This window comes from Pseudarthrobacter sp. As-47 (assembly GCF_058215595.1).
Window position 1 is genome coordinate 1,979,918 of sequence record NZ_CM177088.1, and the last position, 229,262, is coordinate 2,209,179.

Annotated in this window: 204 protein-coding genes, 4 pseudogenes and 1 riboswitch (2 of these 209 running past the window's edge); of the genes and pseudogenes, 120 read left to right on the forward strand and 88 right to left on the reverse strand. The window is 65.8% G+C overall.

The features are described from left to right. Positions 1-91, forward strand: partial view of an App1 family protein phosphatidate phosphatase gene (locus AC4BCK_RS09165; protein ID WP_306971425.1) — the 3' end only. 959 nt of this gene lie to the left of the window's left edge; the window shows 91 of its 1,050 coding nt (coding positions 960-1,050); the start codon falls outside the window, past its left edge; its stop codon occupies positions 89-91. Positions 92-324: 233 nt separating this feature from the next. After that, positions 325-501: a CsbD family protein gene (locus tag AC4BCK_RS09170; RefSeq protein ID WP_306971426.1), complete on the forward strand. Its 177-nt coding sequence runs from the start codon at positions 325-327 to the stop codon at positions 499-501. A 93-nt stretch (positions 502-594) separates the two neighbouring features. Here the strand turns inward: AC4BCK_RS09170 and AC4BCK_RS09175 are convergent, their stop codons facing one another. Together AC4BCK_RS09175 and AC4BCK_RS09180 are read right to left on the reverse strand one after the other, a co-directional pair. Further along, positions 595-1,635 carry a hemolysin family protein gene (locus tag AC4BCK_RS09175; protein ID WP_306971427.1) on the reverse strand — a complete coding sequence of 347 codons (1,041 nt, stop codon included), beginning with the start codon at positions 1,633-1,635 and terminating at the stop codon, positions 595-597. After that, positions 1,628-2,989, reverse strand: a complete 1,362-nt coding sequence (locus AC4BCK_RS09180; protein WP_306971428.1) for a hemolysin family protein — start codon at positions 2,987-2,989, stop codon at positions 1,628-1,630. The genes AC4BCK_RS09175 and AC4BCK_RS09180 overlap by 8 nt, the downstream gene beginning before the upstream one ends. A 268-nt stretch (positions 2,990-3,257) precedes the next feature. On the opposite strand from AC4BCK_RS09180, the gene AC4BCK_RS09185 reads away from it, so the two are divergent. The 3 genes from AC4BCK_RS09185 to AC4BCK_RS09195 all read left to right on the forward strand — a co-directional run bounded on the left by AC4BCK_RS09185 (position 3,258) and on the right by AC4BCK_RS09195 (position 6,298). Continuing rightward, positions 3,258-3,737, forward strand: coding sequence for a hypothetical protein (locus AC4BCK_RS09185; RefSeq protein WP_306971429.1), 480 nt, complete (start codon positions 3,258-3,260; stop codon positions 3,735-3,737). Positions 3,738-3,808: 71 nt separating this feature from the next. Continuing rightward, positions 3,809-4,216, forward strand: a complete 408-nt coding sequence (locus AC4BCK_RS09190) for a four-helix bundle copper-binding protein (RefSeq protein ID WP_490566842.1) — start codon at positions 3,809-3,811, stop codon at positions 4,214-4,216. 555 nt (positions 4,217-4,771) lie between these two features. Further along, the gene (locus AC4BCK_RS09195; RefSeq protein WP_306971432.1) at positions 4,772-6,298 is read left to right on the forward strand and encodes an LCP family protein; all 1,527 of its coding nucleotides are present in this window, start codon (positions 4,772-4,774) and stop codon (positions 6,296-6,298) included. Positions 6,299-6,692: 394 nt separating this feature from the next. Here AC4BCK_RS09195 and AC4BCK_RS09200 read toward each other — a convergent pair whose 3' ends face one another. Then, entirely contained in the window at positions 6,693-6,983 is a 291-nt protein-coding gene (locus AC4BCK_RS09200; RefSeq protein ID WP_306971433.1) for an antibiotic biosynthesis monooxygenase family protein, read from the reverse strand. A gap of 67 nt (positions 6,984-7,050) precedes the next feature. After that, complete coding sequence (locus AC4BCK_RS09205) at positions 7,051-7,494, reverse strand: peptidase (RefSeq protein ID WP_306971434.1); 444 nt, start codon at positions 7,492-7,494, stop codon at positions 7,051-7,053. 204 nt (positions 7,495-7,698) lie between these two features. Here AC4BCK_RS09205 and AC4BCK_RS09210 point away from each other — a divergent pair, with 204 nt between their 5' ends. The 3 genes from AC4BCK_RS09210 to AC4BCK_RS09220 are packed head-to-tail and all read left to right on the forward strand — an operon-like array spanning position 7,699 to position 9,319. Further along, complete coding sequence (locus AC4BCK_RS09210; RefSeq protein ID WP_306971435.1) at positions 7,699-8,982, forward strand: MFS transporter; 1,284 nt, start codon at positions 7,699-7,701, stop codon at positions 8,980-8,982. Then, complete coding sequence (locus AC4BCK_RS09215; protein ID WP_306971436.1) at positions 8,942-9,091, forward strand: hypothetical protein; 150 nt, start codon at positions 8,942-8,944, stop codon at positions 9,089-9,091. The genes AC4BCK_RS09210 and AC4BCK_RS09215 overlap by 41 nt, the downstream gene beginning before the upstream one ends. A gap of 60 nt (positions 9,092-9,151) precedes the next feature. Further along, positions 9,152-9,319 carry a hypothetical protein gene (locus AC4BCK_RS09220; RefSeq protein ID WP_490566843.1) on the forward strand — a complete coding sequence of 56 codons (168 nt, stop codon included), beginning with the start codon at positions 9,152-9,154 and terminating at the stop codon, positions 9,317-9,319. A 128-nt stretch (positions 9,320-9,447) separates the two neighbouring features. On the opposite strand, the gene AC4BCK_RS09225 is transcribed toward AC4BCK_RS09220, so the two are convergent. The 4 genes and pseudogenes from AC4BCK_RS09225 to AC4BCK_RS09240 all read right to left on the reverse strand — a co-directional run. Next, the gene (locus AC4BCK_RS09225; protein ID WP_306971437.1) at positions 9,448-9,936 is read right to left on the reverse strand and encodes a hypothetical protein; all 489 of its coding nucleotides are present in this window, start codon (positions 9,934-9,936) and stop codon (positions 9,448-9,450) included. Positions 9,937-10,006: 70 nt separating this feature from the next. Then, positions 10,007-10,876, reverse strand: coding sequence for a F510_1955 family glycosylhydrolase (locus tag AC4BCK_RS09230; RefSeq protein WP_490566844.1), 870 nt, complete (start codon positions 10,874-10,876; stop codon positions 10,007-10,009). Between the two features lie 99 nt (positions 10,877-10,975). Beyond that, positions 10,976-11,614 carry a DUF305 domain-containing protein gene (locus AC4BCK_RS09235; RefSeq protein ID WP_306971439.1) on the reverse strand — a complete coding sequence of 213 codons (639 nt, stop codon included), beginning with the start codon at positions 11,612-11,614 and terminating at the stop codon, positions 10,976-10,978. Between the two features lie 715 nt (positions 11,615-12,329). Then, positions 12,330-12,584: pseudogene (locus AC4BCK_RS09240) on the reverse strand (heavy metal translocating P-type ATPase); the annotation flags it as partial. A 683-nt stretch (positions 12,585-13,267) separates the two neighbouring features. Further along, positions 13,268-13,461, forward strand: a riboswitch (cyclic di-AMP (ydaO/yuaA leader). Between the two features lie 3 nt (positions 13,462-13,464). Here AC4BCK_RS09240 and AC4BCK_RS09245 point away from each other — a divergent pair. The 6 genes and pseudogenes from AC4BCK_RS09245 (at position 13,465) to AC4BCK_RS09270 (ending at position 17,224) form a co-directional block, all read left to right on the forward strand. Then, the gene (locus tag AC4BCK_RS09245) at positions 13,465-14,250 is read left to right on the forward strand and encodes an NlpC/P60 family protein (RefSeq protein WP_306971440.1); all 786 of its coding nucleotides are present in this window, start codon (positions 13,465-13,467) and stop codon (positions 14,248-14,250) included. A 340-nt stretch (positions 14,251-14,590) separates the two neighbouring features. Further along, positions 14,591-14,938, forward strand: a complete 348-nt coding sequence (locus AC4BCK_RS09250) for a hypothetical protein (protein ID WP_306971441.1) — start codon at positions 14,591-14,593, stop codon at positions 14,936-14,938. Between the two features lie 168 nt (positions 14,939-15,106). Further along, positions 15,107-15,385, forward strand: a complete 279-nt coding sequence (locus tag AC4BCK_RS09255; protein ID WP_306971442.1) for a hypothetical protein — start codon at positions 15,107-15,109, stop codon at positions 15,383-15,385. A 43-nt stretch (positions 15,386-15,428) separates the two neighbouring features. Further along, on the forward strand, positions 15,429-15,755 hold the full coding sequence (locus AC4BCK_RS09260; protein WP_306971443.1) for an ArsR/SmtB family transcription factor: 327 nt from the start codon (positions 15,429-15,431) through the stop codon (positions 15,753-15,755). Continuing rightward, positions 15,752-16,345, forward strand: a pseudogene (locus AC4BCK_RS09265) (cation efflux transmembrane domain-containing protein); the annotation flags it as partial. The gene AC4BCK_RS09260 and the pseudogene AC4BCK_RS09265, both read left to right, overlap by 4 nt. A 105-nt stretch (positions 16,346-16,450) precedes the next feature. Next, a complete protein-coding gene (locus AC4BCK_RS09270) occupies positions 16,451-17,224 on the forward strand; it encodes a mechanosensitive ion channel family protein (RefSeq protein WP_306971445.1) in 774 nt (257 codons plus the stop codon). 1,245 nt (positions 17,225-18,469) lie between these two features. Here the strand turns inward: AC4BCK_RS09270 and AC4BCK_RS09275 are convergent. From AC4BCK_RS09275 to AC4BCK_RS09325, 11 genes are all read right to left on the reverse strand, one after another. Further along, positions 18,470-19,615: a S1C family serine protease gene (locus AC4BCK_RS09275; protein ID WP_306971605.1), complete on the reverse strand. Its 1,146-nt coding sequence runs from the start codon at positions 19,613-19,615 to the stop codon at positions 18,470-18,472. Between the two features lie 462 nt (positions 19,616-20,077). Continuing rightward, complete coding sequence (locus AC4BCK_RS09280; RefSeq protein ID WP_306971604.1) at positions 20,078-20,356, reverse strand: hypothetical protein; 279 nt, start codon at positions 20,354-20,356, stop codon at positions 20,078-20,080. A gap of 25 nt (positions 20,357-20,381) precedes the next feature. Then, positions 20,382-20,969 (reverse strand): PepSY domain-containing protein, encoded by a 588-nt coding sequence (locus AC4BCK_RS09285; RefSeq protein WP_306971602.1) that lies wholly within the window; start codon positions 20,967-20,969, stop codon positions 20,382-20,384. Between the two features lie 367 nt (positions 20,970-21,336). Then, positions 21,337-21,945 (reverse strand): DedA family protein, encoded by a 609-nt coding sequence (locus tag AC4BCK_RS09290; protein ID WP_306971600.1) that lies wholly within the window; start codon positions 21,943-21,945, stop codon positions 21,337-21,339. A gap of 162 nt (positions 21,946-22,107) precedes the next feature. Continuing rightward, positions 22,108-22,311: an ATP synthase F0 subunit C gene (gene atpE / locus AC4BCK_RS09295; protein ID WP_306971598.1), complete on the reverse strand. Its 204-nt coding sequence runs from the start codon at positions 22,309-22,311 to the stop codon at positions 22,108-22,110. A gap of 196 nt (positions 22,312-22,507) precedes the next feature. After that, positions 22,508-23,077, reverse strand: a complete 570-nt coding sequence (locus tag AC4BCK_RS09300) for a hypothetical protein (protein WP_306971596.1) — start codon at positions 23,075-23,077, stop codon at positions 22,508-22,510. A gap of 2 nt (positions 23,078-23,079) precedes the next feature. Beyond that, complete coding sequence (locus AC4BCK_RS09305) at positions 23,080-24,051, reverse strand: ABC transporter permease (RefSeq protein ID WP_306971595.1); 972 nt, start codon at positions 24,049-24,051, stop codon at positions 23,080-23,082. After that, positions 24,044-24,946: an ABC transporter permease subunit gene (locus tag AC4BCK_RS09310; RefSeq protein ID WP_306971592.1), complete on the reverse strand. Its 903-nt coding sequence runs from the start codon at positions 24,944-24,946 to the stop codon at positions 24,044-24,046. Before AC4BCK_RS09310 ends, AC4BCK_RS09305 begins: the two co-directional genes overlap by 8 nt. Continuing rightward, complete coding sequence (locus AC4BCK_RS09315; RefSeq protein WP_306971590.1) at positions 24,943-25,671, reverse strand: ABC transporter ATP-binding protein; 729 nt, start codon at positions 25,669-25,671, stop codon at positions 24,943-24,945. The genes AC4BCK_RS09310 and AC4BCK_RS09315 overlap by 4 nt, the downstream gene beginning before the upstream one ends. A 66-nt stretch (positions 25,672-25,737) precedes the next feature. Then, on the reverse strand, positions 25,738-26,058 hold the full coding sequence (locus tag AC4BCK_RS09320) for a hypothetical protein (RefSeq protein ID WP_330189293.1): 321 nt from the start codon (positions 26,056-26,058) through the stop codon (positions 25,738-25,740). A gap of 91 nt (positions 26,059-26,149) precedes the next feature. Continuing rightward, positions 26,150-27,457 (reverse strand): alpha/beta hydrolase, encoded by a 1,308-nt coding sequence (locus AC4BCK_RS09325; protein WP_306971589.1) that lies wholly within the window; start codon positions 27,455-27,457, stop codon positions 26,150-26,152. 478 nt (positions 27,458-27,935) lie between these two features. Between AC4BCK_RS09325 and AC4BCK_RS09330 the strand changes: the two genes are divergently transcribed. Further along, a complete protein-coding gene (locus AC4BCK_RS09330) occupies positions 27,936-29,429 on the forward strand; it encodes a sensor histidine kinase (RefSeq protein WP_330189294.1) in 1,494 nt (497 codons plus the stop codon). An 88-nt stretch (positions 29,430-29,517) separates the two neighbouring features. Here AC4BCK_RS09330 and AC4BCK_RS09335 read toward each other — a convergent pair whose 3' ends face one another. Continuing rightward, complete coding sequence (locus AC4BCK_RS09335) at positions 29,518-30,228, reverse strand: response regulator transcription factor (protein ID WP_306971584.1); 711 nt, start codon at positions 30,226-30,228, stop codon at positions 29,518-29,520. Between the two features lie 157 nt (positions 30,229-30,385). On the opposite strand from AC4BCK_RS09335, the gene AC4BCK_RS09340 reads away from it, so the two are divergent. From AC4BCK_RS09340 to AC4BCK_RS09355, 4 genes are all read left to right on the forward strand, one after another. Then, positions 30,386-31,108: a phosphatase PAP2 family protein gene (locus AC4BCK_RS09340; RefSeq protein WP_306971582.1), complete on the forward strand. Its 723-nt coding sequence runs from the start codon at positions 30,386-30,388 to the stop codon at positions 31,106-31,108. Positions 31,109-31,174: 66 nt separating this feature from the next. Beyond that, positions 31,175-33,775: a bifunctional lysylphosphatidylglycerol flippase/synthetase MprF gene (locus AC4BCK_RS09345; RefSeq protein WP_306971580.1), complete on the forward strand. Its 2,601-nt coding sequence runs from the start codon at positions 31,175-31,177 to the stop codon at positions 33,773-33,775. 132 nt (positions 33,776-33,907) lie between these two features. After that, a complete protein-coding gene (locus AC4BCK_RS09350) occupies positions 33,908-34,627 on the forward strand; it encodes a DedA family protein (RefSeq protein ID WP_306971578.1) in 720 nt (239 codons plus the stop codon). A gap of 102 nt (positions 34,628-34,729) precedes the next feature. Further along, a complete protein-coding gene (locus AC4BCK_RS09355) occupies positions 34,730-35,557 on the forward strand; it encodes a phosphatase PAP2 family protein (RefSeq protein WP_306971576.1) in 828 nt (275 codons plus the stop codon). A 292-nt stretch (positions 35,558-35,849) separates the two neighbouring features. Here AC4BCK_RS09355 and AC4BCK_RS09360 read toward each other — a convergent pair whose 3' ends face one another. From AC4BCK_RS09360 to AC4BCK_RS09380, 5 genes are all read right to left on the reverse strand, one after another. Beyond that, on the reverse strand, positions 35,850-36,803 hold the full coding sequence (locus tag AC4BCK_RS09360; protein ID WP_330189295.1) for a metallophosphoesterase: 954 nt from the start codon (positions 36,801-36,803) through the stop codon (positions 35,850-35,852). 929 nt (positions 36,804-37,732) lie between these two features. Then, positions 37,733-38,521, reverse strand: a complete 789-nt coding sequence (gene istB, locus AC4BCK_RS09365) for an IS21-like element helper ATPase IstB (protein ID WP_237428195.1) — start codon at positions 38,519-38,521, stop codon at positions 37,733-37,735. Then, positions 38,518-40,047 (reverse strand): IS21 family transposase, encoded by a 1,530-nt coding sequence (istA, locus tag AC4BCK_RS09370; RefSeq protein ID WP_237428196.1) that lies wholly within the window; start codon positions 40,045-40,047, stop codon positions 38,518-38,520. Before istA ends, istB begins: the two co-directional genes overlap by 4 nt. A 617-nt stretch (positions 40,048-40,664) precedes the next feature. Beyond that, positions 40,665-40,946 (reverse strand): hypothetical protein, encoded by a 282-nt coding sequence (locus AC4BCK_RS09375; RefSeq protein ID WP_306971571.1) that lies wholly within the window; start codon positions 40,944-40,946, stop codon positions 40,665-40,667. 383 nt (positions 40,947-41,329) lie between these two features. Then, positions 41,330-41,923 (reverse strand): hypothetical protein, encoded by a 594-nt coding sequence (locus AC4BCK_RS09380; RefSeq protein ID WP_490566845.1) that lies wholly within the window; start codon positions 41,921-41,923, stop codon positions 41,330-41,332. A 24-nt stretch (positions 41,924-41,947) separates the two neighbouring features. On the opposite strand from AC4BCK_RS09380, the gene AC4BCK_RS09385 reads away from it, so the two are divergent. Further along, positions 41,948-42,271 carry a hypothetical protein gene (locus AC4BCK_RS09385; protein WP_306971567.1) on the forward strand — a complete coding sequence of 108 codons (324 nt, stop codon included), beginning with the start codon at positions 41,948-41,950 and terminating at the stop codon, positions 42,269-42,271. A 465-nt stretch (positions 42,272-42,736) separates the two neighbouring features. On the opposite strand, the gene AC4BCK_RS09390 is transcribed toward AC4BCK_RS09385, so the two are convergent. Continuing rightward, positions 42,737-42,874 (reverse strand): hypothetical protein, encoded by a 138-nt coding sequence (locus AC4BCK_RS09390; protein WP_306971565.1) that lies wholly within the window; start codon positions 42,872-42,874, stop codon positions 42,737-42,739. A gap of 1,067 nt (positions 42,875-43,941) precedes the next feature. Further along, entirely contained in the window at positions 43,942-44,976 is a 1,035-nt protein-coding gene (locus AC4BCK_RS09395; RefSeq protein ID WP_330188712.1) for a DUF4192 domain-containing protein, read from the reverse strand. A 688-nt stretch (positions 44,977-45,664) separates the two neighbouring features. On the opposite strand from AC4BCK_RS09395, the gene AC4BCK_RS09400 reads away from it, so the two are divergent. Further along, entirely contained in the window at positions 45,665-46,804 is a 1,140-nt protein-coding gene (locus AC4BCK_RS09400) for a 3'-5' exonuclease (RefSeq protein ID WP_330188713.1), read from the forward strand. Between the two features lie 301 nt (positions 46,805-47,105). Here the strand turns inward: AC4BCK_RS09400 and AC4BCK_RS09405 are convergent, their stop codons facing one another. From AC4BCK_RS09405 to AC4BCK_RS09425, 5 genes are all read right to left on the reverse strand, one after another. After that, complete coding sequence (locus AC4BCK_RS09405; RefSeq protein WP_174174760.1) at positions 47,106-47,453, reverse strand: hypothetical protein; 348 nt, start codon at positions 47,451-47,453, stop codon at positions 47,106-47,108. Positions 47,454-47,752: 299 nt separating this feature from the next. Further along, positions 47,753-48,379: a YoaK family protein gene (locus tag AC4BCK_RS09410; RefSeq protein WP_490566846.1), complete on the reverse strand. Its 627-nt coding sequence runs from the start codon at positions 48,377-48,379 to the stop codon at positions 47,753-47,755. Between the two features lie 220 nt (positions 48,380-48,599). After that, positions 48,600-49,172 carry a flavin reductase family protein gene (locus AC4BCK_RS09415; protein WP_330188715.1) on the reverse strand — a complete coding sequence of 191 codons (573 nt, stop codon included), beginning with the start codon at positions 49,170-49,172 and terminating at the stop codon, positions 48,600-48,602. Between the two features lie 2 nt (positions 49,173-49,174). Continuing rightward, positions 49,175-50,221: a methionine synthase gene (locus tag AC4BCK_RS09420; protein WP_174174755.1), complete on the reverse strand. Its 1,047-nt coding sequence runs from the start codon at positions 50,219-50,221 to the stop codon at positions 49,175-49,177. A 20-nt stretch (positions 50,222-50,241) separates the two neighbouring features. Continuing rightward, positions 50,242-51,234 carry a DUF1852 domain-containing protein gene (locus tag AC4BCK_RS09425; RefSeq protein WP_141000441.1) on the reverse strand — a complete coding sequence of 331 codons (993 nt, stop codon included), beginning with the start codon at positions 51,232-51,234 and terminating at the stop codon, positions 50,242-50,244. A gap of 120 nt (positions 51,235-51,354) precedes the next feature. On the opposite strand from AC4BCK_RS09425, the gene AC4BCK_RS09430 reads away from it, so the two are divergent. Next, entirely contained in the window at positions 51,355-52,296 is a 942-nt protein-coding gene (locus tag AC4BCK_RS09430; protein WP_174174751.1) for a LysR family transcriptional regulator, read from the forward strand. 720 nt (positions 52,297-53,016) lie between these two features. Here AC4BCK_RS09430 and AC4BCK_RS09435 read toward each other — a convergent pair. Beyond that, complete coding sequence (locus tag AC4BCK_RS09435) at positions 53,017-53,958, reverse strand: PLP-dependent cysteine synthase family protein (RefSeq protein WP_217432079.1); 942 nt, start codon at positions 53,956-53,958, stop codon at positions 53,017-53,019. A 611-nt stretch (positions 53,959-54,569) separates the two neighbouring features. On the opposite strand from AC4BCK_RS09435, the gene AC4BCK_RS09440 reads away from it, so the two are divergent. From AC4BCK_RS09440 to AC4BCK_RS09455, 4 genes are all read left to right on the forward strand, one after another. Further along, complete coding sequence (locus tag AC4BCK_RS09440; protein ID WP_330188717.1) at positions 54,570-54,776, forward strand: ribbon-helix-helix protein, CopG family; 207 nt, start codon at positions 54,570-54,572, stop codon at positions 54,774-54,776. Next, entirely contained in the window at positions 54,773-55,141 is a 369-nt protein-coding gene (locus AC4BCK_RS09445; protein WP_174174749.1) for a type II toxin-antitoxin system death-on-curing family toxin, read from the forward strand. The genes AC4BCK_RS09440 and AC4BCK_RS09445 overlap by 4 nt, the downstream gene beginning before the upstream one ends. Before the next feature lie 369 nt (positions 55,142-55,510). Beyond that, positions 55,511-55,651 carry a hypothetical protein gene (locus tag AC4BCK_RS09450; RefSeq protein WP_174174747.1) on the forward strand — a complete coding sequence of 47 codons (141 nt, stop codon included), beginning with the start codon at positions 55,511-55,513 and terminating at the stop codon, positions 55,649-55,651. A gap of 24 nt (positions 55,652-55,675) precedes the next feature. Continuing rightward, positions 55,676-55,882 carry a hypothetical protein gene (locus AC4BCK_RS09455; RefSeq protein ID WP_174174745.1) on the forward strand — a complete coding sequence of 69 codons (207 nt, stop codon included), beginning with the start codon at positions 55,676-55,678 and terminating at the stop codon, positions 55,880-55,882. Positions 55,883-56,002: 120 nt separating this feature from the next. Here AC4BCK_RS09455 and AC4BCK_RS09460 read toward each other — a convergent pair whose 3' ends face one another. Both AC4BCK_RS09460 and AC4BCK_RS09465 read right to left on the reverse strand, forming a co-directional pair. Further along, positions 56,003-56,455 carry a hypothetical protein gene (locus AC4BCK_RS09460; RefSeq protein WP_490566847.1) on the reverse strand — a complete coding sequence of 151 codons (453 nt, stop codon included), beginning with the start codon at positions 56,453-56,455 and terminating at the stop codon, positions 56,003-56,005. A gap of 338 nt (positions 56,456-56,793) precedes the next feature. Then, positions 56,794-57,438, reverse strand: a complete 645-nt coding sequence (locus AC4BCK_RS09465) for a hypothetical protein (protein ID WP_490566848.1) — start codon at positions 57,436-57,438, stop codon at positions 56,794-56,796. A gap of 307 nt (positions 57,439-57,745) precedes the next feature. On the opposite strand from AC4BCK_RS09465, the gene AC4BCK_RS09470 reads away from it, so the two are divergent. After that, the gene (locus AC4BCK_RS09470; RefSeq protein ID WP_490566849.1) at positions 57,746-57,988 is read left to right on the forward strand and encodes a hypothetical protein; all 243 of its coding nucleotides are present in this window, start codon (positions 57,746-57,748) and stop codon (positions 57,986-57,988) included. A 471-nt stretch (positions 57,989-58,459) separates the two neighbouring features. Here the strand turns inward: AC4BCK_RS09470 and AC4BCK_RS09475 are convergent, their stop codons facing one another. The 3 genes from AC4BCK_RS09475 to AC4BCK_RS09485 form a co-directional block, all read right to left on the reverse strand. Further along, a complete protein-coding gene (locus AC4BCK_RS09475) occupies positions 58,460-59,602 on the reverse strand; it encodes a serine hydrolase domain-containing protein (protein WP_490566850.1) in 1,143 nt (380 codons plus the stop codon). A 370-nt stretch (positions 59,603-59,972) separates the two neighbouring features. After that, the gene (locus AC4BCK_RS09480) at positions 59,973-60,143 is read right to left on the reverse strand and encodes a hypothetical protein (RefSeq protein WP_188729970.1); all 171 of its coding nucleotides are present in this window, start codon (positions 60,141-60,143) and stop codon (positions 59,973-59,975) included. A 537-nt stretch (positions 60,144-60,680) separates the two neighbouring features. Then, positions 60,681-61,130, reverse strand: a complete 450-nt coding sequence (locus tag AC4BCK_RS09485) for a peptidase inhibitor family I36 protein (RefSeq protein ID WP_377087880.1) — start codon at positions 61,128-61,130, stop codon at positions 60,681-60,683. A gap of 433 nt (positions 61,131-61,563) precedes the next feature. Between AC4BCK_RS09485 and AC4BCK_RS09490 the strand changes: the two genes are divergently transcribed. Genes AC4BCK_RS09490 through AC4BCK_RS09500 form a run of 3 tightly spaced genes read left to right on the forward strand, consistent with a single transcriptional unit; the run spans position 61,564 to position 73,036 of the window. Then, positions 61,564-68,280, forward strand: coding sequence for a DUF6603 domain-containing protein (locus AC4BCK_RS09490; RefSeq protein WP_490566851.1), 6,717 nt, complete (start codon positions 61,564-61,566; stop codon positions 68,278-68,280). Next, on the forward strand, positions 68,280-71,930 hold the full coding sequence (locus tag AC4BCK_RS09495) for a hypothetical protein (protein WP_490566852.1): 3,651 nt from the start codon (positions 68,280-68,282) through the stop codon (positions 71,928-71,930). The genes AC4BCK_RS09490 and AC4BCK_RS09495 overlap by 1 nt, the downstream gene beginning before the upstream one ends. Positions 71,931-71,983: 53 nt before the next feature. Next, entirely contained in the window at positions 71,984-73,036 is a 1,053-nt protein-coding gene (locus tag AC4BCK_RS09500) for a tartrate dehydrogenase (RefSeq protein WP_251420210.1), read from the forward strand. Here AC4BCK_RS09500 and AC4BCK_RS09505 read toward each other — a convergent pair. From AC4BCK_RS09505 to AC4BCK_RS09525, 5 genes are all read right to left on the reverse strand, one after another. Continuing rightward, positions 73,033-74,229, reverse strand: a complete 1,197-nt coding sequence (locus AC4BCK_RS09505; protein ID WP_490566853.1) for an MFS transporter — start codon at positions 74,227-74,229, stop codon at positions 73,033-73,035. The genes AC4BCK_RS09500 and AC4BCK_RS09505 overlap by 4 nt on opposite strands. A gap of 20 nt (positions 74,230-74,249) precedes the next feature. After that, positions 74,250-76,262 carry an aconitate hydratase gene (locus AC4BCK_RS09510; RefSeq protein ID WP_490566854.1) on the reverse strand — a complete coding sequence of 671 codons (2,013 nt, stop codon included), beginning with the start codon at positions 76,260-76,262 and terminating at the stop codon, positions 74,250-74,252. 74 nt (positions 76,263-76,336) lie between these two features. Continuing rightward, positions 76,337-77,419 (reverse strand): ABC transporter substrate-binding protein, encoded by a 1,083-nt coding sequence (locus tag AC4BCK_RS09515; RefSeq protein ID WP_174174714.1) that lies wholly within the window; start codon positions 77,417-77,419, stop codon positions 76,337-76,339. A gap of 33 nt (positions 77,420-77,452) precedes the next feature. After that, complete coding sequence (locus AC4BCK_RS09520) at positions 77,453-78,319, reverse strand: ABC transporter permease (RefSeq protein WP_217432077.1); 867 nt, start codon at positions 78,317-78,319, stop codon at positions 77,453-77,455. Further along, positions 78,316-79,155: an ABC transporter ATP-binding protein gene (locus AC4BCK_RS09525; protein WP_174174712.1), complete on the reverse strand. Its 840-nt coding sequence runs from the start codon at positions 79,153-79,155 to the stop codon at positions 78,316-78,318. The genes AC4BCK_RS09520 and AC4BCK_RS09525 overlap by 4 nt, the downstream gene beginning before the upstream one ends. Positions 79,156-79,296: 141 nt before the next feature. Between AC4BCK_RS09525 and AC4BCK_RS09530 the strand changes: the two genes are divergently transcribed. The 9 genes from AC4BCK_RS09530 to AC4BCK_RS09570 all read left to right on the forward strand — a co-directional run bounded on the left by AC4BCK_RS09530 (position 79,297) and on the right by AC4BCK_RS09570 (position 87,305). Beyond that, a complete protein-coding gene (locus AC4BCK_RS09530; RefSeq protein WP_490566855.1) occupies positions 79,297-80,088 on the forward strand; it encodes an IclR family transcriptional regulator in 792 nt (263 codons plus the stop codon). A gap of 124 nt (positions 80,089-80,212) precedes the next feature. Beyond that, the gene (locus AC4BCK_RS09535) at positions 80,213-81,532 is read left to right on the forward strand and encodes a CaiB/BaiF CoA transferase family protein (protein WP_490566856.1); all 1,320 of its coding nucleotides are present in this window, start codon (positions 80,213-80,215) and stop codon (positions 81,530-81,532) included. Further along, positions 81,532-82,449 carry a hydroxymethylglutaryl-CoA lyase gene (locus AC4BCK_RS09540; protein ID WP_363935689.1) on the forward strand — a complete coding sequence of 306 codons (918 nt, stop codon included), beginning with the start codon at positions 81,532-81,534 and terminating at the stop codon, positions 82,447-82,449. Before AC4BCK_RS09535 ends, AC4BCK_RS09540 begins: the two co-directional genes overlap by 1 nt. 22 nt (positions 82,450-82,471) lie before the next feature. After that, positions 82,472-83,107, forward strand: a complete 636-nt coding sequence (locus AC4BCK_RS09545; RefSeq protein WP_251420206.1) for a flavin reductase family protein — start codon at positions 82,472-82,474, stop codon at positions 83,105-83,107. A 9-nt stretch (positions 83,108-83,116) separates the two neighbouring features. After that, the gene (locus AC4BCK_RS09550) at positions 83,117-83,377 is read left to right on the forward strand and encodes a P-loop NTPase family protein (RefSeq protein WP_174174703.1); all 261 of its coding nucleotides are present in this window, start codon (positions 83,117-83,119) and stop codon (positions 83,375-83,377) included. Between the two features lie 8 nt (positions 83,378-83,385). Further along, entirely contained in the window at positions 83,386-83,835 is a 450-nt protein-coding gene (locus tag AC4BCK_RS09555; protein WP_490566857.1) for a hypothetical protein, read from the forward strand. Further along, positions 83,832-84,428, forward strand: a complete 597-nt coding sequence (locus tag AC4BCK_RS09560) for a hypothetical protein (RefSeq protein ID WP_490566858.1) — start codon at positions 83,832-83,834, stop codon at positions 84,426-84,428. Before AC4BCK_RS09555 ends, AC4BCK_RS09560 begins: the two co-directional genes overlap by 4 nt. Before the next feature lie 194 nt (positions 84,429-84,622). After that, the gene (locus AC4BCK_RS09565) at positions 84,623-85,351 is read left to right on the forward strand and encodes a PspA/IM30 family protein (protein ID WP_490566859.1); all 729 of its coding nucleotides are present in this window, start codon (positions 84,623-84,625) and stop codon (positions 85,349-85,351) included. A 1,360-nt stretch (positions 85,352-86,711) separates the two neighbouring features. Beyond that, positions 86,712-87,305: a lytic transglycosylase domain-containing protein gene (locus AC4BCK_RS09570; RefSeq protein ID WP_490566860.1), complete on the forward strand. Its 594-nt coding sequence runs from the start codon at positions 86,712-86,714 to the stop codon at positions 87,303-87,305. 200 nt (positions 87,306-87,505) lie between these two features. On the opposite strand, the gene AC4BCK_RS09575 is transcribed toward AC4BCK_RS09570, so the two are convergent. From AC4BCK_RS09575 to AC4BCK_RS09585, 3 genes and pseudogenes are all read right to left on the reverse strand, one after another. Beyond that, a complete protein-coding gene (locus tag AC4BCK_RS09575; protein ID WP_490566861.1) occupies positions 87,506-89,062 on the reverse strand; it encodes a glycoside hydrolase family 32 protein in 1,557 nt (518 codons plus the stop codon). Beyond that, positions 89,059-90,152: pseudogene (locus AC4BCK_RS09580) on the reverse strand (ATP-binding cassette domain-containing protein). The gene AC4BCK_RS09575 and the pseudogene AC4BCK_RS09580 overlap by 4 nt, the downstream one beginning before the upstream one ends. Then, positions 90,149-91,093, reverse strand: coding sequence for an ABC transporter ATP-binding protein (locus AC4BCK_RS09585; protein WP_363955936.1), 945 nt, complete (start codon positions 91,091-91,093; stop codon positions 90,149-90,151). Before AC4BCK_RS09585 ends, AC4BCK_RS09580 begins: the two are co-directional and overlap by 4 nt. A 54-nt stretch (positions 91,094-91,147) precedes the next feature. On the opposite strand from AC4BCK_RS09585, the gene AC4BCK_RS09590 reads away from it, so the two are divergent. From AC4BCK_RS09590 to AC4BCK_RS09605, 4 genes are all read left to right on the forward strand, one after another. Continuing rightward, entirely contained in the window at positions 91,148-91,495 is a 348-nt protein-coding gene (locus AC4BCK_RS09590; RefSeq protein ID WP_363955747.1) for a carbohydrate ABC transporter permease, read from the forward strand. Positions 91,496-91,548: 53 nt separating this feature from the next. Next, positions 91,549-92,517 carry a glycoside hydrolase family protein gene (locus AC4BCK_RS09595; protein WP_251420187.1) on the forward strand — a complete coding sequence of 323 codons (969 nt, stop codon included), beginning with the start codon at positions 91,549-91,551 and terminating at the stop codon, positions 92,515-92,517. 8 nt (positions 92,518-92,525) lie between these two features. Further along, a complete protein-coding gene (locus AC4BCK_RS09600) occupies positions 92,526-94,652 on the forward strand; it encodes an alpha-galactosidase (RefSeq protein WP_490566862.1) in 2,127 nt (708 codons plus the stop codon). 330 nt (positions 94,653-94,982) lie between these two features. Continuing rightward, the gene (locus tag AC4BCK_RS09605) at positions 94,983-95,660 is read left to right on the forward strand and encodes an HNH endonuclease family protein (protein WP_374724844.1); all 678 of its coding nucleotides are present in this window, start codon (positions 94,983-94,985) and stop codon (positions 95,658-95,660) included. 34 nt (positions 95,661-95,694) lie between these two features. Here AC4BCK_RS09605 and AC4BCK_RS09610 read toward each other — a convergent pair whose 3' ends face one another. Further along, positions 95,695-97,935 (reverse strand): DNA/RNA non-specific endonuclease, encoded by a 2,241-nt coding sequence (locus AC4BCK_RS09610; protein ID WP_490566863.1) that lies wholly within the window; start codon positions 97,933-97,935, stop codon positions 95,695-95,697. Between the two features lie 67 nt (positions 97,936-98,002). Continuing rightward, entirely contained in the window at positions 98,003-99,232 is a 1,230-nt protein-coding gene (locus AC4BCK_RS09615; RefSeq protein ID WP_490566864.1) for a S8 family peptidase, read from the reverse strand. A gap of 255 nt (positions 99,233-99,487) precedes the next feature. Between AC4BCK_RS09615 and AC4BCK_RS09620 the strand changes: the two genes are divergently transcribed. The 6 genes from AC4BCK_RS09620 (at position 99,488) to AC4BCK_RS09645 (ending at position 104,993) form a co-directional block, all read left to right on the forward strand. Then, positions 99,488-100,366 (forward strand): SMP-30/gluconolactonase/LRE family protein, encoded by an 879-nt coding sequence (locus tag AC4BCK_RS09620; RefSeq protein ID WP_490566865.1) that lies wholly within the window; start codon positions 99,488-99,490, stop codon positions 100,364-100,366. 17 nt (positions 100,367-100,383) lie between these two features. Further along, positions 100,384-101,415: an aldo/keto reductase gene (locus AC4BCK_RS09625; RefSeq protein WP_436055788.1), complete on the forward strand. Its 1,032-nt coding sequence runs from the start codon at positions 100,384-100,386 to the stop codon at positions 101,413-101,415. Between the two features lie 108 nt (positions 101,416-101,523). Continuing rightward, positions 101,524-102,168: a dihydrofolate reductase family protein gene (locus tag AC4BCK_RS09630; protein ID WP_366279717.1), complete on the forward strand. Its 645-nt coding sequence runs from the start codon at positions 101,524-101,526 to the stop codon at positions 102,166-102,168. Positions 102,169-102,245: 77 nt separating this feature from the next. Further along, complete coding sequence (locus tag AC4BCK_RS09635; protein WP_366279720.1) at positions 102,246-102,905, forward strand: cyclodeaminase/cyclohydrolase family protein; 660 nt, start codon at positions 102,246-102,248, stop codon at positions 102,903-102,905. A 56-nt stretch (positions 102,906-102,961) separates the two neighbouring features. Next, positions 102,962-104,086: an alpha/beta hydrolase gene (locus AC4BCK_RS09640; RefSeq protein WP_366279722.1), complete on the forward strand. Its 1,125-nt coding sequence runs from the start codon at positions 102,962-102,964 to the stop codon at positions 104,084-104,086. Next, positions 104,046-104,993, forward strand: coding sequence for an alpha/beta fold hydrolase (locus tag AC4BCK_RS09645; protein WP_364407976.1), 948 nt, complete (start codon positions 104,046-104,048; stop codon positions 104,991-104,993). The genes AC4BCK_RS09640 and AC4BCK_RS09645 overlap by 41 nt, the downstream gene beginning before the upstream one ends. Before the next feature lie 3 nt (positions 104,994-104,996). On the opposite strand, the gene AC4BCK_RS09650 is transcribed toward AC4BCK_RS09645, so the two are convergent. Next, positions 104,997-105,797 (reverse strand): glycosyltransferase family A protein, encoded by an 801-nt coding sequence (locus AC4BCK_RS09650; protein ID WP_366279725.1) that lies wholly within the window; start codon positions 105,795-105,797, stop codon positions 104,997-104,999. 108 nt (positions 105,798-105,905) lie between these two features. Between AC4BCK_RS09650 and AC4BCK_RS09655 the strand changes: the two genes are divergently transcribed. The 9 genes from AC4BCK_RS09655 (at position 105,906) to AC4BCK_RS09695 (ending at position 116,119) form a co-directional block, all read left to right on the forward strand. Continuing rightward, positions 105,906-107,294, forward strand: coding sequence for a sigma 54-interacting transcriptional regulator (locus tag AC4BCK_RS09655; protein ID WP_490566866.1), 1,389 nt, complete (start codon positions 105,906-105,908; stop codon positions 107,292-107,294). Between the two features lie 53 nt (positions 107,295-107,347). Next, the gene (locus AC4BCK_RS09660; protein WP_364318125.1) at positions 107,348-109,354 is read left to right on the forward strand and encodes a vWA domain-containing protein; all 2,007 of its coding nucleotides are present in this window, start codon (positions 107,348-107,350) and stop codon (positions 109,352-109,354) included. 130 nt (positions 109,355-109,484) lie between these two features. Beyond that, the gene (locus AC4BCK_RS09665) at positions 109,485-110,282 is read left to right on the forward strand and encodes an IS481 family transposase (RefSeq protein ID WP_490566904.1); all 798 of its coding nucleotides are present in this window, start codon (positions 109,485-109,487) and stop codon (positions 110,280-110,282) included. A gap of 77 nt (positions 110,283-110,359) precedes the next feature. Continuing rightward, on the forward strand, positions 110,360-111,298 hold the full coding sequence (locus AC4BCK_RS09670; protein WP_363955772.1) for a 5'-3' exonuclease: 939 nt from the start codon (positions 110,360-110,362) through the stop codon (positions 111,296-111,298). Positions 111,299-111,430: 132 nt separating this feature from the next. Beyond that, on the forward strand, positions 111,431-111,946 hold the full coding sequence (locus AC4BCK_RS09675) for a flavin reductase family protein (protein ID WP_363955775.1): 516 nt from the start codon (positions 111,431-111,433) through the stop codon (positions 111,944-111,946). A 139-nt stretch (positions 111,947-112,085) separates the two neighbouring features. Further along, positions 112,086-112,436: a hypothetical protein gene (locus AC4BCK_RS09680; RefSeq protein ID WP_174174643.1), complete on the forward strand. Its 351-nt coding sequence runs from the start codon at positions 112,086-112,088 to the stop codon at positions 112,434-112,436. Next, complete coding sequence (locus tag AC4BCK_RS09685; RefSeq protein WP_363935791.1) at positions 112,426-113,046, forward strand: hypothetical protein; 621 nt, start codon at positions 112,426-112,428, stop codon at positions 113,044-113,046. The genes AC4BCK_RS09680 and AC4BCK_RS09685 overlap by 11 nt, the downstream gene beginning before the upstream one ends. 108 nt (positions 113,047-113,154) lie before the next feature. Beyond that, entirely contained in the window at positions 113,155-115,812 is a 2,658-nt protein-coding gene (gene hrpB / locus AC4BCK_RS09690; protein WP_490566867.1) for an ATP-dependent helicase HrpB, read from the forward strand. Positions 115,813-115,966: 154 nt separating this feature from the next. Beyond that, a complete protein-coding gene (locus AC4BCK_RS09695) occupies positions 115,967-116,119 on the forward strand; it encodes a hypothetical protein (RefSeq protein ID WP_174174637.1) in 153 nt (50 codons plus the stop codon). Positions 116,120-116,162: 43 nt separating this feature from the next. On the opposite strand, the gene AC4BCK_RS09700 is transcribed toward AC4BCK_RS09695, so the two are convergent. Next, positions 116,163-116,840, reverse strand: coding sequence for an alpha/beta hydrolase family protein (locus AC4BCK_RS09700; RefSeq protein WP_490566868.1), 678 nt, complete (start codon positions 116,838-116,840; stop codon positions 116,163-116,165). 68 nt (positions 116,841-116,908) lie between these two features. Between AC4BCK_RS09700 and ligD the strand changes: the two genes are divergently transcribed. After that, complete coding sequence (gene ligD, locus AC4BCK_RS09705; protein ID WP_363935798.1) at positions 116,909-117,931, forward strand: non-homologous end-joining DNA ligase; 1,023 nt, start codon at positions 116,909-116,911, stop codon at positions 117,929-117,931. A gap of 60 nt (positions 117,932-117,991) precedes the next feature. On the opposite strand, the gene AC4BCK_RS09710 is transcribed toward ligD, so the two are convergent. Next, positions 117,992-118,612 carry an L-threonylcarbamoyladenylate synthase gene (locus AC4BCK_RS09710; protein ID WP_174174631.1) on the reverse strand — a complete coding sequence of 207 codons (621 nt, stop codon included), beginning with the start codon at positions 118,610-118,612 and terminating at the stop codon, positions 117,992-117,994. A 131-nt stretch (positions 118,613-118,743) separates the two neighbouring features. On the opposite strand from AC4BCK_RS09710, the gene AC4BCK_RS09715 reads away from it, so the two are divergent. The 6 genes from AC4BCK_RS09715 (at position 118,744) to AC4BCK_RS09740 (ending at position 122,789) form a co-directional block, all read left to right on the forward strand. Continuing rightward, the gene (locus tag AC4BCK_RS09715) at positions 118,744-119,184 is read left to right on the forward strand and encodes a VOC family protein (protein ID WP_251420171.1); all 441 of its coding nucleotides are present in this window, start codon (positions 118,744-118,746) and stop codon (positions 119,182-119,184) included. Positions 119,185-119,263: 79 nt separating this feature from the next. Then, positions 119,264-119,950: a hypothetical protein gene (locus AC4BCK_RS09720; RefSeq protein ID WP_174174627.1), complete on the forward strand. Its 687-nt coding sequence runs from the start codon at positions 119,264-119,266 to the stop codon at positions 119,948-119,950. A 19-nt stretch (positions 119,951-119,969) separates the two neighbouring features. Next, positions 119,970-120,476 carry an HAD domain-containing protein gene (locus tag AC4BCK_RS09725; RefSeq protein ID WP_363935804.1) on the forward strand — a complete coding sequence of 169 codons (507 nt, stop codon included), beginning with the start codon at positions 119,970-119,972 and terminating at the stop codon, positions 120,474-120,476. A gap of 153 nt (positions 120,477-120,629) precedes the next feature. Then, positions 120,630-121,877, forward strand: a complete 1,248-nt coding sequence (locus tag AC4BCK_RS09730) for an inorganic phosphate transporter (RefSeq protein ID WP_366278141.1) — start codon at positions 120,630-120,632, stop codon at positions 121,875-121,877. Continuing rightward, on the forward strand, positions 121,874-122,095 hold the full coding sequence (locus AC4BCK_RS09735; RefSeq protein ID WP_066275545.1) for a hypothetical protein: 222 nt from the start codon (positions 121,874-121,876) through the stop codon (positions 122,093-122,095). The genes AC4BCK_RS09730 and AC4BCK_RS09735 overlap by 4 nt, the downstream gene beginning before the upstream one ends. 133 nt (positions 122,096-122,228) lie before the next feature. Continuing rightward, complete coding sequence (locus tag AC4BCK_RS09740) at positions 122,229-122,789, forward strand: dihydrofolate reductase family protein (protein WP_174174622.1); 561 nt, start codon at positions 122,229-122,231, stop codon at positions 122,787-122,789. Positions 122,790-122,842: 53 nt separating this feature from the next. Here AC4BCK_RS09740 and AC4BCK_RS09745 read toward each other — a convergent pair whose 3' ends face one another. The 3 genes from AC4BCK_RS09745 to AC4BCK_RS09755 all read right to left on the reverse strand — a co-directional run bounded on the left by AC4BCK_RS09745 (position 122,843) and on the right by AC4BCK_RS09755 (position 125,619). Beyond that, positions 122,843-124,459, reverse strand: coding sequence for an HNH endonuclease signature motif containing protein (locus tag AC4BCK_RS09745; RefSeq protein ID WP_490566869.1), 1,617 nt, complete (start codon positions 124,457-124,459; stop codon positions 122,843-122,845). A 176-nt stretch (positions 124,460-124,635) separates the two neighbouring features. Further along, positions 124,636-125,061 (reverse strand): hypothetical protein, encoded by a 426-nt coding sequence (locus AC4BCK_RS09750; RefSeq protein WP_363935812.1) that lies wholly within the window; start codon positions 125,059-125,061, stop codon positions 124,636-124,638. Positions 125,062-125,109: 48 nt separating this feature from the next. Beyond that, positions 125,110-125,619 (reverse strand): hotdog fold thioesterase, encoded by a 510-nt coding sequence (locus AC4BCK_RS09755; protein ID WP_174174620.1) that lies wholly within the window; start codon positions 125,617-125,619, stop codon positions 125,110-125,112. Between the two features lie 235 nt (positions 125,620-125,854). Here AC4BCK_RS09755 and polA point away from each other — a divergent pair, with 235 nt between their 5' ends. After that, complete coding sequence (gene polA, locus AC4BCK_RS09760; protein ID WP_366278225.1) at positions 125,855-128,497, forward strand: DNA polymerase I; 2,643 nt, start codon at positions 125,855-125,857, stop codon at positions 128,495-128,497. A gap of 92 nt (positions 128,498-128,589) precedes the next feature. Here the strand turns inward: polA and AC4BCK_RS09765 are convergent. Next, positions 128,590-129,957, reverse strand: a pseudogene (locus AC4BCK_RS09765) (APC family permease). Positions 129,958-130,278: 321 nt separating this feature from the next. Here AC4BCK_RS09765 and AC4BCK_RS09770 point away from each other — a divergent pair. Together AC4BCK_RS09770 and rpsA are read left to right on the forward strand one after the other, a co-directional pair. Next, entirely contained in the window at positions 130,279-131,595 is a 1,317-nt protein-coding gene (locus AC4BCK_RS09770) for a GNAT family N-acetyltransferase (protein WP_174174616.1), read from the forward strand. Positions 131,596-131,828: 233 nt separating this feature from the next. Then, positions 131,829-133,307 carry a 30S ribosomal protein S1 gene (gene rpsA / locus AC4BCK_RS09775; RefSeq protein ID WP_013600871.1) on the forward strand — a complete coding sequence of 493 codons (1,479 nt, stop codon included), beginning with the start codon at positions 131,829-131,831 and terminating at the stop codon, positions 133,305-133,307. Positions 133,308-133,423: 116 nt separating this feature from the next. On the opposite strand, the gene AC4BCK_RS09780 is transcribed toward rpsA, so the two are convergent. Together AC4BCK_RS09780 and AC4BCK_RS09785 are read right to left on the reverse strand one after the other, a co-directional pair. Then, positions 133,424-133,942, reverse strand: a complete 519-nt coding sequence (locus tag AC4BCK_RS09780) for a GNAT family N-acetyltransferase (RefSeq protein ID WP_174174614.1) — start codon at positions 133,940-133,942, stop codon at positions 133,424-133,426. Further along, positions 133,926-134,615 (reverse strand): IMPACT family protein, encoded by a 690-nt coding sequence (locus tag AC4BCK_RS09785; RefSeq protein WP_310110490.1) that lies wholly within the window; start codon positions 134,613-134,615, stop codon positions 133,926-133,928. The genes AC4BCK_RS09780 and AC4BCK_RS09785 overlap by 17 nt, the downstream gene beginning before the upstream one ends. 296 nt (positions 134,616-134,911) lie before the next feature. On the opposite strand from AC4BCK_RS09785, the gene AC4BCK_RS09790 reads away from it, so the two are divergent. The 5 genes from AC4BCK_RS09790 to AC4BCK_RS09810 all read left to right on the forward strand — a co-directional run bounded on the left by AC4BCK_RS09790 (position 134,912) and on the right by AC4BCK_RS09810 (position 141,615). After that, positions 134,912-135,223: a hypothetical protein gene (locus tag AC4BCK_RS09790; RefSeq protein ID WP_251420163.1), complete on the forward strand. Its 312-nt coding sequence runs from the start codon at positions 134,912-134,914 to the stop codon at positions 135,221-135,223. Positions 135,224-135,493: 270 nt separating this feature from the next. Next, positions 135,494-136,708 (forward strand): dephospho-CoA kinase, encoded by a 1,215-nt coding sequence (gene coaE, locus AC4BCK_RS09795; protein ID WP_377087813.1) that lies wholly within the window; start codon positions 135,494-135,496, stop codon positions 136,706-136,708. Between the two features lie 80 nt (positions 136,709-136,788). Next, positions 136,789-138,885 carry an excinuclease ABC subunit UvrB gene (gene uvrB / locus AC4BCK_RS09800; protein ID WP_104187347.1) on the forward strand — a complete coding sequence of 699 codons (2,097 nt, stop codon included), beginning with the start codon at positions 136,789-136,791 and terminating at the stop codon, positions 138,883-138,885. A gap of 201 nt (positions 138,886-139,086) precedes the next feature. Beyond that, positions 139,087-140,115, forward strand: coding sequence for a TerC family protein (locus AC4BCK_RS09805; protein WP_174174606.1), 1,029 nt, complete (start codon positions 139,087-139,089; stop codon positions 140,113-140,115). Positions 140,116-140,220: 105 nt separating this feature from the next. Next, on the forward strand, positions 140,221-141,615 hold the full coding sequence (locus AC4BCK_RS09810; RefSeq protein WP_490566870.1) for an MFS transporter: 1,395 nt from the start codon (positions 140,221-140,223) through the stop codon (positions 141,613-141,615). On the opposite strand, the gene AC4BCK_RS09815 is transcribed toward AC4BCK_RS09810, so the two are convergent. Genes AC4BCK_RS09815 through AC4BCK_RS09825 form a run of 3 tightly spaced genes read right to left on the reverse strand, consistent with a single transcriptional unit; the run spans position 141,601 to position 146,036 of the window. After that, positions 141,601-142,956 carry an alpha/beta fold hydrolase gene (locus AC4BCK_RS09815; protein WP_490566871.1) on the reverse strand — a complete coding sequence of 452 codons (1,356 nt, stop codon included), beginning with the start codon at positions 142,954-142,956 and terminating at the stop codon, positions 141,601-141,603. The genes AC4BCK_RS09810 and AC4BCK_RS09815 overlap by 15 nt on opposite strands. After that, the gene (locus tag AC4BCK_RS09820) at positions 142,949-143,449 is read right to left on the reverse strand and encodes a GNAT family N-acetyltransferase (RefSeq protein ID WP_188729824.1); all 501 of its coding nucleotides are present in this window, start codon (positions 143,447-143,449) and stop codon (positions 142,949-142,951) included. Before AC4BCK_RS09820 ends, AC4BCK_RS09815 begins: the two co-directional genes overlap by 8 nt. A 43-nt stretch (positions 143,450-143,492) precedes the next feature. Further along, complete coding sequence (locus tag AC4BCK_RS09825; protein ID WP_364275062.1) at positions 143,493-146,036, reverse strand: DEAD/DEAH box helicase; 2,544 nt, start codon at positions 146,034-146,036, stop codon at positions 143,493-143,495. Positions 146,037-146,133: 97 nt separating this feature from the next. On the opposite strand from AC4BCK_RS09825, the gene AC4BCK_RS09830 reads away from it, so the two are divergent. From AC4BCK_RS09830 to AC4BCK_RS09910, 17 genes are all read left to right on the forward strand, one after another. Further along, the gene (locus tag AC4BCK_RS09830) at positions 146,134-146,913 is read left to right on the forward strand and encodes a trans-aconitate 2-methyltransferase (protein ID WP_400511771.1); all 780 of its coding nucleotides are present in this window, start codon (positions 146,134-146,136) and stop codon (positions 146,911-146,913) included. Positions 146,914-147,062: 149 nt separating this feature from the next. Continuing rightward, entirely contained in the window at positions 147,063-148,823 is a 1,761-nt protein-coding gene (locus tag AC4BCK_RS09835) for an ABC transporter ATP-binding protein (protein ID WP_251420155.1), read from the forward strand. Continuing rightward, positions 148,820-150,631 carry an ABC transporter ATP-binding protein gene (locus AC4BCK_RS09840; RefSeq protein ID WP_490566872.1) on the forward strand — a complete coding sequence of 604 codons (1,812 nt, stop codon included), beginning with the start codon at positions 148,820-148,822 and terminating at the stop codon, positions 150,629-150,631. Before AC4BCK_RS09835 ends, AC4BCK_RS09840 begins: the two co-directional genes overlap by 4 nt. Beyond that, entirely contained in the window at positions 150,628-151,008 is a 381-nt protein-coding gene (locus AC4BCK_RS09845; protein WP_174174594.1) for a GntR family transcriptional regulator, read from the forward strand. The genes AC4BCK_RS09840 and AC4BCK_RS09845 overlap by 4 nt, the downstream gene beginning before the upstream one ends. A gap of 47 nt (positions 151,009-151,055) precedes the next feature. Then, positions 151,056-153,980 (forward strand): excinuclease ABC subunit UvrA, encoded by a 2,925-nt coding sequence (uvrA, locus tag AC4BCK_RS09850; RefSeq protein ID WP_174174592.1) that lies wholly within the window; start codon positions 151,056-151,058, stop codon positions 153,978-153,980. A gap of 69 nt (positions 153,981-154,049) precedes the next feature. Then, entirely contained in the window at positions 154,050-154,766 is a 717-nt protein-coding gene (locus AC4BCK_RS09855) for an HAD family hydrolase (protein ID WP_366286333.1), read from the forward strand. Beyond that, positions 154,753-155,421 carry a lysophospholipid acyltransferase family protein gene (locus AC4BCK_RS09860; RefSeq protein ID WP_174174589.1) on the forward strand — a complete coding sequence of 223 codons (669 nt, stop codon included), beginning with the start codon at positions 154,753-154,755 and terminating at the stop codon, positions 155,419-155,421. The genes AC4BCK_RS09855 and AC4BCK_RS09860 overlap by 14 nt, the downstream gene beginning before the upstream one ends. 30 nt (positions 155,422-155,451) lie before the next feature. Beyond that, positions 155,452-157,479 carry an excinuclease ABC subunit UvrC gene (gene uvrC / locus AC4BCK_RS09865; protein ID WP_490566873.1) on the forward strand — a complete coding sequence of 676 codons (2,028 nt, stop codon included), beginning with the start codon at positions 155,452-155,454 and terminating at the stop codon, positions 157,477-157,479. A gap of 90 nt (positions 157,480-157,569) precedes the next feature. After that, positions 157,570-158,493: an RNase adapter RapZ gene (rapZ, locus tag AC4BCK_RS09870; RefSeq protein WP_104187314.1), complete on the forward strand. Its 924-nt coding sequence runs from the start codon at positions 157,570-157,572 to the stop codon at positions 158,491-158,493. Beyond that, on the forward strand, positions 158,493-159,509 hold the full coding sequence (locus AC4BCK_RS09875) for a gluconeogenesis factor YvcK family protein (protein ID WP_251420151.1): 1,017 nt from the start codon (positions 158,493-158,495) through the stop codon (positions 159,507-159,509). The genes rapZ and AC4BCK_RS09875 overlap by 1 nt, the downstream gene beginning before the upstream one ends. 9 nt (positions 159,510-159,518) lie before the next feature. Then, positions 159,519-160,499: a DNA-binding protein WhiA gene (gene whiA / locus AC4BCK_RS09880; protein ID WP_015937022.1), complete on the forward strand. Its 981-nt coding sequence runs from the start codon at positions 159,519-159,521 to the stop codon at positions 160,497-160,499. 99 nt (positions 160,500-160,598) lie between these two features. Continuing rightward, on the forward strand, positions 160,599-161,225 hold the full coding sequence (locus AC4BCK_RS09885) for a superoxide dismutase (RefSeq protein ID WP_066280635.1): 627 nt from the start codon (positions 160,599-160,601) through the stop codon (positions 161,223-161,225). A gap of 262 nt (positions 161,226-161,487) precedes the next feature. Further along, positions 161,488-162,498 carry a type I glyceraldehyde-3-phosphate dehydrogenase gene (gene gap / locus AC4BCK_RS09890; RefSeq protein ID WP_104187307.1) on the forward strand — a complete coding sequence of 337 codons (1,011 nt, stop codon included), beginning with the start codon at positions 161,488-161,490 and terminating at the stop codon, positions 162,496-162,498. 10 nt (positions 162,499-162,508) lie between these two features. Then, on the forward strand, positions 162,509-163,735 hold the full coding sequence (locus AC4BCK_RS09895; RefSeq protein ID WP_251420150.1) for a phosphoglycerate kinase: 1,227 nt from the start codon (positions 162,509-162,511) through the stop codon (positions 163,733-163,735). Positions 163,736-163,850: 115 nt separating this feature from the next. Continuing rightward, positions 163,851-164,666 carry a triose-phosphate isomerase gene (tpiA, locus tag AC4BCK_RS09900; protein ID WP_490566874.1) on the forward strand — a complete coding sequence of 272 codons (816 nt, stop codon included), beginning with the start codon at positions 163,851-163,853 and terminating at the stop codon, positions 164,664-164,666. Positions 164,667-164,716: 50 nt separating this feature from the next. Then, complete coding sequence (gene secG / locus AC4BCK_RS09905; RefSeq protein WP_066275628.1) at positions 164,717-164,974, forward strand: preprotein translocase subunit SecG; 258 nt, start codon at positions 164,717-164,719, stop codon at positions 164,972-164,974. Positions 164,975-165,091: 117 nt separating this feature from the next. Then, positions 165,092-165,484, forward strand: a complete 393-nt coding sequence (locus tag AC4BCK_RS09910; protein ID WP_251420148.1) for an RNA polymerase-binding protein RbpA — start codon at positions 165,092-165,094, stop codon at positions 165,482-165,484. On the opposite strand, the gene pgl is transcribed toward AC4BCK_RS09910, so the two are convergent. Genes pgl through tkt form a run of 6 tightly spaced genes read right to left on the reverse strand, consistent with a single transcriptional unit; the run spans position 165,437 to position 173,658 of the window. Then, positions 165,437-166,207 carry a 6-phosphogluconolactonase gene (pgl, locus tag AC4BCK_RS09915; protein WP_251420229.1) on the reverse strand — a complete coding sequence of 257 codons (771 nt, stop codon included), beginning with the start codon at positions 166,205-166,207 and terminating at the stop codon, positions 165,437-165,439. The genes AC4BCK_RS09910 and pgl overlap by 48 nt on opposite strands. A 37-nt stretch (positions 166,208-166,244) precedes the next feature. Continuing rightward, a complete protein-coding gene (locus tag AC4BCK_RS09920; protein WP_363935864.1) occupies positions 166,245-167,186 on the reverse strand; it encodes a glucose-6-phosphate dehydrogenase assembly protein OpcA in 942 nt (313 codons plus the stop codon). Beyond that, entirely contained in the window at positions 167,183-168,742 is a 1,560-nt protein-coding gene (gene zwf, locus AC4BCK_RS09925) for a glucose-6-phosphate dehydrogenase (protein WP_174174572.1), read from the reverse strand. Before zwf ends, AC4BCK_RS09920 begins: the two co-directional genes overlap by 4 nt. A 15-nt stretch (positions 168,743-168,757) precedes the next feature. Next, positions 168,758-170,392 (reverse strand): phosphoglucose isomerase-related protein, encoded by a 1,635-nt coding sequence (locus AC4BCK_RS09930; RefSeq protein WP_490566875.1) that lies wholly within the window; start codon positions 170,390-170,392, stop codon positions 168,758-168,760. 5 nt (positions 170,393-170,397) lie between these two features. Further along, positions 170,398-171,513 (reverse strand): transaldolase, encoded by a 1,116-nt coding sequence (gene tal / locus AC4BCK_RS09935; RefSeq protein WP_363935868.1) that lies wholly within the window; start codon positions 171,511-171,513, stop codon positions 170,398-170,400. A gap of 27 nt (positions 171,514-171,540) precedes the next feature. Next, complete coding sequence (gene tkt, locus AC4BCK_RS09940) at positions 171,541-173,658, reverse strand: transketolase (protein ID WP_174174793.1); 2,118 nt, start codon at positions 173,656-173,658, stop codon at positions 171,541-171,543. Positions 173,659-174,201: 543 nt separating this feature from the next. Here tkt and AC4BCK_RS09945 point away from each other — a divergent pair. Continuing rightward, entirely contained in the window at positions 174,202-175,161 is a 960-nt protein-coding gene (locus AC4BCK_RS09945; protein ID WP_174174566.1) for a heme o synthase, read from the forward strand. 195 nt (positions 175,162-175,356) lie between these two features. Continuing rightward, positions 175,357-177,690, forward strand: coding sequence for a SulP family inorganic anion transporter (locus tag AC4BCK_RS09950; protein WP_490566876.1), 2,334 nt, complete (start codon positions 175,357-175,359; stop codon positions 177,688-177,690). A gap of 72 nt (positions 177,691-177,762) precedes the next feature. Here AC4BCK_RS09950 and AC4BCK_RS09955 read toward each other — a convergent pair whose 3' ends face one another. The 3 genes from AC4BCK_RS09955 to AC4BCK_RS09965 are packed head-to-tail and all read right to left on the reverse strand — an operon-like array spanning position 177,763 to position 180,477. Beyond that, positions 177,763-178,707, reverse strand: coding sequence for a COX15/CtaA family protein (locus AC4BCK_RS09955; protein ID WP_174174562.1), 945 nt, complete (start codon positions 178,705-178,707; stop codon positions 177,763-177,765). A 7-nt stretch (positions 178,708-178,714) separates the two neighbouring features. Beyond that, on the reverse strand, positions 178,715-179,512 hold the full coding sequence (locus AC4BCK_RS09960; protein ID WP_174174560.1) for an ABC transporter permease: 798 nt from the start codon (positions 179,510-179,512) through the stop codon (positions 178,715-178,717). Next, entirely contained in the window at positions 179,509-180,477 is a 969-nt protein-coding gene (locus AC4BCK_RS09965) for an ABC transporter ATP-binding protein (RefSeq protein WP_174174558.1), read from the reverse strand. Before AC4BCK_RS09965 ends, AC4BCK_RS09960 begins: the two co-directional genes overlap by 4 nt. Before the next feature lie 195 nt (positions 180,478-180,672). Between AC4BCK_RS09965 and AC4BCK_RS09970 the strand changes: the two genes are divergently transcribed. The 6 genes from AC4BCK_RS09970 (at position 180,673) to AC4BCK_RS09995 (ending at position 185,862) form a co-directional block, all read left to right on the forward strand. Next, entirely contained in the window at positions 180,673-181,515 is an 843-nt protein-coding gene (locus AC4BCK_RS09970; protein WP_435876324.1) for a helix-turn-helix transcriptional regulator, read from the forward strand. Continuing rightward, positions 181,515-182,978 carry a Fe-S cluster assembly protein SufB gene (gene sufB, locus AC4BCK_RS09975; RefSeq protein WP_104187272.1) on the forward strand — a complete coding sequence of 488 codons (1,464 nt, stop codon included), beginning with the start codon at positions 181,515-181,517 and terminating at the stop codon, positions 182,976-182,978. Before AC4BCK_RS09970 ends, sufB begins: the two co-directional genes overlap by 1 nt. Positions 182,979-182,980: 2 nt before the next feature. After that, a complete protein-coding gene (gene sufD, locus AC4BCK_RS09980) occupies positions 182,981-184,267 on the forward strand; it encodes a Fe-S cluster assembly protein SufD (protein ID WP_251420144.1) in 1,287 nt (428 codons plus the stop codon). Between the two features lie 22 nt (positions 184,268-184,289). Continuing rightward, on the forward strand, positions 184,290-184,649 hold the full coding sequence (locus AC4BCK_RS09985) for a non-heme iron oxygenase ferredoxin subunit (protein ID WP_104187267.1): 360 nt from the start codon (positions 184,290-184,292) through the stop codon (positions 184,647-184,649). A gap of 77 nt (positions 184,650-184,726) precedes the next feature. After that, positions 184,727-185,515 carry a Fe-S cluster assembly ATPase SufC gene (sufC, locus tag AC4BCK_RS09990; protein ID WP_251420143.1) on the forward strand — a complete coding sequence of 263 codons (789 nt, stop codon included), beginning with the start codon at positions 184,727-184,729 and terminating at the stop codon, positions 185,513-185,515. Between the two features lie 14 nt (positions 185,516-185,529). After that, positions 185,530-185,862, forward strand: coding sequence for a metal-sulfur cluster assembly factor (locus tag AC4BCK_RS09995; RefSeq protein WP_066275677.1), 333 nt, complete (start codon positions 185,530-185,532; stop codon positions 185,860-185,862). 153 nt (positions 185,863-186,015) lie between these two features. On the opposite strand, the gene ypfJ is transcribed toward AC4BCK_RS09995, so the two are convergent. Next, positions 186,016-186,894, reverse strand: coding sequence for a KPN_02809 family neutral zinc metallopeptidase (ypfJ, locus tag AC4BCK_RS10000; RefSeq protein ID WP_174174553.1), 879 nt, complete (start codon positions 186,892-186,894; stop codon positions 186,016-186,018). A gap of 59 nt (positions 186,895-186,953) precedes the next feature. On the opposite strand from ypfJ, the gene AC4BCK_RS10005 reads away from it, so the two are divergent. Further along, entirely contained in the window at positions 186,954-188,360 is a 1,407-nt protein-coding gene (locus AC4BCK_RS10005) for a class I adenylate-forming enzyme family protein (RefSeq protein ID WP_363935886.1), read from the forward strand. Then, positions 188,350-189,525: a thiolase family protein gene (locus AC4BCK_RS10010; protein WP_363935888.1), complete on the forward strand. Its 1,176-nt coding sequence runs from the start codon at positions 188,350-188,352 to the stop codon at positions 189,523-189,525. The genes AC4BCK_RS10005 and AC4BCK_RS10010 overlap by 11 nt, the downstream gene beginning before the upstream one ends. A gap of 23 nt (positions 189,526-189,548) precedes the next feature. On the opposite strand, the gene AC4BCK_RS10015 is transcribed toward AC4BCK_RS10010, so the two are convergent. From AC4BCK_RS10015 to AC4BCK_RS10030, 4 genes are all read right to left on the reverse strand, one after another. Further along, positions 189,549-190,172 carry an energy-coupling factor transporter transmembrane component T family protein gene (locus AC4BCK_RS10015; RefSeq protein WP_174174549.1) on the reverse strand — a complete coding sequence of 208 codons (624 nt, stop codon included), beginning with the start codon at positions 190,170-190,172 and terminating at the stop codon, positions 189,549-189,551. Next, complete coding sequence (locus tag AC4BCK_RS10020; RefSeq protein ID WP_363935891.1) at positions 190,169-190,894, reverse strand: energy-coupling factor ABC transporter ATP-binding protein; 726 nt, start codon at positions 190,892-190,894, stop codon at positions 190,169-190,171. Before AC4BCK_RS10020 ends, AC4BCK_RS10015 begins: the two co-directional genes overlap by 4 nt. A gap of 10 nt (positions 190,895-190,904) precedes the next feature. Further along, complete coding sequence (locus tag AC4BCK_RS10025) at positions 190,905-191,549, reverse strand: biotin transporter BioY (protein ID WP_310110568.1); 645 nt, start codon at positions 191,547-191,549, stop codon at positions 190,905-190,907. A gap of 179 nt (positions 191,550-191,728) precedes the next feature. Beyond that, positions 191,729-193,516: a multicopper oxidase family protein gene (locus AC4BCK_RS10030; protein WP_490566877.1), complete on the reverse strand. Its 1,788-nt coding sequence runs from the start codon at positions 193,514-193,516 to the stop codon at positions 191,729-191,731. A 349-nt stretch (positions 193,517-193,865) separates the two neighbouring features. Here AC4BCK_RS10030 and AC4BCK_RS10035 point away from each other — a divergent pair, with 349 nt between their 5' ends. The 4 genes from AC4BCK_RS10035 to AC4BCK_RS10050 all read left to right on the forward strand — a co-directional run bounded on the left by AC4BCK_RS10035 (position 193,866) and on the right by AC4BCK_RS10050 (position 197,846). Next, the gene (locus AC4BCK_RS10035; protein ID WP_363935898.1) at positions 193,866-195,344 is read left to right on the forward strand and encodes an alkaline phosphatase; all 1,479 of its coding nucleotides are present in this window, start codon (positions 193,866-193,868) and stop codon (positions 195,342-195,344) included. Positions 195,345-195,428: 84 nt separating this feature from the next. Further along, complete coding sequence (locus tag AC4BCK_RS10040; RefSeq protein ID WP_363935901.1) at positions 195,429-195,971, forward strand: hypothetical protein; 543 nt, start codon at positions 195,429-195,431, stop codon at positions 195,969-195,971. Positions 195,972-196,106: 135 nt separating this feature from the next. Continuing rightward, positions 196,107-197,480 (forward strand): right-handed parallel beta-helix repeat-containing protein, encoded by a 1,374-nt coding sequence (locus tag AC4BCK_RS10045; RefSeq protein WP_400591933.1) that lies wholly within the window; start codon positions 196,107-196,109, stop codon positions 197,478-197,480. Between the two features lie 36 nt (positions 197,481-197,516). Beyond that, a complete protein-coding gene (locus AC4BCK_RS10050) occupies positions 197,517-197,846 on the forward strand; it encodes a hypothetical protein (protein WP_363955871.1) in 330 nt (109 codons plus the stop codon). A gap of 65 nt (positions 197,847-197,911) precedes the next feature. Here the strand turns inward: AC4BCK_RS10050 and AC4BCK_RS10055 are convergent, their stop codons facing one another. Beyond that, complete coding sequence (locus AC4BCK_RS10055) at positions 197,912-198,604, reverse strand: LmeA family phospholipid-binding protein (RefSeq protein WP_363955874.1); 693 nt, start codon at positions 198,602-198,604, stop codon at positions 197,912-197,914. Between the two features lie 251 nt (positions 198,605-198,855). Between AC4BCK_RS10055 and AC4BCK_RS10060 the strand changes: the two genes are divergently transcribed. Further along, positions 198,856-200,454 (forward strand): ABC-F family ATP-binding cassette domain-containing protein, encoded by a 1,599-nt coding sequence (locus tag AC4BCK_RS10060; protein ID WP_251420132.1) that lies wholly within the window; start codon positions 198,856-198,858, stop codon positions 200,452-200,454. Between the two features lie 154 nt (positions 200,455-200,608). Here AC4BCK_RS10060 and AC4BCK_RS10065 read toward each other — a convergent pair whose 3' ends face one another. Genes AC4BCK_RS10065 through AC4BCK_RS10080 form a run of 4 tightly spaced genes read right to left on the reverse strand, consistent with a single transcriptional unit; the run spans position 200,609 to position 202,665 of the window. Then, positions 200,609-201,085 carry a YbaK/EbsC family protein gene (locus AC4BCK_RS10065; protein WP_364318078.1) on the reverse strand — a complete coding sequence of 159 codons (477 nt, stop codon included), beginning with the start codon at positions 201,083-201,085 and terminating at the stop codon, positions 200,609-200,611. Between the two features lie 3 nt (positions 201,086-201,088). Then, positions 201,089-201,964, reverse strand: coding sequence for an SURF1 family cytochrome oxidase biogenesis protein (locus AC4BCK_RS10070; protein ID WP_364318076.1), 876 nt, complete (start codon positions 201,962-201,964; stop codon positions 201,089-201,091). After that, a complete protein-coding gene (locus tag AC4BCK_RS10075) occupies positions 201,965-202,234 on the reverse strand; it encodes a hypothetical protein (RefSeq protein ID WP_364318074.1) in 270 nt (89 codons plus the stop codon). After that, the gene (locus AC4BCK_RS10080) at positions 202,231-202,665 is read right to left on the reverse strand and encodes a DUF3099 domain-containing protein (RefSeq protein ID WP_400619786.1); all 435 of its coding nucleotides are present in this window, start codon (positions 202,663-202,665) and stop codon (positions 202,231-202,233) included. Before AC4BCK_RS10080 ends, AC4BCK_RS10075 begins: the two co-directional genes overlap by 4 nt. A 152-nt stretch (positions 202,666-202,817) precedes the next feature. Between AC4BCK_RS10080 and AC4BCK_RS10085 the strand changes: the two genes are divergently transcribed. Both AC4BCK_RS10085 and AC4BCK_RS10090 read left to right on the forward strand, forming a co-directional pair. Beyond that, positions 202,818-203,543, forward strand: a complete 726-nt coding sequence (locus tag AC4BCK_RS10085) for a beta-ketoacyl-ACP reductase (RefSeq protein WP_066275721.1) — start codon at positions 202,818-202,820, stop codon at positions 203,541-203,543. 127 nt (positions 203,544-203,670) lie between these two features. Then, positions 203,671-204,423, forward strand: coding sequence for an SDR family oxidoreductase (locus AC4BCK_RS10090; protein WP_251420129.1), 753 nt, complete (start codon positions 203,671-203,673; stop codon positions 204,421-204,423). Between the two features lie 98 nt (positions 204,424-204,521). On the opposite strand, the gene serB is transcribed toward AC4BCK_RS10090, so the two are convergent. Further along, entirely contained in the window at positions 204,522-205,415 is an 894-nt protein-coding gene (gene serB / locus AC4BCK_RS10095; RefSeq protein WP_364273308.1) for a phosphoserine phosphatase SerB, read from the reverse strand. A 102-nt stretch (positions 205,416-205,517) separates the two neighbouring features. On the opposite strand from serB, the gene map reads away from it, so the two are divergent. From map to lplAB, 6 genes are all read left to right on the forward strand, one after another. Beyond that, positions 205,518-206,288 carry a type I methionyl aminopeptidase gene (map, locus tag AC4BCK_RS10100; RefSeq protein WP_490566878.1) on the forward strand — a complete coding sequence of 257 codons (771 nt, stop codon included), beginning with the start codon at positions 205,518-205,520 and terminating at the stop codon, positions 206,286-206,288. Positions 206,289-206,379: 91 nt separating this feature from the next. Beyond that, complete coding sequence (locus AC4BCK_RS10105) at positions 206,380-207,165, forward strand: ABC transporter ATP-binding protein (protein WP_066275729.1); 786 nt, start codon at positions 206,380-206,382, stop codon at positions 207,163-207,165. An 18-nt stretch (positions 207,166-207,183) separates the two neighbouring features. Then, positions 207,184-207,969, forward strand: coding sequence for a sulfite exporter TauE/SafE family protein (locus AC4BCK_RS10110; RefSeq protein ID WP_174174520.1), 786 nt, complete (start codon positions 207,184-207,186; stop codon positions 207,967-207,969). Between the two features lie 7 nt (positions 207,970-207,976). Continuing rightward, positions 207,977-208,786, forward strand: a complete 810-nt coding sequence (locus tag AC4BCK_RS10115) for a TrmH family RNA methyltransferase (RefSeq protein ID WP_251420126.1) — start codon at positions 207,977-207,979, stop codon at positions 208,784-208,786. Positions 208,787-208,939: 153 nt separating this feature from the next. After that, positions 208,940-209,197 (forward strand): type B 50S ribosomal protein L31, encoded by a 258-nt coding sequence (locus tag AC4BCK_RS10120; protein ID WP_066275740.1) that lies wholly within the window; start codon positions 208,940-208,942, stop codon positions 209,195-209,197. A 112-nt stretch (positions 209,198-209,309) separates the two neighbouring features. Further along, a complete protein-coding gene (gene lplAB, locus AC4BCK_RS10125; protein ID WP_174174516.1) occupies positions 209,310-210,401 on the forward strand; it encodes a lipoate-protein ligase LplAB in 1,092 nt (363 codons plus the stop codon). 102 nt (positions 210,402-210,503) lie between these two features. On the opposite strand, the gene pepN is transcribed toward lplAB, so the two are convergent. Together pepN and AC4BCK_RS10135 are read right to left on the reverse strand one after the other, a co-directional pair. Next, positions 210,504-213,170: an aminopeptidase N gene (gene pepN, locus AC4BCK_RS10130; protein WP_490566879.1), complete on the reverse strand. Its 2,667-nt coding sequence runs from the start codon at positions 213,168-213,170 to the stop codon at positions 210,504-210,506. A 20-nt stretch (positions 213,171-213,190) separates the two neighbouring features. Further along, positions 213,191-214,246, reverse strand: coding sequence for a YeiH family protein (locus AC4BCK_RS10135; protein WP_374724843.1), 1,056 nt, complete (start codon positions 214,244-214,246; stop codon positions 213,191-213,193). A gap of 113 nt (positions 214,247-214,359) precedes the next feature. Here AC4BCK_RS10135 and AC4BCK_RS10140 point away from each other — a divergent pair, with 113 nt between their 5' ends. Genes AC4BCK_RS10140 through AC4BCK_RS10150 form a run of 3 tightly spaced genes read left to right on the forward strand, consistent with a single transcriptional unit; the run spans position 214,360 to position 217,751 of the window. Then, positions 214,360-215,916 carry a circularly permuted type 2 ATP-grasp protein gene (locus AC4BCK_RS10140; RefSeq protein ID WP_490566880.1) on the forward strand — a complete coding sequence of 519 codons (1,557 nt, stop codon included), beginning with the start codon at positions 214,360-214,362 and terminating at the stop codon, positions 215,914-215,916. A 60-nt stretch (positions 215,917-215,976) separates the two neighbouring features. Beyond that, on the forward strand, positions 215,977-216,903 hold the full coding sequence (locus AC4BCK_RS10145) for an alpha-E domain-containing protein (RefSeq protein ID WP_066275749.1): 927 nt from the start codon (positions 215,977-215,979) through the stop codon (positions 216,901-216,903). Further along, positions 216,900-217,751, forward strand: coding sequence for a transglutaminase family protein (locus AC4BCK_RS10150; protein WP_174174509.1), 852 nt, complete (start codon positions 216,900-216,902; stop codon positions 217,749-217,751). Before AC4BCK_RS10145 ends, AC4BCK_RS10150 begins: the two co-directional genes overlap by 4 nt. A gap of 161 nt (positions 217,752-217,912) precedes the next feature. Here the strand turns inward: AC4BCK_RS10150 and AC4BCK_RS10155 are convergent, their stop codons facing one another. Further along, entirely contained in the window at positions 217,913-218,305 is a 393-nt protein-coding gene (locus AC4BCK_RS10155) for a hypothetical protein (protein ID WP_251420124.1), read from the reverse strand. A gap of 368 nt (positions 218,306-218,673) precedes the next feature. On the opposite strand from AC4BCK_RS10155, the gene AC4BCK_RS10160 reads away from it, so the two are divergent. Then, the gene (locus tag AC4BCK_RS10160; protein WP_363935932.1) at positions 218,674-219,651 is read left to right on the forward strand and encodes a magnesium transporter; all 978 of its coding nucleotides are present in this window, start codon (positions 218,674-218,676) and stop codon (positions 219,649-219,651) included. A 111-nt stretch (positions 219,652-219,762) separates the two neighbouring features. Here the strand turns inward: AC4BCK_RS10160 and AC4BCK_RS10165 are convergent, their stop codons facing one another. The 3 genes from AC4BCK_RS10165 to glgC form a co-directional block, all read right to left on the reverse strand. Next, positions 219,763-220,230 (reverse strand): pyridoxamine 5'-phosphate oxidase family protein, encoded by a 468-nt coding sequence (locus AC4BCK_RS10165; RefSeq protein ID WP_104187199.1) that lies wholly within the window; start codon positions 220,228-220,230, stop codon positions 219,763-219,765. Between the two features lie 15 nt (positions 220,231-220,245). After that, on the reverse strand, positions 220,246-221,697 hold the full coding sequence (locus AC4BCK_RS10170; protein ID WP_174174502.1) for an SDR family NAD(P)-dependent oxidoreductase: 1,452 nt from the start codon (positions 221,695-221,697) through the stop codon (positions 220,246-220,248). Between the two features lie 70 nt (positions 221,698-221,767). Continuing rightward, positions 221,768-223,174 (reverse strand): glucose-1-phosphate adenylyltransferase, encoded by a 1,407-nt coding sequence (glgC, locus tag AC4BCK_RS10175; RefSeq protein WP_174174500.1) that lies wholly within the window; start codon positions 223,172-223,174, stop codon positions 221,768-221,770. A 102-nt stretch (positions 223,175-223,276) separates the two neighbouring features. On the opposite strand from glgC, the gene glgA reads away from it, so the two are divergent. After that, positions 223,277-224,482, forward strand: a complete 1,206-nt coding sequence (gene glgA / locus AC4BCK_RS10180; RefSeq protein ID WP_490566881.1) for a glycogen synthase — start codon at positions 223,277-223,279, stop codon at positions 224,480-224,482. A gap of 93 nt (positions 224,483-224,575) precedes the next feature. On the opposite strand, the gene AC4BCK_RS10185 is transcribed toward glgA, so the two are convergent. Both AC4BCK_RS10185 and AC4BCK_RS10190 read right to left on the reverse strand, forming a co-directional pair. Continuing rightward, complete coding sequence (locus AC4BCK_RS10185; protein ID WP_366278203.1) at positions 224,576-226,687, reverse strand: acyl-CoA dehydrogenase family protein; 2,112 nt, start codon at positions 226,685-226,687, stop codon at positions 224,576-224,578. Positions 226,688-226,782: 95 nt separating this feature from the next. Then, positions 226,783-227,532 (reverse strand): TetR family transcriptional regulator, encoded by a 750-nt coding sequence (locus tag AC4BCK_RS10190; RefSeq protein ID WP_490566905.1) that lies wholly within the window; start codon positions 227,530-227,532, stop codon positions 226,783-226,785. On the opposite strand from AC4BCK_RS10190, the gene AC4BCK_RS10195 reads away from it, so the two are divergent. Both AC4BCK_RS10195 and AC4BCK_RS10200 read left to right on the forward strand, forming a co-directional pair. Continuing rightward, a complete protein-coding gene (locus tag AC4BCK_RS10195) occupies positions 227,531-228,892 on the forward strand; it encodes an acetyl-CoA C-acetyltransferase (protein ID WP_490566882.1) in 1,362 nt (453 codons plus the stop codon). The two genes, AC4BCK_RS10190 and AC4BCK_RS10195, sit on opposite strands and share 2 nt — an antisense overlap. Positions 228,893-228,901: 9 nt before the next feature. Next, a protein-coding gene (locus AC4BCK_RS10200; protein ID WP_174174494.1) for a 3-oxoacyl-ACP reductase crosses the window boundary here: on the forward strand, positions 228,902-229,262 show its start. Its footprint extends 980 nt past the window's final position; 361 of the gene's 1,341 nt are visible here — the first part of the coding sequence; it begins with the start codon at positions 228,902-228,904; its stop codon lies beyond the right edge, outside the window.

The window sequence follows — 229,262 nt, forward strand, 5'->3', positions numbered from 1 at the left end:
CGGCATCCCGATTCTGCGCGGCGCCGATGGAGACGAGCTCCTGCCACTGCTGCGAGACGCGCTGAAAGGGCGCCCATTGCCCGGTACCTGATCGTCCCGACTGTGGCGAAACCAAGCCCGCCGCGTCCCCCTGTTGCGCCCATGACTAAGCGGCAGTTCCGGCTGTGCACGGGTGCGGCGGAACTGGCAGGAGACGGTACCGGTTCCGAGGATGGTGCCATGGAAGGTCAGCCATTCACCACGTCAGTCCATCGGGCGTGGTTAGGATGGAAGGGTTAGCCGCCGACAGCGCGCCGGCGGAAACCAACCGTAGGGAGAAACACCATGGGTTTGGATGACAAGATCAGCAACGCCGCCGACAAGCTCGGCGGCAAGGGCAAAGAGGCAACCGGCGAAGCAACCGGTGACGACAGCCTGAAGGCCGAGGGCCAGGGCGACCAGGCCAAGGGCGACCTGAAACAGGCCGGCGAAAAGGTCAAGGACGCCTTCAAAAAGGACTAACTCCCGGCAGGACAACAAATGAAGGGTGCGGCTCCCGCAGGAGCCGCACCCTTCATGCTTCTCATCGTCCGGTCAGGCGGCCCGATTCCGGGATCAGGTGCTCGTGGCGTCTTGGACTTCGCCGACGAGCTCTTCAATGATGTCCTCAAGGAACAGAACCCCGGTGGTGGTGCCCTCGGCGTCGAAGACCCGGGCGACATGGGTGCCGGTGCGGCGCATCGTGGCCAGCGCGTCCTCAAGCTCGCTGCCGCCGAACGCCGAGGCGAGGCGGCGGATCCGTTTCGCCGGCACCGGCTGACTGAACTTCTCCGGTTCCGTGAGGTCCATGACGTCCTTCAGGTGCAGGTAGCCTGACGGGACGCCGTCGTCGTCGGTGAGGATGTAGCGGGAGAACCCGTGCCCGGCCACGGCCTGCTGGATGTCCGCCGGCGTGGCGGACTCCGGCAGGAGCACCATCTCGGAGATCGGCACCTCAACGTCCGCCACGGTCTTGGCCGTGAATTCGAACGCCGCGCTCAGGGTTCCGGTGGTGTCGGTCAGCATGCCGTCGCGGGTGGACTGCTCCACGATGTTGGCCACCTCATCCAGCGTGTAGGCGCTGGTGGCCTCGTCCTTCGGCTCCACCTTGAACAGGCGCAGGATGGAGTTGGCAATGCCGTTCAGCGTCCAGATCACCGGCTTGACCACGCGGGAGACCATGACCAGCGGCGGGGCCAGGATCAGGGCTGCCCGCGTGGGAACGGAGAAGGAGATGTTCTTGGGGACCATCTCACCAAGCACCACGTGCAGGAAGGTAACTAGCAGCAGCGCCGTGATGAAGGCAATGATGCTGATTGCCTCGTAGGAGAGGGACGTCAGGCCCAGCGGGATTTCCAGCAGGTGGTGGATGGCGGGTTCGGAGACGTTCAGGATCACCAGGGAACAGACGGTGATGCCCAGCTGGCTGGTGGCCAGCATGAGTGTGGCGTGCTCCATGGCCCACAGCGTGGTCTTGGCGGCCTTGCTGCCGGCCTCTGCCTTGGGCTCAATCTGGGAGCGGCGTGCCGAAATGACGGCAAATTCTGCGCCGACGAAGAAGGCGTTGACCGCCAGGAGCACCACCAGCCAGATGATGCCGGGAAGGTATTCACTCATGGGTCAGCTCCTGCGTCAGGTCATCGATGATGCGGTCATGGACGGTCTTCGGCGGCTCGGCGGACGGATCCGGGGTGAACCGCAGCCGCTCCACATGGGTCCCGACCACACGTTCGACCCGGAGCGTTCCACCGTCGATTTCAACCTCGTCGCCCAGTTCCGGGATCCGGTCCAGCTGGTCCGTGACGAACCCCGCCACGGTGTCGTACTCCTCGCCGTCAGGGACGCTGATGCCGGTCCGGTCCAGGAGTTCGTCCGGGCGGAGGGAAGCGTCAAAGGTGATGGAGCGGCCGGTGCGGACCACCCCGACCCGGGCGCGGTCATGTTCATCCTCGAGCTCTCCGACGATCTCCTCAACGAGGTCCTCCAGGGTGACGATCCCGGCGGTTCCGCCGTGCTCGTCCGAGACGATGGCGACCTGCAGCCCCTGCTTGCGGAGCAGGACCAGGAGCGTGTCGACGCCCATGGACTCGGGTACCCGGAGCGGTTCGATCATCAAATCAGAAGCCGTCCCGCTCACCCGCTGGTCCATGGGCAATGCGAAGGCCTGTTTGACGTGCACGACGCCCAGGACCTCGTCCCGGTCCCGGCCAATGACCGGGAAACGGGAGTAACCGGTAGAGGTCGCCAGGGTGACGATTTCCTCGGCGGTGTCATCGGAGCCGACGGCGGTCATCCGCACGCGCGGGGTCATCACATCCGCTGCGCTGTGGTCCGAGAACCGGAGCGTGCGGTGCAGCAGGGCGGCGTGGTCAAGGTCCAGGACCCCTTCCAGGGCGGACCGGCGGACCAGGGAGCTGAGTTCCTCGGCGCTGCGGGCGCCGGAGAGCTCTTCTTTCGGCTCGATCCCGAAGGACCTGATGATCTTGTTGGCGGTGTTGTTGAACAGCAAGATGACGGGTTTGAACACGGCAGTGAACAGGGCCTGGAACGGAATGACGACCTTGGCCGTGGCCAGCGGGAGCGCCAGGGCAAAGTTCTTGGGCACCAATTCGCCGATCACCATCGAAAAAACCGTGGCGATGAAGATACCCACTACCGCGCCGACGCCGGGAACAACAGCTTCGGGGAGCCCGGCAGCAAGCATCGGGCCGCGCAGCAGCGAGCTGATCGCCGGTTCGAAGGTGTAGCCGGTCAGCAGGGTGGTCAGGGTGATGCCCAGCTGCGCACTCGAAAGGTGCGTTGACGTAATTTTCAGAGCCTTGATGGTCGGACCGAGGCGTTTCTCGCCGCGGGCCTGACGGGCTTCCAGATCGTTACGGTCCAGATTCACCAGCGCGAACTCGGAGGCCACGAACAAACCCGTGCCAACGGTGAGGATCAGGCCGACCCCGATCATGATCCATTCATACATTTGGGCGCCCCTTTCCCGCGTTGGCCGGTAAACCGGTCAAAAGGTCAAGGGGCAAGGGCATATGTGAGGGAGGGTCATCCATGATGCCAACCATTCTAACCGGGACGTCCTGTCCCAGGCACGAGGAGAAGCAGGGCAAGACTGCGGAACCGGGACCCAAGCCCGTGCTAACGGAAGAGGGGCCAGGGCCTAAAAGTAATACAGGTGTGATCGCCCGTATGGACATCTGAAGCTAGGCTGGTGGGATGGTTTCCACCAGGACGTGGGGATGGCCGCTCTGAGCTGGTCTTCACCAAAAGTGCTTCGCCGCCCGGTTCCGCTGCGAAGCGTTTTCGTGTGGCTCCTGCTGGCACTGCTTCTCGCAGGGGCAGCCTCCTACACCAAGGGCAGCCGGTATGCCCTCGTTCCCGCTCACGGACCGGTCCAGCCCGAGGGCGAACAAGCCGTCGAAACAAAACCACGGGCGGAAATCACGGCAAGCCCCCCAGACACGCCACCGCCGGCTTTGCAAGCAATCCGCGTCGTCCACGAGGTTGGCGAGTTCGTTGAGCCCAAGGAGCTGGAGAAGGACGGCAGTGAACGGCGCCGGGCCCCCCGCGGCGAACCGGTACCAGTGCGCACCGGGGTGGTGGACCCGCCGTCCTTGACCCAGCACCAGCCCGGCAACGGGATCCTTTCCAGCATTGATCCCTTAGAGCCGGAATTGCCGGCACTGACGGTGGTCGATCTGTCGATCAGCAGGACATAGGGCAGCAGGACATAGAGACGTTCGCTGTTTTGCCATCACAACCTGCTGTATAGACCCGGAAAGAGAACCCAATGACACACGTACAGTCCATGCTGGAGGCCCACCCCAAGGACGTGGGGGGCATCGACAAGGCCAAGCTCGTGGAGTGCATCCAGACGTGCTTTGAGTGCGCGCAAACCTGCGCCGCGTGCGCTGACGCCTGCCTGCATGAAGAGATGGTTACCGAGCTCACCAAATGTATCCGCACCAACCTTGACTGCGTCAACATCTGTGCGGCCACCGGAAAGATCCTCTCCCGCTACGGTGACTATAACGCCGGTATCACCCAAGCGGTGCTGGAAGCATGTGGCACCGCCTGCAGGGCCTGCGCCGACAAATGCAGCCAGCACGCGTCCATGCACCGCCACTGTGCAATCTGTGCCGAGGCCTGCAGGCGCTGCGAGCAGGCCTGCGCTGACCTCCTCGCCTCGCTGAGCTGAGACGGGGGCGATTCTGATGGGACATACACAGTTTTCCCGCGCGGCTCGTCGTGCACAGCTCAGGGTGCATCCCACGAGCACATCACAAGAGGCACCCACAGAGGATCCGCAATTGAGTCGGATGCTGGCGGCGCACATCCACTGCGGACAGGCAATGACACTGGTCAAGGCACATCCGGTGCTGACAGCCGAAGGGCAGGCAAATGAGGACGAGGATGACGGCCAACTCATGTACCGGTGCGCCTGCGGGTTCACTTTCGATCTACCACGCAGCTGACCCCGGCCTGGCTCCAACGGCCAGGTGCAAAGGGATGAGCACTCAGTCGAGCGGCCGATCGTTATATGCCCCCCATCCCCTCGTGTGACCTGTAGTGCACGCGGGAGATTGCAGCGAACGGGTCGTATGTAAAGGGCTGACGGCGCTCTCTGAAGTCAGCCCGTTGCCCCTTCACGGTCCGGTGGCACCCCAACCGCACTCGGCATCCCGCAGGGGGTACTCCTACGGGATGCGTATCATGGGGCAGTCCTCGTTCCCTGCGAAAAGGTAGTTTCCCTTTGCTCAGCCAGCATGATGCCTCAAACCCGGATCCGGGTCCGTCCGCGCCGGTTCGATATCCCGGCCAGGGGAAGCTTGTTTCCGCTTCAGCCCGGCGGTTCGGTTACCGCCGGGCACCGCGCTGGGTCAGGATCGGCGGCGCCGTCGCTGCGGCGGTATTGGTCGCTGTCCTGGTTTTCGGCGGGTACTGGGCGTCGCGGCTCCAATCCAACATCACCGCGTCCTCGCTCGGAGCCGGCGGGCACAGGTCCGAAGGACCGGTTAATGACCGTACGGACCGCCTGCAGATCCTCGTCCTCGGCACAGATACCAGGGATGGAGACAACAGCGGATTCGGCACCGCGGACCAGTCCTCCGGTTACGGGCAATCTGATGTCATGATGCTGCTGGACATCTCCGCAGACAATAAAAACGTCAACGTCGTCAGCTTTCCCCGTGACCTGCTGGTAGACGTTCCTGCCTGTACCGACGCCGAAACCGGCCAAAAGTATGAGGCGCGCCCGGGGGCAATGATCAACAGCGCCATGGCGCAGGCCGGCATCGGCTGCGCCATTGACACCGTGAACAACCTCACCGACCTGGAGATCGACCACTTCATGATGGCGGACTTCAACGCCGTCAGGGAACTCTCCAACGCCGTGGGCGGGGTCGAGGTGTGCGTCAGCGATGCTGTCTCCGACCCCGGCTCCGGGCTGCGCCTGCCCGAAGGGACGTCGACGGTCAAAGGAAAGCAGGCGCTTGCATTCCTGCGGACCCGCCACGCCTTTGCCGACGGCGGGGACCTGGGAAGAATTAAGGCCCAGCAAGCGTTCCTCGGCTCCCTGACCCGCAAACTCAAGACCGAAGGGACCCTGGGCAAGCCTCAGAGGATGCTCGGCATCGCCGACGCCGTAACAAAAAACCTGACCGTCGATGAAGAACTCGCCTCGGTCCCGGCGCTGCTGACCATCGTCGGCAGGCTCAAAACCATCGACCCGGGAAGGGTCAACTTCATCACCGCCCCGACCGTCCCTGCCGCTGATCCAAACCGGCTGGATTTCGACGAGCCCGCAGCCACGAACCTTTTTGCCGCCCTGCGCAAAAGCGCCGACCTGACCGAGCCCGCCCCGGACAAGGATCCCACCGCGGATGAGTCCACTGACACGCAACCGGAACCTGCCTACGACAAGGCTCTGCAACCCGTAACCGTAGCAAACGGCACCGCGGTCCCCGGCCGGGCAGAAGATGTTCAGAACATCCTCACCGGCGACGGATACACCAACATCAGCGGCTTCCAAGCCCAGGTGACGGAGCAGACCATGGTCTATCACGGCACCGGTTTCAACGACGTGGCGGCCGACATCGCCGCCATGTTCGGGCTTCCGGCAACACGGGTGCAGCCCGCCGGGGTCCCGGGCGTCCAAGTCCATGCCGGCACCGACTTCGCCTTCGGGACAAAGCCGGCCGTAGAGCCACCGTCACTGACAGACCACGTCAGCCAAACAGCTGAACAACAAACCTGTCAGGAGACTAACCCCTTTGGTTAACCAACCGGCCGGGAAGGTACTTCCCCACACGGTGCAGCAATCAGCCAACATTCAGTGCTGCATGGCTGCCGGGCCCCACGCCTAGGACGGGCCGGTGCTGGCGGTGGGCGAGATGAACACCCGAGCCAACCAACAATTCCTCGATCCGGGGCGCCGAGCCCCGTAGGCGGACGCCCACGACAATCGACCTCGAACCTGGTGGTTGTGCTGGACCAATCCAGGACAGCTTCGGGCGGCCGATGAATGCAATCCCGCACGAGCTTCGTGAGGCCGGTGTTCGAGGAGGATGCTAACGCGCTCCGGATTCCGAAAGGTGAGGGGTTTCCCGATCAAAAGGGGATGGAGGCCATTTCCAGGGAGGGGCCGCCGTCAGGGGGTAGAGAATGTGCGTAGGTCAGAATTCGACGACTTCAAATTCGAGGAGGTCCGCGCCCGTTGCCACCGGTGAGCTGCCGCCGCCGTCGTGTTCGCCGGCCTTGCCGTTCCGCCAGTTCTGGGTAGTCCTCTTCGGTTGACCACGTGCTGACAACACATAGCGGTCATAGCCCTTGACGGGGCGGTGCAGCTGGAAGCCTTCGAATCCGGGCTGTCCGTCCACGGCGTGCGCCCGGCCGGAGAATCGATGCTCGAGCTCGGGGCCCTTGCCTTCGGGGACGTGAATGGCGTTAATCTGCACACCAGACATGGTCTTCCTTGGATGTGGGTTGGATCAGCGCCGGGGGCGCTTCTTCTGCCGAATCAGCAGACTCTTACTAGAGGTCCGACAGGCCGGTTCCTGCGTCATCAAGGCACGGGGAACGCTTGCCGGCGGGGACCCCGGTGGAGCGGAGGCAGGTGCATTGCGGTCCTTTCACGGCCGGAAGTGATGCCCAGACAAAACGCTGCATCTTGTTATAGAGCCCGAAGTCCAGGACTGCTCCGTCCAGCCTGGGCGCGAGATCGGTGCTGACGCTGATATTCACCCCCGGGCCCAGAGGGGCGGGACCACTGTGCTCCGGCGCTGCAGGCCGCAATTCGCACCGTAGCGGCTTACGCGGCAGCGTCCTTGAGAAGTACAGGCCCTGCTTCCGGCATCCGCCGGGACCCAAGTAGCAGTGCAGCGTGCCGCCGAACACCCCGATCATTTCCAGGGCCGCATCGGTGAGAAAGAACCGTCCATGGCCGGGCACCTCAGCAACAGTGAGTCCCGATGGCACGCTCCCGGTACCTTCCGGCTGCCCAGGCACGTCGACTGGCGCAGCCACACCGGCAGCTTTTTTACCCCTAACAGCCATAGCCAAAGATGCGGAGGTCCAAAAGGGTGATCATCACAAGCCTTCCATCAGGTTCCGAAAGCGGTGATTCAACGATACCCTTATTGCGTGCATATACGTGCACGTATGCACTTGGAGGGCGTCGGGATGTTGTCGGTTCTGCGTGATGTGACGTACAGGCGGTTGTTTGCCGCGCAGGTGATCGCGCTGCTGGGCACGGGTTTGCTAACGGTCGCGCTGGGGTTGCTGGCCTTTGACCTGGCAGGCAAGGATGCCGGGGCGGTGATGGGCACGGCGTTGACGGTCAAGATGCTCGCCTATGTAGGGTTGGCGCCGGTGATCAACGCGCTGGTGGCACGTTTGCCGAAGAAACCGGTGCTGATCGGTGCGGACCTGATCCGGGCGGGCATGGCGTTGTGCCTGCCGTTCATCACCGAGGCGTGGCAGATCTATGTGGTGATCTTCCTGCTGCAGTCCGCCTCGGCAACCTTTACTCCGGCGTTCCAGTCCCTGATCCCTGCCGTGCTGAAGCAGGAGAGGGATTACACGCGGGCGCTGTCGCTGTCCCGGCTGGCCTATGACCTGGAAGCCCTGGCGTCCCCGGCCATCGCCGCTCTGCTGCTGGGGGTGCTCAGCTACAACAAGCTGTTCCTGGGCACGGTCGGCGGTTTCCTGTTCTCCGCGTTCATGGTCATCATCACCACGCTGCCAGCCACCGGGACACAGGCTGGAGAGCCGTCGTCGTTGTGGCACCGCACCACGCTCGGCGCCCGGATCTTCTGGCGGACCCCTCGGCTGCGGTCCCTGCTGGCCCTGAACCTGGTCGTCTCCGCCCCGACCGCGCTCGTGCTGGTCAACAGCGTCGTAGTGGTCCGCGACGTCCTGCACCGCCCGGCCACCGACCTGGCCCTGGCCCTGGCATGCTTCGGCATCGGCTCCATGCTGGTGGCCCTGGGCGCTTCCCGGCTGCTGGAACGCCTCGGGGACCGGGCGGTAATGCTCACCGGCGCCGCCCTCATCCCGGCGGCCCTGGCCGGAGCAACGGCCCTGCTGTTCCTGCCCGCCGGCGCTGCGACCTGGTGGTGGCTGCTGGGGTTGTGGTTCCTGCTCGGCGCCGGGAATTCGACCATCCTGACGCCGTCGTCGCGGCTGCTGCGGGAGGCTTCGACCGAGGAGACCCGGCCTTATGTATTCACGGCCCAGTTCTCTCTCTCACACGCCTGCTACATCATCAGCTACCCGCTGGCCGGGATCGCCGGGGCGGCAGTCGGGCTGGGTCCGGCCGCGCTGGCCTTGACACTTCTTGCGATGATAGGGGCTGCAGGAGCATTCCTGTCCTGGCCCCGGCGCACCGCCGGAGCCGGACCCGCTGAGAGTTTGGAGCAGGGTGATGAGCAGTCAGCCGGACCACGGCCTCAGACCCGCGCCTGAGAAGCCGTCGCTCGTCCATCGCGTCGCCCCGGGCCCGCAGCTGCTCGAAGCAGCCGCCGGAACCCTGCGGCTGCTCGCCGAACCCACCCGCCTGCACCTCTTGTGGTAGCTCGCCGACGGGCCCAAGACCGTCACCGAACTCACCGCCGCGTCCACGGCCCCACGGACCGTGGTCAGCCAGCACCTGGCCAAACTGCGGCTCAGCGGCCTGGTCGATACCCGCAAGGACGGCCGGCATGTCATCTACTCGCTGCACGACGGGCACCTCATCAGGCTGATCCGCGAAACCTTCAACCACGCCGACCACCGGCTTACCGGCGAACCAACCCACGACTAATCCAGATGTTCCGGACGCCGCATGATTTGTTTGTAGTGCCCGGGTCTGAATACTGTCCGCCTCCTTTCGGCCTCATCGTTGCCTTTATGCGCCAATGGCTGTGCTCATCCTGGCAGGTAACTGCCCTTCTAGTCCGGGAGCCGGCTTTGCCGGTGGACCTTTAGTGCCCGTTCTTTCGCCCTGTAAGAGGTGAGGGCTGCGCGGGGACGTCCGGCCGCTTTGAACAGGTCAGCGGCCCATTCAAACTCGGCGGCGGCAGCGAGGTATAGGCACTCATCAAAAAGTCGGCGCCCGATCTGATGGCGGACTTGGGCTTCCCTGAACTTCGTGCGTGCGGCGCGCAGTGCCCGTTCCTGCATCTGGGCGGCGTCCCGCCAGCGATACAGCCGTTGGTAGGCGTAAGCGAGAACGAGCAGGGCCCGGAACGGGTCCGTGGAGTCGGCCAGCAGTTGCTGGGCTTCGCTGACTGCTTCATCACCCCGTCCCAGAAGGGACAGAACCCAGACACGTTCCAGGTCCGTGCAGTCTTCCAGGCGGGCTTCCATTGCCTCCCGGTCCACGACCACGTCCCGCAGCGTGGCTGGATCCACGAACCAGACCTTCTCCTGCTGCTCCATCAGTCAGCTGCCTACCTTGCCATGATCAGCCCGCACGTAACGCACGTGAAGGCGATCAGCCCGGCAGTGTTCATCGGGCAGTAGGCGGGGTACGGAAGATATTGCCGCCGTCAGTGGAGACGACGAGCCCTTCAGTGGTGGCGGCCCAGATCGCTGGTTTGCCTTCAGTTTTTTTCACCGCGGTGATTGCCTGGACCTGTCCTTTGATCGAGCCCGTGCGGGTCCAGGTGCTTCCGGCGTCTGTTGAATAGTGGACGGCACCGTCGGGTTCGACGCCGAAGATTTCGGTGCCGCTGGCGAACGCAACGAACTGAACGATGGGGGCCTCTGTGTTCAGTGCCCAGGTTTTTCCGCCGTCGGTGGAGCGCTGGAGCCCGTCGCGGGTGGTGGCGAGAACAGTGTCGGTTTCGGGATTGCCAGCGAGAACGGCCGGTACAAAATCGGCGGTGGCCGGGGACCAGGTTTTCCCGTCGGGGCTGGTCTGAAGTGTCCCGTCGTAAGCAATGATCCCGGACTTGGCGGTGGCAAGGGCGTGGAAGTCCGATTCGCCTTGGCGGGACAGCTGCTCCCACGTTTTTCCGCCGTCCACGGAGCGGATCAGGCCCATGGGGTTGGGCATGTCCGAGCCGGGGCCAGGGTGCCCGGAAGCATAGAAGACACCTTGATCAGCGGCAGCGGTGAATCCCATCAGGTCGTTGGTCTCACCGATCTGGGTGGCGGAGGACTTGGGCTTGGTGACGTCGAAGAGGCCTTCATGGGTGGCCAGCAGGACCTGATCCGTTTGGCTGTTCACGCTCAGGCCGTGGACATGGGAGCTGGGAAGGCCGGCGCCCGCGGTGGACGGTGCGGTCGCAACCGGTGAGCCGGAGGAACAGGCGGACAGGGTCATTACAAGGACGGCGGCCGCGGAGAATCCAACGGCGAAACGTCCTCGGGTCATAAAACACAGGGGCACGGGGAACTCCAAAGTGGTCCGGGAAATGAGGGGGGAAGGCGCCGGCCCCACGGGGGCAGGGCCGGCGCCGTGCTGATGTGCTGGCTACAGGGCGGCCAGCAGGTCTTTCATTTCCTGGATTTCAGCTTCCTGTGAGCTGACGATGTCCTTGCTGAGCTGGACCGCGTCAGCGTTCTTGCCGTCAGTTGTTTCGGTCTTGGCCATCATGACGGCGCCCTCGTGGTGGGCGATCATCTGGGTCAGGAACAGCTTCGCGGCCTCGGTGCCCTGGGCGGCCTCAAGCTTTGCCATGTCGTCCTCGCCCATCATGCCCTCCATGCTGTGTGCCGAGGGCATGTCAGCGGGCATCTGCGTGGGCTGTCCCCAGCTTTGAAGCCAGCCGGTCATCTTCTCGATCTCCGGCCCCTGGGCTGCCTTGATCTTGGTGGCCAGGTCCCTCACGGCGGCGGGGATGCCTTCCTTCTTGAGCATGATGTCGCTCATGGCCACAGCCTGGGTGTGGTGCGGGATCATCATCTGCGCGAACATGGTGTCCGCATCGTTGAAGTCCACCGAAGCTGCGGCCGTGGTCGCCGGGGCTGACGTCGATGGCATCGCCGAGCTGCCGTGATTCATGCCGGGCATGCTGGTTGCCGGACTTCCGGCATCAGAGCCGGCGGAACATCCGGCGAGGGCGATTACTGCTGCGATAGCGGCAGCGGAAATGGCCAGGGTCTTTTTCATGAAAATCAGGGTCCTCAAAAGTATCAGCGGCGCATGGGCGCGCCTTTGGACTGCACGTGGAGGCGGCCCGGAAGGGCCTGTCTTGATGCATGCCGAAGTGGCTGGAGAGTATGCGCTGCGGGCAGGACACGGCGCCGTCAGTGCCGGTTTACGTCCGGCTGATACAGAGGTCACCGGGAGAGGGGCTGTCCGGTGAGTAGGAATAGTTGATGTTGGCTGCGGCCCCCACCCCGAACTCCGGCAAGGCGTAGGGCGCCGTTCCGGGGGCAGGGGCGGTCAGTGTGGTGTTTCCCGGGGCCAGCACGCAGACACTGACCCCGGCAGACATTTCAGGGCAGGAACCTGCAGGGGCGCAGGACGACGGCGACTCAGGTGCTGCCTGGGTAACGGCCGTCCCGTCCGGGGACGCCCCCGTTGCATGAACTTGCCCGGCCGGGTTTCCCTGCACGCCCATGGACGATCCGGCGGCTGCTGCCGGCATCGTGTGCGCGGCGCTCATGTGGTGCGCCCCAGTCATGATGTGCATGCCGAAAATACCGGCAATGATGGCCAGGGCCACCGTCAGGAAGCCTGCACGCAGGAGGAACGCGGGGAAAGGTCCACGCGATAATGCGGTCACAACAGTTCCTCCCTTCCGTGCAGGTTGTACAGGGTCTAAGCCTACCGGCAGGAGCTTTACTTGCCGGTCACAGCCTCTTGTCCAACGTATCTGGGAGGCTGCCAGCGGCACGGACACGACGTTGTAGCCGGTGGCCCAGATCAGGTTCTGCCACATCTTCCAGTAGCTGGCCCGGGAGAGATCCACCATCGACAGCACAGCCCGGGGATCGTTGCCGGCCAGCACTACTCCAGCGGATTCCATGGCGACGTCTGTGCCGGCGCCGATCGCGATGTCGGCCTCGGCCCGGGCAAGTGCCGGTGAGCCGTTCACTCCGTCACCGACCATGGCTACCTTCAGACCGCGGGCCTGGTGGTGGCCGTCGTGGCCGCCGCCGTGAGGCTGGGTGTGGTCTTCCATGGTTCCTCCTTGAGAGGAGACTCCGCCTCATCCCGGAAGGTTCGCTGCGCGGGAGGCTGGAGAAGTTAGTTGCCGATGAGTGTGTAGCCGGCGCAGGTGACAGCCTCAGGCACAGCGGAACTGTCGGCTTGCTGCCGACAATCAGTCGGGAACGGCCGCCCCGGAACGAGGTCAAAAGAGGCCGATTCCACACCCTCAAGGGCGGGGACACGGCCTTCCGGACGGTCTGCACGCAATGTTCGCAGGTCAGACCCTCCACTGCGAATTCGGCGTTACTGGCGCCGGCAGCCGTGGCTTATCCGGAAGAGGCTTGGGTTGGGCAGCAGCTGCAACAAGTAGCGGCTGAGACGGGGGGCGGTTCAGCGGTTTCAGTTCCACGCATGTCAGTTTCCATTCCTTGAAAATGAAAATGAAAATGAAGATGAAGGCGATGGGCGCTGGGGTTGAACGGCTGTGAAAGGCGGCGCGGTGGGACATACCACTTTACGGACAACACCTCGAATAAACCCCCTGGGGGTATATCGGCAAGTGCAAAGTAAGAACATGCCGCCCGGTCCGTTATGCAAATGTGACAAGTGGGGCTGCTGTGACGTAGGGTCTAAAGCCGTGCCGGTTTCTCCGAAGGCGGCATTCCCTCGCAGACTTGCCTAACTCTGCCGCTGCCCGGGATCCGTTCGCAAATTCGTCCGGCAGAGACGGGGAACCCATATTGGCCTGCTTCCGGCAGACCTTGGGGTGAAGCCGTGCCTGGTGCATTCGTGCATCACCACGGCCGGGTGTCTCCCATCCGAATCCGACAGCTAACCTCGCAGGCAGTGGGAGAGGCCCTTTCATGCCCATTCGCAAAGTTCACGGCCGCCGTCGCGCGGTCCCCGTCCACACGAACGCCTTCGCAGTCCTGACAAAGTCCGTCGCTGACAACGTCGGCGGTGTGGGCCGCCAGGCCGCCGTCATTGCAGCCGCTTCCGGCCTCGTGCTGACCAGCGGTATTGCCGCCCAGGCAGCAGACGCCCCAACCCAGCGTGAAGCGGAGCCGGCATCGGCAACAAACCTGGAAGTCGCCAGCCAGGTACAAACCCCGCTCAGCGCGGACGCTACAGTCCAGATCACCTTCGAGCGTCCTGTCGTGAAGACAACCGCAGCGCCTGTGGTGGAAGCACCCAAGCCCGTTGAGGCCCCCAAGGCCGCCGTTGCCGCGGCGCCTGTTGTTGCGAAGGCAGCTGCTGCTGCCCCGGCCAAGGCCCAGATCACCGTTACCCCTGCTGCTGCCGCTCCTGTTGCAGCACCGGCAGCCGGCGGGATCAACGCCACCATGGTCTCCTCCGCCTACGCCCAGATCGGCATGATCCAGGACTGCACACGACTGGTCGAGAACGCGCTCAATGCTGCAGGGATCCCCGTGGGCGACCTCGGCCCGATGCAGTTCATGAACTACGGCACCGTTGTCTCCGATCCGCAGCCCGGTGACATGGTCATGCAGCCCGGCCACGTAGGCATCTACGTCGGCAACGGCCAGGTCCTCAGCTCCGGCCTCAACGGAAAGAACGAAACAGCCGTCCACCCCCTGACCTGGATGACCTCCAAGGGTGCCGTCACCTTCGTCCGCCCAGGCAAATAAAAAACCGCTGAAGGCCGGTGATTCAATGCCTTGGGGGCAATGAATCACCGGCCTTCGGCGTATCCCGGCCGGGTCAAATCCGCAGCCCGGATGTTGGACCCATCCCCCAGAGCATGGAGGATTCACTAAGTGCTGTAACGTCGGATGCGCTGAGCGCCAGCTGTAGCAGCCCGGCCATCGCGCCGAGCCTTGCTTTTCCTCAGCGGCCGCTTTTTAAAAGGGATACATGAACGCCAACACTCCAAGCCAGAACTCTGCCGCTGTTCCTCAGCCTGGTGGTGACCCTGTTCGTCCACATGGTATGCCCCTCGGAGCGCGTCGACTCGTGCTCATCGGAGGCTTGTGCATTCCGATCGGCCTGGTAGCGGGGCCCTTCCTCTTCGGCATCCAGATCATCGCCGTGGCCGGCATTGTGGCAGTGAGTGTCGCTCTATCTCACGGGAACGGCAAGGCATGGTTCACGCGGTGGCCACGCCTGACAACTGCCGCCGGCGTGGCCTGGATTGCGGCCACGATTGCTTACTGGCTGACCATCATGGTCGCTGCGGACGCCGTGGTTCCGGTTTCGAAAGCATCTTCGGTGTTTTTTTCCGTCGGCATCGCCGCCTTCGCCATGATGGCGGCGGCTGTCCTGGCCAGTACCGTGGCCCGGGTCAAATCGGGCAGGCTTCAAGCCGCAAGCGCCTGACCACACCGCCTGCCGACGTCCAAGAAAAAGGCGTCAGATGCGTGGCGAACGAGCCGCATCGCCAACAGCAGCACCAATTTGCCGGTTAGCGGGATCCGCCACCAGGGCCATCGAATGACATTCAGTTACGCCGGACCACCCCTTATCGAGCGAGGAAGAATGAACCTGATGCCAACCGTCTGGACCAGCGAAGGATATGTTTCGCTGACCACGACACCTCCGCCGAGCCCTGAAACGAACGGACTGAGGCCAGGCCTTACCCAGAACATGGTGACGCCGGGATTGCTGGGGTTTGTCATGACCGCGTTTATGGTCATCGCCGTCGTGACCCTCATGGTCTCGATGACGCGCCGGATCCGCCGCCTCCGCTACAGCGAGCAGCTCCGTGAAGACACCACCACGCAGCCCGGCCAGGGGACGCACCGCCTGCGCATCGCTGATTCTTGAGTACAAGATTGCTTGAATACAGCGATAGCTGTACTTTGGATTCGTGCAAACGCTCATGCAGGCGCCGGTGCTGGCCCGCTTCGGTTACGCGGTCTCCGACCCGACACGCGCCCGGATCCTGTTGACCCTCTCCGATGCTCCGGCCTACCCCTCGGATCTTGCGGACTCCCTGGGTGTGTCCCGGCAGAGCATGTCCAACCACCTGACGTGTCTGCGCGGCTGCGGCCTGGTTGTAGCCGTCCCTGACGGCAGGCGAACCCGGTACGAACTTGCGGATGCCCGTCTGGGCCACGCCATCAAGGACCTGCTCGGTATTGTCCTGGCAGTGGATCCGTCGTGCTGCGCCGCGGACGGGGAGTGCTTCGCGTGACAGCCGTGCTGCAGATTCCGAACCAGCAGCGGCGGGCTGTCCTGTCGCGGAGGATCCGGTTGTTCGCGGCAGCGACCATCACCTACAACGTCATCGAGGCCGTGGTCGCGCTCTGGGCCGGTGGAGTCTCCGATTCCTCAGCTCTGATCGGGTTCGGGCTGGATTCGGTGATCGAGGTGACCTCCGCCCTGGCCCTGTCCTGGCAGTTCTCGGCCAAGGACCCCGAACGGCGTGAGCACCTGACCCTGCGGATCATCGCCATCTCCTTCTTCGCCCTCGCCGCGTTCGTGGCCGTGGACGCGGTCCGGTCCCTGACCGGCGGAGGCGAGGCCCGGCACTCGACGCCCGGCATCATCATCGCAGCCCTGAGCCTTGCGATCATGCCTGTCCTGTCCTGGGCGCAGCGCCGCGCGGGCCGGGAACTCGGGTCCCGCACCGCCGTCGCCGACTCGAAACAGACGCTGTTGTGCACCTACCTTTCAGCGGTTCTGCTGGTGGGCCTGGTCCTGAACAGCACCCTGGGCTGGTGGTGGGCCGACGCCGGCCACATGTTCACAGACTCTGCCGGCCTGCTGATCGCCCTGATCGCCGCGTCGTGGTCACAAATCATGGACGACATCCTCGCGCGGGGTGCGGATCTGGCAGTCCGCGCGGTAGCGGCCGTTCTCGTCGCGTCAGTGATTGCCGGGATCGGAATGCTCTTGCGGCCCTTCGTGCAGCGGCGCTTGCAGAAGCAAGAACGGCCCTCGCGGACCAGGGTGTTCACCGCCCTGTACAGCCTGTCCGTGGCCGTGTTCGTCGTGCTGGTACCCATCACTTTGGTGTTTCCATCAGTGCGGGTGGTGGACGTGCTCGCGAGTCTCGGTGTGGTCTCCGTCGCCGTGGGATTCGCCTTCAAAGACGTTCTGGAGAACCTGCTCGCGGGGTTCCTGCTGCTGCTGCGGGACCCGTTCAAGTCGGGGGACCAGATCAAAGTGGCCGGCTACGAGGGGACGGTGGAGGGCATCACCGTGCGCGAAACCCTGCTGCGTACCACTGACGGCGAACGCGTGCTCATTCCCAACGCGCACGTCTACACGGGCGCGTTGGTCGTGCAGACGCACTACCCGACCGTACGACTCACCTTCCGCCTTCTCGTCGATCCGCACGCCAACCCCGACCTGATTCGCACCACCGTCACACAGGCACTAACGCCGCTCAACGCCGAAGGTGCACCTCCCCCCGATGTCGTCCTGAGGGGCGCTAGGGAGGGAGCTCTCGAAATCGAGGGCCCGCCTGTGGTCCAGATCCGACCGCGCATCGCGAACCGCTGCCCTGGACCGCGCCCTCCCGGCGGCACTGCAAGCATTTCGAGACGCGGACATCGACCTGGACCAGCCGCGGACCGTCTTCGTTCACGAGACCCACGAGGACAACCCCGGCAGCGGCGATCGCGGCGACCCCATGTAAGGGCCGGGGAAGGCCTCTAGCAGCCGGAGAGGTTGATAACCCGTGAACATTGCCCTGCGGTGGGCCGGGCACTGCAACTACAGGCCGGGCTTGGAGGATGTTGGCTCAGCTGTGCTGGTCTCATCGCTGGTACCCGCATAGTCCGTCGCTGTGCAGGAACAGTGCCCTGTCCGTTGTCTTCCGGCTGAAGCCAGTGCAAGCCGCTGTGCATGGCAAGCACGTCAATGGGCCCTGAGAGCCATGGGCCGCGGTTGCCGCGGCTTCTATGCTGAACTTTTGCGCCTCCACCCCGGGGGTCTCATCGACGAAGTCATCAGCTAAGCGGCCGCGTTTGCCCAGGTTGCCGGCAGCACGCTGCGCCTGGCGGTCAGGGATGGACTGTCGAGCGGCTTACCGCGGACCTGAAAAAAGATATGCCGCCGGACCGTGATCGATGCCGTTGGCGGAGCGATCATGGCCCAGAACCGGTGCAGCCATAACGAGCGTTTAAACTGCCGGCCAAAGCCTCCGGGCACCAGAACCAAAAGCTCCACGTGGCGGACCTCATAGCCGGGCTTGGTGTCACCCCGACAATTCCCTGCGCCTCGCAGGACTAAGACACTGAATCGGCTCCGCGTATGCCGGACGAGTCAACCGATCACAAAGCGCGACACCCCATACGTCCCCGAAGGTTACCTGTCCTGAAGCCCAGGGGCACGGCGACAGCCAATGCCTCTCGGGGATACGCTTACTATGAGCGAGTGCGTGCGCCCCATCTTACTGTTGCCGCGCATGCCGGATTCGGCTGCTGACCGTTGATAGAGGCCTCGTTGTTGCCGGATCATACTGATTCTTATTCCGTCGTTTTCTTCCGGGGAAGGATGACACACGGGGAGCTTAAGTTGCGTGTGAGTCCAACATCTGCGGCTGGTCCGACGGTCTGTTCCGAATCCACGGATAGCCATCAGCGGTAGTCAGGAACACCGTATCGCAACGTCTTCCCTTCATAGATTTTCTCGCTCAACGTCTTCACCGCAGCGGTGGTGTGTTGCTCGCGGCACGATTTAGGAGTCGACGTTCACGCCAAGCCTCTTGACTAAACGTAGACTCCTGCAGCAATGGCCAAACAAGGCACACCTCCGTGCAAACATTCTCGAGGTTAAGGCCTCCGCCTCACGGGGCGCGGGAGGGGAACCCCGTGCCACTATCGGTGGGGTGTTGACTCCTTGCTGGCCTCACGGCCGGGTGGTGCGGCGGTGATTGCGTCCGATATCGTGCCCGAGAGATCAGGGCTGAGTCGTGGAGGATCCCAGGGTGACGGTGATTTGTTGTTGTTTGCCGCCGCGTGTCAGGGTGGCGTCAAGGGTGGCACCGGCGGGTTGTTCATGCACGGCGGCTGTCAGTTCGGAGGCGTCCTGAATGGCGCGGTTCCCGAGGGCTGTGATTACGTCGCCTTTCTGAATGCCGGCTTTGTCCGCTGCGGATCCTGCTGCTACGTCTGCGACGGCCGCGCCGATGGAGAAGTGGGATTTTTTGCCTGCCGCTTTCGGGGTGATTGTCACGCCTAGTTGGCCGTGGGTGGCGCTACCGTGCGTGGCGATTTCCTGTGCGATCCTTGTGGCATTGTTGATCGGGATGGCGAATCCGACGCCGATGTTTCCGGCGGAGGTGCCCGAGGATGAGTTTCCGCCGGCTGATGCGATGGCGACGTTCACCCCGATGATCTCGCCTTGGGTGTTCACCAGTGCACCTCCTGAATTGCCGGGGTTGATTGCTGCGTCGGTTTGGATCACGTTGAGGCTGACGTTGCCGTTGGTTGTCGGTGCGGAGCTTTGTGAGCTGTCCGGTGGGGCAAAGCTGAAACTGCCGCCGCTGTCGGGTTGCCCGGAATCGTTTGCGGGGTTGTTGGGGATGGCCGAGGATGCAACGCTGATGGTCCGGTTAAGAGTGGAGATGATGCCATCTGTCACTGTTCCGGTAAGCCCCAATGGTGCGCCGATGGCTATGGCGGTGTCACCGACGTTGACTTTGGAGGAGTCTCCCAGCGCTGCAGGGGCCAGGTTTGGGGCGTCGACCTTGATGACCGCGAGGTCAGAGAGCGGGTCCGCGCCCAGGACGGTGCCCGGGTAGACGTTGCCGTCGCTGGTGCGCACTTCGAGGGCCGGGTTGGGTGCCTTCCCGTCGAGGGTGACCACGTGCGTGTTGGTCAAGATGTGTCCCTGGGTATCCAGGATGATGCCCGATCCTGTCCCGCCGGTTGTACCTGAGGTGACGGCGATAGTGACTACGCTCGGTGTCGCTTTTTGGGCTGCGGCGGAGACTACATTCACGGAATCAGTGTTATTCACAACGGTCTGCGTCGTCCGGGCCGTCCCTGCTGCTGCCGGGGCGCTTTGGGCCTCGAGCAGCGAGTCGGTGCCGGTTGCTGCCACGCCACCGGCCAGGGCAGCCAGGACCAGCCCTGTGACGATTAGGCGGGTACTTGGACGCCGCTGGGTCCTGCTTTCGGGGGAGTGAGCTGCGGGGGCAGGAGGGAGGTAGCTTTTGGGTGCAGCGGCCGGCTGTGGCGGGCGGTGGGTGTAATCCGTTGTGTCGTCCCTAGAGACGGAACCTTTCCCTGGATACGTCCAGGGGTCATGGGCAGCAGGCGGCCCCGCGGGGAAAGGCCCGCCAGCATCCGCGGCGGGGTAGGAGGCCGGGGGTTGTGAGTCCGGGCGCTGCGGACCAGGCGAACTAAGGGGGTGTGTCATCGGGTTGCCTTTCTATACGTGTTGACTGGTTCGGTTCCCCCTTTGCCTTCAGTGCGGGAACTCCCACTGGGAGTTGTACGGTGCTTCGCTGGGAGGGTGCTGTGAATCGGTGGCAGTCGCGGTCCCGCTGTCCCCCTGGGCCTTTCAGTTTTCGGGCTGTTTGGTGCTGGGGCCCGAGGTGGCGGGCCTGTTCATCAGGTGTTCAAGGAGCGCCGCTTCGGGTTTGCCGGGGTGGTTGGAAATACAGTCAAGCAGCCGGTTCCGTGCGGGCAGGTGCTCCGGGCTGGTGTCGGCGAGTATCTCGTCTATCAGTTCCTGGGCCTGCTTCCGCAGCGATTCCGGGCCGTTGTCCTCCGTGGTGGGGGAGGGGCCTGGCCTGGTTTCGCCGTTTTGTCCCGCCCCCACCGTGTTCATGGAACGCATGTCCTTCTGGTAAGCCAGCCTTGGGCTACTTGGCCGCGCTGGAACCGGTATCGGGTGCGTTTGAGGCGTCAGGCGCTTCTGAGGCGTCGGCGGCCTCGTTCTGGTCGCCGTTCTGTCCATCATGGTCGGCGGTTTCGTTGTGGTCGCTGTTCTGTCCCTCAGCCTGGTCGGCGGCTTCCGTGGCCAGGACCGTGGCGTTGCCGGCATCGATCTTGACTTCACTTACGGCGCCCGCGCCGTCCTTGACTGTGACCTCATAGACCAGGAAGCCGTTCTCGTCTCCAAGGTCAGAGGAGAGGGCACTGGATCCGGGTATGGAGGCCACTGCTGCGGCTTCGGCTGCCTTGGCGTCGATGGTTGCCAAACCGGCCAGCTGTGCGGATTCCTGGGTGTCGGATTGTTCGCTCCCCGTTTCGGGGACGGTGATGGAACCATTGAGTTTTGGTTCCTGCTGTTCACCGCTCTCCGTCTCCGGCGCGGGCTGGCTGACGGGCGCGGTGGGCGTTGTGCTGGCATTGGCTGCGGAGAGTCCGGCGATGGTTCCGCCACCGACAAGCGCGAGACCGGCGAGAGCACCGATGAGGGTCTTGCGGTTCTTGAATGTGCTGTTCATGGTGTTGGCCTTTCGGTCGATTCCTGCACGCCGGCCTGGTCCTGGATGGATCCGATGTGTTCCGGCGCCTGTACCCACTCTCGCCCCAGTGCCCTAAGAGAACGCTGAGGAAACCTGAACGATCACTTAGCAACCCGGTAAGCCTCGAAAAGGGGCGGCTGAAGTCCTCGCCGGGTACCAGGCAGGACTGCCAGGCTCGTGCGGGGGCGTGGGAAATGAAACCCATACTCCGTCCCTTCTTGGGGGCCTCCAGCAGCGGGATTGCCTGGAATCGGGCGGGGACGTGCTCAGCCTCGGCTTCGGCAGGCACCGCGCTGCGCGGGAGCGGGTGCAGGCCGGCAGTCCCGACCGCGATGACATACCGCGTTTATTCGTGGTTCTTGTGGCGTTTGCGGAGCTGCCAGATAGCTGCTGCTGTGATGACCAGGGTGCCGAGGGCAAGGGCGAGGGTGGAGCCGATGCTTTGTGCGGCACTGAGGTAGGCGTGGCCGGCGAAGTAGCCGACCAGGACCGCACCGGTGCCCCAGATTGCGCCGCCGGCGATGTTGTAGGCCAGGAAACGACGGTAGGGCATGCGGGACAGGCCGGTCAGGGCGGGCATCACGGCCCGGAAGAACGCGGTGAACCTTCCGAGGAAGACAGCGGCCCCGCCCCGGCGCGCCAGAAGATCGCGGGCCTGGTCAATTTTGGTTTGCCGCTTGACCAATATGGGAAGTTTCAGGATTCGGGCACCGTAATGCCGTCCGACCTGGTACCCCACGGAATCACCAGTGATGGCCGCGAGCACAACGAGGGTGATGACCAGCCAGAGCTGCAGGTGCTGCTGGCTGGCCAGGACGCCACCGAGGATCGCGGCTGTTTCACCGGGCAGGATGAATCCGATGAACAGGGCGTCTTCGGCGAAGACGATGACTGAGATGATCAGGTACGCGGGAATTGGCCCGGCATTCTGGATCGCGTCTGTAAGCCAGGTCACCGCAGGGCCCGTTGCCCTTCGGTGCGTTGATTCAGTCCCTTTCGGGTGGGCCGGCCGGGCTGCCGGGGGAGGGCATGGATCCTTGCAGGCCAATCGGCGGCGACTCCGTTCACGATTCGTTCCTGGTGTTGTCCCGGGCCGTTTCCACAGCCACGGGCGGGCTTAGAGGACGAACGCGAAAACGAGGCCGAGGATGGCGAGGGCTTCGGTCAGTGCCAGGCCCAGGAACGCGATGGGCTGCAGCACCCGTTGGGCTTCCGGTTGGCGGGCTACACCGTTGATGTAGGCGGCGAATACCAGGCCTACGCCGATACCGCCGCCGATCGCGGACAGGCCGTAACCGACCAGATTCAGACTGCCTCTCATTCGGGTTCCCTTCGTTGTGAGCGGTATGTGATGCGGTGTTCCCTGGCTGGAGGGCAGCGTGCCCGGTCAGGGCCAGCGCCCGGAGCAGTGGGCGGTTCCTGCCTTGTGTATGGTCCCGGCTTGCGAGCCTTCCGGGGAAGGATGGGGTGGGTGCGCGCGGCGGCAAAAGATCTGTCTGGTTTGGTCCGGGGTCGGGTCAGTCCGCTTTCTCGCCGGCGCCTTGGGCCTTGGTGGCGGTGGCTTGGGCCGGGGCGTATCCGGGTACGGCGGCTTCGATGCTGATCCGTACCTCGTTGGTGGAGCTGCGGTAGAGGCTGTACTGGTTTTCCGGATAGTGGCCGGTGCCGGTGCCGTTGTCGAAATAGATGGTAGTGCTTTGGCCCGGGGCGAGGGTGGTTCCGTCCAGTTTTTGGTAGTAGGACTCGGTGGCGCCCGTGGCGGTGTCCTTCATGGTGTAAAAGACCTCCAGCCCGGTCAGGGGTGTGTCCGTGGTGTTGGTGAGCGTGAACTGCAACCGGTCACCGATGGCTGCTTTGGTTGACGGGTCGATATTGTCTTCTGCCATCGCCCCGGTGATGCTCAGCCCGGTCTTTGTGCCGGTGCCAGCGATGGGGTTAGAGGTGACCGGCAGGACCGTCGGAGCTGACGCAGCTGCCGAGGCGCCGGCACCAGGGCCGGTTAAAGCGCTGGTTGAGCTTTGCCAGATCAGGACTCCGATCAGCAGCGCCGCGAGGAACGCGCCCAGGGGGATGAGGACTTTTTTCATGATCAGGTGAGCTTTCTGAGTAGATTTGTCCGGGTCGCTGCGAGGAAGGACGCCGCGAGGGCTGCGGCGAACCCGGTCAGGAGCCAGAGGGTGTTGTTGAAGGTCCCGGCCCAGATGACGCTGAAGGGTTGCTGGTTGTACTGGTTTTTGATGCCCAGCCAGGCGAACAGCGGGCGTTCGTATTGTTTGGTCACAGAGGTTTGTTCGATGAGGTCCCGGGCTGTTTCGTAGCCGGCGAAGCCGGCCATCACGGAGTGTTCATGGGACTTGTCGATCTGGAGGCTGGCGAACAGGCCGCCGGGGACCTGGTTGTCCGGGTCCATGGTGTCTCCGATTTGGGGAATGACCAGCACCACCACGAGCCAAAGGACCAGGGCCAGGACCAGGCCTGTTCCCGGCGCTCGGGTGAAGGCGGCCAGGGCAAACGCGGCCAGCGACCACATGGTGAGGTAGATGGCGGTGTGGGCCGCGGCCACTGCCAGCTTCGCGAAGTCTTCTCCCTGCAGCGGCGCGTTGGCTACCAGGAGCAGGGTTGCTGTGATCACGGCGAACAAGGCTGCGGTCACGGCCGCCCAGAGGACTACGCTGGCCAGGATTTTCCCACCGGCGAAGCTGACCCGCCCCAGCGGACGGGTAAAGAGTAATTGAAGGGTGCCTCTGTTTTTTTCTTTTGCTATGAGCCCGTAGCCGAGGATGACGGCAAACAGGCTGCCGACGATTTCCAGATACTCCATGGCGGCGCGCAGCATTTGAAGGGCGGAGAGTTCCGGTGGTGGCCCGCTGACGGTCCCTCCGCTGCGTGTCAGTGCTGCAACGTAGTTGTTGTATTCGCCGATTTTGATGCGAAAGTCTGCTGCTGCCACCAGTACTGAGAGAGCGACGACGGCGGCGAGGAAGAGGACCAGCGTTGTCAGGGCACGGCTGCGGGTAAGGTCTTTGAGTTCCTTCCCGCAGATCCTCAGGAGCCTAGGCATGGATTGGGCTCCTCAGCCGGTGCCGGCTTGTGGCCAGCAGCACCACGCAGCCCCCTGTGAGGACTGCCAGAATCGTCAGGAGCGGTGCAGTTATCGTGCCGGTAGCGGCAGGGTCCTGGAGGAGGAGGAGGGCGGCGTGTTTGAATTGCTCGCCCAGCGACAGGGGTCCTGTGACGGTGCTGCTCAGGGCAAAGAAACCTTCCGGGGCAACAACGGGCGCCGGCACAGGGTTCAGGAGTGAGACCGGCAACGCGGCGGTTCCGGCCAGCGGCAGGATGAAGACTATGATGCTCCAGGCGACGATGGGCATCAGGAGTGCCGGGGTGGCTCCTGCGGCCCGGATGCCGCTGATCATGCCGAAGGTGACGAATGCCATCAGGAACAGCCAGGCGAGCCCGTACAGGCCCAGGAGTCTGAGGCTTTCACCGGGCGTTGGCACGGTTCCGGTCACTGCTCCAATGCCGGCAAAGCTGAGAAACGCCGTAAGAACCAAAAGTCCGGCCAGCATCAACGCTATCCCGGAAAGTTTCGCACCGAGGTAGCTCACCGGGCGGACATCGCGGGACAGGACGAGGTCGATGGTCTGGGCCCGGCGGTCACGGATCGTGGATTGGACGCCGGTGACGATGGCGAGCAGGGCACCGATCAGGATGATGTAGATGACATTGTTCCGCGCGTAGTAGAGAGGGGAGACACCGTCGAATGGGTTCGCCGCGGTCGTCAGTGCCTGGGCGGCTGCCTCCCGGTAGACGCCGCTGACGGTTTCTTTGGCTGAGGAACCAATGAAGGCCGCAGCCCCGGTCATGGCAACGAAGACGGAGAGGACCAGCTGAGGGAGCCGTTCCCGGCACGTTGCGGCTACTTCATGACGGACGGTGCTCCTCCAGACACTCACGGCACGGCACCGGCTTCGATGCGCAGGTAGATCTCTTCCAGAGATTCCTGATCGGGGAACGACTGCAGGGTCGCCGCGACCGAGTTCTGGTAGATCAGGCTGCCGGAGCTAAGTATCCCGATGCTCGTGCAGGTCCGGGTCACTTCCGCCAGAAGATGGGTGCTCATGAAAATCGTCATCCCGAACTCGCGGTTCAGACCGATGATGACCTCGCGCAGGTGTGCCACTCCCTGCGGATCCAGCCCGGATGTTGGCTCGTCCAGGAACAGGACAGCGGGCGCGTGCAGGATCGCCTGGGCGATCCCGGCCCGCTGGCGCATCCCCTTGGAAAACGTCTCCATCCGCTGCCGGCCGAAACCGGTGAAGTGCACCGCTTCCAGCGCCGCTTCAACCGCGGCCCGGGGCCGGTCCACTCCGGAGAGCCCGGCGAAGAACAGCAGGTTCTCCTCCAGCGTCAGATTGCCGTAGAACTGCACGTTTTCGGGCAGGTATCCGATGGAGCGGCGGACCCCCGCCGCGCCGCGTCCAAGGTCGTGACCTCCGATCCGTGCCGTGCCGGAGGAAGGGGGGAGCAAGGTCGTCAGGATGTTCACCGTCGTGGTCTTGCCCGCCCCGTTGTGTCCCAGGAGACCGAAAATCTCCCCCTCCGGGACCCGGAGGGTCAGGGCATCCAGCGTCACAGCGTTCCCGTACCTTTTGGTCAGCCTGTCCGTTTCAATTGCCATGTCCGTCATGGTGATGACGGTACGGGCGGGAGGCTTAGAGCACCCTGAGAATGACTGTGAACAATTTCAGGCGCTCCCGGAATCAAATCGGCCCAGGGTATGCGGTGCAGCCTCTGCGTGTTCGCGTTCGTCCTCGACCAGCCGCTCCTCACGGTGGAGGTCCTGCCCGGCCGCCTGCGGGCCGGCCGGCCCTGCGTGATGACCGGGGGGAGGGCCGTAGACAGGGGTGCCCGGTGGGCTCAGCAGCCCGGCGGGGGCGGTTACCGACACCGGCGCGTGGGACGCGGGGTGCTGCGGGTGTTCAGCCCCGGCGGCCGCTCCGGCGCCAAGCACCGAAACGATCGTCAGGGTCAGTGCGGCCGTGAGGCTTTTGCCGATGCTGTTCATGCACCCACCCTGCCCTGCCACTGCTGAGAAAGCCCTGTGGACCCCTCGCCCGGGACCAGTGGAAAGGCGAAAAGCGACAGGTGCTGGCCTGTCAGTGGACGAGGCCCAGCCGGTACGCGAGCCAGTCCAGCGCCGGGCCCAGAGCCTGCTGCGGGACACCCCAGGAATGGCCAAGCCCCGGCACGGGCACCGCGATGACGTCCATGCCGGCTTGTTTCGCGGCCCCGGACACCTGGGCCATGTAGGCGGAGAACGTTCCGTCCTGGGCCCCGGCCGCGAAGTAGACGGCACTGTTGGGGTACCGGGTATGCGCCATCACCTCCAGCGGAGTCAGGGCAGTGAAGGCCCCAGTATTACCTGCGAAGGCCCGGCGGACGGTCTCGGCGCGGTCTGCGCTCAGGGCCGGTTCAGCTTCGCCACTGAGGTCGATTGCAGAGGGGTAGATGTCCGGGTGGAGGGCAGCCATCTGGATGGCGCAGGTCCCGCCAAAGGAAAACCCGCCAAAAGCCCAGCGCCGGGGATTTAGGTCAACGCTCAGCGTGGACCGGACCCAGGCCGGCACGTCAACGGCGAGGTAGGTGTCGGCGTTGGCGATGGCCGAATTCATGCACATGGTATTCCCGGTACCGGAGCCGTTGGCGTCCGGAACGATCACGACGGGGGCCAGGCCCTGGTGGGCGGCGGCGAAGGCGTCCATGGTTTCCTTTAAACGGCCGGAACTGACCCAGTCTGAGGGGGACCCCGGCTGCCCGGCGACCAAAACAAGGACCGGCAGCAACGGCCGGTCCTGCGCCTGGTACGCCGGCGGCAGGTACACATATCCCGTGCCGGGACTGAACCCCGAAACCGGTCCCGGGATCTGAACAGAACTGATGGTCCCGCCCGTTGGCAGGTCAGCGGGCTTCACCCAGCGGGCGGACACGGGTCCCAAAACCGGTGAAGTACCGGCATCCGGGGCGCCGGTGCCGGGGGCAAGGGCTGTGATCCCGGCTGTGCTGGCCCCGGTCAGGTCATCAACGGTGCGGTATGTCCCGAAATAGGCGTTGGTCCCAAGAGTTGCGCTCAGCAATACCATGGCCATGGCCGCCGGGGCGAGGACTTTCCTCGGCCACCGGGAGCGGTGCAGATTCAGAAGCATCAGCAGGACGGCCAAAACCGCCACCGCGAGCCACAGAATCACGGGTCCGGGCAGATCATGGGCTGTGGTGCCCGAGACATTCGTCAGGAACCAGTTAATTCCCCAGGCCAGCAGCCCGGCGGCCGCGGCGGCGGCTGCCACCGCCGCCCACCAGCCCCGGCCCCTGCGAAGAAAAAGGAAAAGCCCGCCGGCGCCGGCGAGGACTCCTGCAGTGACAGGGACAACGCCGGTGAGCAAATCCAGACCGGTCAGGGCATCCATCTGGCGGCAGCTCCCTCCCGTGGTTGGTGATGAAACATAGGGCTGATAAGCGGCGTGTCATGTCATGGACGAACGCGCGGTCCGGGCAGTGCGTGCCGCGGCACGCCCTTGACAGTGCCGGGAAAACCGCGGCCCGCGGAAAGAAGACGTGGGGCTCCCGCGGGTCACGGTGCCCCGGCAGCTGCTTCGGGCAGTGCTTCAGGCCGGGGCTTCACCGTGTGGCTGTCATAGGCGCTCCCTTCATCCAACAGCAGGATCGGTGTCCTGGATACAATGGCTGCCAATTTTCATAATCCGCTTCGATCGCGGACGCAGCCCCATCCGGCTTGAGCCCGTCCGCTCCTGCCTTCCGGGGCCGGTGCCGTACCTCCACTGTGAGGGGGAGAACCTGAGAAGGGGCTGAGGGGCGATGAGGCACGGCTGAGAGGACCCGCACGGGGAGTTGTCTCAGGCCAGGGGGGTGACCCATCCTTGAATGATGGACCAGGACACCTCTTTACCGCACGGCCGCGCCGGCGGCGACCTCCGGCCCGGGCGCCTCAGGAGCAGGAAGCGGTGGGGTATCCGCAAGCGCGCCACGGCCACGGCAGTCGCGGTGGTCGCGGGGGCTTTGCTGGTTGGAGGGATTATCCTGCTGGTGCTGCTGCAGACCTCGCTGGTCGCAACGACGGAGGCAGCGGCACGACAGAAAGCCCAGGACGTGATCACGCTGATTGCGGACCAGGATGTTGCCGAGGCGGCTCAATACATCGAGTCCACGGCGCATACGGGCCAAATCGTGCAAATTCTGGGCCCGGCAGGTGCCGTGATCGCCGGATCAGTCCCGTCTGCTGCCAGGACCCCGCTCACTGACCTGCGTCCCGGTGCGGGGCAGACGTTGACCCAGGACGTATCCAGCCTGCAAAGCATTGGTGATGACGATGAATTCCTGATCATTGCCAGCGGCGTGGCGGCAGGGACCGGGGTGTACACCGTCGTCGTCGCTGTCACTGTGCAGGTCCAGGCCGACACTGTGACCACAGTGGGATGGTTCATGCTCGGTGCCACGCCCCTGCTGCTGGCCATCGTCGGGGTCTCCGTGTGGGTACTGGTGGGCCGGTCGCTGCGCCAGGTCGAACGGATCCGCGGGCAGGTCGCAGACATCAACGCCCAGCGGCTGGACGGGCGGGTGGACGTGCCACCCACCGCCGATGAAATCCATGCCCTGGCGTTGACCATGAACACGATGCTCGAGAGGCTCCAGGCCTCGGACCGGGAACAGCGCCGCTTTGTCTCGGACGCCAGCCATGAACTGCGCAGCCCGCTCGCCACCCTCAGCGCCGGGGTGGAGATCGCCGCCGCTGACCCCTCGGGGGAGACCTGGAACGGCGTGAAAGAGGTCCTGGCCGGGGAAACCGCCCGGATGCGGTACCTGGTGGAGGATTTGCTGACCCTGGCCAAAACCAACGACGGCGGCCTCAGGCTGGAGGCCCGCGATGTGGACCTGGACGATGTCCTGGACGGAGAAATACGGCGGCTCCGCTCCACCAGCCGGCATCAGATCACCGCCGAGCTCACTCCGGCCCGGGTCACCGGCGACGCCCGGCGCCTGGGACAGGTGATACGCAACGTCCTGGACAACGCGGACCGGCACGCCCAGGCCTGGATCAGCATCACACTGCGCAACGACGCCCAGGGTGCCACCGTCACCATCGATAACGATGGCCCTCCCGTCCCGGAGCCGGAGCGGAAAAGGATCTTCGAACGCTTCGTCAGGCTCGACGAGAGCCGCTCCAGGGAAAGCGGTGGCAGCGGCCTGGGCCTGGCCATCGCCGCCGGGATCATGGCAGCCCACCACGGGACAATCCGGGCCACCGAAACCCCCAATGGTGACTGCCGGTTCGAGCTCGTGCTCCCTCAGACCCCCGGCCAGGGAACGGACACGAGGGGCGCCGAGGGGGCCAGGACCATTGAACCGCAGTCTCTGGGCTGAAAACCGGAGCCCCCCAAGGCCGCTGGAACTGCCCCGCCGGGGTAGGGTCCGCGGACAGCCGTGCGCTGACGTTTTGTCGTTTCTGGTCCTAGATGCCCGGCCGGTCCGGGGAGTCCGTGCCCGGGGCCCGGTCTGCGATGAGCATGTAGCCCATTCCGCGGACTGTGGTGAGGGTCTGCACGCCGAAAGGACCATCAATTTTCCGTCGCAGGTACCCGATGTAAACCTCTACCACGTTGTCCCCGCCCTCGAAGGCAGGATCCCAGACGTTGTCGAGAATTTCGGCTTTGGAGACGACCTGGTCGTGCCGGCGCATGAGGTATTGCAGCAGCCCATATTCGCGGGCCGTTAACGCAATCGTTTCCCCGCCGCGGCGGACGCTGCGGCTCACCGGGTCCATGCTCAGTGTGCCAAGGGAGAGCACGACAGGACGTTCGGGCGCTCCGCGGCGCATCAGCGCCCGGATCCTGGCCAGGAGCACCAGGAAGCTGAAAGGCTTGGTCAGGTAGTCATCGGCGCCGAGGTCAAAAGCGTCCGTCTGGTCATATTCGCCGTCCTTGGCCGTGAGCATCAACACCGGGGTCCAAATTTTCCGTTCCCGGATTTCCTTCAGCACGTCGTAGCCGTTTTTAAGCGGAAGCATGAGGTCCAGAAGGATCACATCGTACGGGTTCTCCGTCGCAGCCCACAGGCCGCTCACGCCGTCGTGAGTGACATCGACGACGAAACCGTCATTGGTCAGGCCCCGCCGGACCGTCTCGGCGAGCATCTTCTCATCCTCAACCAGCAGGATTCTCATGGTGGACCTTTCCTTGTCGCTACAGCCAGTATCAACCCGCGCATCTGAGGACACCCTGAGAAACGCATCGTAGGGCGGTGTTCTCAGCTTCCTCTCAGAGCCTGAAGGCCATGCTCTCTAAAGATCACCACCGTGCCGATCAGTGAGGACCATGCCCATGAGCACTGCCGTTCCGTCCCAGTCAGCAATGTTGCCAGGAGTGCGTTCCTGGTGGTGGATTCCGGCGGCGATGCTCATGTACGGGGCGGCCCTCGCCTGGGGGCTGGCAGCGAAATCACTGGGCCCTTTTGCACCGGAACTGAGCCTGGATATCACCCTGAGTCACGGCCGCAACGGTGCCCTTACCGGGCTGAGCCAACTGATTAATTACGGCATCGGCCCTGCAGGGGCGATGGCGCTGCTGCTGGGAATCTGCGCATGGCTCCTGTGGGGCAGGGGCCGTCCCCTGCAGGCGCTTGCCTTCGGATCTGTCGTCGCCGTCGGCTGGGTCAGTTCCACCATCGGCAAAATCCTGGTCAGCCGCTCCCGGCCCCCGGCAGACGCCGTCTCCGCCCTCGTCACCGAAACCGGCCTCGACAGCTTCCCTTCAGGACACACAGCCTTCGCCACGGCCCTGGTGCTGGCAGCGGTCATCGTCCTTGCCCCCACCCGGTCCCACCGGCTCTCCTTGATCGTCGCCGGGGCCGTGTCCGTAGCGCTCGTCGCTTTCTCCCGGCTGTACCTGGGCGTGCACTACCTCAGCGACGTCGCCGGGTCGGTGGTCATCAGCTCAGCGGCCATCCTTGCCTGGCTGCCGGTATGGAACAATCTGATAGCGCCACGCCTCGCCGGGACCGCCCTGATCCGCCGCTTCGAGCGGGAGCAGACGCCGGCACGATAAGACTCAAACGTCCACGCCCGGATGACCGTACAGCCTCCCCGCCATCGGGGCCCGAAAGGAACACCCGTGACGACGCATCCTCAAAGTCCGGGTGCGGGACCGGCCGGGAAATTCCGGGTAAGGCGTCCATGGTGGAGCTGTGCCGGCGCGCCCGTCACACTCACCTGCATCGCCGTGTTCCTGGGAGCGGGGGTCCTTCTGACCGCTACGGGCGGGTCTTCCCGGTACCAGCTGGCCGCAACTGCACATTCCTTTCCGGAGTACTGGTGGGTACTGCTGAGCTCAGCCTTCTGGGCCCGCAACCTTGCGGGCTACCTGCTCGGAACACTGCTGCTCCTGGTCGCGGGCGTAGTGCTGGAGCGACGGATGGGCAGTGCCCGGTTCGCCGCGGCTGCCCTCACCGGCCAGCTGCTGGGCCTCACGGCCGCGGCAGGATTCGTTGCAGGCGCCGGGGGGCTGATAGGGGACTGGGCCAGGGAGATGAGCGGGCACCTGTTCATGGGACCCAGCGCCATGATCTGCGCCGCGGCCATGGCCGGGACCGCTTCCATGGAAACGCTGTGGCGGCGGCGGATCCGGCTGGTGGTCCTGGCGCTGCTGTTGCTCCTTGCCCTGTATAACGGGGGCTTCGCTGATCTGGTCCGGCTGGGCGCTGCCGCAACTGGGCTCTTTCTGGGGCCGGTGCTGGCCGGCCGGCGTCCGCGGGCCGGCCGGCCCGTCAGCTCCCGCCATGAAGGCCGGGTGCTGGTCGCCCTGCTCGTCGCCGTCGCAGCCATTGGCCCCGTGGTGGCCGGTCTGGCCCCGCACGCTGTGGGGCCGCTGTCGGTGTTGCGTTTCCTGTTCACCAACATCCAGCCCATCGATCCGCAAACGCTGCAAAGCCTGTGCTCGGACCCCGCGCAGGCCAGGGACTGCGCCTCCGCGCAGCTGCAAATACGTGCCGGGGCCGGGGGAACGTTCATGGCCGTCCTCCCCTCATTCCTCCTCCTGCTGCTCGCTGACGGCCTTCGCCGCGGCCGGCGCTTCGCCTGGGCCGCGGCGCTGCTCGTCCAGGCCGGCCTGTCAGTGCTGGCTGCGGTCACGATCGCCGGGGTCCTGCAGCCGGCAGCCCCTGCCACTGCCGCCGGCGAAGGCATCGGGGCGATGGACGCAGCCGTTTACGGGCACCCGCTCACCCTGGTGCTGCCGCTGCTGCTGCCGATCCTTCTCTCGATCGTCCTGCTCAGCGTCCGCGGGCTGTTTCCTGTCCAGGCCCCCGCAGGAACCTACCTGCGCCTGGGCGGCACCGTCGCGGCGACGGCCGGTGTCCTTGGCCTCATCTATGTCGGGGCCGGGCTGGCGCTGGCCCAAGACTTTACCCCGGTCCCGGGGATGGCCGAACTCCTGGCCGATGTTCCGGACAGGTTTTTACCGCTCGGCTACATGCTGGACCTTGCTCCCGCCTTCGTCCCCCAGGACACTGTGGCCGTGGCCCTGTACGAGGGCGTCGGCATTCTCTTCTGGGCCGCAACAGGGGCCCTGATCCTCGCCTCGTTCCTCCGCCCTGCCCACAGCCGGCGCAGCGACGATGAAGACAGGGCCCGGAGCATCCTCAAGAGCTGCGAAAGCAGCTCCCTTTCCTGGATGACCACCTGGCCCGGGAACACCTACTGGTTCTCCACCACCGGCCAAAGCTTCATCGCCTACCGGGTGATCGGTGGTATTGCCCTCGCCCTCGGCCCGCCGGCCGGACCAAGATCCGCGCAGCAAAGCTCCTTTGATGAGTTCGCCCGGTACTGCGCCGCGAACGGATGGACCCCATGTTTCTACTCCGTCCCCCGGGACCTGAGCGATTACGCCGACTCGACCGGGTGGGGCACCGTGCAGGTCGCCCAGGAAACCGTCCTGGATCTGGAGGCGCTGGCGTTCAAGGGCAAAAAGTTCCAGGACATCCGCACAGCGATGAACAATACCGTTAAGGCAGGTGTCCACGCCGAATGGATAAGATACCCGAGCGCGCCGCTGTCAATCCAAGCCCAGATCCAGGTAATTTCCGAAGAATGGGTTGCAGACAAGAAGATACCGGAAATGGGCTTCACCCTCGGCGGCATCGATGAACTCAACGACCCCGAAGTGCGCTGCCTGCTCGCCATCGACGGTGAGCGCACAGTCCACGCCGTCGCATCATGGTTGCCTGTGTACCGGGACGGCCACGTCGTGGGGTGGACGCTGGACTTCATCCGCCGCCGCAGCACCGCCATCCGCTCCAGCGTCGAATTTCTCATCGCCTCAGCCGCCTTAGCCCTTAAGGATGAAGGTTGTGAATTCATCAGCCTCTCCGGGGCCCCCCTTGCCCGCCTGCCCCACCAGACAACGACTACCGATCCGCCACTGGCCGCGGGCGTTATCGACCGGCTCCTTGACCGCCTGGGCGCCCTCCTGGAACCCGTCTACGGCTTCAGGTCACTGCTGAACTTCAAAGCCAAATTTCAGCCCCGCTACGCACCCCTCTACCTGCTCTACCCGGACGCCGCCGCACTGCCGGCCATCGGCAACGCCATCGCCCGCGCTTACCTGCCACATGTCCGAATCGAGCAGGGATTGTCCCTGGCCCGGACCCTGCTCACCCCCGCCCTGACCCGCGCCCGACAAAAGCTCACCCGCAAAGCGGCCCACAACAAGGACTGACCTCCCGCCCGTCCACCCGGAGCCGTGCAGCAAACGATGCTCAGGGAACAGGCATGGGGTCCCGCCCGCCGCACCGCTTTTATCCTGAGCTCTCTCAGGAGATCCTCAGGAGCACCCGCATAGCCTTGCCGGATGGACATCTCCGCGCACCTGCTCGCCAGTGTCGGGCCGGGGCGGGCCGGGACCGGGATCCTCCCTGACTGGGCTGACCCCATCCTGCTCCTGCACCAACCCGGCCTCGCCCCCTGGTTGCTGCTCATCATCGGAGGCCTCGTCTTCACCGAATCCGGGCTGCTCGTTGGCTTCTTCCTCCCCGGAGACTCCCTCCTGTTCACCGCCGGCCTGCTGGTGGCTACGGGAACACTGAAGGTCCACATCCTGGCCCTCGGAGCTCTGATTTTCATCTGCGCGTTCGCCGGCGACCAGACAGGCTACTTGATCGGAAGGAAAGCCGGGCCTGCCATCTTCAGGAAACCGGACGCGAAGCTTTTCAAGCAGGAACACCTCATGCAGGCCCGGAGCTTCTTCAACAAATATGGGGGACGGGCAGTAATACTGGCCCGCTTCGTCCCTGTCATCCGCACCTTCACCCCGGTCATCGCCGGAGCCGCAAACATGCGCTATCGGACATTCATGACCTACAACGCCATCGGCGCGCTCCTCTGGGGCATCGGGATGACTCTGCTCGGGTACTGGCTCGGGCAGTTCAACTGGATCGGGAAAAACATCGACCTGATTTTCATCGCAGTAGTCCTCGCCTCCGTCCTGCCCATAACCATCGAGCTCATCAAAGCCCGCCGCCGGCTGAACCGGGCAACCCGGGCACAGGCACCCGATCACCACCCGTCCTGACCTTCCCGAGGGGTGCTCTGCCGTGTCCGGGACGAAGCCACAGCCACGCAGGCGCTAAGTTTGCTTACCATCTGGACCGGCCGCAACAGAAGGAGAACCCTAATGATAAAGGGCACCGAAGAACCCGCTTCCGCGGGAGGAATCCAAGGGGAAGTCAATCACGACCGCTTCGTAGGAGCCCAGGACCTCACACGCTGGAACGGCCGCACCGGCCACACACTGGCCGCCGCGGTCCAAAGGGTCAGCAGGGCACTGGGCCCCCACTCGGCCCTGATACTGACCCTGCTGGCCGGAGCAGCAATCGCGATCACTCTGACAGTAATCTTCGCCGAGGTCTATGAATCAGTAGTTGAAGCCGACGGAGTCGCGGGACTTGACCATCCGGTACTCGACACTGCCAAGTCCCTCCGTTCACCCGCCCTGGACACCGCCGTCACCGCATACACCAACATCGGCGGCACTGTCGGGATGCCAATCCTGGCCTTGACAGCCACCATCGTCCTTGCCCTGCGCCGCAAGTCCTGGACCCCCGTGATCCTCATCATCATTGCCGCTGCAGGATCGTTGCTGATGACAATCGCCGGCAAACAACTGATCGGCAGGACCCGGCCCGCACTCAGCGACGCAGTTCCCCCCTACGAGCACTCCGCGTCCTTTCCCAGCGGCCATTCCCTCAACGCAATCGTCATCGCCGGGATCATCACCTACCTGGTCATCCTCCGCCTGAAGACATCCCGGTCCCGCGTAACAGCAATCCTCCTGGCGGCAGTCTTCGCCGCAACAATGGGCCTAAGCAGGGTCTACCTTGGCCACCACTGGCTCACTGACGTCATCGCAGCCTGGGCACTCGGCGCAGCATGGCTGGCACTGGTCATCACCGCCCACCGCCTCTACCTGACAGCCCGGGTCAGAAACCACTCCAACCCCTGACGCAGTCCCCAGCGGCACCGGGGGTCCGGCGCACGGCACCGGCACACAGGGCAGAGATCCCAGGGGACCGGGTATTCGTAAGGTCAAGTGAGCTGCTTTCCCGGAACTCGGACTCAGTTCGACTTTCGGGGAGCTGTTTTTATGCGTGCACGTGGTTTGTTGTCTGAAAGCAGGGCGAGGCGGCTGTAGCGTGTTCATGCACCGGCGGCCGAATACAGGGACAGCCCGGCCGGCAAAAGCCGGCAGCCTCAACCCAGAACGCATTTCCCTATCCTCGGGCCGGCCGGCGCCCTCAGGGTGTGCCGGAATCACAGCGGGGACAGACCCGGCCCGGCACACCGGGAATGTTCTCCAGCACTACCCCGTGGTATGTGGGATCAACGGTTTTTCTACGCTGGAGGACGAAGGAATCCGTGAATTTGTAGCCCTCGGCTGGAACGAACCGCGCGGTGATCTGCTCTTCGGAAACTCTGACGTCCAGGGTGCCGAGCGCGGGATCCTGATTCCTACCTGACCAGGTTGAAAAATAACCGGCCTCCGGATCGTCGTTTTTCACATCATAGAGCCCAACACCACCAACCCCGACGGTGACAAACACCGTTCCTCCGCCCTGCACCATGCTGTCGTCCGTGTCGCTTAGGCAGGGTGCGGAAAATTCGCCCGGAACGAGCTCAGGGCAACTGTCTCCCAGCTCCACCTGATGTGAACGCTGGTAGGCATGCTCGTGGGCAGACAAAACCAAGTCGACCTTCTTATCGATCAGCATATTCGTGAAGTCCTTTCCGGATTCGCACCTTTTCTTGCCCATGCTGAAGCAGGGAGCATGCATTCCTACCACCGTCCACGGGATCCCTTGGGAGCGGGCCTGGTCGATTGCTTCCTCCGTCCAGCGCCAGCGTTCGCTTCCCCGCGCATAATCGAGCGGCCTCCCGTCCTTGAACTCAATACCGGGAGAAACCATGATGAACCGGACCACCGGGTGCTCCTCCGGGACGTCCACACGCCACTGCTGGCCGTACTCGCCCTCCACACCTGGCAGCCTGTTGGGAAGGCAACGGGCAAAGTTGTCGATATCCCCTTGCTCCCCGTTGCTCTCGTGGTTCCCGGTAATCAGCTGATACGGGAAATCGGCGCCAAGTTTGCCGGTAACCATGTCGCAGAATTCCCCTTCGCGGCCGGCCTTATAGCTGAAATCCCCAAGGGCAAGATTAAGTTGCGGATTCAGGCCCGCAATGACCTCCAGCACCTTTCCAGCCTCCGCCCCAAGGCCGATGTCACCCTGGGCGGTAAACTGTACTGATTCAGCGGACGGCGGGGGCTCGGATGGACCCGGGACACAGGCGGCCACCACCATGGTCAGAGTCAGCAGACCGGCACTCAAACCGGCCCTCACCACTGTGCTCAACGATCCCACGATGATTCCACGCTCCATCCGGCTCGGCTTCTGTACGCAACAGTAACTTGACCCTCCGGGGAGTACCAGATCCATTTGTGCAGCTCCACACGCTGTACCTGCCTCCACCGGCCGGTGCCGGGCAGGGTGTGCGGGTATGGCCCGGACGCCCACTTCGGGCAACGGGCGTTGACGTCCCCCTACAGCAGCGCCGCGACTCTCACTACCGCTCAGCTGCCTCGCAGCCGACGATAGGCGCCCGGTCGCCCAAGGACGATCGCCCCGCAGAAATTCGCCGGAGCCGGCGAAACGCCACAAACGATGGCACAAAAACAGCCCCGAGTTCAATCCGTCCATAGCTGGGGTCAGTTCGGGTTCTCCACGGCTAGGATTGGGACCCCTCGGAGTAGCTCCCCGGCAGCGGTAGCGGTGGATCACCGTATGAGAATTGCCCCCGCTGTGGGCGGTGGCAGCACACTTCTTCACCGAGGTACGGAAAACCCATTTCCGACTGTTTCTGCAGTCCAAGCGGCGGCGTTTGTCAGGGACAGGGTGTGCTGCAACCGGACGCAGTCGTAGAAGGTGGCGCGTAGTGTTAGTCGTTGCGAAATTAATGATGAGTGTCGATGCCGAGACAGCGAGTTGCGATTGTCAATGGCCATTACGTTCTGCCCATGGGCGGCCAGTTGATGTGCCCGCTGGTGGCCAGTAAAACTGCCCGGTTATGGCCAACAGATCTGCCCACTGATTCGTTTCGGCGGGGTCGGCCATCGTTGGGTTGGTCAGTTCAAGCGGGTCACTCCTTTTCCGGCGAGGGCCTGGGTAAGACGGACGGAATCGCCGCTGGTCTGGCAGACGTGGGCGTGGTGCAGCAGTCGGTCAACGGTGGCGGTGGCGAGGGTTTTGGGCATGAGCTCATCGAACCCGGCGGGGTGGAGGTTGGAGCTGATCGCGACGGAGCGTTTTTCGTAGGCTGCGTCCACGACCCGGTAGAGGCCTTCGGCGGCGTCCGTGGCCACGGGCAACAGACCAATATCATCGATGACCACGAGCTCGGCGCGCAGGATCCGGGCAACGGCCCGGGTGACGCTGTCATCGGTTCGGTGGGCGCGGATGAGGACGCCGAGGTCCTCGAGCCTGAACCAAGCGACCCGCATTCCGGCTTCGACGGCCTGCTGGCCGAGGGCTTCGAGGAAGAACGTCTTCCCCGTCCCCGAGGGCCCGCAGACGACCAAGTTTTCCCTGCGGGTGATCCATTCCAGGGTCCGCAGTGCCTGCTGGGTCGGGCCCGGGATGGAGGACGCTGCAGGGTCCCACGCCTCGAAGGTCTTCCCGGTCGGGAACCCGGCTGCTTTGCGGCGGGAAGCGAGCATGGACCGGGCCCGGCCGGCGGCTTCCTCCGTGAAGAGGGCCTTGATGACCTCGGCCGGTTCCCACCGCTGGGCGCGGGCGGTCGCGATCAGGTCCGGGGCCAGCGCCCGGGCGTGGGGCATTTTCAGGGACCGCATCAGGGCCTCCAGGTCCGCCGGTAGCGGCGGAGCCACGGTATTGGTCGTGGTGACGGGGCTCATCGGGCCTCCTCCGGCGTGGTGATGGTTGCGGGGTTGCCGATCGCGGCCCACGCCCCTGTTCCTTGGGTGAGGGAGGTGGCTTCGTTGGCGGCGTGGGTGGTAGTGCGGCGGATGTTGGCGTTCAAGATCGAGGCGAGGTCCGGGTGCGCGAACCGGCCGTGCAGGGCGGCGTCGCCCAGGGCCCGGTCGACCTGATCAGTGCCGGCGATTTTGGCCAGCGTAACGGCTTCGGCCATTTTCACGTTCATCCTTGCGGTCCCGGCCGCGGCGGCCTCGACGAGCCAGGTTCTGGCGCCTTCGCCGATGGCCAGGAACGCGGCCTCGTCCGCGCTGCGGGCCCTCACCTCGTAGTCGCCGGGGAGCTTCGCCCGGGTTCCGGGGAAGTGTTCGTCGTTGATGGCGGGGCTGCCGGGCCGTGCCCGTTCGTGGCGGGCGACTTCGACGGGCCCGGTCGTGCCGTGGTGGACGATGATGACCTGCTCGCCGGGCCCGGTGCCGTGGGTGCGGACGAACACCCGGGCTCCGAGCAGGTGGGCCGGGACGGAGTACTGGGCGTTTTCGAAGGTGACCATTGGGGTGTTCTCCGGAACGCCGCGGGCCAGGCCGAACGCGACCGTGTGGGCGGTGTCCGGGATCCGGTGCAGCCGCGGGGCTTCCTCGGCGAGCATGGCCGCGGGTTTCCGCCGCGTCGTCCGGTGCTCACGGTGATTGACCTCGTCCATGAACGCCGTGCAGGCGGCCTCGAGCTCGGCGAAGGTGCGGTAGTCATCGCGGAGGTTGGTGTCTTTGGGCACGAGGTCGGCCTTGGCGAGTTTCACGGACGCTTCGACTCCGCCTTTGGTGGCCGGGTCCGCCGGTTGGCAGGTCAGCACGGTCACCCCGTAGTGCCGGGCGAAGTCCAGGGTCTGCTGGTTGCGCACCGGGACCCCGGCGACGTGGGCGGTGGTGACGGTCTTCTCGTTGTCCGTGAGGACATAGGTCGGCGCCCCTCCGAGGATCCGGAAGCACCGGTCCAGGGCCGCGAACACGCTCGGCGCGGTCCTGTCCCTGAGCGGGATCACGATGCGGAAGCGTGAGAACGCCAGCCAGGCCACGAAAAGGATGGTCTTCACCCCGCCGATCCGGGGCCCGTCGCCGAAGTCGTACTGCAACCACATCCCCGGTTCTGTGATCCACGGCCGGTGGACGCGGGTGTGGCCCAGCCGCCACGCGGCTTTGACCTGCGCGATCGCCCGGCGGGTAGACCGTTCCGAACCGGTGTAGCCCAGAGCGAGGAGCTTTTCGTGGGCCTTGTCGGCCCGGATCCGGCCCTTGGAGGCTTCGATCCATTCCTCGATCTTGGGCAGGAACGCGTCGGTGACCCGGCCGCGGGCCGCGGGTTCCCCGATCGGCCGGCCCGCGTCACGGGCGGTGACGTGTTTAGCAACGGTGTGGTGCGAGCAGCCCGTGAGCTCCGCGGTGGCGCGCAACGATCCGGTCAGATCGTAGGCAGCAAGAATTTCCATGATTTCTCCGTCAGACTTCATACAGGGCCTCTTCCTGGTTCGCTTTTGGTGCGCTTAGACACCGTCATCAAACCGCAGGGAGAGGCCCCCACCGCTTAAAGACGCGGCAGGAACAAGTAAGGAAGTGGGCAGATCTCATGGCCACCGGCGGGCAGTTCTGCTGGCCGCCAGCGGGCACTTTCGTGGCCGCCTATGGGCAGTTTTTCATGGCCGCTAACATGCGATACCTGGGTGCAAGAATCGGCGGGTCCGGGGGGTTCACCTGGAGTCTTCGCCCCGTCGGTGAGTCGCCGTATCCCCAGAGTCAGGAGACGACCGGCCAATGCCCTCTGGGAGAGGAAGGCGGGGGGAACGTGTTCGGCCTCGAGGACCGCCGGGAGGAGCGGCCCGCTGCCCCCTCTTAAAGGAATTGGGTACCCCCTTTCTAGTGACAGCAAAAGTTGGAGAGGGATACCGTTGCTCTAGGGAGGCACCAATTTTTCGCGCGGAAGCGTGACGCAAAGCCGGGTCGGCGGCGGAGTGGACCAATCCAAGAGACGGTCCATACCCCCCAGTCGCCGTCGGCCCCTCAAACATTTCCCTGCTAACGAGGCAAACGTCGCGGCATGCTTCGAGGGCGCCTCAAAGATCTGATGGTTCTAGACGAGGCCGGGCTGGCTGGCGAGGATGTAGTCCACCGCTGCAGGGCCCGTCATCGTGAGCCCAGGCCAAACGTGGTGGCCGTCACCGCGGTAATTCCTGCTGTGGCCGAGCTCCTTGATGGCAGCCCAGAAGGCCTGATCGGAGCCGGGCTGCGCTCCGTGCAGGGTGCACCAGCTCAGGTACACCCCGTACATTTCGTCGTCGCGAAGACCGGAGTCCTTGTCAGGATCCTTGACGATGCACTCTGACAAAAATTTGGGGTAATTCCCGACACTCATAGCTGGAGTCCTTCTGCTGGGAAAAGCTCGACCTAGTGCAGGTGCAACTGTGCGGCCGGGCGGTATCAGTGACAGTTCTGATTCGAAGCCGACAACGCGACCGATGGGAGCCAAATTCAAGGACAACACTGAGCGAGATTTCCGCGATGGTGTGGCGGTCGCCCGGGACTATGCGGGTGACACGCCCTCATAGCCCCGCCTTCCGGACATCCTCCGTGAACCGGACGCTGGCTGAACGGTTTTGAGTTAACGGAGTCTCTAGGGAAAGGCCGTGAGTGATGGGCAGAGAAACAGCCCTTTCCGAAGCCCCCTGCCTGTTAAAGGGCCGATATTGGAGATTCTGCCGACATGATGATCCCCCGCGGGCAACTGCCGGCTCTACGCTATGTCTTTCTTTCAGCCATGTCCCGCAGGATGGCTTTTAGGTCCACAGCCACGCCAAAGATCTCTGGTTTTATTTCTACGTAACTGGCGAAGCGGGCAAGCAACCCTGCACCGCGCTCCACACCGTCAAGGACGTTTTTGCGCTGTTCCTTCTCGGCGACCTCATGGAGATATGCGATTACATCGTCCCCTCTGGCAGTCCTCATTGCTAGCTCCGTAAGCAAGGGGCGGACAGCAGTCGGGTCATCTTGGAAATCAGAAACCCAGATGATGCCATAGGGATGCTGGCCAGGATCGAAATCCTCCCAATCCTGATCGAAAATCAGGATGATGGGTTCCTGGTCCATCATGAACCACTCGGTGATTTGGCCCGGCCACTGCTTGTCCATCACTTGTTTAATTACGGCGTCCGTTGAACGTTCAAATGCTCTTACAAATACGCCGTGTGCATGCATGGCCTGTCCGAAAGCGTCCGCTTGACGGTGCAACTCTTCCTTGACTCCGTGGGCGAAGTCATTCCATTCGACAAGGAGAAAGACATAACGCCCGCCTACAGGACCCACGTTCAGGAGTGAAGACACCCGGTAGCTCATGAGTGGAAGGTTATGACCTAAGGGATGCGGTGGTCCATACGTATTTTCGCCGCAGCTATCGAAACGCTCGACATGAATGGACGTGGTGGAAAACCGGGACCCGACGCTTCCGAGGGAATGGGCAAGCTTCGGGCCGCAACTGATCCCGCTTCATCACGTGCTGTTCGGGATCAGCGTGATCCTGATAACTATCCACGTCGGCGGCGCATCGTGCCGCTGGTGGCCACGCAGCCACGCAACGCCAAGCGGGCGCTCGGTCTTCAGGCAGCAAAGCCCAAATGTGGACAACGGCAGATTTCACCAGGCGTCATCAAAACATCCCTGGCTGCGGACATCCTCGTGACCTAAGCCCCTGTACCTGGCCCTGATGGTGTGTCATGCTTCGGCGCATGGGGTACTTCCTGGAATACACCAGCGGGCAGGCTGCTGGCCGGTTCCATATCCAGTGCGTCAGCCTTGGCGAAGCCCTTACCAGGGCTAGGGATGCCTTGCGGGGCTTGAGGTGTACCTCGGCTGTCTTGAGACATTCCCCCGGCTCAAGTCCGGCCTTCGGTGAGGGTTTCGTTCTCGCGGCCTACACGCCAGCTGAAGGCTGGCAGATCCACGACGCCGGGCGGGATGCGTCGCTGAAACGGTGACGGGCAGGACATGTTGCTTCGCGCCGGATAAGGGGTAGCACCCGTAGGTGCCCGGGGTGCGATGAGAAGGCTGAGCGCGGCGCGCACCGCAGGCCCGCCAGTACGGGCAGCGCCGCCAGCGACGGGAGGACGGGAGGAACTGGCAAACGTCTACCGGTCGCTGTTGGCCTGCCCGTCAGCTGGTTACCGTGTCTCCGTGCCGGTGCGCGACCTTCCATGCACCGCTTTCGCGCCGATATATTAGGGTGGCCCTGAGCACGTAGCTTCGATGTTCGCCATTGACTGAGGTTGAGGTATGTTCCACTGCGGCCATGTCGCCTACTACGTCGTAGGCGAGCACCGGGCCGGTGCTGATCTCGGCAAGATCACTACCTCTGCCACATCGTGAGGTTGTAATATTTAGGTGCGGGGTGCTTCGCGATTTCCCTCCGCACAGGGGCTAGAGGCCCCCTTACAGCGCCCGGTGGCTCACCAGCCGGGCGCTGTCAAGCGACCTGACGACAAGACGGTGGCTGAGCCGTTCCGACGTACGCAGTTTGGGTACAACGCCGTAAGTTACGGCAGGAAACAGCCCCTTTTGCAGGCACTCCCCCGCCTTATTCAAAAGAGCCGATAATGGAGATTCTGTAAAGCCGCAGAGCACTCTGTTCTTCTCCGTCGGAGATGCCCTGATTGCGACTGGTGGAAACTCAGCCTTTATGCCGGAATCGGAGGCCGCCCGCTTCCCGGACGACGCCCGGAAAAGACTGCCGAGTCCACGCCGGTTTGCGCCGCAACGGTTATTGCAGGAGTAACGGCATACCCTTGGGTAGTCGTCGCCATCGCTTGCCGTGGAGATCCGTAAATTCCAGTTCCCACGTGAAATCACGCATGTGGTATTCGATCTCGGGCCACTCTTCAATACTGATCAAATCACGCATTGATTTTTCGCCCGTGATAACGCTGGATTCGAAGCAAAGTTCGCGAAGACTTGGAGGCACTAGGTTGGATCCTCCGACGTACCTGACTTTCAGGTTGACGTCGAAGACTGGTACTCCGGCTAAACTTTCGACCGAACAGATCAAGGCCCTCTGCAAGCTTCCAAGCCTTGAAGGATGCGGCGCACAAAGGGGCGCACAAAGGGGGTATGCGGATCGAAGAATTGCGATGGCCGAAACTGAAAAATCATGGAGCTGATGCGCGTTGTTCTAGTCTGACGGACCTTCGGATCGAGCGCCGATAACGGACCTTCCGTCAACCTGGTGTGCTGTGCTCCAACATGGCGGGACCCGGCTTGGATTAGGCTACCGCAGGCTTCCCAGAGACATGAGTAGCAGCGAAGAAGCTCCGGAACCGCTGACCAATTTGAAGTGGAGAACTTTACCCCGTCGAGTACTGGGCTCACGTCAGGTCAAAGGGCAGTGTCTTGTAAGCGGTGCTTTTGTTCATGTTCCATCCGGCGACGATGCCGGAGCCGATCATTTGGTCGCTGAGGCGGGCGAGGCGGTAGGCGGGGTCGGTGTCGAGGGCTAGTTGGAGGAATTGGTGGGCTTTGCTGCCTCTGCCTTCCCACCAGTTGATGTAGCCAATAGCTGTGAGGACTGGTGCTGCGTGTTCGGGGCTTGTGCGTGTGTAGGCGTGCAGGAGGAGTTGTTGTGCCCATTCGATGCGTGACCACTTCGGGGCGGTTTGGGTTTGGGCGAACAGGATCTGCTGCATGGGTTCGTCCATGCCGGGGATGTCAGCGATGAGCCGGTCGCGGATGGCCGGGAACTGCAGGTTCGCGACCAGGGCGTGGCAGTCGTCGTCGTTCGGGAAGGTTTTTGAGTTGAGCATGTCTGCCCAGAGTTTCCGGGCTGACTGGAGCGCGGCATCCGTTGGTTGGGAGGCGATGGTGTCCATGTGGTGTTCGACGGCGGCCGCTTTGGCTGCTTCCTGTTTGGTTGTTGGGAGGTTGATCCGGTCGGTGGGTTCGACGAAGCTGCCGCGGTAGATGAATTCGGCGTTGATCGCGCTGGTCTGGGTGGAATTGACGGGCAGCGCGATGGTTGTGCCGGGTTCGCCATCGTAGGGGGAAAAGGTTTCGTCGCCGACGAAGAGCCCGTCCCGGATGGTGATGCCCCGTTCGGCAAGGACCCCGGTGAGCGCGGCGATGGTGCCGGCATGCGGTTTGGCCTGTCCGGGGCGGGTGGTTTCGCTGGTGTAGACGGCGAAGAGGATGGACGTCGCGGTGGTGTCGCTGGTGAGGTAGTGGGCTACGGTGCGGGCGTAGGGGAGTTCCTGGCCGTGTTGGCGGGGCAGGTCGATGCGCAGGGTAGCGCCGATACTGTTCTCGTTCAGGGTGATGCAGACCAGGCTTTCCTGGGGCCAGAAGCCCAGGGTGTGGCCGATGAAGCTGAGGACATCTGATGGTGTTGTGATCGTGAGCTTTTCCATGATCATTGTTTCCCTTCACCCTCGTTTTGCTGTTTTTTCTGCGGTTGTTGGTTTTGGGCGTCGTTCTGGTAGGGGACCATCCGCTGGGTTCAGGGGCCGGAGTGCAACTTGGGGAACCGGCGCCGGGGCGAAAACTTCGTCCGGGACCAATGCGTTGGTCTTTCAATGCAGAAGTTTTCGGTTCCGGGGTCGGCGCGGTAGCGCCCTGGTTGCGCGGAGGACCCGCCCAGCGATCATGGGCGTATCAGAATGACAAGCAGAGGTGATGCTTTTACTTGTTCATCGAAGTCAACGAATCAAGCCGCATGACTTTCGGCGATTGCAGGACCCTTCATCCTGTCGCCTGCGTATCTCGGCCAACGTGTCTAGGCAGCGGTGCTGACCAAGCAAGGGGAACGAAACCCTGATCTTAGGAAACCTGGACATACAAAGCTCTAGGTCACATTTCCACGGGAACGGCGGTGATAATATCGGGCTTCTGCCGCGAAGAAGGAATGTCATGGAAGCTCTATTTGGTCTGTTGTTTGTAGCTGTCGTTTTCTGGTGGATAGCACGCAGAAAGAAGCGGCAGACGCCGAAAGTTTTATCCTCCTCACAGGCCCAAGCTCCGAAGGCTGAGGTGCATAATGCGCCGATATATACGCGGCCCCGCCCGGTCCAAGAACCGGCCCCTGCGCAGAATACGTCCATGCGTTTTGCTCAGCCTGGCCGCGTAGGTGAGCTCTTCAGCTACGGCGGGCCCTCAGCAGGAAAAGGCTACATACATGACGGTTCCTTTGCCATTATCGATGTCGAAACAACGGGGTTTTCACCTGGCAAAGGTGATCGCATCATTGAATTGGCAATTGCCCGCGTAGATAAGAACGGGCGCATCGAAGACGAATATGCGACACTTCTGAATCCGGAAGGACGCGATACAGGTGCCGTTTTTGTTCATGGAATCAGCAACGAAGCTGTGCGGAACGCCCCGCTATTTTCTGATGTTTTAGCGGATGTTTTAGCGCGTCTGGACGGCGCAGTCATCGTTGCGCACAATGCAGTCTTCGAAGAACGATTCATCGCGGCCGAGTTGGCTCGCGCCGGGGTGACAACACCGCCGCTGCCAGCCCTGTGTTCTCTATGGCTGGGGCAGCAAACCTTCGATACCCCGAATCACAAGCTGGGCACTCTCGCCCAGCATGCAGGAATACCCCTGGTTGATGCTCACTCTGCCCTTGGCGACGTTAGGGCGACAGCGGCGTTGCTTCCCTTAATGCTTGACAGGTATGAGCCAACCATTGGGTTCGGGCATGATCCGGCGCGTGGTCTTTTTGATCCTTACCGCTTGGGTGCAGTAAACCCGATGACTCGGGCCGCTTCATTGAGAAAGGGCGCCGACGGTTGGATGCACTCCTTGATGTCGCGCCTCCCCATCAGTGCAGGCGATGTCAGTGACGCCTCGGCCGCAGAATATCTTGAAGCGCTTGCCGTTGCCCTGGAGGACGGCAAGATTGTCGGCGATGAGGCTAAAGCCCTGGCCAAAGTCGCTGGTAGGGGCGGCATGGGGGCCGAACAGGTTCGCGGCCTCAATGAACTGTTCTTGGAGATGATGCGCGAAGCCGCGTTCGCAGACCAAATGTTTACAGCTGGCGAGCTCACCGAGCTTAAGCGCGCAGCAGATGCTCTGGCCGCCCCCGGCTATTTCGACGATCTACAGGCGACCGTGACGCAAACCGATGTTCCCGTAGGACAGGAAGCAGATTCAGCAACACAGGCGGCGAAGCCCCGACAATGTGGACACTGCCGGACACCTGGCCACTACCGTTCGAAGTGCCCTGAACTGAACTGATAAGGCCTGTGGACATTGTCCACACTCTCAGCGTTGGATCGGGCTTTAGAGCCGTCGAACTGCTTCGAATTCCGCACGTTTTCGGGAGTTCCCAATATTTGCAAGGCCTCGAATGCAGTTCGAGTCCCACCTCGGGCACAGTGTTTCCGCAGGTCAGTGGCTTTTTAGCTTTCGAGTGTTGACAAACCTTGACGTGACTCTGCATGAGTCGTATAAGCGGGTGTCCAACCGGTCGCGTTTTGCATGACAGTTCTGCCGTGCCGTCCTCGCCCCAAGGCAAAGCGCCAACACCATTCGGCAGTTATGGTTTTGGTTTAGGCTTCGTTTTCCTGGCAGTCTCATAGTCCTCGGCAAGTGTCGAGGGGATATTGGCCTCGTCTGCAATACGTTGAACCTCGAAGAGACGGTTAGGTTCCTCTCGGAGGCTTTCAATGATCCAGCAGGCCATGGCTGTCGCCATGCCAAGGTCCAGCAGGTTCACCACTGGAAAGCGGTCGACGGCCTGTTGAAGAAGCGAGGTTTCCCCTGTCAATTCATCGACGGCGAGGTAGCCCGTAATCGTGCTACTGGTGACGTGGGTAGCTTGACAGAGTCGAACGAATTCAAAGCGCAGCAGCCCACTTTTCGGTTCCCGGGTGTTAGCGGCCAATGCCGAATTCCAGGCACAGCTCACGTTCCGGCGGCAGCAGGGACTAAGGCATGAGTTCACCGGAATTGATGTAGATTCGCCAGCACCCAAGACCGCCCGGCTTCGGTGTTGAGTCCGGTTTTGCTCCGGTCCACGAGGCCGCTTTGGATGCGTCGTATCAGAAGGGGACCTGACCGAGGAACAGCGCTTTTGACAACGAGCGTTCGGCGCCAGGCCGCCTGGATACATGGCGGGGAAGCTGTGATCGATTCCCCGATCGTCCGCGATCTGGTGCGGTGTAGCTGGCGGGATGTACCGCATCAATGCCAGCGGCGACTTCCCAGGACGGTCACCGCGGCGGTGATGGCGATGCCGAGGCCGATCGGGACGCTGAAATGTGTCTGGAGCAGGATCGCTCCGATGGCGGCCCCGGCGAACATAGCGAGGACAGCGCCCAGCCGTCGGTTGAATAACCGGGGCCGTTGCTTGCCCACAAGTGACTCCCCGGCGAGGGAAGTCATGGTGGAAGTAATGACCACGGTGGTCATGTCTCGTACGCCCAAATGCCGCGCAATCAGGGCCTGGGAGCCCATGTGCATGGCGATAACGGCGGCAACAATGACACCAATGGACTGCCGGCCGACGTCTTCTACGATGAGGGAGACGGCGGCGGTTCCCGTCAACGCGATACAACCCGCTGTGAGGAGGAGTGTGACCCGGCGGTTCCAGCCTTTCGGGCTTGACTGGAGCGTAAATCCGGCAACCGCCGCGCCGAGGAGAAAGGCACCAAGTGCTACCAGTGGGCCCAAAGCTGGCAGGTTCGGCGCCCCGGCCAACGCCATCGCAAGAATCACCACGTTGCCGGTCATGTTTCCGGTGAAGACGCGGTCAAGGGCAAGGTAGCCGACCGCGTCAACGACACCTGTAACGAGCGTGAGGGCCATCATGAGCATCAGTCGGAACTTTTCCGGAGACGCATTTTCTTGCAGGGTAGAGGCGGTTTTGGTACCTGGGCTGGCTACGGCTGATGTCATGGTTTAAGGGATCTTTCATCGTGAGGGATGGTCTCTATGACCCCCCGACATGCTTATGGGTGGTTTTAGGCGGACCGGCTGGCAACTACGGCGATGCCGTCGCTCCGGGGATCTGCGCCGGCGGCTAGGGCGCTCAGCCTTCAAGCTTGGAATGCTCGCCCAGACGGTGCCAAGAACGGTTGTGGTAGACCAGTGCGTTGCCGGGTTCGCCCGCCTGGACGTCACGCATCACGCGGGACTCCAAGGCGTGAACGGCGATGATTGTGGAGGTCCCCACCTCCATGCGATTGATGACGGCGCAGCGCACCCAGGCGCGGACATCCTCATACACTGCTTCGCCGGTTGCAAGGGGCGACCAGCGGTGCGTCTGGTCAAACCGGTCGGCTCCAGGGGTCGCTCCAAACTTCGCCAAGTCGACGTCGTGCGCGTCCAGCAGGTGCACGACGACGGTATCGGCGCGCGAAAGCACTTCGGACGCAGAGGACAGTGCCGAGACCGAGAAAATCAGCAATGGAGGTTCCGCACTCACTGACACGACCGACGATACCGTCAGTGCCACCGGTCCTTCGCCGGCATCGGCCGTGATGACGGCGACACCTCCCGGGTGCCCACGGAACAGTGCCTTGAATTCGTCAGCCGGGAGGGAGGACGGGAAGCTTTGCTTCGGAGCTTCGAGCCAAGTGTCTGCGGGGTAGGCGTGAAACATCGCTAGGACACGCTGGGGGCGGAGCGGGCCAGTTCCTCGCGAATGATGTTCGTCCCTGCGCTGAGAGCACTCAGCTTGGCCAGTGCGACGTCCCGGGGGAACGGTGCCATGCCACAGTTGGAGCTGGGGATGAGCTTGTCCGCATCGACGAACTGGAGGGCCATGCGGAGGGTGTTGGCGACCTCCTCCGGGGTCTCGATGGTCTCACTTGCGACGTCGATTGCCCCGAGCATGACTTTCTTGCCGCGGAGGAGCTCGATGAGGTCCATGGGCACTTGGGAGTTCTGGGATTCCAGCGAGATGATGTCGATGCTGGAGCTTTGCAGCAGCGGGAACGTTTCCTCGTACTGCCGCCACTGTGGGCCGAGCGTCGCCTTCCAGTCATTGTTCGCCTTGATCCCATAGCCGTAGCAGATATGCACGGCGGTCTCAGCGCGCAGTCCTTCTGCGGCTCTCTCAAGCGCAGCCACTCCCCAATCCTTGACCTCATCGAGGAAGACATTGAACGCGGGCTCGTCGAACTGGATGATGTCAACGCCGGCCGCCTCGAGTTCTTTCGCCTCCTGGTTCAGGATCGTGGCGAACTCCCAGGCCAGCTTCTCGCGGCTCTTGTAGTGGTCATCGTAGAGCGTGTCCACCATCGTCATTGGACCGGGAAGAGTCCATTTGATCGGCCGGTCAGTGGTTGCGCGAAGGAATTTTGCGTCGTCGACGAATACCGGCCGCTCACGGCTCACTGGTCCGACGACGGTCGGTACGCTCGCGTCGTAGCGGTCGCGGATGCGCACGGTCTTGCGTTGTTCAAAGTCGACCCCGCTGAGATTCTCGATGAAGGTCGTGACGAAGTGCTGGCGGGTTTGCTCGCCGTCGCTGACGATGTCGATGCCGCGCAGGCTCTGCTCGTGGATGGCGATGCGCAGCGCATCCTGTTTGCCCTCGAGCAGCGCATCTCCCTCCAGCTTCCACGGGGACCAAAGAGTCTCCGGCTGTGCGAGCCACGATGGTTTCGGCAGGCTACCGACAACGGTGGTGGGCAAAAGTGTGTTCATGATTAACGATTCTCCGTGGGTCAGTTGACGAGGGCAGGGTAGTTGGCCGTCCACTGGTCCAACAGATCCTTGTGGGGCGTGATGAAGTGCTCCTCCGTGTACTTCGCCTGCGTGATCGCGAGCTGACCGCGCTCGACGCGGTCGTAAGCGATCTGGGTCCGCGAGTAGTCCTGCTCGCCCAGGCTCGGCTGGTAGACGGCGGCGGCGGCGGAGTTCGCGTTGTAGATCTCCGGGCGGTAGATCTTCTGGAACGTCTCCATGGTGCTGATGGTGCCGATGAGCTGCAGGTTGGAGTAGTCATTGAGCAGGTCGCCCCGGAAATAGAAGGCGAGCGGCGCAACGCTGCCGCGTGGCATGAAGTAGCGCACCCGCAGTCCCATCTTTGCGAAGTACGCGTCCGTCAGCGAGAACTCGTCCTGCTGGTACTCGACGCCCAGGACCGGGTGACGGTTCCCGGTTCGCCGGTACGTCTTGCTTGTGGAGACGCTGATGCAGACCACTGGCGGCTGCGGGAAGCGTTCCCGGCCTACCGGGGAATCGAGGAAGTGCTGGAACAGCTTGCCGTGAAGATCGCCGAAGTCGTCGGGCACCGTGGGCTTGCCTGAGTACCCGGCTGCCGCCGGCAGTACGACGCTGAAGTCGAAGTCTCGGACGTAGGAGGAGAAGTTGTTGCCGACGATTCCTTGGTGGCGGACCCCGTTCAGCAGGTCGACGATCTGGATATCGAGAACCTCGAACAGCGGGAACTGCTGATCCGTTCCGTCCGCGGTGAACTGTATCTGCACGGAAACGATCTCAAGCTCGAGCGCGTAGCGGTCCCGGTCCGGGTTGTCCCAGTCTGCGAGATCGTTGAAACGGCGCCGTATCATGGTCAAGGCGTTGCGGAGGTTCTCCTGGCGGTGCTCGCCCCGTGCCAGGTTGGCGAAATTCGTCGTGATCCGGGAGCCTTCCGACGGGGAGTAGTCCTCGTCGAAGCGGGTCATGGTAATGCTGAAGGTGAAGTCGTCTGCCATGTGCTGCCAATCCGTTGATGGGCCGGAGACGGCCTTTCCGAAGGGGATGTATCCATGCTGCAACCTTCCGAGGGGTATCAAGTAACTAGTGGTCATTATGCATTCATATAGAATTTTCCTATGCCACAGCTTTCCAGAGGATTGACCCTGCAGCAGCTGCGCTACTTCATAGAAGTTGCAGCTGAGGGGACAATCTCAGCGGCTGCCGACCTTCTTTACGTAGCGCAGCCCACAATGTCCGCAGCGATGAAGGACCTTGAGGCCCGGGTGGGCCGTGCGCTCCTGGTTCGCTCCGCCCGCGGCGTCACCCTCACAGCCGACGGGGCAGAGTTCCTCGGCTATGCGAGGCAGGTCGTCGAGCAGTTCGCTCTCCTCGAGCAGCGTTACCTTGGTAGGCCACCGCGGCGACGTCTGCTTGGGGTGTCAACGCAGCACTACTCGTTCGCGGTGGACGCCTTCGTCCGGATGGTCAAGGCCACTGAGGTGGCCGAATACGAGTTCTCGCTGCGTGAGTCCCGCACCTGGGACATCATCGAGGATGTCCGGACGCTCCGCAGCGAGATAGGCATCCTCTACCGGAACGATTTCAACCGGAAGATCATCGACAAGCTGCTCCGCGAATCCGGGCTCGCGTTCTCTCCGCTGTTCCTCGCCGATCCGCACATCTTCATTTCACGGAACAACCCGCTCGCCTCAAAAGAGCGAGCGACTCTAGAAGATCTTGCCGGCTTGCCGCGGCTGACCTTCGATCAAGGTGCGAACAACTCTTTTTACTTCGCCGAGGAGATCCTCTCCACCTTGTCCAGTAAGCAGGAGATCCGGGTCTCTGACCGTGCGACGATCTTCAACCTCATGATCGGGCTCCACGGCTACACGATTTCGACGGGAATCATCAGTGGGCAGCTCGACCCGGAGATCGTCGCCATCCCGCTCGACGTTGACGAACGCATCGAAATCGGCTGGATCGGCCACGCCGCGATTCCGCTCACCGACCAAGCGCAGCGCTACCTCGGGGAACTGCGGGCCGTCGTCGCTGAATTCGGCGTAGCGCTACTCGGCTGACCGCAGTTGAGCGGGCAATTCTTTACCCCTTGGGTGATTGGACGTGTTTGTTGCAGCCGAGCGGGTTGCTGGTATCGCACATGCCCGTCGCCGTCGCCGTCGCCGTCGCCGTCGTTGGCATGGCCGGGGCGGACGTCAGCTAGGAAACCGGCCTGTTCCAGGTGGTGACGATCCAGCCCGGGGACATCACGCAGGGCTTGTAAGGCCGCGGTGCCGTACTGGCCGCCACCTGTGGAGGCCGTTGAGCCGCAAACTGATGTTGGCGCGATTCTCTGGTCACCAAAGTTGATCAGTTTGCGGCTTCGCTGAACCTTCCCCCGCAGGCCTCACAAAACTACGGTGGCAGTTATCACGCTCTGATGAGATGTAACGGCCGAGTTATGACTGCGTTTGTTCAACTGCGCAAACACTAAAAGACTGACTGGGACGTACCAAACACATCCGCTACGACAATCTCACCAGCGCGGTCACCGCCGTGGTGTTCGGGCAGGGCCGGCAGGGCTGGGAGAACGGCCGGTGGGTGGTGTTCCGTTCGTTCTATGGCTTCGATCCCATGCAAGCACTCCGAATCTAGGCGCCACCGTGATCTCCTTAGTCATCGTCCGAACCGGTAAGCTGCCGGCCTGACCGGAGTATAGGCCTGCGCCTGCCGAGCAGGCAACGATCCCTCCGCCAAGCTTCCTGGCCGTTGGAATTGCGGGCGCCCGGCTGGTTTGGGGGCTAGATTGTTCCAGATCGGTAGAGCTCGGTGGAGAGGTAACGGAGTCCGGAGTCGCAGAGGATGGTGACGATTGTTGATCCGGGGCCCATTCGTTCCGCGGTCCGAAGAGCGGCGACAACATTCGCCCCTGAGGAAGTGCCGGCAAAGAGCCCCTCTTGCCGGGCCAGGCGCCGCGCCATATCCATTGCCTCGTCGGCGGATACGGTGAGGATGCCGTCGACGGCATCCGGTTCCCACAGCGGGGGAACAAAACCGATACCGATGCCTTCGATCCGGTTGGGGCCGGTCGGTTGACCGGACAGGACAGCGGATTCGGCCGGTTCGACTGCAAAGACGCTGATGTCTGGATTGTGCGCTCGGAGCGAGCGCGTGACCCCGTGAATGGAGTGAGCGGTTCCGACCGTGTGCACGAACGCGTCGATCCGGCCTTTTGTCTGTGTCCAGATTTCTTCCCCCAGAGGCAGATACCCGGTGACCGCGTCATGGTTATTCAACTGGTCACACCACCACATGCCCGGTTGTTTCGATACTTCAGCGGCCCGGGCGATCATCCGCTTGATCAGCGTTTCGGTGATTGCGCCATTGTCACTTGGAACATCCTCGACGGTGGCGCCAAAGGCAAGCATCGTCCGGCGTTTTTCGTCACTGAACGCGTCGGAGAAGACGACGTGGAGGCCGAAACCAAGCACAGCGCAAGCAAACGCAAGCGAAATGCCGGTCGTGCCAGCGGTGTATTCGACGACAGTTCCTCCCGGGATAAGGCGACCGTCGCGCACGGCGCCTTCGACCGCCGTGCGTGCCATCCGGTCTTTCATACTCCCTGTCGGGTTGGCCCACTCCAACTTGACGAAAATCCGGGCACCGTTGGCCGGCGCCACCCTCCGCAGCTCCACGAGGGGCGTGTTCCCAATTCCCGCGAACGCACCCATTGAATCGTTCATCTCCGAAGACCCTCTGCTCGTGTGGCGGCTGATAGAAGATATCGTGGCACCCTGGTAAGCCCACTACAACAGAACACGGAAGGCACCGCGACCATGCGCTCTGAACGATGAGAGCGAGCGCATTTTCAACCGCAGCGACCCGGCGAAGAGATCTATGGAAACACCCCATCGAGATCAGACTTACACCCCTAGCGCTGCCGGATTCATCCTGTATTGCCAATGCTCTTCGGAATGCCTCCGCTACTCACAGCCGGGGACAAATCCTCGTGAGTTATCCACCGCTACCGCTGCCGAGGGAGCTCTCCAAACGGCTCCCAAAAGAATCAGCCATGGATAATCCGAATTGACCCCAGCCACGGATAGCTTTAGGGGCACCTTGGGTGCCGCGCAGCACTGCTGGAAACGATGATTGTCCTTGACAATCCCTATTGAGATTCCTTACGGCCGTCGCCGGCCTTGAAACCCTCGACAGCGGGCGTGTGATGCTGGACGGACAGCTTGAAAAGAACAGAGCTTTCCAAGACACCGCGATCCTGCTCGGGTGAGTCTGGTCCAATTAGCGAGGCGTGCAGCCCAGTGAAGGGCGGGTACCGGTTTGGTACCATGAAGGCATGGCTATGAATCTCCGTGTCCCTGAAGACCTCGATCGGCGGCTGGAGAAGTTGGCTGCTGAGGAACATACGTCCAAGTCCGCGCTTCTGTTGCAGGGGGCAGAGTTGGTTCTGCAGCGCCACGCGCGCCGGCGTGAAATCAGCGCAGGTCTTGATTTTGTCATGGGTCATGACGCTGATCTGCTGAAGCGCCTTGAAGACGCGTGACAGCGTACCTGGACATTGAGGATGCCCTTCAGGTAGTTGATCGGTACGGCTTCCATATCCGTGATGTCGGGTTGTTGGCCTCAGCATTGGTCAGGCCGGCTACGACTGTCCTGGGCGCGGAAGCCTATCCGGAGCTCGTGGTGAAGGCGGCAGCCTTGTTGGAGTCGGTCGCCCGGTTCCGTCCACTCGTTGACGGCAACAAACGGACGGCTTGGACGCTCATGGGGCTGCTGCTGTGGATCAACGGTTACCGGCATGACTTCACCACGGATGAAGGCTTCGACCTCGTCGTCGGAGTCGCCGCGGGCACTATCGACCTGCCGAATGCTGCCGCCGAGATTTCCAGGCATCTGGTGCCCCGGTAGTCCTCCAGCGCCCCCGAAAGGGGGTATGGACATTGTCCACACTTTGGGCTTCGGACTGGGTTGTAGGTCGGTCGGACTGCTCCGAATTCCGCATGTTCTCGCGGGTTCCCCGTGTTTGCAAGGCCTGGAATGTAGTTCGAGTCCCACCTCGGGCACCGTGTTTCCCAGGTCAGACGCATTCGAAAGCGCATCAAAACGGACGGGTCGTCGTCCTACATGGTGTTGCGGCGAGACCCGAAGAGCCGCGAGGCCTGACAGCCGCCACGTTTCGTCGAAGCTGAAACTCTGAAGAGGCTTCTGTGCGCGAATGGTCAGTCGTTCGAGATCGCGCAGCATGCCATCCTGTCCAACGAGAAGCGCACGCCAACTGTGGCTGAGGTCATTCAGGAACACATCGACCTGCTGATCCGTCCATCCAGCGGAACCACGAAGACGTACCGGACCATGCTGGACCTGCATATCGGAAACGTCATCGGCTATTTACCGTGGACAAGCTGGATTACCGACTGATGGCGCACTGGGTGAAGTCCAACCATGAATACCGCGAAAATGTTGGGGTACATTCCGTGGAACCCTTGCCGCGGCGTGCAGCTGCCTCGTATCGAAAAGGCGGAGGACGAGGCCATCTTGCTTACCCATGCGGAGTTCAGTCTCATCGTGGAGGGTATGGGGGAGCGGTTCAAGGCCTTCACGAACTTCCTGATGATGACAGGCACCGCTTCGGAGAAGCAAGGGCTCTGACCGTGGCTGATGTGGACCTGCTCTCCAAGCCACCCACCGCTCGGATCAACAAGGCATGGAAGCGGGACAGGCAGAACCAGTTCTGTGTTGGCGCGACGAAGACAGGTGCCGGTAGGCGCACTATAGGGTGCGGGCCCTGATGTTTAGGCCGACTTTCTGAGGTTCCCCCGGGCCGGGGCTGGCGACAGAGAGCCAGTAGTTGAATTCGCCGTCCTTTCCCGTAAAGAGGCAGATGGTGCTGTTCCCGATGACGTTGGGCTGTCGCTTGCACGGTCCGTCGGCAGTCATCTCGACACCGACCCCCGAGACTACTGCCGCGACGTCGTTATCGGTGAGCTCTTTTTCGGTCTCCCACCGACGCGACATACTCGGGCACGGGTTCGTGCTGATGCACATGAACCGCTCGGGCCGGACAATCTCGTCGATCAGATTCCAGTCGGCCGGGATGGCGAAACGGTCTGCCTGTGACAGCATTCGGTCGGTCACCTTGTCCTCGGCGGAGCGGACCATGAAATGGGCCGTGGCAGCAAGAACCAGGATCACGGCGAAGGTCAACCAGAGTTTGTGCTTCACTGATCGGTACTTTTCGGGGCTCGCCGGCGGGCAAAGACCCAGCTGCCGGCCGACAGTAGGACGACGAGAAGCAGGGTTTCTATGCCGTTGGGGGCCAGGTTGAACACCGCCAGAACGTACGGGAGCGCAAAGACAAGGAAGACCGTCCCGACGACGGCTACGAGCCAGCCGCGGGCAGTCACACTCCCTCGCTGCTGCTGTTGATCCCATCCCGCGCCTTCTGCCGCCGCTCATCGGCTTGGATGATGCCGTCACGGACGGCTGCGCGGATGACGCCGTAGAGGACGTAAAAGAAGATCGCCGCAAGACGACTGCCAGGACCGGGTTTTCGAGTGCGGTCATTCCGGCCCGACCTCCTCCGGCCAGTACTGCTGAACCGCTGCTGCGGCCGCTCGGAGCCGGTTGCCGTCCAGGACGATGAAGGATTCGGGCATGCCCATGCTTGTCCATTGGGCAAGCAGGCGGAGATCCCCGGCTGGCGGCAGCGGCCACAGCCAGAGGGTTCCCATTGCCGACATGTCATCCTCCCCGCCGTTGCCCCCTCTGGGGCGGAACTCGAACACCGGCCCGCCAGGTTCCTGGTCCCGGGGCACAGATTGCTCATACATCGCGAGGGATGATGTGCTGGCCTTGGAGCCGTCCGGGAACTGCATTCCGAACAGGAGGACGGAATCAACTGAAATGGCCGCATCACGCAAGTGCGGCGCAGGCCGGTGGAAGACACCGTTCATCTCGGACCATCTCCGGTCATCCTGGTCAGTGCGGCGCAGCATCCAGGACATTTCAAAGACGCAGCCGGTCGAGTACACCTTGGCGGCTTCAATGGCCACCACAAAGGTGGGGGATTTGTGGATGAACTGGCCCACGGGAACGACGGCGGGCAGCTCGTATCGCCGGGCAGCAACCCAAGGAGGCGGAGTGAACTGCGGCGTCCTTGGACGGGAAGGCGGTGTAGGGATCGGATAGTCCTGGAAGAATGTCACGGTCATCCTTGATTTGCTGGCGGCGACCGACCAGCGGAACAGCGGTACGAGCCGCCGTGGATCCCCCAATCCGTCCTTACCCGGCTCAGTCTAACTCCGGCTGGCCGCCAGCTTGAGGACAAGCCCGCGAGCTCCACGAGACTATCCGTGCCCGGAAGCACCCTGGTCCTATGACGGCTCCAACTGTTGAGGCGGCGATCCACGAACTGATGATCTCGCCTGGAATGTTGTTTATGACCTGCTCGAGCAACGGGGCCTGCTCGGGGACGGGTCGTTCATCGAGGAATACACCGGGATCCATTCCTGGGTGGAGGACCTCGCCCGGTACACGGTGGTCCACTCCCGGACGGTTGCGGTCCTGTTCGTGGACACCCGGCCCGTGGACGCCATCGCCTTCAACCACGACCTCCTGGGCGCCGACGACCCGAAGAGCGTCTTCCCGGGTTCCGGGGTAGACGCAGGCTGCTCTAGCCATACTGACTGCCTCTTCTCCGGGTGGTTCCCGAGGGCCATGATTAGCCTTACGGGCACATTGCACGGTCTGCCATAAGACAGCTGAGTAAGCCCCAGAAGAGACATCGCCATGATCCTAAAACTGCTTTGCAGATGGGGCATCGGCCATCACTGGCTTGCCCAAATGAACGACGGATAGCGTCGTCGCCACTGCATCCACTGTGGGAAGGAAGATCCCCACAGTGCCCGATGGTCGGGGAGGCTCGCTAGCGGTGATCACCCCGAAGACCCCACACCCGCGACTACTACTAGGAGCTGGATTGTCATGCTCACGCAAATGCTGTGCAAGCTCAATCTCCATCATCATTGGCACGTCGATCACAACGATGACGGTGGCCTATACAAACGCTGCCTGCATTGCGGCAAGGACAGCGCCGACGGGGACGGGGCCGCCAACGACTGGGCGCTAAGGCGGTGGTGGTAGGTGACCACCTTGTTCAAGTCAGAGGCTGTGTCAGCGGGCCGTTGACCACCTTTAGTTGGCCGGCTTGCAGATGCGGTCCAATGTTTAGTTGAGTGTGGATTCGATCCGGTCGTTCAGGTAGTCACGCTTGTCTTGGGTGGAGGGGTCCTCAAGTTCCGTGGGCATTGGTGGTGTTGTGACTGTCATCGCGGCCTGATACCGCCCGTCCGCGCTGCTGACCGCCACGGTCTGGTAGTCCCAGAACCCGCCACGGCCCTCGTGCCGCGAGTCTTCCAAGCAACCGTCCGCATGCTCCCACACGCCCAGCCCGTACGGGTGAAAGCCTGGGCTGGTCTTCATTTCCCGCAGGGACGACGCTGAAACCGCCCGCCCCTGGAAGATTCCAGCCATGAGGAGGTTCAGGTCCGCCATCGTCGATATAGCGCCCCCGGCCGGGTTGCCGGCCATGAAGGTGTTGTCGGTGGTGTCTACTAGTTCACCGCGCAGGGTTACGTAGCCGTGCAGAATACCGGTTTCGTGCGGGTCAATACGGTCCAGGCTGGTGTTCTTCAAACCGAGAGGGCCTAAGACCTCCTCCTGCAGTACGTGGACGATGGGCTTGTCCCGCAGCGTCTGGATGAGGAGGCCGAGTGCGAGATAGTTGGTGTTCGAGTACTTGAATGCCCCGACATCATCAGAGCTCCAGGGAAGGGTCCCTGCCAGTTGCAGGCCCCGCTCCATCGTCAACGTTTGGGAGAGCACAGGGCGGAAGTCAACATCCTTCGGCAGGGCATCGGTGACTTCGGGCATTCCGGAGGTATGGCTGAGCAGCTGCCTCACAGTGATCGGGGCTGGTGGCGTGAGTGACGTCGTGAATCCGGGGATGACGTCGTTGACGGGATCGTCGAGGCCGATGAGGTTGTCGTCCACGAGCTTCAGCACGGCCACAGCCGTCACCGTCTTGGTGACGCTGGCGACAGCAGCACGGTCCGTGGGCTGCGCCGGGGTCCTGGTCTCAAGGTCACGCACACCGTAGGCCCTAGACCACTCGCCCTTGGGCCAGCGAATCTGGACGACAGCGGCCACCGCGCCCTCGTCCAGAAACAGCTGGACCTGATGCTCCAAGGAAGCGAAGGGATTGGGTGAGCTTGCTGACGGTGCGGGCTCATCGGTGGACGAGGTACAGCCAGATACAAGGAGGACGACTGCGAGGGCCGCCTGCCGCCACACGCGGTTTTTCGTGCTCATTGCCGCATCCACTCGGGACGTCGTTACAGGTTCGGGGCCGCCCGCGGCACCGGATCCGACCAGACCTGCGGTGGCACCGTCGCCCCAGCCCCTCAATCTTATGACTGGGCTTCGTCGTGGGGAACCCATTGCCCAGTAGCTGTCTTCCTGGGTGCCAGCCGTACGGGCGCGGACGCCCAGGCCGATGCTGGTGGAGCCTTCGAAGCTTCCGGCGTAAACCACTTGCCGGAAGGTCTGTAGCCGGCCACGTTGGACAGCTCAGCCTTGGCGGCAGGGTTGTAGTTGACGTTGCCGTTTTGTTTGGTGACGATGCGGTCCAGGATGCGGCTGCACTCATCAGGCGCGTCATCAGCAAGGCACTCAGGCGCGACTAAGCGGCCCTTTCATCGGAGCCCGGCATCTCCGCCCTCTGGGCCGTGCGTCTGGCCTGGGATGGCGGCCGGCGCCGGGCTCTGACCACCACAATCAGCATCGTCAGGACGGTGACCGTCCAGGCGATCGCGGCGAGGAACACCAAGACGATCGCCACTAAGGGGTGCATGCCGAAAGTCTAGGACCGTGCCGCTTCGATTCCCGGACGCAACTCCGCAGGATGGGAGCACGAAAAAGGTGCGCCCCTTTAGCTGAGCGCACCCTTCTCGATTCCCCTTCACGCCACCGGATCCCCATCCGATTGGATCTATCATAAGCATGCTTAGCAATAGGTGTGCAAGCCCGCGGCCCACACCGCGACAGGTGTTCCTCGGCGGCGTCGGCCTGATCCTGACGGCCGTCTTCACAACGCTTGGCCTCATCCTCATCGTTGCCGGACTGAGGGGGAGACGACGGGACAAGGTCTGCAGCTCTAACGTGGCAGAGGTGCGGCAGAGTCGTGCGGACGAACGTCAAGGTTTCAGCGCCACACAGCCAACTGGTTTGCCAGGCCTGCACCATTCGTTTCGGACGTGGCCGACACCCAGCAACGGGTGCAGGCCTTCCTCTGGCCTGCGGACTCGCTTCTTATGAAGCCCCTCCGCAGCGCCAGTGTCCCTGGCGCTGCGGAGAAGGCCCGGCGCTACAGCCTGCCGCCAGTCAAGGACTAGGCCCAGGACTGGTCCCGGTCGAGGCATGCCCCGCCGTTGTAAGCCACATAGATTGAGCTGACCCTGTTTTTCATCGTGCCCAGGTTGAGACGGTCCCCTGGTTGGATGTACCAGGCGTAGCCTTCGCAGCCGGGGCTGTCGTAGATCGTGACGTACGCGTACGTGTTGTTGACCATGGATGCTGCGTTGTTGTTGACCTGGACGCCCCATCCGTTCCTTCCGACAGGGCCGTCGGTGAAGAGCTCATTGCCCATGGTCGCGTCGCTGTTGGCGTAATCGGCGCGTGCGCCCTGGAAGTCGGAGTTGAAGTAGAAGCACACCCGTGATGTCGGGCACGCGGTTCCTGTGCCCGAGGCATTGGCAGCAGGCGCGCCCGCCAGGAATGCGCTGGCACCCAGGGCCAGTACAGCCACAGCAGTAGCCGCTTTACGCGTTGCGAGTTTCATCAAGTTCCCCAGTCATTTTTTGTAGGCGGACGAACCAATATCGTCCGGGTCACCCAGCAGAGGCGCCGTCATCATTCTCTGGCATCGACGTCTTGCCGGCCATGGGGACACCTGCCCCAACCCAGGGGCCGGGCCAGGCGTTCCGTCCGGAACCCTGGTGGGAAGTGAATGGGGCCTGAAGGAAGGCGGGGGACCCCAGCGTCCAGTGGTGGCTAAAGCAAGCCCCGTGGCAGGTCTTTTGGCCTCGGTCTGGCCGTAACGCGGCAGTAACGCTCACGTCATTAGGGTCCGGCTATCTTTACGTTGCGTTCACTGAGGCCCGGGGAGCTGATATGGCCAATCGCACATCTTGGAAAGAGACACAGGAGTACCTGCTGGTCAGTGGACTCGATCCTTCAGCCACTGATGGCCGTTCCCGTCGAACGGTTCTGTCATGAGCCTCTGGGACGATCTCCCGTCCGACGTCCGCAACACTGGAGCACTGGATCCGCTGGAGAATGCCCTCAGGGCGATTGACACCGCCGGCCTGACGCCGCGCGAGGTCACCGACGTGGATGGCACCTGGAGCGTCCGATCCGTCGCGGTGGACGTGCCGCAGCTTGCCGGGGTCAGCGTCGACCCCGCGACCGGGCGCTGGGGCGGGGCCGGATCGTCCACGCCCATCGAGCTCACCGGCACCCAGGCCACCATCGCGTACGGCCGCCACCTGGCCGGCCCGGGCGGCGCGGAGGACGGCGGCTGGCACTTGGACCTGGACGTGCCCGGGATCCGGCTGCTCGTGCCCTACCTGCGGGGCGCGATGCTCGACACCCGCGGCCAACTGGTCTTCGACCCCGCCAACCCGCAGGTCCGGTTTATCCTGCCGCGCATCGTCATCCGGACCATGCAGCTGCCCGGGGCCACGGTGGGCACCCGGCTGCGCTCGGCGTCGACCTCGGGCAGCTCCGTTGACGACATCTACTCCTTCATCCGCATGACCCCGGGCCACGCACTCATCGGCCCGGGCAATACGGTCGGCTTCGCGTTCCGCACCGCCGAGCTCGACCTCTCCTCACTCGCCGACCCGCCCGGGCTGCCGCCCGGGGCGCGAGCCGTCCCCGGCGAATGGCAGGGACTGCACCTGCCGGAGGTCCGGCTGTTCGTGTCCCCGGACGGGCTTGAGGGCCTGGCCGTCTCGGCGGGCGTCCGGGACCTGTGGATCGGGATTGGGGTGCACGACGGTGTGACGGGCGCCTTCAGTGCCGAGGTCGTCAACCGCGGCGGCTCCCCGGCGGTGCTGGCCCGGTTCATCAGCCCTGCCGGGCGGCACATCGCGGCGGTCGCCGGCGCGGCGGTCGAGGCACCGGACCAGAGCGTGTTCCTCGTCGACGCCTCGGGCGGGCTGGCCCCGCACACCATCAGGATCGAGGTCGTCGGCGGGCCGACGGTCGCGGGGGACCGGCTGCCCGTGACGGTGCCCGCGGCCGGCACTGTCGAGCTGCGGGTCACGGTCACCGACACCGGCGGGCACTCCCACGGCCCGGTTTCCTTCCGGGCGCTGCGGCCTGCCGCCGGTGATGGGGCCGCTCCGGCGCTGGCGAACCCGGCAGCGCTGCGGCTGCTGACGCCCGAGCGCGGGCGGATGGTCATCGTCTCCCAGACCGCCACCGACGTGACCGTGCGGCTCGACCCCGAGGTGCCTGCCGAGTGGGTGTGGCCCGGCGGCACCTTGACTGGGACCCGGGCCACCCTGGCCGTGGCGCCCGGCAGCACCGCGGCGGTTTCCGGCACCCCGACCCAGCCCGCGGACGCCCGCCCGACCACGCTGGACTGCTACTTCCGGTTCAACCACCCCTTCCCGAGCGAAACCACCGACGCCTGGTGGCGCAACCCGGCCAACACCGGCTCGGCACCGGCGTCCGGGCGGACCACCGCCCCCGCCGGGGATGCCTTCTCCGACCTTGCGCGGTCACGGCAGGCCGACATCGGCGCCACCCCGCTCGTCGTGGACGGCTACGCCTCCTACGAGGGCAACGACACCCCCACGAAGCGGACCAACAACCTGGAGCTCAGCCAGCGCCGCCTCGACGCGGCGGTCCAAATCCTGCGCGATCTGGGCTACGCCGCAACCGCCGGCACCCCGCACGGCCACGCCGACGCCCGCGACCACACCCCACTTGACCCGCCCACGCCGGCGCCGGCCGAGACGTCGGGGGAGTGGTGGCTCGCCCGGGCCCGGGCCGCCGCGGCCCCCGCTCCTGAGGCCGTCCGCGCCGAGCTGTCCCGCCCTCCGGCCAGCCAACCGCCCGGGCAGCATGACCCCCAGCCCCCGGCGTCCGGCCGGCCGGACTGCTTCCGCCGCCTCGGCCTCGAGGTCGAGCTGATCCGGACGACGTTCGTCCGGCTCGAGATCTGGGGCGAGTTCGACGTCCAGACGGCCATCGAGGCCTCGCTCGACGAGGGCGGCCAGCCGGCGCTGGGCGGGCGCGGTCCCAACCCCGGCGACGGCCTGTGCGCGTTCCGGGTCCGGCTCCGGCTGGCCACCGACCGGGAATCCTGGCAGGTGTTCGGGGAGTTCCGCGCCCTCGAGGCCGACCTCGACGGGCTCTGGGAGGGCCGCCACACGGACGCCGGCATCGATGCCGGCAGCCTCAACGTCCTTGGTGCGCTCACCGTGATGGGCCCCCTCGCCGCCGGCGCAGCCGACCTCTCCCCGGCGGCCGGGACCCTCGTCCAGCTCGGCTCGGTCGCCCTCGGCGCCAGCAGCCTCGTGCGGACCCGCGTCCTGACCCTGCGCGGCGCCGAGGTCATGGTGAGCGACGGCATCATCGCGCCGGACGGCTCGACCACCACCGACCGCGGCACGCAGGTCAGCGTCCTGCTGGACGTGGAGGTGCAGTTCTGGTTCGACCTGGCCGTGATCCGAGTGCCGGAGGACCGGCCGATCCGCACCCGCTACACGGCCGTCGGCGTCCGGTCGGAGTGGGGCACCGGCACCGAGGCCGAGTACGTGCCGATCCCGGTGTTCGACCCCTCCCGGGGCTACGAGCTCGACATCCAGCCCGGCTCCCTGGTCGCCACGCCCCCGCTGGACGAGATCCTGCGCGTGTTCGGCGTCCGCGTCAGCCGCGACAACCCGACCTACCTCGAGGTCGAGGCCGGCATCGATGTGCCGCTGGGCCCCGTGACGGTGGATACCATCCGCGTCCGGGCGAGGCTCGACGCCGTCGAGCTCCCGCAGCTGACCAAGCTCGGCGCTACGCTCGACATCCCCGGCACGGTCCACGGCGCGGGCTCAATCGAGCTCACCGGCGCCGGGTTCAAGGCGGCGTTCGACCTGACCATCGTGCCGCTGGGCATCCGCGCCGCCGCGACCCTCGCGATCGAGACCAAGGCCGGCGTCACCGGCCTCCTGATCGGCGTAGAGGTCGAGTTCCCCGCGCCCCTCCCGCTGGGCAACTCGGGCCTGGCCCTGTACGGCCTGCTCGGCGGGGTCGGCGTCAACTACGGCCGGCTGGAGAACACCGCGGCGCGGGTCCCGGCACTCGACTGGCTCATGGCGCAGCTCGCCCCGCCCCGCAAGAGCGTGATGCATCCGGACGGCTGGACCCACAGAGCCGGCTCCTTCGCCGTCGCGGCCGGATTGCTGCTCGGGACCACTGAGGGCGGGTTCATCCTGCACCTCAAGGGCATCCTCCTGATCGAGGTCCCCGGGCCCCGGCTCCTGCTCGTGATGAAGGCGGACGTCCTGAGCCTCCCGCCGGCCCTGGGCTCCACCCAGGAGGCCACCTTCCTGGCAGTGCTGGACATCGACTTCGGTGCCGGCACCATCACAGTCGGCGTCGTCGCGGACTACGCCGTCGAGCGGATCCTGCGCATCCACGTCCCCGTCACCGCCTTCTTCGACGCGCGGAACCCGGAGAAGTGGCTGGTCGACCTCGGCTCCTACGACGACCGGGTGACCGTGAAGGTCCTCGACGTGTTCACGGGCACCGGCTACCTCATGGTGCACGGCGACGGCATCGCCATCCCGCCCCTGCCCGCCACGACCGGCCTGTCCGTAGCCACCGGCTTCCACATCCAGGCCGTACTGATGGGCTCCAAGGCAGCGCGGCTGTACGTCGAGGCGGCGGCGGGGTTCGACGCGGTGCTCGGCTTCGACCCGTTCTTCCTGGCCGGCAAGGTCTACGTCCGGGGAGAGCTGCGGCTGTTCATCGTCTCCATCGGCGTGAGCGCCGAGCTCACGCTCATGGTCGGCACCCGGATCCAGGACGGCATGCCGCGCGACGACCCCTACGTGCACGGCGAGGTCTGCGGCCGGGTCGACTTCTTCTTCTTCAGCGTCAAGGGCTGCGTCGAGCTCACCATCGGCCACGAGCCGGACCCTGACCCGCCCGTGCGCGACCTCGTCGCCGGCCTGTCCCTGGCCGGACGGACGCCGGCGCTGCTCGAGGGCACCGCCGGCCGGCCCTCCGACTCGACGGTCGGCCAGGCTGCAAGGGTGGAGACGCCTGAGGGGGAGTCCCCGGTCGTCCACGGCGAGGTGCCGACCGTGCCGCTCGACGCCGTCCCCGTGCTCCGCTTCCAGGTCGCGCCCGACGCCGAGGGGCTGAGCGTGCTGGGCCAGGCACCGCTCGGCTCGACCGGGGCGGCGGGCGCCGGCGCCTGGCGCCGGATCGGGGAGCGCTGGTGGGCCTACAAGGTCACAGGAGTCACCCTCAGCGGCACCCTCACCGCGGGCACGACGCCGTCCGTCTGGTGGAGTGCGTCGTCGCCCGGCTCGTCCACCGCCGAACCGCCGGCGCTGGCATTGCTGCACTGGCTGCCGACGCCGTTCACGAGCACCGTCACCTACGGCGAGGTGCTGCGCGAGCAGGTCGAGCACCGCTGGGGGACCGTCTGCCGCCCTGCCGCGCCGCCGCAGCCGCAACTGTGGACCTTCCTGGGCGAACCGCTCGGGCCCAGCGCCACCGGCTGGCGGCTCGACCCGGTGCTCTGGCCGGACCCCGACGGGCTCCTGCGGACCTCCCCGGCGGGGCGCCGGCTGCGGGTCACCGAACCGTGGCGCACGGGCGACGAGGCGGCCGACCTGCTGGCCGGCGGAACCCCTGCCGAGGTGGCCGGCGACGCCGTCGCCTGCCCGGTCGGCCGCACTCCGGCCGAGGACCCGTTCAGCCGCTGGGTCCAGGACAACGGCCCCCTTGACCCGACCACCTGGGCGGGTGCCGGGGCCGCCACCTACGCCGAACTGGCCGGGCTGCTCGCCGCCGGCGCCACCGTCAACGACGTGGCCGGGCATTGGCTCGAGCGCAGCCCCGACCCCGAGGCCGGCCGGCTCAAGGGCTGCGAGGGACGCATCCTCGCCTCGCCCGTGCGCACCGACGGCGAGCCGCTGACCGGCAGCCAGGCCGACCGGGAACTCGTTGAGCGGGCCCGGCAGGAGGCCGGCTGGCGGCCCGACCCGCTGGCCGACGCCGTCGCGTTCTCGCTCGGGGAGGACCTCGCCGCGTTCGACCTGCTGCTGCTCGTTCCCCGGGAGAAGCACCGGACCCTGCTCGTCGAGGTCCGCTCGGCGGCGGGGGAGGCCCTCGACCGCCGCGAGGTGGACTGGGCGGCGATGGTCGGCCCCGCAAACCCCCTGCCAAAGCGCTGGGTCGCCCACGACAGGCCCTGGGCCGAGCCGGTCGAGCTGGCCGGGCGCATGGCTGCGAAGATTGCCGGGGCCGACCGGGACCGGCCGATGCCCGCCCTGCTCCGCTGGGAGGAGCTGCCGGAAGGCGCGGCCGCCGTCGTCGTCGGCTGGGGCGAAGAACACGGCCAGCGGATCCGCGCCCAGCGCTATTGGGTGGTCGCGGCCGCCGGCCTCACCCGGGCCGAGGTGCGCCGGCACGAGTACGACGAAACGATCGTCTCCCGCGACCGGGATGCCCTCGAGACCGGCCTGACCCAGGACCCCTCCGACCACGCCCTGCTCGAGCCGGGGCAGACCTACGACGTCACCGTGAGCTGGACATACGACGTCGAGACCGGCGACCCGGTGCCGACGCGGACACCGTCCTTCGCCGACGAGCACACGCAGACCTTCCGGTTCGCGACCGCCCCGGCGTCCGAGGTCCCCGCCGACCTGGGGCCGTGGCTGCTCGACACCAACCCGGGGATGGGCGATGCCGGCGTGTTCTGCCGGGAGCCGTTGCGGGTCACGCTCGCCACCCAGAACGTGCTCCGGCTGTTCGATGCCTACGACCACCGGCTTGAGGTGACCGTGCTCGCCGCCTCCGGCCACCACCCCGCCCCGCCCGGCGGGGGAGCCCCCGGCCAGGCGCTCGTGCTGCCGGTCGAGGCGGTGCTCGCTGCCGGTTCGGTGCTGCAGCCCAAGGCCAACGCCGTCGTGCTCACGCCGTGGGACCGGGCGGTCGGGGAGCTCGTGGACGCCCTTGAGTGCATCGGGGCCGGGCACGTCACCCGGGACGTGGAGGAGATCGTGCTGGCGTATGAGCTCGAGCCGCTCACCGACTACCTCCTCGACATCCATGCGGTGCCGACCGGCAGCGGGCCGCGGAAGCGGGTGCACCGGGCGAACTTCACGACCTCCCGCTTCGACGACCCCGATCATCTGGCCTCGTGGATCGCGCCGGCGCCGATCGACCACCGCGTGGTCCGCGACGCCGCTCCGCTGGCCGGCCTGCCGGACAGGCCGACCGGACGGGAGTGGGACGACGCCGTGCAGCTGGCCGGGCTGCCCGTTCCGCAGACCCCGTCCGCACCCGCGGTGGAGGTCTGGTGGTCGGCCGACGCCGTGCCGCAGCCGGTCGCCGTCGTCGTCGAGTGCTCCGAGCAGCTCGTGCGGGAGCGCGTCATGCCGGTCCAGCTGAGCTCGCCGCCCGACGGCGTCGACCCTTCGCACGCGTGGTGGGCCGCCCGCCCGGCAACCTGGCTGGACGTGCGGCCCGCCGCGACGCCCCCGGACCCGGAGGCCGCCGCAAGCGCCTGGCGTGTGGTCCGCGGACCGGGCGGCACCCGGGCGATGGTGCTCCTGGCCGCGGGGCAGCGCGGCCGGCGCCTCACCCTCGAACTGGTGCAGGCCCCAGACCCGCTCGCGGCCGATCCGGGCCGGGCCGTCACGATCGTCGACGTGACCCTGACAGGGGCCCCGTGGGAGGTGGAGTTCTGATGCGCACGCACGACGTGAGGAAGTTCCGGGCTGTGGGCGCACGGCTCGACTGGCTGGACATCGCCCGCCGCATGCTGCGGGCCGGGCACGGTGAGGGGATCGACGATGCGCTGCTCGAGCGGCTCAAGGAGCGCGGCCCGGACACCCGGCTGGCCTGGGGTTGCTCCGCAGACCTGGGCGTGCCGCGCGATGCGTTCATGGTGTGGGGGCGGCCGGTGCGGGACCGCCGGCTGCGGAACGCCGAGCTAATCGGCGTCCCCGTCGACGAGGGGGAGCTGGTCTGGTGGGGCGGTGAGGAGGCCGCGCACGTGCAGGTCCGGTGCCAGGTGCAGGACCCGGCCCGGCCGGCCGCGCTGTTCCTGCTGCGGACCGGGCTGGACCCCGCCGGCGCCGTCGGCACCGCCGCCGTGGCACCTGCCGGCAGCCCCACCGTGACGCTTACCGCCAGCGCGGGTGCGGCCACCCACGCCGTCCTGGTCAACGGGCACGCGCTCGCGGTGCGGATCGAGACCGTGCAGGAGGTGGTCGACGCCGACGACTGGCAGCCGCTCGAGCGCGTCGGACTGCCGATCGACGGCCACGAGCTCGGTGAGTACGTTCCCGACGATCAAGGCCTCGTCGTCGCACCGGCCGCCCCGCCGAAGGCCGCCGCCCAGCGCATCGGCCGGGCCGGGGTACCGCTCGGCTGGTACCCCGTGACGGAGACCGGCCGGGCCGCCCCGCCGTGGAAGCCCTCGGACGCCGACGGGCTCGTGGAGGAGACCCGCACGTTCTTCCTGCCCGAGCTGCGTCCGCTCTACGCGTCCGGGACCGCCGAGATGGACCAGCACTCACTTGAGGACCGGCGCGCCGTCGACCCTCCCTCCCGTGCGGACGGCACCGCCGCGGACCAGCCCGCGAGCGCCCGGCTCAAGCCGCTCGCCCTCCTGCTGCTGGCCGCGGGCACCGACCCGGCGGCGAACCTCGCGACGGGCTTCGGCACCGCCTACCGGGAGGCCGACCTGGCGCAGCTTATGCCTGACCTCCGGGGCGAGCTCGATTACCTTGTCACCGGGCACTACCGGCGCTCGGTCCTCGGCGACGGCGTCGAGGTGGCCGCGTACATCCCGCCGGTGCAGCGGCACACCGTGGTGCCGCCGGTCGTGGACCTGCGGGCCGCCCGGGCGGCGCTGCTGCCGCCCGCGAGCCCCGATGGGCCGTTCCGCGAGGCTATCGAGGTCAGCTGGCGGCCGGGCCCGCGCCTGGCGACGATGACCGGGCCGGTCGCGCACGCCTTCGCCGGCTGGCGCCACGGCGCGGGGTCTGCCGAGGACCTGATGCCGGAGCGGCTGCTCGGCGGTTCCCAGCCGCGGGCCATCCCCCGCCTAGACACCGACGACACCACCGTGGCCGGCGCGGACCGGCCGATGGTCGTCCAGGGCGACCAGGAGCTGCCCGTCGACGGGTCGGTCGGCCGGGGGTACGCGGTCGCTCAGTGCGACATCTTCGGCGTCTGGTCGCGTTGGGAGGACGTGGAGCTGACCACCTCCTCGCCGGGTGTTGCGCCGCCGCGGCTCACGCATCTCACGCTCCTGGCCACGTATGCGGGCTCCCCGGTTTGTCCGTCGCTGCTGACCGTCGACCTGGCCACAGAGTGGTCGCAGCGAACGCCCGCCGCGATCGACCTGCGCGCGGTGTTCTACCCGATGCCCACCGGCTCGACACCGCCGCCGTTCGGGACGCCGCCGACGCCGCCCCCGCCGGCACCCAACCTCGGCCTGGCCAGCACCCTCACGTTCACCGGCGACGCGGCCACGGCGTCTGCGGGGACCGTGGTGCCGCTGCGCGAGGACGGCTCGGTCGCGCCGGGCTGGGGCACCCCGGAGCAGGCCGGCGAGGCGCGCTCCTACCGGCTCACGGTGCCGGGGCCCGGCCTGGACTTCGGGGCAGTCTCGCGCTGGGGAGTCCAGGTCTGGGCCAGGCAGGCCGCGCCCGGCATCGCCGCCCCCAGCGTCTGGGTGCCCGTACCCGCACAACCTGCAACGGCGGTCGCGGCCAGCCCCGTCCCCGCCGTGCCGACGCCGCCACCGCTGCCCCCGGGAGTACCGCTGGGCAGCACCCCGGACGCGCAGGGTGTGTCCCACGCGAAGGTCGGCTGGTCGGGCCTGGCCGGACCGCACGTGGACCGGGTCGTCGTCTGGGAGGCCTCGGAGACCACGCTGCGCCAGCGGCTGGCGCCCGGCAGCCCGCCGGACCGGACGCTCCCGCTCGGCGTCCGGCTCCAGCAGCTGTGGGACCTATACGACGCCGCGCCCGCCGCCCAGCGCCCCCTCGGCATCCGCCGGGCCGCCGAGGTGCCGGCCGTCCCTGCCGCCGCCGATCTGACCCTGGCCCGGGGGAGCGAGGACATCCACCTGTTCCTCGTCACGGCCGTCACCACCACAGGGGTCGAGTCGCCCTGGCCGGCCGGGGGCGGCGGCCTGCCCGCACACACCCACCTCCAGGCGGTGGCCGCGCCCCGGCTGCGGCGGCCCGCCACGCCGCTCGTCCGGCCCGCCATCCAGCCCGACGGCAGCCTCACCGTGGCTTTCGAGGCGGCCTCGCCGATCCCAGTCACCGCCTTCGAGGTGTTCGCGACGCGGTCCGGGCTCGCGGCCCGCGACCACCTGACGATGGGGCCGCCCCTGGCCCAGGTTCCGGCGGGCGCCGCGTTCGACCCTGCGACGGCGGATCCGCGGCTGGATCCGATCACCCGCCAGCGGGTCTGGACCGCAGACTGGTCCGGCGCCCTGCCGCCCTCGTGGGAGCCGTGGCACCTGCGGGCCGTCGCCGTGCCGGAGCACACGGTGCCCGTCTCCGCCGAGCGCGGCGTGGTGTCACCGGCCTCGGACGTGGTCACCGCCGTCGTCCTGCCCTCTGCGGCGCCGCAACTCGACGCGCTCGTCGCGGAGGTGGTCGGGGCCGACAACACGGGGCTCCTGGTCCGGACGGCGACCACCGCCGCTGACCGGGTGGTGCCCGCGGGGTCGCATACGGTCCAGGTGACGCTGGGCGCGGTCACCGGTCCCGTCCTGCCGCTCGAGGCGACCGCACGGGTGGCGGATGAGTCCACCCCGCCCGACACCACCGCCGGCCCGGTGGTTCAGCGGCTGCCGCGCACGGCCGGGCGCACGCCGCTGCTGGTCTGGGGCCGCCGCGACGACCCGTCCGTGCCGGTCCAGGTGACCGTGCGCGTGGCGGACCCGCTCGGCCGGGTCGCGGAGCAGACCCTGCTCATGCCCGGCTGGGTCGAGCCGCGGCCCGATCTGGCCCTGAAGATCATCGACGTGGTACGGATTGCCGGGCGCGGCTACGTGGCGAGCCTGCTGACCAGCGCTGATCCAGCGACCGAACCGCCCCATGTCCTCACCGTCGTCGCTACACTGCCTGGCACCTTTCCGCCGGACCCCATCAGGCGCCGTCCCTTGCGCGGCTCCTGGAAGCTCCCGGACATCCCCACACGGCGGTCCCCGGTGCCACCACGGGGCGCAGAGATCATGGCCGTGCGGTCGAGGGGCCCACAGGGAACAGAGATCGGCCTCTGGATACCCGCCCAACGGATCGTCGCACTGACCGCGGCCATCACCCACCCCATCGAAGGCGAAGTAAACGACAGCTGGCATCCGGTCTGACACTACGGTTCCTCCGCATATGCTCTTCGTATGCCACGAACGATTGGATGCTCATGAGCCGCAGCTATGTCATCGATGCGATCCCCGGCGACGGCATCGGCGTGGATGTCACCGACGTCGCGATGCAGTGCGTTGACGCCGTCGCCGGAATCTACGGCTTCGGCGTCCAGTGGCGGGTCCGCGACTGGAACAGCGACCTCTACCGCAAGGCGGGCCGCATGATGCCCGTCGACGGCATCGAGCAGCTCAGCAGCGGTGACGGCATCTACCTCGGGGCCGTCGGGACGCCGGATGTGCCCGACGACGTCACGCTCTGGGGGCTGCTTATCCCGATCCGCCGGGAGTTCGACCAGTACATCAACCTCCGGCCCATGCGGTTGCTGCCCGGCGTTGTTGGTGCCATGCCCGGCATCGAGGACCTGGACATCGTGGTGGTGCGGGAGAACGTCGAAGGCGAGTACTCCCAGATTGGAGGAAGGTTCGGCGCCGGAACCGACGGCGAGTTCGCGGTCCAGGAGAGCGTCTTCACCAGGCGCGGTATCGCCCGGGCGGCGCGCTATGCCGCCAATGCTGCCACCGAACGCGGCGGCCGGCTCGTCTCCGCCACAAAGTCGAACGGCATCATCCACACCATGCCGTTCTGGGATGAAGTGGTGGCGGAGACAGTCAAGGAATTCCCCGGAGTCGTCGTCGAAAAGGTGCTCATTGACGCGCTGGCGGCACGGTTGGTGATGAAACCGACAAGCATCCGGACCATCGTCGCGTCGAACCTGTTCGGGGACATCCTTTCGGACCTCGTAGCTGGTGTTGCCGGGTCCATCGGCATCGCGCCCAGCGCCAACCTCAACCCCGAGCGGCGGCACCCGTCGATGTTCGAACCTGTGCACGGCTCTGCTCCGGATATTGCGGGCAAGGGTATCGCCAACCCGGTCGGCGCCCTGTGGGCCGCGGCAATGATGCTCGACCACCTCGGCGAGGCGGAGGCCGCCCGGTCCCTGACCTCGGCCTTCGAGGGCACGCTCGCGGACGGCACCGCGACGCCGGACCTGAAGGGCACCGCCACCACAGCAGAGTTCGCTGCCGCAGTGCTGTCACGCCTGTCCTAAACGACCGTCCCGCCGCGCAAACGCTTTTCCAAACGGAACGCAACCAGCGAGGCTCCCGCCCCGGCTGCTGCCACCACCGCTGCAAGCGTCCACCCTATGGCCGGGCTGAACCGGGAGAACACGATCCCGAACAGCAGCGGCCCCAGTGTTCCGCCAATGTAGGTTCCGCTTTGAGTGATCCCCGTTGCCTGGATGGTAAACGGATGGGCCGTGCGTGAGACCACGTAGTGGGCCAGGCCGTTCCAGCCCCAGCCAAGACCGAACGCGACGACGGCTCCGGCTGCATAGGCGACCGGAAAGCCGGACGCCATGCCGAGCAGTCCCAGGCTCCCCGCCCCCATCATCAGCGCCACGGTGGCCATCGAGCCGCCAATCCCCCGGTCCGCGGCAATACCTACCAGCGGGCGTGCCAGAATCCCGGCCACGCTGGCGCCGCCCAACAACAGACCTGCGCCTGCCGCGCTGAACCCCGCCTCCACAGCCATGGCGACAGTGAATGCGCCCACCACGTTGGCCTGCCCGGCCCCAAGGGCACTGGCAGCGGCGGTAGCAAAAAGGAACGGTTTCAGTCTCCGGGGAAGCGGCTCCCTGGCAGCTTTACCTGAGCGCCGTCGGACGGGGGCACTGCGGGGGAGACTGCGGAGAAGCACCGGGACCAGGGACGCCGCCAGCAGTGCTGCCAGGGCGAAGGTCCAGTTCCACCCGACGGTGAGGGCGAACACCGGAACGGACAGGCCCGCCGTAAGTGTCGCCGCCGGAATGGCTGCCTGTTTGAGTCCGAACGAGAAGGCGCGGTTACGTACCGCCACCTGATCCACGATCATGCCATTGGAGAGCGGATGGATCAGCGCGTTCGCGGCCCCGGCGAAACTGAGCCAGACGATCAGCCACGCCCAGTGCGGAGTGATAAAAGCGATCCCGGCCAGCGCCACAAAGCCCAGTCCGACGGCGAGCGGAACCCCGCGGCGGAGCCCCAGCCCGCTTGCCACATACCCCGCGGGGGCAGACAGCAACGCTGACACAGCCCAGAACGTGGCCACCGCGACACCGAGCACGGACGCCGTCATGCCCAGGTCCTGCTCGAGCTGGACAGCCAGCCCGCCGACAAGGAAGACCGGCAGCACCGCCACCACCGTTGTCAGCGCAGCGATGGCGGTGGCACGCTGTCCCGGACGACGCGCTGGTTTTCGCACCGGTTCGGCGGCTGCAGGCCTCACCGTGAGGATCGGCTCTGTGCGGATCGGCTCTGCGAAACGACCGCAACGTCATCCTGGACGACGGCGTCGCCGGCCAAGACAGAGCGCCCGCCGGCCCGCACCTGGGCGAGCAAGCCGCCGGCAAGGAGGACAGCACGCTCGGCCGGCGAGAAATCGAGCCCGAGCTCCAGATCCACGTCACCGTCCACCCGGGCGGTAACGGAGCGGGCCCCACTCGCCAGGGCATCGGCCAGTCCGTCGATCACCCAGCGCTGCCCCGTTGAGCTGTGCGCGTCGGAGGGAAGGATCAGCGGCACAATCCCGGCAGCGATCAGGTTCCGGCGGTGGATCCGGGCGTAGCTCCGGGCGGCGACCACCCGGACCCCGAGGTACAGCGGGATCAGGGCGGCATGTTCCCGCGACGAACCCTGCCCGTAGTTTTCCCCGCCCACAATGATCCCGCCGCCCCACTCCAGGGCCCGGTCGTGGAAACCAGGGTCCAGGCGGCGGAACATGAAGCGCGCGCACACGGCGATGTTGGACCACACCGACATGGCGATGGCGCCGTCGGGAGCCATGTCACCGGTGGAGATGTCATCACCGACGACGATCAGCACCCGGGCGTCCACGTCAGCCGGCAGGGGGTTTGGCTGTGGGGGCGGGACCAGGTTGCTGCCCCGCTCGATCTCGATGCTGCGACGGGCCTCCAGCGGCAGGACTCCGGCGATATGCAGGTCGTGGACCTCCGGGCGCGGCGGCGCAGCGGGGCGGAGCCCGCCGCGGCTGACGGTGGAGGCGTCGACGATGGCGCCTTCCAGCGCGCTCGCAGCAGCGGTCGACGGCGAACACAGGTATACGGAGTCCTCGGCTGTACCGCTTCGGCCCGGGAAGTTGCGGTTGAACGTGCGCAGCGACGGTGCACCCTCCGTGGGTGCCCGCCCGATGCCGACGCAGGGGCCGCATACCGGCTCGAGCATCCGCGCCCCTGCCTCCATGAGGTCCTCATAGACACCGGAGGCGATGATCGTCTGCAGGATCTGCCGTGATCCCGGCGTCACCGTGAGCTGGACGGACGGATGGACGGTGTGGCCCTTGAGGATGGCCGCCACAGTGGCCAGGTCCTCGTAGGAACTGTTCACAGAGGAACCGACGCAGACCTGGACCACCTCGGTGCGCGGCAGCTCGGACACGGGACGGACGTTCCCCGGCGAGTGCGGCAGCGCCACGAGCGGAACGAGACCCGAAAGATCAAGCCGCTCGTCGTCGTCGTACGCGGCGCCCGCGTCCGCTGCCAGGGGAACGAACTGGTCCTCGCGGCGCTGTGCCCGCAGCCAGGCGAGGGTCTGCTCATCGGAGGGGAAGACGGCGGTGGCAGCCCCTGTTTCGATGATCATGTTGCAGATGGTGGCGCGCGCCGAAACGGACAGGGACGCCACCCCGTCGCCATGGAACTCGAAGACCTTCCCGCGGCCGCCGCGCACGCCGTGGCGCCGCAGGAGCTCCAGCACCACGTCCTTCGCTTCGGCGTCCGCACCGAGCGTGCCCGTCAGTTCCACGCCCACGACGGCGGGGCACACGAAGTCGAACCCGTAGCCTGCCATCGCCACGGCCACCTCCAGCCCGCCGGCGCCAAGGGCGAACATGCCCAGGGCGCCCGCCGTGGAGGTGTGGGAGTCCGCGCCCACCAGGACACCATCGGGACGGGAGAAGTGCTCCAGGTGGATGTAGTGGGAGATGCCGTGTCCTGCGGGAGAGTAGCGCAGCCCGTAGCGGGCGGAGAGGGTGCGCAGGTAGTGGTGGTCCTGCATGTTCTTGTCGTCGATCTGCAGGACGTTGTGATCGACGTACATGACCGCCAGCGGCACCGCGATGGAGTCCACGCCGAGCATTTCGAACTGCATGGCCGTCATGGTCCCGGTCGCGTCCTCAATGAGGATCTGGTCGACGGCGATGGTGATGTCGCTGCCGGGAGTCAGCTCGCCGGACGCGAGGTGGCCGGCGAGGAGCTTCTGGGTCAGGTTCTGGGCCACTGGGATTCCTTAGCGCTGTGCGTACAGACAACTGCGGCCCGCCGGGGGGATCGGCGGGCCGCAGGGGAGCAGGATTACTTGACGAATTCGTTGGTGTAGGTTTCCTCGAGCTTGATCTCGGCGTCGCCGACCTCCGGGTTGGCTACCCGCTGGGTCTCAAGGACGGCTTGTACGCCCTCCTCGGTGAAGGCGCCGTCCTTGCTCAGCGCCACCTTCATCTCTTCGATGACCTTGGCATACTGCTCGGGATCGCCGCCGGCGAACGCCTCGGGCATCTCGGCCGCGATTTCCTCACCGGAGTGGTCGGCGATGAACTGCAGGGTCTTCTTGATGGCGCTGGCCAGCTTCTTGGCCGACTCCGGGTTCTTTTCCAGCCAGCCGGAGGTGGCGTACAGGCTTGATGACGGCCACGCATCGGTGCCGAAGACCTCCTTAAGGCCCTCCGGCGTGCGGACGTCCTGGATGATGGTCGGCTCGGTTCCGAGCCGTTTGGCCAGGACGGTGACGTCCGGCTCGAGCATGACGGCGGCGTCCACCTGGCCCTGCTCGACGGCGGCAACGGCGGAGGACCCTGCACCGATCGCCGATATCGCAGCGTCGTCCAGCTTCATGCCGTTCTTGGAGAGCAGGTACTTCACGAACATGTCGGTGGAGGACCCGGGCGAGGTGACGCCCACGTTCTTGCCCTTCAGGTCGGCGACGGATTTGATGGAGTCCTTGTTCTTCTCCGCCACCACCAGCGCAAGTCCCGAGGACAGGTTCATGTTCACGAACGCCTTGACGGGCTGCTTCTTGGCCTGCATCTGGATTGTGTGCTCGTAGTAGCCGCTGGTGACGTCGGTGCTGCCGCCGATCATCGCCGTCAGCGCCTTCGAGCCACCCTGGAGGTCCTGCAGATCGACCTTGACGCCCTCTTCCTCGTAGTAGCCGAGTTCCTGGGCAAGGGTGGTGGGCAAGTACGTCAGCAGCGTCTGGCCGCCAATCCCGATGGTGACGGTCTCACCGCTGGCACCCGCGCCGCCGGCGGTCCCTTCCTGTCCGGGAGGCGCTGACTGCGGGGCGCCGCAGGCGGACAGGGCAAGGGCGAGGCCGGCGACGACGGCGAGGGGCTTGGCGAGGAAAACGCGGCGTCCTTGCCGGTTTGCGGAGCTGAACATGGGGTCCCTTTCGGACGGAGGGGCTGGGATTGGTTAGGAAGACTGCTGTGGCGGGCGCCAGCGCAGGAGATGGCGTTCCACGCGGTTGACCCCGAGGTCGATGATGAGCACCACGACCATCAGGATGAACATGCCGGCGAACACGCCCTCGGTGTCGAACACACCCTGGGCCTGGGCGATGGCGTAACCAACACCTGCCGAGGCACCCAGGTATTCACCGACCACCGCACCGGTAATGGCGAAGCCGACGCTGATGTGGAGGCTGGAGAAGATCCAGGTCAGGGCGCTGGGAATGAACACGTGGCGGAGGAGCTGCTTTTCGCTGGCACCCAGCATCTTGGCGTTGTCTACGAGGACACGGTCGACGCTCTTGACGCCTTCGAGGGTATTGAAGAAAACGATGAAGAACACCAGGGTGAAGCCGAAAGCCACCTTGGACCAGATTCCCAGGCCGAACCAGAGCAGGAAGATCGGGGCGAGGACAACGCGCGGGAGCGCGTTGAACATTTGCAGGAACGGGTCGAAGAGCCGTTCCAGGATGCGCACGCGGGCCAGGAGGAAACCGAGGACCAGGCCGGCCGCCGCACCAGTCATAAAGGCGAGGACCGCTTCCTGCAGCGTGATCCACAGATGCGGGAAGACGAAGCCTGTGGAGATCCAGACCCACACGGTCATCAGGATGTCGGAGGGCAGGGGGAAGAAGAACGGGTCGATGATGCCGACGCGTCCCAGCAATTCCCAGGCGCCGAGGACGGCGACGGCGAGGCCCAGTTGCCCCATCCGGATGGCGAAGTTCGACGTTTCGGGCCGCTTGCGCTTGGAACGCTGGACCGCCGCCGGACTCTGCTCCTTCCGGAGGGGAAAGCGTTGTGTTTTCTTGGAAGCTGGTGCCACGGTCATGCTGCGCTCTCTTCTTCCCGTGCCGATTCGTAGGTCTTGGAGACTTCCACCTTGAGGCGGCCCCAGATTTCCCTGTGGAGGTCGACGAACTTGGGATCGTCGCGAATGTCGAGGAGGTCCCGGGGACGTGGAATATCGATCTCGTAGCTGCCGACGACGGTGCTGCCCGGTCCCGCGCCGAGGATGACCACCTCGTCGGACAGGGCAATGGCCTCGTCCAGGTCGTGGGTAATGAACACAACGGCCTTGTTCGATTCCTGCCAGAGCTGGAGGAGTTCGTTTTCCATGATCTGGCGGGTCTGTACGTCGAGCGCGGAGAAGGGCTCGTCCATCAGCAGAATGTCCGGATTGACGATCCATGCCTGGGCGACTGCCGTGCGCTTGCGCATCCCGCCGGAAAGCTGGTGGGGGTACCGGTCAGCGAAGTTCTTCAATCCCACCTTCTCGAGCCAGCGGCGGGACTCGTCATAGGCGTCGGCCTTGGAGACCCCGGCCATGGTGAGCCCGAGGCTGACGTTGTCGATGACCGATTTCCAAGGCAGCAGGGCGTCCTGCTGGAACATGTACGAGGCGCGGCGGTTCACCCCGTGGACGGGCTCACCGAAGCTGTGGACGGTGCCGGACGACGGATTCAAGAGCCCCGCCGCCATGTTGAGGATGGTGGACTTACCAGACCCCGTCGGGCCAACAATGGAAACGAACCGTCCGGGCTCAACCTTGAGGTCGATGTCCCGGACAGCGAAGTACGATCCACCGCCGGGAGTTGCAAACTCCTTGGTGCACGCGTTGAGTTCAACCGCATAGTTTGAAGATTCAGGCTGTGAGGGCTGCGTCATTGCTATTCTCCCGCTAACCACATTGTGAGTTGATGGCCATATAGTGGGCACTAGGCTAACAGTAACGTCTGTCACACTACAAGGGGGCCTGTACGTGGCCGCTGCCCCGCCCCGCGAGAAGAAGGAATCCGGAACCAAGCCATGAGCGCAACCGAAAATGCCGCCGCCCCGCTGCTGGTGCTGAAGAAGATCACGGCCATCCTGGATGCTTTCTCGCTGGTGCGGCCTGAACTGAGCCTCGCCGACATACGCGCCGAGACCGGTCTGCCGCACTCCACTGTGCAGCGCCTGGTCGCCAATATGGTGCATGAGGGAATGCTTGACCGGCGGGGTGACCAGTTCCGCGTCGGGCTGCGCATGACCCACTGGGCGGCGCCCGCCCGGCAGGGCCTGGACTTCCTGGAACTGCTGACACCCCTGATTCGGCGGTTGCGGGACGAGCTGGGCGAAACGGTCTGCATCTTCCGGGAATCGCAGGGGAGCCGGGTGTGCGTCGCGCTGGCCGAGACCCGGCGGGTGCTGCGAAGGGCGGTCGACGTCGGCGACATCATGCCGCTCCATGCCGGTTCGGCGGGCCGTGTGCTGCTGGCCTGGAATCCCGACCTTGCAGAGAGGGTCTACGGGTCGGGACTCCGTTCCATCACCGACCAGACCATCACGGACGCAGCAAGCCTTGATGCCGCCGTCGCGAAGACCCGTGCGGATGGTTTTGCCATCACCACCGGGGAGCGCGTTTCGGGGGCCAGCGGGTTGTCTGTCCCGATTTTCGGCCCGCAGGCTGAGCTCTACGGTGCGCTTACCGTCATGGGGCCCACCATGAGAATGCCCTACGACGTGTGCGCTTCCTGGATCGAGCCGGTCATCGCCGCGGCCGCTGAAGGCACCCGGCTGATCGGCGGGAGCCTCCCCTCGGAAGTGGAACCCATATTGTGATTTGATGTTCACAATATGGTGACATGAGTGCATACTGGTTTCTGGACGGCCGGGTATGCACGGACCTCCGTCCGTGCGTACGGCGCCCACTGGGTCCGCATCAGGAATCAGGAGTTGAGATTTGATGAAGGTTTTCGAAACCGGCACAGCGAAGCGCGGCAAGGACGCCGCGGACGAGGGCGGCCACAGGATCGCTGAAGAAGAGCCAACGGCCACCGCCAGCAGCATAAAAGTTTCGGCTAGTGCTGCCGGTCCGCTGTCCGGAGTGCGCGTGCTCGAGCTGGGGTCCCTTATCGCCGGCCCTTTCGCGGGACGGCAGATGGCAGACTTCGGTGCCGAAGTCATCAAGGTCGAATCCCCCAACAGGCCCGATCCCATGCGCGAATGGGGCCGCGCGCGGGTCAAGGACCACACCCTGTGGTGGTCGGTGCAGTCCCGCGGCAAGAAGTGCGTCACCATGGACCTGAAAGTCCCGCGCGGCCGGGAGCTGTTTCTTGAGCTCTGCAAGGAGGCCGACGTCATCCTGGAGAACTTCCGCCCGGGCACCATGGAAAAGCTTGGCCTCGGCCCTGAAGAACTGTGGAAGATCAATCCGGGCCTCATCATCGCCCGGGTCTCCGGCTATGGCCAGACTGGTCCGGAAGCGTCAAAGCCGGGGTATGCCTCCGTCGCCGAGGCGCGGAGTGGACTGCGGCACCTGAATGGCTACCCGGACCAGCCGCCGCCCCGCACAGGCATCTCCCTGGGGGACAGCCTCGGCTCCCTCTATGCCCTGCAGGGGATCCTGCTGGCGCTGTACTGGCGGGATGCGCGCGGGGGGACCGGCCAGGTGGTCGATGTGTCGCTTGTTGAGGCTTGCTTCTCATTGCTGGAGAGCGCTGTGCCGGACTACGCCGCCTCGGGCATTGTTCCCGGACCCAGCGGCTCGGGACTCAAGGGGATAGCGCCGTCGAACATCTTCCAGTCCAGCGATGGCAAGTGGGTGGTCATCGCGGCCAACCAGGACTCGGTCTTCGTGCGCCTGGCCACAGCGATGGGCATGCCCGGCCTCGCCGAGGACCCGAGATACCGGGACCATGCGCAGCGTGGCCGCAACCAGGAAGAGCTTGAAGGCCTCATCGCCGACTGGGCGGCCCACTACTCCGCGGGCGAGCTGGTCAGCCTGCTCGATGGCCATGGTGTTCCGAACAGCACCGTGAGCACCGTTGAAGACATCTTCGAGGACCCGCAGCTCAGAGCCCGGGACATGCTCGTGGAAGTGGCGGACGACGAACTGGGCGCCGTGGTCCAGCCGGGAATCGTCCCCAAGCTCACGCGCTCGGCCGGCCGGATTGGCTGGAATGGGCCCTTGGTGCACGGTTCCCACAATGCCGACGTGTACCAGGGCGTCCTGAACCTGACCGAAGAAGAGTTGCAGGACGCGCGCAGCGAAGGAGCAATCTGATGGCTTTTGCCCAGGTAACCAAGCCGGTGTCAATCGTGGACGTCAGCCCGCGCGACGGTCTGCAGAATGAGAAGACCCCCGTAAGTACAGAAGACAAGGTCCGGCTCATCGAAGGGCTGATCCGGTTGGGTGCGCAGCGGATCGAAGCCGTCAGCTTTGTGAATCCCAAAGCGGTTCCGCAGATGGCCGATGCCGACGCCGTGATGGCGGCCGTCCCGCGCACCGACGCCGTGAGCTATATCGGCCTGGTGCTGAACACCAGGGGTGCCCTCCGCGCCGTTGACGCCGGCGTGGATGAGATGAACTATGTGCTCCCGGTGACCGACGCGTTCGCGGCAGCCAACCAGAACACCACTGTTGCTGCGGCGCTCACGGCCCTGGGGGAAGTTTCGGACATCGCTGCCTCGGCATCCATCCCTCTCAGTGTCACAGCGGCTGTCGCTTTTGGCTGCCCTTACCAGGGTGACGTTCCCATCGAACAGACCCTTGAGGTGGTCCGCAGTGCAATGGGCCGCGCGGACCTTGCGGAGGTGGCATTGGCGGATACGATCGGTTGCGCCGTGCCGTGGCAGGTGGGCGCGGCGTTCGCGAGGCTGCGCGAGGAAACCGACCTGCAGTTGAGGGCGCACCTTCACGAGACCCGCCACACCGCGCTGGCCAACACTTATGCGGCAATGGCATCGGGCGTAGACGTGTTCGACAGCAGCGTCGGAGGTCTCGGGGGATGCCCTTTCGCCCCCGGAGCAGCGGGAAACATTTCAACTGAGGACCTTGCCTGGATGCTAGGGCGTGCCGGGTTCCACACGGGCATCGACGTGCAGAAGGCAACGGAACTGGGCCGCTGGATTTGCGGCCTGGTCGGTACGAAGCCTCGTTCCGGCCTGGCGGGGGCAGGCGTGTTCCCCGCGGCAGCGTAGGGCGCAGAGAGCAGGTGGGTACGTGGAGCGGAAGGATTTTGATCCGGCACAGATGTCGTCGAAAGATTTTTATCAGTTGCTGACGGCGGTGGTTGTTCCGAGACCAATCGCTTGGGTGTCCACTACATCGGTGGACGGCGTGGACAATCTTGCGCCGCATTCGTTCTACACCGTAGCGTCCGTGGATCCGCCCATTGTTCAATTCACCTCAGTGGGTGAGAAGGATTCGTTGCGCAACATCCAGGCGCGGGGTGAGTTCGTCGTGAATCTCACCCCGGCTTCGCTGTTTGAAGAGGTCAATGCCACAGGGACGGACTTTCCGGCGGCTGTGAGCGAGTTTGATGCAGTGGGGCTGTCCCGGGAATCGAGCACCGTGGTAGGTCCCCCACGGGTGAAGGATTCGCCGGTGGCACTGGAGTGCCAATTGCACAGCTTCCTGGAGTTGGGTAACTGCACGCTGGTGTTTGGCAGGGTGGTCTACGCGGTCGTGTCTGCAAGTGTGCTCGACGGTGACCATCCGCAGATCGACCTGTTGGAACCCCTGTCCCGGCTCGGGCGTAATGAGTGGGGGACGCTCGGTCCGATTCAGGAACTCCGCCGCATCCGGGCGAAGGACTGGCCCGGGCACTTCGGCGCCGCCGGCCACGGCGACATATAGGCTGGCAGCATGACGTTGGGGGACGCGGCCGGGGAGCCGCTTGTGCACATTCGAAATTTGCGGACAAACTCAGGGGAGACCACGGTCACCAAAGACCTGTCCTTTTCCTTCGCGTTGATGTGCGGCAACAGGTCAGGAACGACGACGACGCTGCGGGCCCTCCTGGTCCAGCGCCCGGACGTGCGCCTCTTCCGGCGCCGGCCCACCGAGTACGGCAGGAAGCTCTCCGTCGCGGGGACCTTCCGCCGCAAAGACGCCGCCGCGAAGTGAGCTGGGGGATGAGCGGACAGCAGCGGGTTATCCTCGACGCCTCCTCGTTCATCAAGGGCTGGCTGATCGCCACCACGCTCTGGGTGGGCGTCATGCTCATCGTTGCCCTCTTCGTTTTTGGTGCACCAACGGTGCGGCAGGGGTCGGATGCCGGGTATCTGTGGGGTGCAGGGCTGTCTCTTGCTTTCTATGGCTACGGGATTGCACTGGTGTTCGCGGCGCCCCTGGGGTGGGTGCTGGCTTACCTGCTGCGCCCGGTCCGGCAGCAGTGGATCCACATTGCGGCGTTCTTCGTGGTGCCGACCCTGGCCTTCTGGGCCGTGGCCGGACTGGTCGGCTTCGGCTGGCACCCCGGGTGGCTGGGGATATGGGCGACCGTCGGTGCGGCCGCGGCGATCGGGCGTTGGTCCATCCGCAAAGATGCGCACGCGTCCGAGGCGGAAGTCCCCTATCCATGAAGCGCCGAGAAATCGGGGGGACCGGCCTCATCATCGCGGCGGCCCTCTGTGCTTGGGCGTACCAGGCCATTTATGGCGCATACCGGGCAGCCGCCCGGGGGAGGCTCCTCCCCTACATCGGGAGTCCTGCGGATTCCATCGCCTCCTGGTTTCTGGTCATGGCGATCCTGACCGGCGCCGTTGGGCTGTTGCTCCTGCTCCCGGCACTGATAGGCCGCATTCCGAAGAGGGTCCCACGACGCACCGTCGGGTGGACCCTTGGGGTAGCCGCGGCGGCCGCCGTGCCGTACTTCGGCCTCATGCTTCTCTTCGCAGGCCTCGGAGCGTTCGGGACCGGTGACACCATGAAGATCGTGGCCGCGGACGGAACCTCCGTGCTCGTGACCCAGGACGGCTTCGACGGCGATGGCGTCGTCTTGTACACGCAGCACGACGAGTACCACTACAAGCGGGTCCGCGACGCCCCCGAAATCTCCGGCTGGCCCCGGCTCAAAGACCAGGAGTGCCGGTTGGAGAGTGCTGGCGGCGGAGAGCTCCAACTAACTTGCGGAGAGCAAACCGTGATGGTCGTCCCGGAAGAAGCAGGCGAGTGAGGGCGACGCCTGAAGGAAGCCGCCGGTGGGCTTGAACCATCGCGTGGAACCTGCTCGTCCTCGCCTCGATGGCGCTGGTCTGCACGGCTACGGGTTCGTACGCGGCGAGGTGACAGGTGCGGGTCTCCCGCTGTTGGCCCGCCAGGCTGCCGTACACATAAAATTCGAATTCCACCACCGATAGAAAGACCGTCGTGAAGCAGAGTATTTTCGCCCGCGTTGCCCAACTCGCCAAGGCCAACATCAACGCCCTCCTGGACTCCGCGGAAGACCCGCAGAAGATGCTGGACCAGATGGTCCGGGACTACTCGGCCAACATCCGCGAAGCCGAAGCCGCCGTCGCGCAGACCATCGGCAATGTCCGCATGGCCGAAGAGGACTACAGGCGGGCCGTGAACGACGCCAACACCTGGGGCAACAAGGCCATCGCCGCGTCCCGCAAAGCTGATGAGTTCCGGGCCGCCGGGAACGGTGTGGACGCCGACAAGTTTGATGCCCTTGCCAGGCTCGCTCTTCAGCGGCAGATGACCGCCGAGTCGACGGCCAAGGGCCAGGAGCCGGGCCTGGCCGCGCAGAACGAGATTATCGACAAGCTCAAGGGCGGGCTCGACCAGATGAAGGGCAAGCTGCACGAGCTGACCGCCAAGCGCAATGAACTGGTGGCCCGGTCCCGGACGGCGGCCGCACAGTCCCAGGTCCATGATGCGCTCAAGTCTCTCGACGCTGGCGACCCGACGTCGGCCATTGGCCGGTACGAGGAGCGCATCCGCCGCCAGGAAGCCACGGTCCGCGGCCAGCAGGAACTTGCCGCCTCATCCCTGGATGCCCAGTTCGCCGCCCTGGAAGACCTCGGTGAGCAGACCGAAGTGGAAGCACGGCTCGCCGCGCTGAAGTCCATCGACCGGAAAGCCATCGACGACTAGGAACGGAAGGCTGGACGCCTGCTTTGCAGTCTGGTGACGCTTGCGCAGGGTGGGACTGTACCTGTCCGGGTCAGTACCGAGTGGAGCGTCTGAGTGGTAGTCCAAGGATGTATGGACGGGCGGCGGTCATGCTGCGCTCCCGCGACGACTGGCGGCGAGGGCGGCAAGGTCGCGAATGAGCCGTTGCACCTCGTGTTCCCGGCCCTTGCAGGTGGAAGCCTGCTGCACTGCGCGGGGTGCGACCAAAGGTTTGATGGGCGGAGCCGGCACGGGAGCCTGCGTGGCTCGTGCGTCCTCCACAGACGGAATATTGCCCGAGCTCATACGTCCCCCAGACGTAGTCGTTGTGCCTTGGGAACACTCTAGGAAGCCAGGAGGAAGCGGGGGAAGCGATTCGGTCAATCCTCGGCATCTCTTGTGTCGATCTTGAGCTGGCACTTCGTGGGGCTCAGCGCGTAACCGATCAGGCCAGCGAGATCGCCATGAGAATGGCGCCTGTAGGCAGGCGTAAAACCGAGCGTACAAAGGATGGGAGCTGTGGTTGCCGGGCTGCCAGGCGCGTAAAATCACGGTGGAGGCTTCGGTCCGCGTGAAGCCTCCGAGTCCGCAAAAGGATCGCATCATGTTCAGAACACTGTTTTGCAGATTGAACCTGGGACATCACTGGTCAGCCGAAGTTGGGCGCGACGGGATGTTCCACCGGCACTGTATAAGATGCGGAAAAGTCGACCAACGCCAAGCTTCCTGGTCTGGGCATCTTGCTGCCGGGGACCATCCCCATAACCCTGAGGGTCGGACTTACCCGCGATAAGCCCCGTCGAGGGGAACCCCGCCCGTGGGTGCCGGCGACTCCCACCACTGCCTGCTGGGCGCGGGGACGCGTGCTGGCCCGATGGACCGTACCAGATCCTTTCGATGCAGTCGGCTCCGTTCTGGGCGCGGAGGCGCCCTTCATTCGGCGGGTGGTTGAGCAGACAGCCACCGGTCTTGATCAGCGCCCTGACGCAGCCGCACTCCAAGGGGTGGTCGTCCGCGAGCGCCGTACCCAGGCTCATGAACCATTATGGCCGCGTCATCTCCGGGCTGAGAGAAACTTTCCCCTTCAAAGGATCGATGGTGCCGCGAGCCACGAGGAGGAGTGAACGTGTCCCGGCGGAGCCCGTTGTCAAAGATGGAAGTCTTTGGATGGTTTGATTAGTCGGTGCTCGGTCTCAGACGCCTCGTCGTCCTTATCCTGTTTGCGGTTTGTGTCACCACCGCGTCCTTGTTCTGGGGGCTTGGGCAACCCGCCGCGGACGCCGGCCGTGCCTTTTCTCCGCCGCCGCGAGCGGAGGCCGAGCTCGACATGGCGTCCTCGGGTATGACCGCCGCAGTGAACATCACCAGAAACCCGGACGCCGACTGGGTGGCCTGGGCTGCCGGGCAGACCGGGATCCCGGAACGCGCGCTGCGGGCGTATGTTGCGGCGGCTGTCACTGTGAATGCCACCGTGCCGGCCTGCGGGATCGGATGGAACACCCTGGCGGGCGTTGGCTCCGTCGAAACAGCCCACGGAACATACGGCGGCGGAAGACTCACCGAGGCAGGTCGAGGGAGCCGCCCTGTTGTGGGCCCGGCTCTCAACGGTGCCGGATTCGCCGCCATCGCCGACACGGACGGAGGTGCCCTGGACGGGGATCCCCGCTGGGACCGTGCGGTGGGACCGATGCAGTTCATTCCGTCCACCTGGCAGCTCGTCGGGCGGGACGGGAACGCCGATGGAACGGCGGATCCATTCAACATCGACGATGCCGCCCTCAGCGCGGCGTCCTATCTGTGCGCCGGCGGACGCGACCTCACGACGGCGGCCGGATGGACCAGCGCCATTTACGCCTACAACCAATCCGACGCCTACATCCGGAAGGTGAGTGACCAGGCCGCTGCATATGCCGCCAGCACTGGTGCCGCAGGATGACTTCCAGTTTCGTGGGCGCAGAGGGATTCCGCTGTCCCCTGTGAGGGGGGAATACCCGGTGCGGGTGCTCCACCCGTCCGTCTCCGAGGAACATCTCCACGCTCGTGAGGTCCACGAGGACGTGGAGGGTGAGCCGTCCTGCCGAGGGACCGATCGGGGACTGGTTCCGCCTCCGGTGGTGTTGATCTGCCGCTCCCCGTTCAGGGAAAGAGGCTCCGGGTACCGTCAAAAATATCGGCCATGGTCCATGCGTCGAGGGACAGCACCGTTGCCGTGCCTTCGGCAGCCAGGCTGACGTTTTTCCCGCCGAGGGTGGGGTAGATGCGGGCGGTGAGCGCTATACCGTTCGCAAAAATTTCGACGGCGGACCGGTCCAGGATGACGCGCAGGTGCACCCGTCCCCCGGGCATGGGGACGGGCCCTGACTTGTCCTCCACATCAACGGTTGGATCAAGGCTGCTCTGGGTGCGGTCCAGGCGGAGCGTGCCATTGTTGCCGCCGTCATCCGCCCTTCGCAGCTCGATGACCGTTTCCTCGGCGGGTCCGTCCGAGGTGCTCCCGCCATTAGAGCCCAGGACACCGAGCCGCAGCAGGGCGCCCGGTGCCAGCTCGAGGTCCAGCTCGAGGTCGAGTTGCTGGCCTGACACGCCGGTTTCCAGGGGCACCGGGGCGCCGCCCAACACAAGCCCGGACAAACCTGCGTGCTCACGGCGCAGCTTTTTGATTTCCGGTACGGGTGCGAAGCGGAGGGTACCGTCCTCCGACGCCGTGACGGTTCGCGGCAGGCTCATCACCCCTGACCAGCCGGCCTCCACCATCGCAGCATCGCTTCGGCCCTCCTGCATCCAGCCGAACATGACGCGCCGGCCGGACTCGTCCTCGAATGATTGCGGGGCGTAGAAGAAGCGGCCTCCGTAGTCGAGCCGGTGCAGGGCCACGGGCTCGAAGCTGTCCCCGGCGTATCGGCCGGTCCAGTACAGCGGGTGGTGGGTGTCGCCGTCGTTCCAGGCGGAGAAGACCAGCACATCCGGTGAGGCGTTAGAAGGTGCAGACCCCAGCGAACCGTGGCCCGCCCGGAAAAGGTCCACGCATTCCCACATGGTCCCCGTCCAGTCAGTGTCCGCAGGGTCGCCCTGCGAGGCATCGCCGATGAACAGCGGCCCGATGTAGTCCCATCGCCGCAGGTCCGCTGACTCGTACAGGAACGCCGTACCGCCGCGCTGGCGGATGCCCGAACCCACCAACTGCCGCCACTTCGTTCCTTCACGCCAGACGCAGTGATCACGGTACGCCGTGACGTCTACACCAGCCGGCGGCGCTGCGATCACGGGATTGGCGGGGTCCTTGGTCCAGTTCAGAAGGTCCGGCGATCCTACGGCGATACAGGGCAGCTCCCTGTCCTCGAAGCGCCCCGAATACACCAAGGTAGGCGTGCCGCCGTCGTTCACCAGGACCCCCGACCAGCAGCCGTCGGCGTCCGGTCCTGCAGACGGTTCCAAGGCAACGGGCTGATCCGTCCAGGTCACGAGGTCCGTGCTGGTGGCGTGGCCCCACTGGATGCGGTGGTGGAAGGCGCCCTCCGGGTTGTACTGGTAAAAGAGGTGGTACGTGCCGTTCCATTGGCTGACGCCGTTGGGATCGTTGAGCCAACCGGCCGGTGAGACGAAATGGAACCGTGGCCGGAGCGCGTCGGCTTCGGCCCGTGCAACCAATTCGTCCTGTGGCACGGTTGCGAGCGGGTGGGTCAGTTCAGTCATGCGGAAGCCTCTTCTTGAGCGTTCGACGCCGGGCGGCTGGGTTGGGTTGGGTCGCCCGCCAGGGCGTGGCCGGCGGCGCCGGCCCACGGCCGGTAGAGGTGGCAGCGCACCCAGTGCCGGTTTTCGGGGTCTCCCACCTGGTGGCGCACGGGTTCATCGGCCGAACAGGCCTGGTTCGCGTCGCCGTCGAAAGCGCACGTGGTCGAAGCCATGACGGCCTGCCGCAGTTCGGCCCGGCGGACGGGATCGTACGAGCCTGCCCGTGCGGGGTCCGGGACAGCGGAAACCAGGAGTTGCGTGTAGGGGTGTGCCGGACGGGACAGCAGGTCCAGGGACTCGCCTTCCTCGACGAGTTCACCGGCGAACATGACTGCCGTGCGGTCCGCCAGGTAGCGTGCGGACGCGAGGTCGTGGGTGATGTAGAGCATGGAGATGCCCTGCTCGTCCCGGAGCTTGCGCATCAGGTTCAGCACACCGATCCGGACCGAAACATCAAGCATGGAGGTGGGCTCGTCGGCCGGATAACCTGTGGTTCAACGGCGAGGGCCCGCGCAATTGCAACGCGCTGGCGCTGGCCGCCGGAGAGCTCGTGCGGATACGAGTTCAGCATGTCAGCCTGGAGGCCAACAGTGGTCATGAGCTCTTCGAGCCGCTGCACGGTCTCCTCCGCAGAACCGCCGCCCTTTCCGTGGATCGCCAGCGAACGCCGCAGGAAATGCTCGATCCTGTGGGCCGGGTTCAGTGAACCGAAGGGGTCCTGGAAGACCATCTGCAGCTGGGACCGGAACGCACGCGACGCCTGGAACCGATCGCGCTTGAGGATGTCGACGCCGTCGATCCGGATCGCGCCGCAGGTCGGCTTCTCGAGCCGGGCAACGCAGCGGGCCAAGGTGCTTTTGCCGGAACCGGACTCTCCCACGAGCGCGACAATTTCGCCGCGGTTGATTGTCAGGTCCACACCGTGCAGGGCGCGGACCGACTCCCGGGAGAACAGCCCTCCAATGGGGAACGACTTGCCCAGGCCACGAATTTCAAGGGCCGGAGTGCGTGTGGCGGACGCAGCCACCGTGGATGTCAGGGAATGGCTCATCGTGCGGCTCCTGCCAGGTCTTCGGAATCAATCACTGCAGCGTCGGCACCCAGCGGAGCCACGAAGTGGCCCGGTGCCGCCTCGGTGAGGTCCGGGATGTTCCGGAACTTCACGCCGTCGGGCAGTCCCGTCAGCGGAACCCGCGGGCCGGTGAGCGGCGGGAACGCGCCCATCAGCGCCTGGGTATAGGGGTGGCGGGGGTTGGTGTAGACGTCTTGGGCCCTGGCGGTCTCCACGATCCGGCCGCCGTACATGACAGCCATGCGGTGCGAGAGTTCCACCATGAGTGACATGTCGTGGGTGATAAAGAGGACAGAGAAGCCGAGCTCGCGCTGGAGGTCTTTGATCTGGGCCATGATCTCCTGCTGCACCACCACGTCCAGCGCGGTGGTGGGTTCGTCCAGGATCAGGAGGGATGGCTTGAGCGCCACGGCCATCGCTATCACGGCCCGCTGCCGCATGCCGCCGGAGAGCTGGTGCGGGTAGGACTTGAGGCGTGCGGGGTCTATCCTCACCAGTTCCAGCAGTTCACCGGCCCGCCGGAGGGACTCCTTGCGGGAGTAGCCGGCGTGGGTGGTGAAGATGTCCACGATCTGTTCGCCGATGGTCAGCACGGGGTTGAGTGAGTTCATGGCTGACTGGAACACCATGGCCACGTCCTGCCAGCGGAAGCGCCGCAGCTCCTCCGGGCTCATGGCCAGGACGTCCTTGCCGCCAAAGGAAATGCTGCCGCCTGCGATCTTCGCGGGATCCTTGAGCAGCCGCATGATCGAGTTGGCAATGGTCGATTTTCCGCAGCCGGATTCCCCTGCGAGACCGAACACCTCACCGGTGCCGATGCTGAACGACACGCGGTCGACGGCGGTGGTGGAGCGGGTGTCGCCGATGTACTTGACGGTGAGGTCCTTGACGTCCAGCAGCGGGACACTGTCTTCATCCAGGCGATCCCGTTCATAGCCAACGCCTTCTCGATCTTCCTCTTCTACACGTTCTTCATGGACGTCCCAGGCGAGATCGAAGAGGCCGCGAGGCTGGACGGGGCCGGGCCGTTCAGGACGTTCTTCCAAGTCATCGTCCCCATCACCAAGCCGGCATTCGCCACAGTGGCCATCCTGACCTTCCTGGCTCAGTGGGGATCCTACCTTTGGCCCGTCCTGATGGTCTCAGACCCGACCGTCCGCCCGCTGCCGCTGGCGATCAGCATCTTCCAGAACCAGCAGCCTCCCGAATGGGGACAGGTGCTTGCCTTCGGCACGATGTTCATCGTCCCGGTCCTGGCGGTCTTCCTGGTCTTCCAGCGCTGGTTCGTCGCCAGTATCAGCAGCTCCGCCATCAAGGGCTGACGCTCCGCCTCGACCCAACCGGCCCACCTCAACGAAAAGACAGGTGCATTACTTTGGCTTTCAGCCTCAGAGACTCATGGGTGTGGGACTTCTGGATCGCCGACGACGGCGACACGTTCCACATGTACTACCTCCACGCCCCCAAGAGCCTGGGAGACCCGGCCCTGCGGCACCGCAATGCCCGGATCGGGCACGCCACCTCACAGGACCTGATCACGTGGGAACCCCACGGCGTGGTCCTGCAGCCAGATGATCCGGAGGCGTTCGACGCAACCTCCACCTGGACGGGCAGCGTGGTCCAGGGCCCGGACGGGATATGGCGGATGTTCTACACCGGCGCGCGCTTTTATGACACCCACAACATCGAGGCCATCGGTGTTGCAACGTCCCCGGACCTTTACACCTGGACCAAGCAACCCGCCGTCGTGCTGAAACCTGACCGCCGCTGGTACGAACGCTACGGTGACAGCAGCTGGCCGGAAGAAGCATGGCGGGACCCCTGGGTCTTCGCCGACCCGGACGGCGATGGCTGGCACATGCTCATCACCGCCCGCGCGAATGAGGGTGAGGACGATGACCGCGGCGTCGTCGGCCACGCAGTATCACCGGACCTCTCGTCCTGGGAAGTCAGGCCACCCCTCAGCCGGCCGGGCTCCGGATTCGGGCACCTTGAGGTCCCCCAGACCGTCGAGATGGACGGCAGGACCCTCCTGATGTTCTCGTGCGGCGTAGATACGCTTTCCGCCGGAAAAGCCGCAAGGTTCGACGGCGGCGGCATCTGGAGCCTCGAAACCCGCCATCTCAGTGGTCCCTTCGACGTCGCATCCGCTGCGGTAGTCACCACGGCACCGCTCTATAGCGGAAGACTCGTCCAGGACAGGTCCGGCCAATGGCTCATGATGGCCTGCCATGACGCCAACAGCGATGGCACCTTCGACGGCGTGGTGTCCGACCCCGTGCCGGTCCACTGGGATCCCGCACGCGGAAGCCTGACCGCCGCCCCATCACCCAAGGACTTGTGAGGACCTCCATGCCCAGCCAGAACCCGGGTGCGATCCTGCACCTGACAGCAGGTGGAGTGTCGGTGGTACTCGACGCCACGAACGGGCAATTACCGGCAATTCTGCACTGGGGAGGGCAACTGCCCGTGCTGACTGCCGAAGAAGCAAGAACAATGGTGGGAGCCTGTACTCCCGTCACGGGTTCCAGCACCATCGGCGTGCCACCCCGGCCTGGCCTCATGCCCGGACAGGACTCAGGCTGGTTGGGGCGTCCAGGACTGCGTGGCTCCTTCGACGGCATTGGGTGGTCGCCGAAATTCCGGGTCCACACTGTGCACCTCAATGGCGTACCAGTGACCGGGTTCGCATCGGCCGGAGCAGGTCGGGTGCTGGTCAGCGCAACCGACGACGCACAGCGGCTGCGCCTTGACCTGACCTTGGACCTGCTTCCCGGCGGGCTGATGCGCAGCCGGGCGAAGCTGACCAACCTGCACGAAAAGACGTACGCGCTCGACGATGTCTCCCTGGCCTTCCCGATTCCTGCTGAAGCAACGGAATTGCTCGATTTCGCGGGAAGCCACAACTTTGAACGGGTTCCGCAGCGCGGAACCCTGCGCACAGGGACGCACCTCCGTGAGAACCGAAAGGGCCGGACCGGCTCGGACAGCGCCTTCATACTGCACGCCGGAACTCCTGGATTCGGCTTCGGCAACGGTGAAGTCTGGGCCGTCCACACGGCATGGAGCGGAAACCACCACCATTTCGCCGAACGCTTCTTCGGCGACCAGCTGCTCGGCGGCGGCGAACTGCTTCTTCCCGGCGAAGTCCGGCTGGGCCCCGGTGACACCTATCGGAGCCCCTGGGTTTACGCCTCGTACGGGACAGGCCTTGACGCCGTTGCCAGCCGTTTCCATGCCCATGTGCGGAGCCGCACTTCTCCGGTATCCGCAGATCGCCCCGTGACCCTGAACGTGTGGGAAGCCGTCTACTTCGACCACGACGAACAAAAACTCATGGACCTGGCAGAACGTGCCGCTGCCGCCGGCGTTGAGCGCTACGTGCTCGACGACGGCTGGTTCGGTTCGCGCCGCGACGACACCTCAGGATTGGGGGACTGGGTTGTCTCTCCGGATGTATGGCCTGCCGGGCTGCACCCGCTGGTGGACCGCGTCCACGACCTCGGGATGCAGTTCGGGCTATGGTTCGAACCCGAGATGGTCAACCCGGACAGCGATGTGGCCCGCGCCCATCCGGAGTGGATCATGGCGGCCCGTTCCGACTGGCCTGTTGAATCGCGCAGCCAGCAGGTCCTGAACCTTGGCATCCCCGAGGCCTACGAGCACGTCAAGAAGCAAATCCTCGCCCTCCTGGCCGAGTACAAGCTGGACTACATCAAATGGGACCACAACCGGGACCTCATTGAGGCGGGAAACCAGCTGGAGGGCGGGCGTCCCGGTGTCCACCGGCAGACGCTGGCGTTCTACGCGCTGCTTGAGGAGATCCGTTCGGAACATCCCGGACTGGAGATTGAGTCATGCTCTTCAGGCGGAGCCCGCGTAGACCTCGGCGTTCTGGAGCACACAGACCGGGTTTGGGTGTCGGACAACATCGACCCCCACGACCGGCAAACAATGCTCCGCTGGACCACGCAGCTGCTTCCACCCGAATACCTGGGATCACACATCGCATCAGGCCGTTCCCACACCACCGGCCGCCAACACGACCTGTCGTTCCGCGCGGGTACCGCCGTCTTCGGATACCTCGGTGTCGAATGGGACCTTGCCACCGCCACCGAGAAGGAACTCGACAGCCTGCGCCGGTGGATCTCCTTCTACAAACAGGAACGCGGGCTGCTGCTCAGCGGGGACGTGATCCGCATGGACGGTCCCGATGCCCAAGTACTCGTACACGGCGTCGTCAGCCCGGATCGCTCCGAAGCGATCTTCGCGCAAGCGGCACTGGACAGCCTTTACCCGGACCCGACCGGGCGCCTCCGCTTGCGAGGATTCGACCCCGAGGTGCGATACCACGTGGCGCCGGTCTTCACCGGATCCACACCATCCGGACTGGTCCCGCCGAAATGGTGGGGCCAGCCGAAGGCCTCCGAAATACACATTGAACGGACGTCGCTGCGGGCAGCCGTTCGGACGACATAAGCTTCCCGGGGGCCGTGTTCGCTGGCGGTCTGCTGGAAAAGGTTGGTGTCGCGTCGCCCAGACTTCGCCCCGACCAGGTGGTTCTGTACCGGCTGATCAAACTCCCCTAAGCCAGCCGTACATTAAAATTCGACGGCGGCACTCACCTGAGTGCCGCCGTCGAAGCGGCTTTCTGGGGGGACCAAAGAACTCGGCGTGTGGCTGGCACCACGGACCCGCCTCCCGGCCGCAGGCGGCAGTCGAAGCTAGCGTGGAACAGCCCGCTGCAACAGAAGGACCGTTCACATCATCCGCTCCGCCGCCCAGACCCTGACCCTGGCAGCCTCCCTCCTGCTGGCCGGCTCCCTCGCCAGTTGTGACGCTGCAGCCAGCGCCCTTGAGGTTCTTGAATCCGCTCAAGGCAGCGCAGCCGAGGCCCCGGCCGCTGCCGACCCGTCCCTTGCCGTTGATGTTGCCCAGGCCCTTGAGCTGCTGCAGGGCATCCCGGTGAAGGGCCGCGCCCCTAAGACGGGCTATAGCCGGGACGAGTTCGGACCAGCCTGGGCTGACGTCGACCGCAACGGCTGCGACACCCGCAATGACATCCTCGCCCGGGACCTGACCGGCGAAACGTTCAAGGCCGGCACCAACAACTGCGTTGTCACCGCCGGTACCCTGGCCGATAAGTACACCGGCGCGACCATCAATTTCACCCGCGGTCAGGACACCAGCTCCGACGTGCAGATCGATCACATCGTGCCACTCAGCGACGCCTGGCAGAAGGGCGCGCAGCAACTCAGCGCCAACCAGCGCAAAGAACTCGCCAACGACCCGCTGAACCTCATGGCTGCAGACGGGCCAACCAACAGCGCCAAGGGCGACAGGGACGCCGCCACGTGGCTGCCTCCGAACAAGGCCTTCCGATGCGAATACGTGGCACGCCAAACGGCCGTCAAGGCCACGTACAAACTCTGGGTCACACAAGCCGAACACGACGCGGTCGCCAGCATTCTTGAAGGCTGCCGGTAGATCCACCCCGGCTTCCCGGCATTAGGGCAACCGGCTACAACTGCACGTCCTCCAACGTACGGAGCTCACGGGCGGGAGTTGGTGTGGCCAGCGCTTCCTGGGCCCGGGGGAGGGGTTCGAATTCGTCGTTCATCGGGTCCCAGCCGAAGAGGTGGCCGAAGTCCAGTCCGGTGAGTTCACTGATCCTGCGGATGGGTACCTGGAAGGTGACCGGTGTGAAGGCCTCCCTGAGAATGCCCTCCACCAGTTCATGCTGGCTGATCATGTACGCGCTGGCGGAATGGCTGCCGTCCGGACGCTGGAACACGAGCATCTTCCAGAACGACAGCGGGATGCGGGCGGCCTGGAACTCCGGATCATTGGCTGTGAAGACAGGGCCGGTAAACACACTGAGCCGCAGCTTTTCAGCCTTCGCCGTGTCCAGCACGTAGTCTTCCAGGCCGGCCCACAAAGACGCACCCTGGTTGAAGTTCTTGTGCTGCGGGGAGCAATTGGTGAAGTGGAACGTATCGTCGTTCGCAGCCTTTGCAGCGGCGTCGGGACCCCAGGCCGGATCCAGGCGGCGGACGAGGTGGCCGCGGTCAAAGTCGTTGCCGGCATAGAGGTCCCCGCCAATCTGCTCCGACCGGTCCAGCCGGGGGTCGAAGTACCACTTGTCGCGGTCCCGCTTGGGGGACTGGCTGAGCCGGCCATCGACGTTCACGGCTGTGTAGAGGGCCAGCCGCCTGCTGCGGTGCATGACGAGGCTGAAGTGATGGTAGTTCAGCACTGTCGGGTCCTGCCCCTGGGCCGGGCGACGGTTCTGCGCCGCCTCCGCACGCTGTTCCGCCGTGAGCACCGGCAGCGGTACAGGCACATCCAGGAAGTCGGGGTCGTAGCCCTTTCTTCCCTCGTAGTCGGGGTCTATCGCCACGGCTTCCTCGGCCAGCGCACTTCCCGTGCCGATGGCGTCCCCGCTGCCCGGACCAACGGCGTCCCCGCTGCCAGGGCCCGCGGTCCGGCCTGCGGACGAGGGGGCCGGTTCGTGTGCCGCCTGCACTGCACCGAGCCGGACCGTGATGTGCAGGGGGATGGTGAGGGACACGGCCCCCTCCGCCGTGGCGACTGGCTGCTCCACCGGTTGAGGCAGTTGGACCTCCACCGGGCCCTGCCGTTCCACCACCGGGTCCAGTTTTACCGGGTCCGGAAGTTCCACCGGGTGGGGCGGGTCGGCCGGCAGGGGAGGCGGGTTCAGTGCTTCCTCCAGCAGGGCCCGTTCTTCGTTGGTCATGCCGTCGGCGTTCGCTCCCAGCCAGGCCAGGATGCTGCTGATCCGGATTCCCTCATTGGCCACCCACTGGATCCGCAGCTCATCCTGCGTGCTGTCCCACACGGTGCCGTCCACCGTCAGGATGTCGCCTGCCGCATTGCGGGCAGGGACGCCGGAATGGTGCAGGCCCAGGACTTCCCACTGGTTGTTGAAGAGCGGTGAACCGGAGGAGCCTGGAGAGGTGTCCGTGTGGTAGTGCAGGAACTGGTCAAAGCGGTCGATGAGTTCGTTCTGCTGCAGCGCGAGCTGCTTCTCCTGGCCTTCCGGGTGCTGGATGATGTTGATGGACTCTCCCAGCAGGATCTTGCCCTGCTCCTTCGATGTGCGGTTGAAGCCGAAGCCGGCCAGCGGAACCGAGGCACCCGCCCCGTCCGGACGTGAGGCCGCTGCCACCGCCACCACGGTGACATCCAGTCCGGAGTCCGTCCGGAAGAAGGTGTCCGGCTCGAGGTCAAACTGCGATGCAGCCAGCGGAAGGCCGCTGACGCCGTTCTGGAAGTTGAATTCCAGCCTGGAAAAGCGGGCAGACTGGGCGTCTGCCAACACGTGGTTGTTCGTCAGGGCCAGGCGCGGCGAGATCATGAACCCCGTGCCGAAGGAGCGGATCTGGAACCGGTCACGGACAATGACCCTCCCCACACTGCGTGCCACCGCCGTGCCCAACTCCAGGAAAGCGATGCCCAGCAGGTTGTTCCCGCCGATGATCCGCTCCAGCACCAGCTCGTCCCGCACCTGGCCACGGGCTGCCGGCGAGGTTTCCGCCGTCGCCTTGAGCGCGTCCCTTACTACCGGCTGGCGCATGACGCGACGGCTGCGCAGTTCCACCCGTTCCGGCGCGTCCACGTTGAGGATGCTTCCCTGCGGGGTGTGTGCCTCCGCGATCTTTTCCTCCGTCCCCGCGCGTGGACCTTTGCGTGCCTGGAAGCGCGCCTGGGTGGCGGTGAGCACGTCGTCCGGTATGACCATGGGTCTGCTCCTTGGACTACTACTTCAGGCCGGCGACTGACAGCGTCGGATGGAACGCCTGGCCGCGCTAGTTTGCATTTGTTGGCGCCTGGACCAGGCCCGCCCCAACGTCCACGGGGTCCGTGCCGGCCTTGAGGGGCTTGAACGTTCCGGAAGCGATGAGTTTGGCCTGGAGGAGGACGGGGCTGAGGGGTCCCTGCGCCAGGAGCCGTTCAGCCCACAGGGCCGCCACGCCGGCCACGTGCGGGGTGGCCATGCTCGTCCCGCTGATCGTCTTGGTTCCGCCGTTGAGCCAGGCGCTGAAGACCCCGACGCCGGGACCGGCCACCGTGGCCATCGTGTTCGAGAAGGGGGCCACGGTAAGTCCGCCGCCGCCGTCGGCCAGGGCGGCCACGGACGTAATACCGAAGGCCGCGGCCGGTGGGGCCACATTGATCTCATATGCGGGGTTGCCGGTGCGTTCGCTCTCATTGCCGGCGGCTGCGACCACGATCGTCGTCTGGGCGACGGAGGCCCGCGCGTTGAGAAGGTTGGCGAGCTGTTCGAACAGCCGCACGTTGGCACGGTAGCCTTCAAGCGCTATGGAGGTGGCGGCGGGAATGGACAGGCCGTGCACCTTCACCAGCTCGTCCACCCAGCCCGGGAAGTCGATGCCCAGCGACATGGAGATGACGTGGGCGCCGTTGTCGGCGGCCCAGAGCATGGCGGAGGCCAGGATGTCGCTGCTGCCGCCGTTGGGGCCTCCGAGAACTTTGCCGATCACCGCTTTCTGGACGCCCGTTGCGACGCCGATCCTCTGCCCTGAGATGTCGCGGCCAAAGATCGTGCCGGCGCAGTGGGTGCCATGGCCGTTGTCGTCTTCGGCGCTGCCGGCGCCGGTGAAGTCTTTTGTGACCAGGTTGACGCCGGCGAAGGCCGGGTGGTTGGCGGCGATGCCGGTGTCCAGGACCGCGACCGTCACCCCGGCACCGGAGAACGGCGAGGTGTGTGCGCCCACGGCCTTGACGCCCCACGTTGCCGCCGCGGACGGTGCAGTATCGGCGTCGAAGGGTTCGATGAGTTTCATGGGCATGGCGGGAGCGAAGCCGAGGACCGTGGGGTCGTTCCGCAGGGCGTTGAGGGTTGAGCCGGAGGGGTTCTCGTCACTTTCCACCGTCATGCTGACAGCGCGTTCGGCGATGTTCTGGGCGGTGCTTTCGAGCCCCGGGGACGCCCCCGGGCCATCGAACGGGTCACGGGTGGCGCCGAGGGAAGGCGCGCGCAGAATCATGATTTTCTGGTTTAACCGGTTGGACATCCTGGGCTCCTTGGCCTCTACACGGAACGGTCTGCGCCAGTGGCGCAGCTGCGGCAGTGAACGTATCAGCGGCGTGGTGGTCCCACACGTCGCCAGTTCTACGCCCGGAAGCGTTACATCAGCGTTACTGCGTGCACGGCATGGACAGAAAATCGTCCACCCCGCGCTATCGTTTTCCGTAATGCGCGGGCCGGGCGGCGCGCCAGGCATTGGGCACTGCAACGGCTCCACAACCTGCATCGTGAAGGGACTCTGGTGGGCGTACTGACGGAAGGCAAGCTGGAGTGCCTGTCCACGGGCTCGGTGTGGGCGGAGGGGCCCGTGTGGGTTCCGTCCTCGCAGACCGTGCGGTGGAGCGATATTCCCAACAACCGCATCCTTGAGTTCGAGGCGGCCACGGGTACCACCCGTGAATACGCCACCGGAGCCGGGTTCACCAACGGCCGGACCCTCGACGCCGACGGCAGCGTTGTGCAGTGCAGCCACGGGAGCCGCCGCGTCGAGCGGGACGTCGGGGGGACAGTGACAGTACTGGTTGACTCCTTCCAGGGCAGGCGGCTGAACTCACCCAACGACGTCGTGGTTGCCCGCGACTCCAGCGTCTGGTTCACCGACCCGCCCTACGGGATCCTTCCGGGAACCAGGGAAGGGCACGAGGGGGAGCAGGAGTACGGGGGCTGCTACGTGTTCCGGTTCGTGCCTGGCTCCGGGTCCCTCACGGCTGTGGTGACGGACCTCGTGTATCCGAACGGGCTGGCGTTCTCGCCTGATGAGGCGGTCCTTTACGTGACGGACACGGCCGGTCCGGACCACGGAGTGCCACTGCGGATCGCCTCCTACGACGTGCGGGGCGGCGCGTGCACACGCCGTGCTCCCGCCGTCGAACTTGACGAAGACCATGCTGCCGACGGCTTGCGCGTGGACGTCCAGGGGCGGATCTGGACCTCAGCCGGGCCGGAAGTGCGTGTCTATTCACCGTCATTCGAACTCCTGGACACGGTACGCGTGCCTGAAAAAGTATCGAACGTGTGCTTCGGAGGCCCGGACGGCCAGGACCTCTACATCACCGCAACCACCAGCCTTTACCGGATCCGCACCACTACCCGGGACTCAGCTGCCCGGTCCACCAACTGACACAAAAGAGGCCAACCATGCACTACAGAACCCTGGGAAACAGCGGCACGGTCGTGTCCACCCTCGCGCTGGGAACCATGACGTTCGGGGCGGAGGCCACAGAGGAATCATCACACGCCATCTTGGACAGCTATTTCGACGCCGGCGGCAACTTCATCGACACGGCTGACGTCTACAGCACGGGAGTTTCGGAAGAGATCATCGGACGCTGGCTGGGCAGGCGTCCGGACCTCAAGGACACTGCGGTGATAGCCACCAAAGGCCGTTTCCCGATGGGGACGGGACCGAACGACGTCGGAACGTCCCGCCGGAGGTTGATCCGCGCCCTGGACGACTCGCTCCGGCGCCTCGGCGTGGAACAGATCGACCTGTACCAGCTGCACGCCTGGGACCCGATCACCCCGCTCGAGGAGACGCTGCGCTTCCTTGACGACTCGGTCAGCCGCGGAAAGATCGCCTATTACGGCTTCTCCAACTTCCTGGGGTGGCAGCTGACCAAGGCCGTCCACCTTGCCCGCGCCCACGGCTGGACTCCGGCGGTGACCCTCCAGCCCCAGTACAGCCTGCTGGTGCGGGACATTGAATCCGAAATCGTCCCTGCCGCGCTCGACGCCGGTATCGGGCTGCTGCCATGGTCACCCTTGGGAGGCGGCTGGTTGTCCGGCAAGTACAAGCGGGACCAGGCCCCCAAGGGTGCAACACGGCTCGGCGAGAACCCCGAACGCGGCATGGAGGCCTGGAAGGCACGCAACAGCAATCCCGGCACCTGGGAGGTCATCGGTGCCGTGGAAGACATTGCGGCCGCCCGCGGAGTGAGTCCTTCCCAAGTGGCGCTGGCGTGGCTCCTGGACAGGCCTGCTGTGACCTCGGTGATCCTGGGTGCCCGCACCACGGATCAGCTCGCCGACAACCTTGCCGCAGCGGGCCTGCAGCTCAGCACGGAAGAGGCCGGCCATTTAACCCGGGTCAGCCAGCCCCGGACAGGGGTCTATCCGTACGGCCCGATGGCGGACGAGCAGCGCAGCCGCAGGATCGAGGGTGGACGGTAGCACCCGGCGGACCACCTTGTAGCGCACGTGTGTCACCAACCGCGTGCCTTGAAGGTCCTGCCGGCACGGGGCTACGATTGCCGGCACCTGCCACCAAAGGAGACGGCCATGGGTGCGGCATCTGAACGGGAACCATCCCCGGTTGAGCTGATGGTTGACCTCATCATTTCGCTTGACGGCTGTGCCTCGGCGGAGGGATGGCCCGGCTGGTGGGGCCTTGAAGGGCCGGAGTACCTGGCCTGGCTCGAGCAGGAGGGCCACAAGGAGTGCACGTACCTTCTGGGTGCGAACACCTACCGGCTGATGTCCGGCATGTCGGAGGAAGCCGCGGCAGGAGGCACGGGGTTTTCCGACGAAGAAGGGGCGAGCCTTACCGGCCTTGCAGCCGTGCCCAAGGTCGTCTTTTCCTCCACGCTGCAGGGGCCGCTGCCCTGGCCGAACTCGACGCTGGTCAGCGGGGACGCCGTGGGGGCCGTGAAGGACATGAAACGGAACGGCACCGGTCGCCTGAGCACCCTCGGCAGCCTGAGCCTGTGCCGGTCGCTGCTGAACGCCGGCCTGGTAAACAGGTTCCGGCTGGTGGTCTTTCCTCTCATCACGGGCCGCACCGGCAGGGAACGGATCTTCGACGGCTATCCGGACGTTGCGCTCGAGATGGTGGACAGCCGGACCTTCGACGGGAGGCTGCAGCTGCTTGACTACATCCCCACGGTCCTGGACGGTCCGGGACAGTCTGGCGGGGGCAGCGACTGACCCGCGGAGCGCCCCGGCGGTGGATGCCCCGCCACATGAACCACGATGACGGGCCGGCACCGGGCACACTTGATGGCATGACTGATACCGATGCCGTAACCACCCAGCGCTCAACAGTGGAGGAATGGACGCGTGCCCTGGCGGAGTCCAAAGGTTCACCGGGCGGAGGTGCCGGGACCGGGGTGATGCTTGCCATTGCCGCATCACTGGCATCAATGGTTGCCGGCTACACGGAACCGCAGGAGGACCAGCGGGCAGAACTCGCCTCCCTGCATGCCCGCGCCCATGCTCTTCGGGAGGCCGCCCTTAAATTGGCCGACGACGACGCTGCCGCCTCCGAAGCGTTCGGCGCCGCCTTTCGGCTCGAAAAGGGCCCGGAACGGGATCAGGCGATCCACCGCGCCTCCGTCGATGCAGCCAAGGCATCGGCCTTCCTGGGGGAGCGGGCTGTCGCTGCCATTGACGACCTTGGCTGGCTTGCCGCCAACGGCAACCCGGCGCTCATCGCCGATGTCGTCGTCGGATTCGGCGCCCTGAGGGCGGCGGTAGCGGGGGCGCGTACGAACGTCAGCTTCGACCTTGCCACCCTCCGGTCTGCCGGGGCCACGCTGGAGCAGATCAGGGAACAGCACCCGGGCCTGTGGTCGGCCGTTGAGCAGTTGACCGCAGCCCTCGATCGCATTGACCATCTCACCGCAGCCGTGGATGACCGGGCAGCGCCCACCGACCTGGACTGACCTCCCGCACCACTGCCAGGCCGCTTGTGAAGGGTCCCGCCCGGTACCATTAAGGGATGACCAGGGCGGTCCGGGATCCACGCAGCACCTTTTCGCCGGCACGGAAAGTGCGGGGCTTGTTGCGCCGGGTACCGGTGTGGAGCTGGCGGCTCCTGATGGCGGGCGTGAGCTCCCGCGAACGGGCCAGGTTCAACATGGATCCCCGCACCGACGTCGATTACGTCCATGACATCCCCTACGCAGACGACGGGGCTGCCGGGCACCGGCTCGACGTGCTCACGCCCCGGAACACCGTGCTTCACGGGGCCAGGGCCCTTCCCGTCTACGTGTATTTCCACGGCGGAGGGTGGACCTCCGGGGACAAATCGGCCGTCACCAAGTACTGCGCCAACCAGGCGTCGGGCGGGATGGTGGTAGTCAACGTCAACTACCGCAGGCCGCCCCGCTTCCACATGGGCCATGTGCTCCATGACGCCAACGCCGCGGTAGCGTGGGTCCGCAGCAACATTGGGCGTTACGGGGGTGATCCCGAACGCGTGGTCCTGGGTGGCGACTCCGCCGGGGGACAGATCGCCGCTTTGCTCACGGCTGCCACGGTGCGGCCCGAGCTCGCAGCACACTACTCCCTCCGCGCTGCCGTGGCCGGGCATCACCTGAGGGGCCTTGTGCAGCACTGCAGCGTGGTTGATTTTTCCGTGTTCTTCAAGAGCGGCTTCATCATGAGCCTGAACTTTGTCCGCATGCTGCTGCCCCCGGCAGGCCCGGCACGGAGCCGGATCCGAAACCCCTTCACCACGCCGGAATCCATCGAACGGCTGAAGACCCAGGCCGGCTTCATGTCCCCCATCGAGTGGCTCGACGAGCGGTTCCCGCCGGTATTCGTCACTACCTCGGAACGTGACTTCCTTTACGAGGCCAATATCAATTTCATCAGCAGGCTCACATTCCACGGCGTTCCGGTGGACACCCTGATCTACCAGTGGTCCAACGCCAATACGGAACACACGTGGCAGCAGGACTACCGTTATCCGGAATCCCAGGAGGTGTACCTCCGGCTGCACGACTTCGTCCGTAAGGTCACGCAGCGCCCCGCGGCCCACGCCTCTGACGAAACGCGGGCATCGGGGCTATCTTGGGACGATGGGAGCCCAGGACCAGCCGCCGTTGGGGGTCAGCCCTGACGAGTTCGGTTCGGCCCGCGTGGACGAGGCTGCCCTCCTCGATGCAGGGCTGGGCGACGTCGACTGGGCCAGCCCGCCGCCGGGATCGCGGTCCTTGCGGATCCCGGCACCCAGCGGGCAGCTCGCGGCACGGGCCATGGGCAGCCCCCTTGACCCCTGGATCATCCTGGTTCCGGGCGCCACGGGCTCCAAAGAGGACTTTTCGCTGATGATGCCGGACCTGGCCGCGGCCGGCTACTTCGTGCTGAGCTACGACATGGCCGGCCAGTACGAATCGGCGGCGGCGGGACCCGAAAACCTGGTGCCGCCACGGCTGCACTACGACTACGGACTCTTCGTGGGCGACTTCCTTGCCGTCCTTGAAAGTGCCGGGAAACCGGCCCACGTGGTGGGCTATTCATTCGCCGCAATCGTTGTCCAGATTGCCTACTCGCAGCGGCCGGACCAGTTCCGGACGCTCACGCTCCTGAGCTGTCCGCCGGAACCCGGGCAAAGCTTCCGCAGCGTGAGCCGGATTGGCAGGTTCAGCAGCTGGGCCAACGGACGGATCGGTGCGGCCCTGCTCATCTGGGGCATCCGCCGGAGCTTCGTCCGCGTGCCCAGGAGCCGGCAGAAGTTCGTCAACTACCGGTTCCGCTTCACCCGGCGCGCTGCGGTCCGTGACATCTACGTGCTGATGAAGAACGTCCCGGACCTGCGCGGCCTCCTGGCCGCCGCGGACCTCCCGAAATTCGTGGCGGTGGGCGAACACGATCTCTGGCCCTTGCAGCTGCACCGGCTGTTCGCGCAGGCCATTGGTGCCAGGATTGCCGTTTACCGGGGCGGGCACAGTCCGTGCGAGACGTCCCCTCACCAGTTCAGCCGCGATCTTCTTGCCCTGTACGCGAAGGACAGCGGGCCTGCGTGAGCGCTATCCGCCGTCGCCTGTTCCTGCCCGCCTGCGCCGGGCCTCCCGCCCCCGCCGTGCCCGTACCCGCTTCCGGCGGCGCCGGAGCGGAGGTTCCTCCCCGAACTCCACCCGGAAGGTGGTCAGCGACATGCGGATATGGCGGCGGAAGGACGGCCAGCTGGTAAGCGGCCGGGAGGAGACGCCCATCGCCAGGGTGGGGTCATAGATGACCGTCATCTCCGGGCGGAGGTGGTACGAGATGTCAAGGTCGTCGTGGACATCGGCGTTGTCCCTCACCACGCTTCCGCCGATCTCCTGCCACACCGCCCGCCGTAGCGCGAAGTTCGACCCGTAAACGGGCGTATGGCCCAGGAGGAATCCCACCACCGAGAAGTAACCGCCCAGGAAGACATGCCTTCCGGCCCACCGGACCCAGCGGCGCCCGCCGTAGAACTCGCCGGGTCCAGTCACCAGGGACAGCGGGCCCGCGGCGCCAAGGACGGTTTCCACCCGTTCCAGCCAGTCCGGCGGGGGCCTGGAGTCCGTGTCCAGCCGGGCAATGATGTCTCCCGCCGCCGCATCGAAGCCGGCAGCCGTGGTTGCCGGAATGCCCGGCACATCGACGGGAATCCGCCGTACCCCGGCTGCGCTGCAAACGGCGGCGGTATCGTCGCTGCTGGCATTGTCCACCACGATGATCTCGTCCGCGGGCCGGGTTTGCCGGGACAGCAGGTGCAGGCACGCCCTGAGCATTGCGGCGTCATTGCGGGTGGGAATGACCACCGAGACTGTTAGCGCGTTCCCTGCGGGCTCCCTGGACACGCCATCACCTCCATGTTCCACGCGGCAACCTCTGCACCAATGCTGGGGGATGGAAGCGCGCACCGGCAGGGGCTTTTGTCACCCATAGTGCGGGGCTACGGTGGAGGGGTGACTGATCGTCCCGATATCTTCACCGCTGGTGAATTGCGTGCCTCCGGCCACGTCCTCAAGGACCTGCGCCAGGAAATCCGCGGAAACCTGCTCGCCGCGCTCGCGGGCGGCAAGGATCCGTGGCCGGGGATCTACGGCTTCGGCCGGACGGTGCTCCCCCAGCTCGAGCGTGCGCTGCTTGCCGGGCATGACGTGGTCCTGCTCGGCGAGCGGGGGCAGGGCAAGACGCGGCTCCTGCGCACCCTGGCCGGGCTCCTGGATGAATGGTCACCCATCATCGAGGGGTCCGAACTGAATGAACACCCGTTCGATCCGATTACCGAGCATTCCCGCGCCCTTGCCCTGACCAAGGGCGACCGGCTGCGGGTAGCCTGGCGCCACCGGTCGGAACGCTACGTGGAGAAACTCGCGACGCCGGACACCTCCGTTGCGGACCTCATTGGCGACGTCGACCCGATGCGGGTGGCCGAGGGGCGGCGCCTCGGGGACCCGGAAACCATCCACTACGGCCTTGTCCCGCGCTCCAACCGCGGCATCATCGCCATCAACGAACTGCCGGACCTTGCCGAACGGATCCAGGTGTCCATGCTCAACGTGATGGAGGAGCGGGACATCCAGATCCGTGGCTACGTGCTCCGCCTTCCGCTGGACGTGCTGGTGGTCGCGTCCGCCAACCCGGAGGACTACACCAACCGCGGCAGGATCATCACGCCGCTGAAGGACCGCTTCGGCGCGGAGATCAGGACGCATTACCCCATAGAGCTCGACGACGAGGTGTCCGTGATCCGGCAGGAGGGGCACCTGGTGGCCGACGTCCCGCCGGTGATCCTCGAAATCCTGGCCCGCTACACCCATGCGCTGAGGCAGTCCCCGGCGATCAACCAGACCTCCGGGGTGTCGGCGCGGTTCGCCATTGCCGGCGCCGAAACAGTGGCCGCCGCGGCCCTCCGCCGAGCCAGCATGCGCGGCGAAGCCGAGGCCGTCGCGCGGATCGTGGACCTGGACACCGCCGTTGAAGTCCTCAGCGGCAAGATCGAATTCGAATCCGGTGAGGAAGGGCGTGAACAGGCCGTCCTTGACCACCTGCTGCGCACGGCCACGGCCGAAGCCGTGCGGGCGCATTTCCAGGGCCTTGACCTGGGCCCGCTGGTGGCAGCGCTGGACGGGCACACCACCGTGACCACCGGGGAGCACGTGACAGCACGTGAATTCCTCGGGAACCTGCCGTCCTTGAACGGGTCCGGGCTCTACGACGAGATCGGCAGCCGCCTCGGCGCCGGGAACGAGGGCCAGCGGGCCGCCGCCATCGAACTGGCGCTGGAAGGGCTCTACCTGGCCCGGCGGATCTCCAAGGAGTCCGACGACGAAGAAACGGTGTACGGGTAGGGCGCCACCGTGCGTGGCCGGGCAGATGGCTGAAGCGAGGGACGGGCGGCACCATGAACATCCATAACCATTCCGCCAGGTACGGCCGGTACACGGGCGGTCCGGATCCGCTCGCGCCCCCTGTTGACCTCGCCGAGGCGCTGGACGCCGTCGCCGAGGACGTCATGGCGGGGTACTCGCCCCGCCACGCCCTGCAGGAGTTCCTCCGGCGCGGCGGGCGGAACCAAGAAGGACTGGATGACCTCGCCAGGCGTGTCCAGCAGCACCGCAATGACCTGCTGGCCCGCCACAACCTGGACGGCACCCTCAACGAGGTCAAGAAACTCCTGGACACTGCCGTCCTGGAGGAACGAAAGCAGCTGGCCCGCGATGCAATGATGGACAACACGGAGCGCGCCTTCCGGGAGCTGCAGCTGCAGAACCTGCCCGCATCCACAGCCGCGGCGGTGAACGACCTGGCCTCTTACGACTGGCAGTCCGGCGCTGCACGGGAAGCCTACGAACGGATCAAGGACCTGCTGGGCCGCGAGGCCCTGGACCAGCGGTTCGCCGGCATGAAGCAGGCGCTGGAGGGTGCCACGGAGCAGGACCGGGAAGCCGTCAGCGCCATGCTGCGCGACCTGAACACGCTGCTGGACAAACACCGGCGCGGCGAGGATACCGATGAAGACTTCCAGGAGTTCATGGCCAGCCACGGCGGCTTCTTCCCTGAAAACCCCCAGTCGGTTGAGGAGCTGATTGACGCCCTTGCCGCGCGGGCCGCTGCTGCCCAGCGGCTCCTGCAGTCCATGTCCCGGGAGCAGCGGGAGGAGCTGATGAACCTCTCGGCCCAGGCGTTCGGCTCGCCGGAACTCATGGCCCAGCTCGGCCAACTCGACGACAACCTGCGCGCCCTCCGCCCCGGCGAAGACTGGACAGGCTCGGAACGCTTCGAGGGCCAGGAAGGGCTGGGCCTCGGCGACGGCACCGGTGTGCTCCAGGACATCGCCGAACTGGACGGGCTGGCCGAACAGCTTTCCCAGTCCTACAACGGCTCCACCCTCGGCGACCTGGACCTCGATGCCCTGGCGCGCCAGGTCGGGCAGGACTCCGCCGTCACCGCCCGCACGCTGGCCGACATCGAACGGGCCATGCAGGACGGCGGGTACCTGAGGCGGGGCGCGGACGGGGACCTGCGGCTCTCACCGCAGGCCATGCGGCGGCTGGGGAAGTCCCTGCTGCGGGATACGGCCAAGCAGCTGTCAGGGCGGCAGGGGCGCCGGGATACCCGGGTTGCCGGCGCGGCCGGGGAGCAGACCGGATCCAGCCGTCAGTGGGAGTTCGGGGACGCAGAGCCCTGGGACGTCACCCGCACGCTGACCAACGCGATCAGCCGCACGGCTGCCGGCGGCGGAACCCCTGGCAGCGGCCTCCGCCTCACCCCGGCGGACATCGAAGTGAGCGAAACTGAAGCGCGGACGCAGGCCGCCGTCGTCCTCCTTGTGGATGTGTCCTTTTCGATGGCGGCCGAGGGGAGATGGGTCCCGATGAAACGCACCGCGCTGGCGCTGCACCACCTGGTCTCCACCCGTTTCCGCGGCGACAAGCTGGAACTGATCACGTTCGGCCGCCATGCCCAGGCAATGGACATCGAGGGACTCACCGCCCTCCCGCCGCTGCGGGAGCAGGGAACCAACCTGCATCACGGATTGCTGCTTGCAGGCCGTTTCTTCCGCAGGCACCCGTCCATGCAGCCTGTCCTCCTGGTGGTGACCGACGGCGAACCTACAGCCCATCTGCTGCCGGAGGGCGAGGCGTGGTTCTGCTGGCCCTCCGACCCGGAAACCATCCGAGTCACGGTCGCGGAGCTCGACCGGCTGGGCAGGGCCGGCACGCAGGCCACATTCTTCCGGCTGGGGGCCGACCCCAGCCTGGAACGGTTCGTCCAGCGCATGGTGCGCAGGGTGGGCGGCCGGGTTGTCGCTCCCGAGGCAGGGAATCTTGGCGCCGCGGTGGTGGGGGAGTACCTGCGGGCACACTTCCGGGGACAGGCCTTCGGGGACTCCGACTGGGCGTCCTAGCTGTACTGTCCCGGCTGGTTGATGACACGGGGATTGATTTGACGCAATAAGAGGACCTCCGGGTGTTGTGTGGTGCTTGTCGAGAGCGAACACAAACCAGGAGGTCCTCGTGTCCCACCGTAACGCGTTTTTGGCCTATTCGGGGCGTCTTCAGCTGGCCCGGTGCATCGTGAACCGTCGCTGGGGTCCGGCCCGGATCGCGTACCACCTGCACCTGAATGTCTCCACGGTCCACCGCATCCTGACCCGCTACCTGTGTCCGCCGCTGCGCTTCACCGACCCGGCCACAGGGATCAGGATCCGCGGCCGAGACCACGCCCGCCGATACGAATATGCCTGGCCCGGGGAAATGATCCACGTGGACATCAAGAAGCTCGGCCGCATACCCAACGGCGGCGGACACCGCGTTCACGGCCGGGTACAAGGCGAAGCGAACTCCCGGGCCAGGAACCTCGCAGAAGGCCGGTCCAAGGACCGCGGCCAGGTCCGGGGCTATACCTTCCTCCATCACGCAGTGGATGACCATTCCCGATTCGTATACTCCGAGATCCTGCCCGACGAAACCAAAGAGACAGCCTCGGCGTTCATGCGCAACGCCATCACAGCGTTCACCGCCCGGGGCGTCAAAATCCAGCGGGTGCTCACCGATAACGGCTCCTGCTACCGCTCCCGCGCCTTCGCCGCTGTCCTGGCCGAGGCCGGCATCAAGCACAAACGCACACGCCCCTACCGGCCCCAAACCAACGGCAAGGTCGAACGCTTCAACCGCATCCTCCAAGAGGAATGGGCCTACGCCAAGGCCTACAACTCAGAAGCCGAACGGCAAGCCTGTTACCCAGACTTCATCGAGTACTACAATCAGCGCAGGCCCCACACCGCACTCAAAGGCGCCTCACCGGCCAGCCGTGTCACCAACCAACCGGGTTAGTACACCTAGCCGGGGCAGCCGGCAAAGTGCCGGAGCCGTTGCCCCCTTCCCGGGCTGATTCATGTGAGGATCGAAGCATGCCTGACCGCCTCATGCTGCTGGACACCGCATCGCTGTACTTCCGCGCCTTCTACGGACTGCCGGACACGATCCGCCGCGCGGACGGCACACCGGTCAACGCCGTCCGCGGACTGTTGGACATGATCGCCCGGCTCACCACGGACTATGGGGCAACGCACCTCATTGCCTGCTGGGACGACGACTGGCGGCCGCAGTGGCGGGTGGATCTCCTGCCCACCTACAAGGCCCACCGGGTGGCGGAGGCCGTCACTGGTGCCCCGGACGTCGAAGTTGTTCCGGACGCGCTGGAGGCGCAGCTTCCCATGATCCGCCGGGTTCTTGAGCTCGCCGGCATTGCCATTGTGGGTGCCCCCGACCATGAGGCCGACGATGTCGTGGGCACCTATGCGAGCCATGCGGACCTTCCCGTCGACGTGGTCACCGGCGACCGCGACCTCTTCCAGGTCTGCGACGACGAACGGCAGGTCCGCGTGATCTACACCGCCCGCGGCATGAAGAACCTCGAGGTCATTACCGAAGAAGTGGTGGTGGCCAAGTACCGGGTACTGCCCCGGCAGTACGCCGACTACGCAACACTGCGTGGTGACGCCTCCGATGGCCTGCCCGGGGTTGCGGGAATCGGCGAAAAAACCGCGGCCTCGCTGCTGCTGAAATACGGAACCCTGGAGGGCCTGCTGGAGGCGGCCGGGCATCCCGGCAGCGGCATGGCTGGCCCCGTGAAGGCCAAGCTGGCCGCCGCCGCGGACTACCTCTCGGTGGCCCCCGCCGTGGTGAGGCTGGTGCGGGGCCTGGACCTGCCCAGTCCCGAACAGGCGGGTGCGGAACTGAACCCCGTGCCGGATCAACCACGGGCCGAACTCGAACGGCTCGCCACTGAGTGGAACCTGGGCGGCTCGGTCAGGCGGCTCCTGGCGGCGCTTGACCTGCGGCAATAGGCCCGGCGGGTTACGGCGGATGTAGCCGCATGACCCCTGGTTTCGGTTCGCGTCGGCCCGTGTCAGCGTGCTTGAAGAGCCGGGTTTGGCGGTGGTTTGGTGGGGTAACGATCCACACGAGAGGCCAACTTCATGACAGCCACATCAGATCTTGCACCCCGCCGGCTCCGGGACATCCTGGGGACCTTTGCTACCGGGCTGACCGTCATCACCAGCTCAACGGACCAGGGGCCGGCCGGTTTCACCTGCCAGTCGTTCGCATCGTTGTCCCTGGAACCTGCGCTCGTCACGTTCAGCCCTGCCCGCACCTCCAGCACCTGGCCCCTGCTGCGGAGAGCCGGGTCCTTTACCGTCAACGTCCTTCCGGCCGGCCACCAGCACCTTGCAGGACAGTTCGCGCGGTCCGGTGCGGACAAGTTTGCCGGCGTCAGCCACAGCGCCTCCCCTCTGGGGAATCCCATCCTGGACGACGCCCTGGCCTGGATCGACTGCGAACTCCATGCCGAGTACGACGGCGGCGACCACACCATCGTGGTGGCGGCTGTCCGGCACCTGAGCGCCCGCCAGGACGCAGAACCGCTGGTCTTCTTCAAGGGCCGGTACGCCGGGCTGGCCACCGCGGAGCGGCTGCTCGAAGCTGCCGGCTGATCCATCCGGCGGCGGGCACAGGGGGCCGCAGCGGCTGTTTTCCCGCCGCGCCACGCTTGCATCATCCATTTCAGGTAGTAAGCTTGCTGACCATTAGTACTAAGCTTGCTGATTAATTGGAGTGGCGGGAGCGGGTCGAATGAGTGCAGTTGTTGTTGCCATCTGGTCCCTGGTGGCCGCAGCCGGAGCAGGCCTGGCCGCCAGCGCTCCGTACGGCGCCGTGGGCCACGGGGGACAGTACCTCGCCGGCCATGTGCTGCTCGGACTCGGCCTCGGCCAGTTGCTGGCGGCCGTGGTCCGGTATGCCATTCGGCGGATGGTTGCCGGAACGGCAGCCCGGACGTCACCCGCGGCCCTTTCGGGGGTCCCGGCACTGCAAGCCGCTGCCGTACCTGCAGGGGACAGGGCTGCGGGGGACAGCGCAGCCGTGACCGTCCTCTACCCCCGGCCTGCCGCCGTCGTTCCCTTGCGGGGCAGGCATGCCGCCTGACCATCTGCTGCCGGGTGGGGCGCAGGGCTCCCCGCCAAGGCGCCCACACCGAAGGTCATGGACCGGGCTGGCCGCCGCAGTGGCCGCGGCCGCCCTTGTTGCAGGCGCCGTCAGTGTTTCTCCGGGTATGGCCGGTGCGGGGTCGGATGGGGCCACCCTCCGCGGTTTCCAGATCCGCGTTCTCAACGTCACCCAGGCCGCTGCGGAGAACAGGCTGGACGGGGTTCTCGATGCCCTTGAGGCGCTGGAGCGGGACCTCGACCTGGCGGCCGGCCAGGGTTCAATCTCCGCGGCCCGGTACCGGGGCATCGATGCTGCACTGGAGGCTGTCCGGGCAGATGTCACCCGCACCCTCACCGCGCAGTCAGCCTCTGCCGCAGATGCCGCAGCAGCTGTCGCGGCGGCGGAGACGCCAACGGTGAACGTCGCCGCGCCTGAGCCGGCGCCGGCACCGGAAACCCAGCCTGTCCAGCCCCAGCCGGTCCCGCTCCAGCCGGAAGCGCCCGCCGCCGCTGCGGGGCCGGCACCCGAACCCGCGCCGCAGGAACAGAACCTTCCGGAGGCCGCCAAGGAGGCCAGGGAAAAGGGCAAGGGCGCCGGAAAGCCCTGAAACATCCGCTGTGATGGGCCCGGGTGCCAGGGAACCCTGCGCCCGGAACCCCGTGCCTGGCGGGGCTCGTTGTCCGCAACGGACTGACGGGCCGGGCAAAATGGAGGCATGACTTCCCCCAGCGGCCCGCCGGTGCCCCAACCCGGCCGGGCCTTCGACCTACCGGCCATCGGCGGCGGCGGCCTGCCCTTTGCCCGCTCGCTCGCGGCTTTGGCCGAAGCGCTGGGCGATGGCGCGGCGGGAGGAACGGCGGTAGTCCAGGCGCCGCCGGGAACGGGCAAGACCACCCTGGTTCCACCACTTCTCGCCAACCTCGTGGCACGCCCTCCGGCCGGCGCCCCCGCAGCGCCCCGCAGGATTGTTGTCACCCAGCCGCGGCGGGTCGCCGCCCGCGCCGCAGCCCGCCGGCTTGCTGACCTTGACGGCAGCCCGCTAGGCAGCCGTGTGGGTTACACGGTGCGGGGAGAGCGCCGGACTGGACCCGAGACCCTTATCGAATTCGTCACGCCCGGCATCCTGCTGCGACGCCTGCTGGCCGATCCGGACCTGACGGCGGCCGGCGCAGTGGTTCTGGACGAGGTGCACGAACGCGGCCTGGAAACGGATCTCCTGTTTGGCATGCTCACCGAAGTCCGCCAGCTGCGCGGCGACCTCACCGTCGTCGCCATGTCCGCCACCCTGGACGCCCCTAGGTTCGCTGCCCTGCTGGGAGACCACGACGGCGGCGGGCCGGCTCCCATTGTCGGCTGCCCCTCGGCCCTCCATCCGCTGGAGACGGCGTGGTGTCCTGCACCCGGCCCGCGGCTGGACGGCATGGGAGTGACGCGTGCTTTCCTGGATTTCATCGCAGACACCGCCGCCGGGGCCCACCGGCAAGCACTGGCAATGGACCGCGCTGCCGACGCGCTTGTCTTCGTCCCGGGGGCCTGGGAAGTGTCCCGGGTTGCGGCGGGGCTCCGAAGCCGGGTGGGCCCGGGGACTGACGTGCTGGAACTCCACGGCAGGGTGGGCCCGGCCGAGCAGGACCGGGCGGTGTCCGGCCGCCGGCCGGGGGAGAACCCGAGGATCATCGTTTCCACGGACCTGGCCGAGTCGTCGCTGACCGTGCCGGGGGTCCGGCTGGTCATCGATTCGGGGCTGTCCCGTGAACCGCGGCGCGACGCCGCCCGGGGAATGAACGGGCTGGTGACGGTTTCCTGCTCCCGCGCTTCTGCCGACCAGCGTGCGGGACGCGCGGCCCGCCAGGGACCCGGGACCGTGGTCCGCTGCTACAGCCAGCAGGCGTTCGGCGCCGCCCCGGCCCACGTGACCCCGGAAATCACCGTGGCGGACCTTGCCGGAGCCGCCCTGGTGATGGCGTGCTGGGGGTCACCGCGCGGGAAGGGCCTCGCCCTGCCGGACTCCCCGCCCGAGCAGGCCATGGAAGATGCCATGGAAATCCTGCTCGAACTTGGTGCCGTGTCCGGGGATGGCCACGCGACCGCGGCCGGCAGGACCCTGGCGGGCCTTCCGGTTGATCCGCGGCTCGGCCGCGCATTGCTCGACGGCGCCGCTGCCGCCGGTCCCGGGGCGGCAGCCGAGGTGGTGGCCGCCGTGGCCAGTGACGCGCGCGCTCCCGGTGCGGACCTGCCGCGCCTCCTGTCCGACCTCCGAAGCGATAAGGGACCGGCCGGCCGGCGCTGGGCAGACGAGAGCCGCCGCCTCCGGGTCCTGGCGCAGCAAGGAGGGCCGCTGGCTGACATTCCCGGCCTCCCGCCTCTCGCCGGCGGGACCGCACTGGTGGGCGCCGTCGTCGCCCTCGCCTTCCCGGACCGCGTGGCACGCAGGGTTCCCGGCGACGGTCCCGAGCGGTACCTGCTGTCCTCCGGCACCCGGGCCGGACTCCCTGCTGGAAGCAGCCTTGCCGGGCACGAATGGCTGGCAGTGGCTGAGGTGTCCCGACGCGAAGGCAGGGACTCGGCCGGTACCGGTGCCGTGATCCGCGCCGCAGCCCCGCTCTCCGCCGACCTCGCCGAATCAGCCGCATCCCACCTCCTGGTCGAGAACGTGGAGGCGGCCTTGACGCAGGGCCGGGTCACCGCGCGCAAAGTCCGGCGGCTGGGCGCTATTGTCCTCGCGTCCACCCCCGTGCGGCCGTCGCCTGCCGAGGGCCGCGCCGCGGTGGCAGCAGCGCTGCGGAAGGAAGGACTCGCCGCCCTCGCCTGGTCGACGACGGCGGACGCCTTGCGCAGGCGGCTCGCCTTCCTGCATCGCGAGCTGGGGGAGCCGTGGCCGGACGTGTCGGAGGCCGGACTCCTCCGCAGGCTGCAGGACTGGCTGGGACCCGAGCTTGAGTCGCTTGCGGCCGGCGCGGACGTCAACATGATTAACCTTGCCGAGACCCTGCGGCGGCTGCTTCCGTGGCCGGAGGCAGCCAGGATGGAGGAGCTCGCGCCTGAATCACTGGAAGTTCCCAGCGGCTCCAGGGTGCGGATTGACTACCCCGAGTGGTCTGATGTGACGGCGCCGCCGGTGGTGGCCGTCAAACTCCAGGAGTGTTTTGGCCTGGCCGCGACGCCCCGCCTGGTCAATGGCCGGGTGCCGGTGCTGTTCCACTTGCTCTCACCGGCCCGGCGGCCGCTGGCTGTCACCGGGGACCTGGCGTCCTTCTGGTCCGGACCCTACGCCCAGGTCCGGGCCGAAATGCGGGGCCGCTACCCCAGGCATCCCTGGCCCGAAGATCCCTGGTCCGCGCCCGCCACTGCACGGACCAAGCAGCGAAAGTAGCGTCCCGCCGGGACGGCCTCCCCGGCCCGTGAACCGTGCGTGAGATGTCCGATACACGCTTGTTACTTCGCGTCGACGTGCTGAAACATGCGCCGCATAGGCTCGTTTCCACCTGGACAGAGTGGTCCACACGCAGACATGGAAGGACCTACAGATGTTTCTCCTCAACAACCTCAATCTCCTGCTCGACGGCCGCCGGAGCGATGACAGCCGGTTCCCCACGGGCGGAACCGGAAGCACGGAATTCCCCGAAGGACAGCTCACTTCGTCAGCCTGGGAAGGATGGTGGCACGAAGAAGCCGCCTGACAGCCGGTCTTCGGCCGGCCCGGCCCCTGGAACGCCTCCGGCCTCAGCCGGAGGCGCGGACAAAGCGGGCCACCGGCTCCGCCAGGGAGGCGCCCACCTCTGCCGCGGAACGCTTGAGGCCTGCCACCGCAAAGGAATGGTCACCGCCGTCCACCCACTGCAGGACGGCTGAGGGTCCGATCCTGCCCACCACATCCTCCAGGAGTCCGGGGGTAGCGAACGTGTCCCGGCTGCCCTGCAGGAAAAGCATGGGCGCAGTGATGCCGTACAGGTGTTCGTCCCGGAGCTTGTCGGGCTTCCCCGGAGCATGCAGGGGGTAACCCAGGTACACCAGCCCGGCGGCTTCCATCCCCTCCGCGACGGCCATGGAGGCCATCCGTCCGCCGAACGATTTACCGGCCGCCCAGAGCGGGCCGGTGTCGCCGTGGTCCGCCGCCCGCTCCGCCGCCGCCGCCATAGCGGCCCGCCAGGCGGTGATGGCGGCAGGCGGACGGTCCGGAAATATCCGCCCCGCCTCCCGGTAGGGGAAGTTGAAGCGCAGGGTGGCAATGCCCAGGGAGTTCAACCCATCGGTGAACCCGCGCAGGAAGGGGTGCTCCATGCCTGCGCCGGCACCATGGGCCACCACCACGGTGGCGGACGGACTGTCGGGGCGGGCGTACGCGGCAGACACCGTGCCCTCGCCCACAGCGATGGAAAAGTCTGATTCTGTAACGGACATGCCTCCATCTTGCCGGACCGGCTGCGCAAATCTGCCGGGCCTCCGATGCAGGGGTGTACGTTGTCCCCATGGCGAGTGAACAGACCACCCTGACAGTCCCGGGCCCGCACGGCGAGCGCGAAATGCGCATCTCGAGCCCCAGCAGGGTGATCTGGCCCGAACCCGGAATCACCAAACTCGACCTGGCCCGGTACATCACTGACGTCGGGGACGCGTTCATCGCTGCCAATGGCGGCAGGCCAGTGGCGCTGCAGAGGTTCTCGGGCACCATCGAGGGGGAAATGTTCTTCTCCAAGAACCCGCCGAAGGGCGCCCCTGAGTTCATCCGGTCCACGCCCGTGGTGTTCCCGAGCGCCCGCTCACATCCCATGCTGATACTTGACGAGCCCGCCGCCGCGGTGTGGGCAGTGCAGATGAACACCATCGTGTTCCACCCCTGGCCGTCACGCGCGGACAACACGGACAACCCCGACCAGCTCCGCATCGATCTTGACCCCCAGCCTGGAACGGATTTCGACGACGCCGTCCCGGCTGCCGTGGCGCTGAAGGAGGTGCTGGCAGAGGCAGGCCTGGAATGCTTCATCAAGACCTCCGGAAACCGGGGCCTGCACGTGTACGCGCCCGTCGAACCCACCAGGGAATTCCTTGACGTCCGGCATGCCGTGATCGCCGCGGCCCGGGAGCTGGAACGCCGCATGCCGGACAAGGTCACCACGGCCTGGTGGAAGGAAGAGCGCGGCCAGCGGGTGTTCGTGGACTTCAACCAGGCGAACCGGGACCGGACCATCGCAGGCGCCTACAGCCCGCGGCCGCTGGCCCATGCGCCAGTGTCCTGCCCCATCACCTGGGACGAGTTGGGACACGTGGACCCGAAGGACTTCACCATCCTGACCGTGCCGGACCGGCTTAAAACGGTCGGTGACCCTTGGGTCAAAATGCACAGCAAGCCGGGGACCATCGATACCCTGCTCGAATGGTGGGACCGCGACCTCAAGTCCGGGCTGGGCGAACTCCCCTTCCCGCCGGACTACCCCAAAATGCCGGGCGAGCCGCCCCGGGTGCAGCCCAGCAGGGCGCGGAAGCAGGACTAGCCCGCCCGGAAGGGGCTGGCCGCCGCCAGTAACTGCGGCCTGGGCGGAGAACCGGGCCGTCTATTCGAAGCGGGACGGGTCGCCGGTTCCGCGCCGGACCACTTCTGCCACCCCGGAGGAGTAGTCGATCACGGTGGTGGGTTCGGAACCGCAATCGCCGGCGTCGATCACGGCGTCCACCTGGTGGTCCAGGCGTTCCTTGATTTCCCACCCCTGGGTCAGCGGATCCTCCTCGTCGGGCAGCAGCAGGGTGCTTGAGAGCAGCGGCTCGCCCAGTTCTGCCAGCAGCGCCTGGACCACGCGGTTGTCCGGGATCCTCACACCCACGGTCTTCTTCTTGGGATGCAGCAGGCGCTTGGGAACTTCCTTCGTTGCCGGAAGGATGAAGGTGTAGCCGCCCGGGGTGACTGCCTTGATGCTGCGGAAGACATCGTTCCCGATGTTCACGAACTGTCCCAGCTGGGCAAAGTCCCGGCAGACCAGCGTGAAGTGGTGCTTGTCGTCCAGCCGGCGGATGCTCCTGATCCGGTCGAGGGCGTCCCGGTTGCCCACCTGGGCGCCCAGCGCATAGCAGGAATCCGTGGGGTAGGCGATCAGGCCGCCGTCGAGCACTATCTTGACCGCCTGGGTGATGGCGCGCGGCTGGGGGTCCTGGGGGTGAACGTCAAAGTATCTGGCCATGCCCCAGAGCCTACGGCCCAGCCGGACTCTTGTGCACCACCCGTCCCTTTTCCCCTACCACCGGCACCTGCTTTGAGGCAGGATGGTGACTGGTTCCACCATGTCCCGTCCCCACGCCAAGGAGATCCATCATGCCGACCACCCTCAATCCCTACCTCAGCTTCCGCGACAACGCCCGCGAAGCGATGAACTTCTACCAGTCCGTCTTCGGCGGGGAGTTGACCCTGAGCACTTTCGGGGAGTTCCAGGCCAGCGACGATCCTGCGGAGTCGGAGAAGATCATGCACGGCATGCTCACCACCAGCAAAGGGATGGTGCTGATGGGCGCCGACACGCCGAACAGCATGGGGTATACGCCCGGGGCGTCCATTTCCATCTCCCTCAGCGGAGACGATGAAGCAGAACTCCGCGGCTACTACGAGAAGCTCAGCGGCGACGGCGGAACGGTGACCGTGCCCATGGAGCAGTCGCCGTGGGGTGACATTTTCGGCATGTGCACGGACCGCTTTGGCGTGGCCTGGCTGGTCAACGTCAACAGCGCCCAGGGCGCCGCGGGAACTCCCCAGGGCTGATCCGCCGCCCGGCGTGTGCCGTTTCCTGGGGTGGAGGCGGGTTCTTGAGGAGGGTGCCGGGCGGTGCGAGGATTGACGCGTGGAATCCCTCTTTGAGTTCCTGGACGATAAATGGTGGCTGGTCTTCCCCGCGATGGCCTTTGCCGGGCATTGGACCAACTCCCTGCGCAAGGCTGGCGAACGGCGGCACCGGCGAAAAGTGGAGCTGTACACGCTCAGGAACCAGTCCCGCGAACTCGAAAGGGCCTCGGCAGCGGACGTTGAAGCGCTTGTTGCCACCCACGACGCCATCAATAAGCGCTGGCTGGATTATGAGCTGGACGTGGGGAAGCTCATCGATTTTCCGCTCATGACCGATGTCCGCGAACCGCTCACGGTCGCCTTCCTCCGGGCGAAGAGGGAGGCGGACGGCCAGCGCCCGGATTCCCCGGAGGACATGACCTCGCCCTCGCGGCTGGAAGCCTACCGGAAGGCGGTCAACAGCTTCGCGGTGGCGCTGGACGTGGCCGAACGTGAAGCCCTCCGGATCAGGGACAGCAAGTTCACCGGCCCGGAACGCGAACGCCTTGCCACTGCCCGGCAGTTGCTGAGGATCGCCGGGGACCATGCCGCAACGCCAGCCGAGCGGCAGGCAGCCTATAAGCGCGCCCGCCGCGAACTCGATGGCCTCATCGTCCTGCCCGATGCCACCCTTGCCGCCCTGGAACGGCAGGCAGCGCCAGGGCTTGACGCCGGCCGGGAACCGTCCGATTTCCGCCACCGCTAGGTTCCCTGGACCACCGGCCGTGACCCGCACGCTCTATATCGACGTCGACGGCGTTATCTGTCCTTTCGGACCGGAAGGCGCCAGCGGCTGGGGAACCGGCTGGAAAAATTCCACCGCGGGGCTCCTGCCCGTGGCCTACGCGCCGGAACTGGTGGACGCGCTCAACAGGATCGCCGCCACGCCAGGGGTGCGGTGCGTCTGGCTCACCAGCTGGGAAGAACTCGCCCCGCAGTACCTGTGCCCGGCCATCGGCCTGGACGGGGCACGGTGGCCCTACCTGACGGCGGATGGAGCGGGTACGGGCGCCGGCTGGTGGAAGCTTGCGGCCATTCAGGACGATGTGGAGGAGACCGGCCCGGAAGCCGTGGCGTGGATTGACGACCAGCTCGCATTCGAGGCAGAAGCGCAGTCCTGGGCCAGGCTCCTGGGCCGCCGGATCCTGGCCCTGTCCCCGGACCCGCGGCGCGGAATCTCGCCCGCCGAACTGCAGCGGGTGCAGTCATTTCTGGTGCGGCCGTTGTTTTGACCTGATGCCGGGGACGCGTACGATCGATAAGGTTTCACGCCGGTTGTGTTAACGCCACAGGTCATTCCAAGCGAACAGCTGGTGAATTATGCTGTGCAAGGCAGCCGGGGGAGATGAAACTGCTGAACGTCGACTCTGCAGATTGGGCAACAGGTGGATATCACCTTCATGGTGGCGCTGGTCATCGCACTGGCACTATTTTTCGACTTCACGAACGGCTTCCATGACACCGCGAATGCCATGGCCACGCCCATTGCGACCGGTGCCATCAAGCCGAAGACCGCGGTGACCCTGGCGGCCATCCTGAACCTCGTGGGCGCGTTCCTGTCCACCGAGGTGGCCAAGACGGTCTCCGGCGGAATCATCCGGGAAGGGTCGGACGGGATCCAGATCACCCCGGACATCATTTTCGCCGGCCTCATGGGCGCCATCCTCTGGAACATGATCACGTGGCTCAAGGGCCTGCCGTCGAGTTCCTCGCACGCGCTGTTCGGCGGTCTGATCGGCGCCGCGATCGCCGGCATCGGCTTCAACTCGATCAACCTCGAGGGCCTGATGCAAAAGGTCATCCTCCCCGCCATCTTCGCTCCGCTGATCGCCGGCATTGTCGCCTACATCTGCACGCGGCTGGCATACGCCCTGACGTCCCGGCATGATCCGGAGACCGGCAGCAAGCTCACCCAGAAGCGCGGCGGTTTCCGTACGGGACAGATCTTCACCTCAAGCCTGGTAGCCCTGGCCCACGGCACCAACGATGCCCAGAAGACCATGGGCATCATCACCCTGGTGCTGATCGCCGCCGGCACCCAGGAACCCGGATCCGGTCCCCAGTTCTGGGTGATTGCCGCGTGCGCCCTCGCCATCGCCGTGGGCACCTACGCCGGCGGATGGCGCATCATCCGCACCATGGGTGCCGGCCTCACCGAAGTGAAGCCCGCCCAGGGTTTCGCGGCCGAGACCAGCACCGCGTCCGCGATCCTTGCGTCCTCGCACCTCGGCTTTGCGCTCTCCACTACCCAGGTGGCGTCCGGTTCCGTGATCGGATCCGGCATGGGCCGGAAGGGAACCAGCGTCCGCTGGAGCATGGTGGGCAAGATCGCCCTTGGCTGGCTGTTCACTCTTCCGGCCGCAGGCATTGTGGGGGCGCTGACCGCCCTGCTGGTCAAGACCGGTGTGATCGGCGTCCTGATCGCCGCCGTTGCCGGCACGGCAGCTGTCCTCTTTATGTTCTTTTACTCTCGCAAGTCCGCCGTCGGCCACCACAACGCCATCGAGGTGGAGGAAGCCGGCCAGGCCGTGCGCTTCGCCAAAAAGAAGGCCATGGCGCGTGCGCGCGCCCACGCCAAGGCCCAGGCAAAGGCTGACGCTGACGCCAACAACCAGAAGGAGACTCAGCGATGAAGTGGTTGGAACTCCTGACCGTTGCCGGCGCCACCCTGGCGGCCGCGGTTACAGTTGTGGTCCTCTACTCGCTCGGCGTTCGGCTCACCGCCATCGCCGCTGACGTCCAGCAGACGTCCCCGGGTATCAAGCGGTCGCTTGCCTACATTTGCTTCGGCCTGTGCAGCCTGGCGGTTCTTTTCGGCCTGTACCTGATCATTCCGTACTTCTCCGGCTGACCAGGCCCCTTTCTCTTCCCCAGCTCGACGCCGGCAGTGCCCTAAACGGTCTGGCGTGAGCCGGTTTCTGCCCACCCGTTTCTGGTCCAGGCAGTCTCTGGCAGGCACTGGCGTGGTTGGCTAGGCTTGGCCCATGCCTCGCATCCAGTACTACGTCGCCGCCTCCCTGGACGGCTTCATTGCCACCCCCACTGATGACCTGGACTGGCTCCTGCAGTTCGACGGGTTCGAAGGCGGCAAGGAAAGCTACGAGTCGTTCATGGCGGATGTGGGCTGCATCGTCATGGGCGGAGAAACCTACTCCTGGCTTTTGGAGCACGAACCGGACAACTGGCCTTACCCCGGCACGCCGTCCTACGTGTTCACCCATCATGAGTACCCGGTCCCGGCAGGCGCTGACATCACGTTCGTCCGCGGGGATGTCACCGAGTTCGCAGCGGACTTCGAACGGGACGCGGGCGGCAGGAACGTCTGGGTGGTGGGCGGCGGCAACCTTGCCGCGCAGTTCGCCGCCGCCGGCCTGCTCCACGAAATTATCCTGTCCGTGATACCCGTCGTATTGGGAAGCGGCAAGCGGCTGCTCCCTTTGGAAGGGCCGACGCCGCCGCTCGAGCTGGTTGCCTCCCGCACCATGGGCAGGGGCATCGTTGAGCTGCGGTACCTTTTGGATGGCAGCGTGGCCAGCGGCACATAGGTCAACGGCGTAAAACGGTCGGCATGCAGATCAATGACCGCGCAGCCGCCCGGTCAGCCGCTGCCATAGAAGAACTCCTCCAGCTCGACTTCTGCCTGGGATAGCCCGCGATGAAGCAGATCCGCGGGGCGGTGTGCCTGCCCTCTGTGACGTTCCCGGCGCTGCTCACCGGGTTTCAGGTGCGCGGGCATGGCGGACAGGGCAGACTCCGGCCAGTGGGGTGGTTCCCAGTCCTGGTGTTCGCTTTTGTACTGGCGGCCGGTGGGTGATGTCCAGCCGGGAGGTTGGTTTTTGGTGGCTGGTGTTGGGGTCCAGCCCCTGGTGTGCCGGAGTTTGTGGTGTTTTGGGCAGGGTTGTCCGAGGTTGCTGATTCCGGTGGTGCCGCCGTGGTGCCAGGCGAGGAGGTGGTCTGCCTCGTTATCCAAAGAGCTGTTGCTGCAGCCGGGGAAGGGGCATTTGCCGTCGCGCAGCCGGAGCCAGTTCCGCATGGCTTTGGTGACCCGGTAGCTGGTGCGCCCGATTTCCAGCGGGGCGCCGTCCCGCGGGTCAATCAGGACGCGGTGGAACGAATCGGCGCCGTTGGCGACCAGGTCCCTCGCCATGGAGGCTGGGATGGGTCCGTATCCGTCGAGCATTGCTGGTTCGTCGGTCAGGCCCATGAGGGCGAAGACCGGGACGGTGACGAGGACCTGGGCCCGGATCGACGACGACGGGGCGGGATCCGTTCCTGCATCTGCCCCGCTGCTGGTATCTGCCGCGGCGCTGGTGCCTGCCGCGACGCTGGTGTCTGCCGCGACGCTGGTATCTGCAGGAATGCCGGGACTGTCGGTACTCCCGCGACTGCTGCTGCTGGTGTTGGTGCCGCTGGTGAGGATGGCTTGGGCGAAGGTGTCGGCGCGGAGTTGGGTGAGGGTGCGGGCCTCGTGGGGGCCTTGCATTCCCCGGGAGAGGGCGGTGAGCCGGTTCCAGCCTGCCATGGCCTGGTCGGCGGGGAGGCAGGCCGAGAGCCAGGCCATGCCGTCCTGGTCAGGCCGGTATTCGATCCGCCGGTCCGCCGCGGCCTTGGTATGGCGTTGCTCGATGGATTCGGTGTGGTGGCGTTCGCGCCAGGTCCGGGCTTTGTGTTTGAACCGGTGAGCGGGCATCTCCCCGATCTTTGCTGCGGCGGCTGGTCGTGGTGTGTGCGGGTCCAGGAAGTGGGCTTCCAGGGCGGCGGCGCCGGCGGGGTCGAGGGTGGCTGCCTCGTCCGCCATGACCCGGGCGTGTTGCCACGAGATCGTGCCGGCGTGCAGGGCCGCGAGGGTCAGGGGCAGGGTGGTGGTCAGTGCGTGGGATGCGGACAGGAACGTGCTGGCGGCCCGCGGCCCGAGGGCCAGCACGCACCCGATCTCGGCGGCCACGGCCATTTCCTGTGCCGGCACCGGCATTCCGGGAGGGGCCAGGGCGTGGGCGGTGTCGGCGTATTTCATGGCAGCGCGGGCCTTCAGCCCCGCCACGCCGGCTTCCACCGCCGCCGCACCGGCGAGGATGTCCAGGCTCCCGTCTGCCAGCCCGGCTAAGGGATCGGCAGCGGAGAACGGCTCCGAACCGCGCCCGTCCACCTCCGCATCGAGCACGGCAAGGGCGGCCCTGATCTCCGCAAACGCCCTCGCCACCGCTTCCCTGCCCATAAACCCATCCTGCCAAGGGGGTCCGACAATGAGGCGGACAGCCCACGGCGGAGATTTCCTCAGCGGCTTTGCCACCGGAAATCGCCAATCCTGCCCCGCCTGCTGGCGCCCAGGTGACCCTGGCGGACCCTGATTGAGCCGGGAGCCGGGAGCCAGGGGTCGGGAGCCGGTGGGCTCTATAGCGGCGGCAGCGCCACGGTAGTTTCGCCAAACAGGAGTGTTACCTGACCCGAACTGTCTATCCCGGTTGGAGTCCTGATGATGTAGGTGCGCGGCGCCATGTCGGCTGTGCAGTTGGGTCCGCCGCGGGTGTCGAGGCCCAGTTTAATGGTGTGAGGATCGGCAACGTCGATGGAGGACGGAAACGCAGGGCAGCTCGAACTGCCGGCCAGCACAATGGCGAACCTGGCGCCGTCGTCCAGCCAGCCTGCCGTCGGAAAAGGGTATGCAAGATCCCGGCCGGAGGAGTCTGGCTTGGCAGTGATTGCCTGAGCTGGGAGCCCGCCCGCGTGCTCAGATTCAGCAACTGACGCAGGTGCAGCGGAACACGCGGTCAGCAGCAAAGAGACACCGGCAATCCAGGTTCCGCTGATCCTGCGCATGCGTTCAGGTTAAGGGGCCTCCGTGTGCATCGTCACTGTCAGCCGTCCTTAGTCGTCCCCTGCAACGGACTGACCCGCCGCTTTTGGACGGGGCTCGGGGATGTTGTCCCGGATCATATTGGTGATGCGTGCCGTGGACAGCCGCCTGCCCTGCTCGTCTGTCATCACGATCTCATGGGTGGCCAGGGTCCGGCCCAGATGGATGGCTGTGCACGTTCCCGTCACGGTTCCGGTGGAGATGGAGCGGTGATGGGTGGCGTTGACCTCGATGCCCACCGCATGGCGGCCCGGCCCGGCATGCATCCCGGCGGCGAAGGATCCCAGTGTTTCGGCGAGCACCACGTGCGCCCCGCCGTGCAGGATTCCCGCGACCTGCGTGTTGCCCTCCACCGGCATGGTGGCAACGCTGCGCCCGGGGCTCATCTCCTGGAACCGGATCCCCATTTTCACCACCAGGGCGCCGATCCCGAACTGCCCAAGCCAGGCATGCAGGTGCTCAGGGATGCCGGCGGCGGAAAGCTCTTCGGCGAAGGGGCCGGGCGTGAAATTGTCCATCATGGCAACTAGGCTGGCACCTGTGAGTGAAACAACCAAACCGGCCCCTTTCCCGTCCCAAACCCTGCAGGAGGACAACGCCCCGCAGGGCTCGATCGCCCTCCAGGACGCTGCAGTCGGGGAAGGTGCAGGTCAGGACAACGTTGGGGTCCCGGCCGGCGGGTCCGTTTCAGCGACCGCCGCCCCCGTAGTCCCCATGACCGGCCAGCCGCGGCTGCTCGTCCTGGACGGCCACTCCATGGCCTTCCGCGCTTTTTTCGCGCTGCCTGCGGACAAGTTCTCAACCACCAACGGGCAGCACACTAACGCCATCCACGGATTCACCTCCATGCTGATCAACCTCATCAAGGAGCAGCAGCCAACCCACATCGCCGTGGCCTTCGACGTCTCCGACGAGTCCACCCACCGCAAGACCGAGTACAGCGAATACAAGGGTGGCCGGAACGAAACCCCCCGGGAGATGAACAACCAGATTGACCTCATTGGGCAGGTCATGGAGGCCTGGGGCATCAAGACCATCAAAATGCCCGGTTATGAGGCTGATGACATCCTGGCCACCCTCGCCGCCATGGGTGAAAAGGCCGGGTACGAGGTACTGCTGGTGTCGGGGGACCGGGACGCATTCCAGCTCATCACGGACAACGTCTTTGTGCTGTACCCCAAAAAGGGCGTCAGCGATATTCCGCGGATGGATGCCGCCGCCATCGAGGCAAAGTACTTCGTCAGCCCCGGCAGGTACTCCGACCTCGCCGCACTGGTGGGCGAAACCGCGGACAACCTCCCGGGCGTGCCCGGCGTCGGACCGAAGACCGCAGCCAAGTGGATCAACCTCTACGGGGGACTCGAGGGCGTCCTGGAACACCTGGATTCCATTGGCGGCAAGGTGGGCGACGCGCTGCGCGAGAACGTCGACGCCGTGAAGCGGAACCGCCGGCTGAACCAGCTCCACACGGACCTTGAACTCCCCGTCACACTCGATGACCTGTACCAGCCGCGCCCTGACCAGGCAGCACTCGAGGACCTCTTCGACAAACTTGAATTCAAGACCATCCGCAACAGGCTCTTCGCGCTGTACGGCGATGAGGACAAGCCGGCCGCCGAGCGGGAGAGCATCGACACTCCCGAGTACGTCACCCCGGGTGACGCCGCGGAACTGTCCGCGTTCCTGGCCGCGGGCGCCGGACAACGCTCCGCCCTCGCGGTAGACCTCATCCCCGGCCGCATCGGCGAGGACGCCGCAGCGCTGGCCATCGTACGGAACGGCGCCGCCGCCTACATTGACCTGTCCGGACAGGATGCCGAGACGGAGAACGTCCTGGCTGCCTGGCTGCGCGACCCCGGCGCTCCGAAAGTCATGCACGGCTTCAAGGCCGCCCTCAAAGCCCTGAGTTCCCGTGGGCTGGAGCTGGACGGCGTCGTGGACGATACCTCCATCTCCGGCTACCTCATCCAGCCCGACCGGCGCACCTATGAACTCGCCGAGCTGGCCCAGCACCACCTGAACGTGGGTATCCCTGGCGCAACAGCCAAGGCAGGGCAGCTGGAGCTCTCCTTCGACGGCGAGGACGATGCCGCCGCCGACGCGCTGGTCCAGGCCGCCGCCGTCGTCCTTGCCCTCAGCAGCTACTTCGAATCGGAACTGAAGGAGCGCCGGGCCGAGGAACTCCTGTCCACGCTGGAGCTGCCCGTCAGCCGGGTCCTTGCGGACATGGAACTCGCCGGCATCGGCATCGACATGGCACGCATGGACGACCAGCTCGCCGACCTTGCCAGGGTCATCGACCAGGCGCAGGAGCAGGCCTTTGCGGCGATCGGCCACGAGGTCAACCTGGGCTCGCCCAAGCAGCTCCAGACTGTCCTGTTCGAGGAACTCCAGCTGCCCAAGACCAAGAAGATCAAGTCGGGCTACACCACGGACGCGGCCTCGCTGAAGAACCTGCTGGAAAAGACCGGGCACGAGTTCCTGGTGCAGCTGATGGCCCACCGCGAGGCCGCCAAGCTGCGCCAGATGCTTGAATCCCTGAAGAAATCGGTGGCAGAGGACGGCCGCATCCACACCACGTACGCGCAGAACGTGGCAGCAACGGGCCGGATCTCCTCCAACAACCCCAACCTGCAGAACATCCCCATCCGCAGCGAGGAAGGCCGTCGCGTTCGGGGCATCTTCGTGGTGGGGGAGGGTTACGAATGCCTGCTGTCCGCAGACTACTCGCAGATTGAGATGCGCATCATGGCGCACCTGTCCGGCGACCAGGGCCTCATCCAGGCCTACAAGGACGGCGAGGACCTGCACCGGTTCGTCGGCTCGAACATCTTCCGCGTGCCCACCGAAGAGGTCACCAGCGCCATGCGCTCGAAGGTGAAGGCCATGTCCTATGGCCTGGCCTACGGCCTGACGTCCTTCGGCCTGTCCAAGCAGCTGGAGATCTCCGTCGATGAAGCACGGACCCTCATGAAGGACTACTTCGACCGGTTCGGCGCCGTCCGCGACTACCTTCGCGGCGTCGTCGACCAGGCCCGCGTGGACGGCTACACGGCCACCATCGAGGGACGCCGGCGGTACCTGCCGGACCTGACCAGCACGGACAGGCAGCTGCGCGAAAACGCCGAACGCATCGCACTGAACAGCCCCATCCAGGGCTCGGCGGCGGACATCATCAAGCGTGCCATGCTCGGTGTCCACGCTGAACTGAAGGCCCAGGGGCTGAAGTCACGGATGCTGCTGCAGGTCCATGACGAACTCGTCCTGGAAGTCGCCACCGGCGAACGCGCCGCCGTGGAGAAACTGGTCACCGAGCAGATGGCTGCCGCGGCGGACCTGAGCGTTCCGCTTGAGGTCCAGATCGGCGTCGGACCCAGCTGGTACGACGCCGGGCACTAAGCCCACGCGCAAGGCAAAAAGAGGTGGGACGGACAACCGTCCCACCTCTTTCACGTTGTCAGCAAGGCCCTGCCGCAGGGCAGGGCCTGCCGTCAGCTGTTCCTTGTTGCCTCCCGCCGCTGCCTCAGCCGCTCCAGCAGGTCGTGCTCAGCGTCCTCGCCGGGAGCGATGCCGGCCGGGATGCGGAACAGCAGGACCGCTCCGAGCATCCACCAGAGGCCGAACAGGATCCACGGCGGCGGGGTGAGGGCTGCGGGCATGCCCGGCATGTAGAGGCTAAGCAGTCCCAGGCAGAGAACCACCGCGGCAACGCCGATCATGATGCCGCCGTTGCCCTGGCCGCCCACGCGGAGCGGGCGGTCCATCCCGGGCTCGCGCCGGCGCAGGATCACGAACACCACAGAGACCAGGATGTAGGCGATAACGATGCTGGGCGCTCCCGAATCCACAAGCCAGCCGAGCATCGATACGCCGAAGAACGGCGCAACAAAGGACAGCACGCCGATGAACAGGAGCGCGTTGACCGGCGTGCGGTACTTCGGATGCAGTTTGGCGAACCACGCGGGCAGCATCCCGGACCGTGCCATCGAGAACATCAGGCGCGAGGCACCCAGGAGCAGCGAGTTCCAGGAGGTCAGGATTCCCGCGATTCCACCGGCAATCAGGATCTTGGCCATCACGTCACTGCCGAACAGCGCACCCATGGCATCGGCTGTTGCAATGTCCGCCTGTGCTATCTCGCCCGCGGGCATCGCCGAGGACGTGGTCAGGACCGTCATGACGTACCAGATCGTTGCGAGGATGACGGCGACGACGACGAGCCTGCCTATCTGCCGTGCCGGAATGTCCACTTCTTCGGCTGACTGCGGGATGACGTCGAAGCCCACGAACAGGAACGGAACCACCACCAGGACGGCGAAGTAGCCGTTCAGGCCGCCCGTGAAGAAGGGCTCCATGTTCGTCGCCGAACCTCCAACGAAGGAACCGAACACCAGCATCAGGCCAATGACCAGCAGGAAAACCACAACGAACGTCTGGGCAACACCGGCAAGCTTCACCCCGAGGATGTTGATTCCGGTGATCACGACCGCTGCGACAGCCCCCACCAGCGCCCAGGTCAGGTGCACCTGATAGCCGGCCACTTCCCACAGGGGGATCTGGCTGAGGTTCGGGAAGAGTTATTGCGCAGTCCGGGGCAGCGCCACGGCCTCAAAGGCAACGATGGTGATATACCCGCCGGTGATGGCCCAGGAGCCGATGAAGGACCACCGTGGGCCCATTCCGCGGAGCAGGAAGTTGTGTTCACCACCCGCCTTCGGCATGGCCGCGGTCAGCTCGGCGTAGGTGAGACCCACCACGCCCATGATGGCGCCACCGGTGATCATGGCCAGGACGGCCCCCATGGTCCCGGCTGACGCGATCCAGCCGCCGGTGAGGACCACCCAGCCGAAGCCGATCATGGCTCCGAATCCGAGCGCCAGGGCATCCCAGTTGCCCGGACTTTCAGCAGGGATGCGTCCGGTGTTTGTTCTGCTTGAGAAACTTGCATGTGTCCTCGCTAGGGTCAGGTACTGCGGGCAGAAATGTCACGTGGGTCCAGACCGCGTGTCCCACGCCTGTGAAGCACGTCACGTCCTGCTCCAACTTAGACCCACTGGGCTGGCAGCGCACTGCACATTGGCCCAGGATGCTGCGGCCGAAGTTGAACAGGATCCCGATGGCGGGTGCCTGCGGCGGTGCTGCGGCCGTGGCGCGTGGGTGACTGGTGAAGGCCGCCGGCCATGACTAGGCTCGTATCCGTGGCAGAACTGAGTGGCAACTATGAAATCCGGCGCTTTGGCGCAGTCTCCGAGGGCAAGGACGGGTACGCGGAGGCGGAAGCCTGGTCCCGTGCTGTGTCCTTCGGATTCCATGAATCCACCAGGACTCCGGAGCACGTGGCAAAATCGCTCGCCACGTACGAAGCCGACCGCCGGGTGCTCACCGGCGTCTACCAGACTGGGGCGGTGGCGCCGTCCTCCCTGCCGGCAACGGTGCCGGTGGCCACCTTCGCCACCTTCCGCAAGACCCTCAATATCGGATTTGGCCGGATGCTCGAATCCCAGATGGTCACATCGGTGACGGTGCGCACGTCGCACCGGCGGCGGGGCCTCCTGCGGGCGATGATGAGCGAGGACCTGCGCCTCGCCAAGGATGACGGCATCGCCATGGCCGCCCTTACCGCCTCGGAAGGCACCATCTACGGCCGCTTCGGGTACGGCGTGGCCAGCTTTGAGCGCTCCGTCAAGGTGGACACCACTGCGCGCTTCAACCTCCGCCACCTGCCTGCCGGAAGCGTCGAGGTTGCCGATCCCAAAGCGCTGCTGCGCCTGGCCCCGGAGGTCTTCGAGCGGGTGCACCGGCTTACCCCCGGGTCCATGGGGAGGCAGGACTGGTACCGACAGTTGGCCTCAGGGTCCCTGGGCCGTGACGGCAAGGAGGACCCGGCAATCAAAGTCGCGCTCCACTACGGCCCGGGCGGCGACATTGACGGCTACGTCTCCTACAAGTTCCTGGGCTGGGACACGGAGCCCTACACCGTGGAGGTCGTGGACCTCGTGGCGGCGGGCCATGACGCCTACCTGGAACTGTGGCAGTTCCTTGGCGCCATCGACCTCGTGGAACGCGTTTCATGGGACGAGGCGCCGGTTGACGACCCCCTGGCATGGGCACTCGACGATCCTCGCTGCATCGATTCGTCGGACAGCCGGGACATGCTGTGGCTCCGCATCCTCGACGCCCGCAAGGCGCTGGAAGCCCGGCACTACCCGGCGGATGGCCGGCTTGTTTTCGGCATTGCGGACCCGCTCGGCCTGACGGCAGGGAAGTACGCCCTGGACGTCGACGGCGGCCAGGCCGCCGTCGAGCGCCTGCCGGACACCGCCCAGGCGGACCTGGCTCTGGATGTCTCCGCCCTGTCCTCGATCTACCTGGGCGGGGTGTGTCCTGTCACGCTGGCCGCGGCAGGGCGGATCACCGAAAACACCCCCGGCGCCACCCTGAAAGCACGGCAGATGTTCGCGGTGGAACGGGCAACGCACTGCCTCACCCACTTCTGAGCCGCAGGGACGGGCTCACGCAGGGGCGCCGCTTTGACCCCTGTTACGGGCAGCGACTAGAATAAACGGGCGTGTACTGCGTGTGCCTTTGCAGTCCATGCCACAGTAATCCACAAAAAATCAGGATGACCCGGAGGATCCGTCGGATTCACCGCGAATCGCGCCTGCGTTCCATAACGCGGGCGCGCCGGTTTGCCTGACCGACTAACTATCCACAACGGAGCCCCTACTACATGACCATCACCTCCACCGAGAAGCCCGGTACCCCCGTAGTCGCCATTAACGACATCGGTACCGCTGAGGACTTCCTCGCAGCAGTCGACGCCACCATTAAGTACTTCAACGACGGAGACCTCGTCGAAGGTACCGTCGTCAAGGTCGACCGCGATGAAGTCCTGCTCGACATCGGTTACAAGACCGAAGGTGTCATCCCCTCCCGCGAGCTGTCCATCAAGCACGACGTTGATCCCGGAGACGTCGTCTCCGTTGGCGATCAGGTCGAAGCCCTGGTGCTCACCAAGGAAGACAAAGAAGGCCGCCTGATCCTCTCCAAGAAGCGCGCTCAGTACGAGCGTGCCTGGGGCGACATCGAGAAGGTCAAGGAAGAAGACGGTGTTGTCACCGGTACCGTCATCGAGGTCGTCAAGGGTGGTCTTATCCTCGACATCGGCCTGCGCGGCTTCCTGCCCGCATCCCTCGTCGAGATGCGCCGTGTGCGCGACCTGGCTCCGTACATCGGCCAGCAGATCGAAGCCAAGATCATCGAGCTGGACAAGAACCGCAACAACGTTGTTCTGTCCCGCCGTGCATGGCTCGAGCAGACCCAGTCCGAGGTCCGCTCCACGTTCCTCAACAAGCTGGAAAAGGGCCAGGTCCGTCCCGGCGTCGTTTCCTCCATCGTTAACTTCGGTGCCTTCGTGGACCTGGGCGGCGTAGACGGCCTGGTTCACGTTTCCGAGCTGTCCTGGAAGCACATCGACCACCCGTCCGAGGTCGTCGAAGTTGGCCAGGAAGTCACCGTCGAGGTTCTTGAGGTCGACCTGGACCGCGAGCGCGTTTCCCTGTCGCTCAAGGCTACGCAGGAAGATCCGTGGCAGACCTTCGCCCGCACCCACGCCCTCGGCCAGGTTGTTCCGGGTAAGGTCACCAAGCTGGTTCCGTTCGGTGCGTTCGTCCGCGTCGAAGACGGCATCGAAGGCCTGGTCCACATCTCCGAGCTGGCTGTCCGCCACGTGGAGCTGGCCGAGCAGGTTGTCTCCGTTGGCGACGAGCTGTTCGTCAAGGTCATCGACATCGACCTGGAACGCCGCCGCATCTCGCTGTCCCTCAAGCAGGCCAACGAGGGCGTCGACGCCGACAGCACCGAATTCGATCCGGCTCTGTACGGTATGGCCGCAGAGTACGACGAAGAGGGCAACTACAAGTACCCCGAGGGCTTCGATCCCGAGTCCAACGAGTGGCTTGAAGGCTACGAGAACCAGCGCGCCGCCTGGGAGCAGCAGTACGCTGACGCCCAGACCCGCTGGGAAGCCCACAAGAAGCAGGTTGCCCAGCACGCTGCCGACGACGCTGCTGCTGCAACGTCCGGTGACAGCGATTCCGGCACCACCAGCTACTCCTCGGAGCCGGCTGCTGAGTCCAACGCCGGTGCAGGCACGCTTGCATCCGACGAGGCTCTCGCCGCTCTGCGCGAGAAGCTGACCGGCAACTAATTGCCCCCCGGCCCGGCTTTTCCGGGCCACAGCAACAGACCCCCTGCCACAAGGCAGGGGGTCTGTTGTTTTAAGCAAACGCCGGCCACCGCGCGTGGGGCGTCACCCAGCGCGCCTTAAAGTTCGACGACGGCGCGGACCGTCCCGTCGTCGTCGTGCGTCAGGACGGCCCCGGCTGAGGCCAGAATGCGCTGGGCGCCGACGTTTCCCGCAAGGGTGCGGGCAGTGACCCGGGAAAGTCCCGCCCTTCGCGCCTCCTCCAGCACCAGGCGCAACGCGGCGGCGCCAACGCCCCGGGACCGAAAGCTCCGGCCAAGCCAGATACCCGTATCGGCCACCGCTCCGGCGGGTCCGGATTCCGCGGTGCCGGACGGGATGCGGCGCAGCCGGATGGATCCGGCGAGGCTGCCATCGGCGAGAATACCCCACGTCTTCTCCCCGGCGAGGCCGTCCAAACCGTAGGCGGCGGCGCGGTGAAGCCCGAAGAACCAGGCCGTCCGCTCGGGATTCCAGCCGGGTCCGCCCAGCGGGGGAGCCACCTCATCGGGGGAGGCATCGCGTTTAGCCAAAGCAAGGAGCCTGTCCAGCACATCCTCATCCACGTCCACCAGGGACACCTCAGGGGAAGGGGACATCCACCCACTCCGTTCCCTTCGCCTCCAGCAAGGCACTGCCGGCAGTCAGCAACTGCACCCGCTCCGCGGCGTCCGCTATGGCGCCGGCGTTGTCCGGCACCGCCACCTGCAGGACGGTGTGCCGGGCTCCGTAGCTGGTTCCGGCCATCACCAGGTTTGCGGTCCGCAGGTCGTTTTCGAGCTTCCCGGCTGCGGCGTGCGGCACTTCCACCGAGCAGATCCGCAGGCGGCTGCGGCGGACCAGCGGCACGAGGTTCAGGGCCGAGGACACGGACTCGGAGTATGCCCGCACCAGTCCGCCCGCCCCGAGAAGGACACCGCCGAAGTAACGGACGACGACGGCGCTTACGTCGCTGAGGTCGGCCGCCCCCGGCGCCGTCTCCCTCTTGGCCAAAGCTTCCAGCATGGGAATGCCTGCTGTTCCGGACGGTTCGCCGTCGTCGTTGGAGCGCTGGATGTCCCGGTCGGGTCCGATGATGAACGCCGAGCAGTGGTGCCGGGCGTCGTGGAACTCGCGGCGGAGGCCTGCCACCAAGTCCCGGGCAGCGTCCTCGCTGTCTGCCCGGCGCAGCACCGTGATGAACCGGGAACGCTTGATCTCCAGCTCATGGCGGAAATCGGAGCCCGCGGCCAGTGTGGTGTAGCTGGTGGCCCTGCTCTCTTCCCCTTGCACCCGCCCAAGTCTAGGCCCAGGGTCCCATGGCCCGGCAAGCCAGGGGGTGCCAACGCGTCCCCGGCGTGGCCAAGGCATTAAGAGTCAATTAAGGCGTCTGCAGGATTCTTGGAAAACCAGGACACGGGACCAGCAGGGAACTCCAGCCCGGAAGCACTTCTTAGAAACGTATTAGCAACCCAACGCTGGTTTATCTGAATGGATTCTTCGCCGCAGCCGGCGCAAGCCTGCACCGAATACGGTCAGGAAAACCCTGCCATTCATCATGGGTGGCACCGCAAGAAAGGGGCAGTACATTGTTCACATTTACGACAAACCACCTGGCCGCGCTTGAGTCCGGGAATGGCAAGCATTCTGGCGGAGCCAAAAAGACAAGGGTGTTCCTTTCCATCGCAACCGTTGCCGCAGCCGGTTTTTCAGGAGCAGTGATTGCCGCGCCCGCACACGCGTCTGTGTCGACGGCGAATGGCGGAAACGAACTGCAAATGGGCCCGGCAGGCGCGCCTTACAGTGAAGAGGAAATCCGCAGCCTGCAGGAGCGTGGCGATTTTCTTGGCGCAAGCTCACGGATCACGGCCAATCAATATGCCCTGGGCCACATGTATTAGGAGAATGAATTCGCAGATCCCAAGCCGCTCGGCAGTCGACCGTTAGGTCTGCGGAAAGGAGGGCTGATGTGAGTGGCTGCTGACGCGCCGGGCCGGTAACAGAAATCCGCGCCCTGTTCAGGGATACCAGGCAATTAGCCAGCTGGTCGCCCCGGGCAGGGCGTTGGTGCTGGTGTTGCACCCCGAAAACCCTTCCCAAGGCAGCCGCCAGGTGGCTGGCAGCTTCAGGACACGCGCCTGGACCCGGGCCTGGGGGATTAGGGTGGTGTGATGCTCAAGATCGGGTTGACGGGCGGCATCGCCTCCGGAAAGTCAGTGGTTGCCGCACGCCTGGAAGAACGTGGCGCGGTGCTTGTGGATGCTGATGCGTTGGCCCGTGAAGTGGTGGAGCCCGGCACCGAAGGCCTGGACCGCGTTGTGGCGGAGTTTGGCGGAGATGTCCTTGGCCCCGACGGCCGGTTGGACCGCCCCACACTCGGTGCGCTGGTGTTCGGCAGCCCAGAGCGGCTCGCGGCCCTCAACGGGATTGTCCACCCATTGGTCCGTGCACGGGCCGCCGACATTGTGGCGGCTGCGGCAGAAGATGCCGTTGTGGTGCAGGACATCCCCTTGCTGGTGGAAACCCGGCAGGGGAGCGACTTCCATCTGGTGGTGGTAGTGGACGCGCCAGACGACGTGCGGCTCCGGCGGATGCTGGAGCACCGCGGGATGACGCGCGAGGCCGCACTGCAGCGGATGGCCGCGCAGGCAACCCGGAACGAACGGCTGGCTGCGGCCGACGTCGTCCTGGACAATTCCGGCAGCGTGCAGCACCTGCTGGACCAGGTGGACGGGCTCTGGGACGACCGGCTGGTGCCCTTCGCCCGCAACCTCGCCGCAGGCACGCGCGCTGTGAGGAACTGCGGACCTGTCCTGGAACCGTATCGGGAGGAATGGGCCAGGGACGCAGCCCGGATCTCGGCAAGGCTGAAGACCGCTGCCCACGGGCTCATCCTGGCGGTGGACCACATTGGCTCCACGTCCGTCCCCGGCCTGGCCGCCAAGGACGTCATAGACCTGCAGGTCGCCGTTTCGGGATTGGACGCAGCAGACACTGCCGCACCCCGGCTGGCGGCAGCCGGGTTTCCCCGGGTGCCCGGTGCCGGGTCCGACACGCCCAAACCGGGCGCACCGGATCCCGGGCAGTGGCAGAAACGGTTCCACGCCAACGCGGACCCCGCGCGTCCGGTCAACATCCACGTCCGCGTTGCCGGCTCACCCGGATGGCGCTATGCCCTGATGTTCCGGGACTGGCTGCGGGCCAACCCTTCCGCGCGCACCCTTTACGCAGGGCACAAGGCAGACCTTGCGGCACGCTTCGCCGGCCAGGCGGGTACAAGGGCATATGCGGAGGCCAAGGAACCGTGGTTCACGGACGTTGCATGGCCCCTGATGACCGCCTGGGCCGACGCGACCGGGTGGGCGCCGCCGTCGTACGCGTCCTGAAAGCCGTGCCGCGGACCGGAGCTGTTCGCCCGTAACGGACGCGCGCTCTTAGTGTCGGTGCCCGGTTGTAGATTAGATCCATGAGCCTTGCGCAGGATATCAACCGTGTTGTGGCGCCCTTTGAGGTCATCAGCGAATTCAAGCCCGCGGGCGATCAACCCGCCGCCATTGCCGAACTGACGGAGCGCATCAAGAACGGCGAGAAGGACGTGGTGCTTCTCGGCGCCACAGGTACCGGTAAGAGCGCCACCACGGCCTGGCTGATCGAACAGGTCCAGCGCCCCACCCTGGTGATGGTCCAGAACAAGACCCTCGCGGCACAGCTGGCCAACGAATTCCGCGAACTGCTGCCCAACAACGCGGTGGAATACTTCGTCTCCTACTACGACTACTACCAGCCCGAGGCGTATGTGGCGCAGACGGACACCTTCATCGAGAAGGACTCCTCCATCAACGAGGAAGTTGAGAGGCTCCGCCACTCCGCCACCAACGCCCTTCTGACCCGGCGGGACGTGATCGTCGTGGCCACGGTGTCCTGCATTTACGGCCTGGGCACGCCGGAGGAATACATCGCCGGCATGGTCACGCTCCGCAAGGGCGCGGAAATGAACCGGGACGACCTCCTCCGGAAGTTCGTGTCCATGCAGTACGCCCGCAATGACATGGACTTCCACCGGGGCACGTTCCGGGTCCGGGGAGACACCGTGGAGATCATCCCGATGTACGAGGAACTGGCTATCCGGATCGAGTTCTTCGGTGACGAGATCGAGAACATCCACACGCTCCACCCGCTCACCGGCGAGGTGATCCGGGACGAAGAGGAAATGTACGTCTTCCCCGCCTCCCATTACGTGGCCGGGCCCGAGCGCATGTCCAGGGCCATCAAGCGGATTGAGGACGAGCTGGCGGACCGGCTGAAGGTGCTGGAGGGCCAGAACAAGCTGGTGGAGGCGCAGCGGCTCCGCATGCGGACCAACTACGACCTCGAAATGATGCAGCAGATGGGCTTCTGCAACGGCATCGAAAACTATTCCTCGCACATTGACGGCCGCGCCCCCGGCACGGCGCCGCACTGCCTCCTCGACTACTTCCCGGACGACTTCCTGCTGGTGGTGGACGAATCCCACGTGACAATCCCGCAGATCGGAGCGATGTACGAGGGCGACATGTCCCGCAAGCGCAACCTGGTGGACTTTGGCTTCCGGCTGCCCTCAGCCATGGACAACAGGCCGCTGAAATGGGATGAATTCCTACAGCGCGTCGGCCAGACCGTCTACCTGTCGGCCACCCCCGGCAAGTACGAGCTCGGCAAGGCCGACGGGTTCGTCCAGCAGATCATCCGGCCCACCGGGCTCATCGATCCCGAGGTGGTGGTCAAGCCCACCAAGGGCCAGATCGATGACCTGCTGGGGGAGATCAAAACCCGTACCGCCAAGGACGAGCGGATCCTGGTGACCACCCTGACCAAACGGATGGCCGAGGACCTCACCGACTACCTCCTGGGCCACGGCATCAAGGTGGAGTACCTCCACTCCGATGTGGACACCCTCCGGCGCGTTGAACTGCTGCGCGAACTCCGGATGGGCAAGTTCGACGTCCTGGTGGGCATCAACCTGCTGCGTGAAGGCCTGGACCTCCCGGAAGTGTCCCTGGTCAGCATCCTGGACGCGGACAAGGAAGGCTTCCTGCGCTCCTCAACCTCACTGATCCAGACCATCGGCCGCGCGGCCCGGAACGTCTCGGGCCAGGTGCACATGTACGCCGACCGCATCACGGACTCCATGGCACACGCCATCGACGAGACGAACCGGCGCCGCGCCATCCAGGTGGCCTACAACACCGAGCACGGGGTGGACCCGCAGCCGCTGCGGAAGAAGATTGCCGATATCACCGACCAACTGGCCAAGGAAGACGCCGACACCCAGGAGCTTCTCAACAACAGCCGGCTGGCCAAGGGCGGCAAGCGGAAGTCCGCGGCCAAGGGTGCCGCGCAGGTGCGCTCCGACGGCCTCGCAGCAGCACCGGCGGAGGACCTGGTGGGGCTGATCGAACAGCTGACGGAGCAGATGCACGGCGCTGCCGCCGAACTGCAGTTCGAGGTGGCAGCCAGGATCAGGGACGAAGTGAGCGAGCTGAAGAAGGAGCTGCGGCAGATGCAGGCCGCCGGGCACGCCTGACACAAAGGTAACGGGGACGGGGAGCCCGGGGGACTGCGGTACAGTTAAGGTCACGTAGGGGAGTATCCCGAGCGCTACGATCGTCAACACGCAGGGCATAGTTGCCCGGCCGGGCGTAGCGGGCCGCCAATTCAGCACCAAGTGCACAGGCAGGCCGGAGAGACTTACACCGCATCTCTGTACCCTGCGAAAGGCTACCCTGTGCTCGAATTGCCCGTGTGGTTCGAAGTCGGCTCACTTGTCGTCCTCGGCCTGATTCTCCTGATCGACCTTCTTTTGGTGGTCCGGCGTCCCCATGAACCTTCCATGAAGGAAGCCGGACTGTGGGTAGCGTTTTACGTCAGCCTCGCCCTGGTGTTCGCCGGGGCCATGTTTGCCTTCACCGGCCCGGAATACGGCGGCCAGTTCGTCGCCGGCTGGGTGACTGAATACAGCCTCAGCATCGACAACCTGTTTGTCTTCATCATCATCATGGCCCGCTTCTCCGTGCCCCGGAAGTACCAGCAGGAAGTGCTGATGGTGGGCATCATCATCGCCCTGATCCTGCGCGGCATCTTCATCCTGCTCGGCGCCATCGTGATTGAGCAGTTCAGCTGGGTGTTCTACATCTTCGGCGCGTTCCTGCTGTGGACTGCCTGGAAGCAGGCCCAGGACGAGGGCGAAGACGAAGAAGACCGGGAAAACCCGCTCATCGCCAAGATCCGCAAGGTCATCCCCATGTCGGAGAAGTTCGACGGCGGCAAGCTGCGCACCACCGTGGACGGCAAGAAGGTCTTCACCCCGATGCTGATCGTGTTCATCACCATCGGCCTCACGGACCTGCTCTTCGCTGTCGACTCCATCCCCGCGATCTTCGGCCTCACCCAGAGCCCGTTCATCGTGTTCACGGCCAACCTGTTTGCCCTGATGGGCCTGCGCCAGCTGTACTTCCTGCTCGGCGGCCTGATGAACCGCCTGATCTACCTGAAGCACGCGCTGTCCTTCATCCTGGCCTTCATCGGGGTCAAGCTGGTCCTCCATGCGATGCACGTGAACGAACTGCCGTTCATCAACGGCGGCCAGCACATTGAGTGGGCTCCCGAAATCCCCACGTTCGTGTCCCTGGCAGTGATCGTTGGCACCATCGTGATCGCCGTGATCGCCAGCCTGGTCAGCTCCAAGGCCAAGGAAGCGCACCTGGACCCGCGCCTTGAAGAGGACATCCGGAAGAGCCACAGCGACGCCGAGTAGCGCTTTGCTCTCAGTACCAGCAGACAATCCCGGCCGCCGTGCGGCCGGGATTGTCTGCTTTAAACCGTCCCCGCCATGCCGCGCAGCGGGGACTATGCTCGGTGCATGGGTCCAATCCTGATAACCGAGCAAGGCGTGCGCAAGGTGCAGCGGCGCACCGTGGCGCTGCTGGGCACGGCCCAGGTTTTTGGCGGCATTGGTACCGGCGCCACGGTGTCCATCGGGTCGATCCTCGCCGTCGAGCTGTCAGGGTCCAGTGCCTGGGCAGGTGCCGTGGCCACGGTCATGACGCTGGGAGCGGCGCTGGCAGCACTGCCTCTGGCCGCCCTGGCAGACCGCCGGGGACGCCGGATCGGTCAGGTAGCCGGGCTGTCCGCGGCCCTGGCGGGTGCGGTGCTGATGGTGCTCGCGGTGGTGTCCGGCCTCTTCGTCCTGCTGGTGCTGGGGGCCGCCGGCATCGGAGTGGGCAGCGCCGCCAGCCTGCAGGCGCGGTTCGCGGCAGTGGACCTTGCCGACCCCGAACACCGTGGCCTGGCCCTGTCAACGGTGGTCTGGACCGTCACCATCGGCGCCGTCACCGGACCCAATCTGATCCAGCCCGGCACCGTGGTGGGCCAGGCCCTGGGTCTTCCGCCGGTCGCCGGGCCCTTCGTGATTTCCGGTGCGGGCCTGCTCCTGGCAGCTGCCCTGCTCTTTGTTGGGCTTCGGCCGGACCCGCTGCTGCTCGCCAGGGAACTGGCCGCGCAGCAGGCCCGTACGGGCTTGCAGGACACGCAGGCTGTGGAGCAGGCGCCGGCGCCGCGGCTGGCAGGCCGTCCAGGCACCGGCCCTGCCGGACAGGGCGCGCACGACGGCGGGACACTGGCCCGGGGCCTGCGCGCCATCCGGCGTTCCCGGACCGCGCTCCTTGCCGTGGCCGCCGTCGTCGGAGCCCACGCCGTGATGGTGGGCGTGATGTCCATGACGCCCCTGCACCTGCAGGAACTGGTGGAGGGGCCGGGCGCCAGCCACGCAGGCCACACGGCGTCCGGTGATGTACTGGTGATCATCGGGTTCACCATCTCGCTGCACATCGCCGGAATGTTCGCCCTGTCACCGGTAATGGGCTGGCTGACGGACAAGGCAGGCAGGGCCCAGACCATCATGATCGGTTTCACCCTGCTGATTGCGGCCGTTGCTGTTGCCGGGTTCGGCCAGGCATCCACGGCGGCCGTGGCCGTGGGCCTGGTCCTGCTGGGCCTGGGCTGGTCCGCGGCCACCGTGTCCGGCTCCACGCTGCTGGCCGAAAGCGTGGCGCAGGAGTCGCGGGTTGCGGTCCAGGGCGTTTCCGACATGCTGATGGGTGCTGCCGGCGCCGTGGGCGGGGCAGTGTCCGGCCTGGTCCTCAGCTGGACGGGCTACCTGGGGCTCAACCTCCTGGGAGGTGCCGTGGGCGCAGCTGTCCTGGCCGCCGCGTTCATGACCGTCATGGCCGGGCGGCGGCAGTCAGCGGCCGCCTGACCGTGCCATGCCCAGGAGCCGGGCGAAGATCCCTTCCCCGTCGTCGGCGATGCCGTCATGGTGGAAGTCCCCCGACTCCCACACCTGCAGCCCGCGGACGGCGGACGCCGTTTCCAGGGACAGTTTCCGGTCCACATAGATATCGTCCGAGTAGACGGCGGCGGCCACCGGAACCGTGTTGGCTGCCAGCTGCCCGCGATCGTAGAGCTGTTTCCAGTCATCTTTGGCGGCCAGCAGTTCCGCCACCTCCCGGAGGGGCTGAAGGGCCGGGTCCTGCTCGAAATACCAGGGATAGACCATTTCGCCGGTCAGGAGCAGCGGCTCCGCGTCAGGCTTGAACTCCGGATACTCGTCCAGGACGCGCCAGGCCGCCCAGCCGGTGGCCTGGCCCTGGCCGTAGATGGACTCGTGCATCAGCGCGTAGAGGGGATTGGAGCGGCGGGACACGATGCCCTGCACCTGGTCCAGGAAGGCGTCGGAAAGCCGTGGGCCTGCGGCGGTTTCCGTGAACGCATCCTCCAGCAGGTGGTGCAGGCTGTCCACCCTGGTGTTGCCGCCGAGGAATGCCCCCACCATCTGGAAGCGCTCCACGGTGAGCGGACCGCCGTCCGGCAGGTATTCCGTGGTGTGCCGCAGGTGGCGGGCAATCCGCTCAACCGCGGCACGGTCCTCCGGGTACCAGGCAAAGTACTCGGCGTTCCGGGCGGCCACGCGCTGGAACGTGGCGCGGTAGACGTCGTCGGCCGGGCCGGCCAGGGGCGCAAGGCCGCCGGTGACCAGTACTTCCCGAAGTCCCTGCGGGGCAAAGGACAGGTAGGTCAGGGCACAAAAGCCGCCGTAGCTCTGCCCGTACACCGTCCACGGGTCCGCCCCCAGGGCTTCGCGGACCAGCTCGGCGTCGGCCACGATGGAATCGGCCCGGAAGTGTTCCAGGTAGGCTGCCTGGGCCGCGGCCGGTCCGCGCAGCGGAAGCGTGGTGCGGTCAATGGGCGAGGAGAGGCCGGTGCCCCGCTGGTCCAGCATCAGGATCCGGAAGTCCCTCGCGGCCGCCTTGCTCCAGCCGCCCAGGGATCCGAACCTGTTGCCCCGGCCGCCCGGGCCGCCCTGGAGGAAAAGCAGCCACGGAAGCTCCGCGGCCTGTTCCTCGGAGTGCGCGGCCGAGACGTACTCGCGGGCAAAAACGGTGATGGTTTCGCCGCCGGGGGAACCGCCGAAGTGGTCCAACGGCACGCTGAAGAAGTGTTCAGCGGTGCGCATGCCACGGAACTCGTGCCGTGCCCTGACCTCGTGCTGGACCCGGACCGTCGGGCCGGCCGGAGCCGGCATCCGTGCGTCAGCCATTGGCGCGGGCCGGGACGGCACTGCCGAACTGTTCGAGCGCCTGGCCGGTGAGCCGGAACGTGGACCAGCCGTCCATGGGCCTGGCGCCAAGGCTGCGGTAGAAGTTGATGGAGGGCTCGTTCCAGTCCAGGACGCTCCATTCCACCCTGGCGTATCCGTTGTCTACTGCGGTGGCGGCAAGGTGCTGGAGCAGCGCCTTTCCGTGCCCTTCGCCGCGGGCCTCCGGGCTGACGTAGAGGTCCTCCAGGTAGATGCCGTGCACGCCTTCCCAGGTGGAATAGTTCAGGAACCAGAGTGCGAAACCCTGGACTTCCCCTGCCTGGTTTTCCGCCATGGCTGCGAACACGCGCGGGTTCTCGCCGAACAGCACTTCCTGGAGCATTTCCGGTGTGTTCCGGACGGCGTCCGGCTCCTTTTCGTAGTGCGCCAGTTCGTGGATCATCCGAAGGATCGCGGGTACGTCTTGCCGGGTTGCGGGGCGGATTACACTCATTGTTCGAGCTTACCGTCAGGTTCCAGCTCCGGCGTGTGACCGCTCAGAGCCGGTTGACCTCCGTCACCTTGATCACGGCGGTGCCCGTTTCGTCGGAGGCGGCCAGGTCGACCTCTGCGGAAATTCCCCAGTCGTGGTTGCCGGCCGGATCGTCGAAGATCTGCCGTACCTTCCACTGGTCCCGTTCCTCGGTGATGATGAGCAGTGCCGGTCCGCGGGCATCCGGCCCGGTTCCGATGTCGTCGTGTTCGTCGAAGTAGTCATCCAGGGCGTCTTCCCAGCGCTCGGCGTTCCAGCCTGCGGCGCCGTCGAGTTCGCCCAGCGCTGCCGCGTCCTCGTCAGCAAAGAGTTCCACGCGGCGGAACATCTCGTTGCGGACCATCACCCGGAAGGCCCTGATGTTGGACGTGAGCGACGGCGGGGGAGGCGGGGGAGCGTCATGCGGTGTGGGTGCCAGGCCGGACGCAAGTTCCTCCCATTCGTCCAGGAGGCTGGAGTCCACCTGCCGGACCAGCTCGCCGAGCCACGCGACGAGGTCCTCCAGGTCATCGCGGAGCATGTCCTGCGGCACAGTCTGGCGGAGGGCCTTGAAGGCGTCCGCGAGGTACCGCAGGACGATGCCCTCCGACCGGGCCAGTCCGTAGAACTGGACGAACTCGCCGAAGTTCATGGCGCGCTCGTACATGTCCCGGACCACCGACTTGGGCGCCAGCTCGAAGTCCCCCACCCAAGGCGCGGCCTTCCGGTACACCTCGAAGGCTTCGCCCAGGATTTCCGCCAGGGGCTGGGGGTAGGTGACGCTGTCCAGCATGGCCATCCGCTGGTCGTAGTCGATGCCGTCCGCCTTCATGGCCGCCACCGCTTCGCCGCGGGCCTTCTTCTGCTGGGCGGAGAGGATCTGGCGCGGCTTCTCCAGGGTCGCCTCGATCACGGAGACAACGTCCAGGGCGTACGACGGCGACTCCGGGTCCAGGAGTTCCAGGGCGGCAAGTGCGAAGGGGGACAGCGGCTGGTTGAGTGCGAAGTTCGGCTGGAGGTGCACGGTCAGCCGGACCGTGCGGCCATCCGCTCCCTGCTCGTCGGCCGGGATCCGTTCCACGACTTCCGCCGCGAGCAACTCCCTGTATATGCCCAGCGCCTTCTTCATGAGCTGCAGCTGGGAGGACCTGGACTCGTGGTTTTCGGTCAGCAGGCGGCGGGCAGCGGCGAACGGGTCGCCGGGGCGTTCCATCAGGTTCATCAGCATTGCGTGGGTCACGGTGAAACTCGATGTCAACGGGTCCGGCACCGATTCGACGAGCCGTTTGAACGTTGGTTCGCCCCAGCTTACGAACCCCTCCGGCGGCTTCTTCTTGACCACCTGGCGGAGCTTCTTCTGGTCGTCACCGAATTTGGCGACGGCCTTGGCCATGGCCTTCACATTTTCGGTCACGTGCTCGGGTGCCTGGACCACCACGGTCCCGGCGGTGTCGTACCCGGCCCGGCCGGCCCTGCCCGCAATCTGGTGGAACTCACGGGAGTTAAGCAGGCGGGTGCGGACGCCGTCGTATTTGCTCAGGGCGGTCAGGAGGACGGTGCGGATGGGCACGTTGATGCCCACCCCCAGGGTGTCAGTGCCGCAAATGACCTTCAGCAGCCCCGCCTGGGCGAGTTGTTCCACCAGCCGGCGGTACTTGGGGAGCATCCCCGCGTGGTGCACGCCGATGCCGTGGCGGACCAGCCGGTTCAGCGTCTTGCCGAAGCCGGCGGCGAACCGGAAGTTCGCGATCAGCTCGGCGATCGCGTCCTTTTCCTCGCGGGTGCAGACGTTGATGCTCATCAGGGTCTGGGCGCGGTCGATCGCTTCGATCTGGCTGAAGTGCACCACGTACACCGGCACCTGTTTGGTGGAGAGCAGTTCCTCCAGGGTCTCGTGGACCGGCGTCTCGTGGTAGTAGTAATGCAGCGGAATGGGCCGCTCGGCTGAACTCACCGTGGTGGTGGGCCGCCCGGTCAGATGCGTCAGGCCTTCCTCGAACCGGCTGACGTCGCCCAGCGTGGCAGACATCAGGAGGAACTGTGCTTGCGGGAGCTCCAGCAGGGGCACCTGCCAGGCCCAGCCGCGCTGCGGGTCGGAGTAGAAATGGAACTCGTCCATGATGACGGTCCCCAGCTCCGCGGCCGCCCCTTCGCGGAGTGCGGTGTTGGCCAGGATCTCCGCCGTGCAGCAGATGATGGGGGCATCCTGGTTCACGCCGGAATCGCCCGTGATCATCCCGACGTTCTCCGCACCGAAGATGTCGCACAGGGCAAAGAACTTCTCGGAGACCAGCGCCTTGATGGGCGCAGTGTAGTAACTGCGGCGGCCCTGGGCCATGGCCTGGAAGTGGGCGGCGATGGCCACCAGGGACTTCCCGGACCCGGTGGGCGTCGCCAAAATGACGTTGGCCCCGGTTGCCAGCTCCATGATGGCCTCGTCCTGTGCCGGATACAGGGCAAGTCCCCGGCTTTCTGTCCACTCCACAAACCGGGTATAGAGGTCATCGGGGTCGACGCCGGCAGGCAGGCTGGGGGCGGAAAGTTGGGTCAGCTGATCAACGAGTTTCATTGATTTCCAGCTTAGTGCCCGGCCGGGCCCGGGTTTCCGCCGGGCCCGGGTTAGGCTTCGCCCGTAGACGTGACGGCTTCAAGACGTGGAGATGGACATGGAATGGGATCCGGCGAAATACGTCCAGTTCGGCGATTACCGGGATCGGCCCTTTTTCGACCTGACGGGGAGGGTCCACGCGGACCGTCCGGTACAAGTGGTGGACCTTGGCTGCGGACCGGGAAACCTGACAGCGACGCTGGCGGAGCGCTGGCCCTCCGCGGACGTGGTGGGGGTCGACTCCTCTGCCGAGATGCTGGCCAAAGCGGCGGCGCTGACCGGGGCGGGCGGGGGCCTGCGCTTCGAGCAGGCTGACATCGCCGGCTGGAAGCCCTCCACGGAGACTGATGTGGTGGTGAGCAATGCCGCCCTCCAGTGGGTGCCGGGCCACCAGGAGATGATGCGTGCGTGGCTGGATGCCCTCCGGCCCGGCGCCTGGTTCGCCCTGCAGGTTCCTGGAAACTTCAGCGCCCCGTCCCACGCACTGATGCGCGGGCTGGCTGCCTCGGCGACGTGGGAGCCACAACTTGGCGGCGTCCTGCGGGGCGGGGAGTCGGTGGGCGAGCCTGCGGACTACCTCCGTATCCTTCTCGACGCCGGGTATGCAGCCGATGCCTGGGAGACCACCTACCAGCAGGTCCTGCCAGGCAGGGACGCTGTCCTGGAGTGGGTCCGCGGCACGGCGCTCCGCCCCGTCCTGGCTGCCCTGTCCGAGCCTGATGCCGCCCGGTTCGAGGCGGAGTACGCAGCAGCGCTCCGGGAGGCCTACCCACAGACCGGGCATGGCACGGTGTATCCCTTCCGCAGGATTTTTGCGGTGGGCCGCAAGAACCCATGACCAGGATCCAGCCGCTTGGGGACCTCGACAATGCAGTCACGTGGTGTGACAACAGTGGAAAGTGATCTGGCTTACAATAACGGGGTGGCTGATGGGGGAGAGGCTACCGCCGGCTGCCCCCTCGGCTGACTGACCTGAGTGGAGGTACGTTGCTGATCGGACTGATGAGGCGGCTGCTCGGGGCCCACAAGGCCCCTGTGGTTGCCATCGTTGTTCTCCAGTTGGTCCAGGCGGCCGCCACGCTGATGCTGCCTACGGTCAACGCCGCGATCATCGACGACGGGATCGTGGCCGGCAACAATGCGGTCATCACCGGCCTGGGCACCGTCATGGCGGCCGTGGCCGTCGTCCAGGCAGCGGCTGCCATAGCGGCCGGCTACCTGGCGGCCGTGGTGGCAATGAGGATCGGACACCAGCTTCGGGCCGAAATTTTTACCAAGATCCAGTCACTGTCCTCGCAGGAAGTGGCAGCCTTCGGCACCCAGAGCCTTACCACCCGGGCCACCAATGACACCCAGCAGATCCAGGCCTTCTCCGTGCTGGTGTTCACCATGCTGGTAGCGGGACCGGCAATGGGCCTGGGCGGCATCGTCCTTGCCCTCCAGCAGGACGTGGCACTGTCTGCGGTGGTGATCGTCATCGTGCCGGTGCTCCTGCTGATCATGTACCTCATCGTACGGCGCCTCATTCCCCTCTACCGCGAGGGCCAGGACCTCCTGGACCGCGCCGGCGGCATCCTCCGCGAACAGATCATGGGAGCCAATGTCATCCGTGCCTTCGTCCGCCAGGACCACGAGGTCCGGCGCTTCGCGCGGACCAACAGCAGCCTGACGGCCAACAATCTCCAGTCAGCCCTCCTGGTGGCAGGAATGCTGCCGCTGATCATGCTCGTGGTGAACATTTCTTCCGTGGCCGTTGTGTGGCTGGGCGGCCACCGGATCCAGGCGGGCCTGATGAACATCGGGGCGCTGGCCGCCTTCATCGCCTATATCCTGCAAATCCTGCTGGCCATCATGATGGCGATGTACGTCCTGATGACGGCGCCGCGGGCAGCAGTCTGCGCGGAGCGTATCGGAGCGGTCCTCACCACTGAACCGTCGGTACGCGATCCGCAGGATACCGGAGCCGGGCCACGGACGGCGGGCAGCGGCTTCCTGCAGGACGCCAAGGGTGTTGTGAAGTTCAATCGGGTGGGTTTTTCCTATCCCGGCGCGGAAGAGCCAGTCCTGGCGGAGATCACCTTCACTGCCGGGCCGGGAACCACCACGGCCATCGTGGGCTCTACAGGCAGTGGTAAGTCCACACTGCTCAACCTGATTCCCCGGTTCCTCGATTCCACGGCAGGGACCATCAGCCTGGATGGTGTGGACATCAAGGACCTGCCGCTGGACACCCTGCGCGCAGCCATGTCGATCGTCCCCCAGCACTCCCACCTGTTTTCGGGCACCATTGCCGACAACCTCCGGATGGCCGCGCCGGATGCCACGGATGAAGAGTTATGGGATGCCCTTGAGGCAGCGCAGACCATGCGGTTCATGCGTGAGCTGCCGCTGGGGCTTGCCACGCCCGTGGGCCAGGGCGGAACGAATCTTTCCGGCGGCCAGCGCCAGCGGCTGTGCATCACGAGGGCCCTTCTCCGCAAGAGTCCGCTCTACCTGTTCGACGACAGCTTTTCGGCCCTGGACTACGACACCGACACCAGGCTGCGGCAGGCGCTGGCAGCCCGGCTCACTGACGCCACGGTGATTGTGGTGGCGGAACGGATCTCCGCCGTCGAGAACGCGGACCTTATTTTGGTCCTCGACGGCGGACGGCTGGTGGCGCAGGGTACGCACCTGGAGCTGCTGGAAACTTCGTCAACCTACCGGGAGATTGCAGACTCGCAGCTGGCGCTGGACGGACCGGCATGACGCCGCCGGCTGCAGCTCCCGGAGCGGCTGAAAAGTTCTGGCCTACGGCCAGACGGCTCCTGGGCCGGCTGCGGCCGTTCAGGCGTTTCATGCTCGGCGCCGTGGCGGCCACGTGCGCCTTCGCGGGACTCAACGTGGCGGCGCCGAAATACCTGGGCGACGCCACGGACGTGGTGGTGGAAGGGGTGTTCCAGGGAGCTTTGGACCACGGGCGGCTTGGCTTCCTGCTGGCCGGCGTTTCCCTGATGTATGTCCTTGCTTCACTGTTCAACTGGATCCAGGGCGCGCTGACGGCCCGTTCCGTCCAGGGGCTCATGTACGGCCTGCGGGCTGCGCTGGAGGACAAGCTGCACCGGCTGCCGTCCGCCTATTTCCGGGAACGGTCCCGGGGCGACGTCCTGAGCCGTGCCACGAACGACATCGACAATATTGCCCAGGCCATGAACCAGCTCCTGACGCAGTTGATCATGTCCGTCCTGATGCTGTGCGGGTCCCTGGCCATGATGCTCTGGATCTCGCCCCTGCTCGCAGCGATCGCCATTGCCACCGTGCCGCTGTCCACCCTGATCACCGTTCTCGTGGCCCGCCGTTCGCAGGCACACTTCGCAGGGCAGTGGACGGAGACCGGCGAGCTGAATGCGCACGTAGAGGAGTTTGTCTCAGGACACGAGGTCATCAAGGCCTTCGGGCACCAGGCCCAGGCCGCAGAGACTTTCGGCCGGAGCAATGACAGGCTTGCGCGCGCAGCCACGAAAGCCCAGTACTCGGCCGGTATGGTGCAGCCCCTGATGGTGCTGATCTCCAACCTCAACTACATCGCCGTGGCCGTGGTGGGTGCCCTCCAGGTCATCGTCGGCGCCATGACCATCGGCGGGATCCAGGCTTTCATCCAGTTCAGCAGGCTTTTCACCCAGCCAGTGGGACAGATCGGCGGCATGCTGAACCTTATCCAGTCCTGCGTGGCCTCCGCCGCGCGCGTTTTTGCCCTCCTTGATACGGAGGAGGATCCTCCGGAACCCGCGGAGGCCAAAGCGGTACCGCCGGGCGGACGCATCGAGTTCAATGACGTCACCTTCGGCTATCCGGAATCTGCCCCGGCAGTACACAACCTCTCCTTTTTCGTGGAGCCCGGCCAGACGGTGGCCATCGTGGGGCACACGGGGGCGGGCAAGACCACAGTGGTGAACCTCCTGATGCGGTTCTACGAGCCCGGCTCCGGCCGGATAACCATGGGGGGGACGGACATTGCCGCCATGTCCCGGGACCGGCTCCGGGAGCAGTTCGGGGTAGTGCTGCAGGATGCATGGCTCTTCGCCGGCACCATCCGGGAAAACATTGCCTACGGCCGGCCGGGGGCTACGGAGAGCTGCATTACCGCGGCGGCGGAGGCCAGTTACGTGGACAGGTTCGTGAGGGCGTTGCCCTGCGGTTACGACACAGTCCTGGAAAACGGTGGTGAACCCCTGAGCCAGGGCCAGCGGCAACTGCTCACCATCGCCCGCGCGCAACTGGCCGGCAGGGCGGTCCTGATCCTGGACGAAGCCACGAGCTCTGTTGACTCCAGGACCGAGCTCCTGATCCGCCAGGCCATGCAGCGCCTGCGGCAGGGCAGGACCAGCTTCGTCATAGCCCACCGTTTGTCCACCATCCGCAACGCTGATCTAATTCTGGTCATGGACCATGGACGCATCGTTGAGCAGGGCACGCACCACAGCCTCCTGGCTGCCAACAGCTATTACGCCCGGCTGCACAACGCCCAGTTCTCCGCCGGCACGGGCCGGACTGGCGCTCTCGAGGCGGGCATATGACGCCGGCAGCCGGCTTTCCCGGAACGTGGAGGCCCAACACCGCCAGCACTGTGGCGTTGTACGAGCAGCTCCGGCTGCACGTCATCCACCTGGCCGACAACGGATCCCTCCCTCCCGGAACCAGGCTGCCCGCGGTCCGCGCCCTGGCCGAGGTCCTGGACGTTGCGCCGCACACGGTGGCCCGGGCCTATAAGGAGCTCGAGGCGGCCGGAATCGTGGCGACCCGCGGCCGGAACGGCACGGTGGTGTGTGCACGTGATGAACGTCTCGGCGGGCTCTCCGCCGCGGCCGCAGCCTACGCCGCCGCCGCCAAGGCGCAGGGCGCCACGTTCGCCGAGGCCGTGAAGCTGCTGGCCGCGGCCTACGATGTTCCCTGAGGGCGGAACCGTGCAAGTTCGAAGAAGTTTTCGATTAGCATTATGGGGTGCCTAAAGCCGTAGCTGAAGAAACCTCCGCCCCCTCCACTGCATTAACTGTCCCCCCTGCGGCTGCCCCGCAGCGCCCGGACCTCTCCCGCCTTGTGGTGAAGGGCGCCCGCGAGCACAACCTCCGCAACGTGGACCTCGATCTGCCCCGGGACGCCATGATCGTCTTCACCGGGCTCTCCGGATCCGGGAAATCCTCCCTTGCCTTTGACACCATCTTCGCGGAGGGCCAGCGGCGCTACGTCGAATCGCTGTCCGCCTACGCCCGCCAGTTCCTGGGCCAGGTGGACAAGCCCGACGTCGATTTCATCGAGGGGTTGTCGCCGGCAGTCTCCATCGACCAGAAGTCCACCAGCAAGAACCCCCGCTCCACGGTGGGCACCATCACCGAAATCTACGACTACATGCGCCTTCTCTGGGCCCGTGTTGGCCGTCCCCACTGCCCCGTGTGCGGCGAGCCCGTGGCCAAGCAGACGCCCCAGCAGATCGTGGACCAGCTGCTGGAGCTTGACGAGGGCACCCGCTTCCAGGTTCTTGCTCCCGTGGTGCGCGGACGCAAGGGCGAGTTTGTCGATCTTTTCAAGGAACTGACCGCCAAGGGCTACTCCCGCGCACGGGTGGACGGAAACCTGGTGCAGCTGAGCGATCCGCCCAAGCTCGGTAAGCAGTTCAAGCACACCATCGAGGTGGTCGTGGACCGCCTGGTGGTCAAGGAAGGCATCAGCCAGCGGCTCACGGACTCCATCGAGACGGCCCTGGGCCTGGCCGAGGGCCGCGTCCTGGCAGAGTTCGTGGACCTTGAGGCAGACGATCCCGGCCGGCTGCGGGCTTTCTCCGAAAACCTGGCCTGCCCCAACGAACACCCCCTTGCCATCGACGAGATTGAGCCCCGCTCCTTCTCGTTCAACAACCCCTTCGGCGCCTGCGCGGCCTGCAGCGGCATCGGCACAAAGCTGGAAGTGGACGAGGAACTGATCGTTCCCAACCCGGAACTCTCCCTGGGCGAGGGCGCCATCGCACCGTGGTCGCTGGGCACGGCCACCACGGAGTACTGGAACAGGCTGCTGGAGGGCCTGGCCAAGGAGCTCGGCTTCTCCATGGACACCCCGTGGGAGAAACTGGGCAAGGACGTCCGCCAGACCGTCCTGCACGGCAAGGACCACAAAGTGGTGGTGCAGTACCGGAACCGCTTTGGCCGGGAACGCAAATACAGCACCGGGTTCGAAGGCGCCATCCAGTACGTCCACCGCAAGCACGGCGAGACGGACTCGGACTGGGCCCGCGACCGCTACGAAGAGTACATGCGCCAGGTTCCCTGCCCCGCCTGCAACGGTGCCCGGCTCAACCCGGCGTCGTTGTCCGTGCTGATCAACGGCAAGTCGATTGCCGACGTCGCCGCCCTTCCCATGCGCGACTGCGCCGACTTCCTGAACAACCTGGTGCTGACCGGCCGCGAAGCGCAGATCGCCCACCAGGTGCTCAAGGAGATCCAGGCGCGCCTGACGTTCCTGCTGGATGTTGGCCTTGAATACCTGAACCTGGAACGTCCGTCCGCGACGCTTTCCGGCGGCGAGGCGCAGCGCATCCGCCTGGCCACCCAGATAGGTTCCGGCCTGGTGGGAGTCCTCTATGTGCTGGATGAGCCGTCCATCGGCCTGCACCAGCGGGACAACCGTCGGCTGATTGACACCCTCACCCGTCTGCGGGACATGGGAAACACGCTGATCGTCGTTGAACACGACGAAGACACCATCCATGTTGCCGACTGGATTGTGGACATCGGGCCCGGTGCGGGGGAGCACGGCGGCCAGGTGGTCCACTCCGGCTCCTATAAGGAGCTGCTGGACAACACTGCGTCGCTGACCGGAGACTACCTGTCCGGCCGCAAATCGATCGAAGTCCCCAAAAAGCGCCGCAAGTACGACAAGAAGCGGGAGCTGAAGGTTGTGGGGGCGCGGGAGAACAACCTCGTGAATGTGGACGCCGCCTTCCCGCTGGGCCTCTTCACCGCTGTTACCGGGGTGAGCGGCTCGGGCAAGTCCACCCTGGTCAACGAAATCCTGTACAAGGTCCTGGCCAACAAGCTCAACGGCGCCAAGCAGGTGGCTGGCCGGCACAAGACTGTCCAGGGCCTCGAACACCTGGACAAGGTTGTCCATGTGGACCAGAGCCCCATCGGCCGCACCCCGCGCTCCAACCCCGCCACGTACACGGGCGTCTTCGACAACATCCGGAAGCTCTTTGCCGAAACCACCGAAGCCAAGGTGCGCGGCTACCTTCCCGGCAGGTTCTCGTTCAACGTCAAGGGTGGCCGCTGCGAGGCCTGCTCCGGTGACGGCACCCTGAAAATCGAAATGAACTTCCTGCCGGACGTCTACGTCCCGTGCGAGGTGTGCCATGGTGCGCGTTACAACCGGGAAACCCTTGAGGTGCATTACAAGGGCAAGACCATCGCGGACGTCCTGAACATGCCCATCGAGGAGGGGGCGGAGTTCTTCGCTGCCTTCTCGCCGATCGCACGGCACCTCAACACGCTGGTGGACGTGGGGCTGGGCTATGTCCGGCTGGGCCAGCCCGCCACCACGCTCTCCGGCGGCGAGGCCCAGCGCGTCAAGCTGGCCGCGGAGCTGCAGAAGCGCTCCAACGGACGCAGTGTGTACGTACTGGACGAGCCCACCACCGGGCTCCACTTCGAGGACATCCGCAAGCTGCTGATGGTCCTCCAGGGGCTGGTGGACAAGGGCAACACCGTGATCACCATCGAACACAACCTGGACGTCATCAAAAGCGCGGACTGGATCGTGGACCTGGGCCCTGACGGCGGTTCCGGCGGCGGCCAGGTGGTTGCGTCGGGAACACCGGAGCAGGTTGCCAAGTCCACCACCAGCCACACTGCTGCTTTCCTGGCCGAAATCCTGGAGTAGGACCGCACAAGTATTCCGTTCCGCGTATGCGAGTTTCAGGCATGAGTGCTGTCGTGAGAAACTAACCCGGTGACTCAAACAACAGTGCCCGTGATCTTTGACCTGGACGGCACTCTTGTCGATCCGGCCGGTGGGATAACAGACGGAATTGCCTCGGCACTGCGTGCCGTGGGCCTGCCGGTTCCCGGCCAGGACCTGCTCCACTCGATGATCGGGCCGAAGCTCAGTGATGCCCTGCTGAACGTGGCACAGGTGCCGGCGGACCTGCTGGATGAGGTCATCCGTCTCTACCGCGAGTACTACGTTGCCACCGGAATCGCGCAGAGCCGCATCTACCCGGGCGTCCGCGAAGTCCTGGAAGCCTTCGCCGCAGCCGGGCTGCCGGTGGCTGTTGCCACCCAGAAACCGCAGCGCCTGGCCCGCACGGTACTGGAGCACCATGGCGTGGACGGGCTTTTCCACGGCATCCACGGTTCCGCGGATGACGAGAGCGCCGTGCAGGGGATCCCCCTGGGCAAGACCGAAATCATCGCCGCCGCACTCAGGGACCTGGACACGCGGCATGCCGTCATGGTGGGGGACCGGGCGCAGGACGTTTCCGGTGCCATCGCCAACGGCCTGGACTGCATCGGAGTGGCGTGGGGATTCGCCCCGGACGGCGAACTGGAAGAGGCAGGTGCCGTGGCCATCGTGGAAACTGCGGAAGGCCTCGCGGAACTGATCGGACGGATGCAGGCTGTCCACGCGGCTGCCATGAGCGGGGTGACCAACGATGGCAATGTTTGATGCCGTACGCTGGACCACCCGCAGCCTGATCTCAGGCACCTGCCGGCCCACCGTCGTCGGACTTGAAAACGTCCCAACCGACGGGCCGTTCATCGTGGCCCCCAACCACCTTTCATTCTTCGACAGCGTCATTGTCCAGGCATTGATGCCCCGGCCCGTCGCGTTCTTCGCCAAAGCCGAATACTTCACCACCGGCGGCGTCAAGGGCAAGGTCATGAAAGCCTTCTTCGAGTCCGTCGGCTCCATCCCCGTGGAACGTGGCGAACAGGCAGCCAGCGTGCAGGCGCTCAAGACGCTGCTGGACATCCTGGAATCCGGCAAGGGCATCGGCATTTACCCCGAAGGCACGCGCTCCCGGGACGGCATCCTCTACCGCGGCCGCACCGGCGTGGGCTGGCTTGCCCTGACCACCGGCGCGCCGGTCATCCCTGTTGGCCTGATCGGAACCGAGAACCTCCAGCGCGCGGGTGAAAGCGGCGTGCGGCCCCAGCACTTCACCATGAAGGTGGGGGAGCCGCTGTACTTCGATAAGACCGGCCCCGACCATTCGCTGCCGGCCCGCCGCGAAGTGACGGACCGCATCATGGACGCCATCGCCGAGCTCAGCGGCCAGGAACGGTCCACCAGCTACAACCAGAGCAAGACCGTGGAATAAGTCCTGCCGGCGCCTCAGTAGACTGTATAGGTGGCAAATCCAGCAAGTTACAGGCCGAAGACGGGTGAAATTCCCACCAACCCCGGGGTGTACCGGTTCCGCGACCAGCACGGCCGGGTCATCTACGTGGGAAAGGCGAAAAGCCTGCGCTCCCGCCTGAACTCCTATTTCGCCAACCCCGCCGGGCTGCTGCCCAAGACCTACGCCATGGTCCACGCGGCCAGCAGCGTCGAATGGACTGTGGTGGGCAGCGAGCTAGAGTCGCTGCAGCTGGAATACACCTGGATCAAGGAATTCAAGCCGCGCTTCAACGTGGTCTTCCGGGACGACAAAACCTACCCCTACCTGGCCGTGACCCTGAACGAGAAGTATCCACGCGTCCAGGTGATGCGCGGCGACAAGCGAAAGGGCACCCGCTACTTCGGCCCCTACACGGCCGGTGCCATCCGCGAGACCATGGACACCCTGCTCCGCGTCTTTCCGGTGCGGAGCTGCAGCGCCGGGGTGTTCAAGCGCGCGGAAGCCAGCGGCCGGCCGTGCCTCCTGGGCTACATCGACAAGTGTTCAGCCCCCTGCGTGGGCCGGATTTCCCCGCCGGACCACCGTGCCCTGGCCGAGGATTTCTGCGCGTTCATGGGCGGGGAGGCCAAACGCTTCATCGTCAAGCTGGAAAAGCAGATGGCCGAAGCCGTGGCCGAGCTTGACTACGAGCGCGCCGCCCGGGTCCGCGATGACATCAGCGCCCTGCGCAAGGTCTTTGAGCGCAACGCCGTTGTCCTCGCAGACGAGACGGACGCCGATATCTTCGCCCTGCACGAGGACGAACTCGAAGCCGCCGTCCAGGTGTTCCACGTCCGCGGCGGCCGGATCCGCGGCCAGCGGGGCTGGGTGGTTGAAAAGGTGGAGGATTCCACCACCCCGGACCTTGTGGAGCATCTGCTGCAGCAGGTTTACGGTGAAGACGGCGACAGCCATGGGAGGCTGCCCCGGGAGGTCCTGGTTCCCGTCACCCCAAGCAACGCCGACGAGCTGGCGCAGTGGCTCAGCGGACTCCGGGGTGCAAAGGTTGACATCCGCGTGCCCCAGCGGGGGGACAAGGCAACCCTGCTGTCCACGGTCAGGGAGAACGCCGAACACGCCCTGAAACTCCACAAGACACGGCGCGCCGGGGACCTGACCGTGAGGTCCCAGGCACTCCAGGAGCTGCAGGAGGCGCTTGACCTTCCAGTCCCGCTCCTGCGGATCGAATGCTTCGACGTCTCGCACGTGCAGGGAACCAACGTGGTGGCCTCCATGGTGGTCGTGGAAGACGGACTGCCCAAGAAATCCGACTACCGGAAGTTCTCGGTCACCGGACCCGCCGCAGCGGACGATACCGCAGCCATGCACGATGTTCTGACGCGCCGGTTCCGCCACTACCTCCAGGACAAGTCGGCGCAGGTGGATGAGGCCGCCCTGTCCGCTGACGGGCCGGACCTGGAGCAGGACCAGGGGCAGGAACCCGCGCAGGGACAGGACAGCTCGCTGGACACCACCACGCCGGCGCCGCGGGCAAAGTTCGCCTATCCGCCCAACCTGGTGGTGGTGGACGGCGGCAAGCCGCAGGTCAACGCTGCAGCCCGCGCCCTCTCGGACCTGGGCATCGAGGACGTCTATGTGGTGGGCCTTGCCAAGCGCCTGGAGGAAGTATGGCTGCCGGACAGTGACTTCCCGGTGATCCTGCCCAGGACATCGCAGGGGCTGTACCTGCTGCAGCGGATCCGGGACGAGGCGCACCGGTTCGCCATCTCCTTCCACCGGCAAAAGCGGGGGAAAGCGATGACCGTTTCCGCCCTGGACGGGGTGCCTGGCCTTGGCGCGTCCAAGCGCAAGGCACTGCTGGCCCACTTCGGTTCGGTCAAGGGCGTCAAGGCCGCCTCGGCCGCGGAGCTGTCGCAGGCGAAAGGCATCGGGCCGGCCCTGGCCAGCGCGATCGTCAACCACTTCGCCCCGGACGGTGCCGGAGCGGCTCCGGTGCCGGCCATCAATATGACCACCGGCGAAGTGATCGAAACTTAGCGGACTTCGAAGAAACTTGGCTAGGGTAAAGAACGGGGTTTCCGCCAACGCGGCAGCCTGCGGGACAACAACAGAAACGGGGCGGACTTAATGGCAGACACGACGGCGGAATCCGGAGCCGGGGAGGACGGGCTGCAGCCCGTCAAGCCCCTCGAAGCGGAGCTGCTGGTAGTCACCGGAATGTCCGGCGCCGGGCGGAGCACCGCCGCTGACGCCCTCGAGGACCACGGCTGGTACGTCGTGGAAAACCTGCCGCCGCAGATGCTGGGGACCCTGGCGGAGCTGGTGTCCCACGCCCCGCAGTCCATTCCGCGGCTCGCAGTGGTCATCGACGTCCGCAGCAAGGGCCTGTTCGCGGATATCCGCGCAGCGCTGGGAGCCCTGGCCGCCAGCGGTGTCACCTTCCGCGTGCTCTTCCTCGACGCCAGCGACAACGTCCTGGTCCGAAGGTTCGAACAGGGACGCCGGCCGCACCCGCTGCAGGGCGGCGGCCGGATCCTGGACGGAATCGCTGCGGAACGTGAGCTGCTGCAGGAACTCCGCGACAGCTCCGACGTCGTGCTGGATACTTCCGGCTACAACGTGCACGGCCTGGCCACGGCCATCACCGAACTGTTCAGCGAAACCGGCCCCGTAGCCCTGCGCCTGAACGTCATGAGCTTCGGCTTCAAGTACGGCCTGCCCGTGGACGCCAACTACGTGGCCGACGTCAGGTTCATCCCCAACCCTCACTGGGTGCCCCAACTGCGCCCGCACACCGGCCTGGACAAGGACGTCAGCGACTACGTGCTTGAGGCCGAGGGCGTCAAGAACTTCGTGGACCGCTACGTCATGGCACTGGAGCCTGTCCTGGACGGCTACCGCCGCGAGAACAAGCACTACGCCACCATCGCGGTGGGCTGCACGGGCGGCAAGCACCGCTCGGTGGCGGTCGCCGTCGAGCTATCCAAGAAGCTGGCGCAGTACCCCAGGGTCACGGTGACCACCACCCACCGGGATCTGGGCCGGGAGTAATGTCGCTGTTCACCGGCGCCCTGCCGCTGGTCCCGCCCGCGGGGTCCGCAGCGGGCCAGCATGACAAGGGGCCCAACGTTGTTGCCCTGGGCGGCGGCCACGGCCTGTCCGCCTCACTCTCCGCCCTGCGCCTGCTCACCTCCGACCTGACGGCCGTGGTGACAGTAGCGGACGACGGCGGATCCTCCGGGCGCCTGCGCGAAGAGTACGGCGTCCTTCCGCCTGGCGACCTGCGGATGGCGCTCTCCGCGCTGTGCGATGACACGGACTGGGGACGCACCTGGCGGGACGTCATGCAGCACCGCTTCCGTCCCGGCAGGGGCCCGGGCGGATCCCTGGACGAACATGCCATGGGAAACCTCCTCATTGTGACCCTCTGGGAGTTGCTGGGCGACGCCGTCGCCGGGCTCAGGTGGGCGGGCGCGCTGCTGGGGGCACGCGGCCAGGTCTTGCCCATGTCCACCGTGCCGCTCACCATCGAGGGGGATGTGCGCGTCAACGCCCCGGACGGCGGCACCGCCCTCCAGACCATCCGGGGGCAGGCCCGCTGTGCCGTGGCAGGATCCCTGGAGCAGGTGCGGCTCCTGCCCGAGGCAGCCCCGGCCTGCGTCGAAGCCCTCACGGCCATCGAGCTCGCGGACTGGGTGATCCTGGGCCCCGGCTCCTGGTACACCTCCGTGCTCCCGCACCTCCTCCTGCCCGAGATGCGCCAGGCACTGTGCCAGACACCTGCCAAGCGCTGCCTGACCATGAACCTGGCTACGGACACCAAGGAAACAATGGGCATGACCGCCGCCGACCACCTGGACGTGCTGCGGCGCTACGCTCCCGGGTTCAGCGTGGACGTGGTCCTTGCCGATCCCGCCTCCGTCCCGGACCGGCAGGAGTTCGAGAAAGCCGCCGCGATGATCGGTGCCGAGGTGGTCTTGGGTAAAGTAGGGGCGTCGGGCCGCCGTCCCGTCCACGACCCCTTGCGTCTGGCGACGGCGTACCAGGACATTTTTGGGAACAGTTAGGAAGGTGCCATGGCACTGACAGCATCGGTCAAAGAAGAACTGTCCCGTCTGGACATCAAAAAGTCATCAGTGCGCAAGGCCGAGGTTTCCGCCATGCTCCGTTTTGCAGGCGGGCTGCACATCATTTCCGGCCGCATCGTCATCGAGGCGGAAGTGGACCTCGCCTCCACGGCGCGGCGCCTGCGGGCAGCCATCGCCGAAGTCTACGGACACCAGAGCGAAATCATCGTGGTCTCCGCCGGGGGACTGCGCCGGGCCAGCCGCTACGTGGTCCGGGTGGTCCGCGACGGCGAGGCGCTGGCCCGCCAGACAGGCCTCCTCGACGGCCGCGGACGCCCCGTGCGCGGGCTGCCGTCCGCCGTCGTCAACGGTTCCGCCGCGGACGCCGAAGCCGTCTGGCGCGGCGCCTTCCTGGCGCACGGTTCGCTGACGGAACCCGGGCGTTCCTCCTCCCTTGAGGTCACCTGCCCGGGGCCGGAGTCCGCACTGGCGCTCGTGGGCGCTGCACGCCGGCTGGATATCCAGGCGAAGGCCCGCGAAGTCCGCGGCGTGGACCGGGTGGTCATCCGCGACGGCGACACCATCGCCGCCCTCCTTACCCGGATGGGCGCCCATGATGCGCTGATGGTGTGGGAGGAACGGCGGATGCGCAAGGAGGTCCGGGCCACCGCCAACCGCCTGGCCAACTTCGACGACGCCAACCTGCGCCGCTCCGCCCAGGCGGCCGTGGCGGCGGGAGCCCGCGTGGACAGGGCGCTTGAGATCCTCGGCGACGACGTTCCGGACCACCTGAAGTACGCCGGCGAACTCCGGGTGGCGCACAAGCAGGCCAGCCTGGATGAGCTGGGACGGCTCGCGGACCCGGTCATGACCAAGGACGCCATTGCCGGCCGAATCCGCCGGCTGCTGGCCATGGCCGACAAGCGCGCCCTCGACCTCGGCATCCCGGGGACGGACGCCAATGTGACGCCTGAAATGCTGGATGAGTGACAGCCCCATAGAATCAAAAAGATTCCGGGCGCCAGCCGCCCGGATGCATAATCCGAGAGTTACCAACCGGACCGAATGTCCACGATATTGGAGGATTTTGTGACCGAGTACGTATTGCCCGAACTCAGCTACGACTACGCCGCCCTGGAGCCGCACATTTCCGCGCGCATCATGGAGCTGCACCACAGCAAGCACCACGCAGCCTACGTGGCCGGGGCCAACAACGCCCTGGCCCAGCTGGCGGAAGCCCGGGAGAAGGGCGACTTCGCCAACATCAACCGGCTCTCCAAGGACCTGGCATTCCACACCGGCGGGCACGTCAACCACTCGGTGTTCTGGAACAACCTCTCCCCGGACGGCGGCGACAAGCCCGAGGGTGAACTCGCAGCGGCCATCGATGACGCCTTCGGCTCCTTCGACGCCTTCCGTGCCCAGTTCTCCGCGGCTGCACTTGGCCTGCAGGGTTCCGGCTGGGGCTTCCTCGCCTACGAGCCCATCGGCGGCAACCTGGTCATCGAGCAGCTCTACGACCAGCAGGGCAACGTTGCGCTCGGCACCACCCCGCTGCTGATGCTGGACATGTGGGAGCACGCCTTCTACCTGGACTACGTCAACGTGAAGGCCGACTACGTCAAGGCGTTCTGGAACATCGTCAACTGGGCCGACGTCGCAAAGCGCTTCGAGGCTGCCCGCACCAGCGCCACGGGTCTCATCACGCTTCCGTAGTGAGGTGTACCGCACCACGGTGTAACAAACTTCACAATTCGGACATATAAAGGCCGGGATGTGGACGGTCCGCCCCCGCACTTGCGGGGGCGGACCCAGTTAAACGTAAGATAGGTCACGGAAGGCGGTTAGCCTTCAGCAATGAGGCTGGTCGCCCTCCGTATGTAAATCATCTCTGCCCAATGGCGTGCGGGATCTGTTAGTTGGCTTGATAGCCCGCTCAACTAGTTGTGCTTCTGAAAGCACCAAGGAGACTGAACAAGTGACGACCCGTATTGGTATCAACGGCTTTGGCCGTATTGGCCGCAACTACTTCCGCGCAGCACTCGCACAGGGCGCGGACCTGGAGATCGTTGCAGTCAACGACCTCACCAGCCCCGAAGCACTCGCACACCTCTTCAAGTACGACTCCGTCGGCGGCCGCCTGAAGGAAACCATCGAGGTCAAGGACGGCAACATCGTCGTCAACGGCACCGTCGTCAAGGTCCTCGCCGAGCGTGACCCCGCCAACCTTCCGTGGGGCGAGCTGGGCGTGGACATCGTGATCGAATCCACCGGCTTCTTCACCAAGGCCGCCGACGCCCAGAAGCACATCGATGCCGGCGCCAAGAAGGTCCTGATTTCCGCTCCTGCCTCTGACGAGGACATCACCATTGTGATGGGCGTGAACCACAACCTGTATGACAACGCCACGCACCACATCATCTCCAACGCTTCCTGCACCACCAACTGCCTCGGCCCGCTGGCCAAGGTGGTCAACGACGAGTTCGGCATCGAGCGCGGCCTCATGACCACGGTCCACGCCTACACCGCCGACCAGAACCTGCAGGACGGCCCGCACAAGGACCTGCGCCGCGCCCGCGCCGCCGCCATCAACATGGTGCCCACGTCCACCGGTGCCGCCAAGGCCATCGGCCTGGTGCTGCCCGAACTCAAGGGCAAGCTGGACGGCTACGCCATCCGCGTTCCCGTGCCCACCGGCTCCGCCACCGACCTGACGGTCACGGTCTCCCGCGAGACCACCGTGGAGGAAGTCAACGCCGCCCTCAAGCGCGCTGCCGAGTCCGAGGAACTGCAGGGTTTCCTGACCTACACCGACGAGCCCATCGTTTCCAGCGACATCGTCGGCGACCCGGCTTCGTCCATCTTCGACTCCGGCCTGACCAAGGTGATCGGCAACCAGGTCAAGGTTGTTTCCTGGTATGACAACGAATGGGGCTACTCCAACCGCCTCGTCGACCTCACGGAGCTTGTCGCAGCCAAGCTGGGCTAGGGTTAGACACATGACATCAAACACCCTCAACGAACTCATCGCTGAAGGTGTCCGCGGGCGGTACATTCTGGTTCGAAGTGACCTGAATGTGCCGCTCGACGGCTCTACAGTCACTGACGACGGCCGCATCAAGGCCTCACTGCCAGTGCTGTCAAAGCTCACGGACGCCGGTGCCCGCGTGCTGGTAACAGCCCACCTCGGACGCCCCAAGGGCGCTCCAGAGGAGAAATACTCCCTTCGGCCCGCAGTAAGCCGCCTGGCTGAACTGGCCGGCTTCAAGGTCACCCTCGCCGCCGACACCGTCGGCAGCGCCGCCAGGGAGGCAGCAGCGTCCCTGCGGGACGGCGAGGTCCTTGTCCTCGAGAACGTCCGGTTCGATCCCCGCGAAACCAGCAAGGACGACGCCGAGCGCGGCGCCTTCGCTGACGAGCTGGTGGCCCTGACCGGTGAAAACGGCGCCTACGTGGACGACGCCTTCGGAGCCGTGCACCGCAAGCACGCGAGCGTGTACGACGTCGCCACCCGGCTTCCGTCCTACCTCGGCGACCTTGTGCACACCGAGGTGGAAGTCCTGCGGAAGCTCACCACGGACACCCAGCGCCCCTACGTGGTGGTGCTCGGCGGCTCCAAGGTCTCGGACAAGCTGGCTGTCATCGACAACCTGCTGGGCAAGGCTGACACCATCCTGGTGGGCGGCGGAATGCTCTTCACGTTCCTCGCCGCAGCAGGGCACAAAGTGGCTTCCAGCCTGCTCGAGGAGGACCAGATTCCCGTGGTCCAGGATTACCTCAAGCGGGCAGCGGACGCCGGCACGGAGTTCGTCGTGCCCACGGACGTCGTGGTGGCGGAGAAGTTCGCGGCAGACGCCGCCCACGAGACCGTCCCTGCGGACAACATCGAGGGCAGCAGTTTCGGTGCCCAGGGCATCGGGCTGGACATTGGACCGGACTCGGCGGCAGCATTCGCCGAGCGGATCAAGGGGGCCAGGACGGTGTTCTGGAACGGCCCGATGGGTGTCTTCGAGTTCGAAGCCTTCTCCGCCGGCACCCGCGCCATCGCCCAGGCCCTCACCGAAACCGAAGCGTTCACTGTGGTCGGCGGCGGAGACTCTGCCGCTGCGGTCCGCACGCTCGGGTTTGCCGACGACCAGTTCGGCCATATTTCCACCGGCGGCGGTGCCAGCCTGGAATACCTCGAAGGCAAGGAACTGCCGGGGCTCAGCGTCCTGGACCGGTAGGGCCTGCCCGGTGGTTCCCTCCGGCAGCAGTACCTGACCCTTCAGTCCCTCCGGCCGGCAGGTTGCCCACGGCAGCCTGCCGGCCGAACACTTATCAAGAACTTTTGGAGAACACGTGACAACGTCAACGAACGGCGCTTTCGACCGCAAGCCATTCATCGCGGGCAACTGGAAGATGAACATGGACCACGTGCAGGGCATCACCCTGCTGCAGAAACTTGCCTGGACCCTTTCCGACGCCAAGCACGACTACAGCCGGGTTGAGGTTGCCGTCTTCCCGCCGTTCACGGATCTCCGCGGCGTCCAGACCCTTGTCCAGGGAGACGACCTGGACATCGCCTACGGCGGGCAGGACCTCTCACAGTTCGACTCCGGCGCCTACACCGGCGACATCTCCGGCCAGTTCCTGAACAAGCTCGGCTGCAAGTACGTCCTGGTGGGCCACAGCGAACGCCGCACCATCCACAACGAATCCGACGACGTCCTCAACGCCAAGGTCAAGGCCGCCTTCAAGCACGGCGTCACGCCGGTGCTCTGCGTTGGCGAAGGCCTGGAGATCCGCCAGGCAGGAACCCACGTCAACCACACCCTGGAGCAGTTGCGTGCCGGCGTGGCCGGGCTGACCGGCGACCAGGCGGCTGAGCTCGTCGTCGCGTACGAACCCGTCTGGGCCATCGGCACCGGTGAAGTAGCGGGCCCGGAAGACGCGCAGGAAATGTGTGCGGCAATCCGCGCCGAGCTCGGGGAGCTGTTCGGAGCGGAAACAGCCGCGAAGACCCGCCTGCTCTACGGCGGCTCGGTCAAGGCCAACAACGCGGCCGCGATCCTCAGGGAACGCGACGTTGACGGCCTGCTGGTGGGCGGGGCGAGCCTCGATCCGGCCGAGTTTGCTAATATTGTCAGGTTCGAGAGTCACCTGGTGACGGACTAGTCCGTCCCGCCGCGCACACTCCCGCAATTCCAACTTCCTGAAAGGCCGTCGTGGACGTTCTTCATGTCATTCTGCAGATCCTCCTGGGCATCACCAGCCTCCTGCTGACGCTGCTCATCCTCCTTCACAAGGGACGGGGCGGCGGGATGTCGGACATGTTCGGCGGCGGCATGAGCTCCGGCCTCAGCTCCTCCGGCGTGGCCGAACGCAACCTGAACAGGTTCACTGTCGTCCTAGGCGTCACCTGGGGAATGGTCATCATCGCCCTGGGCCTGATCATGCGCTTCAGCGGCGGAGGCGACTCCTGACCCCTGGCAGGGGAAAAGGCAACGCACGGGCACTGCCGCCGCGCGGATCAGAGAACTAAACTGTGGCTGTCGGTTCCCGACAGCCACAGTTTCTGTTTACGCAGGCAGGAGTCCCCGATGATTCATCCGGCATCAGGCTTCCGCGGCACCCGCGCGGGCGTCACGGAAGGGACGGGTTTCAGCTTCGAGTCCGAGGATCACGGCAAGGCGCTGCCCCGTATCCAGGTCTCTTATTGGTGCGCCAAGGGGCACGAGACAAAGCCGGTCTTCGTCAAGCTCCCGGAAGACCAGATTCCGCTGGTGTGGGACTGCCGGCGCTGTGGTGCCGCAGCATCACGGGACGGGCAGGCCGCGGCAGCAGCGGATGCCATGGACGACGGCTACAAGACACACCTCGAATACGTTAAAGAACGGCGCTCCGGCCAGGACGCCGAAGACGTCCTGGCCGGAGCGCTGGAAAAACTACGCGCCCGCGGCGTCCTTGCGGACGAGCTGCTGCGGGACACGTGACGCGGCGTTCTCGTCAATAAGCCACAGGGTCCGGGACGTACCCCGCGGTCCTGCTGCCGGGACCTGCACCGGGTTGGCGCCCGCCAGGGCCAGCCCTACCGCACCGGCCTTGTCCTCTCCTGCCACCACCATCCACACCTCAGAAGCGGTATTGATGGCCGGCAGCGTCAGGGACACCCGCAGCGGCGGCGGCTTGGGTGAATTCCGGACACCCACCACCGTGCGTTCCTTTTCACGAACGCCCGCCTGCTCAGGGAACAGCGATGCGATATGCGCGTCCGGGCCCACGCCCAGCAGGACAACGTCCAGCCGGGGGAGGGCAGCGGGTTCTTCGGGCCGGTCGTCCGACATGTCCGCTGCGTGCTCAGCCGCCGCAGCCTCCCGAAGCCTCCGGGCGTAGTCGTCGGCCGCTTCTTCCGGGCCGCCGAAATCGTCCGCGGATCCGGGCTCGTGGATCCGCTCAGGGTCCACGGGGATGTGCGAGAGCAGCGCCTCGAACGCCTGGGTGGTGTTCCGGTCCGGGTCCCCGGCGGGAAGGAAGCGTTCGTCGCCCCACCAGAAATTCACCTTTGACCAGTCGACGGCCGGAGCCGCCGGAGAATCCGCAACCGCCTTGAGCGTGCCGATGCCCACGGTTCCGCCGGTCAGCACCACGGTGGCCTCGCCGAACTTATCCTGCACATCAACAAGCTTGGTGATCAGGCGGGCGGCAATGGCGGCCATCAGGACGGACGAATCAGGATGAATGCTTACTCTTGGGTCAACGCTCACTGGGTCGGACGCTCCTTAGATTTGTACGTGGCAGTCCAATAGTAATCACTTCCCCAAACACCTCGTCGGGGTCCAGTCGGCGGAGCTCCTCCGCGAGGCAGTCCCGCAGGCTGCGGCGCGGAAGCGAAATCCGCTGCGCCGGCTGGCCGGGCTGGGTCAGCTCGGCCACGGACAACCCGGGCCGGAAGAGCTGGATGTCCCCGCCGGGCCGCGTCAGCCGCACGCGCCGGATGCCCGTGCCTGCCGGGTCGGCAACGATGGTCACCGGCGCGTCCAGGGTGAGCGTCAGCCAGGCCGCGAGGAGGATGGTGCTCGGGGAATCAGAGGCACCCTCCACGGCGACTGACGTCACGGGGGAGGAGTCCACCTGGTCCAGGACCGCGGCAAGCTGGATCCGCCAGTTGGTCAGGCGCGTCCAGGCGAGGTCCGTGTCCCCGGCCTTGTAGGTGGACCGGATGTTCTCCAGGGCACGCTGCGGATCAGGCTCGTTCGCGGAGTCGGTGATGCGGCGGTGGGCAATCCGTCCGATGGAGGTTTCGCAGGCGTTCTCCGGAGCACCGTGCGGCCACCAGGCCACGATCGGTGCGTCCGGGAGCAGCAGCGCGGCCACCAGGGACTCGCTCTCGTGCGAGAGCTGCCCGTAGCCGCGCAGTACGATCACCTCGGAGGCACCGGCGTCCCCGCCCACACGGATCTGCGCGTCCAGGCGGTCCGGTGACGTAGCTCCGGCGTCGGCCAGGACAATAATCCGGCAGGGGTGTTCCCGGCTGGCCTCGTTGGCGGCCTCGATGGCCTCTTCCTCAAGCCCGGACTTGGTGACCACCACCAGGGTGAGTACCCGGCCCAGGGCAATCACGCCGCCCTGCTCACGCAGGGACATGATCTTCTTGGAAACGGCTGAGGTGGTGGTGTCCGGCAGGTCTACAATCATGGCCTTCTCCAGGTTCGTCCGTCGCGGGCCAGCAGCTCGTCAGCCGAGGCGGGGCCCCAGCTGCCCGGGGCATAGGGTTCGGGCTGTTCGTTCAGCTGGGCCCAGTATTCCTCGAACGGGTCCAGGATCTTCCAGGACAGCTCCACTTCCTCGTGCCGCGGGAACAGCGGCGGTTCGCCCAGGAGCACGTCCAGGATCAGCCGTTCGTACGCCTCGGGGCTGGACTCGGTGAACGAGTGCCCGTAGCCGAAGTCCATGGTCACGTCCCGGACTTCCATCTGCGTGCCCGGGACCTTTGAACCGAACCGGATGGTGACGCCCTCGTCCGGCTGGACGCGGATCACCACGGCGTTCTGACCAAAGTCGTCCTCGGCGTGGTCGCGGAACAACAGGTTGGGCGCCCGCTTGAACACGACGGCGATTTCCGTCACGCGGCGGCCCAGGCGCTTGCCTGCGCGCAGGTAGAACGGGACCCCGGACCAGCGGCGGGTGTGGATGTCCACCCGGATAGCGGCAAAGGTCTCGGTGGTGGAATCGGCAGGAATGCCTTCCTCCTCCAGGTAGCCCTGGACCTGTTCGCCACCCTGCCAGCCTCCGGTGAACTGCCCGCGCGCGGAGTGCGTGGAGAGGTCATCAGGGAGCTTGACGGCGGCAAGGACCTTTTCCTTCTCCGCGCGCAGGTCGTCGGCGTTGAAGGAGATGGGCTCCTCCATCGCCGTCAGGGCCAGCAGCTGGAGCAGGTGGTTCTGGATCACGTCGCGGGCCGCGCCCACGCCGTCGTAGTACCCGGCGCGGCCGCCCGTGCCGATGTCCTCGGCCATGGTGATCTGCACGTGGTCCACGTAGTTCGCGTTCCACAACGGCTCGAACAGCTGGTTCGCGAAACGCAGCGCCAGGATGTTCTGGACCGTCTCCTTGCCCAGGTAGTGGTCGATCCGGAACACCGCGTCCGGCGGGAACACCGATTCAACGATGTCATTAAGCTGCCGGGCGGACTCAAGGTCGTGCCCGAACGGCTTCTCGATCACCACGCGGCGCCACTTGTCACCCTCAGCCTGTGCCAGGCCGTGCTTGGACAGCTGCCGGCAGACCTGCTCGAAGGCCTTGGGCGGGATCGACAAATAGAACGCGTGGTTCCCGCGGGTGCCGCGCAGCTCATCAAGCTCATCGATGACTTCACCCAACCGCTCGAAGGCGTCGTCGTCGTCGAACTCTCCCTGCACGAACCTGATGCCCTCGGAGAGCTGGTTCCACACTGCCTCATCAAAGGGGGTGCGGGCGTAAGCCTGCACCGAGGCCTTCACCTCGGCGGCGAAGTCCTCCTTGTCCCACTGCCGCCGGGCAAAACCCACCAGGGCAAAGCTGGGGGGCAACAGGCCACGGTTGGCGAGGTCATACACGGCGGGCATGAGTTTCTTGCGGGCAAGGTCACCGGTCACTCCGAAGAGGACCAGCGACGACGGACCGGCGATCCGGTTCAGGCGGCGGTCACGCGGGTCGCGGAGCGGATTCCGCCCACGGCCAGCAGACTTCCTGCCGTATTCAGTTTCTGGCATGGTGCTTTTCGTGCCTTAGCTTTCAGTAACGGAGGCTGACCTGGCGGACAGCGCAGCAATAATGTCCTGCAACTGTGCCACACCGGCAGCCCGGTCAGTGAGGTGCAGGCGAAGCACGGGACGTCCATGGTCGGACAGGACCTGGGCGTCGCCGGCAGCCTGCGCGGCGATCAGTTCACCGAACGTGAAGGGACGGTCCGGGATGGCGAGGTCCTCCGAGGAAGCAGCCGTGACCTGGAGGAACACTCCGATTGCCGGGCCGCCCTTGTGGAACTGGCCGGTGGAGTGGAGGAAGCGGGGGCCCCAGCCGAACGTCACGGGACGGCCGGAGACGGCGGCAAGCTCATCGCGGATGCCCTCGAGCTGAGCAAATGCCAGCCGGTCGAAGTAGGCCTGGACGCTGAGGTAGCTGTCGTTCTCCAGGGTGTCCAGCAGCGCCTTCACGGCGTCGCCGGCGGTGCGGGCATCTCCGAGCCAGTCGCCGCCGCGGACTTCGATGGCTCCGTCAACAAACGCTGCAGGAGTTGGCTCGGGCTGGGCGTCCAGCAGGCCGCGCGCAGCCACCTTGGCGGCCTCCACATCGGGCTGGTCGAACGGGTTGATGCCCAGCAGGCGTCCGGCCACGGCAGTGGCGAACTCCCAGACCATCATCTGGGTGGGCAGTCCGCCGGCGATGGCAACCTCGTTTTCACCGAGTTCGACGTCGGCATCGGCTGCTACCAGCCGCACCACCAGGACGTCCGGCGCGCCGCCGGTGACCTCGGGCGAGCCGGGCCCGGCAACCACGGGAAGCACGCCGGTGCCCAGCTTGCCGGTGGACTCGGCGATCAGCTGCTCGGCCCAGTCGGCGAAGCCCACAATGCCGGAGCCGTCCTCGGCAATGACGATCTTGTTCCGGAGGGGGCTGGTTCCGCCAAGGGCGGTTCCGAGTGCCAGGCCGATGTTTTCCGGCGCATCATCGTTGAGGATCTCCGCTGCTTCCTCGGCTTCATCCAGGAAAGCCTGGATGTCCACACCGGCCAGGCCGGAGGGCACAAGACCGAATGCGGTCAGCGCCGAGAAGCGTCCGCCCACGTTGGGGTCGGCGTTGAACACGGCACGGTAACCGGCGTCCCGGGAGGCCTTGTCCAGCGGGGAACCGGGATCGGTGACGATGATGATGCGGCTGGCGGCGTCGATGCCGGCCTCGTTGAACGCCTTCTCGAAGACCCGCCGCTGGGAATCCGTTTCAACGGTTGAACCGGACTTGGACGAGACCACGATCGCGGTCTCGTCCAGCCGGTCGGCGAGGGCTGCACGGACCTGGTCGGGGTCCGTGCTGTCCAGCACTGTCAGCTCGACGCCGGCGGTGCCGGCAATAACCTCTGGAGCCAGCGAGGAGCCGCCCATGCCGCACAGCACAATGCGGGTGACGCCTTCCGACGTCAGGGCGTCGCGGAGTTCCAGGATGTCCTTGACCAGCGGCTGGGAGACGGTGGCCGCCTCCACCCAGCCGAGGCGGATTGCCGACTCGGCTTCCGCATCGGGACCCCACAGGGTGTGGTCCTTGGCGAAGATGCGGGTGGCGATGCGTTCCTCCACGAGGACGGGGAGGTGCTGTTCCAATGCCTGCAGTGCGGCACCGGTGGCGTCGTAGCTGAGAGTGGTCATGTGGGTCAGGAAGCCTTCCGTGCAGCGGCGAGTGCGCCTTCGACGTCGGCCAGCAGTTCCTTCCAGCTGGCCACGAACTTGTCCAGGCCTTCGGATTCGAGGAGTGCCACGACGTCGTTGTAGGAGATGCCGAGCTTCTCCAGCGCGTCGAGGGTGGCGTTCGCTTCGGCGTAGGTGCCGGTGACAGTGTCCCCGGTGACCACGCCGTGGTCGAAGGTGGCGTCCAGCGTCTTCTCGGGCATGGTGTTCACGACGCCCGGGGCAACGAGTTCGGTGACGTAGAGGGTGTCCGGGTAGGCCGGGTCCTTCACGCCGGTGGAAGCCCACAGGGGACGCTGGGGGAGAGCGCCGGCTTCGGCCAGCAGCGCCCAGCGTTCGGTGGCGAACAGTTCCTCGTAGACCTGGTATGCCAGGCGGGCGTTGGCCAGGCCGGCTTTGCCCTTGAGTGCCTTGGCTTCCTCGGTGCCGATGGCGTCAAGGCGCTTGTCGATCTCGGAGTCCACGCGGGAGACGAAGAACGAGGCCACGGAGTGGATCCTGGAAAGATCGTGGCCGTTTTCCTTCGCCTGCTCCAGGCCGGACTGGAAGGCGTTGATGACGGCGCGGTAGCGCTCCAGGGAGAAGATCAGGGTCACGTTGACGCTGATGCCCTCGGCCAGGGTGGCGGTGATGGCTTCGAGGCCCTCAAGGGTGGCCGGGATCTTGATGAGGACGTTGTCCTTGTTGACCCGCTTGTACAGGTGCTTGGCTTCGGCGATGGTGCCTGCCGTGTCCCAGGCCAGGCGGGGGTCCACCTCGATGGAGACTCGTCCGTCCACGCCCTTGGTGGCCGCAGCCACAGGCGCGAAGAGGTCGCAGGCGTCCGCGACGTCGGTGGTGGTGATCTCGAAGATGGTGTCCTCGACGCTGGCGCCGGCTGCTGCCTGCTTGGCGATGGTGGCGTCGTAGTCGGTGCCTGCCGTGATCGCGGCGTGGAAGATGGACGGGTTGGTGGTTACGCCAACCACGTTCTTTTCCTCGATGAGCGTCGCCAGGGTGCCGGTGTCCAGGCGTCCGCGGGAAAGGTCATCAAGCCAGATGGAAACTCCGGCGTCTGAGAGTTGCTGGGTGGGAGTAGTCATTGTTCTGTATCTCCTGGAAATCGTTGGTTAGGCCTGGAGGCCTGCGAGGGAGTCCTTGGCGGCAGCGGCGACGGCCTCTGCGGTGATGCCGAACTCCTGGAAGAGGCGCTTGTAGTCCGCGGAAGCGCCGTAGTGCTCCAGGCTGATGGAACGGCCGGCGTCGCCGACGAATTCCTTCCAGCCGAGGGCGAGTCCTGCTTCGACGGATACGCGGGCCTTGACGGCGGCGGGCAGCACGGATTCGCGGTAGGCGGCGTCCTGCTTGTTGAACCATTCGACGCAGGGCATGGAGACAACGCGGGCGGCGATGCCTTCGGCCTGCAGGGCCTCGCGGGCCTGGACGGCCAGCTGCACTTCGGAGCCGGTGCCGATGAGGATGACGTCGGCGGGGACGGTGGCGCCGTCCTTGGATGCTTCGGCAAGGACGTAGCCGCCCCTGGCGACGCCGGCGACGGAACCGAACGTGTCGCCGTCGGCCGCGCCGTCACCGCGCTCCCAGGTGGGGATGTTCTGGCGGGTCAGCACGATGCCGGCGGGGTTGCTGTGGTTCTCCAGCATGGTCTTCCAGGCGACGGCTACCTCATTGGCATCACCGGGACGGACAACGTCCAGGCCCACGATGGCACGCAGGGAAGCGAGCTGTTCCACCGGCTGGTGGGTGGGGCCGTCTTCGCCGAGGCCGATGGAGTCGTGTGTCCAGACGTACAGGGACGGAACACCCATCAGGGCGCCCAGGCGGATGGCGGGGCGCTGGTAGTCGCTGAAGATCAGGAACGTGCCGGAGAATGCGCGGGTCCGTCCGTGGAGGCTGATGCCGTTCACAATCGACGCCGCGGCGTGCTCGCGGATGCCGAAGTGCAGCACGCGTCCGTACGGGTTGCCGGACCAGGCGTCGGTCTGCTTGGAGGCAGGAACGAACGACGGCGAGCCCTCGATGGTGGTGTTGTTCGACTCCGCAAGGTCAGCGGAACCGCCCCACAGTTCGGGGAGGACGGGGCCCAGTGCGTTCAGGACCTTGCCGGAGGCCGCGCGGGTGGAGACGTCCTTGCCGGCCGGGAAGACCGGAAGGGCTGCGTCGACGCCGTCGGGAAGTTCCTTGGCCTCGATGCGCTGCAGCAGCTCGGCGCCTGCGGGGTTGGCAGCCTGCCAGGCGTTGAAGGACTCTTCCCATTCCTTGCGGGCAGCGGCACCCCGGTCCACCACGGCGCGGGCGTGGGCAAGGACGTCCTGGTCGACATCGAAGGACTTGGCGGGGTCGAAGCCGAGGACCTCCTTAAGGGCTGCGACTTCCTCTGCACCAAGGGCGGAACCGTGGATCTTGCCGGTGTTCTGCTTCTTGGGCGCCGGGTAGCCGATGATGGTGCGCAGCGAGACGATGGAGGGCTTGGACGTCTCAGCCTTGGCTGCAAGGAGTGCCGAGTAGAGCTCCTGGACGTCTTCCTTGTATTCGCCGGTCTTGGTCCAGTCGACGCGCTGGACGTGCCAGCCGTAGGCCTCGTAGCGCTTCAGGACATCCTCGGTGAAGGCGATGTCGGTGTCGTCCTCGATGGAGATGTGGTTCTCGTCGTAAACCACTACGAGGTTGCCGAGCTCCTGGTGGCCGGCGAGCGAGGAAGCCTCTGCCGTGACGCCTTCCTGGAGGTCGCCGTCGGACGCGATGACCCAGATGGTGTGGTCGAAGGGGCTCTCGCCCGCGGCAGCATCGGCGTCGAACAGCCCGCGCATCCGGCGCTGCGAGTAGGCGAACCCGACAGACGAAGCAAGGCCCTGGCCCAGCGGGCCCGTGGTGATCTCGACGCCGGCGGTGTGCTTGTACTCGGGGTGGCCGGGTGTCAGTGATCCCCAGGTGCGCAGGGCCTCAAGGTCCTTCAGTTCCAGGCCGTAGCCGGACAGGAACAGCTGGATGTAGAGCGTGAGGGACGTGTGGCCCGGAGACAGGATGAAGCGGTCACGGCCCAGCCAGTCGGGGTTCCGGGGGTCGTGGCGCATCAGCTTCTGGAAAAGAAGGTACGCGGCCGGTGCCAGGCTCATGGCCGTGCCGGGGTGGCCGTTGCCAACCTTCTCCACCGCGTCCGCGGCCAGCACGCGGACAGTGTCCACCGCACGCTGGTCCAGGCTAGTCCAGGACAGTTCTTGCTCTTCCAAATGTGGCACGAAAACCGGGCCCCTCTCTGTGCTGATGGCAGGTGGCACACCGGATCCGCATGAAGGCACGCTGTGTGGCGCCCGCTGCGGTGTGTACCAGCCGTTCACCATCGAAACGTTGATCTTTCACTCAGCCACTGGCAGTTGGGAATGCGTTTTCCACCGCTTCCTTGCTGCGTGCTGATCTGGTGACAGCTTAGCTCTATTCCATTCTCCGGGCGGCCCAAATCTCACGTTTTGGACGCAATTTCCGCTTATGTGAATGCGTCTGAAGTGAGGTTGAGTTAATCTGCTCGAATTGGCGCGCGAGCGATCACCAGCACCAACAGAAGCCCTGGCTGGCGCTGATCGCCGCCCCGGCCGACCGGCCGTGGCGGCGAGGCCGGCGCGGTATGATATTCGGAGGCCAGCGCCGGGCTGGGGGACACGTGCCAGCCGCCCGGACTCCCGCTGTTGCGTGGATCACTGTTCCGCGGGCGCCCGGTTTTGGGGCGGGGCCGGACGACCAAGCTGGACAGCCAGACAGAACTGCCAACAGAACGGGTGACTGCCACCGTGAGCACAACAGATACGACGCTGAACGCATCACGGGCTTCGAGGCCCGGGATCGCCCGTAAAGCAAAGGCGTATCTCGCCCTCACCAAGCCCCGGGTCATTGAGCTGCTCCTGGTCAGCACGCTGCCCACCATGATCTACGCAGAGCGCGGGTTTCCCTCCATCGGGCTCATTCTCGCCACGCTCGTGGGCGGCGCCTTCGCGGCCGGCAGCGCCGGAGCCTTCAACTGCTACATTGACCGCGACATCGACAAACTGATGCACCGCACCGAGAACCGCCCCCTGGTCACGGGTGAGGTCACGCCGCGTGAGGCACTGATCTTCTCGTGGCTCCTGGGTGCTGCCGCCATCGCGATCCTGTGGTTCGGTGCGAACCCCCTGTCGGCCTGGCTCGGGCTGGGCGCCATCTTCTTCTACGTGGTGATCTATACGATCATCCTCAAGCGCCGGACCGCGCAGAACATTGTGTGGGGCGGGGCAGCGGGCTGCTTCCCCGTGCTGATTGCCTGGGCGGCGGTCACCAACTCGGTGGAATGGCCGGCCGTCATTCTCTTCATGGTGATCTTCCTCTGGACGCCCCCGCACTACTGGCCGCTGTCCATGCGCTACGGCGAGGACTACCGCAACGCCAAGGTCCCCATGCTCGGCGCCATCGCCGGTGCCAAGGTGGTTTCGGTGCAGGTGGTCCTCTACGCCTGGGCCATGGTGGCCTGCTCTTTGCTCATGGTTCCTGCCGGCGGAGCCGGATGGGTCTATACCGTCACTGCCGTCCTGGCGGGCGCGTGGTTCCTCTACGAGTCACACGCTCTCTATAACAGGGCGCAGCGTGAGGATATCTCGGACAAGCGGGCCATGAAGGTCTTCCACGGTTCCATCAGCTACCTCACCCTCCTGTTTATCGCCTTGGCCGTGGACCCGTTCATCGGCCCCGCCGTCATGGCAGGCTGACTCCACAGTCCTCTAAACCTCTCCCGGCCGCGGCCGGGGGAGGTTTTTTTTGACCAGGACTTAACGCCGGGGCAGGGGGAAGCAGGCGCCGTCATATGTATGACAGAACTGTCATGTTGGTCACTTTAACCTGTCACGGCTCGTGACCGTGTGGTTACGGTGGAACTGCTCCTGTTCCCAAGCAAAGGAAGTTCCATGGCACAACCGCCGCACCCCGCCCCTGCTGTTGCCTCAAACCACAGCCCGCCGCCGGCCGGCACCAATAGCCGGCACGGGTTCCGCCGCCCGGTATTCCTGGCCCATCTTGCAGCCGACGTGCCTGCTTCGCTGGTGGTGTTCCTCGTTGCCCTGCCATTGTCGTTGGGAATCGCCGCGGCGTCCGGCGCCCCCGTCATGGCCGGCCTTATCGCTGCCGCAGTCGGCGGCATTGTGGCGGGGAGCCTGGGCGGGTCGCCGCTGCAGGTGAGCGGCCCGGCCGCCGGCCTGACCGTCGTCGTAGCCGGCATTGTCCAGGAGTTCGGCTGGCAGGTGACCTGCGCCATCACCGCGGCAGCCGGCGTCGTCCAGCTGCTGCTGGGCATCAGCCGCGTGGGCCGTGCCGCGCTTGCCGTCTCGCCGGTGGTGGTCAAGGCCATGCTGGCCGGCATCGGGGTGACCATCATCCTGCAGCAGGTCCACGTCCTGCTCGGATCGCAGCCGGCGGGGTCGGCCCTTGAGAACCTCAGTGCCCTGCCCGCCGCCATCACCGGCGTCGAACTGCACGCCGCCCTCCTGGGCCTTACCGTCGTCGCTATCCTCCTCGGCTGGAAGTACCTGCCCGCCGCAGTGCGCCGGGTCCCGGGGCCGCTGGCCGCCGTCGCTGCCGGCACGGCACTGTCTGTGGCGTTCGCCCCTGCGGTTGAACGCATCTCCTTCACCGGATCGATCCTGGACGCGGTCGCGTTGCCGCAGCTGCCCGACGGCAGCTGGCGGGCAGCAGCGTTCGCCGTCCTGACGATGGCGCTGATCGCCAGTATCGAGTCCCTCCTGTCCGCCGTCGCCGTGGACAAAATGCAGCACGGCCCCCGGACCAACCTGAACCGCGAGCTGGTGGGGCAGGGGGCCGCCAATATCGTTTCAGGATCGCTGGGCGGGCTGCCCGTCACCGGGGTGATCGTGCGCAGCGCCACCAACGTGGAGGCCGGCGCCGCGACCCGGGCCTCCGCCGTCCTGCACGGTGTTTGGGTCCTTGCCTTCTCCGCACTCTTCGCAGGGCTGATCCAGCTGATCCCGCTGTCCGTCCTCGCGGGCCTCCTGGTGGTTATCGGAGCCCGCCTGATCAAGGTGGCGGACATCCGCACCAGCCTCCGGACCGGTGACCTGCTGATCTATGCCGTGACCCTGCTGTGCGTGGTGTTCCTGAACCTGCTGGAAGGCGTCATGATCGGCCTGGCCCTCGCGGCGGCCAGTGTGCTGTGGCGCGTGTTGCGGGCAACAGTCCACGCCCAGGCGCCTGTTCCACCGTCCAGGTCCTGGCGCATCACCATCGACGGTTCGTGCAGCTTCTTCGCCCTGCCGCGGCTCAACCGCGTGCTGCACTCGGTCCCGGCCGGCGAGCACGTGCTTGTGGAGCTCAACGCGGATTACGTGGACCATGCGTTCCGCGAGGCCCTGCTCGCCTGGCAGCAGCAGTACCAGGCCGCCGGCGGTACTGTCCTCCTTGAACATCACGGGAACACCCTGTTCCAGGACGCGGCGGACCAGGCACCAAAGCGCCAGGAAGCGCAGGAGCTTCCGCTCCCGCCAAGGACCTCGTGGCAGCCCGCTCCGGACGAACTGGCGGAGGGAAATGAAGGACAGAGCGCGCTGCCGCCATCACCGGTCCTGCTGGGCATCAACAAGTACCACCGCCGCTTCGCTGACAAGGTCCGCCCGCTGGTGCAGGACCTGGCGGAAGGGCAGAATCCGGACACCCTGTTCGTGGCCTGCGTGGACTCGCGCGTGAACCCCAACCTGATCACCAGCAGCGGCCCCGGTGACCTGCTGACGTTGCGGAACATCGGCAACGTAGTGTGCCACGACGGCCAGGACGCCTCGATCGACTCGGCCCTCTCCTTTGCCCTGAAGGGCCTGGAAGTGGACTCGATCGTGATCTGCGGGCATTCGAACTGCGGAGCCATGAAGGCCGTCATTGCCGATGCCGAAGGTGCGGGCAACCCCGGCCTTGGAACCGGTTTTGACGCCTGGCTGGAGCACGCCCGCCCCAGCTACCTCGAACTGCTGGCGGACCATCCGGTGGCCGCCAGCGCGGCTGCCGCTGGATATGGCAGGCTGGACCAGCTGGGCATGGTGAACGTCGCCGTCCAGCTCGCCAAGCTGGAAAGCCACCCGGTGGCAGGTCCCGCCCTGGCCGACGGGCGTGTCCAGGCGACGGGCCTTTTTTACGACATCGCCACCGCCCGGGTGGTGCTTGTGCGCCAGGCGGGCATTGAGTTCCTGGACCCGGAACAGGCTGCGGAGATGTCCACCGCCCACGCACCGGCGCGTTAGCCGCAGCGTCGACAGGCACGAAAAAGGGCGCCCCGGTTCACGAACCGGGGCGCCCTTGCCAGGCTTACAGGGTCAGGCCACGGGGCTTGACTTGGCGAGGTCCCAGGCGTTGGTCGCAGCGCCCATGAGCATGGCGGCGCCGAGCATGTGGGCGGCCACCAGCAGGGCCGGGATGCCGTTGTAGTACTGGGTGAATCCGATGACGGCCTGGAGCAGGGTAACGCCAAGGAGGCCGAGGACCGCCGTGCGGATGGGGCCAGTGATCCGCCGCAGCAGCACCAGCGCGAGCGCCACCAGGGTTCCCGCGGTCACCAGGTAGGCCGGGACGGCGTGGATGTGCGAGAACAGGTCCCAGTCCAGCCCGTTGCGCGGTGCATCGGCGTCTCCGGCGTGCGGACCGGCTCCGGTGACCACCACACCCAGCATGACGGCGACGGCGGAAAAAAGCGCGACGGCGGCCGTCACGGGACGCATGACCCCCGGCAGGGCGGCGAGGGGAACAGTGCGGAACCGGCCGGTCCGGCCGAACGCACGGTTGACCAACAGCGTGGCAAGCACCACCAGTGCCATGGAAACCAGGAAGTGGAGGCCCACCACCCAGGGGTTGAGGTTGGTGAGGACGGTGATGCCGCCGATCACGGCCTGGGCGGGGATGCTGGCCAGCAGGCCCAGCGCCAGCAGGAAGAGGTCGCGGCGTTCCTTGCGGAGGTTCCACAGGTACACCAGCATCAGCGCGGCGACGGCCGCCAGGGCGAAGGTCAGGAGCCGGTTGCCGAACTCGATGAACCCGTGGATGCCCATCTCGGGCGTGTTCACCAGGGACGTGTCCGTGCAGCGGGGCCAGGTGGGGCAGCCCAGGCCGGAGGAGGTCAGCCGGACGGCTCCACCGGTCAGCACCAGCAGGGTCTGCCCGATCAGGGAGGCCACGGCGAGGCGCCGGACACTTGCATCCACGGTGCGGGGCAGCCGTGATGCGAGGCGGCCGGCGAACTGGGGAAGGCGGAAGGCGGTGCTCACGAGTATCTCAATTCCACTTGAACCAACGGATTGCTGCGGCCCCGGCAGTAACTGTCCAGAGCACCAGTATGAGGGAGGCGGCGCCATTCAACGCACCGTGCAGGAAGGCGTCCCGCAGCGCTTCGCCGAGTGCGCCCGAGGGCAGGAGTCCAACGATCTGCTGGGCCGCCGCGGGCAGCCGTTCCGCAGGAATGACGATCCCGCCAAGGGCCCCCAGGAGGATCCAGAGCAGGTTGGTGATGGCCAGGGTTGCTTCGGGACGCACGGTTCCGGCCACCAGCAGCCCCAGGGCGGTGAAGGCCGCCGCGCCCAGCGCGAGGAGGAACAGCCCGGGAACCCAGCCGGCCGCCGTCGGCTGCCATCCGAGGCTAAGCCCGACCGCTGCCACCACGGCAACCTGCAGGCAGAGCACCGCCAGCACGGAAAGCACCTTGCCGGCGATCAGCCCGCCCCGGCCCAGGGGAGTCGTGGACAGGAAACGCAGCACACCGTACCGGCGGTCGAATCCCGTGGCGATGCCCTGGCCCGTGAAGGCTGTGGACATGGCGCAGAGGGCCAGGATCCCCGGGACCGCCACGTCGATTCGGCTCGGCCCCAGGCCGTCCAGGAACGGGGTCACCGTCAGGCCAACAAGCGCCAGCAGCGGCAGGACCACCGCGAGGATCAGCTGCTCGCCGTTCCGGAGCATCGCCAGCGCCTCGTATTTGCCCTGGAGCAGGATGCGGCGGAGCAGGGATGCGGGCTGCTGCCGGGCGGGTGCACCGGCCCCTGCAGCGGGAGCGGTGCCCGCGGGGGTCGGGTTCATCGGATGTCCTTTCCCGAGATGTCCAGAAAGACGTCTTCAAGGCTACGCGCCTGCAATGACATGGCGGCGGGCATGACGTCGTGCGCTGCCCACCATTCGGCGAGCATGGCAAGGTGCCGGGGAGTCAGGGTTCCCGTGGCGGTGTAGCTTCCGGCCCGCTCCTCCAGGACCACGACGTCGGCGGGCAGTACGCCGGACAGGTCCAGTCCCGGCTTCGCGTCGAAGGTGAGGGTGCGCACGTGGTCAGCGCCGGCGTCGACGGCGGGTCCGCGCTGCAGCAGTTCCTGGACTGTTCCTTCGGCGACATTGCGGCCGCCGTCAATGATGTAGACGTAGTCAGCCAGCCGCTGGGCGTCATCCATCAGGTGCGTGGTGAGGATGATGCCCATTCCCGCATCGCGCAGCTCGCCGATCAGCTCGAACACCAGTTGGCGGGACTGCGGATCCAGTCCTGCGCTGGGTTCGTCGAGGAAGAGGACCTCCGGCCTTCCGACCAGGGCGGCCGCGAGGGCCAGGCGTTGCTTTTGCCCGCCTGAAAGCCGGCGGACGGTGGTCCGGCTGAAGGTGTCGATGCCGAGCCTTTGGATGAGGTCGTCCACGGGCCACGGGTGGGCGTAGAGGCCGGCAATGTGCCGCAGCAGGGGGACAGGCCTGGCCGACGGCGGGAGGCCGCCGTCCTGGAGCATCACGCCTACTCGGGAGCGCAGTTCCGCCCCGGCCGTTGCGGGGTCCTGGCCGAGCAGCGAGATGCTCCCGCCGCTGCGCTTCTGAAGGCCCTGGGCGCATTCCAGGGTGGTGGTTTTACCGGCGCCGTTGGCACCCAGCAGGGCTGTGACCTGCCCGCGCTCGGCGGAAAGTGAGACGCCGCTCACCACCCGGAGCATTCTTCCGTCCATGCTGGAAAGCGGGCCTACATCTTTAACAAGCCCGTTGATGGACAGAACGGGGGACAGGGGCGATCGCACCCCAGTATTCTACGGGAAGTAGTATTACCGGCGGTCCTCCGGGACTTCGGCCGGCATCCGGGGTTTTCGTCCAGGTGCGCAGGGTGCGCGGCCGGTGAAGTCTGCATACGTGGACGAAAACTCCAGAGGTGGGGTTCAGCACAGGCCAGCCTCGCCTTACTGGAATGCGGGACTAAATTACGACACTATTGTGTTGTGTATTCCATGACCAACGCTACTGCTGTGCCTGTTGCCCGGCACGGGGCCTCCGCTGTTACAGCGGAACGCGGCGCCCTGCCCGCCGGGCCGGTAGCTGACGCCGACGAGCGCACGCGCGACCGCGTCCTCGCGGCCGTCCTGGAACACGGGCCCGTCAGCGCCGCCGAACTGGGCGACCTCCTGGGATTCACCCCGGCCGCCGTCCGCAGGCACCTGGACCATCTGTCCCGGGCCGGCGTCATCGAGGTCAAGCGGGTGGCAAAATCCGGCAGCGGCGCAGGCCGCCCGGCACGCCGCTACGTGCTCAGCTCCCAGGGCCAGTCGAGCCTCGGCAACGACTACCTGGACATCGCCGCCCTCGCCCTCCAGCAGCTCCAGAAGGTTGCCGGGCCGGACGCTGTCCGGGCGTTCGCCGTCGAGCGTTTCGCCGAGATGGAACGCCGCTACGCCCCGGAAATCGACCAAGCCGGGCCGGACATCACCGACCGCGCGAAGGCCCTGGCGGACGCCCTGACCCGCGACAACTTCGTGGCCTCGGCCGCCTCAATCGAAGCCAAGGCTCCGCTGCCCGCCGCCCTTTCCAGCGTCCAGCTCTGCCAGGGCCACTGCCCCATCCAGCAGCTCGCCGCCCGCTTCCCCGTATTCTGCGACGTGGAAACCGAAGTCTTCTCCCGGCTGGTGGGCGTTGACGTGCGCCGGCTTTCCACCCTGGCCCGCGGCGGCCACGTCTGCACCACCCACATACCCACAGGCCGGCTGACTGCCGGAGGGCCCCCAACGCCCCCGGCAGCCCCCGCCAGCCTGACTGAAGTAAACAACCATCAGCAAGAAAGGCCGTGATGACGGACCAACTATCAGAGAAAGCAGTAGCCGAAAACACTGTGATCTCGGAGATTCTCGAGAAGAATCCCGAGCTTCACGGCATCGGCAACTACGAGTACGGCTGGGCCGACAAGAACGACGCCGGCGCCAACGCACGCCGTGGGCTCAACGAAGAAGTGGTCCGGGACATCTCGGCCAAGAAGAGCGAGCCCGAGTGGATGCTTGACCTCCGCCTCAAAGGCCTGAAGTACTTCGACCGCAAGCCCATGCCCACCTGGGGTGCGGACCTTTCCGGCATCGACTTCGACAACATCAAGTACTTCGTACGCTCCACGGAGAAGCAGGCTGCCACGTGGGAAGACCTGCCCGAGGACATCAAGAACACCTACGACAAGCTGGGCATCCCCGAGGCTGAAAAGCAGCGCCTGGTGTCCGGCGTCGCCGCCCAGTACGAGTCCGAGGTTGTCTACCACCAGCTGCGCGAGGACCTTGAGCGGCAGGGTGTCATCTTCCTGGACACCGACACCGCGCTCAAGGAACACCCTGAGATCTTCCAGGAGTACTTCGGCACGGTCATCCCCGTGGGCGACAACAAGTTCGCGTCGCTGAACACCTCCGTCTGGTCCGGCGGCTCCTTCGTCTACGTCCCCAAGGGCGTCCACGTGGACATCCCGCTGCAGGCATACTTCCGCATCAACACGGAAAACATGGGCCAGTTCGAGCGGACCCTGATCATCGCGGACGAGGACTCCTACGTCCACTACATCGAGGGCTGCACCGCGCCGATCTACACCTCGGACTCGCTGCACTCCGCCGTGGTGGAAATCATCGTGAAGAAGGGCGCCCGCGTCCGCTACACCACCATCCAGAACTGGTCCAACAACGTGTACAACCTGGTGACCAAGCGTGCCATCTGCGAAGAAGGCGCCACCATGGAATGGGTCGACGGCAACATCGGCTCCAAGGTCACCATGAAGTACCCTGCCGTCTACCTCGTGGGCGAGCACGCCAAGGGCGAGACACTGTCCATCGCGTTCGCCGGCGAAGGCCAGCACCAGGACACCGGCTCGAAGATGGTGCACATCGCGCCCAACACCAAGAGCTCCATCATTTCCAAGTCCGTGGCCCGTGGCGGCGGACGTGCGGCCTATCGCGGCCTGGTGCAGGTCCGTGAAGGCGCCAAGCACTCGGCCAACACCGTCCGCTGCGACGCCCTGCTCGTTGACACGATCAGCCGCTCGGACACCTACCCGTACATCGACATCCGCGAGGATGACGTTGTCATGGGCCACGAGGCAACTGTTTCCCGGGTCAGCGAAGAGCAGCTCTTCTACCTGATGTCCCGCGGCATGCGCGAAGACGAGGCCATGGCGATGATCGTCCGCGGCTTTATCGAGCCGATTGCCCGCGAACTCCCCATGGAGTACGCACTTGAGCTGAACCGCCTGATTGAACTGCAGATGGAAGGGTCCGTCGGATAACGATGACTGAAATCACTACTGAAAAGGCACGCATCGGCGCGCCTTCAGCCCAGCCGTTCATCGACGGCTTCACCGAAGAAGGCGAAAGCCTCTCGCCCATCAACGCGGCAGGCTCCAAGGCCCCGCTGGCCGGCGCTGCGGCGAAAAGCCACTCCCATGGTGGCGGCGTCGGTGTTCCGGACAGCTCACGCGCCGGCCGCCTGACGTCCTACAACCTCGCCGACTTCAAGCCCCTCACTGGCATGGAGGAAGACTGGCGGTTCACCCCGCTCAAGCGCCTCCGCGGGCTGCACTCGGAGGTCCTGTCCGGCACGGCACCCACCGTCGTCGTCACCGGCCCGGAGGAAATCACCGTGGAGAGCGTCGGCCGCGACGACCGCCGCATCGGCACCGCGGGTATCCCCGAGGACCGCGTCTCCGCCAACGCCTGGGAGAACTTCGCCGGCGCCACCGTGGTGACCATCCCTTCCGAATTCGAAGCGCTCACGGAAGTCAGCGTCGACATTGAAGGCACCTCACTGGACCCGGCTGCCCAGCACCTGGTGATTGTTGCGGAGAAGTTCTCCAAGGCAGTTGTTGTCCTGAACCACCGGGGATCCGCCATCGTCTCCGAAAACGTCGAGATCATCGTTGAAGACGGCGCCAGCCTGACGGTCATCACGCTCCAGGAATGGAACGACGACGCCGTCCACGCCTCCTCCCAGCAAGCGAAGATCGGCCGAGACGCCAAGCTCAAGCACGTCATGGTGAGCCTTGGCGGCGACCTGGTCCGCGTCACGCCGTCGGCCCGTTTCACCGCCCCCGGCGGTGAGGCTGAAATGTTCGGCCTGTACTTCGCCGACGCCGGGCAGCACCTGGAGCAGCGCCTGTTCGTTGACCACGCCGTGGCCAACTGCAAGTCCAACGTGCTCTACAAGGGTGCACTGCAGGGCCGCAACGCCCACGCAGTGTGGGTTGGCGACGTCCTGATCCGCAAGGAAGCAGAAGGCACCGATACCTACGAGGCCAACCGCAACCTGCTGCTGACGGACGGCGCCCGTGCCGACTCCGTGCCCAACCTCGAAATCGAGACCGGGCTGATCGAGGGTGCGGGCCACGCCAGCGCCACCGGCCGGATGGATGACGAGCACCTGTTCTACCTCATGGCACGCGGCATCCCTGAGGATGTCGCCCGCCGCCTGGTGGTCCGCGGCTTCCTGAACGAGATCATCCAGCAGATCAAGGTCCCCTCCATCGAGGAGCGGCTGACCGAGGCTGTTGAGCACGAACTCGCTCTCACGGACAACTAGAAGGCACGGAGCACGGTTACAGATGACTGACCAGCCAAAGGGCGAGCTTGTCTGCAAGGCGGATGAAATCCAGCTGAAGCAGGCGCTGCGGATCCTGATTGATGACTACCCCGTGGCGATCGTCAAGGACTCCATGGGGGAGATCCACGCGATCGGCGACACCTGCTCGCACGCGGACATTTCGCTGTCCGAGGGCGAGGTGGAGGGCTGCGCCATCGAGTGCTGGGGCCACGGCTCACAGTTCGACCTGCGCAGCGGCGAACCGCTGCAGCTCCCGGCCTACGATCCGGTCCCGGTGTTCGCCGTCGAGATCGTCGGGGACGAAGTCTATGTGGACGTCACCAATGTCCTCAACGGCGCCGAGGCTCCCAACTTCAGCTAGCACCACAGAATTACGAACCAACTTCCAGACAGAGACCGCACCGCCGCCCAGGCCCGGTGCAGAGGAGAACAAGACACATGTCTACTCTTGAGATCAAGGACCTGCACGTCAGCATTGAGACGGAGCAGGGCACCAAGGAAATCCTGAAGGGCGTCAGCCTGACCATCCGGACCGGCGAAACCCACGCCATCATGGGCCCCAACGGTTCCGGCAAGTCCACCCTGGCCTCCACCATTGCCGGCCACCCGCGCTACAACGTCACCAGCGGCTCCATCACCCTCGACGGCGAAGACGTCCTGGAAATGAGCGTTGACGAGCGTGCCCGCGCCGGCGTCTTCCTTGCCATGCAGTACCCGGTGGAGGTCCCCGGCGTGAGCATGACCAACTTCCTGCGCACCGCCAAGACCGCCATCGACGGCGAAGCCCCCAAGCTCCGCACCTGGACCAAGGACGTCAAGGCTGCCATGGAGCAGCTGCGCATCGATGCCGACTTTGCCCAGCGCAACGTCAACGAGGGCTTCTCCGGCGGTGAGAAGAAGCGGGTGGAAATCCTCCAGCTGGAACTCTTCAAGCCCAAGTTCGCCATCCTGGACGAGACCGACTCCGGCCTGGACGTTGACGCGCTCAAGGTTGTTTCCGAGGGCGTCAACCGCGCGCACGCCGAAGGCAAGATGGGCACCCTGCTCATCACGCACTACACCCGCATCCTGCGCTACATCAAGCCTGACTTCGTGCACGTGTTCGTGGACGGCCAGGTTGTTGAGGAAGGCGGCCCGGAGCTCGCCGACCGGCTCGAAGAAGAAGGCTACGACCGCTACGCCAGGGGTGCCGGCGCAGCCGCTGCACCCGCCGTGGCGCAGGCCTAGTAAGGACTTTCGCCATGACCGAAATCAACGCGGCACGTACGAGCCTTGAGGACGTCGAGGAGGCGCTGAAGGATGTCATCGACCCCGAACTCGGCGTCAACATCGTTGACCTGGGCCTGCTGTACGGCCTGAAGTACTCGGACGACGACGGCGCACTGCTGATCGACATGACGCTGACCACGGCGGCCTGCCCGCTCACCGACGTGCTCGAGGAGCAGGTGGGCAAGGCCCTGGACGGCGTTGTTGACGACTGGCGCCTGAACTGGGTCTGGATGCCGCCATGGGGTCCGGAACGGATCACCGACGACGGCAAGGACCAGATGCGGGCCCTCGGCTTCAACATCTAGATCCCCACCGCCTCCCTAACCTCGCTTCGCTCAGTTAGGGAACCTCCCCAATCTCGCAAGCTCGATTGGGGCCCCTCGGTAGCGTGGGCCCAGGTACGACGACGGCCGGTTACCTTCATTGCGAAGGTGACCGGCCGTCGTCGTTCTCTGGGGTTACAGGGTGGGCGCGGAGAACGTGTCGCACTGGTTGATGTCGCCGGTCTCGTAGCCCTTATAGAACCAGCGCTGGCGCTGTTCGCTGGAGCCGTGGGTCCACGCCTCGGGGGAGACCCGCCCGGTGGCCGCTTCCTGGATCCGGTCGTCACCAACAGCGGAGGCGGCGGACAGGGCGTCGTTCAAGTCCTGCTGGGTGAGGGGTTCAAGGAACGGCTGGCCGTCGGGGCCCGGCTGGGTTGATGCGTGCTTGGCCCAGAGGCCCGCGTAGCAGTCGGCCTGCAGCTCCACGCGCACGGCTCCGGATTCAGGTCCCTGCGGATCCTGCTGGGCCTGGTCGAGCGTTCCCAGCACGTTCTGGATGTGGTGCCCGAACTCGTGGGCCACCACATACTCCTGCGCCAGGGGTCCACCCGAGGAGCCGAACCTGTCCACCAGCTCCTGGAAGAACCCGGGGTCAAAGTAGGCCGTGGTGTCGGTGGGGCAGTAGAAGGGGCCAACAGCACTGGAGGCCGTGCCGCAGCCGGTGCTGACACCCTGCTCAAAGATGACCGTCTCCGGCTGCGGGTACTGGACGTTGTACTGCTGCAGGTAGGCGGGCCAGAAGGCGTTCAGGCTGTTGACGGTGCCGGTGATGCGGCAGTCCACCCGGGCATCCGCGTCTGCTCCTGTCTGGCAGGCGGGCGCCGTGCCCTGGCTCTGCGGCTCCTGCCCGGCCCCGGCCAGGCCCTCCAGCAACTGTGGATTGACACCCAGGAGCGCCGCGATGAGCAGGATGAGCCCGCCGCCGATCCCGCCGCCCACTTTGACTCCGCGGCCCATGCCGCGGCGGTCCTGGACCTGGGAGGGATCCAGCTGCACGTTGTCGTTGAAACTCATAAAGTCACAATACCCGCGGACCGGAAGCTCAACCGGTGCCGGCCGGTAAAGTTGATCCGATGCCTTTCCTGAACAGAATCCAGCGCTGGGCCGAGGAACGGCCCCACGACACCGCCGTCGTGATTGCCGGGCGCCGCCTCTCCTGGGCGGAGCTCCGGGACTCCGCTGCGGCGCTGGTACCCCACACCAAATCCGTGACCTCCCTGTGCGAAGCCAACTCGGTTGACTTCGCGGCAAGATTCGCCGCGGCGGTGGCCGCCGGACGCCAGTGCGCCGTCCTCGATCCTGCCTGGCCGGGTTTGCTGCAGGAGGACATGAAGCGGCGCGTGGACGCGTGTGCCCAACCCGCGGCCGTGTCCCCGGATGATGAGCTCGCAGACGGCGACCCCGGGTCCACCTTCCTGATCGGGCTCACATCCGGCACCACGTCGATTCCAAAAGCCTTCACGCGGTCCCGGCGGTCCTGGCAGGAATCCTTTGAAGCCTCCATCGAATTCTTCGGGCTCCGTGCGGACGATGTGACCCTGGCACCTGGCCCCCTTGCCGCCAGCCTCAACCTCTACGCGCTGGCCGAATGCCTCTATGCAGGGTCGGAATTCCAGACCCTGGAAAGCTTTGACGTGGGCGACGTCCACGCCGCCATCACCCACGACCGCGTCACCCGGCTGGTGCTGGTGCCCACCATGCTGCGGATGCTCAGCGAACGCGGCCTGACCGGCTGCGTGGACGCCTCCGGCGTGCGGACCATCATCTGTGCCGGCTCGAAGCTGGACGCGCGGACCCTTGAGGCTGCCCGCCGCTGGGCCCCGAATGCCACCATCTTCGAGTACTACGGTGCTTCGGAACTGAGTTTCGTCTCGGGGACGGGGCTGGCCGCCAGCCAGCCGGCAGTACTGGGCGGAACGGGGATCGGCCGGGCGTTTCCGGGTGTGGACGTGCGGATCCTCGACGACTCGGGGCAGCCGCTGCCCGACGGGGAGTCCGGAAACATCTGCGTCCGCAGCGCAATGGTCAGCAACGGCTACCTCTGGGGTGATGACGGGGAGGCCCTGAAGTCCTTTGACGGCTGGTTCACGGTGGGCGACCAGGGCTACCTGTCCGAAGGCGAACTGCACATCCTGGGCCGCCGCGCGGACATGATCCTCACGTCAGGCAAGAACGTCTACCCCCATGAGGTGGAACTGGCACTGTCAGCGGTGCCGGGTGTGTCCGCCGCCGTCGCGGCCGGAATGCCCGACGACCTTCGCGGGGAAAGGGTCGTGGCCGGTGTTGTCCCCTCCCACGGCGGCATCACGGCCACCCAGCTCCGTGCCGGGCTCGAGGACCTCCTTGTCCGGGACAAGCGCCCGCTCCAGTACTACCTGCTGAGCGAACTGCCCACCACGGACCGGGGCAAGGTCAGCCGCAGCCTGCTGCTGGACTGGATCAGTTCCCGGGACCGCAGGGTGCGCAGCCTTGACAGCTGAGATGCTCCCGCCGGACCGGCAGCCTGTCATCATTGCCGCCCGCCGCACCCCGGTGTGCCGCACCAACGGTGCACTCCGGAGCCTGCGTGCCCACGAACTGCTCGCGCCCGTGCTCCGGGAGCTCCTGGCGGAAACGGGAACGGAGCCCGGCAGAGTCACCGACGTTGTGATCGGCAACGCCGTGGGCGGTGGCGGAAACGTGGCCCGCCTTGCGCTGCTGGAGGCGGGGCTGCCCGTCAGCGTTCCGGGGATCACCGTAGACCGCCAGTGCGGCTCCGGACTCGACGCGGTGGTCCTGGCATCGCGGCTGGTGGCTGCGGGCGGAAACCCGCTGTACCTTGCCGGGGGAGTGGAGAGCACCAGTACAGCACCGCTGCGCGCGTACAGGAACGACGACGGCGGGCCGGAGTTCTACGCTCGGGCTCAGTTTGTGCCGGCCGGCTTCGGCGATCCGGACATGGGCGTGGCCGCAGAAAATGTGGCGCGGGAGTTCGGCGTCAGCCGGGAACGCCAGGACGCGTTCGCCCTCCGCAGCCACCGCCTGGCGCTTGCCGCCCGTGACGCCGGGGTGTTCGACGGCGAACTCGTCACGTTGGATACAGAGGCAGGGACTGCCGCGGACGATGGCCCCAGGCGGGGGCTCAACGCCGCCGTCCTGGCCCGGTTCCCCGCCGCTTTCGTTGACGGGGGAACTGTCACCGCGGGGAACTCCTGCTTCGACGCCGACGCCGCATCCGCCGTCGTCATCACCTCCCTGCAACGGGCAAGGACCCTGGGCGCCGTCGACGGGCTGCTGGTGCTGGGAAGCGGGACGGCTGGAGTGGATCCTGAACTGCTGGGCGTCGGCGCCGCCGCCGCAGCCCGGGACGTCCTGACAGCCGCGGGGGTGTCAGCGGACCAGGTGGACCTGGTGGAGTTCAACGAAGCCTTCGCGTCGCAGACGCTTGCCTGCCTTGACCAGGTGGGAATCGATGCTGAGCGGGCCAACCTCGACGGCGGCGCGCTGGCCCTGGGCCATGCCTATGGCGCGTCCGGTGCCGTCCTGGTGACCCGCCTGTTGGCCCAGGCACGCCGGTCCGGAACACCGGGAAGCCTGGCGCTGGCGATGATCAGCAGCGCCGGCGGCATGGGCACCGCTGCGCTGCTGGAATACCAGCGGCTCTAAGGCGCGGTGCCCCGGCGGGGGCGTCAGTCTTCCGCGTCCCCGAGGCCGCGGGCGGCGAGCGCCTCACCTGTCTGGCGCGCAAACGCCACCGAGGTGATGAAAACAGGGAGGATCAGGGCCCGCGGATTGCGCTCCAGCCCCCGTGCCCGGGCGGAATCCCGGACGTCCGCGAAAGTGCCGGCGATGTAGGGGATGCTCCGCAGCATGATGGCGATGGTCAGGGCAAACCGCTCGGGGTCGGCGCCGAAACGCTTGAAAGGGCCGGCCGCCCTGACCACTCCGTCAAGGAGCCGCTGCACGGGAGTGGTGGCAGTGAGCAGGGATGCAGCCACCACGCAGACCAGGATGTTCAGGACAATCCGCGCCGCCGTTGGTGCTCCCAGCATCCACCACTGGAACACCCCGATGACCACCAGTACGGCAGCGAGCGGCCGGATGGCGGCCCACAGCTTCTTCAGGCCCGCTCCGGTCAGGAGGAACAAACCGCAGAGTCCGGCCAGGACCGCCAGCGACACCCGCCAGTCCACCACAATGAACGAGGCCAGGCCGCAGCCGAAGACCAGCAGGAACTTCAGCGCCAGGGGTGCCCGGTGGATAAGGGAATGTCCCGGCACGTAATTGGCCAGCAGGAAGCCGTGGCCCCTCATCGCGGTTTTCCTGCCGGCAGGCCGTCCCGGCACAACATCCGGTAGTGGTCGACGGCCGGCGCCGCGCCGCCGTCGAACACCACCCCACCCTTTTCGACGACCAGGACCCTGTCCATCTCCAATGCCAGCTCAAGGTCATGGGTGGACATGATGATCTGCTGGTCCAGCCCTGCCAGGGTCCTGCGGAGGAGTTCCCGGTTGCGGAGGTCCAGGAGGGTGGACGGCTCATCGAGGACCAGCACCGACGGGTTCACCGCGAGCACTGCGGCCAGGGCCATGAGCTGCCGTTCCCCGCCGGACAGCTCGTAGATGCTCTGGTCCGCCAGTTCCAGCAGGCCCAGCCGGTCCAGTGCCGCTTCGGCCGCTTGCCGCCGCTCCTTACCGTTGCGGACGGAGCGCCGCAGGGACAGCTCCACGTCCTCCCGGCCCGTAGGCATCACCAGCTGGGACAGGGGATCGGTGAAGACAAACCCCACGTTCCGGCGTACCGTCCGGACGTCGCGGACCGTATCGGCGCCGTCCACCGTGACCTTGCCCTCCGTGGGCTGGACCAGGCCGTTGACCAGGCGGAGCACTGTGGATTTACCGGAGCCGTTGGCGCCGATGACGCCGATGCGCTGTTCGGTAAGTTCCAGGCTTATGGAGTCGAGGAGGACTTTCAGTTCCGGTGCGCTGTCCGTTTCGACGGCGACCGTTACACGGTCGAAGATCACGGCGGGCATGGCGGGTCCCTTAGACTTTCGCGGGCAGGGCGGCACTGCGCCGGACGCGGCGCACCAGGATGTCCGGGAAGGCGCGGTGGAGTGCGACGGCGATGACGGCGGCCAGGATGTTCTTCACCATGTCACCCGGGTAGAACACCAGGTCGCTCAGGAAAGCCTGGCCGAGGGTGGCCTTGGTGTTCAGGGCGATCCCGGCGATGCCGAGGGAGTGCACCACAACGGCGCTGGTGACGGCGGCAGAGAGGAAGAACCAGAGCGCCCTGGCCTTGGTGGTCCGCCGGATCACGATGGTGGCCAGCCAGCCCACAACGCAGGCGGCGATCGGGAAGGCGATGATGTAGCCGGCGGATGGGCCGGCGAGGATGCCCAGGCCGCTGCGGCCCTGGCTGAAGATGGGCAGGCCGGCGAGCCCCAAGAGGGTGTAGAGTCCCACGGCGGCGAAGGCCCGTCCCGGTCCGAGAACCAGGCCGGTCAGCATCACGGCCAGTGTCTGGAAAGTGATGGGGACGCCGAAGCCGTTTACGGCCAGGCCGGGGACCAGGGCTGCGCCGGCAACCAGGGCGGCGAAGACGGCGATCAGGCCAAGGTCGGTGGCGTTCCAGCGGCGGCGCCCGGTGCTGGCGGGATTCTTGAAGGCGGTGTCGGTGTTGCTCATGGCAGTCCTGTCGGGGTTGTACAAGCGGAATCTAATGTACTGCCGACATTACTGGTGCGGAACTGCGGGCATTTTGTAGGGGGTCTACTAAACGGGTTGCCCGCAGCTACAGGCTGGGCACAAAGGTGGTGAGTTTCCCCTTCCGTTGTGGTGCATGTGGTGCTTTGGAGGGAGAACCGTCATTCGATGACGTAGCGCTGCATCATGTCGTTGTCCTCGTGCTCGAGGATGTGGCAGTGCCAGACGTACTCGCCCGTGAACGAGGAGCCGATGGCCAAGGGTGCTCCGCCGGCTGCACCCGCCCCCAAGGGGACACTGATCCGGGTCACTTCTCCCGGCATCGACACCGCGGTGTCCTTCCAGCCCCGCTCGTTGGCCGGTGCCGCCTTGGGGCGGCCCGTCAGGAACGGCGTGACGGGCACGCTGCTGCCCTGGCCCGGCGTCACCAGCCCGGTGCCAGGATCCACGTATCCGGTGGCGGCAAGGTATTTGCCGACGTCGAAACGCTGGCGGTTGAGGACCTGGAACTGGGTGAAATGCAGGTGGATGGGGTGCGCGTCCACTGTTGTGTTGATCAGTTCCCACTCCTCAAGGGTGTCGCCCTGCACGGCGGTGATGTCGGTGGTGTGGAAGGGGCGGTTGTTCAGCAGGGCCATGATGGGGATGCCCGCCGCGTTGAGGACTTCCACGAGGGTCATCTGGCGGGTGGCCGCCGGGGGCAGGCCTGCCAGCCTCGTCATGGGCTGGGGCCGCAGCTTTTCCGGCAGCGGCGCCGTGTAGCCGGCCTGGCTTTGCACGGTGAACTGCATGATTTCGCGGAGGGGAACCCCGCCTTGCTTCGCCGCGACCGGGCCGTCGGGGTAAGGGGTGGGGGCATTGTTGCCCAGGACCACCTTGGATCCGGCGGACAGGCCGGCAAAGTCCACCACAAGGTCCGCCCGCTCGCCCGGGCCCAGGACCAGTTTGTTGAGCTTGGCCGGGGCGTCGAGGAGGCCCCCGTCCGTGCCGATCTGGGCGAACGTGAGCGCGTTTCCGCCGGACATGAACTTGAGGTTGTAGAACCTTGCGTTTGACCCGTTGTACACGCGGAACCGGTACTTTCCCCGGTCCACGTCCAGGTTCGGCCAGCATTTCCCGTTGACAGTTGCCACGTCCCCGAAAAACTCCGGCGCCCAGGGCCGTGGGGTGCCGTCGCTGGTCGTCAGCTCCGGATTGGGCGGATAGGCGAAGGATCCGTCGGGATTGAACATCCGGTCCTGGATGACCAGCGGCACCTCGTATGGGGGCGGCGGCAGGTGGGTTCCGTCTCCGGTGTCGATTCCGGTCCCGGACGGCCCCGGGGTGTCCCGGATGAGGTAGCCGCCCGCCAGCCCGGCGTAGACGTTGAGGCGGGTGATGCCCAGCGCATGGTCGTGGTACCAGAGCCCGGCGGCATCCTGGTTGTTGTCGTAGTGGTAGGTGTAGGAACTGCCGGGGGTAAAGACCTGTTCAGGGCCGCCGTCGGACCCTGGCCTGGTGTTGCCGCCATGCAGGTGGGTCGAGGTGCGGGGGGTGTTGGCGTCGTCGCTGCCGGGCGGCACCAGTTCATCGTCGATGGCGAATGCCAGCGGGTGCTCTCCCAGCCGGTTGTGCACGGTGAGGGCGAACGGGGTGCCGCGTTGGGCGACGATGACCGGCCCGAGGTACGTCTGCGATGCGCCGTCGGCCCGGTAGGTGAACGTGTCCGTGGAGCCAAGCTGGCCGTGGAAGGCGTGCCCGGCGTTGAGCATGGACAGTTCTGTCTGGCCACCCGCCCGCATATCGAGGACCCCCAGTTCGGCCAGCGTGGGCATCTGCTCGGAGAACATTGTCAAGGGACCGGCCTGCCGGGCACGTGTGCGGGCAGCCAGGGCGGCGTCCGGGTGGACCAGGATGCCGGCGCCGGCTACCGCACCGGCCTGCAACAGCTGGCGTCGGGTGAGATACATCGCAGACTCTTTTCGCTCGAAAGATGAGTCCCCCTTGATTGACGGTACGAGGGCGGTGCAGGCCGGGAACAGGGCCCTTAGGCCCGCTGAACACGGCACCTCAAGATTGGCTGAAGAAATCGGAAGGAGGGAAAGGTTTCCTTCCTTCCCCCGTCACTGCTTTCTATGGTGGTCCTACAAGCTCGTCTAGGGGGAATTCTTTGGCAACCACCGATGCGTCTGCTGGAAGCAGACATGAAAGAGCCATCATCCAGCAGTTTCGTCCCGCTCCCGGCCGGGAAGGGACCCGCTGATGAGATACGTTCCGGCGGCACTCATGTCCGATGGCCCTCCTGGGAAGATTCGCGGGATGGTGTGGATCGTCCTTGGCGCGGTCGTGGCGGTCGCGGTGGTCGCGTACGCGGTGTTCACTGCCACCAGGCCGGCGCCCGCGGCCTTCCAATCGCCCGCGAAGAACGTCATCTACCTGCTGGGCGACGGGATGGGCCGCACCCACGTCACAGCGGCCAGGGAGCGCTTCTACGGCGCCGAGGGCAGGCTGGTGATGGAAAGCCTCCCGTCCCACGGCTCGGTCAGCACCTATTCCGTGGAGAAGAACTCCGGCCAGCCCGGGCAGGCCGGCTTCGTGCCGGAGCTGGTCACCGCGTCCCCCGCTGCGGCCACAGCCTTCGCATCGGGGGTAAAGACGTATAACACTGCCATCGGGGTGGACGCCAAGGGTGTTGTGGTGCCGACCATCATGGAATTGGCCAAACAGGCCGGCTACCGCACAGGCAACGTTTCCACTGCCGAAGTGACCGATGCAACGCCCGCCGGGCAGATGAGCCATGTCCTCGCCCGCGGCTGCCAGGGACCGGACTACTCCGCCGATGCGTGCCAGGATACCGATGTGACCGGCGACAAGCTGCCCACCAGTGATGTCCGGGTCACCCCGATCGCAGACCAGATCGCCCGCAACGGTACCGCCGACGTCATTTTCGGCGGTGGCATGGCCCGCTTCGACGCAGAGGATGAAAGCGCGTTGAAGGAGCAGGGCTACTCGATCCTGGGATCTGTGTCGAGCCAGATCCCCGCCACGCGCGCCGACCTGAACGGGGCCTCGGGGGACAAGGTTTTTGGACTGTTCAATACCGGTAACCTGACCCTCGAAAAGGCCAAGAAGGACAACCCGGACAAACCCCAAGCGGAGGAGCCGTCCCTGCAGGAGATGACGCAGAAGGCCATTGAACTGCTGAACCAGGACCAGAGCAACGGCAAGGGGTTCTACCTGCAGGTTGAAGGCGCCCTGATCGACAAGCGGTCCCACGACAATGACGCGGCCCAGACACTGGATGAAGTCAAGGCCTTCGACGACGCCGTCGCCGCTGCCCTGGACTTCGCGAAAAAGGACGGCAACACCATGGTTATTGTTACCGCAGACCACGAAACGGGCGGGTTTAACATCATTGAAAAGGGCTCCTTCACGAACGCGGAGGCGGCCGGGCCCCCACCGAACGTCGATTCCGGGAACAGTGCCAACAGCTCCACCCCGACCCGGAACGGCGGAAACTTCAAGGACGAGGAGCGCTCGACCGGAATCATCAATGGCGAAGGCTCAGAGGATCCGAAGAACTTCGGCCCGGCCACCTTCCGGACTCCGGATGATCCCGCCAACGTCAAGGACGGTTCCAAGGAAGCCAGTCTTTGGCTGTCCTACGCCTCCGGCAACCACACGGGCGCCGACGTGCCCATATACGCCTACGGTCCGGGTGCGGAACAATTGCAGGGCAGCGTGGACAACACCGACCTGTTCGACATCGTGGGCCAGGCCCTGCGCGTCCTGCGCTGAGAATAGCGTGAACTACCACCGCAGAATCGCCGCAGTCCGCGTGATGGCCAGGCCCTCGTCCGCAGCGCACCCGGAGGGGACCCGATGAGCCGCAAGCTTTGGATTCTCCTGATGGCAGCCCTCGCTGCTGCCTCGCTGGCTGTGTTTGCCTCCGCCGTACTGGGTGCTCGGGCACCGGCCCCCGCGCCCGGCGCCGATCGTGTCCCGCAGGCATCCGCTGCCGCCAAAACAAGCTTCCCCGGCCTGGTCAGTGCCGAAGGGGAACCGGACTTGGCAGGACTCCGGACAACCCGGCCTGCCCCTGGCCAGATCCTTCGAGTCCAGGGCCCTTTCGATGACAGGATTGTGTTCGAGGGTTTGGCTTTTGATGGACAGGCTGCCACCGGGGCAGTCCGAGTCACCAGTGATGTCAGCGACCTGCTCGAACTCCAGGTGCTCGCCGGCTTCTATGATGACCGCGGCAACCTCCTTGGCTCTGCACGGTTTGTGCACCATCTCGGCTCCGACGGCCATGGACACTCGGGACCGTCTGAAGAAGGTGAGGAGTTCAGCATTCCGGTACCGGCCGGGCTTGCCCCCCACGCTGTTTCGGCAGCAGTAGGCGTACCCGTCCTCGTCAATGAGTAGTGCGGAAACGCGCACCCGATCGCCGGTACGTGCTGGTACCACGTGTGCATAGTTCAGGTCTTCGCTGACGGTTTCCCTGCCGGGTGCCGCCGGATAAAATCGCTCGTGAGATATCCGTGAGGACCAGCCCCGGCCATGACACCACCTCCGCGACCCTTCAGCCGCCGCACGCTCCTCCAAGGGGCTGCAGCCGGCATCGCAAGTTCCGCTGTGTTCACGGACGAACACACCCGGTCCCGCGGGGGCCGGAACACCCGGTATGTGAGCGTCTTTGGTTCCGACTCGGCCCCGGGGACTGAGGCAGCCCCGTGGCGCAGCCTCGCGCGGATCCAGGATGCCCTGAGGCGCGGGGATCTGCGCCGCGGCGACGCCGTCCTGCTCAGGCGCGGCGACACATTCTTCGGTACCCTCCACGAGCCGTCCATCAAGGGCACATCGGGCGTCTTGACGGTGGGCGCCTACGGCACCGGGCCGCGTCCAAAGGTTGCCGGCTACAAGGTCAGCAAGCCGGCCTGGGTGCAGCACGCCACCGGGGTATGGAAGCTGGACATCACCGCCCGGTCCGGCCAGTACAGCGGCAACACCGGCGCTCCGTCCACCAACGTCGGTTTCCTGAAGGTGGCGGGCCTCATCCGTGGATGGAAGCGGACCAGCCTGGATGCACTGGCGAACCAGTGGGACTTCCATAGCGACGAGACCTTTGTGTACGTCAGGTCTTCCTTCGACCCTGGCGACGGCGTCGCAATCGCCGTCCAGCAGGACGGCATCCGGCCTGCCTCCCACAGCATCCTGGACGGCATTCATATCGAAGGCCACGGAGCACACGGTATTGCGACCGGCGGCTCGGAGAACATCCGCATCAGGAACTGCCGCCTGGAGGACCTTGGCGGGTCCCGGCTGAGCTCCGACGGCACCCGGTACGGCAACGGCATCGAGGTCTGGATCGGCGCGTCCAACATCATCATGGAGGACAACACCATCCGGGAATGCTATGACGTCGCCTTCACGATGCAGGGGACGGCCATGAAGGATGCAAAGTCGTGGACCGACATCCACTTCCGGAACAACCGGGTGGAGAACTGCAACCAGACCTTCGAGATGTGGTCTGCCGGCGATGCGTCTCCAGGGTCCGGGCACATCCGCTGCACTTTCACAGACAATGTCTGCACTGACGCTGGCTACTCATGGGCTGCGACCATCCGGCCGGACACGGACGGCAAGGGCACCCACATCCTCACGTATGACACCGAGCTGCCCATGGACGTGGAGGTCACCCGGAACCAGTTCATCGGCGCGCGGGACAGCTATATCAACATCAGCGGAGACAGGAAGGCCCCCACAGGGCTGAACCTGCACCACAACATCATCAAGCTAGGGCCAGGCAAGAAGACCGACTACCAGACCGCGGAGACCATCGAGCAGGCCGCACACTGGCAGTCGCGCACCGGTAAGGAGCGCGGTTCAACGTTCGGTGTGCTCACCACCGGCCGTTGCGAAGGGCGATCATGAACACGCTGGGAAACATTCAGGTCCGATGCTCAGGATTTGATCAAGAGCATTGCCTGGATGCCCGGCGAGGCCTACGGTCAGGTGCATGACTCCAAGATCGAACAGGCAAGACGCCCGTGCGGCGGGACCCGAAGGGTAAGCGGACTGATGCGGCAGCGGAACTTTCCCAGCGCGGGCGGGCTCTGTGTAGGAGCCCTGATCCTGGCTATATCGCTTATCGCCCAGCCAGGTGACCCGAATTCGGTGATGGTCAGGGACCTGCTGATCACCTTCAGTGCCGTCTTCACCGGAGTCAACGCAGTCGGGCTCCTGGAACTTCGACGGCGGCAGGAACTTCCGGACGTGCTGAACAAGAAACCCACCTAGGGTTCCACAACACCCACGTCCCTCTTTGGGGAGCTGTGGAGTGTTCCCGGCCAGGGCGGGCGACGTTATGGAACGAGCTTTACGTCCTCGCCGGAGAGACTCGCACGGAAGCCGTCGTCCTGGACCGCGACGTCCTGAAGGACGAGGCCCTCGGGCAGGCCCTCAATGCTGTGCTCAATGGTCACGAGGCTTCTCACGGCGGCACCGACGGCGTCGGAGAGGAATCCCGGCCCGCCAAAGTCTATCGAGCGCGGCTCAACAACCAGCCTGCCGGCGTCGACCCTCACTGTGCCCGTGGCATTAACGTCCAGCTCGCGGCCCAAAGCCTCAACGGTGCGGACCACCAGAACCTGGCCGCCATCGGCGGCGCGGACCACCGTCCCATCACCGAGTTCCCCGGCAACGACGTCGAACGGAACTGTTGCGTCCACCGCGAGGCGTTCAGCAACCATCCCGCCCGGCCCCGTGGCCACGTCCTGCCCTACGGCTTTGACGTCGTGAAGCAACGAGCCCGCGATCGCCACTGTTCCGGCGTCCAGGGCCAGATCGGCGAGCCACACCTCGTCCCCGCCCAGGCCCGCGGGCGGCGCGGCGCCCGCAGTGGGTCCGGCGCCCGCCGTGGGGGATGGCCCAGGCGCTGCCTCATCCCCGCCGGCCGGACTGCTCACCACCCACCACGCGATCGCAGCCGTAAGCCCCAGGACGATGACCATCCCGCCAGCACCGATCAGCCAGTCCTTCGCACGTGTCCACTCCATCAGGACAGTCTGCTGGCTCACCCCCGGGCCGGGAAAGCCCGTCAGCCTCGAACCCACCCCCAGGACACATGAAGTCCGCCACAGTCCCGTGCCAACCGCCGGCGGTTGAGGCGGCTGCAGACAGTACGTTCTGCATGGACGGCGCCGGACGGTAGACTTGGATGGGCCGTTCTCCGGCCACTCCGCCCCGGCTCCCTCCCAACATCGTGCGAGGGCTGCGGCGTTCCCTGTTGTGAAAGGCCTTACCTGCTGTGATTACTGTCCAGGATCTTGAACTGCGTGCCGGCGCCCGGCTCCTGATGGACCAGGTGAGCTTCCGCATCGACAAGGGAGACAAGATCGGCCTGGTGGGCCGTAACGGCGCCGGGAAGACCACCCTCACCAGGGTCCTCGCCGGCGAAGGACTTCCCGCCGCGGGGAAAGTGACCCGTACCGGCGAGATCGGCTACCTGCCGCAGGATCCCCGGACGCCGGACATGGAGCAGCTCGCACGGGACCGGATCCTGTCCGTCCGCGGCCTGGACATTGCCGTCGGAAAACTGCGCGTGGCGCACGAGGAAATGGCCAGCGAGGACGCGGCGGTCCAGCGCAAGGCAATGAACCGTTACGACCGGCTTGAATCCGAGTTCCTGGCAGCCGGCGGCTACGCCGCCGAGGCTGAGGCGGCGGCAATCTGTTCCAACCTCGCCCTGCCGGACCGCCTGCTGAACCAGCCGCTGAAGACCCTCTCCGGTGGCCAGCGGCGCCGCGTGGAGCTGGCGCGCATCCTGTATTCGGACGCCGAGACCATGCTCCTCGACGAGCCCACCAACCACCTGGACGCCGACTCCATCGCCTGGCTGCGTGACTTCCTCAAGAACCACCAGGGCGGCCTGATCGTGATCAGCCACGACACCGAACTGCTGGAAGCCACCGTGAACAAGGTGTTCCTGCTGGACGCCAACCGCGCGCAGATCGACTTCTACAACATGGACTGGAAGCGCTACCTCACGCAGCGCGAAACGGATGAGCGCGCCCGCAAGCGGGAGCGCGCCAACGCCGAGAAGAAGGCCCAGGTCCTTTTCGACCAGGCCAACAAGATGCGCGCCAAGGCAACCAAGGCGGTTGCCGCCCAGAACATGGCCAAGCGCGCCGAGCGTCTGCTGAGCGGACTCGAGGCCGTCCGGGAAAACGACCGCGTGGCAGCTCTGCGCTTCCCGGACCCCTCGCCCTGCGGCAGGACCCCGCTCACCGCCGAGGGCCTCAGCAAGTCCTACGGTTCGCTGGAGATCTTCACGGACGTGGACCTGGCCATCGACCGCGGCTCGAAGGTGGTCATCCTGGGCCTCAACGGTGCCGGAAAGACCACCCTCCTGCGGATGCTCGCGGGTGTGGACCAGCCCGACACCGGTGACGTTATTGCCGGGCACGGCCTGAAGGTGGGCTACTACGCCCAGGAGCACGAAACCCTCGACGTGGACCGGACCGTCCTGGAAAACATGCGCTCCGCCGCCCCGGACATGAAGGACGCCGAAGTCCGCGGCATCCTGGGTTCGTTCCTGTTCTCCGGCGACGACGTCGACAAGCCCGCCGGCGTGCTTTCCGGCGGCGAGAAGACCCGCCTGGCCCTTGCCACCATCGTGGCTTCAAGCGCCAACGTCCTCCTCCTCGACGAGCCCACCAACAACCTGGACCCTGCCAGCCGCGCGGAAATCCTGGGCGCCCTCAGGAACTACACCGGCGCCGTCGTCCTGGTCAGCCACGACGAGGGCGCAGTGGAGGCCCTCAACCCCGAGCGCGTAGTCCTGCTGCCGGACGGCGTCGAGGACCACTGGAACGAAGACTACCTGGACCTCATCACGCTGGCTTAAGCCGTCGGTTTTGCTGGGGTTCGCTGCTCGACGCCGGTGGGTTGCGTCCGCTTCGCGGCGTGGGCGATTTCCCGCGTGCTGGCTCCTTCGTCGCCTTTGATGCACGCTACATAAATCGCCCACGCCGCTGCGCTTGCCGTACCGCCACCTTGAGTCAGCGGACCTTGAGCTCCAAAGCTTCGGTGATCCGGAGCAGCTCTTCGTAGGTGATGCTGAACATGGAGTGGTGGTCGCCTGCGCCTGCCCAGAGGCGCTGGTGCTCCTGAAGGCTCGTGTCGAGGAGCGTCCTGACTTTTTCCGGGTGGCCCACCGGGGCCACTCCGCCTACCGCCTGGCCGGTGTGCTGCAGGACGAAGTCGGGGGAGGCCCGGCGGATCCTGCCCGCCCCCAACTTTTCAGCAACCAGTTTGGTATCCACGCGGGCCGCCCCGCTTGCGAGGATCAGCAGGGGCTCTCCGCCGAGGTCGAAAATCAGGCTGTTCGTGATCGCCGCGCGATCGCAGCCGAGTGCCTCAGCAGCCGCGGAGGCCGTCGGCACGCCCGCGGGGAAAGTCCGCACGGTGTCTCCAACCCCGGCAGCCACCAAGGCCGCGCGCACTACGGCAACCGGTCCGTCGTCGTGCTCCGTCATCCTTCAGTACCCCTGAGCATCCAGGAGGGCGTCTTCCTCTTCTTCGGAGGTCGCCTTCTTCCGCTTCCTGGGAGGTAACGGACGACGGCGGTGCTCGCCGCCTGCCGGGCGGGGCCCGCCCTCTGCTGTCCCGTCGTCGTCCTCGGCGTCAATGGCCGCGTTGCGTGCCTGCTGGCGCGCAGCGTAGCCAAAACCAACGAACATCAGCACGCCGAACGCGAACCACTGCAGCGAGTACGAGAGGTGTGTGCCTTCCTCGGTGGAAGGCTTCGGGAACGGGAACGGCATCTCCGCTGCAGGCGGCGTCTCCGATGCGAGCTGGCCGTACGCCCCGGTCAACAGCGGATACCCGAGCTGTCCGGCGTAGGCGGCAAGGTCGATGGAAGCCAGCTGGCCTTCGGGGGCGCCACGCTGGAGTTCGGGCTCGGGATGCTTCAAACGCACGACGGCGGTCACGTCACCCGCAGGGGGTTCCGGCACCGAGTCCGGGGCGCCCGGATTATCGTTGCCGATGGGCAGCCAGCCCCGGTCGATGACCACTGTCTCACCGGAGTCGAGACGGAACGGGACCACCACTTCGTAGCCCGGCTGGCCGTTGAGCGGACGGTTCCGGACCACGCGCTGGCCGGAGCTGAGGTAGGTGCCCCTTAGCTCCACCTGCGTCCACTCCATGCCGGGGTCCAGCTCGTTGAATTGTTCCCTGGCGTCCGCGAACGGGATGGGCGTGGCCGAGTAGTTGGTCACCACGCGGTTGATTTCGGCCAGGGTCTCGGCGCGCCGGTCCATCTGCCAGCGGCCCAGGAACACACAGGCGGAGGCGAAGATGGCAGCCAGCAGCAAATAACCCAGCCACTTGCTGGAGAAGAGGAAACGGTACATTCAGCTGTCCTGCCCAGTGCCGCCGGATGCCCGGGAATCATCGAGGGGCAGGGTTTCCTTCCAGAGGCCCCGTGTCTGAAGGTAGTCCTCCAGCCATTCCCTGTGGTCCGCGCAGGCAAGCCAGGTCTTGCGGCGTTCCGGGGAATGGATCTTGGGGTTGTTCCAGAGGAGCTGCCAGGAAGCCTGCGCCCGGCACGCCTTGCGGGAACAGATGGCACCGGCTTCGGCCGCTGCGGGATCGGTGCCGGCGGCGAAGTCGAAGATGCTCACGAGGCCTTCCTTTCCTGCCCGGACGGGGATTCGTCGTCGTCAATAACCAGCTCGCCCTGCAGGAGCTCACTGCCGGGATCCTCCCCGGCGGGCCGCGCCGGTGGGCTTTCCAGCTCAGCCAGCGGGGCCGAATCCAGCAGGAGGTCGCTGTGGCCTTCGGCTTTGTCGTTCCCGTTCGCGATGATCACGGCGATCCAGGGCAGGAACACCGCCCCGGCCACCGGAATGATCTTGAACCAGCCGTCCACCACGAAAATCAGGACAAGGCACACCATACGGATTCCCATGGCCAACGCGTACTTGATCATGCGCTGGCGCATGTCCTCCGAATGGGCTCCAGCGGCATCCGTGATGCTGTGGACTTCCGAATCGCCGGAGAATTGGCCGGGTTCTCCAGGCGCGGATTGTCCCGCATGGTTTTCAAGGGTCACGGTGGTTTATCACGCTCCAAAGGCTTGCCTCAATTCTCTCACCATCGGCAGTGGCGCCCAAACCCGGGCCGGGGCGGGCGCTAAGATCGAAGTCAGCCAAATCACCCCCACCTACAGCGGCCCCCGCGCGCCGCAGATTCCGGAGCCCCTACATGACTGAAGCAGCCACCGCACCCCGCAGCGTCCTGATCACCGGCGGCAACCGCGGCATCGGCCTGGCCATCGCCGAGGCCTTCCTGGCCAACGGCGACAAGGTTGCCGTGACCTACCGCAGCGAAACCAAGCTGCCGGAGGGAATCCTCGGCGTCAAGGCGGACGTCACGGACGAGGCTTCCGTGGACGCGGCCTTCAAGGAAGTGGAAGCTGCCCACGGCCCGGTGGAAGTCCTGGTGGCCAACGCCGGCATCACCAAGGACACCCTGCTGCTGCGCATGAGCGAAGACGACTTCACGTCCGTCATCGACACCAACCTCACTGGAGCCTTCCGGGTCATCAAGCGCGCATCGAAGGGCATGATCCGGCTCCGCAAGGGCCGCGTTGTCCTCATCTCCTCCGTATCGGGCCTGTACGGTGCGCCCGGACAGATCAACTACTCGGCCTCAAAAGCGGGCCTGGTGGGCATCGCACGCTCCCTGACCCGAGAACTCGGTTCGCGGGGCATCACCGCCAACGTTGTGGCGCCCGGCTTCATCAACACGGACATGACTGCCGAACTTCCCGAAGCCACCCAGAAGGACTACCTGTCCAGCATCCCGGCAGGCCGTTTTGCCGAGGCCTCCGAGGTAGCCAACGTGGTCCGCTGGATCTCCAGCGACGAGGCCGCCTACATCTCCGGAGCCGTCATCCCCGTTGATGGCGGCCTGGGCATGGGGCACTGACCGGCGCCGGCAAACTAGCAGCCGGGCGCTTCTTTGTGCAGGTCACACAAGGGAATTGGCCAGGGCCGCTGGCATGATGGACTGCAGGCCATCAGCAATTTAGACGTTTCAGACAAAAGGAGCCCGCATGGGACTGCTGGATAACAAGACTGCCATCGTGACCGGATCCTCGCGCGGAATCGGCGCGGAGGTAGCCAAGAACCTTGCCCACGAGGGCGCCGCCGTCGTGGTGAACTACCGCCAGAAGGCACCGCGCGCCAACAAGGTTGTACAGGGCATCGAAGCCGACGGCGGACGTGCAGTGGCCGTCGGCGCGGACCTCACCACCCAGGAAGGCGTGCAGGCGCTGGCCTCAGCCGCCATGGAGAACTTCGGTTCCCTGGACATCCTGGTGCTGAACGCCTCCGGCGGCATGGAAACGGGGATGGGAGAGGACTACGCACTCAAGCTGAACCGCGACGCCCAGATCAACATGCTCAACGCTGCCGTGCCGCTGATGAAGGAAGGCTCGCGGGTGGTCTTCGTCACCAGCCACCAGGCCCACTTCATCAACACGGTGCCCACCATGGAAGCCTACGAGCCGGTGGCGCGCAGCAAGCGCGCCGGCGAGGACGCCCTGCGCGAACTCATCCCCAACCTGGCCGAGAAGGGCATCACCCTGGTGGTTGTCTCCGGCGACATGATTGAGGGCACCGTCACGGCCACGCTGCTTGACCGCTCCACGCCGGGCGCCATCGAGGCCCGCCGGGCTGAAGCCGGCAAGCTGTACTCGGTGGAGGAGTTCGCGGAGGTTGTGGCCGGCATGGTCACCGCCGACGTCGAGTCCGGCCACACCGAATACGCCGGCGGCGCAGATTACTTCGGCAAGGGCACGAATTAGGCCACTAGCTAGGCCCACGCTGCCCTGCACGATATGGCAGTCGCGGCAATGTCCCTTCCGGACACTGCCGCGGCTGCCATTTCGCGGTTAAGAAAGAGTCAGACGCCGGCGACGTGCCGGACCGCGTCGAGGTACGGCATGTTGACGGCGACGTCCGCCACGGCCCGCACGGCAGGTTTGGCGTTGAACGCGACGCCGATGCCGGCCGCCCCGAGCATGTCCAGGTCGTTGGCTCCGTCGCCCACTGCCACCGTGTGTTCCAGGGCGATGCCCTCGGCGGCTGCCCACTCACGCAGGTACTTTTCCTTGGCCGCCCTGTCCACCACTGCGCCCAGCACCCTGCCCGTCAGCTCGCCGTCGACGATCTCCAGTTCGTTGGCCTGCCAGTAGTCCAGGCCCAGTTCACCGGCAATCGGCTCAAGGATCTGGTTGAACCCGCCGGACACCACGGCTACCACGTGCCCTGCCGCCTTGAAGGCGGCCACGAGTTCGGCGGCTCCCAGGCTCAGCCTCACCTCGTTGCGGACGGAATGGACGACGGCGGCCGGCAGCCCGGCGAGCACGGCCACGCGGGCGTGGAGGCTCTGGGTGAAGTCCAGCTCGCCGCGCATGGCGGCCTCGGTAACGGCCGCCACTTCTTCCCGCTTGCCGGCATAGGCGGCCAGAAGCTCGATGACCTCCTGCTGGATCAGGGTGGAGTCCACGTCCATGATCAGCAGCTTGCGTTCTGCCGACCTGATGCCGGCCGGGACGAGCGCCGTGTCCAGGCCGGCGATGGAGGCTTCGGCAACGGCGTGGCGCAGGGCGGCCAGCCCGGCCGCGGTGGCGTCCGGCAGCTGGAGCTCGGCCACATGGACCTGGTAGCGGCTATCGCCGGAGGAGGCCTCGGACAGCACGGCGACGCCTTGTGCGGTGAGGATGGAACGGAGCTGCTGCAGCCCTGTTGGAGACACATTCAGGCCATAGCTGACCGCAGTCACGTTCGAAGTCATGCCTGCCATCTTAGCCAGCGGGGGAGGGGTCCCTTGAATTCGTTGCACTGCTGCTGGGCGCTGGCAGGCAGGTAATATTATCGCTCACACCTGGAGGAATCATTGATTGAACTGCTCACGCCTCGGGAGATCGACCAGGCCCGCCCCTCGGGCCGCTTCGTGGCGAATACGCTGCGGGATCTGAGGGAGCGAACCGGACCCGGTACGAATCTCCTGGAGATCAACGACTGGGCTGCGGCCATGATCCGTGCGGCGGGAGCCCGCTCCTGCTATGTCGACTATGCTCCCTCGTTCGGGCGCGGGCCCTTCGGGAAAATCATCTGCACGTCCGTCAACGATGCCGTGCTGCACGGACTCCCTCATGACTATGTCCTCCAGGACGGGGACCTGCTGACCCTGGACTTCGCAGCCAGCGTCAATGGGTGGGTCACGGACTCCGCCATCAGCTTCGTCGTGGGGGATTCCGCTGCCCCCGAGGACACCCGCATGATCGAAACAACCGAGAGGGCGTTGGCGGCGGGCATCGGTGCGGCACAGCCCGGGGCGCGCATCGGGGACATCTCCCACGCAATCGGCTCGGTGCTGGAGTCTGCCAAGTACCGGGTCAACACGCAGTTCGGCGGGCACGGCGTTGGAAGCACCATGCACCAGGACCCGCACATTCCGAACACCGGCAGGCCAGGCCGCGGGTACGAGCTCCGCCCCGGCCTGCTCCTGGCAATAGAACCGTGGGTCATGGACGGCACCAGCAAACTTATGACGGCTCCTGACGGCTGGACCCTGTGCAGTTCCAACGGCCGCCGGACCGCCCATTCCGAACACACCATCGCTGTCACCGAATCCGGACCCGTGATCCTCACGCAGCCGGCCTGACGGGCGCCTGGCGAGGCTGCCCAACCAGGGTTTCGCTGTTACCTTGCCCCGGTTATCAGTCGGCCTCTTTTTTGTCCTAGTGTCTACTCCTATGAGTGATGTTCTGGAATTGGCTTCCGTCAGCGTTGTCCGCGGTAAGAAAACCCTGCTGGACAAGATCGACTGGGAAGTCAATGAAGGCGAGCGCTGGGTAATCCTTGGGCCCAACGGTGCCGGCAAGACCACGCTCCTGCAGATCGCGGCCGCGCGCCTGCACCCCAGCAGCGGCAAGGCCGGTATCCTCGACGAAACCCTGGGCCGCACCGACGTCTTCGAGCTCCGCCCGCGCATCGGCCTGTCCTCCGCCGCGCTGGCCACCCAGATCCCGGAACAGGAAAACGTCCTCAACGTGGTGGTCACTGCCGCCTACGGGGTCACCGGCCGCTGGCGTGAGGGGTACGAGCGCGACGACGAGCGGCGGGCTTTCCGCTTGCTCAACGACTGGGGAATGGGCCCGCTCCTCAACAGGACTTTTGCCACCCTGTCCGAAGGTGAGCGCAAGCGTGTACAGATTGCCCGCGCCCTGATGACCGACCCCGAGCTGTTGCTCCTCGACGAACCGGCGGCAGGCCTGGACCTTGGGGGCCGCGAGGAACTCGTCCATAAGCTGGGAGAGCTGGCGCAGGATGAGGACGCACCGGCCATGGTCCTGGTCACCCACCACCTTGAGGAAGTCCCGCCGGGATTCACCCACGCCATGCTGCTGCGCGACGGCGGAGTGGTCGCCGCAGGCCCCATCACGGACGTCCTGACCGCTGAGAACCTCAGCAAAACCTTCGGGCTGGACCTGGACATGAGCGTCAACGCCGGCCGGTACACCGCCGTCGCCCGCCGCTAACAGCGGCAGCGCAGCACCTTGGATCTTCTCAGCAGCATCTTTGTGGCCATCGCCGGCCTCTGGGCCGGCACCATCAACGCCGTGGTGGGTTCCGGCACCCTGGTGACATTCCCCGTCCTGATCGCCCTGGGGGTCGCCCCGGTGGTGGCCTCCATGAGCAACGCCATGGGGCTGGTGTTCGGCACGGCGGCCGGCGCCTTCGGCTACCGCCGTGAACTGAAGGGACGCGGACGCCAGCTGATGCGTCTCCTGCCGGCCTCCCTTCTCGGCGGCATCTCCGGCGCCTGGCTGCTCCTGCACCTGCCGGAGGAGGTCTTCCACTACGTTGCCCCCGTCCTGATCGTCCTGGCCCTCCTGATGGTGGTGTTCCAGCCCAGGCTGCAGGCTTGGGTCCGGTCCCGTGAGGAGAACCCGGAGCACGCTGTGCGCGACAAGCGGCACGGGGTGCTGCTGGTGGTGCTCGTCTATCTGGCCGGTGTCTACGGCGGCTACTTCGTGGCCGCGCAGGGGATCCTGCTGGTGGGCATCCTGGGCATCTTCCTCACCGGCACCATCCAGAACGCCAACGCCATGAAGAACATCCTGGTGCTCGGAGTGAACCTCGTGGCCGCCGTGTCCTACGTGATCTTCGCCTTCGACCGGATCAACTGGCTTGTGGTGCTGCTGATCGCCGTCAGCTCGAGCATCGGCGGACTTCTCGGGGCCAAGGTGGGCCGCCGGCTCTCACCCACGGTGCTGCGCGCAGTGATCCTGCTCCTGGGCCTGGTGGCGCTGGGCTTCATGATCGCAAATCTGCTGAAATAATCACCCGGTGACAATCCACTATCTTGAATCGGCCGCGGACCCCAGAGTCGCCGACTACACGCAGCTCACGGACGTGCACCTGCGCAAGCTGCGTGAACCTGCCGAGGGCATGTACATCGCCGAGTCCTCCCGGGTGCTGCGGCGTGCCCTGGCAGCAGGACACCAGCCGCGCTCGTTCTTCCTGGCGGAGAAGTGGCTCGAGGACCTCCGGGACGTCCTGGATGCCTATCCCCAGGTCCCTGCCTTCATCGGCAGCGCGGACCTGCTGGAGGACATTACCGGCTTTCACCTCCACCGGGGCGCCATGGCCGCCATGCAGCGCCCGGCGCCCGTGCCGCTGCCGGAACTGCTGGCCGGGGCACGCAGGGTGGCTGTCCTGGAGGACATCGTGGACCACACCAATGTGGGCGCCATCTTCCGGTCGGCCGCCGCGCTGGACATCGATGCCGTCCTGGTCTCTCCCCGCTGCGGGGACCCCCTCTACCGGCGGAGCGTCCGGGTGAGCATGGGCACGGTGTTCCAGGTGCCGTGGGCCCGGCTCACCAGCTGGCCGGAGGACCTGCACCTGCTGAAGGACCACGGCTTCACCGTAGCGGCGCTGGAGCTCACCGACGACGCCCAGGACGTGGATGCCGTCGCCGCCCGGAACCCCGGGAAGCTTGCCCTGGTGCTCGGCACCGAGGGTGCCGGGATGAGCGCCGGGACACTCGCCGCCGTCGATATCGCCGTGAAAATACCCATGCGCAACGGCGTGGATTCCCTGAATGTCGCAGCCGCATCAGCTGTGGCCTTCTGGGAGCTGCGGCCCCGGAACTAGGGGTGTAGCCAGCCAGGAGGTTGGTTCGCGGGCATCCGCGTTCTTACGCTATTATTGACAGCTGGCTGTAGTGCGCCCCCGGGCGACGCTGCTGACCATCCCATTCATACCTGGCAGCTGGCAAAATCCAGTTGTGCGAACAAAGGTCCAATTATGAAGTCTGATATCCACCCGAAGTACGAAGCTGTTGTTTTCAACGACCTGGCTTCCGGCACGAAGTTCCTGACCAAGTCCACCGTTTCCTCCTCGAAGACCATCGAATGGGAAGACGGCAACACCTACCCGGTCATCGATGTCGAAATCTCCTCCGAGTCGCACCCGTTCTACACGGGCAAGCAGCGCATCATGGACTCCGCAGGCCGCGTCGAGCGCTTCAACGCTCGCTTCAAGGGCTTCGGCGGCAAGAAGTAACGCACTTCCGCAAGGTTCTTTTGGGAAAGCCCGCACCGGCAAACGGTGCGGGCTTTCTGCGTCCCGGCCCGCTGTTACAGGCATCCGGCACTTCTGGGGGAGGATGGATGGCATGAGCACCACACCCTCTTCAGCAGGCCACTCCATCTCCCGCCGCCACGGTGAATACAAAGTGCCCGGCGGCAAGCTTGTGGTGGTGGACCTGGACGTTGTTGACGGCCGCCTCGCCAACGTCAACCTCAGCGGCGACTTCTTCCTGGAACCGGACGAGGCCCTCCTGGACATCAACCGGGGGCTCACGGGGCTGCCGGACACCACGACGGCGGCCGAGCTTGCCGCCGTCGTGTCCTCTTCGCTGCCGGCCGGCGCCGCCCTGTTCGGCTTCTCCGCGGAGGCCGTCGCCATCGCCGTCCGCCGTGCCCTGGCCAAGGCAACCTCCTGGGCGGACCACCACTGGAACCTCATCGCACCCACCGTCCTGCCCACAGAAATCAACGTGGCCCTGGACGAGGTCCTCACCGAGGAGGTCGGCGCGGGACGCCGCCACCCCACCCTGCGGTTTTGGGACTGGCAGGAGCCGTCAACGGTGATTGGCAGCTTCCAGTCCTACCGCAACGAGGTGGACCCCGGCGGCGTGGCGAAGCACGGCATCAAGGTTGTCCGGCGCATCAGCGGCGGGGGAGCGATGTTCATGGAGGCCGGCAACTGCATCACGTACTCGCTGTACCTGCCGCAGACCCTCGTGGACGGACTCAGCTTCGCGGACTCCTATCCCTTCCTGGACGCGTGGGTCATGGCCGCACTGGAAAAGCTTGGCATCAACGCCTTCTACGTGCCCCTGAACGACATCGCCACGGACCAGGGCAAGATCGGCGGGGCCGCGCAGAAGCGGCTCGCCAACGGCGGCATGCTGCACCACGTCACCATGAGCTACGACATCGACGCCGACAAAATGGTGGACGTGCTGCGGATCGGCAAGGAAAAGCTCTCGGACAAGGGGACCCGCAGCGCCAAGAAACGGGTGGACCCGCTCCGGCGCCAGACCGGACTGGCCCGCGCAGCCATCATCGCCGCGATGGCGGATGTTTTCACCGACCGGTACGGCGCCACGCCATCAGAGCTGACGGAGGGCGAGCTTGCCACCGCCCGGGAGCGCGTCGGCACCAAGTTCGGCACCGCCGAGTGGCTCCACCGCGTCCCCTGAGCCCATCCATTGTCCCTGCCGGCCCCTAACCTCGCAAGTTCGGCCAGGGAACCCTGCCGGCATGGGCCCACCTACTGTCGTTTTGGGGGTTCGAAACGGCACTTAGGGAGCAAACGATGGTGAATTCACGACGGCGGCCTGCGCCGTCAGTGCCCGCAGCAGGTGGCTGCGCTGCTCCACAATGATGCGCTGCAGGGCGCGGGGCGCGTCTGCATTGCCAGCCAACCATTCGTCCGTGCGCCGGATGGTGGGGTGCGCTGCCGGGTCGGTGCCCTCGGCCAGGTCCTGGGCCAGCGGGTAGAGGCCCCGGACAATCCGGCTGGCGATCTCGATGCTGCGGTTCTCCCATATGCTGCGCAGGCACCCGAAATAGGGCTCCACGTACGGCTCCAGCCGATCCGCAGGCGCCGTCATGAACCCGCTGATGGTGGCGCTGAGCAGTTGGTTGGAGAGCCCGTTCCCGTCCACTGCCGCTTTCCACGCTGCTGCCTTGGCCTCCGGGTCCGGACGGGCGGCGAGGGCTGTGGCATGGCCGGCGCGTCCGGACGCCGTGGTGTCACGGGCGAGTTCGGCGTCCAGTTCCTCCACTGCCGCCTGGCCGTTGGCTGCCAGGGCATGCCAGAGGTGCCAGCGCAGCTCGGCATCCACGGCCAGGCCGTCCACTGGTGCCGTGCCGTCAAGGAGCCCACGCAGCCGGGGCAGCATGGCATCATCGTGCCGGCTGGTGCTGGCGAGGGTCCGGGCCCAGGCCAGCTGCTGGTCGGAGCCGGGTGCGGCCCTGTCCAGTTCCGCCGCTGCCGCTGCCAGGAACGTGGACCGCAGCGCAGCACGTTCGCCGGTCGGCGTGTAGCGTTCGACGGCGGTGCCTGCGTTGTCGAGGATGTTCAGCAGGACGCCGATTCCTGTTTCGGCCGGACCAAACGCAACCACGGCTTCGACGTACCGCGCCGCCGGGCTTTCCCCGTCCCGGGCCGAGTTCCAGAGCGCCGTCCAGCAGAGCGCACGGGCCATGGGGTCCCCGATCCGGTCCAGGGACGAACGGACAGTTGCCTCGGACGCCGGGTCCAGCCGCACCTTGGCGTAGGTGAGGTCGTCATCGTTGACCAGCAGGAGCGCGGGCCGGGGCTTGCCGGCGAGCTGGGGGAGTTCCGTACGGGCCCCGGCCACATCCGTTTCGAAACTGGCGGTGCGCACCAGGGCCCCGCCGCCGTCGAAATTATAGGACCCAACGCGCAGCCGGTGCGGCCGAAGCTCCTCCCGTCCTGTGACCGGGTCCGTGGCTGCCTGGACGATGGCCGCCCTGCCCAGCACGCCGTCGTCGTCCGCGCCCGGTACAGCTTCGCCGGGCACAATCCTTCCCGGCACAATCTCCAGGGACAGCGTGGAGATGCCCGAGGTCTGCAGCCACTGCTGCGCCCAGCCGGCCAGGTCCCGCCCTGAGGAGGCACTCAATGCGGCCAGCAGGTCGTCAAGCGTCGTGTTGCCGTACGCGTGCTTGCGGAAGTAGTCGCGGGAGCCGCTGATAAAGGCCTCGAACCCGACGTAGGCCACCAGCTGCTTCAGCACAGAGGCGCCCTTGGCGTAGGTGATGCCGTCGAAGTTCTGTTTGGCGGCTTCAAGGTCCGGGATGTCCGCAACGATCGGGTGGGTGGTGGGCAGCTGGTCCTGGACATAGGCCCAGGCCTTGCGCTTGTTGGCGAAGTTCACCCACGCGGTGTCCCAGTCCGTGGCGCGGTCCACGCCCAGGGTGCCCATGTAGTCGGCGAAGGATTCCTTGAGCCACAAGTCGTCCCACCACTGCATGGTGACCAGGTCGCCGAACCACATGTGCGCCATCTCGTGCATCAGGGTATTGGCGCGCCCCTGGTACTGGGCGTCCGTGGCGCGCGAGGTGAACACGTAGCTCTCGGTGAACGTCACCAGACCGGGGTTCTCCATGGCACCAAGGTTGTATTCGGGGACGAAAGCCTGGTCGTACTTGCCCCAGGGATAGGGGTAGTCGAACAGCCGGTTGAAGAAGTCCAGGCCGTTCTTCGTCAGCTGGAAAAGCTGGTCTGTGTCGAAAGACTCTGCCATCGACGCCCGGCAGTACAGGGCGAGCGGCACGTCCAGGGAGGTGCCGTCGTCGAGCGTTGCCTGCCAGCGGTCCTCGGCCCTGAAGTACGGGCCGGCCAGCACGGTGGTGATGTAGGTGGACATCCGGCCGGTGGTGGCGAAGTCCCACCGGGCGGCAGAGGGGTCGCCGCTGAGGAGGGTGCGGGCAGCCTCCCCGCCGTTGGAGGCCACCTGCCAGCCGGCCGGTGCGGTCACGTGAAAGGTGAAGGAGGCCTTGAGGTCAGGCTGTTCGAAGTTGGCGAAGACCCGGCGGGCGTCGGCGGGCTCGTACTGCGTGTAGAGGTAGCACTGGCCGTCTGCCGGATCGAAGAAGCGGTGCATGCCTTCGCCGGAGCGGCTGTACAGGGCAGTGCCGGTGACGGCCACCTGGTTTTCGGACTGCAGGTTGTCCAGCCTGATCCTGGCGCCGTCCGACACGTCCTCCACGCGCAGTTCCTTCCCGTTGAGGACAACACTGTGGACCTCGCCGATGAAGTCCAGAAATGTTGATGCCCCCGGCTGCGAGGCCGTGAAGGTGATAATGCTGCATGTCGGATAGCCCGCCACTTCCGGATCGGCCGCCTCCCGCACGTCCAGGGAGACGTCGTAACCGGTGGTGCTGATCAGGGCTGAACGGTGGGCGGCTTCGTCGCGCTGCAGATTCTCATGTGACACCCAGCTATCTAATCACGTGGTTATCCGGCGATCAGCAGGGCCGCCGCCAGCCCCAGGACGGCGATCAGGAACCACGACGCCAGTGCCGCCAGCAGTGCCCGCCCGCCTGTATGCAGGAGCGTCCGGATCCTGACGGCGGACCCCAGGCCGAAGAGCGCGGCGCCCAGCAGGATGTCCTGCAGTGCCGCCCCCGCCTCAAGCCAGCCTTCAGCCAGCCAGCCGGTTGAGCGGAGGCCCACCATCGCCACGAAGCCCAGGACGAACAGCGGCACCACCGGCGGGAGTTTCGCGTTGTCGCGGTCCGCGGCGTTCCCTGCCCGCGGCGCGAACCGGTGGTGCGCACCGGCCAGTGCCGCCACCGGCGCCAGCAGGAGTACCCGGGTGAGCTTAACCACGACGGCGATGCCCAGTGCCGCCGTCCCTGCGGTTTGCGCCGTGGCCACCACCTGGCCCACATCGTGCACTGAGGCACCCGTCCAGGCGCCGAACACGGGCGCGCTGAGTTGGAGGGGATGGACCAGCAGGGGCAGGACGCCGATGGCAAGGGTCCCGCAAAGCGTTACGAGCGCCACCGGCAGGACCGTGTCCACGTGCCGGATCCGGCGGACGGCGGCCATGGCGCCGATGGCGGAGGCACCGCAGATCGAGAAGCCGGTGGCCACCAGCAGCGAGGTGACCGGCGGCAGCCGGAACAGCCGGGAGATCAGGTAGGTGCCGCCAAAGCTGGCCGCCACCACGGCGACGATCAGGACCAGCGCCAGCCAGCCCAGTCCCAGCACGTCCATGATGCTGACTTTCAGGCCAAGCAGAACGATGCCGCCGCGCATGAGGTGCTTCCCCGCGAAGTCCAATCCCGGCCGCGCCCTGCCGGCGGTCCATACCCCGGACGCGGGAAGGTTGGCGGCCAGGACGCCCAGCACCACTGCCAGCGTCATTGCGGGAAGCGCGGGAACCAGCCGGTGAACCAGGAACGCAGCCGCCAGGGCAACGGCCGCTGTGGCCAGCCCAGGGAGGAGCCTCCCGGGCCGTCCGGGCAGGTCCGGACCGGGCTCGCGGAAGGATCTGGGGACTGGCACTCACCTACTGTGCCGGAAAAGAGGCGCAATGCACGAACCAGGGCATCCCCGCCAACACGCCAGAATGGACGGCAGTAATGAATTCGAAACAAAAAGATGGTTGGCTATTGGACATGTCAGACCTATTCCAGGATTACTCCGTGGCCGCCGGCCGGTCCGGAGCCTACGACGAGATGTTCGCTCCCGGGCAACAGGCCCGGGACTCGTACGGGCAGGTGGCGGACGCCCTCCGCAAGCTCTCCCTTGCTGACGTGAGCGCCCGCGCAGATTCCATGGCGCGTACCTTCCTGGACCGCGGTGTGACCTTCGACTTTGCGGGGGAGGAGCGCCCCTTCCCGCTGGACATCGTTCCCCGGGTCATTCCGGCGGGGGAGTGGGACGTGCTGGAACGCGGCGTGGCCCAGCGCGTCCGCGCGCTGGAGGCCTTCCTCAACGATGTGTACGACAAGATGACCGTCGTTGCCGATGGCGTGATCCCCCGGCAGCTGGTCACCACCAGCGCGCACTTCCACCGGCAGGTCCACGGGTTCGAACCGGCGGGCGGCGTCCGTGTCCACATCTCCGGCATTGACGTTGTCCGCGACGCTGCCGGGACCTTCCGCGTGCTTGAGGACAATGTCCGCGTTCCCTCCGGCGTGAGCTACGTCCTGGAGAACCGCCGGGCCATGGCCAAGGGCCTGCCTGAGGCGTTCGGCCAGCAGCTCATCCGGCCGGTCGAGGAATACCCCCGCCGCCTGCTCTCCGCCCTGCGCAAGACCGCACCCTCCGGCGTCGACGATCCCACCGTGGTGGTCCTCACCCCCGGCGTGTTCAACAGCGCCTACTTCGAGCACACCCTCCTCGCGGGCCTCATGGGCGTGGAACTCGTGGAAGGCCGCGACCTCATCTGCCGCGGTAACCGTGTCTACATGCGCACCACGGCCGGCGAACAGCGCGTGGACGTCATCTACAAGCGGATCGATGACGATTTCCTGGACCCGCTGCAGTTCCGTTCAGATTCCATGCTCGGTTGCCCGGGCCTGGTCAACGCCGCCCGGGCAGGCGGCGTGACCATCGCCAACGCCGTGGGCAACGGCGTCGCGGACGACAAACTGGTCTACAGTTACGTCCCTGACCTCATCCGCTACTACCTCAGCGAGGAACCCGTCATCGCCAACGTGGACACGTACCGCCTGGAGGAGAAGGAAGCCCGCGAATACACCCTGGACAACCTGGCCGAGCTGGTGGTCAAGCCGGTGGACGGCTCCGGCGGCAAGGGCCTGGTCATCGGACCGGACGCGTCCAGGGACGAACTCGATGCACTCCGCCAGCGGATCATCGCCGATCCCCGCGGCTGGATTGCCCAGCCGGTGCTGCAGCTCTCCACGGTCCCCACGCTGAGCGGGGACAAATTCGGCCCCCGCCACGTGGACCTGCGGCCCTTCGCAGTAAACGACGGCGACAACGTCTGGGTGCTCCCGGGCGGGCTGACGCGCGTGGCGCTCAAGGAGGGGTCGCTGATCGTGAATTCCAGCCAGGGCGGCGGATCGAAGGACACCTGGGTCCTGGCCGATTCACCCCAGGTGCCGGTGGAAACCGTGCCCCGGCCCTCCATCTCCGTCCGGGAACGCGTCTCGGTATGGCCGGTGGAGAGCAACTGGCGGGACCGCCAGTCGGAGCAGCAGCAGTGAGCCGGGCCGTGACCTGGCAGTCTTCTTTTCCAGTTTCGGGCACGCAGGAGGTAGCCGCGAATGCTTAGCCGTATTGCCGAGTCCCTATTCTGGATCGGCCGTTATGTGGAGCGGGCGGACGGCACAGCCCGTATCCTCGACGTCCACCTCGAACGGCTCAACCACCTGCCCATGGACGAGCGCAAAAGCGTGGCCCAGGAACTCCTGGCCGTCATGGGCGCACGCCCGCAGAGCGAGGACTTCGGCCTGCCCGAGCTTCTCCACGCCCTTGCCTATGACAAGACCAGCGCCACCTCCATCGCAGGGTCCCTGGGGGCCGCGCGGGAGAACGCCCGGCGCGCCCGGGAAACTGTCTCCTCCGGCCTGTGGGAGAGCCTGAACACCACCTACTACGGGCTCAGCCAGCACCGCAAGGACGTGGTGGGCACCTACCGGTTCTGCAACTGGACGCTGGAACGGACCGCCATGGTCAGCGGCCTGGCGGACACCACCGTCAGCCATGACGAAAGCTGGCTCTTCCTGGTGCTGGGCCGGTCCCTGGAACGCGCGGACATGACCGCCCGCATGCTCTCCACCCGGGACGTGCTCTCCGCCGGGATGTCCTGGGTCAACATGCTCCGCTGCGCCGGTGCGTACGAGTCCTTCCTGCGTACCCGCCGTGCCGCCTTCGGCGACCAGCACGCCGCCGAGTTCCTGCTGCTGGACCGGCTCTTCCCGAGGTCTATCGTCTACGCCCTGAGGGACGCAGACGAGTGCCTGGCCAAGCTGGATCCCTCCGCCCAGCGGGTGGGGTTCATCAACGACGCGCGGCGGATCGTAGGCCAGGCGCGGACCTTCCTTGAGTTCCACCGGACGGATGACCTGATGTCCGAGCTCCCTGAGCACATGGAGCGCGTGCAGAAAGCCGTGGCGCAGGCGTCGGACGCCATTTCCCGTAAGTACTTCAATCAGGCGGATGAACTGGCCTGGGTGGGAGAAGTTTCATGACCCGGCTGAGCATCGTCCACAAGACGGCCTACAAGTACAACAAGCGGGTCACCCTGTCCTACAACGAGGCCCGGATGACCCCGCTCACCGATTCCCAGCAGGTGGTGCTGGAATCGGTGGTCAAGGTTTCGCCGTCGCAGGCCGCCGTCAGCACCTACCGCGACTATTGGGGCACCCGGGTCACGGCGTTCGACATGCAGATGCCGCACGACCACCTCGAGGTCGTTTCCAACATCACGGTGGAAGTCCACCGTGCCGAGAAGATCCCGGCCGAGGCGGACATTGCCGGCTGGGACGTCCTGGCCTCACCGGAAACCCTCAACACGTTCAGCGACTGGCTCCCGCAGTCCAGGCTCAGCGGCCCGGGGGACGAAGTCCTGGGCATCATTCCCGGAGTCGTGGCAGGGAAGAACCCGCACGAGGCCGCCATGGCCGTGTTTGAGTGGATGCGCGGCGAGATGACCTACATGTCCGGTTCAACCGCGGTGACCACCAACGCGGAGGAGGCATGGGGCCAGCGCCAGGGTGTCTGCCAGGACCTGGCACACCTGGCGATCGGTGCGCTGCGCAGCTGCGGTATCCCGGCACGCTACGTGTCCGGCTACCTGCACCCGCGGTCCAGTGCCGGCATCGGCGAGACAGTGGCGGGGCAGTCGCATGCCTGGCTGGAGTTCTGGGACGGCGACTGGCGCAGCTGGGACCCCACCAACCACAAGCCCGCCGGCGACTTCCACGTCACCGTGGCCCGGGGGCGGGACTACCGTGACGTGCCGCCGCTGAAGGGCATCCTGTCCGGCGGTGGCGGTTCCGCGCTGAGCGTCAGCGTGGAGATCACCCAGCTCGCCTGACCGGCAGCCGTGTGGAGCCGCGCGCTTGTTTACGGCTTCTGGGGGAGTTCCTAACTTTCCAATACGGGGCCGCCCGGCCGCCCGCCGATGATCCTCGTGGTGACGGTGGCCGGGCCGCTTACCGCACACACCCCGTCTGGGCTGTTGCCACAGGACCGTCTTTAGGGCCCTGTATGGAGGACCGAGCCGCCAAGGTTCTTTTGGATGAGCTTCGGGTCCTCGCTGACCACTGTCCAGTTCTTGCCCACGTTGATCGCGCGTTGCCCAACCGGCCTCCAGAAATCCAGCTGCGCCGCCAGATAAACGTCGTCGGTGTAGATCGCAAGGTAGGTAAACTCGCTGCAGCTTGCGGAGGTGGCGGAGAATTTGGAAGGAGGGGTGTCCAGAACCAGTTCCTGGCATAGCAGGCCAGCGGATTCCACAGCCTCCCGCAAGTCGTCTATCGACTCATAAGTTCCGCCATCCTCCGGCGGCCGCGTGGGTTCGGAACCTGAGCATGATGCCAAGGAGAAGGCGAGAATGACTGCGGCAGTGCCCATAGCGGTTCGGTTCATATCTGGTCCCCATTTCAGAAATCGTCCGCGCTGTCCCAGCCTAACCGGCCCAGGCACCCGCCGCGGCCAAGAATGGCCTTCCCCGCCGGGTCGAGCGACGGCGTACCTGATGGCGCAGCTGAAGCACCGGTTCCCCTGGATCAATAAGTCATTGATTGTTGTCTGCGTAGGGGTCACTTTGGGCACGAGGCTGCGCAGACGAAGGGCTGCGACCGGGTCGTCCCAGGCCTCATTTACGCCAGGATTATGAGTGGGGCGATAGCATGGGATGGTAGCACTGTCCGATGCCCGCGGCGGCGGCAAGGCGTAGCTCCAGGCTCGTCTGAGGTGGCGCAGGTATCGCGCCTAAAGCTGTCGAAGGATGTCCGATGACGATTCTCGATCCTGCCAGGTCCGACCAGTTCCGCACAGCGGCGCAGCATGCTTCATTCCACGTGCCCACGGCGCGCCGCGACGAGTTGGCCACTCACGTTCTGGACGCCATGCGCGGCCAACACTACGACAGTGCCGCAGCGGTCGCAGTCCTTGATGGTGACCAACTGCTCGGTCTGGTCACCATCGAGAAGCTGTTCGCCGCCCCGCCTGCCACTCCGATGAGCCTGCTGATGGACGCCAACCCTCCGGCTGTCGCGTCCTCAACCGTGCAGGAGCATGCGGCCTGGAAAGCCGTCCACCACAATGAGCCGACCCTCGCCGTCATTGATGATGGCCGGTTCGGCGGTCTCATACCCGCCAACGCGATGCTTGAGGTGCTGCTGACTGAGCATGACGAGGACATGGTGCGTCTAGGCGGATTCCTGCGCTCTGCATCGCCCGCTCAGCTGACGACGGTGGAGCCGCTGCTGCGTCGCCTATGGCATCGACTTCCATGGCTGGGTGTTGGGCTCTTCGGTGCGTTGCTCGCGGCCGGGGTGGTGGGCAACTTTGAGGCCGATCTGGCTGAGCACGTCCTCATCGCTTTCTTTGTCCCCGGCGTGGTTTATCTCGCCGACGCGATCGGAACACAGACGGAAGCGCTTGTCATTCGAGGCCTTTCGCTTGGTGTAGGCGTGCGGCGAATCATTGGCCGCGAGATCGCCACTGGTGTGATTCTGGGTCTGCTCCTTGGAGGGGTGTCACTGCTCGTTGTGGGATTGATCTGGCAGGACTGGGCCGTGGCCCTGGCGGTCGCTCTCTCGCTGCTGGCTGCCGCTTCAATCGCTACCGTCATCGCCCTGGTTCTGCCCTGGGTAATCAGCAGGCTGGGCCAGGACCCGGCCTTCGGTTCCGGGCCCCTCGCCACGGTGGTACAGGACATCCTGACTGTGACGATCTACCTTGCTGTTGCCTCCGCCCTCGTGGGCTGACTGCCCGCAGCCGCGTCCGGCACCAAAGTTCGCGCCAGTACCAGGCAGGGCTCAGCCACCGGCAGGTGAGGCCGCGGCAGGTGTGCACTCCGGCCGTGGCGGTGCGGGGTTTTACTCCTGGGCAGTCTTGATGGCGCCGCTGAGCTGGGTCCACCAGGTCATGGGTTCCGTCACCCTGAAGCGGCGGCCCGTGATGGTGTCCGGGGTGATGCGGACGAACACGTCCTTCTTGCCCGCCTGCCACGGGAAGAGGAAGAGCTGGGTGGTCTCCAGGACCTGCTCCGTGCCGGTGACGACGGCGGCCGTCCCCTTCACCACCACGCTCCAGGCCAGCCCGGTGTCAGGATCCACTCCGTCGGCTTCCACGGCCACCGCAGCGTCTTCCGAGGCTCCGGAGAGCTTGGTTCCTTCGCTCGTGCGGAACACCAGGGTGCCGCCGTCCACCGTGTAATTGATGGGGAAGATATCCGGCCGGCCCGAGACCAGGACGGCCAGCCTGCCGACGGACACGTTCCGGAGCATGGCCCAGCACTCGTGGTGTTCAAGATTCTGCACTTCAGATATCGGTTCGCCGCTCATGCCGCGAGCTTACCCTCACCAGGGGCTGGGTTTGTAGTCCTTGAGGAACACACCGTACTGGTCCTCGCCGTTCTCGCCCATGACGATGGGATCGTAGACGCGGGCGGCGCCGTCCACAAGGTCCAGGGGTGCGTGGAAGCCTTCCTCCATGAGCCTGACCTTGGTGAAGTGCGGACGCTCGTCGGTAATCCAGCCCGTGTCCACGGCAGTCATCAGGATGCCGTCGGTGTCCAGCATCTCCTGGGCGCTGGTGCGCGTCATCATGTTGAGCGCCGCCTTGGCCATATTGGTGTGCGGGTGGCCGGGGCCCTTGTAGGCGCGGGAGAACTGGCCTTCCATCGCGGAGACGTTCACGATGTACTTGCGTCGGGCAGTGGAGCGCTTCATGGCGGCGCGCAGACGGCTGACCAGCAGGAAGGGTGCCGTGACGTTGCAGAGCTGCACCTCCAGCATTTCCAGCGGGTCAACCTCGTCCACCACCTGGGTCCAGCTGTTGATCGTAGCCAGGTCCGGAACCAGGCCGCCGGCGTCGATGGCCGTCCCGGACGCGATCCGCTCCAGTGATGCGGAACCGGTGGACAGCGCCAGGGACGTGATCGCGTCTCCGGCCAGCACAGGGTGCTCGGTGACGCTGCTGGCCAGCGCCAGGGGGTGCTTGTCATGCGCGTGGCCGAACGTCACCAGTTCCGGGCCGCCGTTCGCCTGCTCCAGGGCTGCCGGCAGGGGCTCATCCTCGGCGTCCACCAACGGCTTGTAGGCATTGCCGGAACGGCGGACGGTCTGGGCGGCATTGTTGATGATGATGTCCAGCGGCCCGGCCTCGGAAAGAGAGTCCGTCAGGGCCATGACCTGGGCAGGATCCCGCAGGTCTATGCCCACGATACGGAGCCGGTGCAGCCACTCGCCACTGTCCTCCATCGCGGCAAAGCGGCGGGCGGCATCCTTGGGGAAGCGGGTGGTGATGGTGGTGTGGGCACCGTCGCGCAGCAGCCGAAGGGCGATGTACATGCCGATCTTGGCCCGTCCGCCGGTCAGCAGGGCGCGGCGCCCGGTCAGGTCTGTCCGGGCGTCCCGCTTGCTGTGGCTGAACGCGGCACACTCCGGGCACAGCTGGTGGTAGAAAGCGTCCACCTGCGTGTAGTGCTGCTTGCAGATGTAGCACGGACGCGACCGGATGAGGTGTCCTGCAACTGCGCCCGTGGCCGAGGTGGCCAGCTTGTTGCCGCGGGTCTCGTCGTCGATCCGGTCGGGAGCGGCGGTGGCGGTCTGGGCGAGCACTGCCCGGTCTGCCTCGGAAATCAGGTCACGCTTGGTCACGCGCCGGTGCCGCTTGACGGCCTTGAACATCTTCCCGGTGGCGCGCCGCACCGAGATGTAGTCCGGGTGCTCCTCGTCATAGGCGTGGATGGTGTTCAGGACCTTGAGGCAGGCCTGGATTTCCTCAGGGGTCAGATCGGGGGAGCTCATTGTACCGATTTTACAGCCTGGGACACTGCCGGCCGCACCTTTGGAGGCGGGCCGGCCCGGGGGTCAGGTGCTAGATCCTGGCGCCCGGTGCAGCGTCGGCAGCAGCCGCAGCGTGCGTCTCGGCAACCCTGTCCACCGATTCCTGCAGGTCGGGGTGGTGGCCTGCGGCCGCCTTGACCGCATTCGGGACAAGGTGGAGGTTCCGCGCGGCAAGCTGCCGCTCGTCGTCAGTGGGTTCGGGAACGGTCTGCCCCTTGGCGAGGACCGTGATGCCGGACTCGGTGACCTTGAAGCCGCGGGCACGGTCCAGGTCGGCGTCCAGTCCGATCGCCGCTCCCGCGGGCACCTTGACGTTCTTGTCGATGATGGCCCGGTTAACAACGGCGCCCTCGCCGATCTGAACCTTGTCCATCAGGACGGAGTCGATAACCCGGCTGCTGGTGGCCACGTAGACGTCGTTGGACAGGACAGAGCCCTCCACGATGCCGCCGGAAATCACCACGCCGCTGGAAACGATCGAATCCAGCGCGGTGCCCACCGTGTTGTTCTGGCCGCGCACGAACTTTGCCGGCGGGGAGATGCTCTGCCTCGTGTAGATGGGCCACTCGGAGTTGTAGAGGTTGAACACCGGCAGCGGGGAAATGAGGTCCATGTGCGCGTCGTAGAAGGAGTCGATGGTGCCCACATCCCGCCAGTAGGTGCGGTCACGCTCGGTGGAGCCGGGGATGTCGTTGAGGGTGAAGTCGTACACGTCGGCCTCGCCCTGGTTGACGAAGTAGGGGATGATGTCCCCGCCCATGTCGTGCTTGGTGTCCAGCCGCTCGGCGTCGACGTGGAGCGCGGCCACCAAAGCGTCGGCGTCAAAGACGTAGTTGCCCATGGAGGCCAGGAACTGCGAGGGATCGGCGGCGAGGCCCGGAGTGCTGGAGGGCTTCTCCACGAACGCTGAAATCTTCTGCGGGTTGTCCTGGTCCACCTCGATGACGCCGAACTGGTCCGCCATGTGCAGCGGCTGCCGGACGGCGGCGACCGTTGCCTTGGCGCCGCTGTTGACGTGCTGCTCCACCATCTGGGCGAAGTCCATGCGGTAGACGTGGTCGGCTCCGACCACCACCACGATGTCCGGGTTGGCGTCATGAATGAGGTTCAGGGACTGGTAGATGGCGTTGGCGCTGCCCAGGAACCAGCTCTTGCCCACACGCTGCTGCGCCGGCACCGAGGCGACGTAGTTGCCCAGCTGGGTGGACATGCGCCAGGTCTCCGAGATGTGGCGGTCAAGGCTGTGCGACTTGTACTGCGTCAGTACAACAATCTGCAGGTAGCGGGAATTCACCAGGTTGGACAGCGCAAAGTCGATCAGGCGGTAGCTCCCGGCGAAGGGTACAGCAGGTTTGGCCCGGTCTGCCGTCAGTGGCATCAGTCTGTTTCCCTCGCCACCCGCGAGGACAATGGCCAGGACTTTTTTGTTCAACGGCATGATGGTCGCTCCTGTACGCCTTCGTAACTCCCCAAGACAGTCCGGTACGCCCGGACCCCTTCACACTAGAACAGTTAAGCGGGAAGGACTACCTTGGGTCTTGTGCGAATAGACATTGTGACCAAAGAGTTCCCGCCGGAGATCTACGGTGGCGCCGGAGTCCACGTGGCCGAATTGAGCAGGGTGCTTAGTAAGCATGTTGACCTGCAGGTTCGTGCTTTTGGGGCTCCCCGCGATACCGACTATCATGGCGCCACCGTAACGTCCTACCAGGTGCCGGAGGACCTTGGCGGAGCCAACGCCGCGGTCCAGACCCTCGGTGTGGACCTGCGGATTGTGCCGGACGTGGAAGGCGCGGACCTGGTCCATTCGCACACCTGGTACGCCAACATGGCAGGGCACCTGGCATCCCTGCTGCACGGTATCCCGCATGTCCTGAGCGCCCACAGCCTGGAGCCGCTGCGGCCCTGGAAGGCGGAGCAGCTCGGTGGCGGGTACGCGCTCTCGTCCTGGGTGGAGAAGACGGCGTACGAGGCGGCGGCAGCCATCATCGCGGTGTCGGAGGGCATGCGCCAGGACATCCTGCGCAGCTACCCGGACGTCGATCCCGCAAAGGTCCGGGTGGTCCACAACGGCATCGATGTCGACATGTGGCAACGTGACGAAAATGACGACGCCGTCCGCGCCCTGGGCATTGACCCCGCGAAGCCCAGCGTGGTCTTTGTGGGCAGGAACACGCGCCAGAAGGGCGTCCCCTACCTCCTCCGCGCAGCGGCCAAGCTGCCGGCCGATGTTCAGCTGGTCCTGTGCCTGGGCGCCGCTGACACTCCCGAACTGGCTGCCGAAACGGCACGGCTTATCGAGGAACTGCAAAGCCAGCGGACCGGCGTGGTGCTCATCGAGCGGATGCTGCCGCGCCACGAGCTCATCCAGGTGCTCAGCCACGCGACTGCCTTCGCCTGCCCCTCCATCTACGAGCCGCTGGGCATCGTCAACCTGGAGGCCATGGCCTGCGGCGCAGCGGTGGTTGCCAGCGCCACCGGCGGAATTCCGGAGGTTGTGGAGCACGGCCAGACCGGCCTCCTGGTTGACCTCGAGCAGGTCACCGACGGCACCGGAACGCCCCTCGATCCTGAAAAATTCGTGAACGAGTTCGCGGCAGCCCTCACCGAGGTGGTCTCCGACCCGGAGCGCGCCCGCGCCATGGGCCAGGCGGGCCGGCTGCGTGCCGAGAAGCACTTCTCCTGGGAATCCATCACGGAAACCACGCTCGAGGTGTACCGCTCCGTGCTCCCGGGCCGGAGCTAGCGAAGCTATGTGAAGGACGCTTCATGACGACGACGGCGCCGCTTCCCCCTCGAGGGGAGCGGCGCCGTCGTCGTTCATGGCGCCAGGGGACGGTCAGTTCCGCTTGGCCGCGGCGGTCCTGGCGAGCAGCACCTTCTCGTCCACCGGTGCCTGGCCGCTGGCCCGCTGGCTGCGGAAGTAGGCCCGCGCCTCGTCCTGCCGTTCCTTCTCGGCGCCCGTGGCCACGGCTGCGCGCACATGGTCATCGCCGTAACCGAACGCTTCCACGAGGTCCAGGGCGTGCGGCCGGATCTTCACCAGCAGCCTGTTGATGTACTCGCCCACCGTGCGGCCCCGCTGCATGGAGAGACGCCCGTTCATGAGGTACCAGGACAGGTTCTTCTCGATCAGCGACAGGCCGAAAAGGTCCCGCAGCCAGGTCAGGACCAGCCTGGTCCCGGGATCCTCAACCTCGCGGAGCGCGTCCGTGAAGGCCTCCCACTGCAGGAGCTCGGCGTGCGCCTGCGCGGCGTCGATGAGCTCGTTCTGGTGCCGGTTGAAGAGCGCGGCGCCCTTCTCCTGGGAGAGCCGGTTGCTGCCCCGGAGCGAGCCCGCCGCCTCCGCCACCATGGTCTGCACCCGGTCAGTGAGCAGCGCACGCTGGCCCTCCTCGTCGCGGAGGGCGATGGCAGCCCGCTGCACCGAACCGGTGTCGGCCATGAACTGGGCAACCTGGCGCAGGCCCGTCCGGTGGATCGCGGCGCCCGTGGCCTGGCCCACCACGTAGCGGGCCAGGACTCCGAAGTCCACGTTCCGGAACTCCTTGGCGTAATCAGCCAGGAGGCGCTTGGCCACCAGCTGCAGCAGTACCGTGTTGTCACCCTCGAACGTGGCGTAGACGTCCAGGTCTGCCCGCAATGACGCGAAGCGGTTTTCGATCAGGAAGCCGGCGCCGCCGCAGGCTTCCCGGCATTCCTGCAGCGTGTCCAGCGCGTGCCAGGTGCTCAGGGCCTTCAGGGCGGCAGCCAGGGTTTCCAGGTCCTGGCGGTCCTCGTCCGTGTCGTGGGCGCCGGAGAAGACGTCGTCGAATTTCTCCAGCAGCTGTTCGTGGGCGAACCCGGCGGCATAGGTGGTTGCAAGCCGCGTGAACAGGCGCCGCTGGTGCCGCTGGTAGTCGAGAAGGACTTCCTCGTCGGTGTGTGAGGAGGCATTGAACTGGCGGCGTTCCGTGGCGTAGCCGATGGCCGCCTTCAGAGCCACTTTGGATGCCGCCACCGCAGCGCCGTCCAGCGATACCCGTCCCTGGACCAGTGTGCCGAGCATGGTGAAGAACCGGCGGCCGGGGCTGGCAATGGGCGACGAATAGGTTCCGTCGGCAGCAACGTCTCCGTAGCGGTTGAGGAGGTTTGTCCGGGGGATCCGGACGTTGGTGAAGTGCAGCCGGCCGTTGTCGATGCCGTTGAGCCCGCCCTTGATGCCGTCGTCCTCGCCCCCGATTCCCGGCAGGAACTTCTTGGTCTCCGGATCCCTGAGGTCCACGTAGAAGGCATGGACACCATGGTTTACTCCGCGGGTGACCAGCTGGGCGAACACCACGGCGCCCAGTCCGTCGGTGGCTGCATTGCCGATGTAATCCTTCCAGGCGGCGCGGAAGGGGGTGTGCACCACGAACTCCTCCGTGGACGGGTCATAGGTGGCGGTGGTCGCAATGCTGGCCACGTCCGAGCCGTGTCCCGTTTCGGTCATGGCGAAGCAGCCGGGAATGTCCAGGTTCATGATGCCCGGCAGCCACCTGGCGTGGTGGCCGGCAGTGCCGAGGTGCATGACGGCAGAGCCGAAAAGTCCCCACTGTACCCCGGCCTTGATCTGGAGCGAGGGATCGGCCACCACCAGCTCCTCGAAGCCGGCGATGTTGCCGCCGTGGTCGTCGGAACCGCCCAGCGCTTCCGGGAAGGCGCGGTGGACGGCTTCATTCTCCACCAGGTACCGCAACTGTCCGAACACCCGTTTCCGGTGCTCGGTGTGCGTCAGGCCCTCGATCTTGTGGAGCTCGGGGCGGGCTGCAAGCTCCCGGGCCTGGAGCCGGACATCGGCCCATTTGCCCAGCAGTTGCCGGCCCAGTGCTTCCACGTCGACGGCGGGCTGGGCCCGGGACGGGCCAGGCGCCGGTTTGGCGGCGACGGGGCGCTGCCCCTTGCCGGCTGGACGGTCCACTACTTCAGTCATGTCAATGTCCTTCGTTGGTGCTGACAGTGCTTGTGGTTACGGGTAGTTGCTTACATTGGCTGCGGGTCGTGTCTTGCCTGGCGGGCAGTGCGGGGTCATCCGCGTGCCGAGGTTGAGAGTTCGGGGGCGATGCCTACGCACAGCCAGGCTGTGATCTGCCGTGCCATCGCCTCCTGGCCGGGCTTGGCAGGGGAGTCCGGAGTGCTCAGCCATTGTTCCCCGGCGTTCCGCACCATTCCGATAGCCGCCTTGGGCCAGTAGCCGATCACTGCCTGCTTGCCGTCGCCCAGGTGCGATCTCATGGGGGTGGCAATCATGTCGGCCACGGCGTCAAAGAAATGTCCGAGCGCCCCGGACACTGCACCCGAGGAACCCTCCGGGTCGCCGCTGCCGTACCGGGTGACGAACGTGTAGACGTTCGGGCTGGTGTCCGCCATCTGGAGGTAGGCGGAGACCATGGCCAGGAGGCCTTCGCGCGGAGTGTCCGCGTTCTGGGCGGCTTCCTGGATCCGGCGCTGCATCTGGCTCAGGACAACTTCGCCCACGGCCTGCTGAAGCCCGGCCTTGTCACCGAAATAGCGGTAGAAAACGGACTTCGAGGTGCCGGCTGCGGCAGCGATCTCTTCCATGGAGGCGTCGCTGCCCAGCACGTGCACTGCACGCCGTGCAGACTTGATCAGCTCCCTGCGGCGTTCCTCCCGGTGGTTCTGCCAGCGCGAAGAGCGCCCGTCAGGGCTGCCGGGTGCAGGCGGCACGGCCGGGCCGTTGTCGTGGTTGTTCACGATACCCAGCGTATCAGGTACGCTGGGTATCGGTAACCGCACGTGACCCGAGGAGATATCCATGTCCATTGACGGACAGTCCACCGCTGGACCCGAAGAAGCAGGCAGCCCGACTGCAGGAACCCCTGGCCTCCGCAAGGCAGTGATCGTCGGAGGAAACCGGATTCCGTTTGCCCGCGCCGGCAGTGCCTACGCAAAGTCCTCCAACCTGGACATGCTGACCGCGGCACTGGACGGGCTCATCGCCCGGTTCGGACTGCAGGATGAGCGCATCGGGGAAGTGGCCGCCGGTGCGGTCCTCAAGCACTCCAGGGACTTCAATCTCACCCGTGAAGCCGTGCTGGGCTCCGCGCTCTCCGCCGAGACCCCGGCCTACGACCTGCAGCAGGCCTGTGCCACCGGCCTGGAGACCGTGGTGGGCCTGGCGAACAAGATCAAGCTGGGACAGATCGACTCAGCAGTGGCCGGCGGCGTGGATTCCGCTTCGGATGCTCCCGTGGTGGTCAGCGAGGGCCTTCGCGAAGTGATCCTGGACCTCAGCCGGGCAAAGACGCTGCCGCAGCGGCTGCAGATCCTCGGCCGGCTGCGGCCCAAGGACCTGGCCCCGCTGGCTCCCGGGACGGCCGAGCCCCGAACCGGCCTGTCCATGGGGGAGCACCAGGCCCTCACCACGGCACAGTGGAAGATTTCGCGTGAGGCCCAGGACGAGCTGGCCTACAACAGCCACCGGAACCTCGCGGCCGCTTACCAGGCCGGGTTCTTCGATGACCTCATTACGCCGTACCGGGGCCTGGCGCGCGACGGCAACCTCCGCGCCGATACGTCGCTCGAAAAGCTCGCTACCCTCAAGCCGGTCTTCGGCAAGAACCTCGGTGCCGACGCCACCATGACGGCCGGCAACTCCACGCCGCTGACGGACGGGGCCTCAACGGTCCTGCTGGCTTCCGAGTCCTGGGCAGACGCCCATGACCTGCCCAAGCTCGCGGCAGTGGTAGATGCCGAGGCTGCCGCCGTCGACTTTGTCCACGGCAAAGACGGCCTGCTCATGGCTCCCGTGTTCGCCGTGCCCAGGCTGCTGGCCCGGCAAAGCCTCACGCTTGCTGACATCGACTACTTCGAGATCCACGAAGCCTTTGCCGCCACGGTCCTCAGCACTCTGGCGGCCTGGGAGGACGAGGAATTCGGCCGGACCCGTCTTGGCCTGGACGGCGCCTTGGGCAGCGTCGACCGTTCGCGCCTGAACGTCAACGGCTCGTCCCTGGCCGCCGGCCATCCTTTCGCCGCCACCGGCGGCCGGATTGTGGCTTCGCTGGCCAAGCAGCTCCACGCCAAAGGCAGGACGGACGGACGGCCCGCACGGGGCCTGGTCTCCGTCTGCGCCGCCGGCGGCCAGGGCGTCGTCGCCATTCTCGAATCGCTGTAGGGGACACAGATGACAGACAAGTACGCACAACTGGTACACCACGGCGTGGGCAGGAACGTTGCCAAAAAGCTCGGACTGCCCCAGCCCGCGGCTCTCCGCAGGTACCAGCCCGGGCAGCCCTTGATCACAGGCCCCGTCCTGGTGCAGGGAAATAGCGCCGACGCCGACAACCTGGCTGCCGAACTGCTCTCCTGGGACCTCGATGTCAGGCGGCACGCGGTACCCCGCGAAAAACTGGGTGCCATCATCCTGGCACTGGACGAAGTGGCCAGCCCCGGCGATCTGGAAAAGCCGATCCTCACGGCAGCTGCCTCGCTGCGGGACCTCGCCCCGGGCGGCCGGGTGGTCACGGTGTCCCGGCCGGCGTCAG

What these genes read in the sequence shown, in the direction of transcription:
- AC4BCK_RS09810 (WP_490566870.1), top strand. Translation starts at nt 140,221, where the DNA reads ATGGGTCCAATCCTGATAACCGAGCAAGGCGTGCGCAAGGTGCAGCGG.
- AC4BCK_RS10070 (WP_364318076.1), bottom strand. Translation starts at nt 201,964, where the DNA reads ATGTACCGTTTCCTCTTCTCCAGCAAGTGGCTGGGTTATTTGCTGCTG.
- AC4BCK_RS09675 (WP_363955775.1), top strand. Translation starts at nt 111,431, where the DNA reads ATGACAGCCACATCAGATCTTGCACCCCGCCGGCTCCGGGACATCCTG.
- AC4BCK_RS09185 (WP_306971429.1), top strand. Translation starts at nt 3,258, where the DNA reads ATGGCCGCTCTGAGCTGGTCTTCACCAAAAGTGCTTCGCCGCCCGGTT.
- AC4BCK_RS09395 (WP_330188712.1), bottom strand. Translation starts at nt 44,976, where the DNA reads ATGGAAAAGCTCACGATCACAACACCATCAGATGTCCTCAGCTTCATC.
- AC4BCK_RS09685 (WP_363935791.1), top strand. Translation starts at nt 112,426, where the DNA reads ATGCCGCCTGACCATCTGCTGCCGGGTGGGGCGCAGGGCTCCCCGCCA.
- AC4BCK_RS10025 (WP_310110568.1), bottom strand. Translation starts at nt 191,549, where the DNA reads ATGAGCAACACCGACACCGCCTTCAAGAATCCCGCCAGCACCGGGCGC.
- AC4BCK_RS09340 (WP_306971582.1), top strand. Translation starts at nt 30,386, where the DNA reads ATGAGCACTGCCGTTCCGTCCCAGTCAGCAATGTTGCCAGGAGTGCGT.
- glgC (WP_174174500.1), bottom strand. Translation starts at nt 223,174, where the DNA reads ATGCCGTTGAACAAAAAAGTCCTGGCCATTGTCCTCGCGGGTGGCGAG.
- AC4BCK_RS10120 (WP_066275740.1), top strand. Translation starts at nt 208,940, where the DNA reads ATGAAGTCTGATATCCACCCGAAGTACGAAGCTGTTGTTTTCAACGAC.
- AC4BCK_RS09695 (WP_174174637.1), top strand. Translation starts at nt 115,967, where the DNA reads ATGTTTCTCCTCAACAACCTCAATCTCCTGCTCGACGGCCGCCGGAGC.
- AC4BCK_RS09600 (WP_490566862.1), top strand. Translation starts at nt 92,526, where the DNA reads ATGCCCAGCCAGAACCCGGGTGCGATCCTGCACCTGACAGCAGGTGGA.
- AC4BCK_RS09910 (WP_251420148.1), top strand. Translation starts at nt 165,092, where the DNA reads ATGATTCATCCGGCATCAGGCTTCCGCGGCACCCGCGCGGGCGTCACG.
- AC4BCK_RS09995 (WP_066275677.1), top strand. Translation starts at nt 185,530, where the DNA reads ATGACCGAAATCAACGCGGCACGTACGAGCCTTGAGGACGTCGAGGAG.
- zwf (WP_174174572.1), bottom strand. Translation starts at nt 168,742, where the DNA reads ATGCCAGAAACTGAATACGGCAGGAAGTCTGCTGGCCGTGGGCGGAAT.
- AC4BCK_RS09525 (WP_174174712.1), bottom strand. Translation starts at nt 79,155, where the DNA reads ATGACGCAGCCCTCACAGCCTGAATCTTCAAACTATGCGGTTGAACTC.
- AC4BCK_RS09815 (WP_490566871.1), bottom strand. Translation starts at nt 142,956, where the DNA reads ATGGCTGACGCACGGATGCCGGCTCCGGCCGGCCCGACGGTCCGGGTC.
- AC4BCK_RS09645 (WP_364407976.1), top strand. Translation starts at nt 104,046, where the DNA reads ATGGGAGCCCAGGACCAGCCGCCGTTGGGGGTCAGCCCTGACGAGTTC.
- AC4BCK_RS09735 (WP_066275545.1), top strand. Translation starts at nt 121,874, where the DNA reads ATGAAGTGGTTGGAACTCCTGACCGTTGCCGGCGCCACCCTGGCGGCC.
- AC4BCK_RS09770 (WP_174174616.1), top strand. Translation starts at nt 130,279, where the DNA reads ATGACTAGGCTCGTATCCGTGGCAGAACTGAGTGGCAACTATGAAATC.
- atpE (WP_306971598.1), bottom strand. Translation starts at nt 22,311, where the DNA reads ATGAGAGGCAGTCTGAATCTGGTCGGTTACGGCCTGTCCGCGATCGGC.
- AC4BCK_RS09840 (WP_490566872.1), top strand. Translation starts at nt 148,820, where the DNA reads ATGACGCCGCCGGCTGCAGCTCCCGGAGCGGCTGAAAAGTTCTGGCCT.
- AC4BCK_RS09485 (WP_377087880.1), bottom strand. Translation starts at nt 61,130, where the DNA reads ATGAAACTCGCAACGCGTAAAGCGGCTACTGCTGTGGCTGTACTGGCC.
- AC4BCK_RS09210 (WP_306971435.1), top strand. Translation starts at nt 7,699, where the DNA reads ATGTTGTCGGTTCTGCGTGATGTGACGTACAGGCGGTTGTTTGCCGCG.
- AC4BCK_RS09410 (WP_490566846.1), bottom strand. Translation starts at nt 48,379, where the DNA reads ATGATGGCCCTCACGCTCGTTACAGGTGTCGTTGACGCGGTCGGCTAC.
- AC4BCK_RS09780 (WP_174174614.1), bottom strand. Translation starts at nt 133,942, where the DNA reads ATGTCCCCTTCCCCTGAGGTGTCCCTGGTGGACGTGGATGAGGATGTG.
- AC4BCK_RS09500 (WP_251420210.1), top strand. Translation starts at nt 71,984, where the DNA reads ATGAGCCGCAGCTATGTCATCGATGCGATCCCCGGCGACGGCATCGGC.
- hrpB (WP_490566867.1), top strand. Translation starts at nt 113,155, where the DNA reads ATGACTTCCCCCAGCGGCCCGCCGGTGCCCCAACCCGGCCGGGCCTTC.
- AC4BCK_RS09640 (WP_366279722.1), top strand. Translation starts at nt 102,962, where the DNA reads ATGACCAGGGCGGTCCGGGATCCACGCAGCACCTTTTCGCCGGCACGG.
- AC4BCK_RS09575 (WP_490566861.1), bottom strand. Translation starts at nt 89,062, where the DNA reads ATGACTGAACTGACCCACCCGCTCGCAACCGTGCCACAGGACGAATTG.
- rpsA (WP_013600871.1), top strand. Translation starts at nt 131,829, where the DNA reads ATGACCATCACCTCCACCGAGAAGCCCGGTACCCCCGTAGTCGCCATT.
- AC4BCK_RS10035 (WP_363935898.1), top strand. Translation starts at nt 193,866, where the DNA reads ATGGTGTGGATCGTCCTTGGCGCGGTCGTGGCGGTCGCGGTGGTCGCG.
- AC4BCK_RS09495 (WP_490566852.1), top strand. Translation starts at nt 68,280, where the DNA reads ATGCGCACGCACGACGTGAGGAAGTTCCGGGCTGTGGGCGCACGGCTC.
- AC4BCK_RS09630 (WP_366279717.1), top strand. Translation starts at nt 101,524, where the DNA reads ATGGGTGCGGCATCTGAACGGGAACCATCCCCGGTTGAGCTGATGGTT.
- AC4BCK_RS09415 (WP_330188715.1), bottom strand. Translation starts at nt 49,172, where the DNA reads ATGTTTCACGCCTACCCCGCAGACACTTGGCTCGAAGCTCCGAAGCAA.
- AC4BCK_RS10160 (WP_363935932.1), top strand. Translation starts at nt 218,674, where the DNA reads ATGACGATTCTCGATCCTGCCAGGTCCGACCAGTTCCGCACAGCGGCG.
- AC4BCK_RS09180 (WP_306971428.1), bottom strand. Translation starts at nt 2,989, where the DNA reads ATGTATGAATGGATCATGATCGGGGTCGGCCTGATCCTCACCGTTGGC.
- sufD (WP_251420144.1), top strand. Translation starts at nt 182,981, where the DNA reads ATGACTGAAATCACTACTGAAAAGGCACGCATCGGCGCGCCTTCAGCC.
- AC4BCK_RS09530 (WP_490566855.1), top strand. Translation starts at nt 79,297, where the DNA reads ATGAGCGCAACCGAAAATGCCGCCGCCCCGCTGCTGGTGCTGAAGAAG.
- AC4BCK_RS09315 (WP_306971590.1), bottom strand. Translation starts at nt 25,671, where the DNA reads ATGGCAATTGAAACGGACAGGCTGACCAAAAGGTACGGGAACGCTGTG.
- AC4BCK_RS09285 (WP_306971602.1), bottom strand. Translation starts at nt 20,969, where the DNA reads ATGAACAGCACATTCAAGAACCGCAAGACCCTCATCGGTGCTCTCGCC.
- AC4BCK_RS09280 (WP_306971604.1), bottom strand. Translation starts at nt 20,356, where the DNA reads ATGCGTTCCATGAACACGGTGGGGGCGGGACAAAACGGCGAAACCAGG.
- AC4BCK_RS10090 (WP_251420129.1), top strand. Translation starts at nt 203,671, where the DNA reads ATGGGACTGCTGGATAACAAGACTGCCATCGTGACCGGATCCTCGCGC.
- AC4BCK_RS09560 (WP_490566858.1), top strand. Translation starts at nt 83,832, where the DNA reads ATGAAGCGCCGAGAAATCGGGGGGACCGGCCTCATCATCGCGGCGGCC.
- AC4BCK_RS09320 (WP_330189293.1), bottom strand. Translation starts at nt 26,058, where the DNA reads ATGAACAGCATCGGCAAAAGCCTCACGGCCGCACTGACCCTGACGATC.
- AC4BCK_RS09845 (WP_174174594.1), top strand. Translation starts at nt 150,628, where the DNA reads ATGACGCCGGCAGCCGGCTTTCCCGGAACGTGGAGGCCCAACACCGCC.
- AC4BCK_RS09660 (WP_364318125.1), top strand. Translation starts at nt 107,348, where the DNA reads ATGAACATCCATAACCATTCCGCCAGGTACGGCCGGTACACGGGCGGT.
- AC4BCK_RS10195 (WP_490566882.1), top strand. Translation starts at nt 227,531, where the DNA reads ATGTCCATTGACGGACAGTCCACCGCTGGACCCGAAGAAGCAGGCAGC.
- AC4BCK_RS09170 (WP_306971426.1), top strand. Translation starts at nt 325, where the DNA reads ATGGGTTTGGATGACAAGATCAGCAACGCCGCCGACAAGCTCGGCGGC.
- AC4BCK_RS10085 (WP_066275721.1), top strand. Translation starts at nt 202,818, where the DNA reads ATGACTGAAGCAGCCACCGCACCCCGCAGCGTCCTGATCACCGGCGGC.
- AC4BCK_RS09950 (WP_490566876.1), top strand. Translation starts at nt 175,357, where the DNA reads ATGGCACAACCGCCGCACCCCGCCCCTGCTGTTGCCTCAAACCACAGC.
- AC4BCK_RS10185 (WP_366278203.1), bottom strand. Translation starts at nt 226,687, where the DNA reads ATGACTGAAGTAGTGGACCGTCCAGCCGGCAAGGGGCAGCGCCCCGTC.
- AC4BCK_RS09860 (WP_174174589.1), top strand. Translation starts at nt 154,753, where the DNA reads ATGGCAATGTTTGATGCCGTACGCTGGACCACCCGCAGCCTGATCTCA.
- istA (WP_237428196.1), bottom strand. Translation starts at nt 40,047, where the DNA reads ATGAAGTCTGACGGAGAAATCATGGAAATTCTTGCTGCCTACGATCTG.
- AC4BCK_RS09875 (WP_251420151.1), top strand. Translation starts at nt 158,493, where the DNA reads ATGTCGCTGTTCACCGGCGCCCTGCCGCTGGTCCCGCCCGCGGGGTCC.
- AC4BCK_RS09570 (WP_490566860.1), top strand. Translation starts at nt 86,712, where the DNA reads ATGACCGCCGCAGTGAACATCACCAGAAACCCGGACGCCGACTGGGTG.
- polA (WP_366278225.1), top strand. Translation starts at nt 125,855, where the DNA reads ATGGCCTTCCGCGCTTTTTTCGCGCTGCCTGCGGACAAGTTCTCAACC.
- AC4BCK_RS09215 (WP_306971436.1), top strand. Translation starts at nt 8,942, where the DNA reads ATGAGCAGTCAGCCGGACCACGGCCTCAGACCCGCGCCTGAGAAGCCG.
- AC4BCK_RS09425 (WP_141000441.1), bottom strand. Translation starts at nt 51,234, where the DNA reads ATGGCAGACGACTTCACCTTCAGCATTACCATGACCCGCTTCGACGAG.
- AC4BCK_RS09520 (WP_217432077.1), bottom strand. Translation starts at nt 78,319, where the DNA reads ATGACCGTGGCACCAGCTTCCAAGAAAACACAACGCTTTCCCCTCCGG.
- AC4BCK_RS10165 (WP_104187199.1), bottom strand. Translation starts at nt 220,230, where the DNA reads ATGAGCGGCGAACCGATATCTGAAGTGCAGAATCTTGAACACCACGAG.
- sufC (WP_251420143.1), top strand. Translation starts at nt 184,727, where the DNA reads ATGTCTACTCTTGAGATCAAGGACCTGCACGTCAGCATTGAGACGGAG.
- lplAB (WP_174174516.1), top strand. Translation starts at nt 209,310, where the DNA reads ATGAGCACCACACCCTCTTCAGCAGGCCACTCCATCTCCCGCCGCCAC.
- AC4BCK_RS10005 (WP_363935886.1), top strand. Translation starts at nt 186,954, where the DNA reads ATGCCTTTCCTGAACAGAATCCAGCGCTGGGCCGAGGAACGGCCCCAC.
- AC4BCK_RS09960 (WP_174174560.1), bottom strand. Translation starts at nt 179,512, where the DNA reads ATGAACCCGACCCCCGCGGGCACCGCTCCCGCTGCAGGGGCCGGTGCA.
- AC4BCK_RS10170 (WP_174174502.1), bottom strand. Translation starts at nt 221,697, where the DNA reads ATGAGCTCCCCCGATCTGACCCCTGAGGAAATCCAGGCCTGCCTCAAG.
- AC4BCK_RS09550 (WP_174174703.1), top strand. Translation starts at nt 83,117, where the DNA reads ATGACGTTGGGGGACGCGGCCGGGGAGCCGCTTGTGCACATTCGAAAT.
- AC4BCK_RS09670 (WP_363955772.1), top strand. Translation starts at nt 110,360, where the DNA reads ATGCCTGACCGCCTCATGCTGCTGGACACCGCATCGCTGTACTTCCGC.
- ligD (WP_363935798.1), top strand. Translation starts at nt 116,909, where the DNA reads ATGGCGAGTGAACAGACCACCCTGACAGTCCCGGGCCCGCACGGCGAG.
- AC4BCK_RS09455 (WP_174174745.1), top strand. Translation starts at nt 55,676, where the DNA reads ATGAATACCGCGAAAATGTTGGGGTACATTCCGTGGAACCCTTGCCGC.
- AC4BCK_RS09430 (WP_174174751.1), top strand. Translation starts at nt 51,355, where the DNA reads ATGCCACAGCTTTCCAGAGGATTGACCCTGCAGCAGCTGCGCTACTTC.
- AC4BCK_RS09710 (WP_174174631.1), bottom strand. Translation starts at nt 118,612, where the DNA reads ATGGCCAGATACTTTGACGTTCACCCCCAGGACCCCCAGCCGCGCGCC.
- AC4BCK_RS09555 (WP_490566857.1), top strand. Translation starts at nt 83,386, where the DNA reads ATGAGCGGACAGCAGCGGGTTATCCTCGACGCCTCCTCGTTCATCAAG.
- AC4BCK_RS09680 (WP_174174643.1), top strand. Translation starts at nt 112,086, where the DNA reads ATGAGTGCAGTTGTTGTTGCCATCTGGTCCCTGGTGGCCGCAGCCGGA.
- AC4BCK_RS09440 (WP_330188717.1), top strand. Translation starts at nt 54,570, where the DNA reads ATGGCTATGAATCTCCGTGTCCCTGAAGACCTCGATCGGCGGCTGGAG.
- AC4BCK_RS09305 (WP_306971595.1), bottom strand. Translation starts at nt 24,051, where the DNA reads ATGCCTAGGCTCCTGAGGATCTGCGGGAAGGAACTCAAAGACCTTACC.
- AC4BCK_RS09745 (WP_490566869.1), bottom strand. Translation starts at nt 124,459, where the DNA reads ATGGGCAGGGAAGCGGTGGCGAGGGCGTTTGCGGAGATCAGGGCCGCC.
- ypfJ (WP_174174553.1), bottom strand. Translation starts at nt 186,894, where the DNA reads ATGAGTTTCAACGACAACGTGCAGCTGGATCCCTCCCAGGTCCAGGAC.
- AC4BCK_RS09380 (WP_490566845.1), bottom strand. Translation starts at nt 41,923, where the DNA reads ATGAGCTACCGGGTGTCTTCACTCCTGAACGTGGGTCCTGTAGGCGGG.
- AC4BCK_RS09325 (WP_306971589.1), bottom strand. Translation starts at nt 27,457, where the DNA reads ATGGATGCCCTGACCGGTCTGGATTTGCTCACCGGCGTTGTCCCTGTC.
- AC4BCK_RS09225 (WP_306971437.1), bottom strand. Translation starts at nt 9,936, where the DNA reads ATGGAGCAGCAGGAGAAGGTCTGGTTCGTGGATCCAGCCACGCTGCGG.
- AC4BCK_RS09335 (WP_306971584.1), bottom strand. Translation starts at nt 30,228, where the DNA reads ATGAGAATCCTGCTGGTTGAGGATGAGAAGATGCTCGCCGAGACGGTC.
- AC4BCK_RS09615 (WP_490566864.1), bottom strand. Translation starts at nt 99,232, where the DNA reads ATGTCCAACCGGTTAAACCAGAAAATCATGATTCTGCGCGCGCCTTCC.
- rapZ (WP_104187314.1), top strand. Translation starts at nt 157,570, where the DNA reads ATGGCAGACACGACGGCGGAATCCGGAGCCGGGGAGGACGGGCTGCAG.
- AC4BCK_RS10045 (WP_400591933.1), top strand. Translation starts at nt 196,107, where the DNA reads ATGACACCACCTCCGCGACCCTTCAGCCGCCGCACGCTCCTCCAAGGG.
- AC4BCK_RS10040 (WP_363935901.1), top strand. Translation starts at nt 195,429, where the DNA reads ATGAGCCGCAAGCTTTGGATTCTCCTGATGGCAGCCCTCGCTGCTGCC.
- AC4BCK_RS09420 (WP_174174755.1), bottom strand. Translation starts at nt 50,221, where the DNA reads ATGAACACACTTTTGCCCACCACCGTTGTCGGTAGCCTGCCGAAACCA.
- AC4BCK_RS09515 (WP_174174714.1), bottom strand. Translation starts at nt 77,419, where the DNA reads ATGTTCAGCTCCGCAAACCGGCAAGGACGCCGCGTTTTCCTCGCCAAG.
- AC4BCK_RS10055 (WP_363955874.1), bottom strand. Translation starts at nt 198,604, where the DNA reads ATGGAGTGGACACGTGCGAAGGACTGGCTGATCGGTGCTGGCGGGATG.
- AC4BCK_RS09400 (WP_330188713.1), top strand. Translation starts at nt 45,665, where the DNA reads ATGCGTTTTGCTCAGCCTGGCCGCGTAGGTGAGCTCTTCAGCTACGGC.
- AC4BCK_RS09435 (WP_217432079.1), bottom strand. Translation starts at nt 53,958, where the DNA reads ATGAACGATTCAATGGGTGCGTTCGCGGGAATTGGGAACACGCCCCTC.
- AC4BCK_RS09175 (WP_306971427.1), bottom strand. Translation starts at nt 1,635, where the DNA reads ATGAGTGAATACCTTCCCGGCATCATCTGGCTGGTGGTGCTCCTGGCG.
- AC4BCK_RS09330 (WP_330189294.1), top strand. Translation starts at nt 27,936, where the DNA reads ATGGACCAGGACACCTCTTTACCGCACGGCCGCGCCGGCGGCGACCTC.
- AC4BCK_RS10190 (WP_490566905.1), bottom strand. Translation starts at nt 227,532, where the DNA reads ATGGATATCTCCTCGGGTCACGTGCGGTTACCGATACCCAGCGTACCT.
- AC4BCK_RS09480 (WP_188729970.1), bottom strand. Translation starts at nt 60,143, where the DNA reads ATGCACCCCTTAGTGGCGATCGTCTTGGTGTTCCTCGCCGCGATCGCC.
- AC4BCK_RS09270 (WP_306971445.1), top strand. Translation starts at nt 16,451, where the DNA reads ATGCTCTTGCGGCCCTTCGTGCAGCGGCGCTTGCAGAAGCAAGAACGG.
- AC4BCK_RS09200 (WP_306971433.1), bottom strand. Translation starts at nt 6,983, where the DNA reads ATGTCTGGTGTGCAGATTAACGCCATTCACGTCCCCGAAGGCAAGGGC.
- AC4BCK_RS09235 (WP_306971439.1), bottom strand. Translation starts at nt 11,614, where the DNA reads ATGAAAAAGACCCTGGCCATTTCCGCTGCCGCTATCGCAGCAGTAATC.
- AC4BCK_RS09475 (WP_490566850.1), bottom strand. Translation starts at nt 59,602, where the DNA reads ATGAGCACGAAAAACCGCGTGTGGCGGCAGGCGGCCCTCGCAGTCGTC.
- AC4BCK_RS09300 (WP_306971596.1), bottom strand. Translation starts at nt 23,077, where the DNA reads ATGAAAAAAGTCCTCATCCCCCTGGGCGCGTTCCTCGCGGCGCTGCTG.
- istB (WP_237428195.1), bottom strand. Translation starts at nt 38,521, where the DNA reads ATGAGCCCCGTCACCACGACCAATACCGTGGCTCCGCCGCTACCGGCG.
- AC4BCK_RS09715 (WP_251420171.1), top strand. Translation starts at nt 118,744, where the DNA reads ATGCCGACCACCCTCAATCCCTACCTCAGCTTCCGCGACAACGCCCGC.
- AC4BCK_RS09635 (WP_366279720.1), top strand. Translation starts at nt 102,246, where the DNA reads ATGACTGATACCGATGCCGTAACCACCCAGCGCTCAACAGTGGAGGAA.
- AC4BCK_RS10030 (WP_490566877.1), bottom strand. Translation starts at nt 193,516, where the DNA reads ATGTATCTCACCCGACGCCAGCTGTTGCAGGCCGGTGCGGTAGCCGGC.
- AC4BCK_RS10105 (WP_066275729.1), top strand. Translation starts at nt 206,380, where the DNA reads ATGAGTGATGTTCTGGAATTGGCTTCCGTCAGCGTTGTCCGCGGTAAG.
- pgl (WP_251420229.1), bottom strand. Translation starts at nt 166,207, where the DNA reads ATGGCCGCCATTGCCGCCCGCCTGATCACCAAGCTTGTTGATGTGCAG.
- AC4BCK_RS09830 (WP_400511771.1), top strand. Translation starts at nt 146,134, where the DNA reads ATGGAATGGGATCCGGCGAAATACGTCCAGTTCGGCGATTACCGGGAT.
- sufB (WP_104187272.1), top strand. Translation starts at nt 181,515, where the DNA reads ATGACGGACCAACTATCAGAGAAAGCAGTAGCCGAAAACACTGTGATC.
- AC4BCK_RS09245 (WP_306971440.1), top strand. Translation starts at nt 13,465, where the DNA reads ATGCCCATTCGCAAAGTTCACGGCCGCCGTCGCGCGGTCCCCGTCCAC.
- AC4BCK_RS10155 (WP_251420124.1), bottom strand. Translation starts at nt 218,305, where the DNA reads ATGAACCGAACCGCTATGGGCACTGCCGCAGTCATTCTCGCCTTCTCC.
- AC4BCK_RS09930 (WP_490566875.1), bottom strand. Translation starts at nt 170,392, where the DNA reads ATGACCACTCTCAGCTACGACGCCACCGGTGCCGCACTGCAGGCATTG.
- AC4BCK_RS09540 (WP_363935689.1), top strand. Translation starts at nt 81,532, where the DNA reads ATGGCTTTTGCCCAGGTAACCAAGCCGGTGTCAATCGTGGACGTCAGC.
- AC4BCK_RS09610 (WP_490566863.1), bottom strand. Translation starts at nt 97,935, where the DNA reads ATGGTCATACCGGACGACGTGCTCACCGCCACCCAGGCGCGCTTCCAG.
- whiA (WP_015937022.1), top strand. Translation starts at nt 159,519, where the DNA reads ATGGCACTGACAGCATCGGTCAAAGAAGAACTGTCCCGTCTGGACATC.
- AC4BCK_RS09375 (WP_306971571.1), bottom strand. Translation starts at nt 40,946, where the DNA reads ATGAGTGTCGGGAATTACCCCAAATTTTTGTCAGAGTGCATCGTCAAG.
- AC4BCK_RS09350 (WP_306971578.1), top strand. Translation starts at nt 33,908, where the DNA reads ATGGACATCTCCGCGCACCTGCTCGCCAGTGTCGGGCCGGGGCGGGCC.
- AC4BCK_RS10065 (WP_364318078.1), bottom strand. Translation starts at nt 201,085, where the DNA reads ATGACGGAGCACGACGACGGACCGGTTGCCGTAGTGCGCGCGGCCTTG.
- AC4BCK_RS09920 (WP_363935864.1), bottom strand. Translation starts at nt 167,186, where the DNA reads ATGATTGTAGACCTGCCGGACACCACCACCTCAGCCGTTTCCAAGAAG.
- tal (WP_363935868.1), bottom strand. Translation starts at nt 171,513, where the DNA reads ATGACTACTCCCACCCAGCAACTCTCAGACGCCGGAGTTTCCATCTGG.
- AC4BCK_RS09755 (WP_174174620.1), bottom strand. Translation starts at nt 125,619, where the DNA reads ATGATGGACAATTTCACGCCCGGCCCCTTCGCCGAAGAGCTTTCCGCC.
- AC4BCK_RS09895 (WP_251420150.1), top strand. Translation starts at nt 162,509, where the DNA reads ATGACATCAAACACCCTCAACGAACTCATCGCTGAAGGTGTCCGCGGG.
- AC4BCK_RS10020 (WP_363935891.1), bottom strand. Translation starts at nt 190,894, where the DNA reads ATGCCCGCCGTGATCTTCGACCGTGTAACGGTCGCCGTCGAAACGGAC.
- serB (WP_364273308.1), bottom strand. Translation starts at nt 205,415, where the DNA reads ATGACTTCGAACGTGACTGCGGTCAGCTATGGCCTGAATGTGTCTCCA.
- AC4BCK_RS09385 (WP_306971567.1), top strand. Translation starts at nt 41,948, where the DNA reads ATGCGGTGGTCCATACGTATTTTCGCCGCAGCTATCGAAACGCTCGAC.
- AC4BCK_RS09190 (WP_490566842.1), top strand. Translation starts at nt 3,809, where the DNA reads ATGACACACGTACAGTCCATGCTGGAGGCCCACCCCAAGGACGTGGGG.
- uvrB (WP_104187347.1), top strand. Translation starts at nt 136,789, where the DNA reads ATGAGCCTTGCGCAGGATATCAACCGTGTTGTGGCGCCCTTTGAGGTC.
- AC4BCK_RS09255 (WP_306971442.1), top strand. Translation starts at nt 15,107, where the DNA reads ATGCCAACCGTCTGGACCAGCGAAGGATATGTTTCGCTGACCACGACA.
- AC4BCK_RS10015 (WP_174174549.1), bottom strand. Translation starts at nt 190,172, where the DNA reads ATGAGGGGCCACGGCTTCCTGCTGGCCAATTACGTGCCGGGACATTCC.
- AC4BCK_RS10150 (WP_174174509.1), top strand. Translation starts at nt 216,900, where the DNA reads ATGACCCGGCTGAGCATCGTCCACAAGACGGCCTACAAGTACAACAAG.
- AC4BCK_RS09355 (WP_306971576.1), top strand. Translation starts at nt 34,730, where the DNA reads ATGATAAAGGGCACCGAAGAACCCGCTTCCGCGGGAGGAATCCAAGGG.
- AC4BCK_RS09820 (WP_188729824.1), bottom strand. Translation starts at nt 143,449, where the DNA reads ATGAGTGTAATCCGCCCCGCAACCCGGCAAGACGTACCCGCGATCCTT.
- AC4BCK_RS09490 (WP_490566851.1), top strand. Translation starts at nt 61,564, where the DNA reads ATGAGCCTCTGGGACGATCTCCCGTCCGACGTCCGCAACACTGGAGCA.
- AC4BCK_RS09740 (WP_174174622.1), top strand. Translation starts at nt 122,229, where the DNA reads ATGCCTCGCATCCAGTACTACGTCGCCGCCTCCCTGGACGGCTTCATT.
- AC4BCK_RS10145 (WP_066275749.1), top strand. Translation starts at nt 215,977, where the DNA reads ATGCTTAGCCGTATTGCCGAGTCCCTATTCTGGATCGGCCGTTATGTG.
- AC4BCK_RS09230 (WP_490566844.1), bottom strand. Translation starts at nt 10,876, where the DNA reads ATGACCCGAGGACGTTTCGCCGTTGGATTCTCCGCGGCCGCCGTCCTT.
- AC4BCK_RS09985 (WP_104187267.1), top strand. Translation starts at nt 184,290, where the DNA reads ATGACTGACCAGCCAAAGGGCGAGCTTGTCTGCAAGGCGGATGAAATC.
- coaE (WP_377087813.1), top strand. Translation starts at nt 135,494, where the DNA reads ATGCTCAAGATCGGGTTGACGGGCGGCATCGCCTCCGGAAAGTCAGTG.
- AC4BCK_RS09625 (WP_436055788.1), top strand. Translation starts at nt 100,384, where the DNA reads ATGCACTACAGAACCCTGGGAAACAGCGGCACGGTCGTGTCCACCCTC.
- AC4BCK_RS09700 (WP_490566868.1), bottom strand. Translation starts at nt 116,840, where the DNA reads ATGTCCGTTACAGAATCAGACTTTTCCATCGCTGTGGGCGAGGGCACG.
- AC4BCK_RS10140 (WP_490566880.1), top strand. Translation starts at nt 214,360, where the DNA reads ATGTCAGACCTATTCCAGGATTACTCCGTGGCCGCCGGCCGGTCCGGA.
- AC4BCK_RS09390 (WP_306971565.1), bottom strand. Translation starts at nt 42,874, where the DNA reads ATGGCCGCAGTGGAACATACCTCAACCTCAGTCAATGGCGAACATCGA.
- AC4BCK_RS09535 (WP_490566856.1), top strand. Translation starts at nt 80,213, where the DNA reads ATGAAGGTTTTCGAAACCGGCACAGCGAAGCGCGGCAAGGACGCCGCG.
- AC4BCK_RS09590 (WP_363955747.1), top strand. Translation starts at nt 91,148, where the DNA reads ATGGACGTCCCAGGCGAGATCGAAGAGGCCGCGAGGCTGGACGGGGCC.
- AC4BCK_RS09825 (WP_364275062.1), bottom strand. Translation starts at nt 146,036, where the DNA reads ATGAAACTCGTTGATCAGCTGACCCAACTTTCCGCCCCCAGCCTGCCT.
- AC4BCK_RS09750 (WP_363935812.1), bottom strand. Translation starts at nt 125,061, where the DNA reads ATGCGCAGGATCAGCGGAACCTGGATTGCCGGTGTCTCTTTGCTGCTG.